General features: G+C 70.6%; 193 protein-coding genes, 1 tRNA gene and 3 pseudogenes (2 of these 197 running past the window's edge). 80 read left to right on the plus strand and 117 right to left on the minus strand.

From position 1 onward, the window contains the following. The 10 genes from J4573_RS00760 to J4573_RS00805 all read right to left on the minus strand — a co-directional run. On the minus strand, positions 1-477 hold the start of the coding sequence (locus tag J4573_RS00760) for a nitrate- and nitrite sensing domain-containing protein (RefSeq protein ID WP_208253222.1). Its footprint begins 2,475 nt before the window's first position; the window shows 477 of its 2,952 coding nt (coding positions 1-477); its start codon is at positions 475-477; its stop codon lies off the left edge, out of view. 173 nt (positions 478-650) lie between these two features. Then, a complete protein-coding gene (locus J4573_RS00765) occupies positions 651-998 on the minus strand; it encodes a hypothetical protein (protein WP_208253223.1) in 348 nt (115 codons plus the stop codon). Positions 999-1,535: 537 nt separating this feature from the next. Next, positions 1,536-1,991, minus strand: a complete 456-nt coding sequence (locus J4573_RS00770) for an ATP-binding protein (RefSeq protein ID WP_208253224.1) — start codon at positions 1,989-1,991, stop codon at positions 1,536-1,538. A 211-nt stretch (positions 1,992-2,202) separates the two neighbouring features. Beyond that, complete coding sequence (locus J4573_RS00775; RefSeq protein WP_208253225.1) at positions 2,203-2,841, minus strand: PadR family transcriptional regulator; 639 nt, start codon at positions 2,839-2,841, stop codon at positions 2,203-2,205. A gap of 304 nt (positions 2,842-3,145) precedes the next feature. Beyond that, a complete protein-coding gene (locus J4573_RS00780) occupies positions 3,146-5,140 on the minus strand; it encodes a fatty acyl-AMP ligase (protein WP_208253226.1) in 1,995 nt (664 codons plus the stop codon). 6 nt (positions 5,141-5,146) lie between these two features. Beyond that, entirely contained in the window at positions 5,147-6,919 is a 1,773-nt protein-coding gene (locus J4573_RS00785; RefSeq protein ID WP_208253227.1) for an acyl-CoA dehydrogenase family protein, read from the minus strand. A 672-nt stretch (positions 6,920-7,591) separates the two neighbouring features. Next, positions 7,592-8,017, minus strand: coding sequence for a nuclear transport factor 2 family protein (locus J4573_RS00790; protein ID WP_208253228.1), 426 nt, complete (start codon positions 8,015-8,017; stop codon positions 7,592-7,594). A gap of 11 nt (positions 8,018-8,028) precedes the next feature. Next, positions 8,029-8,778 carry an SGNH/GDSL hydrolase family protein gene (locus J4573_RS00795; RefSeq protein ID WP_208253229.1) on the minus strand — a complete coding sequence of 250 codons (750 nt, stop codon included), beginning with the start codon at positions 8,776-8,778 and terminating at the stop codon, positions 8,029-8,031. A 40-nt stretch (positions 8,779-8,818) separates the two neighbouring features. Beyond that, positions 8,819-9,418, minus strand: coding sequence for an SGNH/GDSL hydrolase family protein (locus J4573_RS00800; protein ID WP_208253230.1), 600 nt, complete (start codon positions 9,416-9,418; stop codon positions 8,819-8,821). Further along, complete coding sequence (locus J4573_RS00805; RefSeq protein ID WP_208253231.1) at positions 9,418-9,675, minus strand: acyl carrier protein; 258 nt, start codon at positions 9,673-9,675, stop codon at positions 9,418-9,420. The genes J4573_RS00800 and J4573_RS00805 overlap by 1 nt, the downstream gene beginning before the upstream one ends. 520 nt (positions 9,676-10,195) lie before the next feature. Between J4573_RS00805 and J4573_RS00810 the strand changes: the two genes are divergently transcribed. Further along, positions 10,196-10,266 (plus strand) — tRNA-Gly (locus J4573_RS00810). Between the two features lie 106 nt (positions 10,267-10,372). On the opposite strand, the gene J4573_RS00815 is transcribed toward J4573_RS00810, so the two are convergent. The 6 genes from J4573_RS00815 to J4573_RS00840 form a co-directional block, all read right to left on the minus strand. Then, a complete protein-coding gene (locus J4573_RS00815) occupies positions 10,373-11,479 on the minus strand; it encodes a tyrosine-type recombinase/integrase (RefSeq protein ID WP_307796433.1) in 1,107 nt (368 codons plus the stop codon). Further along, entirely contained in the window at positions 11,476-11,703 is a 228-nt protein-coding gene (locus J4573_RS00820) for an excisionase family DNA-binding protein (RefSeq protein ID WP_208253232.1), read from the minus strand. The genes J4573_RS00815 and J4573_RS00820 overlap by 4 nt, the downstream gene beginning before the upstream one ends. Before the next feature lie 152 nt (positions 11,704-11,855). After that, positions 11,856-13,394 carry a replication initiator gene (locus tag J4573_RS00825; protein WP_208253233.1) on the minus strand — a complete coding sequence of 513 codons (1,539 nt, stop codon included), beginning with the start codon at positions 13,392-13,394 and terminating at the stop codon, positions 11,856-11,858. Next, entirely contained in the window at positions 13,391-13,765 is a 375-nt protein-coding gene (locus J4573_RS00830; RefSeq protein WP_208253234.1) for a helix-turn-helix domain-containing protein, read from the minus strand. Before J4573_RS00830 ends, J4573_RS00825 begins: the two co-directional genes overlap by 4 nt. Continuing rightward, positions 13,762-14,055, minus strand: coding sequence for a hypothetical protein (locus tag J4573_RS00835; protein WP_208253235.1), 294 nt, complete (start codon positions 14,053-14,055; stop codon positions 13,762-13,764). Before J4573_RS00835 ends, J4573_RS00830 begins: the two co-directional genes overlap by 4 nt. Positions 14,056-14,186: 131 nt before the next feature. Next, on the minus strand, positions 14,187-15,062 hold the full coding sequence (locus J4573_RS00840; protein ID WP_208253236.1) for a helix-turn-helix domain-containing protein: 876 nt from the start codon (positions 15,060-15,062) through the stop codon (positions 14,187-14,189). Positions 15,063-15,389: 327 nt separating this feature from the next. On the opposite strand from J4573_RS00840, the gene J4573_RS00845 reads away from it, so the two are divergent. Next, positions 15,390-16,745: an NsdA family TPR-like regulatory protein gene (locus J4573_RS00845; RefSeq protein WP_504740193.1), complete on the plus strand. Its 1,356-nt coding sequence runs from the start codon at positions 15,390-15,392 to the stop codon at positions 16,743-16,745. A 675-nt stretch (positions 16,746-17,420) separates the two neighbouring features. On the opposite strand, the gene J4573_RS00850 is transcribed toward J4573_RS00845, so the two are convergent. Continuing rightward, positions 17,421-18,410, minus strand: a complete 990-nt coding sequence (locus tag J4573_RS00850) for a hypothetical protein (RefSeq protein ID WP_208253238.1) — start codon at positions 18,408-18,410, stop codon at positions 17,421-17,423. A gap of 1,109 nt (positions 18,411-19,519) precedes the next feature. Between J4573_RS00850 and J4573_RS00855 the strand changes: the two genes are divergently transcribed. After that, positions 19,520-19,999, plus strand: a complete 480-nt coding sequence (locus J4573_RS00855) for a hypothetical protein (RefSeq protein ID WP_208253239.1) — start codon at positions 19,520-19,522, stop codon at positions 19,997-19,999. Here the strand turns inward: J4573_RS00855 and J4573_RS55080 are convergent. The 11 genes from J4573_RS55080 to J4573_RS00905 all read right to left on the minus strand — a co-directional run bounded on the left by J4573_RS55080 (position 19,996) and on the right by J4573_RS00905 (position 33,403). Next, positions 19,996-20,130, minus strand: a complete 135-nt coding sequence (locus tag J4573_RS55080) for a hypothetical protein (RefSeq protein ID WP_279575319.1) — start codon at positions 20,128-20,130, stop codon at positions 19,996-19,998. The two genes, J4573_RS00855 and J4573_RS55080, sit on opposite strands and share 4 nt — an antisense overlap. Positions 20,131-20,858: 728 nt before the next feature. Further along, entirely contained in the window at positions 20,859-21,908 is a 1,050-nt protein-coding gene (locus J4573_RS00860) for a sensor histidine kinase (protein ID WP_307796434.1), read from the minus strand. A gap of 26 nt (positions 21,909-21,934) precedes the next feature. After that, the gene (locus J4573_RS00865; protein ID WP_208253241.1) at positions 21,935-22,627 is read right to left on the minus strand and encodes a response regulator transcription factor; all 693 of its coding nucleotides are present in this window, start codon (positions 22,625-22,627) and stop codon (positions 21,935-21,937) included. A 277-nt stretch (positions 22,628-22,904) separates the two neighbouring features. Continuing rightward, positions 22,905-23,921 (minus strand): D-alanine--D-alanine ligase family protein, encoded by a 1,017-nt coding sequence (locus tag J4573_RS00870; RefSeq protein ID WP_208253242.1) that lies wholly within the window; start codon positions 23,919-23,921, stop codon positions 22,905-22,907. Positions 23,922-23,935: 14 nt separating this feature from the next. Continuing rightward, positions 23,936-24,988 (minus strand): alanine racemase, encoded by a 1,053-nt coding sequence (gene alr, locus J4573_RS00875; RefSeq protein WP_208253243.1) that lies wholly within the window; start codon positions 24,986-24,988, stop codon positions 23,936-23,938. A gap of 74 nt (positions 24,989-25,062) precedes the next feature. Next, positions 25,063-25,770 (minus strand): M15 family metallopeptidase, encoded by a 708-nt coding sequence (locus J4573_RS00880; protein WP_208253244.1) that lies wholly within the window; start codon positions 25,768-25,770, stop codon positions 25,063-25,065. A 90-nt stretch (positions 25,771-25,860) separates the two neighbouring features. Further along, positions 25,861-26,976, minus strand: a complete 1,116-nt coding sequence (locus J4573_RS00885; protein WP_208253245.1) for a serine hydrolase domain-containing protein — start codon at positions 26,974-26,976, stop codon at positions 25,861-25,863. Positions 26,977-27,447: 471 nt separating this feature from the next. Next, positions 27,448-29,721 (minus strand): molybdopterin guanine dinucleotide-containing S/N-oxide reductase, encoded by a 2,274-nt coding sequence (locus J4573_RS00890; protein ID WP_208253246.1) that lies wholly within the window; start codon positions 29,719-29,721, stop codon positions 27,448-27,450. 90 nt (positions 29,722-29,811) lie between these two features. Continuing rightward, positions 29,812-30,726, minus strand: a complete 915-nt coding sequence (locus J4573_RS00895; protein WP_208253247.1) for a sugar phosphate isomerase family — start codon at positions 30,724-30,726, stop codon at positions 29,812-29,814. An 11-nt stretch (positions 30,727-30,737) separates the two neighbouring features. Next, entirely contained in the window at positions 30,738-31,967 is a 1,230-nt protein-coding gene (locus J4573_RS00900) for an ROK family transcriptional regulator (RefSeq protein WP_208253248.1), read from the minus strand. 5 nt (positions 31,968-31,972) lie between these two features. Further along, positions 31,973-33,403, minus strand: coding sequence for an APC family permease (locus J4573_RS00905; protein ID WP_208253249.1), 1,431 nt, complete (start codon positions 33,401-33,403; stop codon positions 31,973-31,975). Between the two features lie 172 nt (positions 33,404-33,575). On the opposite strand from J4573_RS00905, the gene J4573_RS00910 reads away from it, so the two are divergent. Beyond that, complete coding sequence (locus J4573_RS00910) at positions 33,576-36,416, plus strand: glycoside hydrolase family 2 protein (RefSeq protein ID WP_208253250.1); 2,841 nt, start codon at positions 33,576-33,578, stop codon at positions 36,414-36,416. Positions 36,417-36,505: 89 nt separating this feature from the next. On the opposite strand, the gene J4573_RS00915 is transcribed toward J4573_RS00910, so the two are convergent. Both J4573_RS00915 and J4573_RS00920 read right to left on the minus strand, forming a co-directional pair. After that, entirely contained in the window at positions 36,506-37,648 is a 1,143-nt protein-coding gene (locus J4573_RS00915) for a questin oxidase family protein (RefSeq protein ID WP_208253251.1), read from the minus strand. 10 nt (positions 37,649-37,658) lie between these two features. After that, the gene (locus J4573_RS00920; protein WP_208253252.1) at positions 37,659-38,240 is read right to left on the minus strand and encodes a dihydrofolate reductase family protein; all 582 of its coding nucleotides are present in this window, start codon (positions 38,238-38,240) and stop codon (positions 37,659-37,661) included. Positions 38,241-38,362: 122 nt separating this feature from the next. On the opposite strand from J4573_RS00920, the gene J4573_RS00925 reads away from it, so the two are divergent. Next, positions 38,363-39,388, plus strand: a complete 1,026-nt coding sequence (locus J4573_RS00925; protein WP_208253253.1) for an ArsR/SmtB family transcription factor — start codon at positions 38,363-38,365, stop codon at positions 39,386-39,388. A 116-nt stretch (positions 39,389-39,504) separates the two neighbouring features. Beyond that, positions 39,505-41,106, plus strand: a complete 1,602-nt coding sequence (locus tag J4573_RS00930) for an amidase (protein ID WP_208253254.1) — start codon at positions 39,505-39,507, stop codon at positions 41,104-41,106. A gap of 17 nt (positions 41,107-41,123) precedes the next feature. Here the strand turns inward: J4573_RS00930 and J4573_RS00935 are convergent, their stop codons facing one another. The 11 genes from J4573_RS00935 to J4573_RS00985 all read right to left on the minus strand — a co-directional run bounded on the left by J4573_RS00935 (position 41,124) and on the right by J4573_RS00985 (position 50,718). Further along, positions 41,124-42,155 (minus strand): M20/M25/M40 family metallo-hydrolase, encoded by a 1,032-nt coding sequence (locus tag J4573_RS00935; RefSeq protein ID WP_208253255.1) that lies wholly within the window; start codon positions 42,153-42,155, stop codon positions 41,124-41,126. Beyond that, a complete protein-coding gene (locus tag J4573_RS00940; RefSeq protein ID WP_208253256.1) occupies positions 42,152-42,955 on the minus strand; it encodes a [LysW]-aminoadipate kinase in 804 nt (267 codons plus the stop codon). The genes J4573_RS00935 and J4573_RS00940 overlap by 4 nt, the downstream gene beginning before the upstream one ends. Then, a complete protein-coding gene (gene argC / locus J4573_RS00945) occupies positions 42,955-44,007 on the minus strand; it encodes an N-acetyl-gamma-glutamyl-phosphate reductase (protein ID WP_208253257.1) in 1,053 nt (350 codons plus the stop codon). Before argC ends, J4573_RS00940 begins: the two co-directional genes overlap by 1 nt. Continuing rightward, positions 44,004-44,888, minus strand: a complete 885-nt coding sequence (gene lysX, locus J4573_RS00950; protein ID WP_307796435.1) for a lysine biosynthesis protein LysX — start codon at positions 44,886-44,888, stop codon at positions 44,004-44,006. Before lysX ends, argC begins: the two co-directional genes overlap by 4 nt. Continuing rightward, positions 44,885-45,052 carry a lysine biosynthesis protein LysW gene (gene lysW / locus J4573_RS00955; RefSeq protein WP_307796436.1) on the minus strand — a complete coding sequence of 56 codons (168 nt, stop codon included), beginning with the start codon at positions 45,050-45,052 and terminating at the stop codon, positions 44,885-44,887. The genes lysX and lysW overlap by 4 nt, the downstream gene beginning before the upstream one ends. Next, on the minus strand, positions 45,027-46,076 hold the full coding sequence (locus J4573_RS00960) for a transketolase family protein (protein WP_243772279.1): 1,050 nt from the start codon (positions 46,074-46,076) through the stop codon (positions 45,027-45,029). The genes lysW and J4573_RS00960 overlap by 26 nt, the downstream gene beginning before the upstream one ends. Beyond that, the gene (locus tag J4573_RS00965; protein ID WP_208253259.1) at positions 46,073-46,948 is read right to left on the minus strand and encodes a transketolase; all 876 of its coding nucleotides are present in this window, start codon (positions 46,946-46,948) and stop codon (positions 46,073-46,075) included. The genes J4573_RS00960 and J4573_RS00965 overlap by 4 nt, the downstream gene beginning before the upstream one ends. Next, positions 46,948-47,784: a family 3 encapsulin nanocompartment shell protein gene (locus J4573_RS00970; protein ID WP_208253260.1), complete on the minus strand. Its 837-nt coding sequence runs from the start codon at positions 47,782-47,784 to the stop codon at positions 46,948-46,950. The genes J4573_RS00965 and J4573_RS00970 overlap by 1 nt, the downstream gene beginning before the upstream one ends. A 32-nt stretch (positions 47,785-47,816) precedes the next feature. Further along, a complete protein-coding gene (locus tag J4573_RS00975) occupies positions 47,817-48,599 on the minus strand; it encodes an SDR family NAD(P)-dependent oxidoreductase (RefSeq protein WP_208253261.1) in 783 nt (260 codons plus the stop codon). 1 nt (position 48,600) lies between these two features. Next, positions 48,601-49,506 (minus strand): sulfotransferase, encoded by a 906-nt coding sequence (locus J4573_RS00980; RefSeq protein WP_208253262.1) that lies wholly within the window; start codon positions 49,504-49,506, stop codon positions 48,601-48,603. A gap of 174 nt (positions 49,507-49,680) precedes the next feature. Then, positions 49,681-50,718, minus strand: a complete 1,038-nt coding sequence (locus J4573_RS00985) for a ketoacyl-ACP synthase III family protein (protein ID WP_208253263.1) — start codon at positions 50,716-50,718, stop codon at positions 49,681-49,683. A 130-nt stretch (positions 50,719-50,848) separates the two neighbouring features. Between J4573_RS00985 and J4573_RS00990 the strand changes: the two genes are divergently transcribed. After that, on the plus strand, positions 50,849-53,137 hold the full coding sequence (locus J4573_RS00990; protein ID WP_307796437.1) for a lantibiotic dehydratase: 2,289 nt from the start codon (positions 50,849-50,851) through the stop codon (positions 53,135-53,137). On the opposite strand, the gene J4573_RS00995 is transcribed toward J4573_RS00990, so the two are convergent. After that, entirely contained in the window at positions 53,110-54,555 is a 1,446-nt protein-coding gene (locus J4573_RS00995; RefSeq protein WP_208253265.1) for an MFS transporter, read from the minus strand. The genes J4573_RS00990 and J4573_RS00995 overlap by 28 nt on opposite strands. 81 nt (positions 54,556-54,636) lie before the next feature. On the opposite strand from J4573_RS00995, the gene J4573_RS01000 reads away from it, so the two are divergent. Further along, complete coding sequence (locus J4573_RS01000; RefSeq protein WP_208253266.1) at positions 54,637-56,277, plus strand: AMP-binding protein; 1,641 nt, start codon at positions 54,637-54,639, stop codon at positions 56,275-56,277. A 126-nt stretch (positions 56,278-56,403) separates the two neighbouring features. Here the strand turns inward: J4573_RS01000 and asnB are convergent, their stop codons facing one another. From asnB to J4573_RS01020, 4 genes are all read right to left on the minus strand, one after another. Then, positions 56,404-58,227: an asparagine synthase (glutamine-hydrolyzing) gene (gene asnB, locus J4573_RS01005; protein WP_208253267.1), complete on the minus strand. Its 1,824-nt coding sequence runs from the start codon at positions 58,225-58,227 to the stop codon at positions 56,404-56,406. 70 nt (positions 58,228-58,297) lie between these two features. After that, on the minus strand, positions 58,298-59,095 hold the full coding sequence (locus J4573_RS01010; protein WP_208253268.1) for an alpha/beta hydrolase: 798 nt from the start codon (positions 59,093-59,095) through the stop codon (positions 58,298-58,300). Between the two features lie 12 nt (positions 59,096-59,107). Further along, on the minus strand, positions 59,108-60,706 hold the full coding sequence (locus J4573_RS01015; RefSeq protein ID WP_208253269.1) for an amino acid adenylation domain-containing protein: 1,599 nt from the start codon (positions 60,704-60,706) through the stop codon (positions 59,108-59,110). Continuing rightward, entirely contained in the window at positions 60,703-61,881 is a 1,179-nt protein-coding gene (locus tag J4573_RS01020; protein ID WP_208253270.1) for an acyl-CoA dehydrogenase family protein, read from the minus strand. Before J4573_RS01020 ends, J4573_RS01015 begins: the two co-directional genes overlap by 4 nt. Positions 61,882-62,165: 284 nt before the next feature. Here J4573_RS01020 and J4573_RS01025 point away from each other — a divergent pair, with 284 nt between their 5' ends. From J4573_RS01025 to snpA, 4 genes are all read left to right on the plus strand, one after another. After that, positions 62,166-62,522: an acyl carrier protein gene (locus J4573_RS01025; RefSeq protein ID WP_208253271.1), complete on the plus strand. Its 357-nt coding sequence runs from the start codon at positions 62,166-62,168 to the stop codon at positions 62,520-62,522. A gap of 10 nt (positions 62,523-62,532) precedes the next feature. Continuing rightward, the gene (locus J4573_RS01030; RefSeq protein ID WP_307796438.1) at positions 62,533-63,930 is read left to right on the plus strand and encodes a TrpB-like pyridoxal phosphate-dependent enzyme; all 1,398 of its coding nucleotides are present in this window, start codon (positions 62,533-62,535) and stop codon (positions 63,928-63,930) included. A 133-nt stretch (positions 63,931-64,063) separates the two neighbouring features. Then, positions 64,064-64,927, plus strand: coding sequence for a hypothetical protein (locus J4573_RS01035; protein ID WP_208253273.1), 864 nt, complete (start codon positions 64,064-64,066; stop codon positions 64,925-64,927). Between the two features lie 173 nt (positions 64,928-65,100). Further along, complete coding sequence (gene snpA / locus J4573_RS01040) at positions 65,101-65,760, plus strand: snapalysin (protein ID WP_208253274.1); 660 nt, start codon at positions 65,101-65,103, stop codon at positions 65,758-65,760. 87 nt (positions 65,761-65,847) lie between these two features. On the opposite strand, the gene J4573_RS01045 is transcribed toward snpA, so the two are convergent. Further along, on the minus strand, positions 65,848-66,195 hold the full coding sequence (locus J4573_RS01045) for a hypothetical protein (RefSeq protein WP_208253275.1): 348 nt from the start codon (positions 66,193-66,195) through the stop codon (positions 65,848-65,850). A gap of 150 nt (positions 66,196-66,345) precedes the next feature. Here J4573_RS01045 and J4573_RS01050 point away from each other — a divergent pair, with 150 nt between their 5' ends. Then, a complete protein-coding gene (locus J4573_RS01050) occupies positions 66,346-67,956 on the plus strand; it encodes an SEL1-like repeat protein (protein ID WP_208253276.1) in 1,611 nt (536 codons plus the stop codon). 63 nt (positions 67,957-68,019) lie between these two features. On the opposite strand, the gene J4573_RS01055 is transcribed toward J4573_RS01050, so the two are convergent. After that, complete coding sequence (locus J4573_RS01055) at positions 68,020-68,820, minus strand: SAM-dependent methyltransferase (RefSeq protein ID WP_208253277.1); 801 nt, start codon at positions 68,818-68,820, stop codon at positions 68,020-68,022. A 219-nt stretch (positions 68,821-69,039) separates the two neighbouring features. Between J4573_RS01055 and J4573_RS56895 the strand changes: the two are divergent. The 3 genes and pseudogenes from J4573_RS56895 to J4573_RS01070 form a co-directional block, all read left to right on the plus strand. Then, positions 69,040-69,312 (plus strand): annotated as a pseudogene (locus tag J4573_RS56895) (DivIVA domain-containing protein); the annotation flags it as partial. A gap of 934 nt (positions 69,313-70,246) precedes the next feature. After that, entirely contained in the window at positions 70,247-70,675 is a 429-nt protein-coding gene (locus J4573_RS01065) for a hypothetical protein (RefSeq protein WP_208253278.1), read from the plus strand. Then, the gene (locus J4573_RS01070) at positions 70,672-71,133 is read left to right on the plus strand and encodes a hypothetical protein (RefSeq protein ID WP_208253279.1); all 462 of its coding nucleotides are present in this window, start codon (positions 70,672-70,674) and stop codon (positions 71,131-71,133) included. The genes J4573_RS01065 and J4573_RS01070 overlap by 4 nt, the downstream gene beginning before the upstream one ends. Before the next feature lie 70 nt (positions 71,134-71,203). Here J4573_RS01070 and lexA read toward each other — a convergent pair whose 3' ends face one another. Continuing rightward, positions 71,204-71,863 (minus strand): transcriptional repressor LexA, encoded by a 660-nt coding sequence (gene lexA / locus J4573_RS01075; protein WP_208253280.1) that lies wholly within the window; start codon positions 71,861-71,863, stop codon positions 71,204-71,206. Between the two features lie 82 nt (positions 71,864-71,945). Between lexA and J4573_RS01080 the strand changes: the two genes are divergently transcribed. Beyond that, a complete protein-coding gene (locus J4573_RS01080; RefSeq protein ID WP_208253281.1) occupies positions 71,946-73,061 on the plus strand; it encodes a pectin acetylesterase-family hydrolase in 1,116 nt (371 codons plus the stop codon). Positions 73,062-73,221: 160 nt separating this feature from the next. Here J4573_RS01080 and J4573_RS01085 read toward each other — a convergent pair whose 3' ends face one another. Both J4573_RS01085 and J4573_RS01090 read right to left on the minus strand, forming a co-directional pair. Continuing rightward, on the minus strand, positions 73,222-73,821 hold the full coding sequence (locus tag J4573_RS01085) for a dihydrofolate reductase family protein (RefSeq protein WP_208253282.1): 600 nt from the start codon (positions 73,819-73,821) through the stop codon (positions 73,222-73,224). Continuing rightward, positions 73,818-74,648, minus strand: a complete 831-nt coding sequence (locus J4573_RS01090) for a metalloregulator ArsR/SmtB family transcription factor (protein WP_208253283.1) — start codon at positions 74,646-74,648, stop codon at positions 73,818-73,820. The genes J4573_RS01085 and J4573_RS01090 overlap by 4 nt, the downstream gene beginning before the upstream one ends. Before the next feature lie 135 nt (positions 74,649-74,783). Between J4573_RS01090 and J4573_RS01095 the strand changes: the two genes are divergently transcribed. Both J4573_RS01095 and J4573_RS01100 read left to right on the plus strand, forming a co-directional pair. Beyond that, positions 74,784-75,542 carry a DUF3109 family protein gene (locus J4573_RS01095; protein WP_307796439.1) on the plus strand — a complete coding sequence of 253 codons (759 nt, stop codon included), beginning with the start codon at positions 74,784-74,786 and terminating at the stop codon, positions 75,540-75,542. A 54-nt stretch (positions 75,543-75,596) separates the two neighbouring features. Further along, complete coding sequence (locus tag J4573_RS01100) at positions 75,597-77,156, plus strand: bis-aminopropyl spermidine synthase family protein (protein ID WP_208253284.1); 1,560 nt, start codon at positions 75,597-75,599, stop codon at positions 77,154-77,156. A 12-nt stretch (positions 77,157-77,168) separates the two neighbouring features. Here J4573_RS01100 and J4573_RS01105 read toward each other — a convergent pair whose 3' ends face one another. After that, positions 77,169-77,555, minus strand: a complete 387-nt coding sequence (locus tag J4573_RS01105) for a nuclear transport factor 2 family protein (protein ID WP_208253285.1) — start codon at positions 77,553-77,555, stop codon at positions 77,169-77,171. Next, positions 77,552-78,223: a TetR/AcrR family transcriptional regulator gene (locus J4573_RS01110; protein ID WP_208253286.1), complete on the minus strand. Its 672-nt coding sequence runs from the start codon at positions 78,221-78,223 to the stop codon at positions 77,552-77,554. The genes J4573_RS01105 and J4573_RS01110 overlap by 4 nt, the downstream gene beginning before the upstream one ends. Positions 78,224-78,357: 134 nt before the next feature. Between J4573_RS01110 and J4573_RS01115 the strand changes: the two genes are divergently transcribed. Next, positions 78,358-79,968: an MFS transporter gene (locus J4573_RS01115; protein ID WP_208253287.1), complete on the plus strand. Its 1,611-nt coding sequence runs from the start codon at positions 78,358-78,360 to the stop codon at positions 79,966-79,968. A gap of 75 nt (positions 79,969-80,043) precedes the next feature. On the opposite strand, the gene J4573_RS01120 is transcribed toward J4573_RS01115, so the two are convergent. Further along, positions 80,044-81,870, minus strand: coding sequence for an NAD(P)/FAD-dependent oxidoreductase (locus J4573_RS01120; protein WP_208253288.1), 1,827 nt, complete (start codon positions 81,868-81,870; stop codon positions 80,044-80,046). Positions 81,871-82,054: 184 nt separating this feature from the next. Here J4573_RS01120 and J4573_RS01125 point away from each other — a divergent pair, with 184 nt between their 5' ends. The 10 genes from J4573_RS01125 (at position 82,055) to J4573_RS01170 (ending at position 93,235) form a co-directional block, all read left to right on the plus strand. Then, the gene (locus tag J4573_RS01125) at positions 82,055-83,323 is read left to right on the plus strand and encodes a glycosyltransferase family 4 protein (protein WP_307796441.1); all 1,269 of its coding nucleotides are present in this window, start codon (positions 82,055-82,057) and stop codon (positions 83,321-83,323) included. A gap of 46 nt (positions 83,324-83,369) precedes the next feature. Then, a complete protein-coding gene (locus J4573_RS01130; RefSeq protein WP_208253289.1) occupies positions 83,370-84,407 on the plus strand; it encodes a lysylphosphatidylglycerol synthase transmembrane domain-containing protein in 1,038 nt (345 codons plus the stop codon). A gap of 172 nt (positions 84,408-84,579) precedes the next feature. After that, on the plus strand, positions 84,580-85,410 hold the full coding sequence (locus tag J4573_RS01135) for an undecaprenyl-diphosphate phosphatase (protein WP_208253290.1): 831 nt from the start codon (positions 84,580-84,582) through the stop codon (positions 85,408-85,410). A gap of 59 nt (positions 85,411-85,469) precedes the next feature. After that, positions 85,470-85,991, plus strand: coding sequence for an RNA polymerase sigma factor (locus tag J4573_RS01140; protein ID WP_208253291.1), 522 nt, complete (start codon positions 85,470-85,472; stop codon positions 85,989-85,991). Next, on the plus strand, positions 85,988-86,677 hold the full coding sequence (locus J4573_RS01145; RefSeq protein ID WP_208253292.1) for a hypothetical protein: 690 nt from the start codon (positions 85,988-85,990) through the stop codon (positions 86,675-86,677). Before J4573_RS01140 ends, J4573_RS01145 begins: the two co-directional genes overlap by 4 nt. Further along, the gene (locus J4573_RS01150) at positions 86,674-87,420 is read left to right on the plus strand and encodes an ABC transporter ATP-binding protein (RefSeq protein ID WP_208253293.1); all 747 of its coding nucleotides are present in this window, start codon (positions 86,674-86,676) and stop codon (positions 87,418-87,420) included. The genes J4573_RS01145 and J4573_RS01150 overlap by 4 nt, the downstream gene beginning before the upstream one ends. Next, positions 87,417-88,754, plus strand: coding sequence for a hypothetical protein (locus tag J4573_RS01155; RefSeq protein WP_208253294.1), 1,338 nt, complete (start codon positions 87,417-87,419; stop codon positions 88,752-88,754). The genes J4573_RS01150 and J4573_RS01155 overlap by 4 nt, the downstream gene beginning before the upstream one ends. Further along, on the plus strand, positions 88,751-89,332 hold the full coding sequence (locus tag J4573_RS01160; RefSeq protein ID WP_208253295.1) for a hypothetical protein: 582 nt from the start codon (positions 88,751-88,753) through the stop codon (positions 89,330-89,332). Before J4573_RS01155 ends, J4573_RS01160 begins: the two co-directional genes overlap by 4 nt. Before the next feature lie 52 nt (positions 89,333-89,384). Continuing rightward, the gene (locus J4573_RS01165) at positions 89,385-91,247 is read left to right on the plus strand and encodes a hypothetical protein (protein ID WP_208253296.1); all 1,863 of its coding nucleotides are present in this window, start codon (positions 89,385-89,387) and stop codon (positions 91,245-91,247) included. A gap of 110 nt (positions 91,248-91,357) precedes the next feature. Further along, positions 91,358-93,235 (plus strand): CASTOR/POLLUX-related putative ion channel, encoded by a 1,878-nt coding sequence (locus tag J4573_RS01170; RefSeq protein ID WP_208253297.1) that lies wholly within the window; start codon positions 91,358-91,360, stop codon positions 93,233-93,235. 19 nt (positions 93,236-93,254) lie between these two features. Here J4573_RS01170 and J4573_RS01175 read toward each other — a convergent pair whose 3' ends face one another. Further along, positions 93,255-94,316 carry a cobalamin-independent methionine synthase II family protein gene (locus tag J4573_RS01175; RefSeq protein ID WP_208253298.1) on the minus strand — a complete coding sequence of 354 codons (1,062 nt, stop codon included), beginning with the start codon at positions 94,314-94,316 and terminating at the stop codon, positions 93,255-93,257. A gap of 21 nt (positions 94,317-94,337) precedes the next feature. Further along, entirely contained in the window at positions 94,338-94,508 is a 171-nt protein-coding gene (locus J4573_RS01180; RefSeq protein WP_208253299.1) for a hypothetical protein, read from the minus strand. Positions 94,509-94,755: 247 nt separating this feature from the next. Between J4573_RS01180 and J4573_RS01185 the strand changes: the two genes are divergently transcribed. Both J4573_RS01185 and J4573_RS01190 read left to right on the plus strand, forming a co-directional pair. Next, positions 94,756-96,429, plus strand: coding sequence for a sigma-70 family RNA polymerase sigma factor (locus J4573_RS01185; protein ID WP_208253300.1), 1,674 nt, complete (start codon positions 94,756-94,758; stop codon positions 96,427-96,429). Next, positions 96,374-96,709, plus strand: coding sequence for a PPOX class F420-dependent oxidoreductase (locus J4573_RS01190; protein ID WP_208253849.1), 336 nt, complete (start codon positions 96,374-96,376; stop codon positions 96,707-96,709). The genes J4573_RS01185 and J4573_RS01190 overlap by 56 nt, the downstream gene beginning before the upstream one ends. A gap of 68 nt (positions 96,710-96,777) precedes the next feature. Here J4573_RS01190 and J4573_RS01195 read toward each other — a convergent pair whose 3' ends face one another. Beyond that, positions 96,778-99,591, minus strand: a complete 2,814-nt coding sequence (locus tag J4573_RS01195) for a hypothetical protein (RefSeq protein WP_208253301.1) — start codon at positions 99,589-99,591, stop codon at positions 96,778-96,780. Between the two features lie 86 nt (positions 99,592-99,677). Here J4573_RS01195 and J4573_RS01200 point away from each other — a divergent pair, with 86 nt between their 5' ends. The 9 genes from J4573_RS01200 (at position 99,678) to J4573_RS01240 (ending at position 114,097) form a co-directional block, all read left to right on the plus strand. Next, positions 99,678-100,442 carry a ferritin-like domain-containing protein gene (locus tag J4573_RS01200; RefSeq protein ID WP_208253302.1) on the plus strand — a complete coding sequence of 255 codons (765 nt, stop codon included), beginning with the start codon at positions 99,678-99,680 and terminating at the stop codon, positions 100,440-100,442. Further along, the gene (locus J4573_RS01205) at positions 100,336-101,241 is read left to right on the plus strand and encodes an NAD(P)-dependent oxidoreductase (protein WP_208253303.1); all 906 of its coding nucleotides are present in this window, start codon (positions 100,336-100,338) and stop codon (positions 101,239-101,241) included. Before J4573_RS01200 ends, J4573_RS01205 begins: the two co-directional genes overlap by 107 nt. Before the next feature lie 179 nt (positions 101,242-101,420). Continuing rightward, positions 101,421-104,456, plus strand: coding sequence for an AAA family ATPase (locus J4573_RS55085; RefSeq protein WP_208253304.1), 3,036 nt, complete (start codon positions 101,421-101,423; stop codon positions 104,454-104,456). Continuing rightward, the gene (locus J4573_RS01215; protein ID WP_208253305.1) at positions 104,453-105,730 is read left to right on the plus strand and encodes a serine/threonine-protein kinase; all 1,278 of its coding nucleotides are present in this window, start codon (positions 104,453-104,455) and stop codon (positions 105,728-105,730) included. The genes J4573_RS55085 and J4573_RS01215 overlap by 4 nt, the downstream gene beginning before the upstream one ends. Before the next feature lie 58 nt (positions 105,731-105,788). Next, positions 105,789-108,872 carry an amino acid adenylation domain-containing protein gene (locus J4573_RS01220; protein ID WP_208253306.1) on the plus strand — a complete coding sequence of 1,028 codons (3,084 nt, stop codon included), beginning with the start codon at positions 105,789-105,791 and terminating at the stop codon, positions 108,870-108,872. Beyond that, the gene (locus tag J4573_RS01225) at positions 108,869-110,443 is read left to right on the plus strand and encodes a hypothetical protein (RefSeq protein WP_208253307.1); all 1,575 of its coding nucleotides are present in this window, start codon (positions 108,869-108,871) and stop codon (positions 110,441-110,443) included. Before J4573_RS01220 ends, J4573_RS01225 begins: the two co-directional genes overlap by 4 nt. Positions 110,444-110,506: 63 nt before the next feature. Continuing rightward, complete coding sequence (locus J4573_RS01230; protein WP_208253308.1) at positions 110,507-110,962, plus strand: hypothetical protein; 456 nt, start codon at positions 110,507-110,509, stop codon at positions 110,960-110,962. A 10-nt stretch (positions 110,963-110,972) separates the two neighbouring features. Next, positions 110,973-111,521 (plus strand): hypothetical protein, encoded by a 549-nt coding sequence (locus tag J4573_RS01235; RefSeq protein WP_208253309.1) that lies wholly within the window; start codon positions 110,973-110,975, stop codon positions 111,519-111,521. Next, a complete protein-coding gene (locus tag J4573_RS01240) occupies positions 111,518-114,097 on the plus strand; it encodes an Hsp70 family protein (RefSeq protein WP_208253310.1) in 2,580 nt (859 codons plus the stop codon). Before J4573_RS01235 ends, J4573_RS01240 begins: the two co-directional genes overlap by 4 nt. A gap of 327 nt (positions 114,098-114,424) precedes the next feature. On the opposite strand, the gene J4573_RS55875 is transcribed toward J4573_RS01240, so the two are convergent. From J4573_RS55875 to J4573_RS01255, 3 genes are all read right to left on the minus strand, one after another. Beyond that, a complete protein-coding gene (locus J4573_RS55875; RefSeq protein WP_208253311.1) occupies positions 114,425-116,590 on the minus strand; it encodes a CHAT domain-containing protein in 2,166 nt (721 codons plus the stop codon). Continuing rightward, a complete protein-coding gene (locus tag J4573_RS01250) occupies positions 116,587-116,976 on the minus strand; it encodes a hypothetical protein (RefSeq protein ID WP_208253312.1) in 390 nt (129 codons plus the stop codon). The genes J4573_RS55875 and J4573_RS01250 overlap by 4 nt, the downstream gene beginning before the upstream one ends. A 138-nt stretch (positions 116,977-117,114) precedes the next feature. Continuing rightward, the gene (locus J4573_RS01255) at positions 117,115-118,017 is read right to left on the minus strand and encodes a MarR family winged helix-turn-helix transcriptional regulator (RefSeq protein ID WP_208253313.1); all 903 of its coding nucleotides are present in this window, start codon (positions 118,015-118,017) and stop codon (positions 117,115-117,117) included. Between the two features lie 274 nt (positions 118,018-118,291). On the opposite strand from J4573_RS01255, the gene J4573_RS01260 reads away from it, so the two are divergent. Further along, complete coding sequence (locus J4573_RS01260; protein WP_208253314.1) at positions 118,292-119,788, plus strand: hypothetical protein; 1,497 nt, start codon at positions 118,292-118,294, stop codon at positions 119,786-119,788. An 81-nt stretch (positions 119,789-119,869) separates the two neighbouring features. Here J4573_RS01260 and J4573_RS55880 read toward each other — a convergent pair whose 3' ends face one another. Next, positions 119,870-120,673, minus strand: coding sequence for an IPT/TIG domain-containing protein (locus J4573_RS55880; RefSeq protein ID WP_208253315.1), 804 nt, complete (start codon positions 120,671-120,673; stop codon positions 119,870-119,872). Positions 120,674-120,872: 199 nt separating this feature from the next. Between J4573_RS55880 and J4573_RS01270 the strand changes: the two genes are divergently transcribed. From J4573_RS01270 to J4573_RS01285, 4 genes are all read left to right on the plus strand, one after another. Continuing rightward, the gene (locus J4573_RS01270) at positions 120,873-122,576 is read left to right on the plus strand and encodes an ExeM/NucH family extracellular endonuclease (RefSeq protein ID WP_208253316.1); all 1,704 of its coding nucleotides are present in this window, start codon (positions 120,873-120,875) and stop codon (positions 122,574-122,576) included. Between the two features lie 211 nt (positions 122,577-122,787). Next, positions 122,788-124,572 (plus strand): serine/threonine-protein kinase, encoded by a 1,785-nt coding sequence (locus J4573_RS01275; protein ID WP_208253317.1) that lies wholly within the window; start codon positions 122,788-122,790, stop codon positions 124,570-124,572. A gap of 86 nt (positions 124,573-124,658) precedes the next feature. After that, positions 124,659-124,976, plus strand: coding sequence for a hypothetical protein (locus J4573_RS01280; protein ID WP_208253318.1), 318 nt, complete (start codon positions 124,659-124,661; stop codon positions 124,974-124,976). A gap of 64 nt (positions 124,977-125,040) precedes the next feature. Beyond that, on the plus strand, positions 125,041-126,039 hold the full coding sequence (locus J4573_RS01285) for an LLM class flavin-dependent oxidoreductase (RefSeq protein ID WP_208253319.1): 999 nt from the start codon (positions 125,041-125,043) through the stop codon (positions 126,037-126,039). Positions 126,040-126,082: 43 nt separating this feature from the next. Here J4573_RS01285 and J4573_RS01290 read toward each other — a convergent pair whose 3' ends face one another. Continuing rightward, positions 126,083-126,886: an SDR family NAD(P)-dependent oxidoreductase gene (locus J4573_RS01290; RefSeq protein WP_208253320.1), complete on the minus strand. Its 804-nt coding sequence runs from the start codon at positions 126,884-126,886 to the stop codon at positions 126,083-126,085. A 34-nt stretch (positions 126,887-126,920) separates the two neighbouring features. Then, positions 126,921-128,270 (minus strand): 4-aminobutyrate--2-oxoglutarate transaminase, encoded by a 1,350-nt coding sequence (gene gabT / locus J4573_RS01295; protein WP_208253799.1) that lies wholly within the window; start codon positions 128,268-128,270, stop codon positions 126,921-126,923. Between the two features lie 165 nt (positions 128,271-128,435). On the opposite strand from gabT, the gene J4573_RS01300 reads away from it, so the two are divergent. Together J4573_RS01300 and J4573_RS01305 are read left to right on the plus strand one after the other, a co-directional pair. Then, complete coding sequence (locus J4573_RS01300) at positions 128,436-129,884, plus strand: PucR family transcriptional regulator (RefSeq protein ID WP_307796442.1); 1,449 nt, start codon at positions 128,436-128,438, stop codon at positions 129,882-129,884. Between the two features lie 31 nt (positions 129,885-129,915). Then, on the plus strand, positions 129,916-131,343 hold the full coding sequence (locus J4573_RS01305) for an aldehyde dehydrogenase family protein (protein WP_208253322.1): 1,428 nt from the start codon (positions 129,916-129,918) through the stop codon (positions 131,341-131,343). Between the two features lie 67 nt (positions 131,344-131,410). On the opposite strand, the gene J4573_RS01310 is transcribed toward J4573_RS01305, so the two are convergent. Beyond that, on the minus strand, positions 131,411-132,577 hold the full coding sequence (locus J4573_RS01310; RefSeq protein WP_208253323.1) for a serine hydrolase domain-containing protein: 1,167 nt from the start codon (positions 132,575-132,577) through the stop codon (positions 131,411-131,413). Between the two features lie 293 nt (positions 132,578-132,870). On the opposite strand from J4573_RS01310, the gene J4573_RS01315 reads away from it, so the two are divergent. Beyond that, the gene (locus J4573_RS01315; protein WP_208253324.1) at positions 132,871-133,377 is read left to right on the plus strand and encodes a sigma-70 family RNA polymerase sigma factor; all 507 of its coding nucleotides are present in this window, start codon (positions 132,871-132,873) and stop codon (positions 133,375-133,377) included. Next, complete coding sequence (locus J4573_RS01320; protein ID WP_208253325.1) at positions 133,374-134,447, plus strand: hypothetical protein; 1,074 nt, start codon at positions 133,374-133,376, stop codon at positions 134,445-134,447. Before J4573_RS01315 ends, J4573_RS01320 begins: the two co-directional genes overlap by 4 nt. A gap of 17 nt (positions 134,448-134,464) precedes the next feature. On the opposite strand, the gene J4573_RS01325 is transcribed toward J4573_RS01320, so the two are convergent. The 4 genes from J4573_RS01325 to J4573_RS01340 all read right to left on the minus strand — a co-directional run bounded on the left by J4573_RS01325 (position 134,465) and on the right by J4573_RS01340 (position 140,803). Next, entirely contained in the window at positions 134,465-135,493 is a 1,029-nt protein-coding gene (locus J4573_RS01325) for an alpha/beta hydrolase (RefSeq protein WP_208253326.1), read from the minus strand. Between the two features lie 1,182 nt (positions 135,494-136,675). Further along, positions 136,676-137,938, minus strand: coding sequence for an HNH endonuclease signature motif containing protein (locus J4573_RS01330; RefSeq protein WP_208253327.1), 1,263 nt, complete (start codon positions 137,936-137,938; stop codon positions 136,676-136,678). A gap of 283 nt (positions 137,939-138,221) precedes the next feature. Then, a complete protein-coding gene (locus J4573_RS01335; RefSeq protein ID WP_208253328.1) occupies positions 138,222-139,448 on the minus strand; it encodes a cytochrome P450 in 1,227 nt (408 codons plus the stop codon). A gap of 17 nt (positions 139,449-139,465) precedes the next feature. After that, positions 139,466-140,803 (minus strand): glutamine synthetase family protein, encoded by a 1,338-nt coding sequence (locus J4573_RS01340; protein WP_208253329.1) that lies wholly within the window; start codon positions 140,801-140,803, stop codon positions 139,466-139,468. Positions 140,804-140,864: 61 nt separating this feature from the next. Between J4573_RS01340 and J4573_RS01345 the strand changes: the two genes are divergently transcribed. Both J4573_RS01345 and J4573_RS01350 read left to right on the plus strand, forming a co-directional pair. Next, positions 140,865-141,650 carry an acetoacetate decarboxylase family protein gene (locus J4573_RS01345; RefSeq protein WP_243772285.1) on the plus strand — a complete coding sequence of 262 codons (786 nt, stop codon included), beginning with the start codon at positions 140,865-140,867 and terminating at the stop codon, positions 141,648-141,650. Between the two features lie 22 nt (positions 141,651-141,672). Continuing rightward, the gene (locus J4573_RS01350) at positions 141,673-142,245 is read left to right on the plus strand and encodes a MarR family winged helix-turn-helix transcriptional regulator (protein WP_208253331.1); all 573 of its coding nucleotides are present in this window, start codon (positions 141,673-141,675) and stop codon (positions 142,243-142,245) included. Positions 142,246-143,427: 1,182 nt separating this feature from the next. On the opposite strand, the gene J4573_RS01355 is transcribed toward J4573_RS01350, so the two are convergent. Then, positions 143,428-144,903, minus strand: a complete 1,476-nt coding sequence (locus J4573_RS01355; RefSeq protein ID WP_208253332.1) for an APC family permease — start codon at positions 144,901-144,903, stop codon at positions 143,428-143,430. Between the two features lie 184 nt (positions 144,904-145,087). Here J4573_RS01355 and J4573_RS56565 point away from each other — a divergent pair, with 184 nt between their 5' ends. Beyond that, positions 145,088-146,512, plus strand: a complete 1,425-nt coding sequence (locus tag J4573_RS56565) for a TIGR03619 family F420-dependent LLM class oxidoreductase (protein ID WP_372442767.1) — start codon at positions 145,088-145,090, stop codon at positions 146,510-146,512. Here J4573_RS56565 and J4573_RS01365 read toward each other — a convergent pair. From J4573_RS01365 to J4573_RS01380, 4 genes are read right to left on the minus strand one after another with little or no spacing between them, the layout of a single operon-like run. After that, positions 146,481-147,365 (minus strand): fumarylacetoacetate hydrolase family protein, encoded by an 885-nt coding sequence (locus J4573_RS01365; protein WP_208253334.1) that lies wholly within the window; start codon positions 147,363-147,365, stop codon positions 146,481-146,483. The genes J4573_RS56565 and J4573_RS01365 overlap by 32 nt on opposite strands. Next, positions 147,362-148,270 (minus strand): 3,4-dihydroxyphenylacetate 2,3-dioxygenase, encoded by a 909-nt coding sequence (locus J4573_RS01370; protein WP_208253335.1) that lies wholly within the window; start codon positions 148,268-148,270, stop codon positions 147,362-147,364. Before J4573_RS01370 ends, J4573_RS01365 begins: the two co-directional genes overlap by 4 nt. Continuing rightward, complete coding sequence (locus tag J4573_RS01375) at positions 148,258-149,700, minus strand: aldehyde dehydrogenase (protein ID WP_208253336.1); 1,443 nt, start codon at positions 149,698-149,700, stop codon at positions 148,258-148,260. Before J4573_RS01375 ends, J4573_RS01370 begins: the two co-directional genes overlap by 13 nt. Continuing rightward, positions 149,697-150,398 (minus strand): type 1 glutamine amidotransferase, encoded by a 702-nt coding sequence (locus tag J4573_RS01380; RefSeq protein ID WP_208253337.1) that lies wholly within the window; start codon positions 150,396-150,398, stop codon positions 149,697-149,699. Before J4573_RS01380 ends, J4573_RS01375 begins: the two co-directional genes overlap by 4 nt. 158 nt (positions 150,399-150,556) lie before the next feature. Between J4573_RS01380 and J4573_RS01385 the strand changes: the two genes are divergently transcribed. Next, complete coding sequence (locus tag J4573_RS01385; RefSeq protein WP_208253338.1) at positions 150,557-151,417, plus strand: NAD(P)H-binding protein; 861 nt, start codon at positions 150,557-150,559, stop codon at positions 151,415-151,417. Here J4573_RS01385 and J4573_RS01390 read toward each other — a convergent pair. Further along, positions 151,407-152,057 (minus strand): hypothetical protein, encoded by a 651-nt coding sequence (locus J4573_RS01390; protein ID WP_208253339.1) that lies wholly within the window; start codon positions 152,055-152,057, stop codon positions 151,407-151,409. The two genes, J4573_RS01385 and J4573_RS01390, sit on opposite strands and share 11 nt — an antisense overlap. 67 nt (positions 152,058-152,124) lie before the next feature. On the opposite strand from J4573_RS01390, the gene J4573_RS01395 reads away from it, so the two are divergent. Then, on the plus strand, positions 152,125-152,787 hold the full coding sequence (locus tag J4573_RS01395) for a TetR/AcrR family transcriptional regulator (RefSeq protein ID WP_208253340.1): 663 nt from the start codon (positions 152,125-152,127) through the stop codon (positions 152,785-152,787). On the opposite strand, the gene J4573_RS01400 is transcribed toward J4573_RS01395, so the two are convergent. After that, a complete protein-coding gene (locus tag J4573_RS01400; RefSeq protein WP_208253341.1) occupies positions 152,771-154,180 on the minus strand; it encodes a carboxyl transferase domain-containing protein in 1,410 nt (469 codons plus the stop codon). The genes J4573_RS01395 and J4573_RS01400 overlap by 17 nt on opposite strands. Before the next feature lie 108 nt (positions 154,181-154,288). Between J4573_RS01400 and J4573_RS01405 the strand changes: the two genes are divergently transcribed. After that, entirely contained in the window at positions 154,289-155,716 is a 1,428-nt protein-coding gene (locus J4573_RS01405) for an amidase (protein WP_307796443.1), read from the plus strand. A gap of 43 nt (positions 155,717-155,759) precedes the next feature. Here J4573_RS01405 and J4573_RS01410 read toward each other — a convergent pair whose 3' ends face one another. The 3 genes from J4573_RS01410 to J4573_RS01420 all read right to left on the minus strand — a co-directional run bounded on the left by J4573_RS01410 (position 155,760) and on the right by J4573_RS01420 (position 159,466). Continuing rightward, positions 155,760-157,436 carry an amidohydrolase family protein gene (locus J4573_RS01410; protein WP_243772286.1) on the minus strand — a complete coding sequence of 559 codons (1,677 nt, stop codon included), beginning with the start codon at positions 157,434-157,436 and terminating at the stop codon, positions 155,760-155,762. Positions 157,437-157,636: 200 nt separating this feature from the next. Beyond that, positions 157,637-159,004 carry a sensor histidine kinase gene (locus tag J4573_RS01415; protein WP_208253342.1) on the minus strand — a complete coding sequence of 456 codons (1,368 nt, stop codon included), beginning with the start codon at positions 159,002-159,004 and terminating at the stop codon, positions 157,637-157,639. Between the two features lie 285 nt (positions 159,005-159,289). Continuing rightward, positions 159,290-159,466 carry a hypothetical protein gene (locus J4573_RS01420; protein ID WP_208253343.1) on the minus strand — a complete coding sequence of 59 codons (177 nt, stop codon included), beginning with the start codon at positions 159,464-159,466 and terminating at the stop codon, positions 159,290-159,292. A 129-nt stretch (positions 159,467-159,595) separates the two neighbouring features. Here J4573_RS01420 and J4573_RS01425 point away from each other — a divergent pair, with 129 nt between their 5' ends. Continuing rightward, a complete protein-coding gene (locus J4573_RS01425; protein WP_208253344.1) occupies positions 159,596-160,825 on the plus strand; it encodes a serine/threonine-protein kinase in 1,230 nt (409 codons plus the stop codon). Here the strand turns inward: J4573_RS01425 and J4573_RS01430 are convergent. Together J4573_RS01430 and J4573_RS01435 are read right to left on the minus strand one after the other, a co-directional pair. Beyond that, entirely contained in the window at positions 160,822-161,421 is a 600-nt protein-coding gene (locus tag J4573_RS01430) for a VOC family protein (protein ID WP_208253345.1), read from the minus strand. The two genes, J4573_RS01425 and J4573_RS01430, sit on opposite strands and share 4 nt — an antisense overlap. An 80-nt stretch (positions 161,422-161,501) precedes the next feature. After that, positions 161,502-162,617: a PP2C family protein-serine/threonine phosphatase gene (locus J4573_RS01435; protein WP_208253346.1), complete on the minus strand. Its 1,116-nt coding sequence runs from the start codon at positions 162,615-162,617 to the stop codon at positions 161,502-161,504. Between the two features lie 113 nt (positions 162,618-162,730). On the opposite strand from J4573_RS01435, the gene J4573_RS01440 reads away from it, so the two are divergent. Together J4573_RS01440 and J4573_RS01445 are read left to right on the plus strand one after the other, a co-directional pair. Next, entirely contained in the window at positions 162,731-163,972 is a 1,242-nt protein-coding gene (locus J4573_RS01440; protein WP_208253347.1) for a GNAT family N-acetyltransferase, read from the plus strand. Positions 163,973-164,015: 43 nt separating this feature from the next. Continuing rightward, the gene (locus J4573_RS01445) at positions 164,016-164,192 is read left to right on the plus strand and encodes a hypothetical protein (protein ID WP_208253348.1); all 177 of its coding nucleotides are present in this window, start codon (positions 164,016-164,018) and stop codon (positions 164,190-164,192) included. A gap of 8 nt (positions 164,193-164,200) precedes the next feature. Here the strand turns inward: J4573_RS01445 and J4573_RS01450 are convergent, their stop codons facing one another. From J4573_RS01450 to J4573_RS53515, 4 genes are all read right to left on the minus strand, one after another. After that, positions 164,201-166,168 (minus strand): serine/threonine-protein kinase, encoded by a 1,968-nt coding sequence (locus J4573_RS01450; protein WP_208253349.1) that lies wholly within the window; start codon positions 166,166-166,168, stop codon positions 164,201-164,203. A 40-nt stretch (positions 166,169-166,208) separates the two neighbouring features. Continuing rightward, complete coding sequence (locus J4573_RS01455; RefSeq protein ID WP_208253350.1) at positions 166,209-166,685, minus strand: ribose-5-phosphate isomerase; 477 nt, start codon at positions 166,683-166,685, stop codon at positions 166,209-166,211. A 24-nt stretch (positions 166,686-166,709) separates the two neighbouring features. Beyond that, the gene (locus tag J4573_RS01460; protein ID WP_208253351.1) at positions 166,710-167,504 is read right to left on the minus strand and encodes a hypothetical protein; all 795 of its coding nucleotides are present in this window, start codon (positions 167,502-167,504) and stop codon (positions 166,710-166,712) included. Between the two features lie 68 nt (positions 167,505-167,572). After that, positions 167,573-168,628, minus strand: a complete 1,056-nt coding sequence (locus tag J4573_RS53515) for an ATP-binding protein (RefSeq protein ID WP_307796444.1) — start codon at positions 168,626-168,628, stop codon at positions 167,573-167,575. Positions 168,629-168,836: 208 nt separating this feature from the next. Between J4573_RS53515 and nicT the strand changes: the two genes are divergently transcribed. Beyond that, entirely contained in the window at positions 168,837-169,955 is a 1,119-nt protein-coding gene (gene nicT, locus J4573_RS01475) for a Nickel transporter NicT (RefSeq protein ID WP_208253352.1), read from the plus strand. Between the two features lie 16 nt (positions 169,956-169,971). Here nicT and J4573_RS01480 read toward each other — a convergent pair whose 3' ends face one another. After that, positions 169,972-170,595 (minus strand): mycothiol-dependent nitroreductase Rv2466c family protein, encoded by a 624-nt coding sequence (locus J4573_RS01480; protein WP_208253802.1) that lies wholly within the window; start codon positions 170,593-170,595, stop codon positions 169,972-169,974. 148 nt (positions 170,596-170,743) lie between these two features. Between J4573_RS01480 and pepN the strand changes: the two genes are divergently transcribed. Together pepN and J4573_RS01490 are read left to right on the plus strand one after the other, a co-directional pair. Continuing rightward, the gene (pepN, locus tag J4573_RS01485) at positions 170,744-173,326 is read left to right on the plus strand and encodes an aminopeptidase N (RefSeq protein ID WP_208253353.1); all 2,583 of its coding nucleotides are present in this window, start codon (positions 170,744-170,746) and stop codon (positions 173,324-173,326) included. Between the two features lie 152 nt (positions 173,327-173,478). Further along, positions 173,479-174,420: a hypothetical protein gene (locus J4573_RS01490; protein ID WP_243772288.1), complete on the plus strand. Its 942-nt coding sequence runs from the start codon at positions 173,479-173,481 to the stop codon at positions 174,418-174,420. Between the two features lie 55 nt (positions 174,421-174,475). Here J4573_RS01490 and malQ read toward each other — a convergent pair whose 3' ends face one another. Further along, on the minus strand, positions 174,476-176,242 hold the full coding sequence (gene malQ / locus J4573_RS01495; protein WP_208253355.1) for a 4-alpha-glucanotransferase: 1,767 nt from the start codon (positions 176,240-176,242) through the stop codon (positions 174,476-174,478). 99 nt (positions 176,243-176,341) lie between these two features. Next, positions 176,342-177,781, minus strand: coding sequence for an amidase (locus J4573_RS01500; protein ID WP_208253356.1), 1,440 nt, complete (start codon positions 177,779-177,781; stop codon positions 176,342-176,344). Positions 177,782-178,006: 225 nt separating this feature from the next. Here J4573_RS01500 and J4573_RS01505 point away from each other — a divergent pair, with 225 nt between their 5' ends. Together J4573_RS01505 and ilvD are read left to right on the plus strand one after the other, a co-directional pair. Then, positions 178,007-178,810, plus strand: a complete 804-nt coding sequence (locus tag J4573_RS01505; protein WP_208253357.1) for a nuclease-related domain-containing protein — start codon at positions 178,007-178,009, stop codon at positions 178,808-178,810. Between the two features lie 457 nt (positions 178,811-179,267). Further along, on the plus strand, positions 179,268-181,118 hold the full coding sequence (ilvD, locus tag J4573_RS01510; RefSeq protein ID WP_208253358.1) for a dihydroxy-acid dehydratase: 1,851 nt from the start codon (positions 179,268-179,270) through the stop codon (positions 181,116-181,118). A 134-nt stretch (positions 181,119-181,252) separates the two neighbouring features. On the opposite strand, the gene J4573_RS01515 is transcribed toward ilvD, so the two are convergent. The 3 genes from J4573_RS01515 to J4573_RS01525 form a co-directional block, all read right to left on the minus strand. Continuing rightward, positions 181,253-181,468 carry an FmdB family zinc ribbon protein gene (locus tag J4573_RS01515; protein WP_208253359.1) on the minus strand — a complete coding sequence of 72 codons (216 nt, stop codon included), beginning with the start codon at positions 181,466-181,468 and terminating at the stop codon, positions 181,253-181,255. Positions 181,469-181,490: 22 nt separating this feature from the next. Beyond that, positions 181,491-182,000: an HNH endonuclease gene (locus J4573_RS01520; protein WP_208253360.1), complete on the minus strand. Its 510-nt coding sequence runs from the start codon at positions 181,998-182,000 to the stop codon at positions 181,491-181,493. A 422-nt stretch (positions 182,001-182,422) separates the two neighbouring features. Beyond that, positions 182,423-183,019, minus strand: coding sequence for a DUF11 domain-containing protein (locus J4573_RS01525; protein ID WP_208253361.1), 597 nt, complete (start codon positions 183,017-183,019; stop codon positions 182,423-182,425). 154 nt (positions 183,020-183,173) lie between these two features. Between J4573_RS01525 and J4573_RS01530 the strand changes: the two genes are divergently transcribed. Together J4573_RS01530 and J4573_RS01535 are read left to right on the plus strand one after the other, a co-directional pair. Continuing rightward, complete coding sequence (locus J4573_RS01530) at positions 183,174-185,348, plus strand: prolyl oligopeptidase family serine peptidase (RefSeq protein WP_208253362.1); 2,175 nt, start codon at positions 183,174-183,176, stop codon at positions 185,346-185,348. Between the two features lie 111 nt (positions 185,349-185,459). After that, on the plus strand, positions 185,460-186,239 hold the full coding sequence (locus J4573_RS01535; RefSeq protein WP_307796445.1) for a class I SAM-dependent methyltransferase: 780 nt from the start codon (positions 185,460-185,462) through the stop codon (positions 186,237-186,239). Positions 186,240-186,413: 174 nt separating this feature from the next. Here J4573_RS01535 and J4573_RS01540 read toward each other — a convergent pair whose 3' ends face one another. Together J4573_RS01540 and J4573_RS01545 are read right to left on the minus strand one after the other, a co-directional pair. Next, the gene (locus J4573_RS01540; protein WP_307796446.1) at positions 186,414-186,992 is read right to left on the minus strand and encodes a GNAT family N-acetyltransferase; all 579 of its coding nucleotides are present in this window, start codon (positions 186,990-186,992) and stop codon (positions 186,414-186,416) included. Positions 186,993-187,054: 62 nt separating this feature from the next. Then, a complete protein-coding gene (locus J4573_RS01545; protein ID WP_243772289.1) occupies positions 187,055-188,137 on the minus strand; it encodes an NsdA family TPR-like regulatory protein in 1,083 nt (360 codons plus the stop codon). 78 nt (positions 188,138-188,215) lie between these two features. Here J4573_RS01545 and J4573_RS53520 point away from each other — a divergent pair, with 78 nt between their 5' ends. From J4573_RS53520 to J4573_RS01565, 5 genes and pseudogenes are all read left to right on the plus strand, one after another. Further along, complete coding sequence (locus J4573_RS53520) at positions 188,216-188,764, plus strand: hypothetical protein (RefSeq protein ID WP_243772290.1); 549 nt, start codon at positions 188,216-188,218, stop codon at positions 188,762-188,764. Positions 188,765-189,134: 370 nt separating this feature from the next. Next, positions 189,135-189,536, plus strand: a complete 402-nt coding sequence (locus J4573_RS53525) for a hypothetical protein (protein ID WP_307796447.1) — start codon at positions 189,135-189,137, stop codon at positions 189,534-189,536. Between the two features lie 626 nt (positions 189,537-190,162). Then, positions 190,163-191,173: a mechanosensitive ion channel family protein gene (locus J4573_RS01555; RefSeq protein WP_208253365.1), complete on the plus strand. Its 1,011-nt coding sequence runs from the start codon at positions 190,163-190,165 to the stop codon at positions 191,171-191,173. 69 nt (positions 191,174-191,242) lie between these two features. After that, positions 191,243-191,608, plus strand: a pseudogene (locus tag J4573_RS01560) (globin); the annotation flags it as partial. 459 nt (positions 191,609-192,067) lie between these two features. Then, complete coding sequence (locus J4573_RS01565; protein ID WP_208253367.1) at positions 192,068-193,795, plus strand: glycoside hydrolase family 13 protein; 1,728 nt, start codon at positions 192,068-192,070, stop codon at positions 193,793-193,795. On the opposite strand, the gene J4573_RS01570 is transcribed toward J4573_RS01565, so the two are convergent. Together J4573_RS01570 and J4573_RS01575 are read right to left on the minus strand one after the other, a co-directional pair. After that, a complete protein-coding gene (locus J4573_RS01570; RefSeq protein ID WP_307796448.1) occupies positions 193,706-194,968 on the minus strand; it encodes an ATP-binding protein in 1,263 nt (420 codons plus the stop codon). The genes J4573_RS01565 and J4573_RS01570 overlap by 90 nt on opposite strands. Positions 194,969-195,051: 83 nt before the next feature. Continuing rightward, positions 195,052-195,702, minus strand: a pseudogene (locus tag J4573_RS01575) (response regulator transcription factor); the annotation flags it as partial. Between the two features lie 175 nt (positions 195,703-195,877). On the opposite strand from J4573_RS01575, the gene J4573_RS01580 reads away from it, so the two are divergent. The 4 genes from J4573_RS01580 to J4573_RS01595 all read left to right on the plus strand — a co-directional run bounded on the left by J4573_RS01580 (position 195,878) and on the right by J4573_RS01595 (position 199,507). Next, the gene (locus tag J4573_RS01580) at positions 195,878-196,411 is read left to right on the plus strand and encodes a hypothetical protein (protein WP_208253369.1); all 534 of its coding nucleotides are present in this window, start codon (positions 195,878-195,880) and stop codon (positions 196,409-196,411) included. 17 nt (positions 196,412-196,428) lie between these two features. Beyond that, on the plus strand, positions 196,429-197,511 hold the full coding sequence (locus J4573_RS01585; protein ID WP_208253370.1) for a peptidoglycan-binding protein: 1,083 nt from the start codon (positions 196,429-196,431) through the stop codon (positions 197,509-197,511). Beyond that, on the plus strand, positions 197,508-198,209 hold the full coding sequence (locus tag J4573_RS01590; protein WP_208253371.1) for an ABC transporter ATP-binding protein: 702 nt from the start codon (positions 197,508-197,510) through the stop codon (positions 198,207-198,209). The genes J4573_RS01585 and J4573_RS01590 overlap by 4 nt, the downstream gene beginning before the upstream one ends. Before the next feature lie 134 nt (positions 198,210-198,343). Continuing rightward, complete coding sequence (locus J4573_RS01595) at positions 198,344-199,507, plus strand: ABC transporter permease (protein WP_243772385.1); 1,164 nt, start codon at positions 198,344-198,346, stop codon at positions 199,505-199,507. Between the two features lie 196 nt (positions 199,508-199,703). On the opposite strand, the gene J4573_RS01600 is transcribed toward J4573_RS01595, so the two are convergent. Beyond that, a complete protein-coding gene (locus tag J4573_RS01600) occupies positions 199,704-201,143 on the minus strand; it encodes a S28 family serine protease (protein WP_208253373.1) in 1,440 nt (479 codons plus the stop codon). A 254-nt stretch (positions 201,144-201,397) separates the two neighbouring features. On the opposite strand from J4573_RS01600, the gene J4573_RS01605 reads away from it, so the two are divergent. Beyond that, entirely contained in the window at positions 201,398-202,009 is a 612-nt protein-coding gene (locus J4573_RS01605; protein ID WP_208253374.1) for a hypothetical protein, read from the plus strand. Positions 202,010-202,350: 341 nt separating this feature from the next. Here J4573_RS01605 and J4573_RS01610 read toward each other — a convergent pair whose 3' ends face one another. Together J4573_RS01610 and J4573_RS01615 are read right to left on the minus strand one after the other, a co-directional pair. After that, positions 202,351-202,572 carry a hypothetical protein gene (locus J4573_RS01610; RefSeq protein ID WP_208253375.1) on the minus strand — a complete coding sequence of 74 codons (222 nt, stop codon included), beginning with the start codon at positions 202,570-202,572 and terminating at the stop codon, positions 202,351-202,353. A gap of 52 nt (positions 202,573-202,624) precedes the next feature. Beyond that, positions 202,625-203,503 carry a GNAT family N-acetyltransferase gene (locus tag J4573_RS01615; RefSeq protein WP_208253376.1) on the minus strand — a complete coding sequence of 293 codons (879 nt, stop codon included), beginning with the start codon at positions 203,501-203,503 and terminating at the stop codon, positions 202,625-202,627. Between the two features lie 58 nt (positions 203,504-203,561). Here J4573_RS01615 and J4573_RS01620 point away from each other — a divergent pair, with 58 nt between their 5' ends. Continuing rightward, complete coding sequence (locus tag J4573_RS01620) at positions 203,562-203,996, plus strand: hypothetical protein (protein WP_208253377.1); 435 nt, start codon at positions 203,562-203,564, stop codon at positions 203,994-203,996. On the opposite strand, the gene J4573_RS01625 is transcribed toward J4573_RS01620, so the two are convergent. The 3 genes from J4573_RS01625 to J4573_RS55885 all read right to left on the minus strand — a co-directional run bounded on the left by J4573_RS01625 (position 203,965) and on the right by J4573_RS55885 (position 206,544). After that, positions 203,965-204,402, minus strand: a complete 438-nt coding sequence (locus J4573_RS01625) for an acyl-CoA thioesterase (protein ID WP_208253378.1) — start codon at positions 204,400-204,402, stop codon at positions 203,965-203,967. The genes J4573_RS01620 and J4573_RS01625 overlap by 32 nt on opposite strands. Before the next feature lie 173 nt (positions 204,403-204,575). Further along, positions 204,576-205,295 (minus strand): hypothetical protein, encoded by a 720-nt coding sequence (locus tag J4573_RS01630; RefSeq protein WP_208253379.1) that lies wholly within the window; start codon positions 205,293-205,295, stop codon positions 204,576-204,578. 1 nt (position 205,296) lies between these two features. Then, positions 205,297-206,544, minus strand: coding sequence for an RNA polymerase sigma factor (locus tag J4573_RS55885; RefSeq protein WP_208253380.1), 1,248 nt, complete (start codon positions 206,542-206,544; stop codon positions 205,297-205,299). 231 nt (positions 206,545-206,775) lie between these two features. On the opposite strand from J4573_RS55885, the gene J4573_RS01640 reads away from it, so the two are divergent. Then, positions 206,776-207,027 (plus strand): hypothetical protein, encoded by a 252-nt coding sequence (locus tag J4573_RS01640; RefSeq protein ID WP_208253381.1) that lies wholly within the window; start codon positions 206,776-206,778, stop codon positions 207,025-207,027. Here J4573_RS01640 and ettA read toward each other — a convergent pair. Next, on the minus strand, positions 207,014-208,678 hold the full coding sequence (ettA, locus tag J4573_RS01645) for an energy-dependent translational throttle protein EttA (RefSeq protein WP_208253382.1): 1,665 nt from the start codon (positions 208,676-208,678) through the stop codon (positions 207,014-207,016). The two genes, J4573_RS01640 and ettA, sit on opposite strands and share 14 nt — an antisense overlap. Before the next feature lie 974 nt (positions 208,679-209,652). On the opposite strand from ettA, the gene J4573_RS01650 reads away from it, so the two are divergent. Together J4573_RS01650 and J4573_RS01655 are read left to right on the plus strand one after the other, a co-directional pair. Beyond that, positions 209,653-210,939, plus strand: a complete 1,287-nt coding sequence (locus J4573_RS01650) for a sensor domain-containing diguanylate cyclase (RefSeq protein ID WP_208253383.1) — start codon at positions 209,653-209,655, stop codon at positions 210,937-210,939. Between the two features lie 154 nt (positions 210,940-211,093). Continuing rightward, positions 211,094-211,432, plus strand: coding sequence for a YrdB family protein (locus J4573_RS01655; protein ID WP_208253384.1), 339 nt, complete (start codon positions 211,094-211,096; stop codon positions 211,430-211,432). A 295-nt stretch (positions 211,433-211,727) separates the two neighbouring features. Here J4573_RS01655 and J4573_RS01660 read toward each other — a convergent pair whose 3' ends face one another. From J4573_RS01660 to cobI, 16 genes are all read right to left on the minus strand, one after another. Then, positions 211,728-212,228 (minus strand): single-stranded DNA-binding protein, encoded by a 501-nt coding sequence (locus J4573_RS01660; protein ID WP_208253385.1) that lies wholly within the window; start codon positions 212,226-212,228, stop codon positions 211,728-211,730. After that, positions 212,225-213,670 carry a DHA2 family efflux MFS transporter permease subunit gene (locus J4573_RS01665; protein ID WP_208253386.1) on the minus strand — a complete coding sequence of 482 codons (1,446 nt, stop codon included), beginning with the start codon at positions 213,668-213,670 and terminating at the stop codon, positions 212,225-212,227. Before J4573_RS01665 ends, J4573_RS01660 begins: the two co-directional genes overlap by 4 nt. Before the next feature lie 14 nt (positions 213,671-213,684). After that, positions 213,685-214,023 carry a VOC family protein gene (locus tag J4573_RS01670; protein WP_208253387.1) on the minus strand — a complete coding sequence of 113 codons (339 nt, stop codon included), beginning with the start codon at positions 214,021-214,023 and terminating at the stop codon, positions 213,685-213,687. 1 nt (position 214,024) lies between these two features. After that, positions 214,025-214,195 (minus strand): ribbon-helix-helix domain-containing protein, encoded by a 171-nt coding sequence (locus tag J4573_RS01675; protein WP_208253388.1) that lies wholly within the window; start codon positions 214,193-214,195, stop codon positions 214,025-214,027. 680 nt (positions 214,196-214,875) lie between these two features. Next, positions 214,876-216,597: a GTPase family protein gene (locus tag J4573_RS01680; protein ID WP_243772291.1), complete on the minus strand. Its 1,722-nt coding sequence runs from the start codon at positions 216,595-216,597 to the stop codon at positions 214,876-214,878. After that, positions 216,594-219,077 carry an AAA family ATPase gene (locus J4573_RS01685; protein ID WP_243772292.1) on the minus strand — a complete coding sequence of 828 codons (2,484 nt, stop codon included), beginning with the start codon at positions 219,075-219,077 and terminating at the stop codon, positions 216,594-216,596. Before J4573_RS01685 ends, J4573_RS01680 begins: the two co-directional genes overlap by 4 nt. Further along, positions 219,074-220,312 (minus strand): uroporphyrinogen-III C-methyltransferase, encoded by a 1,239-nt coding sequence (gene cobA, locus J4573_RS01690; protein WP_208253389.1) that lies wholly within the window; start codon positions 220,310-220,312, stop codon positions 219,074-219,076. The genes J4573_RS01685 and cobA overlap by 4 nt, the downstream gene beginning before the upstream one ends. Before the next feature lie 132 nt (positions 220,313-220,444). Continuing rightward, a complete protein-coding gene (gene cobT / locus J4573_RS01695) occupies positions 220,445-222,535 on the minus strand; it encodes a nicotinate-nucleotide--dimethylbenzimidazole phosphoribosyltransferase (RefSeq protein ID WP_372442775.1) in 2,091 nt (696 codons plus the stop codon). After that, the gene (gene cobC / locus J4573_RS01700) at positions 222,519-223,553 is read right to left on the minus strand and encodes an Rv2231c family histidinol phosphate aminotransferase CobC (RefSeq protein WP_208253390.1); all 1,035 of its coding nucleotides are present in this window, start codon (positions 223,551-223,553) and stop codon (positions 222,519-222,521) included. Before cobC ends, cobT begins: the two co-directional genes overlap by 17 nt. An 81-nt stretch (positions 223,554-223,634) precedes the next feature. Then, positions 223,635-224,570, minus strand: a complete 936-nt coding sequence (locus tag J4573_RS01705; RefSeq protein ID WP_208253391.1) for a sirohydrochlorin chelatase — start codon at positions 224,568-224,570, stop codon at positions 223,635-223,637. After that, positions 224,567-225,166 (minus strand): precorrin-8X methylmutase, encoded by a 600-nt coding sequence (locus tag J4573_RS01710; RefSeq protein WP_208253392.1) that lies wholly within the window; start codon positions 225,164-225,166, stop codon positions 224,567-224,569. Before J4573_RS01710 ends, J4573_RS01705 begins: the two co-directional genes overlap by 4 nt. 94 nt (positions 225,167-225,260) lie before the next feature. Further along, positions 225,261-226,979, minus strand: coding sequence for a precorrin-3B C(17)-methyltransferase (gene cobJ / locus J4573_RS01715; RefSeq protein WP_208253393.1), 1,719 nt, complete (start codon positions 226,977-226,979; stop codon positions 225,261-225,263). Continuing rightward, the gene (gene cbiE, locus J4573_RS01720) at positions 226,976-228,277 is read right to left on the minus strand and encodes a precorrin-6y C5,15-methyltransferase (decarboxylating) subunit CbiE (RefSeq protein ID WP_208253394.1); all 1,302 of its coding nucleotides are present in this window, start codon (positions 228,275-228,277) and stop codon (positions 226,976-226,978) included. Before cbiE ends, cobJ begins: the two co-directional genes overlap by 4 nt. Before the next feature lies 1 nt (position 228,278). Beyond that, the gene (locus J4573_RS01725; RefSeq protein WP_243772293.1) at positions 228,279-228,842 is read right to left on the minus strand and encodes a cobalt-precorrin-5B (C(1))-methyltransferase; all 564 of its coding nucleotides are present in this window, start codon (positions 228,840-228,842) and stop codon (positions 228,279-228,281) included. A 37-nt stretch (positions 228,843-228,879) separates the two neighbouring features. Then, the gene (cobM, locus tag J4573_RS01730; protein WP_307796449.1) at positions 228,880-229,734 is read right to left on the minus strand and encodes a precorrin-4 C(11)-methyltransferase; all 855 of its coding nucleotides are present in this window, start codon (positions 229,732-229,734) and stop codon (positions 228,880-228,882) included. A gap of 41 nt (positions 229,735-229,775) precedes the next feature. Then, positions 229,776-230,686 carry the 3' portion of a precorrin-2 C(20)-methyltransferase gene (gene cobI, locus J4573_RS53535; RefSeq protein ID WP_243772294.1) on the minus strand. It continues 406 nt past the right edge of the window, so 911 of the gene's 1,317 nt are visible here — the last part of the coding sequence; its start codon lies off the right edge, out of view; the stop codon is at positions 229,776-229,778.

Below are 230,686 nucleotides of genomic sequence, written 5' to 3' on the forward strand. Positions count from 1 at the left end.
CGCGCGTCCCTGCTTGAAGATGTCCAGGTCGTTGACGATCACCAGGTCGTTGAAGACCTGGATGACGCTGTCGAGCACCGTGCTGTAGGAATCGATGACGTCGAGCGTCTCGACCCGGCCGGAGTCGACCTGGTTCCTGAGCGCCGGCAGCCGGTCGAGGGCCTTGGTGGCCTCGGCCAGGCGCTGCTTGGTCTCTGGCGTGGCCGCGTCGGTCGCGTCCGAGGAGAGGGCCGCCTTGCGGAACGCGCCCTGGATCGCCGACACCCTGGCCCGCTCCACACCCAGTTTCTGTTTGTCCTGGGCATTGCGCGTGCTCATGGCGACCACGCTCATCGCCCGTTCCTGCTGGATCTCATTCACCATCTGGAGCCCGGGGAGCACCATTTTCTCGTACGTCGTGGTGAAGTCGTACTTGTCCAGCGCCGCCCCTAGAGTGATGTTCGCCGCGAACCCCCAGAGGCCGACCAGAGAGACCATGGGAACGAGCAGAAGGGTCGCGATCCGCAGTCGGATCGACCGCCTCCTGGGGCTCTTTCCCGTGCTCGTCGCATATCTGGTCGGTATGGACGACGGGCGTCGGTCGCTGCTCATTCAGATCCCGCCCTCGTGCCTGATCGTGTAGTCCAGTGGTGTGCGCCGCGGACCCGGCTTTACGCCCTGACCTGGTCCGCGACCGTTCTCGCAACCAAACGGTGGAGGCGATCTGTGATCATCGACACCGCTTCCGCGTGGCCGCGCACGGCCCTTTCCCTGCTCGTATACCGGCCGATGTCGGCGTGCAGCGCGAGATCGGACACTATCGTTTGCCATAGCAATGGCCTCCCATTCGCCGCGAATCCCTGATCGATTACGGTGAACCATGTCGAGACGACCACCACGACGGTTCCGACGCGAATGACGTCCTGCGCCAGAAGGCGCGCTCGCACATCGAGCAAAAGACGCTGCGCCTCATCCGAGGTGGCGGGCCTCCCATCTTCTCGATACCAGTCCACGGACATGGAAATCCCCCTCTCCGCCGGTCGACACGTTCACAGGGATGTGCTGACGACGCGTACTTGGGCATGTGAACCCGCTTGCTGCTTCCATTCAGGAATCGCGGAGGGAATCTGGGAGCGCTCGGCGCCGAGCCCTGTAGGGCGGGCACGCCTGTCTCCCAGGACGTCGGGGTACGGTCCGGCGGCAGGCAGCCTCAGGACGGCCGGCCGCGCGTCAGCGCGGTGCCCGCCTGCGGATTTCTGCTCGCCCTTGTGTGCCGCTCGTTCTCAAGCCGCCGCTTGCCTCGGCGTTCTTCGCCCGTGACGTCGTCGCCCGCTCGCGGTGGGCCGCTCGCTCGCGCCGTGGCGCTCTCGCGCCGTGGCGCTCGCCGGCGGCCCACCGCTCACCTGTGGTGGGCGCGCTCGCGGATGCTCGCCGTGTGCTCCCGGCGACCGCTCACCGACCGCCGTACCGCTCCGACCGCGATACGGCGTTCGCTCGAGGGTCAGCGTGCTGGAGGCACCGGTGCCGCGCCCGCGAGGGCCCTGCGACGTCCGGGGTCAGAACGCCGCTTGGGAGGCCAGCAAGCCGGTTTCGTCGAGCGGTGACCAGGCGCGTACCTCACACCACACCGATTTGCCGGTGGTGGTGAGATCCGTGCCGTGCCTGTCGGCGATGGCCGCCACCAGGAACCAGCCGCGGCCCGTCTCGTCCAGGAGGTCGATCTGCCTGGTGATCGGGATGACCGGGCAGGGATCGTGGACCTCGATGCGCAGCATGGAGCCCGCGCGGACGGCGATGAGACGCAGCGTGCGTTCCTCGGTCATGGCATGCCGTACGGCATTGGTGACCAGCTCCGACGCGAGGACCTCGGCGTCGTTCTCGACGTGCGAGATCTCGTGAGCGGCGGTGATGGAGCGGATGAACCGCCGTGCGCGCGGCACGGACGCCGGCGCGGCCGGCAGGTCCAGCTGGCCGAGGGGCAGCCCGGTGAGAACGGCCGCCGCCCCCGCCACGGCCGCACCGGATGGCTCTATGGGTTCGTGAGGTCTTTCCATTGTGCTTGGTTCGCCCGACATGGTGGGCGCCTCCTTTGATGGGGCGCAGTGACCACGGTCGGCAGAGCCGGGACGCCTTGCCGTTCGGGCCACAGGGGGGTGAATTCCGGCGCCGCTGGGACGTGCGGCACCACGGGGTGGAGCGGAGGCATCGCCGTACGGGACGCGGTCATGGCGTCTCCGGTCCGTCGGTGTCGGCGGCCGCGTCGGAGTCGGTCGCCGACTCCGCATCGGCTCCCTTCTCGTCCTCGACCGCGGCGGCGCGCTCGCGCAGCAGTTGTGCGGTGCTCCGGTAGCACTCGTAGTTCTCTTGCTCGAACCGGCGACCGCGTAGGCAGGTGAGGTAGGGACCGATCGGCGAGCCCTCGCGCAGGAACGTCTCTTCGTCCGTTTCTCCGCGCAGGCGCTCGAGGGTTCTCTCGAAGAGCGCGACCTTGGCCAGAGCGGTCTCGGCCCGCTCCTCGAGTTGTTTGATCACCGCTGCCGAGGACGTGTGGTCCACGGCCTGAACCATGACGAGCAGATCCTCACGGATGATCCCGGGCCTGGCCGGGGTCTGGGCGAAGCGCTCCAGTTCCTCGATCCCGGCACCGGTGACGGTGAACACCCGCTTGTTCGGCCGGCCTTGCTGAATGATCTGCCGTCCGGTGATCAGGCCTTCGGATTCCAGTCTGGTCAGCTCCGTGTAGAGCTGTTGCGGGACCGCGTGCCAGAAGTTGGAGACCGCGATGTCAAAGATCTTGGCGAGCTGGTAGCCGCTGTACTCGCCGTCGAGTAGAGCCGCGAGGACCGCGTGACGCAGGGCCATTGATCCATCTCCCCATGTTCTTGCGTAGTCCTAGATGTTACTAGGTCAGATTCTGACTGCTAGTGATTTCACCCAGGTTGTCTGGAATTCACTTTTGCTGTCGACCCCCTCTGGACTGCGAAAAGACCTCACGAACCGACCGGTAACCGGCCTTGACCTGCACCGTGTCAACCGGGTGAAGATCGCCGCAACAAGATCCACTCATTTGTCCAAAGTCTTTTCGGGCTGGCCGCCATGCTCGTTCGAGACATGCCACAGACCCCACGACCGTACGAATCCCCGGTCGTGGGGTGTCTCAAGGCCGCTATTCGTGAGTCGCGCCCGCTGCGTCGAGGGCCGGATCGAGGTCGCCCGCGAGCTCGATGATCTCCCCCGTGAGGTAGGCGTTCCTGGTCGCCTGTCGCTGGATCTTCCCGCTGGTCGTCCGCCGCACCGCCCCGCGCCGGCACAGCACGACGCTCAGCGACGGCAGGCCGAACGTGTGCGCGACGGTGGTCCGGGTGAGCGCCGCCAGCTCGGGCAGCGGCATTCCGCCCGCCGCCGCGGCCCGCACCTCCTGCACGACCATCACCCGTTCGGTCCCGGCATCGACACCGCCGCCGATCCCGGGCACGGTGTCGAGCGAGAAGGCCGCCGCCGTCAGCGCCGCCGGGTGCACCGACTGCGAGACCTCCTCGATGTCGTGCGCGTAGATGTTGCGCCCGTTGACGATGATGAGGTCCTTGATCCGCCCGGTGACGTACAGCTCTCCGTCCGCCAGGAAGCCCAGATCGCCCGTGCGCAGGAACGGCCCCGCGCCGTCGGCGGTGACCGCGTGGAAGGTCTCCCGCGTCAGCTCCGGCCTCCCCCAGTACCCCTGGGCGACGCTCGGTCCCGCCACCCAGATCTCGCCCACCTTGCCGTCCGGCAGCACGACGCGGGACTGGGGGTCGACCACCCGTACGTCCAGGCTGACCGGCCGCCCGCTGCTGACCAGCCGCCGCGCCCCGGGCTCCTCGACGCCGGCTGCCTTGCCGGCGTCGACTGCCCTCGGCGTGATCGGGCTGATCGGGGTGACGGAGCCGACGACGGTGTCGGCGGTGCCGGCGGTGCCGGCAGTGTCGGCGGTGCCGGCAGTGTCGGCGGCGGTGTCGGCCGGGGTCGCCGCACCGAGCAGTGACAGGTCGCGGGCGAGAGCGGTGTGATGGCTCAGGCCCTTCTCGTCGAACTCACGGATCACCGCGCCGCTCTCGACGGGCGACGCCGAGATCAGCAGGGTTGCCTCGGCCATCCCGTAACAGGGCATCCACGCGTCGGGACGGAAGCCGACCGGGCCGAACCGCTCGACCATCTTCTCCAGCGTGCCCGCGCGCACGGGTTCAGCTCCGTTCTTGGCCGTACGCAGGGAGGACAGATCCAGGCCCGTCAGCTGCTGATCGGTGACCCGGCGCAGGCACAGGTCGTACCCGAAGTTGGGCGCCACGGCGATCGTCGCGCGATGCCGCGTGATCAGTTCGAGCCACAGCACGGGCCGTTTGATGAACGTGATGGGCGAGGTCAGCACATAACTGAAGCCGCAGTAGAGCGGCTGCAGGATCTGACCGACCAGGCCCATATCGTGGTAGTGCGGTACCCAGCCCACGCCGAGCGTGTCGACGGACCCGTCGATGCGCCGCCTGATCTCCTCCTCGTTCGCGAGCAGGTTGCCGTGCGACACCATCACGCCCTTGGGATCGCTCGTCGAACCCGAGGTGTATTGGAGGAACGCCAGCGTGTCCCCGTCGATGTCGGGCATCGACCAGTCGCCGGGATCGGCGCCCGCCTCGATGCCGTCCGCCTCGATGCCGTCCGCCTCACTGCCGCCCGCCTCGATGTCGGTCGTCAGGCAGCGGACCCGGCCGCCGAGGCCGGTCTCCTCCAGCCAGGCCATGATCGGCGCGTGGTGCTGGGCGTCGGTGAGGATGCACGCCACGTCGGCGTCCTCGATGATCCGCAGCGTTCGCCCCGAGCGGCCGGCGTCCAGCTCGGGCAGCGGGGCCGGAACGGCGATGACCCGGGCGTACAGGGAGCCCAGGAACGCCGTGAGGAACTCCAGCCCCTCGGGGTAGAGCAGGAGCACGGCCCTGTCCTGCAGGCCCAGAGCCTGCAGGCGAGAGGCCACCGCGCGAGCCGCGGCGTCCAGGTCGGCGAGGCCGTGCACGTCCTCGCGGTAGGTCCGGCCGGGCCCGCGTTCCTCGGTCACGAAGGTGAACGAGGGCGTGTTGCCGTAGGACTGGACGTTGTCCCGGATCACCGAGACGAAGTCTTTCTGCGGAAACATCGGACGTCACCTGTTCCTGTGCAGGTCCGGGAGGTCGTCGCCCTCGGACAGGGACCGCAGGGAGAACCATCGGCGTTCGGTGGAGCAGCGGAACATCACTGCCTCCAGCGCCGGGAGATAGTCCTCGGACAGCTCGGTGTCGGGATGGATGCGCTGCAACAGCCGTTGCAGGCACAGCACGAGCCATTCGCCCTCGGCGAAGACGCCGCCGAACTCGCGGCGGTTGTGCAGCCAGGTGAGGATGCACGACATCATCGCGTGGATCTCGATGTAGCGCCGCGCCCGGTTGAGCGCGGCCACCGAGGTCGTGTCGCTCGGGTTGGCCCGTACGCCCGCGTGAAGCTCGGAACGCAGATCACCGATCCGCGTCACCAGATCGCTGAGCTCGGCCGCGACCTCGCTGGACGCCTCGGCCTTGGCGGTCGTGAGGAGACTGTCCACGGTCTCGTCGAACCGCTGGCCGATCTCGTCGTGCCCCTCGTTGGTGAGCTGCAGCAGGCGGCCGTCGGGCTTCCAGGTCGGCGGCGTCATGGTCCAGGTGAACAGGTCGGCGAGCAGCTCCTCGTCGGCTCCCGTTCCGGCCGGGCCCTTGACGAGGTAGGGCAGCTGGGCCGCCACGTTCGCCAGGTTGACGTGCGTGGTGCCCTCGAAGATGCTCGCGATCGCGTGGTCGCGCTGCAGCTTCTGGAACACGCCGTGGGCCACGCCCTCACGCAGGTAGCCGCGTGCGGCCAGCACCGTGCCGATGCTCGCCACGACCTCGTCGCCCACCACGGGCACGAAGTACTTGGCCATCGACGACCACAGGCTGAGCCGTGCCGGCGAGACGGTGAGGCAGCGGGCCACCGGAACCGCGAAGCACTCGGCGATGAGCAGGTCGAGATGCGTCTTCACCAGGTGATCGCGGATCACGGGGATCTGGTAGATGTCGGCGCCGTAGAGCGTGCGCTCCAGCGCGTATTCCATGCCGATCCGTACGACCGCGTCCATGGTGCCGACCGACAGCGCCGCGATGGCCGTACGGGTGATCTGCAAGGTCTTGAGCGTCTGAACGAGCCCGGAGCCGCGCCGGCCTACGACGCAGTCCATCGGCAGGCGGGCGTCCTGGAACGAGATGCCGCTGAGGTCGTGTCCGCGCAGTCCCACCGTTCTGACGGGCGGCAGGACGGACCAGGTGTCCGGATCGAGCTTGTGCTTGTCGACGAGGAGAAGCGAGAAGTCCCGCGAGCCCGTCTTGGCGTACGCGGTGACGAAGCGGCCGCGGGTCGCGTTGCCCACGGGCCACTTGGTGCCGGTCAGCACCAGGCCGTCACCCTCGGGGTCGGCCTTGGCCTCGGAGGCCATGACATCGCTGCCATGGTCGGCCTCGGACACCCCGAAACAGGCGAGGTCGCCGTTGAGGATCCCGTCGGCGACGGTCTCCTGCTGCTTGGCGCTCCCCCACAGCCAGACCGGGTTGACGGCCAGCAGCCCCGAGCCGTACATCACCGCGAGGGTGACGCTGCGCCGGGAGACCCCTCGGGTCACGAAGAAGAGTTCTTCCAGTGTGGTGAGGCGCCCACCGAGATGGCACGGCACCAGGAACGCGGGGAATCCCCATCGGCGAAGCGCGGTTACCGCGCCCGAGGGCAGTTCGCCGGCTTCCTCTGCGTCGACGATCGCCTTGTATGAAAAGGGTCCGGCGTCGTCGTCCATCGGGTCGCCCAGGTAGGCGTCCAGATCGGCGGCGATCTCTTGCGCCGGAGTCCACTCCGTGCGGACTGCGACCTTGCTGTTCATTCTTCGACTCCCTCTTGCTGAGGCAGAGCTTGACCGGTGGCGGGTGCGAACCACCGGCACCCGGCGTGTTCGGCTCACACGCCGTCATCAGGTCATGCGCGCGCCGCGAGAGCGTGCGAACGACACCGGTCCGGCGGAGTCAGCCGCCCAAGCGGGCGCAGGCGACGGGGCACGCGTCGAGCGGGGCGCGAGCCTCCGGTCGTCGTGCGCACGCCTAAGAGATCTGGCGTACGCCACCGTCCCGGGGACGCCATCCGGCGGGGATGGATGACGCCTATCCGTTCGAGCGCCCTCCCCGGCACGTGCGACGTCGCCCTGGGGGCCACACGCGCATGCGCACGAGGTGAACGCCTCTACTGGTCACATGCCATTCGTCCGCCACAGACTTCGGTCCATGCGGAGGCAGCCCGCCCAGGTGGGGGTTCGCCGCGAAACGCGGGGCTTCGCCGCGAAACCGTCCAGGCAGGCGCCCGCCGGGGCGGGGCGCTGCCGGAACGAGCGGAGAACACTCGTTCCGGCGAGCACCGCCCGTCTGTGCACCACTGCCGTCAGCGGAGACCGCGGAAACCGTTGCCGGAACCCGGGACACCACCGGTCGGGGTGGGCGTCGTCGGTCGGAGGGACGACGCCGCGTCTGGCCGGATGCATGGCATGACGTGCTGGGCGTCGCGGCTAAGGGGGTGACGCCCGTTCCTCCATTCGTCTGCCGACCAGCCGGGCCAGGGTCATGGCCGCCGGTAGCGGGCGGATCATGACGGTGAGGCCGCTGATCAGACCTGCTTCGTTGAACCGGATGAGATCCAGTCCCTGAACGGACTTGTCCATGACCCGGGCCTTGAAGATGAGGGCCTGAGTCGGCGGATTGCAGAGCTGGTCGGACAGGTCGTCGTGGGCGGAGCTCACCAGTTCGTCGGTGTAATGGAAGTCCTCGAAGACCTCCAGGAGCACCCGGATGAGCGCGGCGACCGCGTCCCGGCCCTGATAAGGCCGCACCACCACCGGACTGTGAAACTCGATGGCGGGATCCAGCGTGCTGGTAATGGCGGAGAGGTCCTTCGACTCCACCGCCGAACGGAATGTCGCGGGAATGGTCCGCACCTCGCCCCCCATCAGTGCGCGGGTTGCACTGTGAGAGGAGAAATGAGACCGGCCAGATCGTTGGCCCATACCCGGTAGCCGTCCGACGACGGATGGATGCCGTCGGAGGCGAAGAGTTCGCGGTCACTGGCCATGGCCTCGTCCATCGGCGCGTGCACCGCTCCGTTGGCGTGCGCGACCTCGCGCATGATCCGGTCCATGGCCCTGGCCTGCGCGCCGATCACCAGGCGCATGGGCTGCGGGATGGCCGGGAACCGGTGCACCGGGGGCATCCCCGCGACGATCACTTCGGCGTTGCCGTATCTGGCGCGCAACGTCGAGATCAGGTCGGTCAGGTCCGCGCCCCACTGCTCGAGCGATCTGCGTCGGATGAGGTCGTTGATCCCGACGGTGATCACCACGAGATCCGGGTCCGTTCCGTTCAGTGCCGGAACGAGGTCGGTGACCACCCTGCGGGCCGTGGCGCCGCGTTTACCGGTGACCGACCATGCCACGCTCCTCTGGAGCTGGCCTTGCAATGCTTCGGCGAGGAAGCCGGGCAACGCTTCCGCGTGCACCGGCGCGCCCACTCCCGCGGCGGTGGAATCGCCGATCAGGACGAAGCGGAACGTCGGCTCGGTGCCGGCCGTGACGCCGTGCTCGGCGCCGGACGCGGGATCGAGCCGCGGCGACCTGCGGGCGGTCCGGCGTGCTTGGACGAGCACGACCGGCGCGAGCAGGAGTCGCAACAGCTGGTGCGGGAACGAGATTGGTCTCTTCATCTCAACCCCAATGTTGTGTTGTCTTCCCCCGATGATCAGCTCACTGAGCAGGCTGTCCGAGGATGTTCGCGATCACCTCCGCGACGTAGGCGTGGCCCGTCGAGTTGAGATGGATGCCGTCGTCGTCCCAGAACGCGGGATCGCCGACGGCGTCCACCGAGTCCTGCGGGAGATCGGGCATCCCGCTGGCCAGTGAACTCCGGCTGAGTTCCTCGTTGAAATCGTGAATCCTCTGCAGGGTCCGTCCCCGGCGGAACTTGGACATGGGGGACCGATCCAAAAAGGGTGGATGAGGCACGGGCGCCGCGACGGCGACGCCTCCGATGGACCGCGCCCACTCGAATATCTCGTCCAGGCGTTCTCCCACCTCTGCCCGGTCGAATCCATTGAGCGCGTCGTTCATCCCGCAGTTGATCACCACCGTCTCCGGCCGTAGATCCATGACCGCGGGCAGCTGATCCTGCGTCACATCCGCCGTCGTCGCGCCAGGTTTCGCGACGTTGACGATGTACTGCCGTGGCATTCTCAGACGGTCGGCCAGACGTACCGGCCATCCGATCCAGCCGCCGGCCGGATCCGGGTCACCCCATCCCTCGGCCACGCTGTCCCCCAGTACCACCAGACAGCGCTGACCGTTCATCACGGGACGAGATCGAGCAGGTAGTCCGTGAGCGACACGACCGTCTCCCGTCGGCGCGCCTCGTCCACGTCCACCTCGATCTGAAGGTGGTCCTCGATGTCGCTGATGATGCTGATCGCGTAGACCGAATCGACTCCGTACCTCGCCAACTCGACTGCCGGGTCGATGCTTTCGACCGGCTTGTCGAGGTAGAAGGCGATCCTGTCAAGAAGCCACGTCTGCAGATCACCGTTGGAAATTGTTTCCGATCCTTCCACCTTGTTCCTCCTTGCCTTGAGAGGATCTTCGAACCAATCTCCACTGCTCCCCAGCAGACAAGCACAAGAAAGATACAGGCCAAATCAACCAGGCGTAACGCCCCTGTAAGTGAATGATAGGAAACAAAAATATCTCCCCGGCGCTTACCCTACTTAATTGGGTCGGCGAATACCCCCCGGTAACAATTCCCGATCCCCCACAAGATCAAAGAGCCCCGCACACCCCACGACCTGCGCCAACCCCACGCGCCCCACCGGTTCGATCATGAATCCGCGGACACTTCAGGGGGTTTTAGGACACAACCCGTCACACCCGCCCAACGACCCCTGTGGACAACCCAGAACCCCTAGATCACGAGCCGCCCCCGCGACCCCCGCTACCCACCAGAATCAGCCGACCACCATCAGTAGTCACAGCCGACGACATCCGCCCCCACGCCACCAGGGCAGGCAACAAACCAACCGCCCGCGAAAGTCCTGTACGCTACGTCTCGGTGATCGGGGCCCCGCCCCGACCCGCGCGGGCGTAGCTCAATGGTAGAGCCCCAGTCTTCCAAACTGGCTACGCGGGTTCGATTCCCGTCGCCCGCTCCCACGATGAAGGCCCAGGTAGATCCCATGTCGGGAGTCCTGGGCCTTTCGAACATCCGGTGATCGTTTCTGATTCGTGCCACACACGTGCCACAGAGCCCACGATCTAGGGCCTGCGGACTGCCTTGAACGCATCCCCGATCGCCTGCGCGATGACCTTGTCTCGGTCTTTGCTTGCGTGCTGGTAGATCAACGCGGCCCGGGTTGAGCTGTGTCCCATACGAGTCATCAGTTCTTTGAGGCTGGCACCGTTGCTCGCAGCGAGCGTGTTGCCGACATGGCGAAGATCGTGGAAGTGGAATTCCGGTAGACCCACCTGGGCACGCACCTTGTTCCACGTGCGACGGAAGCCCGATCGCCGAAGAGGTCCACCACGCGGGCCGATGAACACACGTCCCTCTGGACCATGTTCCGCGAAGGTTGCCAGGTGCTCCCGAAGATCAGGAATGATCTCTTCAGGGATGGCAACGGTGCGACGACCGGCCCGGGATTTGGGCGTTTCGTCTCGCAGCTGACCACCGTCAAGTTCCGCGACGGTGTCGATGACGTGAACCAACCCTTCGTCTAGATCTAGGTGGCTGCGGCGGAGCCCGGCCAGCTCACCCCAGCGAAGCGTTGTAAACGTGCCCAGCAAGATGAGGGCGCGGTAGCGCTCTGGAGATGCTGCAAGGATCTCAGAGACCTTGGTCAAGGGGATGACCTGACGTTCGGGGGTGTAAGGCGTTCCGGCGCCCTTGATCCGGCATGGGTTCCGGCGGATGAGCTCGTCTTCCACGGCGGTGTTGAGAACCGACTTCAGGAGCTGGTAGGCCTTGGCCACTGTGGACTGACCGACCGCCTTGAGTCGCTGCTTGCGCCAGCGACGTACATCAGCCTCGCGGATATCAGCGATCTGCCGCTTCCCAAAGGTGGGCACCAGATGGTTGCGCAGCAGGCCCCGATAGAGACCTTCGGTACGAACCTTGAGTACACGATCATCAATCCATTGACTCGCGTACTCCTCGAACGTGATCTTGCCGAGATCAGGGTTGATCCACTCGCCTCGCCGGATCTCGGCTTCCTTCAATACCAGCCAGACCTCAGCGTCGGTGCTGGTGTCGAAGGTGTTCGGTGCCGCATGCAAGAGGCCGTCAGGTCCTCGGTATCTGGCTTGGAAGCGTCCCGATGGAAGCTCGCGGATGTTGCCGAACCGGCGTCGTGACTTGGCGATCACGCTGCCCTCTTCTGTCGATGGCCGCGTAGGGTGACCGGCTCCACGGTCCCGCGTGCGATGAAGTCCCGTACGGCCGATTCAGGGATGCGGACCTTGCGGCCGATGCGAACGAAGGTGATCCGGCGTTCTTCGATCAAACGTCGGGGGAAACGCTCGGTGGTGTTGAACAACTCGGCGGCTTCGGCCACGGTGAGCAGCCGATCCTGCCGGGGGTCGAACGTCATGGGCAGGTGTCTCCTTGCGGGTGTGGATCATGGGTGTCCTTCCGGTTGGGGTCGTGATCCCGAGTGGTTGATCACTCCCGGCCTGCCGTGATCTTCCGCGTGAGTGCGGCGGCGTGGCCTGTTAGTGGTTCACCGCTGGGGGCGAACAGGGGTCATGCGGCTTGGAGTTGGGCGGGGTGGGCGAATTCGTCGGCGAGTTCTTCGCGTCCAGCTTGGCGTCGTCGGCGGGCTTGGTCGGCCGCTGTGTTGGCCAGGAGAGCGTCGGCGGTGGTGTGCCAGCCGGTTCCGGCATAGGTGAGTCGGCCGACGACGAGCGTCGTTTCACTGTCAACGTGATCTTGACAGTCGATCTCCTCCGGCTCGGGGCCGGTTGCCGGGGCGCGGCGGTGGAGTGCGTGCAGTGTTCGGGCTTGGCGGAGGTAGGTGAAGGTGATCGAGTAGCGGCGGCCTTTGGTGAGGAAGTGGCCGCCGAAGCCGAGCATGTGGGCCCAGCGGCGGAGTCCGGTCCAGTCGGGGTGTTCGCCGAGGTTCCAGGCGGCGGCGATGAGGCGTTCGGTGTGGGTGCCGTCGGGGTGGGCGTAGAGGGTGGCCGAGTGGTCGTCGAGGCGGCGGGAGGTGTGACCGGTGATCTCGGTGCCTTTGGTGGCGTACTTGGCGAGGTAGCCCGCGACCATGCCGTCGGTGAGGGGGTCGGCGCCGGTCATGGTGATGATGGTGACCTTGGTCTGATCGCCCCAGCCGATAGGCCACCCCTCAGGCTTACCGGGATGGCCAAGGGCCGAGTGGGCGATAGTGACGGCGGCGTGCTGAACGGCGGCCTGAAGGTCGAGGGCGGTGAGCCCGGTCGGAGGCGCCACCGGGGTGGTGGGGTCGTCGGGGTCGTGACCGTCGAGTCGGAGGACCGCGTGGAAGTGGACGGCACCGCGGGCTTGGTATTCGGCGACCTTGCCGTGCGCTACCCGCACCGGGGGCAGGCCACGGCGGCGGGCGGTGTGGTTGAGGTGCCGTTCGATGGCTTGCTTTGTACGGCGCCACAGTTCCCCGGCCTGGTGGTTCCAGACCACGTGCGCATCGTGGTCGTAGCAGTCCAGGCACAGCGGTTGCCCCAGGCGCGGGTCATCGATCTCGTGGCGCGCGAAGCAGGTCAACGTGACGCCGTGCGGACAGGTCTCGGCGGTGCCGTGACTGCGGGCGTGGCAGGGATCCGGACGGCACGTGCAGCGGGACCGGTCGCGGCAGGAGTGCCGGCGGATGTGCCGGGTGTGGACTTGGCCGAAGCTGGGGGCGGTGAAGGTAGCGAACACCGCCGGGTGCGCGGCCACCGAGTCGGGAACGGTCTTGCCACCGATCAGGCCCGCGCGGATGAGCTGGAAGGCGTCGCCTTGGTAGGTGTAGGCGCACGAGGGGCAGACCTTGTGGCGCCGGTTCCCGCACGCCTTGTAGAGCACCCCATCGGGCATGTCGGCCGTGGAGGCGGTCGCTTGGATCTCGCCGGTGTGTTCGGTGACGGTGTCCAGTGTCCCCGCGAGGCGGATCGGGCGGGTACATCCGGCGGCCGGGCGGACGTGTTCCAGCCAGGCGTCATAGCCGTCTGCGGCGCGCTTGAGGATGGCGGCGATGAGCGAGGTGAGCGGGGCGGCCCCAGCCGCCGTGAAAGCAGATGGGGCCGCCGTCGCGGTGGTGTGGGTCAAGCCGTACCCGCCGGAGAGGGTTCGGCGATCAGGAGCGGACCGTCAAGGCCCGGAAGGACCTCCATGAAGACGACGATGAACAGGTCGTCGTAGGCCATGTCGAAGACGCGGCAGTACAGCCGCTCGTAGACCTCACCGGGTGTGGTATCTCCGGCCTCCCAGGCTCGGATCATGCGTTGGATGACGGGGAGCGCGGGCAGGTGCCTGCGCTCTTGGGGGTTGGCGGATCGCCGCAGCTGGGCGGCGAGGTGGTGTTGGCTCCACTGCCGGTTGATGCGCTCCTGGCGGAGCGTGGAGGCGAGCCGGGGACGGCCGCAGGACTCACACGGCCGCCGTATGACGTCGGAGATGGATGGGATCCGGGCGGTCATGCCCGTGCTCCCCTCGCGAGTCCGGTGGCCGCGCAGGCGCCACACGGGACGTCGAAGTCAAGGCAGCCGAGTCCGTGGCAGGCCAGACAGTAGTTCTGTCCAGCGGTGTTGGATGCCGGATGAAGGGCGTCGATGGTCGTGGTGGTGGCGTGGCCGGTAGTGAGGTCTCGGGTGGTCACGGTCACGGTGCCGGTGCCGACGCGTCGGGCGCATGTCGAGCAGACGCCCGTGGTGTTGGTGCGGTTGAGCCATGTGCTGCACATGAAGCACAGGCGGGTCAGGGCGGTCATGACGTCACCGCCGGTACCCGGTGGGGAGTGGGGGCCAGACCCAGGTCAGTGGGTGAGCACTGGTAGACCTCGGCGAACAGCTGGCGGTACATCTCGCCGGGTGGTGTGCGTCCGTTCTCGAACGCGGAGATCTACGCCTTCAGGCTTGCCCTGGTGGGCAGGGCCATTGCGTGCGCTTTCGCGCAATTCTCCAGTCGGACGATGAGCTGGAGCTGAGTCCAGCGGCGCTTGATCCGTGCCTGCTGAAGCAGGGTGGCTCCGCCTGACCGTGTCTGCTGCGAGACAGCTGCTCCAGCGACCGGCCGCAAGGGGACCGGTGCCATGTCGGGCTGAGGGTGGAGTGAGACCAGCGCGGTGAACTGTCCGTGCGCGCCAAGTGCCTCGTCCAAGGCCGTCGCGACCTTGAGCGACAGGGGCTTGAGCCCGTTTCTGATCTTCGACAGGTAGCCCTTGTCGAAGTGGGTGAGCCGGGCGAGGTTGGCCAGGCTCACATTCTGTTCGTCCATCAGCCGATCGAGAAGCTGAGTGACTTCGGCGCGCCGGTCAGGGGCGTCGTGCCGGGCGCGGCGCTGGTTGGCGTCCCGCTGAGGGCGGGCCGGTGTGGTGGAGGGTTGCGGTGTGGGCTGGGGCAGTCTGCCTAGCAGCAGAGCGAACCGGATCTGTGCATCGTGGGGTGCGTGGGCGAGTGCGATGTCGAGAGCTTGTTGCAGCTCCATGTCCGGGACGAGATCGGGCTGAGCCTTCCACTTGGCCACGGTCCGTACGGCGATCCCCAAGTGCTCCGCCAGGCCCTCATTGGTGAGCCTGAGTGCGGTGCAGAGCGCAGCGGCATGCCGACCGGTCCACAGATCCACGATCGCGAGCTGGGCTCGCATGGTGGCCTGCGCCAGGTCGGAAACGATCCGCGCGTGCAGGTCAGGATGCGCGACGGCATCCCTGGGGATTTGCCGAGCCGCAGCGAGCGCACTGGGCTCACCCTGTACTCGTGACGTAGCCTGGACTGGCATCTTCCGTGTCCTTTCAAGAGGTGGACGATGCGCCCGGCCTCGGTGAGTTGCCGCTCACCGGGGCCTTCTTCCTGTGAAGAGTACAAACTGAGTTTGTACTTCTCAAGGTGCCTCACGAGTGGGTCTTACTCGCGGGACCTTCGGTTGCCTTCACTTCGAGCATCGCCACCAGACACCCCAGGCAACAGGCGTCACACCGGGGCCATGACGGGCACCCAAGCCCCCCGCCAGGGCCGCAAGAGGACCATGGGGGGTCACCAGGGGTCACCTCAATGCGATCGACATCGCACCCAGATGGAGCGTGTCTATTCTGAGAACGTGAGCGCTATGCCCCTGGCGTCATTGCCCTCCGCCGCTGACCCGCCTCGTCACCCCTTGGTCGAGGCGCGGCGAAGCCAGGGTTGGTCCCAGGAGGTGCTTGCACACCTGCTCAGAGAGCAGGGGCTCGGGACAACCCGCAAGACCGTTACCCGCTGGGAACACGGTGTAGTTCCTGACGACGCCGCTCAGGCCGCTCTGTGCAACCTGTTCAGTCTTCCCCCGGACACCTACCTTCGCGTCACCTGGCCGGGATGGCTCCCTACAAGCGGCCTGGTTGGAATCCAGGAACCGTGGGACGCCGAAGGAACGATCAACGCACTCACCACCGTCGCGGAGCATGCAATAGTGGATCGCCGTGAATTTGTCCTGCTCATGGGCGCCGAACTTCTTCTTCCCATCTACAACTGGCGTCTGAATCCTGGCCCTTGGCTTGCGTATCGCGATCGAGGTCATCAGGTCAGCAACGCACTCGTAGATGAGATCGAACGTCTGATCTCCGTGCGCCGCCGCATGGACGACGAGCACGGCGGCGGCGGCATCCTGGAGATGCTCCACTCCGATCTCCGCTTCGTAACCGACATGCTGAAGAACGGGCGCTACACCGAGGCCACCGGGCAACGGTTGTACGGGGCCACAGCCGAACTTGCACGTCTCGCCGGGTGGGCTGCGTTCGACAGCGGTCGGCAAGCAGCTGCTCAGCAGTATTACTTCGCTGCCCTTCGTGCAGCTGCGGCAGTCGGCGACCATCCTCTGGCCGTGAACATCGTTGGCTTCCTTGGTATCCAGGCTTATTCAACTGGACGGCTCGAAGACGCCACTCAGCTCCTCGAGGTTGCGACGACCGAGTCTCAGAAGAAGACACCAAGCGTCATCCAGGCGATGACATGGGCTCGCGCCGGTCGCGCCTACGCGAAGGTCGGGCAGGCGGCCAAGGCCCGCCAGGCCTTGACCAAGTCGACCAGCCTCTTGAACCGTGCGGTGAACGGAGACTCCCCGAACTGGGCCTACTGGGTTGACGAAACCCGAATGGCCGCACAGCTGGGACGCGCCCTGTTCGATCTCGAAGACTATCCAGGGGCATCACGTGAGCTAACCGCCGCCGTAGAGTCTTGCGGCTCCAAGTACCCCCGAGACCGCGCCACGTGGCTAGGTCGTGTCGCCATTGCCCACCTCCGGACTGGCGACGTTGACGCAGGTTGTGAGTCCGGCCGAGAGACAGTCGACTTGATCGCTAATCAGATCGACTCTGAGCGGGGCATGAGCTTCCTCCGGACCTTCCAGACCGAGCTGGCCTCGGCAGGAAATTCAGCCAGCGCTCGCGAGTTCACCGAGTACGCCGATTCCCGCCTGGGCGCCGCCTAGTCCGACGTCCTACCCCCGACTCCGGGGCGAGGGCGGCCCTCATGCCACTCAATGATCGTGGCCGGGCGCCAGACATGAGTACGGCCGACAGTGAGATCAGGCTCCGGCATCTGCTCGCGGATCCGGTACGAGCTGACAGTCGCGACCTTGACGCCGAGATAGACCGCAACATCAGACGTGGTCCACCACTCGGCGGAAGGATCGGGCTTGGTCTCCTCGGTCTCTGGCACGTTCGCCACTCTCTCCGATCACGATCCCCGCTGGCAGCAGTCTCGCCGTCGCATCACAAGGCCCCTGCGCCTCAGCAGTCCCTGTGCAGACTTTCTTCACTATCTCAAGGCGGCCCGACAAGCGGGCCGCATGGGCGGCCGACACGGCGCCACGGCGGCCGGCCCCGCTTCGCTAACCGGCCGCCGGGCCAACGCCAGTCGGCTCGCCCGGACAAGACACGTAACGGGGGCCGCCTGCGACGGCACGACTTCTCAAGGCGGCCAAGGCCCTCACGTGGCCGAGCTGGTCGACCGGGTGCCGCTGGCCGCCTCCGTACTTGCGCGGGGACCCCCCGCGGGGCCTCACGACGGGCCATCGCGGGCAGGCAGGTGCCGCCCGTCCGCCGCACCAGGCTACGAGGCCCCGCCCCCACGCAAGCCCGGACCCGTCCAGCTCTAGCAACGGCTACTGCGGCGGAATCCATTCATCTTCAAAACTCCCAAATACTTGATCTTCTATCTTTCTTCTTATTTCTTCTTCAGAAGGCAGGCTTTCAGATAGGCAAACCATTTCCAGAACTTCCTTCATCACCTCCACCAAATCAGCCGAATTATCATCCCGCGCCAACCCCATTTCCACTGCTACCAGCGTAGCCAGGAACAGGAGACGTGAGCGAGCAATTGGACTTCCAGGGTTCGACACCCACCCTTGATTACCCGAGTCATACCCAAACAGTGAGAGCAATTGCTCCGCATCCTCTTCCGTACATCCCATCCTTTGAGCAAAAACTTCCACGTTCCATTTCTCGGACTCAATTGCGGAGGAAAAAACGTCCCCCAGATCTCCGCCACGCTCCTGCCATTTCCCCTTAAGGCGGAGAATAGATTTTCTCCCATTCTCCCAGGCGGATTTAATCACCCCCAACCCCTGGGCGACGCCACCAACGTCAGTAAGGATTTGTTTTGTCGTAAGCAATGCCAGGAGCGCCGTTTGCCAATCAATTGATCCAAAGGCTCCGCCACCCGGCGATTGAGGTATGAGATAAGTTCGCCGAATGTCACCAACGACAAGTCCATGCTTTGATGCATCAAGCAATTGCCCTACAGAAGCCTCGACAATTCTCCTATTCCACAAGAACTCGCCGTCTCTTCCAAGAAGAGTGCACTCCCTTCGCCCTTTAATTCGACCTTCGGTTTCATCGTCAACAAAGAACGCGACCCCGGCGAGTCCAGGTGCGACTTCAACAGGCTCCCCTGTTACTTGATTGCGCGCGGTAATACCAAACAACTCGGCAGCCTGATTCAGAGCATCACCGAACCGATTTTCCAGAGTTGTTTCTACAAAAACCCGAGAACGCTCCGACCACGTAAGGTCCCAACTCGAACGTGAAACCACGTGTTCCGGAGCCTGGTAAGCACCAAAGGGGACGCCCATGACTGCAAACTCAATACGCATCCAAAGAGGATAACACCCCGGAGGTTGATACCAGGGCAAACCACAGACGTCCAGCAACTTTTGGAGCTGGAAGATCTAAGCCCACAATCAAGATCCGCCTGGGGTCAGGCAGGACTACACAAAAGATGCGCAGATCCAAACAGGCCCCAGGCGGTCAAACTACGAACTTGCATTCGAAAGAACGTTGAGGGTGGGAAGACGCCTGCCCGCAGTCCTGGGGATGCAAGTACGCTCCCCTTTGACACTTAAGCGTCAAAGCCCGTGCCACAGCCGTGCCAGTAGGGGCAGCGAACCAGAGGGCATCACGGGCACTCAAGGACTCCGCGAGTGGACCCTTGACCTGCGGCACAGCAGGTAACGGGGTCTTGATCCGTACCCTTCCAAACTGGCTACGCGGGTTCGATTCCCGTCGCCCGCTCCACAACCTCCGAGCTCAGAGCCCTGATCGTGCGCGAGTGGATCTCCTTGAAGATCGTTTGTCACCCGGATTTGAGGCGACCGAGTGGACATCAGGCGTACGAGATGTCACCTGATGGCAACCCCCGGCGCGAGGCTTAAACCCCGCACCCGGCCTGTCGACCGCGAGCCGAGATGAGCCGGGCCAGTTCTGTCGCTGCGTCTGCTGAGCTACTCAGCCCGACGTCCAATGACGGAGACCTCAGCGATCCCCTCCGTTGCGAGCCGCCTGGAGTGAACTTCTTAACCAGCCCTGGCTTCGCAGTACGGCGCCGAGTTGGGCTCTCAGGTCGCGCTAGCCGGGGGTAGCTGATTTCTGGGCTCGCTTGGGAGAGGACGCGGTGTTGCCAGCAGCACTTAGACAAGCGTGTTCGCCAGAAGCTAGCGTGTAGGCGCGACGATCTTCGCTCAGCGCATTGTGAGGACGGCCGAGGCTCATGAGTCATCCCCAGCCACCCGGAAACGGCCCGTCCTGGGGCCCGCCCGGCCAGCCGCAGGGCATGTCCCCGCCGTCGGGATGGGCTCAGCAGCCCGGGCCAGGGTGGGGAACTGCGCCGCAGGGTGGGCCTTACGGTCCGCCGCCTGTGGGCGGGCGACAGACCGGGGGCGCTCCGCCGTGGTTGGGACTGGTCGTTGCAGGTGCGGCGGTCCTGTTGGCGGTCGCCGTACTGCTGCCTTGGGTGCAGGTGACAGTGCAGGCCTCCGATGTGCTGCCGTCCGCCCCCTCAGGGAAGACCTTGGCCAAGGGGACCGGGAACGGCCTCGACAGCGATGTCACCGTGGGGTGGCTGACTCTGTTGTGCGCGATCGCGGCGGCAGCACTCGGCGTTCTCGGGACCGTTCGCCGCGACGGCAGGCTGACCGGGGCCGCTGCGATCCCCGGCGTCGCCTCCATGGGAACTCTGCTTGTCGTGCTCGCCCGGCTGGACACCGCCAAATCAAAGGTGCTCGACAAGCTGCCGCGCCTGCCCTCGGCCATCGCCGCGGCGATCCGACGCCATATTCACGTCACCCTCGATATCGGCTGGTACCTCGCCCTCCTGATGTCGCTGGTCGTGATGGGCGTGGCAGTGGCTGCGTTCCTCGCCTCTGCCAAGCAGCGCCCGCAGAACGGACCTCACAACATGCCTTAGCGGGTGGCGAGACCGGGCTCAGGTTCGGGGCTTCCAGCGGAGGCGAGCCGGGTGAAGAAAGCCGGCAACGTGATCGCGGTAGTGGCGACGACGAGGGCGCCGATGCCGAGTGCGGCCTGGTCGGTGCCCATGGCCTCGATGGTCGGGCCGGCGAGCAGCAACGCGATCGGCGTCAGGCCAAAGTTATCGACGATGCCCCCAGCTGTTGACGCGCGAGCGCATGCGCGGGGAAGGTTCTCTGGAGCTGAGTGGTCCAGAGAACGTAGTACATGGACTGGCACACGCCCAGGATGAGCATCCCGGCGGCGACAACGATCCAATGTGCTCCGCAACCCATCAGGACCAAACGATGACCGCTGTGGACTGCAGGGTCATCATCCAGACCCATCGGTGGCCGGTGAAGTTGGCCCAGCCGAGGCGGAGATCGCTCCACGGCTTGGCAGGGCGACTGCGTGCAGTGCCTGGGCCCGCTGGAGGTGTCGGCCTGGCGGGAGACGTGACGACGCCCGTCAGCATGAGACCGGCCAGGAGGACGGCCCTGCGACGAACGTGAGATCGAGTGCTCATCGAAGTCGTCCTTTCGTTAGTGACGGCAGATCTTCTTCCACTCCCCGCGGGTGCCGTGGGGATAGTCGAGGTAGACGTTCCGCACGCGTTCCTTCGACGTTCCTTCCGGGTAACGGCCCGGGAGCCAAGCCACTCCCGTAAGGAGCCGCACAAGCGGCGCCGCAAGCGCTCATCGGATGCGTCGGCAGGATGATGCGCTTCAAGGTCCACCGCCGGGCGTCCGATGAGGACGGCGTCGACCTCGGCCGCCGGAGTGGATCGATTTTAAGGACATGAGGCGGCTGCGGGGCGCTTATTGGGAGGCGGTCTGGGGTGGCGGGGTGCCTGGGAAGCGGATGGTGACCAGGAGGCCGCCGGTGGGGCGGGGGGTTAGGGCGAGGATGCCGTTGTGGGCTCGGACGATGCTGTGGACTATGGCCAGGCCTAGGCCTACGCCGGCGTGGTCGGTCCGGATGCGTTCTGTTCCGCGCTGGAACGGTTCGGTGAGGGTCGGCAGGAGTTCTGGGGGGAGGTGGTGGCCGGTGTTCTCGACCAGAAGGACGCTTGCGCCGGGCTCGACTTCGGTGTGGACGGCTACGGCGCCGGCGGGGTGGTTGTGGACGATGGCGTTCTGGACGAGGTTGGTCACCATCTGCAACAGGAGCTCGGCTGAGCCGAGGGTGTGCGCCGTCTCGCCGGTGACGTCGAGGGTGATCTGACGCTCTTCGGCGAACGGGAGCAGGGATTCGGTGGCCTCTTCAGCGATCAGGGAGAGGTCGACGGGGCTGCGGGTGAAGGTCTTGCGGTCGGCGCGGCTGAGCAGGAGGAGCGCTTCGGTGAGGTCGATCGCCCGGGTGTTGACGACGCGGAGGCGTTCGATCAGTTCGTTCTGGTTCTGTGTGTCGGCGACTTCGAGGAGCGCCTGCGAGATCGCTAGAGGTGTGCGCAGTTCGTGGGAGGCGTTCGCAGCGAAGCGTTGCTGCTCGGCGATGTGGGATTCGAGTTGCTCGAGCATGGTGTCGAACACGTCGGCTAGTTCGCGGAACTCGTCGCTGGGGCCCTTCAAGCGGATCCGGTGGGAGAGGGATCCTTCGGCGGCCAGCCGGGCCGCGTCGGCGATGCGGGTCAGTGGCGCGAGCATCCGGCCGGCGAGAATCCATCCTCCCGTCAGGCCGAACACCATGAGGAAGGCCAGTGTCGTGGCCACGGCGGGGACGAAGCGCAGGCGGACCGAGCGAGCGAGAGTCCCGTCGGGAGAGGTGACGATCCCGGGTGCGTACCGCAGCATGTACACCCAGACAACGGCCAGCAGGAGGGCGCCGGCGACCATGAGGAACGCGGCATAGCTGAGAGTCAGTTTCACCCGGGCGCTGAGCCCTGGGCGTCTCTTCATGACCTGTCGCAGGGGTGAGCGGGGTCCGGGCCTGTGTCGATCCGGTAGCCGACGCCGGGCGCCGTGGCGATGAGCCATGGTTCGCCGAGTCGTTTGCGCAGAGCGGACACGGTGATGCGGACGGCGTTGGTGAACGGGTTGGCGTTCTCATCCCACGCCCGCTCCAGGAGTTCTTCGGCGCTGACGAAACCGCCCTCGGCGGCGACCAGTACCTCGAGGACGGCGAACTGCTTGCGGGTGAGCGCGACGTAGCGTCCGTCCCGGAAGACCTCGCGGCGGAAGGGGTCGACGCGGAGGCCTGCGAGTTCGCGGACCGGGGGCCGGGCGTACGCGCGTCTGCGGTCCAGTGCGCGCAGGCGCATGACGAGTTCGCGGAGCTCGAACGGTTTGGTGAGGTAGTCATCGGCGCCGAGCTCGAACCCCGACGCCTTGTCATCGATCCGGTCCGCGGCGGTGAGCATCAGGATCGGCATGCCGCTGCCGGACGCGACGATCCGGCGGGCGATCTCGTCACCGGAAGGGCCGGGGATGTCACGGTCCAATACCGCCAGGTCGTAGGAGTTGACGCTGAGCAGTTCCAGGGCGGTGTCGCCGTCGCGGGCGACGTCGGCGGCGATCGCCTCCAGCCGCAGGCAGTCACGGACGGCGTCGGCCAGGTAGGGCTCGTCCTCCACAAGCAACACGCGCATCCCTGAAGCCTAAGCAGCACGGGATATCGCCGACGTATGCAAACGCTCCTGTGTGGTGACCATGGCTCTGCAGCGCCTTGACTCTGCTGCGCCATGGCCCTGCTGCGCCTTGACCCTGCAGCGCCTTCTGTGATCTTTGCCGGGGCGTCTCGGATCGCTGGGGTCAGGGGCAGAGGCAGGTCATGGCTTCACATGATCAAGTCCCCTCGGTCGGCAGAGGTCCGGTCCGGGAGCGGTCCGGGGCCGGGAGCGGTCCGGGGCCGGGAGGAGTCCGGGGCTAGGAGGAGTCCGGGGCTAGGAGGGGTGCGTGGGCGGCAGGCTTGCGGATGGCGGCGGCGTCGACCAGGCGGGCGACCAGCTGTTCGTAGGACAGTCCGGCTGCGGCGAACATCTTCGGTACCTGGGATTCGGGCGTCATTCCCGGCATGGTGTTGACCTCGTTGAGGACGGGTCCGTGATCGGTGAGGAAGAAGTCGATCCGGGCGACGCCGGCGCAGCCGAGCGCGTCGAACATCCGCAGCGCCGCATCGGTCAGGGCCGTTCGGCTCGTGTCGTCCAGGTCTGCGGGCACGCTGAACAGGGCCGAACCGTCGTACTTGGACTCGGTATCGAAGACGCCGTCGGCGTGGATCTCCAGTGGCGGCGCCGCCCATGGGCGGCCGTCGGCCTCTCGCAGGACGGCCACATCGATCTCCCGGCCCCGTACGACGTCCTCGATCAGGATCCGGTCGTCGAGCCGTGCCGCACGGCATAGCGCGTCGCGGAGCTGGAGGGCATCGCGCGCCAAGGCGACGCCGAAACTCGACCCGGCCGAGGCCGGCTTCACCACCACGTCCGCCTCGAACTCGACGTCGGCGATCTCCGCCGCCGTCACCAGACGGGCGGGAGCGGTACGGATCCCGAGGGCCTCGGCCACGAGCTTGGTCGCCCACTTGTCCATGCCGATCGCTCCGGCGCGCAGACCCGAGCCGGCCATCGGCGTGTGCGCCAGGGCGCACAACGCCGCGAGGGTTCCGTCCTCGCCGCACGGGCCGTGAATCGCGGGGAAGACGACGTCGGCCCGTTCGATGACGCCCAATGCGGCCGCCAGGGAGTCGATGGCGCGCGACCCCAGTGCGTCGGCTCCTCGCCGCCACGTTCCGTCACGGTCGATGGTCAGCTCATCGACGTCGAATCCGGTGGCACGCAGCGCCTCTGCGACCGCTGCGGCAGTGGCCAGAGAGACGTCGTGCTCGGCGTTCTCTCCCCCGCCGAGCACGACGATCCGCCGCGTCATGCGATGCTGCCTCTTCATACGGGGTTCCCCCCTCATGCGATGATCCTTTTCACGCGCGGGCCGATGCCGGTGACGATGGTGTGCGGGATGGTTCCGGCCCAGCGCGCCCAGTCCCAGATCGCCGGGGTCGCTCCGCCGTCCGGGCCGAACACGGTCGCGGACGTACCGGCCGGGAAGGGCTCGGCCCCGGTGTCGATCACGATCTGATCCATCGAGACCCGTCCCGCGAGCTGGTAACGGCGCCCGTGGATCTCGACGCAGGCCTGAGGCGAGAGCTCGCGCGGGATGCCGTCTGCGTACCCGAGGGGCAGAACGCTCAGGTGGGTGGCGCGTTCGGTGACATAGGCGCCGTCGTAGCCGACCGGCGCGCCGGCCGGAACAGCCGCCGTATGCACGATCGGTGCGGTCAGCCGGGAGGCGCCGTGCATCGCCATGATCCCGGACGGGTCGATGCCGACCAGTCCGGCACCTATGCGAACCATGTCGAAATGCGTCGCCGTATCGTTCAGCGTCCCTGAGGTGGCCGCGAGATGGGTGAACGGCGAGCCGAGGCCCGCCGCCCGTACCGCCCGCCGCGCCTCGCGCATGCGAGCGACCGCCGGTGCGTTCGCCTCGGGGTCGGCCCGGTCGGCCGACGGCAGATGCCCCATGACACCCACGACGCGGCCCCTCTGAGCCTGCTGACCTCGGCGAGCGAGGTCGATCAGTTCGTCCCATCGTGCTCGTGGGCAGCCGCCGCGGGACATTCCGGTGTCCACGTGCAGATGGATCCGCAAGATCGAGGGGGCTCGCGCGAGGAGCGCGCCGAGTTCGTCCACCGAGCCGACCGCGACATCGATCCTCGCGGCCGCCGCCTCTTCGGCGTCGATCCCGGAGGGGTGCAGCCAGGTGAGGATCGGCACCGCCAACCCCGCGTCGCGCAATGCCGAGGCCTCCGCGACGCTGGTCGTTCCGAGCCACCCGGCCCCGGCGGCGACGGCGGCCTTGGCGACCGTGGCGGCGCCGTGGCCGTAGCCGTCGGCTTTGACCACGGCCATGATCGTGCTGCCCGTTCGCGTACGGATCTTGGCGACGTTCGCGGTCACCGCGACCGGCAGCGTCTGGAGGGTCGGCGGCGGAAACGTACCTGATCGGCGCTGAAGCGCAACGGATATCTGATTCACCACCGCCTCCTCGGGCCCTTAGCCGGATCACCTGGATCCCCGTACATCGGCGGGCAATCGGCAGCGGCGGCAAGGGGACTCAGCCGGTAATGCCAAGGCCCATTGCCATGCAACGGGCACAGCCCGAACGCGATGCCGTGGGCGCACGCCTCGGCCGCGGCATCTGGATGTGGCAGCCGAACGGGCTCGACCGTGCGGAATTCGAAATGCCACCATTCGTTTTCGTAAACGCGGTAGAGCCCGTACCGCCCGCCGTTCTGTTCCAGCCAGCGCGCGCCCTCGGTCGGTCGCACATCGATCGCGAGCCCCCGTACGTGCATGGATTCCTCCGGTGGCAGCACCCGCCGCCGCGCCGCCGAGATCGAGCCGGTACGCCGCACCTCCTCAGCGAAGATCCGGCGCTGTTCCGCCGCGTCGCGATGACCCGAGGTCAGCCCGATCAGCTGCCCGTCGCGCCAGAACGCCTCAGCCCGCGCGCACATGAACGCCGTCAGCGCCTCCGGTGCCAGCCCGCGGAGATCCTCGGCGGGGAACCGCAGACCCAGCGCCCATTGGCAGGCCAGAAAGCGGGCCCGGCCCGGCGCACGACAAGCGTTGCCCGGCGCATGACAGGCGTTGCCCGGGGCACGGCAGGCGGCGAGCGGCACCAGCAGCACCGCGGCGAGCCGGGTGACGGTTGCCAGAACGCGTTCTTTGAACCTCAAAGCTGAATTCGCCACAACTCACCGCCGAGGGAAGCCCGAAGGCATGCGGACAGGCGGGCATGCGGGCATGTCGGCCCTGGGGTCAACCGGTCAACCCGCCGGGCAGAGGACGGACTCGCCGGCCTTGAAGATCGCGGAGAAGATGGGGTCGAGCTGATCGTCGACGACGCTCCGGGTGACGGACACGGCGAGCTGCTTGCGGCCGTCGGTGGAGAAGAACGTCATCGCGACGTAGCCGGGCGCGTCGCCGCCTTGCACCTTCAGGTCGTCTTCGCAGCTGCTGCCCGTGCTCCGCAGCGCGCCGGGCTTGGGCCCGCTGGTGAGGATCTTCTGCAGGTCCGGGGGCAGCAGCTTGCCCTGGTTGAAGGCTCGCTGGAACGCACTGACATCACGAGTGGTCGAGACGACGCCGCCAGCACCGTTGCCCCAGCTGGCGTTGAAGCGATCCACGTCGCGCAGGGCGCCGCCGTCGTCGGGGTAGTAGCCGTGCCCGTGCGGGCCGTCGATGCCTTCGGGCGGCTTGGTGGCGTGATAGGTCCGGGTCATGCCGAGCGGGTGGAACAGGCGCCGGTCGAGCTCGTCGGACAGGGAGTGGCCGGTCGACCTCTCGATGATCATGCCGAGGAGGGTGTAGTTGGTGTCGGAGTAGAAGTACTTCTCGCCGGGCGCGCCGGTGCGCGGCAGGCCCCGCGTCATCTTCACGATGTCCATGGGCCGGTAGTGGGTGGTGAAGTCGAAGACGTTGAACGCCGGTACGGTCGTGCCGGGCTTGTAGAACCAGCCCGGGACGCCGGAGGTGTGCTGGATCAGCTCCTTGATGGTGATCTGGTCGGCGAGTTCCACCAGCCCGCCGGTGGCCACCTCGGGCAACACGTCACTGAGCTTGTCCTCCAGGCCGAGCCTGCCCTCCTTGACGAGCTGGAGGATCACGGTGGCCACCATCCACTTGGACTGCGAACCGACGCGGAACCGGGCGTCCGCCGGGATCCTGCCGCCTTGGCCGTTGAGCAACCGAGACCCGGCGGTGCCACGGCCGGCAAGCCTGCCGTCCACATAGGCGCCACCGATCACACCCACGACGCCCGGTGTCTTGGCCACGTCCTCCATGGCCTTCTGAACGTCGCCGACCTTGGTGGCACGAGCCGCCATCGCAGGCGAGACGACGGCCGGCAGAAGGGCCACCGTGAACGCGGCGGCAACGGACATGCGTGTGAACGCAAGGGATTTCATGCCTCCACCGAAGACGGAGGGGCGTTGCTGTGGCGTATGCGTTTATCGATACGCCAGCGATACGCGAGGTGTGCTCACCCTCGTTGGCGCAGCATGAAGGCCGCGACCAGAGGGGCAGTTGAGCCGCGGGAGAACAAAGACGCCCGTTCGGTCCGGGCCGCCGGTCAGGCCAGGCAGGGCAACCGGCTGCGGACGGCAACAAGGTCCCCACTCCCCCGCTGCGGAACGACAGCATGCTCACGACCGCTCAGGCGATGAGCTTCCCCATGGCCGCACGAACCTTCCCGATCCCCAGCGCGCACCGTCCCCATGACTGCGCGCACCTTCCCGATCCCCTGCGCGCACCGTCCCGATGGCTGCGCTCAACGACCAGCGGGCCGCACTGGGATGGGGCCCCTGGCGCCGCTCGGGCACTGCGCGCGGGACGTTAGTGCCGTGCGCGGGACGTCAGGCGGTGGCGGGCGGCCGGGATACCGACAGCTGCGGCGGAGTCCCGGCGTACGGCTCTATCTCGACGAGGGTCAGCTGGCCCGTACACCCTTGGCTGAGGGTTGAGGACGGCGCGTCGGCGGTGAGGACGTTGGGGTTTCCGTGGCGGCAGAACGATGGGTCGGTCGGGTCTGGGTCGTACCAGGCGCCGGTGGAGAGCTGGGCGACGCCGGGGCGGACGGCTTCGTCGACGGCCAGGCCCGCCAGGCAGGCTCCGCGGTCGTTGAAGATTCGCACCAGGTCGCCGTCACGGAGGCCGCGTGCCGCCGCGTCGGACGGGTTCATGCGCACCGGTTCGCGGCCGGCGATCTTGATCGACTGGCTGTGGGCGCCGACGTCGAGCTGGCTGTGCAGGCGTGACTTCGGCTGGTTGGCGACCAGTTGCAGGGCGAAGCGCGGCTCGGGCGAGCCGAGCCATTCGTCCGGTTCCAGCCAGACCGGGTGGCCGGGGCAGTCCGCGTAGGCGTAGCCATCGATGGTCGAGGAGAAGATCTCGATCTTCCCGGTCGGGGTGGTGAGCGGGTGCTGATCCGGGTCGGCGCGGAAGTCGGCGAACGCCACCTGTGGCTTGTCGGCCAGCGGCAGTTCGAGGCCGTCGCCCGCCCAGAACTCGTCGAAATCGGGGACCGGCCAGTCCCCGGTGGTGTCCTTCCACTCGTCGTAGAGGTGCCGCAGCCACTCCATCGTGGTGCGGCCCTCGGTGAAGTCCTTGCCGATGCCGAGGCGATCCGAGAGCTCGGCGAAGATGGCGTAGTCGTCGCGGGCCTGGCCGTGCGGTTCGGTGAGCGCGGGCATCGGGAAGAACATCCGGTCGTTCTGCCCGGAACCGAAGTCGTCGCGTTCGATGGTCATGGTGACCGGCAGCACGATGTCGGCGTGCCGGGCGGTCGCCGTCCAGAACGGGTCGTTCACCACGACCGTCTCCGGGCGGGTGAACGCCTCGCGCAGCCGGGCGAGGTCCTGGTGGTGATGGAACGGGTTGCCGCCGGCCCAGTAGACGAGCCTGATGTCCGGGTAGGTCAGCCGTTCACCGTTGTAGTCGTAGGGCGCGCCGGGGTTCAGCAGCATGTCGGCGATGCGCGCCACGGGGATGTACGTGGAGACCGCGTTCCGCCCCTGCTTCAGCCGCGGCACCGAGATCCGGGGCGCGGGCTCGCCGACCAGGGCCGTGGAGCCGTATCCGTGGCCGAAGCCGCCGCCCGGGAGGCCGATCTGGCCGAGCATGGCGGCGAGGACCACGCCGAGCCACAACGGCTGCTCCCCGTGGCGGGCTCGCTGCAGCGACCAGCTGACGGTCACCAGCGTGCGCGCCGTCGCCATCTCGTGCGCGAGCCCTCTGATCCGCGTCGCCGGAACTCCGGTGATCTCCGACGCCCACTCCGGATCCTTGACGATGCCGTCGGTCTCGCCGCGCAGGTAACTCGCGAACCGCGCGTAGCCGACGGTGTAGCGATCCAGGAAACCACTATCGGCCAGGCCGTCGGCGTCCAGTACCTGGGCAAGAGCGAGCATGAACGCGGCGTCGCTACCGGGCCGCGGCGCGATCCATTCGGCCTGCGCCTCGGCGGGTGTGTCGTCGCGTAGCGGGCTGACCGAGACGAACCGGCAGCCGCGGGCCTGCGCGGCGCTCATCCAGCCGCGGTTGTGGTGCCGGGACACCCCGCCGGGCGACACGGCGGCGTTCTTGGGCGACAGCCCGCCGAACGCGACCACCAGCTCGGTCTGCTCAGCGAGCACCGACTTGGCCGTCGCCTTGTTCAGCAGCACGTTCACGTCGGCGATCACGTAGGGCAGCAGCACGGTCGAGGTGCCGAGGCTGTAGCTGTTGACGTGCCGCACATAGCCGCCGAGGCAGTTCAGGAACCGGTGCACCTGGCTCTGCGCGTGGTGGAAACGGCCCGCGCTGGCCCAGCCGTACGAGCCGCCGTACACCGCCTCGGCTCCGTGGTCGCGATAGACCCGGCGCAGCTCCCCGGCCAGGAGATCGAGCGCGGTCTCCCACGACACGGGCACGAACGGCTCGTCGCCGCGCGCAGGCGCCCCGGGCCCGTGGTCCAGCCAGCCCTTGCGCACGTGCGGCTGCGTGATCCGGGCCGGATGATGCTGCGCGGAGGCGACGTTGTCGATCAACGGCATCGGCTCCGGATCCCCGCGCCACGCACGCACGCCGGTCAACCGCTCACCATCGCTGACGGCCTCGAACGTCCCCCAGTGCGTCAAATGCACGCTCATGCGATAGATCGTAACTCTTCAAGCCACACCGGGCTCAAGACCCGTTCAGTCGATGCGGCCGTCCGGGCGGGGACTCTGGCCGGGGGCGGGTTAGGCCATGGTGATCAGCACGTTGTCGGCCACGTTGCCTAGGAGGGTGTAGTCGGCTCGGGTGGGTTGCAGTAGGGAGCCGGGTACGTAGGGGGTTACGGGGCCGTGGGCTACCAGGCGGGCTATGAAGCGTTGCCAGGAGATGCCGCCTCCCAGGTCGCCGTCCAGCCAGAAGCTGCGGTGTTTTGCGCCCAGGATGTCGCGGGGGCCGATGGTGGCGGCCTTGGGTGGGACCCAGGACCAGTCGCCGCCGAAGGAGTGCAGGGCGTTTTGCATGATGGTCATGGGGTGCAGTTCGACCAGGCGGCTGGGTAGTCGTCGGTAGGCGTCCAGGTCGCCGTTTGCTTCGGCGCCCAGTTGGGGTTCCCAGAACGCTATGTGGCCGCTCCAGCCGATGCCGCCGTAGCAGACGTCGGCGCCGCCCAGGTCGGCTATTTGGTCGCTGTAGTGGGCGATGTTCTCGGTGGTCGGGAAATGGACGTTGGCGGGGTCGGGGCGCAGGTCGGAATCGATGAGGCCGAAGAAGCGGTCGTTCATTGCCTTGTGGAAGGAGCCGGGCCAGCCGGCGGGTGCGGTGTTGCCGTCCTGGTCGGCGTATTCGTCCATGTTGAACGTGATGACGTGGTCCATGCGGAGGCGTTCGGCGTTGATGAGGCGGGCGGCGATTTCGTATTGGGGCATCGGGCCGCAGGGCAGGATCGCGACGAATTGGTCGCCGTTTTCCCGGGCGTCGCGGATGCGTCCGACCAGGTCCTCGGCGAAGGCCTCGTAGAACGAGGTGCGTTCTTGGATGACCCTGATGTGGAAATCGGGGTTGGGGTGTGTGGTGATGTCGGCGCGGGTGATCGCGCGGGCCTGGGCACAGGCGGCGGTGTCGCGGAACGGGAGGAATGAGGACAGGTCATAGGTGAACAATGCGGTTCCTCTCAGTCGGCGAGGAGGCTGTCCATGGTGATGTCGGCCGCCCGCTGGACCGCGCCCAGGGCGACCGCTTCGTCGCCGAGCGCCGAGACCAGGACTTCCGGCATGGCGGGGACCATCGTTCGCAGGTGGCGGGTGATCGGCGTGACCAGAGTGTCGCCGGCTCGGGAGAGGCCGCCGCCGATGATGACGGCGCGGGGGTTCAGCACGCAGACCGTGGCGGCGATGCCGGCGGCGATCCGTTCCGCCAGGCGTTCGACCAGGGCCAGGGAGGCGGGGTCGCCCTCGGCGGCGGCGGCGCAGACGAGGCGGGCGTTGACCGCGTTGGGGTCGTTGCCTGCGAGTTTGAGGAGGCGTGTTCCGTTGGCGCTTAGGGCTGTCTCGCGGCCTAGGCGGGCGAACGCCTGGCCGCCGGCGGCCCACTCGAAGGGGCCGAGCCCGCTGCCGGGGGGCGGTGATTCACCGCCGTACGGCAAGGGGAGGTAGCCGATCTCTCCGGAGGCGCCGTCGTGACCTCGGTAGATCTGCCCGTTGATCAGGACGCTGCTGCCTATGCCGATGCCGAGGTGGACGAAGACACCGTCGTCCAGGCCGACGGCGACGCCGTGCGCGCGTTCGGCCAGGAAGGACAGGTCGGCCTCGCGTTCCACCGCGACCTGCCCGCCGACCTCGCCGGTCAGCGTGCCCGAGAGGACCGTTCCGTCCCAGCCCGCGATCTGCGGTGCGAGGGAGATCCGGCCGGTCGCCGGGTCGACGGCGCCGGGGGTGCCGATCACCGTTCCGGCGATGGCCGTACGTTCCATTCCCGCCACGGCCAGCGCGTGCCCGACGCAGCTGCGCAGCTGCCTGAGCACCCCATCGCGGGTACGGGCGCCCTCGAGGACCGGCCGCTTGACCGTGGCCAGCGCGTTCCCGGTCAGGTCGGCGACCATGGCCAGGACCTTGTCGGCGCCCACGTCGAGCCCGAGCACCACGCCCAGGCTCGCGGCCAGGCGCAGCTGCGCGGCGGGGCGGCCGGGCGCGCGGTGCCCGGCGGTGTCGCGCACCTCCTCAAGGTGACCGAGCTCGATGAGCGAGTCGCAGACTTCCTTGATGGTGGACTTCGCCAGGCCGGTGGCGGCCATCAGCCCGCTGCGCCGGATCGCGCCGCGCGCCCGTACGAGCTCCAGGACCAGCCGCTGGTTGCGCCGCCTCAGCAGGGACGCGCTGGTCACGCCGGATGCATCCAGAGCCATGGCGTTCACTCTGGCAGACCCGGGGTGGCTTGCCGCACCGGCTGCGCGCTGCGGTCCATGGGTTCGGGGCGTCGCCGGAACGCCGTCGCGGCGACAGCGGCGGCGGCGATCCAGCCGATGCAGAACCAGTTGCCCCAGGCCAGCGGGTACGCGGGCCAGGGGTGCACCTGGTAGTACAGCGGCACCAGGAGGATCAGGATGGCCGCGACCGGGCACACGGCGTGCGGGAACCAGCGGAACTCGGCGGGGCGACGCCGCCGGAAGTAGGCGACGCAGGCGGCGCAGGTGACCATGTAGAGGACGATCGCGAAGACGGTCACGACCGTCGCGAGGACGGAGAACCCCTTGGTCACGCCGAACGAGGCGCCGAGGGCGAGTCCCAGCACGATGGTGAGCGCGGTCTGGGCGTAGACGGCGTTCGCCGGTGTGGCGTGGACCGGGTGGACCCTGCCGAACGCCTTGGGCAGCGTGCCCTGCCGTCCCAGCGCGTACAGGATCCGGGAGGCGGCGGCCACCCCGGCGTTGCCGTTCCCGACGAAGCTGTTGACCAGGGCGAACAGGATCACGACCCAGCCGATCCCCCAGAACCGCCGGGCCAGCACGCCCCACGGGTCGGGGTTCGCCGCGAACGCCGCCATGTCGTCGAAGCCCCAGCCGATCACCGACGCGTACCCGCACAGCAGGTAGAACGCGCCGACGACCAGCGTGGACAGCACGATGACGCGCGGGATGACGCGGCGCGAGTCCTGCGTCTCCTCGGCCAGCGGGGCGGCGGTCTCGAAGCCCTGGAACGCCAGGATGGAGAAGACCATCCCCTTGAAGACGCCGGACAGGCCGGGTTCGAGGGCGTGGGACGGCACGAACACCCGCGCGGTGTTGTCGCCGGCGTTGTGCACGATCAGGTACACGGCGAAGGCGGTGAACACGGCGATCTCGAACGCGCCGAGCACGATGCCGGCGTTGGTCGACGACCGGACCCCGCGCACGTTCAGGTAGGCCGACAGCGCGGCGGCGACGATCATCCACAGCCACCACGGCGCGGTGACCCCGAGGTCGCGGTCGAACACCCCGGCCAGGATCTGCCCGAGCACCATGAACACGATCGGCGCGATCAGCAGTTCCAGCACCGGGTAGAGCCAGCTGACGAACCGGCCGGCGCGCGGGCCGAGCCCGGCGGTCGCGTAGTCGGCCAGGCCGCCGGCGGTGGTCACGTGGCGGGCGAGTTGGGCGACGGCGGTGGCGATGAGCAGGCAGACGACCATCGCCAGGCCGATCGCCAGCGGCATGGTGGGGCCGGCGAACGAGATGGCGACCAGCAGCGACGAGGCGATGCCCGCCGCCGGGCCCATGTGCGTGACGGACTGGAAGAGCGCCTGCGGCAGCCCGATGGATCCGGCGCTGAGGCGTGCGTCCGCAGGGTCGGCCGGTCGACTCACGATCCCCACCCCGATTCTCATTAGATCGGATTCCGAACTAATGAACGGATGCTAGGCAGCTCCGATCGCCGGTGTCAATGGGTCTTAGCTCCCCTCACCAGGTAGGTGTAGGCGCCTTGTTGGCCGTACGCCTCCTAGTTAGATTGAGCACCGATCTAACTAGGGAGCGATGATGTCCAGGAGCACATCCAAGAGCAGGGCGGGTCTGGCCACCGCGATCGCCGCCGCGGTGAGCCTGTCCGGGATGGCGGCGATCACGGCCGGCTCGGCGGCGGAGGCACAGGCGGACGCGGCACAGGCCACCGCAGGGACGCCCGACGGACCGGACCCCGGAACGTCCGCCCTGAACTCGGGGTGGCGGATCCAGTCCTCCGCCGTCGCCGGGCACGACGGAGCGAAGATCAGCAGCCCCGGTTACCGCGCGAACGGATGGCTGCCGATCTCCAAGCCGCAGACGCTCATGGCGGGGCTGGTGGAGAACGGCCGCTACCCGGGCGTCTTCACCGGCGACAACCTGGCCAAGGTGCCGGCCGAGCAGTTCAAGGACAACTGGTGGTACCGGGAGCAGCTGACCGTGCGCCCACGGCCCGGCCGGCACACGTTCCTGACGATGAACGGGATCAACGGCGACGCCGACCTCTGGGTCAACGGCCGCAAGATCGCCGACCGGGCGCGGCTGCGGGGCTCCTACTCCCGGTTCGAGTTCGACATCACCGCCTACGTCCGGAACGGCGCGAACGCGATCGCACTGGACGTGGCCAAGAACCAGGACGAGTTCAACCCCGACCCGTCCAAACCGGTCGGCAAGCACCTGACGCTCAACATGGTGGACTGGAACCCGCCCTCACCGGACCGCTACACCGGCCTCCAGTCCGCCCCGCAACTCGCCCAGAACGGCCCGGTCTCCGTACGGGACGCGCATGTCGTCCAGCACAACGCCAAGGACCTGAGCACCTCGGACCTGACCGTCAAGGCGAGCCTGCGCAACAACACCGGCGAGCCGCGGCGGGCCGCCTTCTCCGGCAGCATCACGCGGGGCAAGACCCGGATCTCGTTCAGCAAGACGGTCGCGCTGGCACCGCACGAGACCAAGCCGGTCACCGTGACTCCGGCGGACAACCGTGGCCTGCACCTGGCGCACCCCGACATCTGGTGGCCGTACCAGATGGGCGGCCAGCCGATGTACCACCTCGCGGTGGCGGCCGGCGTGGACGGCGCGCGTTCCGACCAGGACGCCGACGACTTCGGCATCCGCACCGTCACCTCACGGCTGACCAAGGTCGTGCCGGGCAAGACCCACGGTTCCAGCGGCTACCGGCAGTTCCTGGTGAACGGCGTCCCGTTCATCGTGCGCGGCGGCGGCTGGTCGCAGGACATGTTCCTGCGCTACTCGCCCGGCAACATCGCCGACCAGCTGTCGTACGTCAAGAACATGGGCCTGAACGCCCTGCGGTTCGAGGGCAACTTCCCGCCCGACGACATGTTCGCCCAGCTGGACCGGGCCGGCATCCTCGCCATGACCGGCTGGCAGTGCTGCGACCGCTGGGAGGACAACAGCAGCACCTGGGACGACGCCACCAAGGCCAGCGCCGCCAACCAGGCCGCGCACATGGCGGCGCGGCTGCGCGACCACCCGAGCGTCTTCACCTTCTTCCTGGGCAGCGACTACGCACCGGACGCCACCAAGGAGGACATCTACCTCAACGCGTTCCGCGCCGCCGACTGGAAGACCCCGCTCGTTCCGTCGGCCTGGTACGAATCCTCACCGAAGCTGGGGGCGTCCGGCTCCAAGGAGGGCTCCTACAACTACGCGCCGCCGAGCTACTGGTGGGCGAACGGCCCTGAAACGGTGAACTCCTCCATCCCCGGCAGGATGTTCATGTTCAACGGCAGTGCCTGGGGATTCGAGGCGGAAGCGAGCGCGGGGAACACGATTCCCACGCAGGACTCGCTGGACCGCTTCCTCACCAAGGAGGATCAGCAGAAGATCTGGGATCCGGCCACCACGAAGGGGCCGACCGCCGGTGCGGACCTTTTCCACACCTCCGCCTACACCGAGTACTACAAGCTGGCGCGGATGGGCGTCTACAACACCGCCTTGGCGAAGCGGTACGGCCCCTGGTCCGACGCCGCCGGCTACCAGAAGACCGTTCAGCTCGGTGAGTACGAAGTGGCCCGCGCCCAGTTCGAGGCGTACATCGGCAACTCCACCGACAAGGCCAACCCGAGCACCGGCGTCATCTACTGGATGCTGAACAAGGCGTGGCCGTCGCTGCAGTGGAGCCTGTACGGCTACGACTTCGACCAGCCGGGCGTGTACTTCGGCGCCAAGAAGGCCAACGAGCCGGTGCACATCATGTACTCGTACCGGGACGGCTCGGTCCAGGTGGCCAACCAGACCAACACCCCGCAGAAGGGCCTGCACGCCACGGTCGAGTTCATCGACATCAACGGCAAGGTGCGGGGCAAGCAGACCGTGCCGCTGTCAGCGCTGTCCCGCCAGGAGGTCCGTACGGCGATGCGGCCGAAGGTGCCCGCGGGCATCTCGCGGACCTACTTCGCCAAGCTGACCTTGAGCCGCGGGTCCACCCAGGTCAGCCGTAACGTCTACTGGCTGTCCACCAAGGCCGACAAGGTCGACTGGAAGTCCACGCACGCCGCTTTCCAGGGGTACGCGAACTTCGAGAAGGACGGCTATGCCGACCTCAGCGGCCTGCGTAGCCTGGGCGACGCCTCGGTCAAGGTCACCGCGCACACCCGGCGCGAGGGCGCGGACTCGGTCACCACGATCACGGTCCGGAACGTCGGCGGGGGCGGTACGCCCGCGCTGTTCACCCGCGCCGACGTGTTCGCCGGCGGCCGCCAGGTGCTGCCGATCCGCTGGAGCGACAACAACATCACGCTCTGGCCCGGCGAGCAGCAGACCATCACCGCGCGCTACCGCGCCGCCGCCGGACCGGTCGTACGGCTGTCCGGCTACAACCTGAAGACCCAGCAGATCAACGCAGGCTGACCTGACACGACACACCTCGCGCGGCGGCGCCGTCCCGATGGCCGGGGCGGCGCCGCCGTTCCCGTGTCGCTGATGCCTGCTCTCCCGGGTCACCGGCTGATCAGTTCGCCGGCGTGCAGGGTCGCGGCGAGCAGGTCGGGGTCGCCGGTTCGGTCGTAGGACTCGACGACCGTGTCGGTGAACTTCAGAACGTGCTCGTCGCCGTGCTCGGCCGCCCGCTGCAACGCGTCCTCGGCGGTCAGCTCAGGATGACGCTGAACGATCTCCGAGCACGGGGCGGGCCGGGCCGGGGCGTACGTCGCGACGAGCGCCACCATCGCCGCCCAGGCCGCCGCGAGGCTCGGCGCCCACTGCTCGGCCGGCAGGACCGGGAGTACGTGCCGCACGGCGTTGGGCGCGGTGGCGGCGTGGACCAGCAGGACCGGCGAGCCGTGACCGTACTCGAGGTAGGCCTTGGCGCCGGTGTCGACGAGCGACTCCAGGCGCGCTGGAACCTCCTCGGCGGACGCGGCGGGCTTCAGCGCGCGCAGGTTCGCGGTCCAGTCAGGGCTGCGTTCGAGCCGGTCGAGCCGGTGGGCGATGACGCCGCTCTGGTCCTCAAGTCGGGCGACGCCCGCCAGTCCCTGTTGCGGCGTGAGCGTGCCCTCCGGCGGAACGACCCCGGCGAGGCTGCGGTAGCGGGCCGCCCAGAACGCCAGCCCGTGCGCCAGCTCGTCGAGGGTCTCGCGTGCCGGGACGGCTGGAGCACCCGGTGCGCCAGTGGCACCCGGGGCGCCCGGGGCACCCGGGGCACCCGGGGCACCCGCGTTCCCGCGCAGCGTACGCACCGCATGGCTGACCCGGATCACGCCGTGGGTCGAGCCCGCGACGATCCCCGGCAGCAGCCGCGGCCACCACTCGGTGAGCACGTCCGTCCAGGGACGTTCGGCCAGCTCGTGCTGGAAGTAGGCGGTCCAGTCGGGCAGCCGCCGCGCCCGGCCCAGCGCCGCGCTCCACTCGCCGGGCTTGATGGTCGCGTTCGCGCCCGGCAGCTCCGCGAGGCGGCCTACGTACTGGTCGAGCCAGCTTTCGACGTCGATGTCGAGGCCCCGCCGGACCATGACCTCCACCGCCATCGGGCCGTGGTTGGTCAGTCCGTGGTTGCCCTCCTCGTCGCCGCCGAACTCCGGCCCATAGGCGTGCAGCCGCTCGTACGCCTCGGGCAGGGTCTCGTTCACCGCTTCGTTCGTCATGGCGGCCACCTCAGCGAACGACGTCGTAGACGAACTTGGTGATGCCGTTGGCGTAGGTCTCGGACTCGACCAGCTTCAGCATCTGCTTGTCCTTGTCGGTGTCGCTGAACATCCGCTTGCCCGCTCCGAGCAGCAACGGGAACACCAGCAGGTGGTAGCGGTCGATCAGGCCGGCGTCGGAAAGCGTGCGGGCGAGCGTGGCGCTGCCGTGAATGACGATCGGGCCGCCGTCGGTCTCCCTGAGCTTCGCGACGTCCTCGGCCGAGCGCAGGATCGTGATGTCGCCCCAGTTGTCGACGAGGGCGTCCTCTTCGAGGGTGGTCGACACGACGTACTTCGGCAGGTCCTTCAGGGTGGCGAAGTCCTCCATGTCCGGCCACAGCGGCGAGAACGCCTCGTAGCTGGTCCGGCCGAACATCAGCGCGGCGGCCTCCTCGGACTCGCGGCCCTTGATCTCGTACGCCTCGGGCAGGAATTCCAAGTCCTTGAACGTCCAACCGCCACTGCGGTGGTTCTCCGATGCCGTGCCGCCGCCGGGTGAGTCGACGACGCCGTCCAAGGAGACGAAGGCGGTGTAGATCAGCGTGCGCATTTCAGGGTCCTTTCCCAGGTCCGGTTGGGTGTCCCCAGTTTCCTGTGGCGAGCTGCCCGGCGCCACGATTAGGCTCAGACCTAATCCAAGGGGTCGCCGCGTGATCCGGAAGGGGTCGCCGCGTGATCCATCTGCACTTCACGGCGGCCGACCTGACCCGCGTGCGCTTCGCCGCCTCGCCCCTCAAGGAGACCGTCACCAGCCTTCGCACGCTGGCGGCCGGCAGCCGCCGGCGGCACCTGCACCGCCCGTGGATCGCCAGGTTCGCCGAACGCTCAGCACGACTGCGCGAGAGCGACCTGGACCTGCTCCGTGCGCTGGTACGGCCCGAGGGCTACATCCCCGATTTCCTGGTGCCGCCACCCGGCCGCCGGTCCTCGACGTTCGCCGACGCGCTCGCGCAGATCGCCGAGGCCGACCCTGAGATCGTGGCGCAGGAGATCGCGCACCTGGCAGGCCACGCGGTCGCCCAGCAGGCGCCGGGCCGGCAAGGGCGGCTGGCCCTCCTCCAAGCGCTGGTCGACCGGCCCGACGCGGGCCTCGGCCCCATCACCCAGGCCCTCGACGCGTACCACCAGACCGCGATCGCCCCGGACTGGCCGCGGATCGACGCGCTGCTCCACGACGACATCGCCTACCGGCTCGACGCCCTGGCCGACGGCGGCGTCGACCGGATGATGAGCAACCTGCACCCGTCGGTGTCCTTCGTCGACCAGACGCTGAGGATCGTCAAGTACTACGAGGGCCACGCCGACTGCGACGGGCGCGGCCTGCTCCTCATCCCCTGCGCCTTCGCCTGGCCGGACGTCCTGGTGCGCACCGCGAGGCCGGAGCCGCCCAGCATCTCCTACTCCCCGCGCGGCCTCGGCCGGCTCTGGGAGAAGCACCCCGAGCCGACGGGCTCGGCGCTCGCGGGCGTCCTCGGGCCGACCCGGGCCGCCCTCCTGAGCCAGCTCGACCTGCCGATGTCGACCACCCAGGCCGCCACCCAGATGGCCCTGTCCGCGCCAACGCTCAGCGTCCACCTCCAAGCCCTGCGCGCCGCCGGCCTCCTCACCTCCCGCCGGGCGGGCCGCCAGGTCCTCTACTCCCGGACCGAACTCGGCGACCGCCTCCTCACCGAAGCAGGCAACCAACCCGAACCCTGAGCTGGCGGCGGATGGCACTCCGGGTGGCCCCCGTTTCGGTGGGGGTGCTCTTGCCACTGCGGCGGGCGGGGCTGCCGGAGGGTCAAGCGGCGACCGCGTCAATAGCGTTCTGGGACATGACTGAGGGACAGCGAACGGGGCGGATGACCGCCACCCGGCGCAGCGTGCTCGGGTTCGGCACTGCGGTGGCGGCCGCGCCCTGGCTCGGCAAGGCCGGTGCCAATGCGGCGGGCGGCTGGGAGGAGCTGGGCGCCGCCGAGCTTCGCCGGCTGATGGACGAGGGGCGGCTGAACGCCGAGCGGCTCACCCGGTTCTTCCTGGAACGGATCGAACGCATCGACCCGCTGGTGAAGGCGGTGATCGAGGTGAATCCCGACGCGCTGAAGGAGGCGCGCCGGGTGGACGCCGGTGGGCGCTCCCGTGGGCCTCTGCACGGCATGCCGGTACTGGTGAAGGATCTGGTGGAGACCGCGGATCGGATGCACACGACGGCCGGGTCGTTCGCGCTCGAAGGGCTGAGGCCGGCCAGGGACGCGACCGTCGCGGCGCGGCTGCGCGCGGCCGGTGCCGTTCTGCTGGGCAAGGCCAACCTGAGCGAGTGGGCCGGTGGCATGTCGATCACCCACCATGCCGGGTGGAGCGCGCGCGGCGGGCAGACCCGCAACCCCTACAAGCTGGACCGGTCGCCGAACGAGTCCAGCTCCGGCAGCGCGGCCGCCGTCGCGGCCGGACTGTGCGTCGCCGCGATCGGCACCGAGACCAACGGCTCGATCATCGATCCGTCGTCGGCCAACTGCGTGGTGGGGATCAAGCCGACCGTCGGGCTGGTCGGGCGCGGGGGCGTCATTCCGGGTGTGCCCAGCCAGGACAGCGTTGGGCCGATCGCCCGGACGGTCCGAGACGCGGCCACCGTGCTCGGCACGCTCGTGGGTGTCGACGACCGCGACCCGGCGACGCAGGCGAGCCGCGGCCATTTCCATGCCGACTACACCCGCTTCCTGGATCCGGACGGGCTGCGCGGTGCGCGCATCGGCGTGCCGCGAACGGTCTACTTCGGCTACGACCACCATGCCGACGAGATCGCCGAGCAGGCGATCGCCACGCTGCGCAAGGCGGGCGCGACCGTGGTCGACCCTGCGGACATCCCGACCGCGGAAAAGCTCGAGGACCTGCCGACCTCGGTCGTCGTCCAGGCGTACGAGATCAAGCGGGGGCTGAACGCCTACCTGGCAGCCGCTCCCGGCGACCATCCGCGCAGCCTGGCCGAGCTGATCGCGTTCAACAGCGCGCACGCCGACCGGGAGCTCCGCTACGTGCAGCAGGACGGGCTCGAGGCCGTGCAGAAGCTGAACTACAGCGAGCGCGAATACCGCGACGCCCTGGCGACCAACCACAGGCTGTCGCAGGCCGAGGGCATCGACGCCGTGCTCCGCGAACACCGGCTGGACGCGCTGGTCATGCCGACCACGGGCCCGCCGGCCAAGATCGACCTGATTCGCGGCGACAGCTACGGCGGCGGTGCCTCCACGCCCGCCGCGCTCGCCGGGTATCCCGCGATCAGCGTCCCGGCGGGCTTCGCGTTCGGTCTGCCGGTCGGCCTGACGTTCATGGGAACGGCGTGGAGCGAGCCGACCCTGCTGCGGCTGGCCTACGCCTACGAACGCGCCGGCCGCGTTCGCCGCCCGCCCACGTACCGCCGCGCCGACATCGGCTTCTGAGCCGATGTCAGCAGGGCCTAAAGGGCGGTGGCCAGTTCGTCGAGGGTCGTGGTGAGGACGTCGATGCCCTTGAGGTATTCGGCGATCTCGATGTTCTCGTTGTCGGAGTGGTCAAGGGAGCCGTCGCCGGGCCCGTAGGCCGCCATCGGGACGGGCCAGTGGGGCGCGACGGTGTTCATGTCGGACGTGCCGGTCTTCAGGGTGGGGCGGGGCGTGCCGCCGTGCCGGCGGATGGCCGCGGTGACGGCCCGTACGACGGGGTCGGAACGCGGGCTGCGAGCCGCGGGGATGTGGCGGACGACCGTGACGTCGCCGCCGTTGGCGATGAGGTGCAGGCGCTCGGTCAGGGCCTCGGCGTCGAAGCCGGGCGGGACGCGGCAGTCGATGTCCAGGCGGGCCTCGATCGCGTCGCCGTGCATGCCGCGCAGGGTGGCCGCGGGGAGGTTGAACGAGCCGTGGTCGCGTTCGGGGCCCAGGGCGTCGAGGAGGTCGTGCCAGAAGCCGACCGCCACCTCGGTGGCCTTGGCCTCGGGGTTGGTGGAGTGGGTCGCGTCGCGGACGACCCGGTAGCTGATGTCGATCTTGCCCTTGTAGCCGAGCACCACCCGGGACCAGCCGCTCGGCTCACCGATGAGGAGCGCGTCGGGGGGTGAGAGGGTGCGGGCCAGGTGCTCGCCTCCCCGGGAGAGGCGTTCCTCCTCGACGGCGCCCGCGACCCGGATCGTTCCGGGGAACGAGGGGCGCGACGCGGCGGCGCTGATCATCGCGGCCAGAGGGCCCTTGGCGTCGGCGGCGCCGCGGCCGTGGAGATGGGTGGCGTCGCGGTGGACGGGCAGGGGGCGGTCGACGGTGTCCAGGTGCCCGAGGAACATCACCACCGGACCGTTGCCCGCACCGATGTCGCCGATCACGTTGCCCGCCTCGTCGCGGCGGGCGGCCATGCCCAGGTCGTTCATGGCCTTCTCCAGGAAGCGCGCCAGCTCGTCCTCCCGCCCGGACGGCGAGGGGATGGACAGCATGGCCTGCAGCAAGTCGACGGGCGTGTTCATGCGACCTCCAGGGTCGTGCCGGTGCCGTCCAGGGCGGCGGTCACGGGACGGGGTACCCGCCCATCGCCGACCGTCACCTGGGGAACGCCCGCGAGCAGTGCCTCGCGGGCTGCGATGAGCTTGCGGTGCATGCCGCCGGTCGCCGCGTACGGCATCGAGCCCTCACGCGGCAGCGCGCAGCGCGCCAGGAGAGTGCTCTCGTCGGACGCGTCCCGCAGCAGGCCCGGGGCGGTGGTGAGCAGGATCAGCCGGTCGGCGCCCAGCGCGGCCGCGATCGCCGCTGCGGCACGGTCGGCGTCCACGTTCACCGGGGCGCCGTCCTCGCCGGTGGCGGGCGGCGACACGACCGGGACGAAGCCCGCCTTGAGGAGGGTGTGGAGTACGTCGGGGCGAACGGAGGTCAGGCGGCCGCTGTGATCATCCCGGACGATGACCGTGCGGCCGTCTTGAACGGTGCGCTGCGCGGCCTTGCGGCGGGCGCGCAGGAGTCCCCCGCCGTCCAGGCCGGTCAGGCCCACCGCCGGAACGTCGGCGGCGGCCAGGGCGCGCAGCAGCCGGGGCTTGACGCGGCCGGTGAGGGCGAGGGTGACCGCGTCGAGAGTGGCCGGATCGGTGTGCCGGCTGGTGATGCCGCTGGGCGACACGAGGGTGCGGGTGGGCACGCCGAGCTCACGGGTCAGCCGGTCGATCTCGGGCCCGCCGCCGTGAACGAGGACCACCCGCCCGGCCAGGCCGGACAGGTCCGCGCACACCGCCTCGACGGGGACGGCGCCGCCGCATTTGACCACGAGGACGCCCATCAGATCGGGTGCAGGCCGGGGAACTCCAGGCCCAGGGTCTCGGGCTGGCCCGTCCGGATGTTGAGGCACTGCACGGCGGCGCCCGCCCCGCCCTTGACGAGATTGTCCAGCGCCGCGATCGCGGTGATCCGGCCGCCGCCGTGGTCGCCGCCCGCACTTTCGCCACCGTCCGCGGCGAAGCCGACGTCGCAGTAGTTGGAGCCGGACAGCAGCTTGGGGTCGGGCAGCCGGTGCGCGCCCGCGCGGTGCGCGACGATCCGGACGAACGGCTCGTCGCGGTAATGCTCGCGGTAGGCACGGCGGAGGGTCTTCTCGTCCACCACGCCGGAGTCGGCCGTCGCCTTGGCGTGGCAGACGACCTGGACTCCGCGCACGGCCTCGACGCCGGTGGCGGCCATCCGTGCGTTCAGCCCGGTCAGCCTCGACACCTCGGCCTCGTGGCGGTGGCGGACAGGCGCGAACACCCGCATCGCTCCGCTGCGCTCGGCGTGCAGGTTGGAGTCCCCCGCGAGCGCGCCCGAGCCACTCGATCCGGTACGGGCGTCGATCTGCACGTCGGGCTCGATCAGGCCGGTCAGCGGACGCAGCGCGAGGATCGCGGCGGTGGCCATGCATCCCGGCACGCTGATGAGATCGGCGTCGGCCAGCTCGGCACGGAAGATCTCCGGAATGCCGGGGACGAAGTCGTTCAGCAGTTCGGGTGCGGTGTGCGGGACGCCGTAGTACCGCTCGTAGACCGAGGTGTCGGGCAGCCGGAAGTCGCCGGACAGGTCGATGACCGTCTTGGCGTGCCGCCTCACTTCGGGCAGCAGGTTCATCGTGGCCCGGTGCGGCGTGGCGGTCAGCAGCACGTCGCAATCGTCCAGGTCGTCGGGAGCGCTGAACGCCAGGTTGGTCTGGGCCCGCAGGTTCGGGTGAACGGAGTCGACGCGGCGGCCCGGGAAGCGGGTGGAGATCGCCTGGGTGACCTCCGTTCCGGGATGCCCGATCAGGAGCCGCAGGAGCTCGCCGCCCAGGTATCCGGCGGCGCCCATGACGCTGACCCGGATCACCCGATCGCTCCGGCCTGCTCTGCGGCGGAGAGCACGTGGGTGACGATCGCGTCCGCGACGTCCACGGCCTCGCCGTGCGCCTCCTGCAAGCCGCGGAACTCCACGGTGTGGTTGACCTCCAGCACCAGCGGCCCATCGGGGCCCTCGATCAGATCGACGCCCAGCACGCCGCCGCCGACCGCGCGCGCGGCCGCCAGCGCCGGCTCGGTCAGCTCGGGGGTGAGCGGGCACGGTTCGGAACGCGCACCGAGCGCGGCGTTGGTACGCCAGCCGCCGTCGCCGTAGCGGTACGTCGCGCCGATCACCTCATCACCGGCGACGATCACCCGGATGTCACGGCCCGGCTTGTCGACCAGCTCTTGCAGGTAGACGATGTGCTGCTGCGGCGAGGGCAGCGCCGCCCGGTGCTCCAGAACGGTCTCGGCGCCCGCCCGGTCGTGGACCGCCGCCACCAGCCGTCCCCAGGAGCCCGCCAGCGGTTTGATCACGACCGGAAAGCCCAGCTTCTCGGCCGCCTCGGCGCCCGCCTCCGGCGTCAGAGCCACCGCCGTGCGCGGGACGGGGATTCCGGCACGTTCCAGTGCCAGCGACGTGCGCAGCTTGTCGCCGCAGACCTCGATCACCTCGGACCGGTTGACCGTGGGGACGCCGCGGGCCTCCAGCAGCAGCGACGCGTACATGCCGCGGCTGAGGGAGATCTCCCGGTTCAGCGCCGCCGCGTACGCCGGAACGCCGCCGCCCGCACGCGGACCGCCGTCCAGCTCGGCGCTGAACCGGCGAGTGTCGATGTGGACGTACGGCACCTCGCGGCGCTCCAGGGCGGCGAAGAGGCGTTTCTCCTCGTACCGCACCCTGGAGGCCAGCACGGCCACCGGCCTCACTCGCCCCAGTCCTCCTCGATCTCGGGGGCCAGGGACAGGGACACCGGGTCCAGCTCGACCACTTCCAGCTCGCTGGAGCAGTCGCCGCACTGGGCGATCTCGCTGAGCCGCACCGGCTCGGCGAGCTCGACCGGGCCTTCACACTCGGGACAGGTCAGGGTCACTCGTACCGCCTCCATCGATTGCTCCGATCAGGTTCAGGGCCGCGCCGAGGGCGGCGTCGGACGTGATTCCGTACCGGCTGAGCAGCTCGTCCTGGCCGCCCACGCGTTCGGAGAACGTGGCGGGCATGCCGATCCGGGAGACCCGGGCGGGCGCGTGCTCGGCCAGCGTCTCGGCGACCGCGCCGCCGAGGCCGCCCGCGCGCCAGTGCTCCTCGATCGTGACGACGCCGGCCGTCCCCGCGGCCGCGGTAACGATGGCGTCCACGTCGAGCGGGAGAAGCGTGTGCAGGTTGAGGACGGCGGCCCGCACGCCGTGCTCCGCCAGCCGGTCCGCGGCGCGCAGCGCGGCCAGCACCGGATGCGGCCCGCAGGCGATGAACGCGACGTCCCCGCCGTGCCGGAGCCACTGGGCCTTGCCGATCTCGAACGGCCTGACCCCGGCGACCCCGGCCGCCGCCCCTGGCTGAACGAACCCGTCCAGGTCCGGGGTCGCGGAACGGCCGAGCCGGATGTAGGCGGGACCGGGCAGCGCGACGCTCTGCCGTACCGCCTCCTCCGCCTGCCGCGCGTCGCCCGGAACGACCACCGTGAAGCCGGGCAGCACCCGCATGATCGCCAGGTCTTCCAGCGAGTGGTGGGTCGGGCCGAGGTGACCTGCGGCCAGCCCGCCGTGAGTGGCGACGATGCGCACGGGCAGCTCGTTGTACGCGACGTCGATCTTGACGGCCTCCAGCGCCCGGGTGGTGGCGAAGGTGGCCATCGTGCTGACGTACGGCATCTTCCCGCTCGCGGCGAGGCCCGCCGCAGTGCCCATCAGGTTGTGCTCGGCGATGCCGAGGTTCAGGTAGCGGTCCGGGACGGCGGCGAACGCGTCGCGCTCGAACAGCCCGGTGTCGCTGTCCAGGCAGTACAGCCGGTCGTCGGCGAGCATCAGCCCGGGCAGCAGGTCGCGGTACGCCTCGCGCGCGGACTTCGGCCGGGGAACCGCGTCACCGGCCGGGGCCATCACGCCTTCGCTTGTCATGAGGTCGCCCGCTTGTGCCGGGCGCGCAGGACGGCGAGGGAACGTTCGGTCTGGCGGCCGTTCAGCTTGGCGTAGTGGCTGCGGGCCTTGGCCTCCAGCGACGGCAGCCCGCGTCCCTTGACGGTGCGCGCGATGATCACGTGCGGACGGCCCGTACCGTCCACATCGGCGGCGTCCGGGGCGAGCGCCTGGCGCAGCGCGCCGTAGTCGTGGCCGTCCACCTCGCGGACCACCCAGCCGAAGCTGCGCCAGCGGTCGGCCAGCGGCTCCAGGCCGATGGTGTCCTCGGTGGCGCCGGTGATCTGCAGGCTGTTGCGGTCGACGATGGCGGTCAGGTTGCCCAGCCCGAGCGAGGCCGAGGCCATGGCCGCCTCCCAGACCGACCCTTCCTGCAGTTCGCCGTCGCCCATGACCGTGAAGCACCGGCGGTCCCGGCGCGCGAGGGCGAACCCGTTCGTCAACGCGAGCCCGTGCCCGAGCGAACCGGTGGGCATCTCCACACCCGGCACGGCGCGGACCGGGTGGCCCATCAGCCTGCTGCCCGGCCGGGCGTACCCCGCGAGTTCGGCGGTCGGGAAGAAGCCCCGTTCGGCCAGCACGGCGTACAGGCAGATGGCGCCGTGGCCCTTGCTGAGCAGGAAGATGTCGCGGTCCATCGCGGCGGGGCGGCGCGGGTCGATCCGCATGACCTCGAAGTAGAGAAGCGTGAGGATCTCGACCAGCGACATCGATCCGCCCAGATGGCCGCCCTCGGGTCCCGCGCACATGCCCACGATGTGCTCGCGCACCCGGTGGGCGACGGCCGACAGCTCTGTCGGCGGCGGATCCGGCGGCAGATCGGGCGGCAGATCGGGCGCGGCCTGCCCGCTCATCAGCGCCGGCCCGGAAGTGAGGTGAGCACGAAGTGTCCCGGCAGGTGCACGGCGAGGCCCTCGCGGATCTCGGCCACCAGCGAGTCCCCTTCCAGCCGGATCGTCGAGGAGCGGCGGTCCAGCAGGGTCGCGGCGGCGGTGAAGTCGCCGACCATCGCCGTTCCCGGGGGGATCATGCGGGTGCGGCTGACCTTCACGCCCTGGACGGCGAGCCGTTCCAGGAACGCGCCGTCGGCGACCAGCGGCCACCAGTCGTCGGGGTGCATGACGATCCCGTCGGCCGACCCGCCGTACCACTCGCACAGCGCCGCCGTCGCCAGCAGCGCATCGGCCGCCGACTCCTCTTCGGCCGCTTCCGGGCGGTGGCGCAGGCCCGGCGAACGCAGCAGGCCGCGGATCGGGCCGGTCCCGTTCAGCAGGACGTCGTTCTCCGCCGTGCCGAGCCGCACCAGCAGCCGGTAGTCGACGAACGCGGCCAGCGCGGCGGGGTCGGTGAGGATCTCGGCGGGCACCGGTACGGCGGCGCGGATCGTCTGCGTCTTCACCGCCTGCGCGCCGACCTCGAACTTCCACTCGGGGGCGGCGTCGTCGGGCGCGGTGTTCTCGGACCGCTCGGTGAAGACGGTGACCTCGTCGGAGTCGACGACCGCCTTGCGGAGCAGGTGCCTGACGGTGAGGCGGGGACGGCGCTTGGCCGGCGGGAACAGGTCGCTGATGGAGGCGCGCAGCTCGACCGAGGCGTCCGGCCCCCGCCGGGCGTGGGCGAGCGCGAACTCCTCCCCCGGGCTGCGCCGGGTCAGCTCCGGGTCGTCCAGCATCATGCGAACGTCGGACACGCGTCACACTCCCAGTGATCGAACAGGACGGGTCACACTCCCAGCGAACGGCCGCCGTCGACGACCTGGACGGTGCCGGTGACGAAGCTCGCGCGGTCGCTCAGCAGGAACGTTCCGGCCGCCGCGACCTCCTCGGGGCGGGCCACCCGGCCGAGCGGGATGCCCGCCTCCTCGGCGACCCGGGCGACCTGGGCGGCACGCGCCTCGGCGTCGCCGCTGAGGCCGCTGAGCAGCGCGTCGGTCGCGGTGTAGCCGGGCGCGAGCACGTTGACGGTGATGTTCCCCTGCCCGAGCTCGTGCACCAGCGTCTTGGCGTAGCCGATCAGCCCGGACCGCGCGATGCCCGACAGCGCGTACTTGGGGATGAGGTCGCGGATCGTCTCACTGGTGATCATGAGGATCCGGCCCCAGCCCGCCTCGCGCAGGTGCGGCAGCGCCGCCTGGGCGAGCGCGATGTGGGCGATCATGCCGAGCTCGAACGCGGCGCGATAGTCGTCCGGGCCGAACGCGCTGGTCGGACCGGCGGGCGGCCCGCCGGCGTTGGTGACCGCGATGTGCACCGCGCCGTGCTCGGCGGCGGTGTCCTCGACCCAGGCGCGGGCCGCCTCGGTGTCGCGGATGTCCAGCGTGCGGATGCCGACGTCCGCGCCCAGCTCGGCGCGGAGGCCGTCGCGGGCCTTGGCGAGCCGCGCGGGGTCGCGGCCGGCGATCGACACCGTGGCGCCCTCGCGGACCAGGTCGCGCGCGATCGCCAGGCCGATGCCCGCGGAGCCGCCCGAGACCAGGGCGACCTTTCCGTTCAGTCCGAGGTCCACCTCACACCCTTCTCCCATAGCCGTAGCCGTAGCGGTGCAGCAGCGGAAGCGCGAGCAGGGTGGCCGCCGAACGCTGCCTGCGTGGCAGCGCGGCGTGCCATCTGCGGTCCTCCTCGATCGGGGTCCGGCCACGGCCGAAGCGGTTCGGGTTGCCGGTGACCGTGTGGTTGCCGCCGAGCTCGACCGTTCCGTCGGCGGCGACGGGGTTCGGCCCCTCGTGCCCGACCAGGCTGAGGACGTCGTCGAGGGCGGCGCGCGGGTCGCGGACGAGAGACTCGTACCGCAGGCGCAGGGAGTCCGTGCGGTGCGCGCGGCCGACGGCCTCGGCGGCCAGGTTGAAGACCGTCCAGTTGGCGGTGCTGTTCACGGTCGAGCGCTGCCCGGTGTAGTCCTTGGGGCGCAGCCACGACCAGGCGACCGCGCGCGGATCCCGGACCAGGTGAACGTAGCGGCCCTCGATCCCCGGCAAAGCGGACAGCAGCGCGGCGTCGGAGGCGAACTTGGAGCTGTCGACGATGACCCGTGCGCCGGTGACGCGGGCGATGGCGTGGTATGCGGCGGCGAGCGTCTCGGGCCAGCCGTTGCCGGGCGGCTCGCGCAGCACCTTCCAGGTGTGCCGGGTCCGGCACGCCTCCTGCCAGGCCACGACCTCGGCCGCGTGTTCCTCCAGTGAACGCCCGGCCGGACGGGCCTTCTCCAGGACCTCTTCCAGCACCTCGGACCAGAACGGGCATTGGCGGTGGTTCTCGCCGCAGCCACAACGGCTGTTACTGCCGCTGCCCAGCACACCGTTCAGCCACAGGAATCGCAACTCGCCCACATGGACGATATCCGGAGCCTCCGCCAGGACGTTGCCCAGCATCGTGCTTCCGCTTCGGCACCAACCGGTGATGTAAAGCACCTTCATCGGCGACCACGACCCCCAGGGAGCAGTGCGAGTCGATCAGCCCACATCAAAACATGATCTTGGGCAAAGCGGAACCTTCCGGGCGAGAACCCGGCTGATTTGTAGGAAGCTGCCGGAAGCGCCGCACTAGACCGTCACAGAAGGGGTTAATAACCCGGGAAAACGGCAGATAATTCAGCTGTTCCAGTCCGGGCTTTCGGTGATCTCGACGGTGGCGCAGGTCCAGGCGAATCCGGCGCCGATGCCGACCAGCAGCACCCGGTCGCCGGGCGTCACCGCCCCGCTCTCGACCAGGTGGGTCAGCCCGGTGAGCTGGTCGGCCGCGCCCACGTGGCCGGTGCGGCGGCCCCAGTCCCAGGTGGTGCGTTCGAGGTCCACGCCGAGCGGCTCGGCGTACCGGGTCCGCAACACGAAGAGCCCGACGTTGGGGAAGACGAACCGGGCGATGTCGTCGACCTTCAGCCCGGCCTCGTCGAGGGTCCGCCCGACGGCGTCGGTCAGGCCCGAGGTGGTCCGGTCCGCCACGCTGCCCAGCCGCGCCCGCGCGGTGGCGGCGAACGCCTCGCGGCGCGCGCGCACGTCCACCTTGCGGCCTGGCGCCACGGCGAACGGCTCGTCGCCGCGGTACATGCCTTCAAGCTCGGTGTCCACGACCGTCGAGACCGACAGCAGCCGCGCGAACCCCTCCCTGCCGATGACCGCCGAGGCCGCGCCGTCCCCGTAGACGATGCCGCGCACGTCGCTGCGCCACCGGTCGAAGCCGGGGTCGGCGTACCGGTCGGCGGTGGTGACCAGGGCGGCCTGGCGGGAGGCGTCGGCGGCCAGGTAGGAGGCGGCCAGCTCCACCGCACCCATGGCCCCGGCGCACATCTGCTGAACGTCCATCGCGGGCGCGTACCGGCCCGCCTCGCCCAGGACCTCGCGGTGCACGTACGCGGCGGGCGGCCAGTAGTCGACGCCCTGGAACCACGCCGAGGCGTGCAGGACGAGCGCGACGTCGGACGGCCGCGTCCCCGCACGGCCGAGCGCCAGGCGCGCGGCGGCGACGGCCATCTCGGGCGGCGCCTCGTCCGTGGCGACGGTGACCGAGGCATACGCGTCGGCCTCCTGCTCGGCCCGGTCGTACCGGCCGTCGGCGACCGCGCCGTCCACGTCCATGGTGGCGGGGAGCCGGTGAGCGAGCCCGGCGAGGAACAGACCGTCGCAGCGCATGCTGGCCTCCGAAAGGGATGACGGCGGATTGATCACACGTTATGTTGATCTTCGTCGGGGTGGGAACCTTTTCCGGCATCGGCGGGAGGCCGCGATGGGCGACGACGCACCTTCGACACCCTCACATGCGGTGCCGCTTCCAGGTACACGCTGGTCGGTCTGGCGGGACGCGCTCCTGCGATCCGCCGGATTCCCCGCGGACGGGCTCACCCTCTTCGAGGCGCCCGAGTGCGCGGCCGTCGCCGACGCGTTCCTGGCTGACCAGGCGAGCGAGGCCGAGTTCGAGAAGGCCCTGGACGCGGCCCTGGCGTCCGCCGCACACGCCGCGGCACAGGTCGCCGCCGACCCGCTCTTCCGTGAGGCCGTGACCTGGCAGAACCCCGCCGCCGCGAGCCATCTGGCGCGGCTGACCGAGCCCGCTCCGCCGGACGGAGTCTCGGCGAGCGGGAAGAGTCCCAGGCTCGTACGCAAGAAGCGGCGAGAGCGCGAGAACACGCTCGTCCGCTACTGGCAGCGCTACTGCGGCAAGAACGACACCGTGGGCTTCTTCGGTCCCGTCGCCTGGGGCACGATCGACCCCGATTCGGCCCCGGCCGTCATCGCGCAGCCGGGCGAGGGGCTCGTACGGGCCCGCAACGTCTCTTATGAGTTCTGGGCGATGGAGGCCTACGTCGCCGCGCTGCTCGCCGACCCGGACGTCGGTCCGTGGCTGCCCGCGGGCATCCACCCGCAGCTGGCCGTCGAGGGCGGGCACGTGCTGCGGCCCGGCGAGGAGCCCCTGCCGCTGAACGACGTGGAGGCGCAGGTCCTGTCCCGGTGCGACGGTGTCCGCGCCGCCGCCGAGATCGCTCCCGATGAACGCAGCGTCGAGGCACTGGACCGGCTGGTGGAAGCCGGAATCGTCTGGCGCGGCGTGAACATGCCCTACAACTCTCTCGCCGAGCGCGTCCTGCGCGACGTCCTCACCGCGATCCCCGAGCAGCAGGCCAGGGAACGCGCGCTCGCCGGGCTCGACCGGCTCGACAAGGCGCGCGACGCCGTGGCCGAGGCCGCCGGGGACGCCGACGCCCTGGCCGCCGCGCTGGAACGGCTCGACGCCGAGTTCACGGCCGTCACCGGAGCCGAGTCGCATCGCCGCGACGGGCAGATGTACGCGGGCCGGAGCCTCTGCTACGAGGACACCGTTCGCGACGTGGACTTCACGTTCGGCCGCCCGATCCTGGAGGCGCTGTCGGGCCCGTTCGGGTCGGTGCTGCTTCCGACCGCGCGGTGGCTGTCGGCGACGCTGGCGGAGGCGTACGACGACGGCTTCCGAGACCTCTACCGGGAACTGCTCGAACCGGGCGCGGACGGCGTGCCGATGCCGGTGTTCTGGGAGGCCGCCCAGCGGCTGCTGACCGGGCGGGGCCGTCCGGCGGACACGGTCACCGCCGAGTTCGCCCGCCGCTGGGCCGAACTGTTCGAGCTCGGTGATGTCGCGCCCGGCGAGCATCGCGTCTCGTTCACCAGCGCGGACCTGCACGAGCGCGCCGCCGAGCTGTTCGCGGCCGAACGCCCCGGCTGGGCGGCCGGCCGGGTGCACAGCCCCGACCTGTTCGTCTGCGCGCCCGGCGTGGAGGCGCTCGCGGCGGGCGACTTCATGCTCGTGCTCGGCGAGATGCACGCGGCCTGGCCGACCCTGGACTGTGCGGTCTTCAGCGACCGGCACCCCGACCCCGACCGGCTGCGGGCCGCCGCGGCGGAGGACATCGGCCGCCAGTTCCGGCCGCTGTATCCGACGTGGTGGCCGCAGTACACCGCGCGCATCGCGCCGATGCTCGGCGTCACCGACCATCAGCTGGCCTTCACGGCCGCGCCGGGCGCCGATCCCGACCGCGTCCTGCCGATCGTCTCGCTGACCGTGACCGAACGCGACGGGACGCTGGAGGTCACCGGCCCGGGCGGGCTGCGGCGCCCGCTGCGCGAGGTGTTCGCGCTGCTGTTCGGCTGGCTGGGCGCCGAGGCGTTCAAGCTCGTCGGCGCGGGCCCGCACCAGCCGCGCATCACGCTGGACCGCGTCGTCGTCGCCCGCGAGACCTGGCGTACGACGGTCGGCGCGACCGGGCTCGTGCCGGGACGCGGCCCCGCCCGCGAATACCTGGACGCGCGCCGCCTGCGGCAGTCGCTCGGCCTGCCCGACCGCGTGTTCGCCAAGGTGGGCACCGAGATCAAGCCCGTGTACGTGGACTTCACCGGCCCCCGGTACGTGTCGGCGTTCGCCACGATGCTCCGCTCGGCGCACGCGACCTCCGGCGACGACGTGCCCGTGGTGTTCAGCGAGCTGCTGCCGGGGCCGCAGGACGCGTGGCTCGCCGACGCGAAGGGGCGACGCTACTTCTCCGAGCTCCGCATTCAGATCTGCGACCCGGAGCGTCCCTGATCGTTGCGGCGCCGGCGGAAGACGAGCAGCGCGGTCACGAGCATCAGGACGGTGAAGACGGCGCCCGCGACGAACGCGCCCCGCATGCCCTCCACCTGCGAGCCGCCCCGCGCGGCGGCATCGTTCACGGTGACCAGGACGGCGACGCCGAGCGACCCGCCGATCTGCTGCATGCTCTGGAGAAGGGCCGAGGTCGCGCCGGACTCCCCCGCCTCGACCGACGACATCGCGACGAACGTCGCCGCCACCGCCACCAGCCCCGTTCCGGCGCCGAACAGCAGCACCGGCCCGAGGATCATCGCGGCGTACGAGCTGGTCGCGGAGATCTGCGTCAGCCAGACCATCCCGGCCACGCACAGCACGGCGCCCGCCGCCATGATCGGCTGCGGTCCGTACCGGGGCAGGAGCCGCGGCACCGCGCGGCTGGCGGCGATGAGGGCGATCGTCGTCGGCAGGAACCCGAACCCGGTCGCCAGCGGTCCGTACCCCAGGACCTTCTGGACGTACAGCGTGAGGAAGAACAGCATGCCGCTCATGGCCGAGGTGAGCAGCAGCCGCATGAGGAACGCGCCCACCCGGTCACGGTCGGCGAACAGCCGCAGCGGCATGATCGGCTGCTCGGCGCGCGCCTCGATGGCCGGGAACAGCGTGAGCAGGACCGCCGCGCCGCCGAACGCGCCGGCCGTCAGGCCGCCGGACCAGCCGTGCTCGGCCGCGCGGACGAAGCCGTACACCAGCAGCGTCGAGCCGAGCGTGCAGGTGAGCGCCCCGGCGATGTCGAAGCGCCCGTCCTTGCCCGCGGTCTCGCGCAGGACGCGCGGCGCCAGCAGCACGATCGCCACCCCGATCGGCACGTTCACGAACATGACGGAGCGCCATGACGTCCACGCGATCAGCAGGCCGCCGAGGACCAGCCCGGCCACCATGCCCGCGCTGGCGACGACCGAGAAGACGGCCAGTGCGCGGGCCCTGCGGGGCCCGTCCTCGAAGGTGGTGGCGATGAGCGCGAGCGTGCCCGGCCCGGCGAGCGCGGCGCCGACGCCCTGCGCGGCCCGCGCCGCCAGCAGCCACCCCGGCGTGAGCGCGAAGCCCCCGGCCAGCGAGGCGACCGTGAACACCGCGACGCCCGCGACGAACACCCGCCGGTGGCCGAGCAGGTCGCCAGCCCGTCCCCCGATGAGCAGCAGGCCGCCGAAGGCGAGGGTGTAGGCGTTGACCACCCAGGACAGGCCGGCGTCGCTGAAGTGCAGGCCGCTCTGGATGCTGGGCAGCGCGATGTTCACGATCGAGGCGTCCACGACCAGCACGAGCTGGCAGGTGGCCAGGAGCGCGAGCGCCAGGGAGGCGACGGGGGCGCCGTCCTCCTGCGCCCGTTCACCAGGGGCGATGGCGGGCCCGGACGTGCTGTCAGGGGGCATGCGGGTCCTCTCTGGACAAACCCAACAAGATCATGGATCTTCGCTGCAGGGCAGACCCATTCGCAGGACTGGAGAGCGGACATGACCGAGATCTCTGCGAGCCGCCCCGAGACGGGCTACCGCGAGCGCGGCTGGTGGCGGGACGAGACCTTTCTCGACGACCTGCGGCGGCACGCTCGCGACACACCGCACAAGACGGCGGTGGTCACCCGGCGCCAGTCCGACGGGAGAACGCACCGGCTCGACTACACCGAGCTCGCCGCCGCCGCCGACCGCTTCGCCTGCGCCCTGATCGAGCTCGGCATCGAGCCCGGGGACGTCGTCGCGGTCCAGCTCACCGACCGGTGGGAGCTCGCCGCGATCACGCTCGGCTGCGTGCGCGCCGGCGTCGTCTACTGCCCGCTCATGAAGAGCTACCGGCGCCGCGAGCTCGACGTCATGCTGCGCGTCACCGGGGCCCGCATCCTCGTCACCATGGCCGAGGACAACGGCGACCGGCTCGGCGAGATGGGCGCGGAGTTCGCCGCCGAGCTGTCCTCGCTGGAACGCGTCTTCGTCGCCGACGGGCCGGGCCCGGAGGGCACCGAGGAGTTCGAGTCGTTCTTCTTCGGCACCGACTGGGCGGAACGGCACGGCCACCTGCTCGACGAACGCGAGCTCGGCCCCGACGACCCCTACCTCGTCCTGTTCACCTCGGGCACGACGAGCGAGCCCAAGGGCGTTCTGCACAGCCAGAACACCCTGTACGCGGCCGTCCGCGGCGAGGCGGAGGCGTTCGGCCTCGACGACACGATCGTCATGTACACGACCGCCCTCTACACCCACTACACCGGCGTCGTGCAGGGCATGCTGCTGCCGCTGTCGCTGGGCGGCACCATGGCGTTCCAGGACTCCAAGGACCCCGGCGACGCGCTCGATCACATCGCCGAGCACGGCGTCACGTTCTTCTACTGCGCGCCGTTCTACCTGCTGAGCCTGATCGAGGCGCAGCGGGCCGCGCCACGCTCCATCCCCGCGCTCGCCTGCCTGGTCAGCGGGTCGGCTCCGATCCCGCCGTACTTCATCACCGAGACCAGGAACGTGTTCGGGCTCCGGCTGTACTCGCTCTGGGGCATGACCGAGAACGGCCCGGTGACGATCACCCGCGCGGAGGACCCGGAGGACTGGGCCGCGCACAGCGACGGCAGTCCTGTCGCGGACATGGAACTGCGCATCACCCCCGTCTCGGACCTGGTCGAGGGCGAGGGCGTGCTGTGGGTGCGCGGGCCGACGCAGTGCCTGGGCTACTACCAGCGGGACGAGCTGTACGAGGCCGACCTCGACGAGGACGGCTGGTTCGACACCGGCGACCTGGCCCGCCCGGACGGCCGCGGCGGCATCCGCATCACCGGCCGGGCCAAGGACATGATCCTGCGCAACGCCAACATCGCGCCGGTCACCGACCTGGAGTCGATCATCGGCCGCCATCCCAAGGTGGGCGACGTCGCGGTCATCGGCCTGCGCGACGAACGCGAGGACGAGACGATCTGCGCGGTGATCACCCCTGGCGCGGGCTCGCCGGTGAGCCTTGAGGAGCTGCAGCGGTCGCTGGACGAGGCCGGAATGACCAAGTCGTACTGGCCGCAGCGGCTCGAACTGCTCGACGAGCTGCCCAAGACCGCGACCGGGAAGATCCGCAAGGCCGAGCTGCGGGAACGGTACGCGCAGGTGGACCGGCCGTAGCGCCGTCGCCCGCCGACCCGGCCCGGCCCGGCCCGGCCTGGCCCGGCCCGGCCTGGCCCGGCTCGTCCCGGCCTGGCCCGACTGGTCCCGGCCTGGCCCGACTCGTCCCGGCCCCGACCCGTCACGTCACGTCACGACCCGGACCCGGCTGAGCCAGCGGTTCAGTTCGAGGAGGTAGGAGAGACCGATCGCCGAGGTCCGGGCGGTGATCGGGCCGGGCAGCGTGTCCAGCTCGGAGGTGACCGCCGTACGGACCCTCTCCCGGTCCATGAGGTCGAAGAGCGGCGCGTCCGGGTCGTCGATCATCTCGACGACCATGGTCCGCACCGTCTCGCGGTACTCGGGGTCCTGGCTGGCCGGGTAGGCGCTCTTCGGCCTGTTGACGATCTCGTCCGGCAGCAGGTCCGCGCAGGCCTGGCGCAGCAGCGCCTTCTCCACTCCCCCGTGCGCCTTCAGGCCCGCGGGGATGTTGAACAGGTACTCGGCGAGCCTGTGGTCGGCGAACGGGACCCGTACCTCCAGACCGACGGCCATGCTCATCCGGTCCTTGCGGTCGAGCAGCGCGCCCAGCCACCGGGTCAGGCCGAGGTAGAAGACCTCGCGTTCCCTGCGCCTGCCGGGGTCCTCGCCGTCCAGGTGCGGGACCTCGCTCAGCGCCTCCCGGTAACGCTCGGCCTCGTACTCCTCCGGCCGGACCTGGCGCCTGATCTCCTCGCGCAGGAGCACCTGCGGCTGCCGCCTCGAATACATCCAGGGGAACGAGGTGTGCCCGATGAACCCCTCATCGATCTGCCAGGTGTAGCCGCCGAACATCTCGTCGGCGGACTCCCCGGAGAGCGCGACCGTGCAGTTGCTCCGGACCGTCTGGAACAGGTGGTACATCGAGGTGTCGAGGTCTCCCCAGCCGGGGAGGTCGCGCGCCTGCAGGCCGATCTCGATCCCGTCGACGAGGCTGCCGGTGCTGACCTTGGTCACGATGTGCTTCAGGCCGAGCCGCTCGGCGACCAGCTTCGCGTACGGCTCGTCCGGGCTCGGCCGCCACAGGTCGCTGCCCGGCTCGGAGGGCGCCGGGACGCTCACCGAGAAGCTGGTCAGTTCCCCGGTGAACTCGCGGGCGGCCAGGGCCGTGATGGCGCTCGAGTCGATTCCGCCCGACAGCAGCGTGCCGACCGGCACGTCCGCGACGATCTGGCGATGGACGATGTCGGTGAGCAGGTCGCGTACGTCGGCAGTCGACGCGTCGAAGTCCTTGGTGTGAGGCTTGGCCTCCACCCGCCAGTAGCGGCTTTCCCGGCAGCCGGACGCGTCCGCGACGACCAGGTGCCCCGGCTTCAGTTCCCGCATCCCGCGATAGACGGCGTGGCCGGGCGTTCTGGCGCGCGGGACGGCCATCAGCTCGGCGATCCCCTCAAGGTCGACCTCGGCCTTCATCTCGGGGTGCGCCAGCAGCGCCTTGGGCTCCGACCCGAAGATGATCCCTTCGCCGAGCTCGGCGTAGTAGAGCGGCTTGATGCCCAGCCGGTCCCGCACCAGGAGGAGCTGCTGCCGCTGCTCGTCCCAGATGGCGAACGCGTACATCCCGTTGAGGTGGGTGACCAGATCCGTTCCCCAGTGCAGGTAGGCGGTCAGCAGTACCTCGGTGTCCGACCGCGTGGTGAACGACCAGCCCGCCGAACGCAGCTCCGCGCGGAGTTCGTGGAAGTTGTAGATCTCGCCGCTGAACGTGATGACGACCGGCTCACCGTTCCGCCCGGTCCGCACCATCGGCTGCAGGCCGCCCTCGATGTCGATCACGGCGAGCCGCCGGTGGCCGAACGCGGCGTGCCTGGACAGCCACGCGCCCTCGTCGTCCGGGCCTCGCGGGATCTGCGTACGCGTCATGTCCGAGATGACGGGGCGCTGCGTCTGCAGGTCCCGTGTCCAGTCGACCCAGCCGGTGATGCCGCACATGAGCAGCCCTTCGTTCGTAGGCGGAGGTCATGCGAAAGAGGTCATGCGAGGGAGCTTGGAGAGAAAGCGGTCATGCGGAGAGGAGACGGCTTCGCGCGAACGCGAAGAGGTCGGGAAGGCCGGCGTTGACGAACTCCAGATCGTGTCCGCCGGGGCGTTCTCGGTATTCGTGGGGAACGGACGCGGCCGAGAGCGCGTCCCTCACGTTCTGGTTCATGGAGACCATCCGGGGATAGTCGTCCAGGCCGACGTCGAAATAGACCTCGACCGGGTGGTCGGCGTTGCGGTCCCGGATCAGGCGGTACGGGTCGTACCTGCGCCGGACCTCGCTGCCGACCGGGCCCCACACGCGTTCGTGGTCCCTGGTGGTCGGGATCGCCATCCGCCGGTCGTCTCGCAGATGGTGGTACGGATCGCCCTCCCGGAGTGGGGCTTCGAAGGCGCCGCTGTTGCTGCACACGACCGAGAACAGCTCACCGTGCAGCAGCGCCTGGAAGAGGGCGGCGGCCCCGCCCATCGAGAATCCGCCGATGCCCCGGCCGTTCCGGCTCGCCACCGTGTTGAAGCGGTCGTCGACCTGGCTGACGACCTCGTCGACGAGGTAATCCTCGTAGCGCCTGCCGCGTGCGTCGTTGATGAACCAGGACCGCCCGGACTCGGGGAACACCAGGATCAGCTGGCCGGAGTCCACTGCGGGCGCGAGGTCCGCGCACTGGAGCCAGGTGGTCCGGTTACCGCCGAATCCGTGCAGCATGTACAGGACCGGGAACGGCCTGCCGACCGGAGAGTAGGAGGGCGGCAGGACGACCGTGATCGTCTTCTCCCGGCCGATGGAGGCGCTCGACCAGGTTTCCGTCAGGACCTTCATCGCAGCATCCGCCTACGACTCGACCAGCCTGCGCCGGTCGACCTTCCCGTTTCTGTTCAGTGGCAGCGCATCGAGGACATGGAAACGATCCGGAACCATGTAGCGCGGGATCTCGGCCAGGCAATGCCTGCGCACCTGCGCGACGTCGAACGGATCCGAGCCGGGCACCACATAGGCCTCTAGGGTGCGTTCATCCGGCCCGTCGCCGACCGCGACGCAGACCGCTTCCCGGACGTTGTCGGCGGCCGCCAGCACGGCCTCGATCTCGCCGATCTCGACCCGGTGACCACGGATCTTCACCATGTCGTCTTCGCGCCCGCCGAACACGTAGTTCAGATCGTCGTCGACGCGGACCAGGTCACCCGTCCGGTAGGCCCTCACGGGCTCGGCGCCCGCACGCTCGACCAGGATCGTCTTGGTCGCCGTGAGCTCGTCGTCCCACCAGTAGCCGAGCATCACCGAGTCACCCGCGACGCAGAGCTCGCCGGACGCTCCGGGCTCGTTGCCGAGCGCGCGGCCGGACTTGTCGACGACGAACGTCTCGGCGTACGGGCACGGGCGTCCGATCGGCACGGGCTGCCGGAGGTGCGGCGCGAGATCCGACGCGCGAACGCGGTGGAAGACGCACACGTTGGTCTCGGTCGGGCCGTAGAGGTTGTAGAAGGCCTCTGCTGGAACGAGCGAGCAGAGCTCCCGCAGCCGGGTGATCGGGAACGTCTCCCCCGCGAAGAGGACGACGCGCAGCGACGATTCAGCCAGCAGCGCGCTGTTCTTGGCGGCCAGCATCCGGGTCAGGGCGCCCGGGACCGAGTACCACACGGTGATGCGCCGCTCGGAGACGAACTTGTTGAGCGCCCCGCCTAGCCCGACCTGGCTTTCGGGGATCAGCACCACGCAGCCGCCGGCGCTGCACGTCCCGAACAGGTCGAGGACGGACAGGTCGAAATGGAACGGCGCGTGGCTGGAGACCCGGTCAGCCGAGGTCAGGCCGAACTCCTCGACCGTCCACTCCACGAACGCGCGGGCGTTGCCGTGGGAGAGCATGACGCCCTTGGGCACGCCCTTCGACCCCGAGGTGTGCAGGATGAACGCCGGGCTGGCGACGTCGACGAGCGGTTCGCGTACATCCGCCGCCGCGGCGGAGGCCGCGGCGGGGGCCGCGGCGGGGGCCAGCGCTTGCGCCCAGTCGATGACGGAGCCGTCCGTTGCCGTCTCCATCGGCTCGTCCGCGTCGGAGCCGACGGACACGATCCGGCAGGAGGCGTGCTCCCGCAGCCACTCGACCCGGTCGTCCTGCGCGATCACGTACGCGACCTCGCAGTGCGAGACGATGTGCGCCGCCCTTTTGAAGGGCGCGCTCGGGTCGATGGGAACGTAGGCCGCGCCCGTCTTCAGAATGCCGTAGACTGCGACGACCGCCTCGACCGACTTGTGCAGCCAGAGGCCGACCCGGTCGCCGGGAACGACCCCGCCCTGGATCAGCGTCCGGGCCAAGGCCGAGCTCTGCCTGTCCAGCTCGCCGTAGCTCAGCGAGGTGCCCTGGAATTCGACCGCAGGCGCCTCTGGCTGCTTCTCGGCCCAGTGACTCAGATAGTCGCTGAGACTGTTCAACGTCCATCCCCGCTTCCGCCCGTGTCCGGCCAGGTGATGCCGAGCTTCCCCGCGATGATCACGCGTTGCATGTCCGACGTGCCCGAGGAGAGGGTCATGCCGAGGGCGTCCCGGAGGTCGCGCTCGGTGTGCCCGTCGGAGGTGTAGCCGATCGCCCCGTAGACCTGCATGACGCTGGTGAAGATCTCCGCCGCGGCCTCGCTCACGTACAGCTTTCCGGTCTCGGGGAAGATGCTCGTCTCCGGCTCTCCGAGGTCGGTCGCGGCGCGGTAGAGGAGCATCCGCGAGATCTCCCAGCGGATCCGCATGTCGACGATCCGGTTGGAGACCGACTGGAAGTGCCCGACGTGCTTGCCGAACTGGCGCCGGCGGCGGCTGTGGAGCGTGCACGCGTCGATCTCGCGTTCCATCACGCCGAGCCACGGTGCCAGGAGCAGGGACCGTTCCCATTCCATCGTCCGCGCGAAGATCGCGGCGCCCTGCCGCTCGGCGCCGAGGCGCCGGGGGGCGGGGATCCGGCACTCGTCCAGCTCGACCTCTCCCCAGCGGGCGGTGCGCAGGCCCATCTTCTCGGCCTGCTCGTGCACCGTCACGCCGGCGTCGCCGCGCTCGACCAGGAACGCGGTGACCCCGTTGAAGCCGAGCTCGGGATCGACGGTCGCGTACACGACGAACACGTCGGCGATCGGGGCGTTCGTGACGTAGCGCTTGCGCCCGGTGAGCCGGTAGAAGTCCCCGTCGCGCTCGGCCCTGGTCACCAGCGACAGCGCGTCCGACCCGCTCCCCGGCTCGGTCATCGCGTTGGCCCCGATGAGCCGTCCGGCGGCGAGCCCGGGCAGGTACGCGCGGCGCTGGTCTTCGTCGCCGTACTTCCAGATCGGCAGTTCGGCCGCCAGTACGTGTGCGCCCATTGCCATCATCAGGCCGTTGTCGAGGCAGCCGTAGCCGAGCCCCTCCATTGCGCGCACATAGGTGAGGGGATCGCATCCGGACCCGCCGTATTCGGTCGGCAGTATCAGCCCGAGTACGCCGCGCTCGGCGCAGAGCGTCCAATCGTCGTGATTGAACTCTCCGGTCCGGTCGCGTTCGGTTACATCTTTACCTAGTGACTCTTCGCCAAGCGCGCGGTAATCGCGGTACAGCTCATCTTGGCGATCGTTCCATTCGACCCGCATCACCGGGGCGTGAATGGCGCGGGTCGGACGGGGGTCGGGAGCGGAGTGATCGTACCGTCACTGTGCGAAATCACAATGCACAACTCCTTGGTTCACCGGGTCGGCTGGAAACCAGGCCCGGCCCACCGGTCGCGGTCCATTGTCCATGAGTCCGCCGATCTTGAAAAGGGTCAACTTTGACCAGGTCGAGCGCTCAGGATGACGGGATGTGATGTCTTGCACGCCTCTGACTCCTGTCGTACGGTACGCACCGTCAGCCGAGCGGAGTGGTGAACGTTGCGGCCGTGGACGCCTCCCGACAGGTTCACGCGCCCGGACAACATCCCGAGACGACGCGTGCAGATGAGGTGCGTGCCATGGATCGTGCCAAAGACCTGGATCTGTCAGCCGAGATCAAGGACATCATGATCAGCGTGCTCGAATTGGGCATAGACCGCGAGCAGCTCGACGATAAGGTCTCCCTTTATTCGCCGACCGTCGGACTGGACTCGCTGAGCCTGCTGCACATCCTTGTCGAAATCGAGAAACGGCTCGATCTCGAGATCGACGACGAGGACGTGATGAACGCGGAACTGAGAAACGTGGGAAGCCTGGTGGACATGATCAGGCAGATCATCGACGCGAAGGGCGCTGACGAATAACATGCGCGACGTGTTCAACCTGGAGGCCGACCGGGTTCCCACGCATTGGTACAATATTCTCGCCGATCTCCCGTTCGAGGTCCCCGTGCCGCGACCTGCGTCATCGAGAAACGGCGCCGGAAGCAACGGCGCGAACGGCGGCGCGGCGAACGGCAGTGACGCAGACGGCGGCCAGGCGATGCTGCAACCGCAGCTGCCGCTGTCCATGTACAAGCAGAGCATCGGCCGCACCCGCTACGTCGAGATCCCCGAGCCGGTGCGGGCGGAGTACCAGCGCTGGCGGCCGACGCCCCTGTACCGGGCGTCCAGGCTGGAGAAGGCACTCGACACCCCCGCGCACATCTACTACAAGTACGAGGGCACGAGCCCGTCGGGCAGCCACAAGATAAACACCGCCCTGGCGCAGGCCTATTACTACAGCCGTTCCGGGGTCAAGGAAATGGTGACCGGGACCGGCGCCGGCCAGTGGGGCAGCGCGCTCTCGATGGCGTGCCACCCGTACGACATGGCGTGCACCGTTTTCATGGTGCGGTCCAGTTATGAGCAGAAGCCTTACCGCGGCACGCTGATGCGTTTGAACGGCGCCCGGGTCATCACCAGTCCCAGCGAGGAGACGGAGGTGGGCAGGGCCGCCCTGCGCGCCGACCCCGACCATCCGGGCAGCCTCGGAATAGCGAACGCCGAGGCCATCGAATACGCCAACGCCCGCAAGGGAGCGCGGTTCTCGATCGGCAGCGGAGAGAACCACGTCCTGCTGCACCAGACGGTCATCGGCGAGGAGGCGCTGCTCCAGATGAAGCTGGCCGGCGAGTTCCCCGACGTCGTGATCGGGGCGATGGGCGCGGGCAGCAACTTCGCCGGAATCACGTTCCCGTTTTACCGCGAGGCGTTGACGGAGAATCCCGCCACGCGGTTCCTGGCGGTCGAACCCGACGCGTGCCCCAAAATGACGCGCGGCAGCTACCTCATGGATCACACGGACTACTCAGGCGTGACTCCCGTGGTCAAGATGTACACGCTGGGGCACAGATTCACGGCGTATCACATTCACGCGGGCGGTCTGCGCTACCACGGCGCGGCGCCGATCGTCAGCGCGATGTACGACAACGACCTGGTCGAGGCCATCTCGTACGGGCAGAACCGCGTCCTCGAAAGCGGCGCCGCGTTCGCGAAGGCCGAAGGGCTCGTTCCCGCCCCCGAATCGGCCCACGCCGTGACGGCCGCGATCGAGGAGGCGGTGAAGGCGCGCGAGGAGAAGACCGAGCGGGTCATCCTCTTCGGGCTCAGCGGCCACGGGCTGCTCGATCTCAGCGCGTACGAGAGCTACATGGCCGGGAACCTCGTCGACGTCGTTCCGACTGATGAGGAGATCCAGGCGTCCCTGCGCCCGCTCATCGAATCGAGCTGAACACCCCGACACTCCCACCGGCCGGCTCGACGCGCAGAACCCATGTGGCCAACCCTGGCTAAAACAGGGCGTAATCGGCCGGTCGCTGCTTGACTCTCACCTGTCAGGGTCCTTCGGGTGGGAGGAGAGCGCGATGTCGCTGTATCTGATCAAGGGCCAGTACCGGATCAGGGGAAGCCAGCCCGACGGGGACTCGGTGCACTTCTTCCCCGACGACGCCGCCGCGTTCACCAAGCTGCACCTGAACGCGCGCGTGGGCGCGAGCGGCGCCGCGCAGCTCCGGCTGGACGCGATCGACGCGCTCGAGACCCACTACACCCCGCCCGGGCACGGCGGCCGCACGCTGCACCAGCCGCTGGAGCTCGCGCACGCCGCGGGCGCCCGGCTCCTCGAACTGCTCGGCTTCACCAACGTCGTCCGCACCGGCGAGGTCGTCAGCAGCGCGACCCCGGACGCGACGCCCGGCTACATCCTGACCAGGTTCGGCGACAAGTACGGCCGCCCGGTCGCGCTCGCGTTCCCCGGCACCATCGACCAGCCCGACCTCGGCCTCGTCTTCACCGACGCCGCGCTGCTCAAGAAGAGCGTCAACTACCAGCTGCTCAGCGAGGGGCTGGTCTACCCGACGTTCTACAGCAAGCTCTACCTGGACCTGCGCGTCGCGCTGACCCAGGCCGCGGACGCCGCCCGCGAGGCCAAGACCGGGATCTGGGGCGCCGACGCCACCACCGACGGCGCCACGATCCACGCCCAGTCCGACCTGTCCGAACGGCTGGTCCTGCTGCCCAAGCTGTTCAGGCGCCTGGCCGAGTACTTCGCCACCGCGCCCGGCGATCCCTCGCTCGGGCATTTCAAGGCGTTTCTGTCCACGCTGAACGACCGGCTGTACGTCATCTCCGAGGGCCGTGCGACCGGGTTCGACACCGTCATCGACGTGAACGGCGACACCGTCAAGCTCACCAAGGCCGTCACAGACCTGATCTTCGTGGAGGGTTGATCCGGGATGCCCTGGTCAGCCGGGGCATAACCGGATGTTATCGGCAATTGGCATCTCCCCTTCCGGGACGATCTCCTTCATCGTGTGGGGCACCAGCAGAGTTCAGCAGCGCGTTCCAGACCGCTCCCCTGGCATCACTGGTCTGGTCCGCGCACGAACAAGGAGCTCCCCGCATGGGAATCCCCTCCCGTAAGTTCGCCGGCCGGATCGCCGCGGTCGCCGTGGCGGCCGCGGCCGTCGCCGCCCCCTTCGCCCCGACCGCACAGGCCTCCCAGGGCACCGCGCCGCATCCGGCCTGGAAGACCTGGCAGACGTCGGCGCAGGACGCCAAGGCCGACCGCGCCTTCTTCCAGGCCGTTCTCGCCGTCGCGAAGAAGAAGCAGCTCGCGCACCCCGAGCTGGACCAGGTCACCGTGACCTACGACAACCAGGCACCCACGTTCAGCACCTCGATCGCGAACAGCACCCGCATCTGGAACGGCGCCGTGCACAACGTTCAGCTGCAGGAGAGCGGCGGTGGCGGCGACTTCTCGTACTACGAGGGAAACGACCCGCGCGGCTCGTACGCCGACACCGACGGGCATGGGCACGGCTACATCTTCCTGGACTACGCGCAGAACCAGGAGTACGACTCGACGCGCGTCGCCGCGCACGAGACCGGTCACGCCCTCGGCCTGCCCGACCACTACGAAGGCCCGTGCAGCGAACTGATGTCGGGCGGCGGCCCCGGCCCGTCCTGCACCAACTCCCAGCCGGACGCCAACGAGCGCGCACAGGTCGACCAGCTGTGGGCGAACGGCCTGGCCAAGGTCAGCGCTTCCCTGATGAGGTGACCGCACTCCCTCTGAACAGCCGCTGACCTGTCGCAGGCCCCGCACGCCGCCGTGCGGGGCCTGCGTTCTGCGGTCAGAGTCCTGCGGTCAGACCTTGGTCACGCAGCCGGAGACGATCCAGCCCCGCTTCGAGCCGTAGGTGATGTTGTAGTACGTGGTGCCGGTGATCCCGCAGGCCGTGTAGGAGGGGCCGGTGCTGCGGGAGTTCAGGCAGGCCGTGTCGCCCTTGTAGAACAGGCCGAGCGACGTGCCGCCGATCGAGGCGCGGATGTTGATGTTCTCCTTGGCCTTCACGCTGCTGCTGCAGGCGAGAGGCGCCGCGGCCTGAGCCGAGGCCTGAGCCGACGCCGGGGTCGCCGCCTGGGCCGAGGCGACGCCGGGGAGGGCGACCACGGCCATGCTGATCGCGGGCACGAGCAGAGCCAGTCTCTTCATCTGGAGCTCCCTTCGGGGCGATGATCACCGGCACTGTAGGCAGAAAAGGATCTTGAAGGGAAGATCGACTTTTCGCCGGAGCGAACCTGGGAGCGTCCGGCGTCGTCGGTTGAGGGTGAACGTCGATCACCGACCGAGGAGTGCCCAGAGATGAACGACGCGACCGCCATGCGCGAACGAGGGCTTGAGGCCCGGCGAAAGGGGGATCTGGCGGAGGCGGAACGCTGCTTCCAGGAGGCCTTCGAGGCAGGCGCGCCGCAGGCGGGCCATGACCTCGGCGACCTGATGATCGACCGGGGCGACAAGACCAGGGCCGAGGAGTGGTACCGGCGCGCGGCCGACCAGGGCGTGGCCGACAGCGAGTTCGAGGTCGGGTACACCGAGGCGTCGCGGGGCAACCTGGACCTGGCCGAGAGCTGGTACCGGCGGGCGGCCGAGCAGGGCCACGAGGGCGGCAGCCTCAACCTCGGCTCGCTCCTGCACAAGCGAGGCGACCTGGAGGAGGCCAAGCGGCACTTCATCCGGGCGTGGGAGGTCGGCTCCAACGCCATGGCCGCGTCGAACATCGGGCTGATCTTCGACGACGAGGGCAAGGGCGACCTGGTCTCCGCGGCCGAGTGGTACGGCCGTGCCGCCGATCTCGGGAACGCCGGCGCCGCGTTCAACCTCGGGTTCGTCTGGGCGGACCGCGGCGAGCCGGACAAGCGCATGGAGGCGTGGAAGCAGGCCGCCGACCTGAAGCACCCGGAAGCCGCCTACGCGGTGGCCGACGTGCTCATGTCACAGGGAGAGGTCACGGAGGCCGTTCCGTGGCTGCGCAGGTCGGCCACGGAGGTGGGCAACCAGAAGGCCGCGCGCAAGCTCTCCCAGCTCTACACCTCCGAACGCATGGCCAGGTACTGGCGGGAGTTCCCGCAGGGCCCCACGTTCTACAGCCCCGAACTCCAGTCGTTCGCCAGCGAGGTCTCGGCCGCTTCGATCCACCAGCAGGACGTCTTCAACGACGCCCACGGCAGCGCATACGTCGAATGGAACCTGGACGAGGCGACCGTGAACCTGGGCGGCCGCGAGTTCAGCGGGCTCACCGTCCTCGGCAGCTTCTCCAACCTCTCCGAGACCTGGCTGTGGGCCTGGGACAACCCCAGCTACGAGCAGGACCTGCCCTGCCTCACCGAGCTGCGGACGATCCGCGAGTTCGGTGAACGCCACCAGATCCCCGAGTTCATCATGGGCCAGTCCGACTACTCCCGGTTCAACTTCCCCTCGGGCGGCGCGTTCACGATGGCCATCGCCGCCGCCACCCTGATCGGCGCGAAGGGCGTCATCTCCGTGACGGTCAACGACGGCAAGGGCCGCCTCGTCCTCGCCGTCAGCGACCCTGACCTGCCCACCTCCGAGTACGACGGCCCGGGCGCCGCCGAGCTGATCAGGCGGGCCGTCCTCGTCTGGCCGTACGAGCAGCGCCGCGTCGTCCACGGCTTCATGCGGCACCACGGTTTCGAGATCGAGATGACCCCCGCCACCTTCGTGGCCGTCTCCGCCGACGGCCACAGCGTCTCGGTCAGCTGCCCCCTCGAACGCGCCAAGGAGCACCCCGAGGTCGCCGCGATCCTCGGCCGCGACAACGCCGAGGTCAACGTCTCCCCCGCCCAGATCCGAGGCCGTCGCCCCGCCGGCCCCGAATCCGCCGACCCCCGGTCCGCCGAGCTCGTAGCCCTCTTCGACCTCGACGACCGCCTCCTCAACATCACCGGCGGCTGACCCCCGTTCACCACACAAAGTCCCCGCCTCCTTCCACGAAGAGGCGGGGACTCGCGGCTCGGGTCAGGGCTTGCGGCCTACGCCGCCGGTCATGAAGCGGACGTCGATGGTGCCGGCGTCCAGGACGGGGGTGTCGGGGCGCCACAGCGGGAGGGGCACGAGGCCCGGCTGCAGGATCTCCAGGCCGTCGAAGAAGGCGGCCAGCTCCGCGGGGGTGCGGACGCGGCCGGTGCCGAGCTGCTCCAGGAGCTGCTTCTCCAGCGCCACCGACTCGGGGGCGTCGCCCAGGCGGGTGAAGTTGGTGATGAAAAAGAACGATCCACGGGGGGCCGCGTCGCGCAGGACCTTGACGATCTCGCCGGGGTTCTCGTCGTCGCCGAGGTGGTGCAGGATGCCGACGAGCATGATGCAGACCGGCTGGTCGAAGTCGATGAGCGCGCGGACCTCGGGGCGGGCCAGGAGTTCGCCGGGCTTGCGGATGTCGGCGGTGACCACGGTGGTGTTGGCGTTGTCGGCCAGGATCGCGCGGCCGTGCGCCAGCACGATCGGGTCGATGTCCACATAGACCACGTGGGCCTGCGGGTTGACCTCCTGGGCGACCTCGTGGGTGTTGCGCACGGTCGGCAGGCCCGACCCGAGGTCGAGGAACTGGGTGATCCCCTCCTCCTCCGCGAGGTAGCGGATGACCCGGTGCAGCATCGCGCGGTTGTGCAGGGCGATCTCCCGCAGCTCCGGCATGATCGCGAGGCTGCCCTCGGCAACGGCACGGTCCACCGCGTAGTTGTCCTTGCCACCGAGCATCACGTCATAGACGCGCGCCGCCGTCGGAACATCGGTGGGAATCTGCGGGGAGGACTCAGCCATGTGCACCTCAAGGGTCAGGGAGGTTTTCACCCTCATCGTAGCTACGCATGGTCATCACAAACATGAAAACCCTTATGTCACAAGGACATCGCGGGCCTTCTGCGGCCACAGCCGGACAGGGCGCGGACGTGGTCCGGGCGGCAACGCTCTGTGCTTTCACTGCGTCGAACCACGAGGATGCGCCATAAAGGGGGAACACCCGAAGCTCGTGGAGCCGCCATGCCGCTCACGCCAGCGGACGTTCGGAACAAGCAGTTCAGCACGACCCGGATCCGGCCGGGATACGACGAGGACGAGGTCGACGCCTTCCTCGACGAGGTCGAGGCCGAGATCGCTCGGTTGATGCGGGAGAACGAGGAGCTGCGCTCCAGGCTCGGGGAGAGCGTGCGGGGCCCGACGCCCGCGATGGCGGCTCCGTCCGTCGAGCTGCCGCCGCCTCCCGCCACGGACGAGCCGGCGGGGCACCGTAAGCCCGAGGCCGCCCAGCCGCCTGGCGCGTTCGATGACGACATCTGGGCGGGGTCGGCCTTCGATCCGCCACAGCCCGCGGATCCGCCCGGCGGCTGGTTCGGGCGCGACCCGGCATCCGGCACCTCGATCGCACCGCAGGCGGGCGGCGGGCCGACCGGCATCGGCGGCTCTCCCACGCGGGCCTACAGTCCACCGCCTTCGACCTACTCGCGGCCGACCGCGCCGACGGTGTTCCCGCGTTCGACCCCAGCGCCGGGCTTTCCCTGGATCGGCGATCAGCGCACGCCGGTGCGCTATCCGCAGACGCTCCCGTCGCCGCGCGGCGCGTACTCGCCCGTTGAACCGATTCCGGCCCACCCCACCGCCGAGCCGTACGCTCCGGCGGCGATGTCCCGCCTCTCCGGCACGAGGCGCGTACGGCGGACACCGGAGGAGTCGACCGAGACGTACGCCGACGGGGCCGTGCGGGTGATCAGGTTCAACGAGACCGAACGGCTGCTGTTCGACGACGGCGAGGGCGGCCAGGTCCTCAACTGGACCACGGCGCTGCCGCCGAGCACCGCCGGTCTGCTCGCGCTCGAGCTCACCGGGATCGACGACACCGGCGAGGCGAGCATCTGCGTGTCGGGCGAGACCGGCGACATCAGCCCCGCGCTGATCTCCTCGCTGATCGGCTCCCAGGGCGGCGCGTTCGACGAGACGTGCGAGTTCTTCCGCATCGACTTCGACGGCCAGAGCATCGCCTACCAGCGTTTCGCCCAGGAGAACGGGCCGCCGACCGGCTACCTGGGCATCGCGGCCGACCGGCTGAGCCTCCCGCTCGCCGCGGCGCTGATCGTCCAGTCGGGCACGCCGCAGGTGCTCGAAGCCATCCTCGACCTCGGCGGCTACCGGCTGCTCGACCGGCTGGACCGGCTCCTGGCGGTCGAGGCTCCGGCGAACGAAGGGACCACAGATGGGCAGTCGTGACCGCAAGTGCTATGACCGCGCGACCGCCCTGCCCGGCGGGCTGACGGTCGAGTCGGTCATCGAGTCCGACGCCGGAGCCTGCACGGTGGACGCGACGCGGGAGGCCCGCCACCGGCTCGTCGTGCGCAACCGCACGCTCTTCCGGTTCACGATCGAGATGGAGGCGACCTGCGAGACGGCCGGCCTCAAGTACGCCTCCGGCGACACCCGCTGGGCGGAGACGATGGAGGTGGCGGTGCGGCGGTCGAGCGGCCGGGCCGGTGAACGCGTCCGCGAGACGGGCCTGTCCAGCGTGACGGCGGCGCCGGACGAGTCGATCAAGGTCGAGGTGGTCTGCTCGCCGCTGGGCCACTCCGGCGTGTGCAACGCCTCCCTGCACCTCCAGGTCGACACCACCGCCGGGACCGGTCTGTGAAGACGTTCGGCCTGATCATGCCGTTCGCCGCCGCGATCCTGCTCTACCTCGCCTCGCCCTACATCGCTCAGCAGGCCAAGCGCGTCCTCGTCGGCCAGATCGCAGAGAGCCGGGTGCGCAGCCGGCCGCCTCGGCATCCCGAGGACACGCCCTACTACCTCGCGGTGCCGGCGATCGAGGACTACGTCGAGTACGCCGCCGACTTCGTCCAGGTGGCCTCGGCGGCGCTGCTGCCCATCGTCGGGGCGGTGTTCTCGCTCACGCAGGGCGCCGACCCGATGTTCCCGCTGGGCTTCCTGACCATCGTCGCGGTGCTGTCCATCGGCCTGATCGCCTGGGTCGCGAGCCAGGACGCCGCCGTGTACGTCTCGCGGAAGTGGTTCGGCTACTCGGTGGTGTCGCTCGTCGGCATGGCGATGAACGTCGTCGGCCTCGTCATGGTCGCCGTGCCGATGTGACCGGGGTCAGTGCCGATGGGACCGAGGTCAGCGCCGATGGGACCGAGGTCAGTGCCGATGTGACCCGGGGTCAGAGGCTGCGCAGAACCGAGACGACCACGCCGAGGATGACGGCCTCGTCGCCGTCGATGACGTCGTAGGCGGGGTTGCGGGGTTCGAGGTGAACGTGGCCGTTGCGGCGCTGGTAGACCTTGACGGTCGCCTCCTCGTCGATCATCGCGGCGACGATCTGGCCCGAGTGCGCCTCGGGCTGCTGGCGGATCACGACGATGTCGCCGTCGCAGATCGCGGCGTTCACCATCGAGTCGCCGCGCACGCGGAGGCCGAAGACGGTGCCTCGGCCGGTAAGGCCGCGGGGCAGCGACAGAACGTCGTCCACGTGCTCTTCGGCCGCGATGGGCACGCCCGCGGCGATGTGACCGACCACGGGCAGGGCCACCGACTCGTCGGTGTTCTGCGCCGGCGTCTCCTGCAGGAACATCCGCACGTCGATCGGCCGGGACACCGCGGGCGAGCGGCGCAGGAAGCCCTTGTCCTCCAGGCTCGCCAGGTGCCGTGAGACCGAGGACGAGGAGCGCAGGCCCACGGCGTCGCCGATCTGGCGGGTGCTCGGCGGGTAGCCGTACCTGTTCACCCAGTCCCGGATCGTGACCAGGATCCGCTGCTGGCGCGGCGGCAGGGTTGAGGTGTCCAGGCCTTCGAACGCTTCAAGATCATCGTACGTGGTCACCCGCGTAAGTCTAGGGCGCCCGTGCGATGACCGCGGCTGCCAGGAAACGCGGGCGTTATCCCGCGTTCTGCAACTTCTCCCTATGGACGAGACACGGGTTGGAAAGCGGGTGTTGTGGGGCTGGGGACTCGCCGCCCTGGTCATCGCGGTGTTGCTGGTGATCGGAGGAACTCTTGCGTTCAGAGGCGGCGGAGCCGGTGCGGTGGCGTCGCCCTCGGTGAACGTCACCGTCGCCACGCACAAGTGGAAGCAGGTCGTGCCCGGGGGCGACTGCAAATGCGCCAACGGCAGCGCGTTCTCCTTCTGGGAACGGCAGGCCGATCCCACGAAAGTGGTGCTGTTCCTGGACGGCGGCGGAGTGTGCTGGGACGCGGCCATGTGCAAGTTCGTCAGCACCGACAGCGAGGGTGAGAACGACCTCTACAACTGGGACGGCAGGGCGGGCGAGGATCCGGGATCGCAGACCGGCTTCTTCGATCTGGGACGGCCCGACAACCCGTTCAGCGGCTACTCGATCCTCTATGCGAGCGGTTGTACCGGCGACGCGTTCCTGGGGAACGCAGCGCAGAAGCTGTCGCCGACGTTGACCGTCCAGCATCGCGGCTATGTGAACGGGACGGCGGCGCTGGATCATCTCGTTCGGCAGTATCCGCATGCCGTCCAGGTCGTCGTCATCGGCAAGACCGCCGGGTCCATCTCAGCGCCGATCTACGGAGGGCTGGTCGCCGAGAGGCTTCCGCATGCCAAGGTCACGGTTTTCGGCGCCCAGTCCGGTGCCTGGCCCGACAACCCGGATTTCAACGCCAAGGTGCTCGGCAAGGCGTGGGGCGCTTACGCCGCGATGCCTCGGTGGGCGGTCGGCGGGATGGCGGTTCGCGACTGGGGAATTCCGCGGTTGTCGATCCAGGCCGGACGGCATGCGCCCAATATCGTGCTGGCCCGCTTCGACTATGCCTTCGACCCGGCCGCGTCTCGGGAAGTGACCCGATGGATGCGGAAGGACTCTCTCGCGGTCATCAAGGAGAACGAGGCGGCGATCGAGGCGGCCGGGGTGAACGTGCACGGCTACACGGCGCCCGGCAAGCGGCACGGCCTGTTCGAGTTCCAGACGTTCTATGACCTCGACGTCGGGGGCGTGAAGCTCGTCGACTGGCTCAGGCAGCTGATCTCCGGAACGGCGCCCGGCGACGTTCGGTGAGGTGGAGCGCTTCCACGGCGAGGAGGGTGAGGGCGATCGTCGCGGTGACCGTTCTGGTGGCGACGTGCGCCCTCCTGTGGCGCCTGGACCGCACACCGGTAGGAGCGCTCACGACGCTCACCCCCGCCATCGCCTGAACGAGCGGCGAGCGGGCGGACGGCTAGCGGGCGCGGTCGTAGACCACGGCCATCTCGCCCAGCACGCCGGTCTCCTGGTAGGCGAGCGTCCACTTCGTCGCGGGCAGGCCGTCGTCGAACAGGCGCTGCCCGCCGCCGGTGATCTCGGGAACGATCATGAGGTAGAGGCGGTCGAGCAGGTCGGCGGCCAGCAGCGGCTTGATGATGCTGGCGCTGCTGTTGACGAGGATGTCACCCTCACCGCCGGCCTTGAGGTCGGCGACGACGTTGGCGACCGGGCCGTTCACCAGCCGGGCGCGTTCCCACGGCGCCTCGGTCAGGGTGGTCGAGAAGATCACCTTCTCGCTGTCGACGAGCCACGTGGCGTAGCCGCGGTCGCGCGGGTCGGCGCTCTCGTCGGCGGCGACGGACGGCCAGAAGCCGAGGAAGCCCTCGGCGTTGACGCGGCCGAGCACGGCCGTCGTCGCGTGCTCCCACATGCGGCTCATCTGGTCGCGCGCGACGTCGCCGGTCACGTACGGGATGAACGCGCCGAAGTCACCGGGCCCGCCGGGGCCGTTGTAGTGCCCGTCGAGGCTGAGGGTCAGGTTGGCGGTGACCGCACGGCCGGTCGTGGTGGTCATGTCGAGCTCCTCATGCCGGCGGCGATCACGGCCGCGAGCTTGTCCAGGGTCTGGCCGAAGCCGATCTCGATGCCCGCGATGAGGTCGGCGGAGCCGACCGTGCTGTCGGTGATCCGCAGCTGGACGTCGAGGTCGGTGCCGGTGCGGGTGGGGTGCAGGGTCATGTCGACGTGGGAGGTGAACGCGACGCCGCCGCCGGGCAGCAGCGGGGAGGAACGGTAGGCGAGCCGTTCGCCGGGGCGGACGTCGACGACGACCCCCTCGGCGCGCCCGGCGACCTGGTCGGAGCCGTCGAAGTCCTCGACGTCGCGGTACTCCAGGACGACCCGCCCGCCCGGCCGCGCGTCGAAGACGAGCTCGGAGACGCGCAGCTCGTCGGGCGTCCACCAGCGGGCGAGCAGCGCGGGCTCGGTCAGGTGGCGCCAGATCAGCTCGACGCCCCCGGCCAGCGGCCTGCGGAAGTTGAACGTGCGGCCGTCGGCCCAGCCCGTCCGGTCCGCCGCGAGCCGCTCCGCCTGGACACTGAGACCGTGGCGTTCGTAGGTCTCGCGTGAGCCGCCGAGGCGTTCGGCGGCGTCGGCGAGGCGGGCGAGTTCGGCCGCCAGGTCGCGCAGCGGCTCGGGCCGGAGCGCGTAGACGCGGCGCTGGCCGATCCGCTCGGAGGTGACGACGCCGGCGCGCTCCAAAGTCTGCAGGTGCTTGGTCGTCTGCGGCTGGCGCGCTCCCGCGAGCCGGGCGAGGACGCCGACCGGCCGTGGCCGTTCGGCCAGCAGGTTCACCAGCCGCCAGCGGGCCGGGTCGCTCAGCGCGACCAGAAGTGCGTCCATGCCAGCAATTATTCGTTACAAAGAATATTCGTGTCAAGGAATAGTTTGAGATCCCACGCTCGACCGGCACTACTTGATCAAATGCGGGTAGGTAGACCGGACGCACGTGTGCCGGGAGACGATCGGGGGATCAACGTGACCGTGACAGACGACGAGGTGGAACTGGACTTCGCGCGGGCCTGGGTGGAGTTCCCCGATCCGGCCGACGACGAGCAGATCTTCCGGTGCGACCTGACCTGGCTGACCTCCCGCTGGAACTGCGTGTTCGGGCGCGGCTGCCACGGCATCGTGCCGGGCAAGGAGAGCGAGGGCTGCTGCTCACTGGGCGCGCACTTCTGCGACGAGGAGGACGAGGAACGGGTCGCCGCGCAGGTCGCGCGGCTGACGCCCGACATCTGGCAGCACCACAGGACCGGAACGCGCGACGGCCACGTCGCGACCACCGGCGACGGCTCGCGGCGCACGCGGATCGTCGGCGGCGCGTGCATCTTCCACAACCGGCCCGGCTTCAGCGGCGGCGAGGGCTGCGCGCTGCACGTGCTGGCGCTGCGGGACGGCCGCGAGCCGCTGGAGTACAAGCCGGACGTGTGCTGGCAGGTGCCGATCCGGCGCACCTACGAGACCGTCGACCGCCCCGACGACACCCAGGTGCTGGTCGTGACGATCAGCGAGTACGACCGGCGCGCCTGGGGCTCGGGCGGCGCCGACCTGAACTGGTGGTGCACGGGCGCGAAGTCGGCGCACGGCGCGGGCGAGCCCGTCTACGTCTCCTACAAGCCGGAGCTCACCGAGCTGATGGGCCAGGAGGCGTACGAGGCACTGGCCGAGCTGTGCGAGCAGCGGCTGGCCGCCTCTCTGCCGCTGCTCGCCCCGCATCCGGCCGATCCCGCCTGAGCGCCTGAGCGCCTGAGCGCCTGAGCGCCTGAGCGGGCACGATACGTTCGGGGGATGGATCTCGACGTGCTGACGGCGCTGGCCGAGGCGAGCGGCGCCGACCCGATGCAGGTCCACACGGTGCTGGCGCTGCTGGCCGAGGGCGCCTGGTGGACGCAGCCCGACCTGATCCGCGAGACGGCGACGCCGCGCCGGACGGTCGAGGCGCTGCTGCGGGAGATCGCGCCGGAACGGGCCGGGGACCGGTTCCGGCTCAGCGGTGATCAGGCCGCCTCGTACCGCAAGGCGTTGGACCAGGCGCGGCCGCTCGCGCCGCCCGCCGATCCCGTCGCGCACCTGCTCGCCGAGCACGCCGAGATCCTGGATCGGCTGGAGGATCTGGTCGCGGGCGGGCCTCGTGCCCGGCAGGCGCTCGACCATGTCGCCGCGACACCGGAGACGGTGCTGCGGCGGGCGCTGCTGCTCGGCGCGCGCTTCCACCTGGCCGGCGCACGGGTGCTGTGCGTCGGCGACCACGACCTGACGTCGCTGGCGATCGCGATGATCCACCCGGAGACGCCGGTCACCGTCGTGGACATCGACGAGCGCATCCTGGCCTACATCGACGAGCAGGCCGAACGCCTCGGGCTCGACGTGCGGACCCGCTGGGCCGACCTGCGCCTCGGCCTGCCGGGCTCGGTGCACGGCGAGGCGGACCTGGTCATCACCGATCCGCCGTACACCCCGGAGGGCGTCGGGCTCTTCGTCGGGCGCGGGGTGGAGGGCCTGCGCGACCCCGATCGCGGGCGCGTGCTGCTGGCGTACGGGGCGAGCGACCGGACTCCGATGCTCGCCCTCAAGGTTCAGCGGCAGCTTCAGGACCTCAACCTGGTCTACGAGGCGATCTACCCGGATTTCAACCGCTACTTCGGCGCGGAGGCGATCGGTTCGGCCGCCGACCTGTACGTCCTGCGCCCGACCTCCAAGACGCGCCCCGCCGTCGCCGCGCAGGTGGAACGCATCGGCACGACGATCTACACGCACGGGGCCCAGTCCGTCGAGGCGCGCGCGGACACCGAGGTCGCCGAGACCGCGCTCGCCGGTTTCGAGCCCGGCCTGCTCGTGGGCGACTGGCCCAAGGCTCTGCTGCCGAAGCTTCCCCGCGTCCGGCCGTCGACCTGGCTGGCCAAGCCGTACGCCGCCGCGCAGTCGCGAGTGGCCGTGCTGGTGCCCGCGGGCATGGAGGCCGCGCTGCCTCGACTGCTGCTGGCCGCCCGCGCGGAGCACGTCCGCGTCATCACCGCCGCGCCGCTGACCGGCAGCAGCCTGCGGCCGCTCTCCCCCGTCTACGACATCAGTTCGTCCGGCACGACCATCGACGCCGTCCGTAAGCCGTTCCCCCAAGAGCAGGCGGCGGGCATCGTGCGCCAGATCCTCGACAAGGCGCACGGCAAGGTCGTCAACACCTGGCGCGAGGCGCTGATCCGCGCGAACGGCGACCTCACCAAGCGGCAGGCCCGCGACATCATCCTGAATCACGCCCCCTGGGCCGAGGGGTGCACGCCGCTTGAGCTCCCGGCGCACCGCCTCACCCAGCTGCCGGCCGCGGTGAACGCGTCCCTCGGCGACAGCTGAAGCAGAGCTGCGCTAACCGCGCCAGGAGGTGCCCGTCTCCTCTTCGAACGCGGGGCGGGCGGTGACGGTGTCGTAGAAGATCCGCAGCGTGCGGATGCGGTCGTCGTCGCCGAGTTCGAGGACGTCCACGCACTCGAAGTCGGCGGGCGCGCCCGAGGGCAGCGTCCAGTCGAAGCGGAACCAGATCGCGACCAGGTTCGGGCCCTCGGTCACGCCGCGCAAATGCAGGCTGGACCGGCCGGTGTCGGCGAGCAGCCGCGGATAGAAGTCACCGGCTGGTGTCGGCCCGTAGAGCGGCGAATGCACGACCGCATCCGGGTGGAAGAGGGTCAGCAGCGCGTCCAGGTCGGCGGCTTCCAGCGCGGTCAGGTAGCTGGTCGCGAGGGTCTGGGCGTTCATGAGCGCTCGGCGATGAGGGCGGCCAGCCCGTCGTAGATGCGCTCCAGGCCGAACCGCCTGGCGTTGTCCTCCAGGGCCGGGGCGTCGTCGGTCAGGGCGGCGCTCAGCTCGGGGAACGTGTCGGCGTTCGCGCGGATGAGCCCGGCCAGCTCGCCGTCGCCCGACCACGGCTGGGTGCCGGTCGTGGCGAGCGACTGGGTGTTGCGCACGTGGCCGAACACCAGGAACGCGGCGGCGAGCCGTTCGTCACCGGTCAGGCCGGTGCCCGCGAGCGTGGCGACGGTGCTCTCGGTCCAGCCCACCTCGCGCGGTCCCATGCTCCGGGCGGCGCCGAGGGTCGCGGTCGGCAGCCACGGGTGCTCCTGCCAGATCGTGGTGAGGCGGCGGACGACCTCTTCGAGGCGGGCGCGCCAGTCGCCGGGGATCGCGCTCACGTCGGGCGGATCGCCGACCGCGTTGTCGACCATGAGGCCGATCAGCTCGTCCTTGTTGGCGACGTGCCGGTAGAGCGACATCTTGGTGAAGCCGAGCTCGCCGGCGATCCGCTGCATGGAGATCGCCTCCAGGCCCTCGGCGTCGGCCACCTCGATGGCCGCGCGGACGATCGCCGAACGAGAGAGCGCCACGCGGGGCTTCTTCTCGTCGCGCAGGTCCCAGAGCTCCTTCATTCGCCCTCTCTCCTGGTCTCGCCAACTTGGGTCTTGTCAACCCCGGTCCAGTGTGTCTAGCTTACACCAAGTGTCCATCGGACACTCAGTGTCCATTGGACACTTGATCTTCTCGTACGGATGGAGGCGGACCCATGAAGGCCGGACGCCGCGAATGGACCGGGCTCGCGGTCCTGTCGCTCACGACGCTGCTGATGTCCCTGGACGTCAGCGTGCTCTATCTCGCGCTCCCGCAGCTCAGCCGCGACCTGGGCGCGGATTCCACCCAGCAGCTCTGGATCATGGACATCTACTCGTTCATGCTCGCCGGGTTCCTGGTCACCATGGGCAACCTCGGCGACCGGATCGGGCGGCGCCGGCTGCTGCTGATCGGCGCCGGCGCGTTCGGCGTCGCCTCGGTGGCCGCCGCCTACTCGACGAGCCCGGAGATGCTCATCGCGATGCGCGCGGTGCTGGGCGTGGCCGGGGCGACCCTCATGCCGTCGTCGATGGCGCTCATCCGCACGATGTTCAAGGACCCGCGCCAGATGGGCTCGGCGATCGGCATGTGGTTCAGCTGCTTCCTCGGCGGCATGGCGGTCGGGCCGCTGGTCGGCGGCGTGCTGCTGGAGCACTTCTGGTGGGGCTCGGCGTTCCTGCTCGGCGTCCCGTTCATGGTCCTGCTGATCGCCCTCGGCCCGGCGCTGCTGCCCGAGTACCGCGCCCCGCAGGCCGGCCCGCTCGACCTGGTCAGCGTCGCGATGTCGCTCGCCGCCATCCTGCCGGTCATCTACGGGATCAAGACGCTGGCCCGGGACGGCTTCCACGTGCTGCCCGTGGTGCTCATCGCGGCCGGGATCGTGGTCGGGTTCGCCTTCGTCCAACGGCAGCGCGAGCTCAGCGCGCCGCTGCTGGACCTGCGGCTGTTCGCGAGCAGGACGTTCTCCGGCATGCTGGCGATGATGCTGATGACCGGCATCGTCATGGCGGGCCTGTCGCTGCTGACCAGCATCTACCTGCAGACGGTGAAGGGGCTGTCGCCGCTGCACGCCGGGCTGTGGCTGGTGCCCCAGAACATCGCGATGATCGCCGGTCTGATGTCCGGCCCGGCGTTCGCCCGCCGCTTCCGCACCTCGCACCTCATGGCGGCCGGGCTGGTCGTGGCGGCCGGCGGCTGCCTGATCCTGACCCAGCTGAACGCCTCGTCGAGCGTCGGGCTCCTGGCGGGCGGGCTCTCGGTCTGCGCGATCGGCATCGCCCTCCCGATGTCGCTCGGCAACAGCCTGATCATGACCTCGGTGCCGGAGGAGAAGGCGGGCTCGGCGGCGGCGCTGAACGAGACCGGCGGCGAGTTCGGCATCGCGCTCGGCGTGGCCGTCCTCGGCGCGCTCGGCGCCGCCGTCTACCGCGCCACCCTGCCCGACCTGCGCTCGCACGGCGTCACGGGCGGCGCCGCCGACCAGGCCAAGGAGAGCCTCACCGGCGCGATGGCGGTGTCCGCCCGCATCCCCGGCGGCGCCGACCTGGTGAACGCGGCCAAGGAGTCGTTCACCACCGGCCTGAACACGGTCGCCTGGACCGGCGTCGCGGTCTTCATCGGCATCGCGGTCCTGGCCCTGATCACCTACCGGAACGTGACCACCCCCGAGCCCGAGCCCGAGACCGCTCCGGAGGCTGTGTCGGCTCCGGAGACGGTGGCGGCTCCGGAGACGGTGGCGGCTCCGGAGACGGTGGCGGCTCCGGACACCGAGTCGGCGCCCGCCTGAGTCGGCGCCCGCCTGAGTACGTGACTGGAAGAGGTGGCGTACCCGACCCCGGGGTACGCCACCTCGCCGCGGTCCCTAGGAAGTGTGATGCACCTCCTGCAGCGCGTAGACAGGCGTCGGGATCCCCTCGTACCGGGCCTTGAGCTGCAAGCCCAGGTAGAGGGAGTAGTGGCGGGACTGGTGCAGGTTGCCGCCGTGGAACCACAGCCCCTCCTGCCGGGTGGGCTTCCACATGTTGCGCTCCTCGCCCTCCCACGGGCCGGGGTCCTTGGTCGTGTCGGAGCCGAGGCCCCACACCTTGCCGACCCTGTCGGCCATCTCCTGGCCCGCGAGGTCGGCGACCCAGCCGTTCATCGAGCCGTAGCCGGTCGCGTAGACGACCAGGTCGGCCTCCAGCTCGGTGCCGTCCTCGAGGACGACCGAGTTCCGGGTGAGGTGGTCGACCTGGCCGTGCGCCAGCTTGATGTCACCGCTGGCGACCAGGTCGGCCGCGCCGACGTCGATGTAGTAGCCGGAGCCGCGCCGCAGGTACTTCATGAACAGGCCCGACTCGTCGTCGCCCCAGTCATGCTCGAACCCGGCCTTCTCCAGGCGGGCGTAGAAGTCGGCGTCGCGCTCCTTAATGGCCTGGTACACCGGGATCTGGAACTCGTGCAGGATGCGGTACGGCAGCGAGGCGAACGTCATGTCGGCCTTGTCGGTGGTCATGCCCGCCCGTACGGCCTCCTCGGAGTAGAGCGGGCCGAGCCCGAGCTCCATCAGCGAGTCGGAGCGCACGATGTGCGTGGACGAGCGCTGCACCATCGTGACGTCGATGTCGTGCTCCCACATCGCCGCGCAGATGTCGTGCGAGGAGTTGTTGGAGCCGATCACGACGACCTTCTTGCCCGCGTAGGCCTCCGGCCCGGGGTGCTCGGACGAGTGGTGCTGCTCGCCCTCGAACACGTCCATGCCCGGGAACTCCGGGAGGTTGGGCTTGCTCGACATGCCGGTGGCGAAGACGACGTGCCGCGGCGTGAGGATGACCTGCTCGCCGGAGCGGTCGACCGTGACGTTCCACCGTTCCGCGCCCGCGTCCCACTCGATGGCGGTGACCTCCGACCGCGTCCAGCACGGGATCTCCATCGCCGCGACGTACGACTCCAGCCAGTCGGCGATCTTGTCCTTGGGCGAGAACACCGGCCAGTTGTCGGGGAACGGCAGGTAGGGCAGATGGTCGTACCAGACCGGGTCGTGCAGGCACAGGCTCTTGTAGCGCTTGCGCCACGAGTCGCCGGGCCGTTCGCCGCGTTCGACGAGCAGCGCCGGAACGCCGAGCCGCCGGAGCCGCGCGCCGAGCCCGATGCCGCCCTGGCCCGCGCCGATGACCACCACGTACGGCTGCTCGTCGACGCCCATCCGCGACGCCTCAAGCTCGCGCTGCTCCTTCCACGTCAGGCGGTCCTTGTGCGCGCCGTGCTGAACGCCCCTGGGCCGCCGGTCGCGGGCGGGCTCCTCGAAGCCCTTGAGCTCGTCCAGGGTGGTGAGGAACGTCCACGCGCCCTCGCTGGTCAGCCGCAGCAGCCCGCGCCCCCGCCCTGTCGCCGTCTCGAACGAGAACCACGCCTCGACGATGCCCTCCCCCTCCACGGGCTCCTCGGTGACGCGGAACGCCGTGGGGGCGGTCGTCTCAAGGCAGGAGGCGAGCAGGTCGGCGACCCCTTCGCGGCCCTCGACCGTCTTGATGTTCCAGGTGAAGGCCACCAGGTCCCGCCAGTAGCTGACCGGCGCGAACATCCCGGCGGCGCGTTCGACGTCCCGGGCGGCCAGCGCGGCCTCGAAGTCCGCCAGCCAGCTCTCCGCCCGCCCCCGCGCTTCTGGGACTGATGAGACCTGAGCTGCCGATGGTGCGGTGTCGGTCATGTCCGTCTTCCCTTCTGCGAGTCTCCGAGACGAGGGGTGTCCTTCCGATGACATGCCAGACCTTGGCCAACGGCAAGAGCGGGCTTTACGCCCCTACTACAAAAGGTGTCGTAAGCACGGGGATGTGACTGTCCAGCGACGCCTGCAGCGGTACGCACGGCGGCTCCGAAGGCGCGGTTTCCGGGTGCTGCAAGAGCTCGTCCGGATGCTGCTGACGGCCTGCCTGCGTCTCGCCGACCGCCGAAGGAAACCGGTGCGGCCGCCGTCCCAGCGGACCGTGATCCTGCTGCATCACGCCTACGGCACCGGCGGCACGGTACGGACCGTCCTCACCTACGCCCGCCACCTCGCCGCGCAGCGCGACGTCGAGCTGGTCAGCGTGGTGCGCGAGCGCCAGAGCAGCTTCTTCACGATCCCGGACGGCGTCGGCGTCACCTTCCTCGACGACCGCATGGAACCGCCGCGCGGCCTGCGCGGAGCCGCCCGCCGCCACCTGTCGCGGGTCCCGAGCCTGCTCGTTCCGCAGAACGAGCCGTCCTACAAGCGCTGCTCGCTGTGGACCGATGTGCTACTGGTCCGCTACCTGCGTTCGCTTCAGGGCGGCGTGCTGATCACGACCCGGCCGAGCCTGAACCTGGCCGCCGCGATGTGCGCGCCTGCGGGCGTCGTCACGATCGGCCAGGAGCACATGAACCTCGGCACTCACCGCGGCGCCCTGCGCGCGCAGATCCTGCGCTGGTACGGGAGGCTGGACGCGGTCGTGACGCTCACCCCCTCCGACATGGAGGGCTACCGCTGCGCCCTCCCCAAGCAGATTCACGCCCCGCACGCGCCGCACCTCGACTTCATCCCGAACGCGCTCCCCGCCTTGAAGGGCGGACCGGCCGACCAGCGGGCCAAGACGGTCATGGCTGCGGGGCGGCTGGTGAAGCAGAAGGGGTTCGACCTGCTGCTGGCCGCCTGGCAGGAGGTCGCGGCCGCCCACCCCGACTGGACGCTGCGCATCTACGGCACCGGCCGCCTCCAGACGCGGCTGGAGACGCAGATCCGGGAGCTCGGCCTGGCGACCACCGTGTCGCTCATGGGCGCGGCGGGCGACATCGGCACGGAGATGTCCAAGGCCTCGATCCTCGCGCTCAGCTCCCGCTATGAGGGCCTGCCGATGATCCTCATCGAGGGCATGAGCAAGGGCCTGGCCGTGGCGGCGTTCGACTGCCCGACGGGCCCGCGCGAGATCATCACCGACGGCGCCGACGGGCTCCTGGTCGAGCCGGAGAACGCCGCCGCGCTCGCGGGCGCCATCGGCCGGCTCATCGAGGACGACGACCTGCGGCGGCGCCTCGGCGCCCAGGCCGTGCTCACCGCCGCCGCCCGCTACGACCTCACCGGGATCGGCGCCCGATGGGACGCCCTCTTCGACGAACTGGCGACGGCCGGGCGCCGTACTCCCTGACAGCGCCGACTCCCTGACAGTGCCGAGCCGCGGAGGAGAGCCCTTGATGCCCGAGCGTGTGCCCGAGCAGGAGAACAGAGCCAGACCGCTGTCCGCCGGCGGTTCGCTCTCGCAGGCCATGCTGGCCTTCGGGATCGTCGCGGCGGTGGTCGTGCTCGGCGTCGTCCATCGCGGCACGGTGGATGAGGGCGGGGACAGCCTCGCCACCGCCGACTGGGAGTGGCTCGCCCTCGCGTGCGCGGCCACCGTGACGATGTGGGCCGCCGGAACGGTCAAGCAGCTCGGCGCGATGCCGGTGACCCCGCCGCTGCGCAAGCTGTTCGCGGTCCAGGTCGCCGCCAACTTCGCCAACCACCTGCTTCCCGCCGGCGCGGGCGGCATGGCGGTCAACATGCGGTTCATGCGGCGCGAGGGGCTGAGCCGCGCGGCGTCCGTACGGGCCATCGGGATCAACTCGATGGCGGGCGTGGTGACGCACCTGCTGCTGCTCGTCTGCGCGGCGATGCTGGCGCCGTCCGCGCTGACCGACCTCGGCGCCAGGGCGTCGCGGCTCGGCCACGCGTTCACCGGCGGCGTCGGCCGCGGCGTCGCGCTCGGGCTCGCGATCGGGGCGGGCGCGGTCGTGCTGCCCGCGTTCGCCGTGGTGCTGGGGCGGCGCGACCTGCGGCGCCGCGCCGCCGCCCGGCTGGGTCGCACGCGCGCCCGGCTGCGCAGCGAGCTGCGGGAGCTGAACGCGGTGCTCAGCGACCCCGGCCGCGCCGCCATGCTGTGGCTCGGGTCGATGGTCACGCCGCTGCTGCACGCGGTCGCGCTGTACGCGGTGCTGCAGAGCGTCGACACGCCCGTTCCGATGGGCACGGTCCTGCTCATCTACGTGTCGGTGTCGGCGATCGCCGCGATCGCGCCGTCCCCCGGCGCGGTCGGCGGCCTGGACGTCGCGCTGATCGCGGGCCTCACCGGCGTCGGGGTCTCCTCGGCCGCCGCCGTCGGCGCGGTGATCGGCTACCGCATGATCACGGTCTGGCTGCCGCTCGTGCCCGGTGCGTGCGTGCTCGCCGTGCTCGTACGCCGCCGCGTCCTCTGACCTTCTCTCACCCTCATCGCCCGTTCCGCACCCGTTCGGCCACGCCGCGCGTACCGGTCTGGCACGCTGTGTCCCGGCGCGGTTCCGGCCCGCCCTTTCCAGCACGCCCTTCCACGCACGCTTCCGCGCACACCTTCCACGCGCGCACCGAGCCCTCGGGGGATGACAGCAGTTGAGCACGATCAGCATCGGCCAGGCCGTGATCCTGGGGGTCGTCGAGGGACTCACCGAGTTCCTGCCGGTCTCCTCGACCGGGCACCTCAAGATCGCCGAAGGCCTGATGGACATCCCCGTCGACGACAAGTCGGTCGTCGGGTTCACCGCGGTCATCCAGGTCGGTGCGATCGCCGCCGTGCTCCTGTACTTCTTCCGCGACATCGTCCGGTTCGTCGCCGCCTGGGGCCGCGGCCTCACCAGCGCCGAGGCCCGCCAGTCGCACGACTCCAAGTTCGCCTGGTGGGTGATCGCCGCGACGGTCCCGATCGTGGTCGTCGGCCTGGCCGCCAAGCCGCTGATCGACGGTCCGCTGGCCTCGCTCTGGGTGGTCGCCGCCTCGCTGATCGGCGGCAGCATCGTGATGTGGCTGGCCGAGCGGTATGCGACGTTCAGGCGCGGCGAGGCCGACATCACCTTCAAGGACTCCATGCTCGTCGGCAGCTCGCAGATCCTCGCGCTGCTGTTCCCTGGCTTCTCGCGTTCCGGCGCGACGCTGTCGACCGGCCTGTTCCTCGGCCTGGACCGGGTGGCCGCCACCCGCCTGTCGTTCTTCCTGTCCATCCCCGCCCTCACCGGCGCCGGGCTGTACGAGCTGAAGGACGCCACCGACGCCGACGTCGCGCCGCTCATCGTGGGCACGGTCGTCTCGTTCGTCGTCGCCTACGCCTCCATCGCCTGGCTGCTGCGCTACGTCGCCAAGCACACGTTCAACCTGTTCATCGGCTACCGCATCGTGGTCGCGGTCGTCCTGTTCGGCCTCCTCGTCAGCGGCAAGATCAGCGCCTGAGCCCGCCCCGGTTCCGCCTCTGGTGAACCGAACCGCCCTGTGCCGCAATAGACAGGGTGATGAACGACGATGAGCTGATCGCGGCCGTGGCGGCCGGCGACGACGTGGCGCTGCGGGAGCTGTTCTCGCGGCACGCGCCGTGGCTGGCCGCGCGCCTCGGCCGCATGCTCGCCGTCGACGCCGTCGAGGACGTCCTCCAGGAGACCTTCCTGGGCGTGTGGCGCGGCGCCGCCTCCTACCGGCCCCAAGGCCGTTCCGAGGGCGCGGCGGGCGGTTGGCTCTGGGGCATCGCCCGCCGGCAGGCCGCCCTGTGGGCGCGCCGCAACCGCGCGCTCGACCTGCCACCGGCGCCACCGCCGCCGCAGGCCAACGAGCAGGACGGCGCGCTCACCCGGATCGAGCTCGACGCGGCGGTCGAAGCGCTCAACGAGCCCGACCGGCTGCTATGGCGGCTGATGTACGAGGAGGACCGCAGCGTCGCCGAGGTCGCCGCAGCGATGGGCATCCCCGAGGGCACCGTGAAGAGCCGCGCGTCGCGTACCCGGAGACTGCTGCGCGCGGCGCTGGGAGGCCAGCAGTGAAACCCGACCTCGACCGTGTCTGGATCGGCGTCGCCGCGGAGGTCTGGCACCGCCCGCCGGGACGGACCGAACGTGCGCTGGCCGCGCTGCTGCGTTCCCCCGGGCTCGCGCGCGCCCTGCTCACCACGCCGTCGCTGCTGCTGCCGTGGCTGATCGCCTCGATCGGCGTGCTGGCCAGCGCCGCGCTCGCCGAACTGGCGACCGGCACGCCGCTGGTGCCCCTCCTGGCACCCGCCCTCGCCGCGGCGGGCATCGCCTACGCCTACGGGCCGGGCGTCGATCCCGCCTACGAGCTGACGCAGAGCATGCCGGTGAGCGACCGCATGGTGCTGATGGTGCGCTTCCCGGCGGTCTTCGGCACGAACGCGCTGCTCGGTCTCATCGCCTCGGCCGCCTCCGCGCACGCCGCCTCGATCACGTTCGGCTGGCTGATCCCGATGGCGACCGTGTCGGCGCTCGCGCTGGCCGTCGCGACCGTCGCCCGTTCGCCCGCCGCCGGAGTCGCGGCGGGTCTCGGCGGCTGGTGCATCACCGTCCTGTCGGCGCGCGCCGCGACCGGCCGCTTCGACGCCGCCGTCGCGCGCCCCGTGCTGATCCTGCCCTACCTGCTCGTCGCCCTGGCCTGCGGCGCCGTCGTGATGATCAGCACCGCCACGCCCCCATCACCGAAACGAGGTTGGCAGTGAACGTCGAGATCAGTGGCCTCGGCCGGTCGTTCGGGCGCAAGCACGCGGTCGACGGGGTCGACCTGGAGCTCGGGCCGGGGGTGTTCGGGCTGCTCGGGCCGAACGGCGCGGGCAAGACCTCGCTGCTGCGGGTGCTAGCGACCGTGCTGCCGCCGTCCTCGGGGAGCCTGCGGCTGCTCGACCTGGACCCGGGCGAGCACGGGCAGCGGCGCGAGATCCGGCGCCGCCTGGGCTACCTGCCGCAGAACCTCGGCTACTACCCAGGCTTCACGGTGTACGAGTTCATCGAGTACATCGCGTTGCTCAAGGACATGCCGCCGCGGACCGTGCCGCGCGCAGTCGCCGCCGCGGTCGAGGAGGTCGGGCTCGGCGACCGCGCCCGATCGAAGCTGCGCAGCCTCTCGGGCGGCATGCTGCGCCGCGTCGGCATCGCGCAGGCCGTTGTGAACGAGCCGGACCTGCTGCTGCTCGACGAGCCGACCGCCGGGCTGGATCCCGAGCAGCGCGTCCAGTTCCGTACGCTCATGCGCCGCCTCGGCGAGCGCGCCACCGTCATCGTCAGCACGCACCTGGTGGAGGATGTCGGGGCGGCGTGCGGCGAGGTCGGGCTGATGCTGGACGGCCGTGTGGTCTTCACCGGAACGCCCGAGGAGCTGAGCGCGCGCGGCGAGGCGGGCGGCGGCGTCGGGGACGCGCCCCTGGAACGCGGTTACAGCGCCGTCCTGGCGGAGAGCCGGTCATGAGCGGCGCGGGCTCGGTGCTGCGGCTGGAGGCGCGCCGCAACATCACGCCGCTGCTGCTCCCGGTCCTGGCTCTGCTGCTGTGGTTCTCGCCGTACGGGCGCTCGCTGGGAGACCCGGCACTCTGGGTGCGTCGCAGCAGCGCGCTGCTGGAGTCGATGGCGGGCATCGCGCCGTTCATGGCGGGCGTCGCGGCCTGGACGGGCTCGCGTGACGGCCGCAGGCAGACGCTCGACCTGATGGCGACCACCCCGGTCAGCGGGTGGCGGCGGGCACTGTACGGCTGGGCCGCCACGACGGCCTGGGGGCTGCTGTTCTACGCCGTGGCCGCCGCCGTGCTCCTCGTCCTGACCGCGCGGGACGCCACGTGGGGCGGCCCGTCCTGGTGGAACGTGGGCGTGGGCGCGGCGACGATCGTCGCGTTCTCGGCTGCGGGTCATGCGCTGGGCACGCTCTTCCCTGGCCGGTTCGTCGCGCCGCTGACCGCGATCTGCTCGTTCCTGGTGCTGGTGATCGGGGCGATCCTGAAGTCGGTCAGCACCCCGTTCGGGCTCGTCACACCGGTCGGGACGCCCATCGACCCCGATCACGCCATGTTCTTCCGCACGGGACCGGCCGAGGCGATCGTCCAGCTGACGTTCCTCCTGGGCGTCACCGCGGTCTCCTTGGGCGCGCTGGGCCTCCGGCACCGCGCGGGCATCGCGCTCGCCGCCGCCGGCACGGTCGCCGCCGCGACGGGACTCTGGCTCGCGGGTTCCAGCACGCTCAACTCGAACGAGAGCCGGATCTTCATCCCGCACCTCCAGCGCTCGGCCACACCGCGCGAGGTCTCCTACACCCCGGTCTGCGATCACTCCGCCATCCCCGTCTGCGTGCATCCCGCGTACCGCAAGGCGCTCGGCGACGTCGCGACCGCGCTGCGGCCCGTGACCGGCCAGCTCGCGGGCCTGCCCGGCGTCCCGTCCCGCATCGACCTGCGCCCGGACAAGAGCACCACCGGCAGCACGGTCCTTTACCTGGCACCGCCGCTGGACCAGGTCGACCACGGCAACCAGATCGTGGGCGACGACGCGCGTGAGTTGCGGGCGTTCATGGTCTTCAACGTCGTCGGGAACGGCGACGGCGCCGCGCAGCAGGCGGTCATGCTCGGGATCCTGGCCGCCGCCGGAGACCCGATGGACTCGGCCGTACTGCCGTTCCGCGGCGAGGCGGCCCCGGAGGTGACCAGCGCCGCCCGCCGCTTCGCCGCGCTGCCCGCCGCCCAGCGCAGGCAATGGCTCGCCGCCCACCTCGACGCGCTCCAGTCCGGACGGCTCTCCCTCAAGGACCTCCCGTGACGGCGCTTCCCCCGTTCCGCCTGTGCCGGCTCCACCTGGCCTCGCGGCGCGCGCCCGCCGCGCTGGTCGCGGTCGTCGCCTTCGCGCTCGTTCTCTGGACGACGACCCGCTGGCTGCACAAGGTCGGGCCGTGGACGCACGCCGTCCCGCTGACCGTCGCGCTGGGCGCCGCCGCCGTCATCGGCGTCACGACCTGGAACCCGTTCGGCGAGGTCGAACGCACCGGCGGCCGTCACCTGCCCGGCCTCCGCCTCGTCACCGTGCTCCTGCTGGTCGCCGCGACCGCGATCGCGTTCGCCGCCGCGACACCCGCCGACTACGCGTCCCTGCTCCGCCAGTTCGTCGGCCTGACCGGGATCGCCCTGCTCACCGCCGCGCTGCTCGGCGCCCGGCACAGCTGGACGATCCCGCTCGCCTACGCGGTCATCTGCGCGCGCGGCTTCGACCTCGGCTGGACGTCCCTGTGGGTCTGGCCGACCCGTACCGGCCACGACACCGCCGCCACGGCCATCGCCGCGTTCCTCCTCGCCGCGGGCCTGGCCGTCGCCGCCCTCCACGGCCCCCGCCAGACGGACTGAAACCCTTGCCCCGCCTCAGCCGTCCCACTTTCAGGACGAGCGAACGGGAGCCATGGACGAGCGCGACCTGAACGAGGCGGAACAGGCAGTTTGGCAGGCTTACCCATGCGGTGACCTCGTCGATCTGAGCATGGAGCAGGACCAGACGATCCGGGCCACCGTCCTCGCCGCGCTCCTGCTCGGAGCCGTTCCGCCGCAACCAGGGCACTCCCCTGGCATCCGGCTGCGCGGCGCGCGCATCACCGGCCGCCTCGACCTGGGCGGCGCGACCCTCGGCACGGGTCTGGACTGCGGCGACTGCGAGTTCGAGGAGGACATCGACCTCGCCGACGCGACCCTGCGCACGCTGCGGATCGAGCAGTGCACGGTCCCCGTGCTGCGCGCCGCCCGCATGCGCGTCGACGGCCTGCTCAGCCTCGACGGAACCCGCGCCCACGAGATCCGGCTGGAAGGCGCGCAGGTCAGCGGACCGCTCAACATGATCGGTACACGGGCCGGGCCGATCCAGGCGGACAATCTGTCGGTCGGCGGGCGCCTGTCCGCCGAACGCCTGACGGTGGACGGCACGTTCAGCCTCCACAACGCGTCGTTCGGCAGCAGCCTGGACCTGAGGAGCGCCCGGCTGCGCGTTCCCGACGGCATCGCGCTGAGCGGCGGCGGGCTCACCGTGCGGGGCGGCGTCTTCTGCTGGGACATGACCTGTGAGGGCGAGCTCCGCCTGGTCGGTGCGCGACTGGGAGCCAACCTGACCATGGACCGCGCGTGGCTGACCAATCCGGGCGGAACCGTGCTCGACCTCGACGGGGCGGCGGCCGGTCACATCCGGGCGCGGGACATGGTCGTCGAGGCGGGGCGCATCAGCATGCGCGGGACGCAGGTCGCGGGCAGCATCAACCTCGCCCGTTCGACGCTGCCCGCAGGCCCGCAATTGCCCGACGGCCCGGCCGCCGAAGCCGTCCTGGCGATCGACAACGCGACCATGGCGCATCTCGCGCTCCGCAACGTGCGCGCACGCGGCGAGATCATGGTGCGCAGCTGCCGCGTCACCAACCGGATCGTGCTGAGCGGCGCCCAGGTCCACAATCCCGGCGGCACCGCAGTGCGGCTCTCGCGTACGGAGGTCGGCGCCGATCTTCACTGCGACGGGCTCAACGCGACCGGCACGGTCAAGCTCAACCGCACGCGGGTCGGCGGCCATGTGGAGCTGGTGGACGTACGCCTGAAGGCGCCGGGCCGGTACGCGATCGAGGCGCACGGTCTCCAGGCGGGCGAGGTCTCGCTCCTGCCGGCCGAGCTCGTCCAGGGGACCGTGCTGCTGTCGCACGCGCAGATCGGCGTACTGCGCGACCTGCCCGAACGGTGGCCGACGCAGCTGGTTCTCAGCGGCACGCGGTACGAGGCGCTGGAGCCGAGGCTGCCCGCGAGCGCGCGCCTGCGCTGGCTGACGCGCAGCCCCGAGGGCTACGAGTCGCAGCCGTACGAGCAGCTCGCGCAGCACTACACCGAGACCGGGCAGGACGCCGACGCGCGCAAGGTGCTGTACGCGAAGGAACGGCATAGGCAGGCCGCGGAGACGCGGTTCATCCGCGTGTGGAGTCGTCGCCTGCAGGACATCACGACCGGCTACGGCTACCGCCCCTGGCGGGCCGTGCTGTGGCTGGCGGTACTGCTCGCCGTCGGCGGAGCGGTGTTCGGCATCTGGCCGCCCGACGCGCTGAAGAAGGACGAGGCGCCGCACTTCAACGCGCTGGTCTACACGCTCGATCTGCTGATCCCGATCGTGGACCTCGGGCAGGAGCACGCGTTCAATCCCGACGGCGTTCTGCAGTGGGTCTCGTACGTCTATGTCGCCGCGGGGTGGATCCTGGCGACGACGGTCGCGGCCGGGGTGGCGCGGGTCATTACCCGGCGCTGACGCGAGTCGTTACTTGTCGTCATTCTTTCTGCCGTCTTGGTGCTGGCCCGACCGGATACTTGATCTTACCCCGTGATGATCGTAACTAACGATCTACCTGGGAGGACGCTATGGCCGGACAAGGTCGCCAGCGGTTCCGTTATTGGTTCGACAACACGATGTCGCGCGGTACGCCGGCGTTGATCGGCTGGCTGGCGGCGGTGTCGGTGGTGCTCGTGGTCGCACTGAGCACCCTGATCTCGGTGTTCGACACGCAGCGGACCACCGTCGGGCACGCCATGGGCGAGGTCTGGAAGAGCACGGTCAGCACGTTCAAGCTCGGCGACGCGACCGAGGGCTCGTTCATCTACCGCGGCCTGGTGATCGCGCTCGCGCTGTCGGGGCTGTTCTTCGCCAGCGCGCTGATCAGCCTGCTCACCTCGGGCGTGAACAAGAAGATCGACGAGCTGCGCAAGGGGCGCTCGCTCGTCATCGAGAAGAACCACACGGTGCTGCTCGGCTGGTCCGAGCAGATCTTCCCGATCATCTCCGAGCTGGTCCAGGCGAACGCGAGCACCCGGCGAGGCTGCGTGGCCATCCTGGCCGACCGGGACCGGGTCGAGATGGAGGAGGAGATCCGCAAGGTCGTCGGGCACACCGGCCGGACCCGGGTGGTGTGCCGTACCGGCAACCCGATCGACCCGGCCGACATCGACCTGGTCTCGCCGCAGACCGCCCGTTCGATCATCGTGCTGTCGCCGGGCGGCGACAACCCGGACGCGCAGGTCACCAAGACGCTGATGGCGATCACCAACAGCCCGACCCGGCGGCAGGGCAGGTACCACATCGTCACGACGGTCGCCGACTGGCGCAACCACGCCGCCGCGCAACTGGCGGGCGGCGACGAGACGCTGATCGTGGACGCCGACGACATCGCGGCGCGGATCATCGTGCAGACCTGCCGGCAGTCGGGCCTGTCGGTCGTCCTCCAGGACCTGCTGGACTTCGAGGGCGACGAGATCTACATGTCGGCCGAGCCGTCGGTGACGGGCAAGACCTTCGCCGAGGCGCTGCACGCGTACGCGACCTCGTCGGTGATCGGTCTGCACCGCGCGGGCGGCGCCGTCCAGGTCGCGCCGCCGATGGACACCGTGATCGGCGCCGACGACCGGATCATCGCGATCTCGCAGGACGACGACACGGTCCGGACCGCGCCGTGGGGCGGCGTCCTGGTACGGGACGCGATCGCGCCGGTGACCAAGCGCGAGCCCCTGCCCGAGCGGACCCTGATGCTCGGCTGGAACCGCCGCGCGGGCAACATCGTCCGGCAGCTGGACTCCTACGTGAACCCCGACTCGACGCTGGACATCGTCGCCGACGTGCCCGACGCCAAGATCGAGATCGACCGGCTCGCGTACGGCCTGGACCACCTGTCGGTCTCGTTCGAGCTCGGCGACACCGACACCCGCGCCGCACTGGACACCTACGACCTGGCGGGCTACGACCACGTGATCGTGCTCTGCTACGACGAGGAGGACGCCCAGTACGCCGACAGCCGGGCGCTGATCACGCTGCTGCACCTGCGGCACATGCAGCAGGAGACCGGCAAGCGGTTCCAGATCGCCAGCGAGATGAGCGACGACCGCAACCGCCGCCTCGCCCAGGTCACCCAGGCCGACGACTTCATCGTCAGCGACAAGCTGATCAGCCTGCTGATGGTGCAGCTGTCGGAGAACCGGCACCTGTACGAGGTGTTCTCCGACCTGTTCAGCCCGGAGGGCGCGGAGATCTACCTGAAGCCCGCCGGCCAGTACGTGCGCCTCGGGGTCCCGATGGACTTCCACACCGTGGTCGAGGCGGCGCGCGAGCACGGCCACATCGCGATCGGCCATCGCGTCGCGCGCCACTCGACGGCGCCGCCGAACTACGGCGTCGTGCTGAACCCCGACAAGACCCGGCAGGTCGAGTTCGGGGAGGGTGACCGGATCATCGTCCTCGCCGAGGACTGAGCCGGGAGCGGGGGCGCATTCACGCTCCCAGCTCCGCCGCGGCCAGAGCCGTGCCCTCGATCCGGGCGGCGATCTTGGCGAAGGCGGTCTCCTGGGAGGTGGAGGTGTCGTCGGCGAACGGGGAGAACCCGCAGTCGTCGCAGGTTCCGAGGCGTTCCACGGGCAGGTGCCGGGTCGCGTTCAGCACGCGGTCCCGCACCTGCTCCGGCGTTTCTATGACCGGGTCGATCGGGTCGATCACGCCGACGAAGACCCGCGCGTCCGGCGGCAGGTGCTCGGCGATCACCGCGAGCACCTTGTCGGGGTCGGCCTCGCTGGCGAGCTGGATGTAGAAGTTGCCCGCCTTGAGCTGGAGCAGCTTGGGCAGCAGGCCGGTGTAGTCGATGTCGAGGCTGTGCGTGGAGTCGTGGTCGCCGCCGGGGCAGGTGTGCACGCCGATCCGGGCCCGTTCGGCCTCGGTGAACCTCTCCAGCACCCGGTTGTTGAGCGCGATGAAGTCGTCCAGGACCCCGCCGCTCGGGTCGAGCTTCAGCGACAGGCGCCCCTCGGTGAAGTCGAGCTGGACGACGTGCGCGCCCGCGTCGAGGCAGCGGCGGATGTCGGCGTCGGCCTCGTCGATCAGGTCGTCCAGGAACGCCTCGCGCGAGTAGCCGTCGATGCCGCCCGGCGGATAGAGGAGGCTGAGCGCGGACGGCGCGATGACGGCCTGCTTCACCGGCACGCTGGCGTGGCCCTGCGCGATGCGCAGGTAGTCCTCCGCGCTCACCTGGTAGCGGAACGGTCCACCGGTGAGGACGGGCAGCTGGCGCTGGTGCCCGTCGGCGAACGGGATCACCACGCCCTCCGGGGCCAGGCTCAGCCCGGCGATCGGGTAGGTCGCGAAGCTCGGCTTGGACTGCTCGCCGTCGGTGACGACCGGCGAGCCGAGCGCCTCCAGGCGCACGATGGTGTCGTGCACCGCCCGGTCCTGGGCGGCGACCAGCTCGGCGATGGCGATCTCGCCGGCCTCGTAGGCCACCATGGCGGCCAGCAGCTCGGGGGGACGTGGGATGCTACCGATCGGTTCAGTAGGAATGCTCACGCCCGCGAGCCTAAGTAACCATCAGTACACAATCAATCGCGGTTCGCGACCGGACTCGGACACCTCGTTCAGGTGGTTGACCTGGTCGTCATCGTCGTCGCGGGAGCGCGGCCAGCTCAGGAGCATGTAGAACGCGGCGGACAGGCTCAGCAGTATCACCAGAGCCAGGTCGACGAGAATCACGTGTGTCATGGAAGGACCCCCTAGACCCCTTCTTCGTCTTGTTCGACCCGTTCGGTTGCCTTTGGCGACTTTTGGGCCGATTCACCTGCAGAGAGCGGTCACGACGCCCCTCATCACGCGAAACGCGCAGAATGTGACGCAGGTCACTTATTTCGCATTCTTTGCGAAGGAATGGCCTGCGATATGTCCCTCTTTGCGTTCCTTCTGGTGACATGGCGTGGTGATGAGGTGACCGAGGTGAGCCGGGGGCGGATACATGACGCAGGTGACACCTGAGCTCGACGACGTGCTCGCCGGCCGCGTACGGGCCGGGGAACCCGAAGCGTTCCGCGATCTTTACGAACGCCACCGGGAGGCCGTCTGGCGCTGCGCCCGCGAGTACGCGCCGCAGGACGCCGACGACCTGGCCGCCGAGGCGTTCGCCCGCATCTTCCAGCAGCTCCGCGACGGCGGCGGGCCCGAGACGTCTTTCCGGGCGTACGCGCGGACGGTCGTGCGGCGGCTGGCCGCCGAGCGCGGCCGCCGGGCCGGGCGCGAGGAGGCCGTCGCCGAGCTCCCCGAGCAGCGCGACCCCCGCGACGAGGCGTCCGGCGCCATCGACCGCGAGCAGATCCGCCTCGCGTTCGGCAAGCTGCCCGACCGCTGGCAGCGCGCGCTGTGGCTGACCGAGGTCGAGGGCTGCGGCCCCGAGGACCTGGGCGCCGCGCTGAACGTGGCGCCGGGGGCCGCCTCATCGCTGGCCCACCGCGCACGCGAGGGACTGCGCGAGGCCTACCTGCTCGTGCACGTCGGGACACGGACGCCGCGGCGCTGCCGCAGCACGATCGACCGGCTGCCCGCGTACGTGCGCGGCTCGCTCACCCCAGGCCACACGGTCCGGGTCCGCGAGCACCTCGACGACTGCGCGTTCTGCCGTACGAGGCTGTTCGAGCTGAAGGAGCTCGACCGCGACCTGCGCGGCTTCCTGCTGCCCGTGCTGCTCGGCGGTACGGCGATCGCGGCGCCCACATTCTTCAGCGGCACCGTCTTCGGCGGCGCCATCGTCGGCCGGATCCGGGACCTGTTCGCCAGTAGTCCCGCCGCCTCGACGGGCGTGGCGGCCGCGGGCGTGGCCGTGGTCGCCGCGGCCGGGATCGCGGTCGGCCAAGTCCAGGGCGGCGAGGCGTCCTCCAGGGCCGCGCTCGCCCGCCCGGCCGCGCCCGCCGCCCAGAACGAACGGCATCCGGCCGCCCCGCCCGCTTCCCCGTCACCCTCTCCGCGCGCGAACCGTCCCGCCAAGCCGCCGCTGCCGCCGCTGGTCGCGCCGCCGCCGATCTCCCCCATGACGACCCCGTCGGACCCGTCGGCTCCGTCGCACGAGGAGACGCAGCCGCGGCGGCCCAAGTCGAAGGCGACGCCGAAGCCCACGTCGTCCACGCCCAAGAAGAAGAAGCCCACGTCCGGCACGTCGATGCGGGTCGAGCAGAAGCCTCGCCACAAGGTCAAGCACCGCAAGCACAAGCTGAAGGATCCACACTCGCTGACCGGCGACACCCGGCCCGGCAAGCCGCCCAAGCACGAGAAGCCGCCCAAGCACGAGTCCATCCCGGACCCGCCCGATCAGGGCGGCGACCCGAGCGAGGTGCCGCCGCAGGAGCCGGACCCCACGCCCACCCACCACAAGCCCACGCACAAGCCGACCCACGAGCCGACGCACGAGCCGACGCACGAGCCGACGCACAAGCCCGGCCACAAGCCGGGGCACTGCGAGGCACTGATCTGCGTGCGGATCCACATCGGCCATCACGAGCGCTATGTTGGCGATCATGACGGTGCAGCTGAACGCGACGGCACGGTGGCTGATCGACGGAGCCAACATCGGAGTTCTCGGCACGGTGAACCCCGACGGAAGCCCGCAGACGTCGGTCGTGTGGGTGGCGCGCGACGGTGACGACGTGCTGATCTCCAGCCAGGCGGGGCGCCGCAAGGTGCGCAACCTGGAACGCGATCCGCGCGCGAGCCTGAGCGTCTTCGACAGCTACGACCCCGAGCGGTACGTGGAGGTGCGCGGCACCGCCACGGTGACCGAGGACGCCGGCCGCGAGATCGCGATCAGGCTGGCCGAGATCTACGCGGGCCCGGGCGGCGGCGAGGAGTTCGCCGCCCTGCCGCCCGAGGCCGTGCGCGTCGTCATCCGCCTCACCCCCGAGCACATCGCCGGCCACATGTGATCAGCCTGCGCCAGTGATCAGCCTGCGCCAGTGATCAGCGGGTGCCAGTGATCAGCGGGTGCCAGTGATCAGCGGGTGCGGTGGGCCTGTCCCCACAGGGCGGGCCAGCCGCCGGCACCCACCCAGGCGGCCGGCACCCTGACGCCGTGCGCCGAGACCTGTCCCCAGAACGCCTCGGTGTCGGCGCCCAGCTCGCGCGCGGCCGGAAGGGCGCGCTGCCACGGCCCCTCCTCGTCGTTCAGCTCGCTCGCGGGGTACCCGGGCATGGTCACGATGCGCGGCGGCGCCACCTGGGCGAGCTCGGTCTCGGGCGCCCGGCAGGTGATGGTCACCGCGAGCGCGCACAGCGCCTCGGGCGTCGCGCGGCGGACGACCGCGCGGGCGAGCGCCGGGTCGTTCTCGCGGGCCAGCACGCCGAGCGCCGCGCGCACCCGCCGAGCGACCACGTCCATCGAACGCGAGGGCGCCACGGCCTTGAGCCGCACCAGCTTGCGCAGTGACCCGGGCAGCGGCGCCTCTTCCTCCAGCAACGCCAGCTGCCCGTAGCGCTGCAGAGCGTCGGGCTCCAGCCCTTCCACCGCCGCGGCCAGCGGACGCGTCGCGGTCAGGGTCCACAGCCGCCGCAGGTCCCGTGCGTCCAGCGCGTTCCGACACGCGTCCAGCAGTTGCTCGGGCGCCATCCGGCGGAGCCGCGTCAGCGCGCCGTCCGACTCCTCGACGCCCGCGAGCGCCTTCAGGGTGAGGAGGACGTCGCGGGTCACCAGCCGGTCCCACGCCCGCTCGGCGAGCGGCCCGAGCTTGGGCCCGATCTCCTGAACGAGCCGCCGCGGCGCCCCCTTGCGCGCGGCCGGGGCGTCCCAGTCGAGCGCGGCCTCGTCGGCGGCCTCCTCGTCCTTGCGTACGGCCGGGATCTCGGCGACCCACGCGCGCACGCGCTTGTCCAGCGCCGCGTCGGGATCGGCGTTGAACCGCGCCGCGATCTCGTCGACGCGCCACGCGGCCTCCGAACGGTGCGCGGCGACGATCTCCACGTTGACGACGATCCGCCCGGCCTCGTCGTACAGCGCCGCCAGCGCGTTCCGGCCCTTGGTGGCGAGGTCGCCGTAGTACGGCCCCGAGATGCAGTTGCCCATGTAGGCCGACCAGCCCGCCAGCGTGCGGGCGTTCCGTGCCACCTCGAAGCGGAGCCCGGTCCCCGGCACGGTCGTCCCGTCGAGCGCGGCGATCGGCTCCGGCACGATGAACTCCCCGCGCAGCGCCTCGGCGATCGCGGTCCCGCCGCGCAGCCCCTCGACGAGCGCGAGCCAGGTCCGCACGCCGCGCGGTGCCGTTCCGCCGAACGCGACGAGCTGGGCGGCGACCGCGACGGCCTGGTTGACCGAGTCGAACCGCGGCATGAGCGGCTCGTCGCCGATCCGCGGCGGGTCGCGATCCAGCCAGTGGTTCTCGCCCTCCACATGAACGGCGGCGTCGTGGCCGTGCAGCTGCGCGACCGCGTCGACCAGGTCGGCGTACCAGAGCAGGTCGCCGTAGGTCTCCGACTCGGCCGGGCGGTCGCTGAGCGGCTCGGGCACCCAGTCGCCGCGCCGCATCCACATGAAGCCGCCGTCCCAGGTCTCGGGCGGCCGGACGGTCGTGTGGCCGGTCGCGTGCCGCCACCTCTTCACGATGCTGCGCGCCCAGTCCGACACGGCCTCGCCGGGCACCTGGAAACCGCCGCTCAGCATCTCCTCGACCTGGTCCATGACCACCAGCGCGTAGTCGTGCCCGCGCTTCAGCCGCTGCTCGACGTAGGTCGCGTCGCCCGGCTCGACGATCCCGCGCTCCAGCCTCCTGCAGATCTCCGAGACGTGGAGGGTGGGACGGGCGGGCAGACCGGTCACTCCCTGCACGCGCCGCGGCGGCCGAGCGGCCCAGTGCGCGGTCACCTCGTTGTCTGCGGCGGTCAGGACGGCCTTGCTCCGCGCGAGTCCCTCCACCAGCCCGTGGTCGGTGACCGCCACGGCCGCGCGCAGCAGCGCGGTCGCCGCGAACGCGTCCTCGACGAGCCGGTCCAGGACTCCGACCCAGTGCTGGTTCGGAGGCGTCCAGCGCGCGAGGTCCGCCAGCGCGGGCTGCTCGTCCTGCCCGAGGTCCAGGTGGTAGCGGGCGACGCGCACGATCAGGTCGTCCTCGAGCTCCTTGCGGCGGCGGCTCAGGTCGTCCTCGCGGCTCTGCTTGGCCTGGGACGCGAGCAGCCGCGCGCGGCGCGCCAGCCACGTGTGGTGCGCCGACACCCGGGTCCACATGTCGACAAGGAGATCCAGGCGGCGCGGGCCGGGCAGCGGCTCCAGAACACGGGAGAGCTGCTCGCCGAGCACCGACGCCAGGCCGCCGGAGGTGAGCTCAGCGCCGTCGGGCGCGCGCAGCTCCAGCACCTTCTCCAGCTGCTCGGGCCCGAGAACGTCGCTTGCCGCGGCGGCCAGGTGCAGCGCGTCCCACCGGCCCTCGACGACCGCGCGTCCGGCGGCGGAGCCGACCCGCTTGGTGGCGGACGGCCCGAACAGCGCGACCAGGAATCCGGCGCGCGAGCCCAGGCGTCCGGCGCCGTCCGGGCCGAGCGCCTTCAGCGCCGCGAGCACGGCGTCACGCTGGTCGCCGCGCGCTCCCTCCAGGCGTGCCGAACGGAAGCCCGCGCCAAGGTCCACGCCCGCACCGGCGGCGACGACACCGCCGTCCCGTACGAGCCCGGCCAGCTGCGCGAGCGCCTGCCGTACGTCGGCCTCCGGGGCGCCCGCGGGCCCGAGCGCCACGGCGGCGCCCGGCTCGGGCTGCGTCTGTCGCGGTAGCCAGGCGTCGAGACCGGCCCCCATCACGACACCGCCCGCAAGGCGAAGATTCATTGGAAATATCATGCAGCAGGCGACCTGCACGAAGCCTCCCAATTTCGCACCTGGAGCCTCCACATCGGCCCGCTTGGCTTGCCTGCATGACAGAACCGGACTGGTCTCGCGGCGCGCGTCTCAGCCCCGCCCTCATCCAGAGCCTGCAGCGGTTCCAGATCGGCGAGGCCGGTGACGGCGCGAACCTGGTCCGCAAGTCCGACAAGGCCGGGGACGCCGACTACTCGGCCGCGGTGCGCGTCTTCATCGCCGAGGAGCAGAACCACGCGCGCATGCTCGCGCTGCTCCTTGAGGCCGGAGGCGCCGAGCCCATCCCGGGCCACTGGAGCGACGCCATCTTCGTAAGGCTCCGGCGGATGCTGGGGCTGCGCACCGAACTGCTGGTACTACTGGCCGCCGAGTTCGTCGCGCTCACCTACTACCGCGCGCTGCGCGACGGCACCGACGATCCGCTGATCTCGGAGGTGGCGGCCCTGATCCTGGCCGATGAGGAACGCCACGTCCCGTTCCACTGCGGACGGCTCAGCGGCCTTCCGCAGGTCGGCATTCGCCTGTGGCAGGCGTTCCTGGCCGGAACGGCCGCCGTCGCCGCCGCCGACCACGCCCCGGCCCTGGCCACCCTCGGCATGTCCCGGCGCCGCTTCGTCTCGACCGTCATGACCGAGTCCAAGCAGGTCACGGCGGCACTCTCGGCCCGTAGGAGACCCGAAGCCGACCCGAAGGCCCGCCCCACAGGCTGTCGGTATGACGGACAACAAGAACCCGGACAACAAGAACACCGGCAATACGAACCCGGTAACGGTCATGGGACTCGGCCTCATGGGGAGCACGCTCGCACGCGCCTTCCTTGACGCGGGCCACCCCACCACGGTGTGGAATCGTTCGGCGGCCAAGGCGGAGTCCCTCGTCGCGTCCGGCGCGACCCGCGCCGAGTCGGCGGCCGGAGCGTTCGCCGCGAGCCCGCTCGTCGTGATCTGCCTGTCGGTGAACCAGAACGTCCACGACGTCCTGGAGGGCGCCGGGAACGCGGTCGCCGGGCGGACCGTCGTCAACCTCACCAACGGCACCCCGGCGCAGGCGCGCGAGCTGGCCACCGCGGTGACGGCCCTCGGCGGCGAGTACGTCGACGGCGGCATCATGGCCGTCCCGCCGATGATCGCCCAGCCGGGCGCGCTGATCCTCTACAGCGGGCGGGAGACGGCGTTCGAGACCCACCAGGCGACCCTGGAGGTGCTCGCCGAGGCGCGCTACCTCGGCACCGACCCCGGTCTGGCGCCGCTGTACGACCTGGCCCTGCTCACCGCGATGTACGGGATGCTCACCGGCTACTACCAGGCGACCGCGCTGATCCGCACGGAAGGGGTGAAGGCCGCCGAGTTCACCCCGATGGTGCACGCGTGGGTGACGGCGATGATGGCTGGCCTGCCGCGCGCGGCCGAGGCGATCGACTCGGGCGAGCACGCGACCGAGGTGTCCAGCCTGGCCAACAACCAGGCCGCGTTCCCCAACCTGATCGAGGCGGCTCGCGAGCAGGGCGTGGACACCAGTCTCATGGAGCCGGTCCGCGCGCTGCTGGACCGTTCGGTGGCGGAGGGCTACGGCGACGACGGGCTCCCGCGCCTCACCGATCTGCTCAGCGCCCGCCCCTGAACGCCCCTCGGCGCCCGCGAACGAACGCCTCGCCGCCCCTGAACGAACGCCCGGCCGCCCCTGAACGAACGACTGTGTACTTTTACCGGATCACCGTCTGGATTAGATCGATTCATTAACGCGTGCGCAGGGTATTTGCGACCATTGAACGGTCTCTCGCCGACGCACGGGGTGATTTCTTGCTGTTCGAGAACGGGTTCCTCAATCCCGAGAACCTGACCGACCAGCGGGCGATCGCCGTGCTGTACGCGGCGACCGACCGGGCGTCCAGCCAGGTGCGGCCCAGCGACCTGCTCCATGCGGCGATCGCCCACGGCGACCCGGGCATCAGGTCCGTCCTCGGCCGCGCGCTGGCCGAGGGCGCCTACCTGCAGGATCTTCAGGACAGCATCGAGGCGTACAACCCGGGCGGCGGCTCGGGCGATGTGTTCACCGGTGACCGGCACAGCTTCACCACCGACGCCCTGCGCGCGTTCGACGCCCTCTGCTCCGAGCCGGAGATCGCCGAGGGCGAGGAGACCGCCCGCGTCGTCGGCCTGGAGCTGCTCGTCGCCTGCGTTCTGGAGCACCTGGACGCGCAGGACCGCAGGTTCCTCACGATCCTGGACGCCGGGCGGGCCGCGGAGGCGCTGCGCGAGCAGGTCCGCATCACCGTCGAGCCGCTCCCCCCGCTCGTCGACGAGGCGTCGGGGCGGATGCGGTCGGAGGAGTTCACCGAGGCGGCCTGGGCGGCCCTCGAACAGGCCGGTGAGCAGGCCGCCGAGCTCGGCTACGATCGCATCCTGCCGCCGCACCTGCTGCTGGCGCTGCTCGCCGAGACCGAGGGCGCCACCGAGCACCTGATCCGCTTGCAGATCCCACCGCACGTCGGCCCGGCCAAGGTCGCCGACCTGCTGGCCGACGCGTTCCGGATCGGCCAGCGGCGCGACTCGGCCGCGCTCCCGCCGCACCGCGACGTGATCGGCGAGCCGCTCGCCGACCTGCTGCGCCGCGCCCAGCGCAGCGCGGCCATCTGGGGCAGCGAACGGATCGACGCGCCCCACCTGCTGGACGCGCTGCTCGACGAGCCGCCGGCGCGGCTCGCCTCGGTGCTGAGCGGCCCGCCGCTCGGGCTCGACCTGGACCGGATGCGCGGCCATCTGGAGGAGGTGCTGCGCGAGTCGGGCGGTTCGACGCCGCGCGAGGCCGCCTTCCGGCTGCCGGCCGGGATGCCGCCGAACGAGGACCTCACCTGGATCGCCCGCACCGAGGGGATCCCGGCCGCGCTGCACGTGGACCATTACTTCGAGCCGCTCAGCATGGCCCTGCACCGAACCACCGCCCGCAACGTGATGATCACCGGGCTGCCCGGGGTCGGCACCACCGCGCTGCTGCGCGAGCTCGCGCGCCGGGCGGCGGCGGGCGAGATCCCGTTCCTGCGGCGCAAGCGCTTCCTGCGGATCGACTGCGGCGACATCGCGCCCGGCGACAGCGGCGCCGTCCTGGACGAGCTCATCACGCACGTCGCCGGGCGCACCGACCTGGTGGTCTGCGCCGACGGGCTGGCCTCGCTGCTGCGCGGCGAGTCGGGCGGCGACCACCGGCTGGCGCTGCGCAGCGCGTTGAAGCAGCGGCGCATCCACCTGATCGGGGTGCTGTCCGGGCACGAGTTCGACGACCTCATCGGCTCCGACCGCGAGCTGCTGGAGCTCACCTCGCGCGTCGACATGACCGAGCCCGGTCTGGAGTCCGCGCGCGACATGGCCGCGCAGGCCGCCGCCGCGCTGTCGGACGAGTACGGGGTGACGGTCGAGGACGGCGCGGTGGACGGCGCGGTCGCCCTGTCCGCCGACTTCGTGCTGAACGAGCGGCTGCCGTCCAAGGCCATCCGGGTGCTGCGGCGCGCCTGCGAGGACCTGCACTACCGCCGCACCCAGACCGGCAGCGCGCAGGAGACCGTCTCCCCCGCCGACATCGTCGCGGTCGTCGCGGAGATCTCCGGGGTGCCCGCCGAGCAGATCTCGGGCGCGGGCGGCGCGCGGATCGACTTCGAGGAAGCGCTCGGCGAGTCGGTAGTCGGCCAGGAGGACGCGATCCGGGTGGTCGCGTCCGAGCTGCGCAAGATCAAGGCGGGCCTGACCGGCGTCGGCGGGCGCCCGGCGTCGGTGATGTTCTTCGCCGGGCTGACCGGCGTCGGCAAGACCGAGCTGGCCAAGACGGTCGCGCGCTTCTACTCGGCGTCCAAGCGCCTGCAGACCTACCCGATGGAGAACTTCGCCGAGCCGCACAGCGTCTCGGGCATCATCGGCTCGCCGCCCGGCTACCACGGCCACGACACCGGCGGCCGCCTCATCAACGACCTGAACGCCGACCCGTACTGCGTCTTCCTGCTGGACGAGGGCGAGAAGGCGCACCCCGAGGTCTGGCGGCCGTTCCTCAACCTGTTCGACGAGGGCTGGATCGCCGACCAGCGCGGGGTGAAGGCGTTCGGCGACCGCGCGATCTTCATCATCACCTCCAACGCCGGGCACCAGACCATCGCGAGCATGACCAGGGACGGGCGCCCGGCCAAGGAGATCTCCAAGGCCGTACGCGAGGACCTGCTGAAGGCCCGCCATCCGCGTTCGGGTCAGGCGGTCTTCCCGCCCGAGTTCCTCGGCCGCCTCAACCAGATCGTCGTCTTCCGCCCACTGGACGGCGACGCCATGGCGGGCATCTGCCGCAAGCTCCTCGACGACCAGGTGCGGTTCTGGCGCGAACGGCGCGGCAAGGAACTGGTGATCTCCGACGCGCTCGCCGACCACATCGCCCACCAGAGCCATCACCGCAACGAGGTGTCCGGCTGGACGATGGGCGGCCGTGCCGCGCGCGAGGTCATGTCGGAGATGGTCGAGGCGCCGCTCACGCTGTCCAACGACGTGCGGCAGGAGGACTTCCAGCGCTGCACCCGCATCGAGATGTCCTTCATGCCGCAGGGCGATCCACCCGTCAGGATCACCTACGTCGACGACAACGAGCCGCCGCCCGATACAGCGCCCGATGCCGCGGGCGAAGGCACGGGCGAAGGCGTGCGCGAAACTGCGGGCGAGGACGCGGGCCGAGTCGCGGGCGAAGGCGTGGGCCCGCTCGCGAACGCGGGCACGGGCGCGCTCGATACGGCGGACGAGACTGCGGGTGCGCTTGACCGCGCGGGCGAAGGCGCGGGTGACGGCTCCGGCGAAGGAGACGGACCGTGAGCCGCGGGGCGGACGGGCCGGACTCCGTCGACCTGCGCAGGTTCGAGGGCCGGGTGCTCGACGGCCGGTTCGAGCTGCGCGACCTGATCGACCAGGGCGCGTTCGGCGCCGTCTTCCGCGCCGAGCAGCGGCTGCTCGGCGTCCCGGTCCGGCGGGTCGCGGTGAAGCTGTCGCGGCGCGGCGGCATGACGACCGAGACGGCCCGCGACCAGTTCGCCGACGCGCTGCTGCTGGCCGGGGCCATGCACGAGATGATCGACTCCGAGGCGCGCGCCCATCTGGTCCCGGTGTACGACGCGGGCCTGGCCATGGAGGCGGGCGGCCGCGCCTACCTGGCGATGGAGTTCGTCGAGGGCCGCACGCTGGGGTCGGAGTTCGCGTCCTTCAAGTCCGGTGTGCCCGCCGAGCTGCTGCTGCGCTGGGCGCGGGAGATCTGCGTCGCGCTGCGCGGGCTGCACGCGCTCGTTCCGCCGCTGCTGCACCGCGACCTCAAGCCCGACAACGTGCTGGTCGGCAAGTACGACCGCAGCGTGCGCGTGGTCGACTTCGGCCTGGCGGCCCGGCTGGTCGAGCGCGGCTACCTGCCCGGCGTCGCCGGAACGCTCGCCTACATGGCGCCCGAGACCTCCCAGGGCGACAGCAACCCGGCGTCCGACCTGTACTCGGTGGGCCTGCTGCTGTACGAGGGCCTCACCGGGCGGCATCCGTTCGACCATCTCGTGCCGCCCGCCGACCTGCCCGACGCCCTGCACGGCGACTGGCTCTACAAGGCCAAGCTCGCCTGCATGATCCCGCCGCCGTCCACGGTGAACAACACCGTCACCCCCGAGCTCGACGACCTGGTCCTGAAGTGCCTGAAGCCCCGGCCGTTCGACCGCTTCCGTTCGGCGGCCGAGCTGATCCAGGCGATGGACGGCGCGGGCGTCCGGCAGGATCGGCCGACGACGACGGCGACACCGGCGCGAACGCCATCGCCGACGTCATCGCCGGGTCCCTCCGCTCCCAGGACTCCCGGCAGTCCGGCCGAAGAAGTCCAGCAGCTTCAGGAACGCGCGAGCGTGCACGCCGCGTCCAATGAACATGACCTCGCCGCCAAGCGCCTCCATGAGGCGTGGAACCTGGTCGAGAAGCACCCCACCGCCCTCCGCAGCCGCCAGGAACGCGCCGACCTCGCCGCCGGCGCCGCCGAGGCCTACCAGCGCGCCGGCAATCATTTCCAGGCTGCGCGCTTCCGCCGCGTCCGCGACCAGACGCTGAACGGGGGCCACTCGTGAGTGAGCGGAGCGAGCGCTCCGGGGAGCGTGGGGGGTCGTCCCCCCTCGGGGAGCACAGATGAGCGCGTTCGGGGACGCCAGGCGTTCCCGCCGCCTCCGCAAGGCACTGAAGTCGGCCGCCGAACGCACCGATCCGGCCGAGGCCCTCGAACTGCTCCGCAAGGCGCGCGCCGACCTGATCGGCAGCCCGCCCGACCCGGACGCCGAGCCGCCGAACGTCTCGGGCGAGCTCCTGACCGGCCTCGTCGAGGGCAGCCTGGAGCAGCGCTTCTACGGCCTGCTCGCCGAGGCGGACTTCACCGAGCTCGAGCTCGTCGCCGGCCACTCCACGCGCGCGGAGGAAGGCAGGGCCGTCCCGGCCGACGCCTGGCGCCCGCTCATCGCGGCGCGCGACGCCCGTGGCGAACGCGCCGCCGCGTGCGCGCTGCTCACCCGGCTCTACCCGATTCTGGACCCCGCCGACCCGGGCGGCGCCGACGTGGCCGTGGCCCTGGCGCGCCGCCGTACGGTGCCCGACGGCCCGAACGCCCCGGCCGACGAGCTGTGGGTCTACGCCGAGGCGCTCGGACGCAGCCGGGTCGCGCTGCCCGAGATCGCCGCGCTCGTCGAGAGCGTGCTGCGGGTCGGCTTCGGCACCGACAAGGAGCGCATCGCGCAGGCGGGCTGGCTCGCGCAGGAGCTGGCGCGCCGCAACGTCGTGTTCCCCCGGCGCGACACCGTCCTCGGGCTGGCCCATCTGGTCGTCCAGAACGCCATCGACGCCGCGGTCACCGCGCTCACCCGCGCGCACCAGGCCGACCCGCGCGACGAGACCGCGTTCGCCGCGCTGATGGCCGCGCTCCTGCGCCGCGGCGAGCAGCTGCGGGTCGTCACGCTGATGAACGAGCCCGGACGGCCCGCGTCCCGGCGCATCGACGAGCTGAGCGAGCTCAGCCGCACGCTCGGCTGGCTCGACGACCCCTCGGCCGCCGGTCCCGTGCCCGCCGACAGCACCCGCCTGAGCCGGCTGACCATCGGCGAGGAGGCGGGCGGCTGGCTCCCGTACGCGATCGGGCGGCTGCGGCTGCTGGAGGGCGACACCCGCCAGGCCGCCGCGGCGCTCGGGCCGCTCGCCGAGACCACCGGGACCGACCCGGTCACCTGGCAGTGGGGCTACCACGCGGCGTGGGCGTGGCTGCTGCTCGGCGACCGCGAGGCCGTCGCGCACTGCTTCTCGCGGGTGTACGGCGGGCCGGGCGGCTGGACGGTCGCCTGCCTGCTCCGCGACGCCGACCCCGACCGCGACCTCGGCGGCCAGGTCGTCCGCACGATCGAGACGGCGCCGCCCGCCTTCGCCGCGATCGCGGCCACCCGGATCGGCCTGGCCGACGGCCGTCGCGAGCCCGGCGAGCCCCCGTGGCAGCCCGGCTCGGGCAGCCTGCCCGAAGACCTCGAAGCGCTGCGGACGCTGATGGGCCTGCGCGCCGCGCGCCGCGACGGGCGGCTGGCCGAGACCGTGCGGACGCCGCTGTTCCGGCGCCTGCCCGCGCAGGAACGGCTGATGTGGACGGGCCTGTCGCTCATGCAGACCGAGCCCGAACGCGGCCGGGAACTGCTGGAGGCAGCGGCGCGCGACCACGGCTACGGCCGGGCCGCCCTCGTTCTGGCCGCTCTGGACGCAGAGCAGGGACGCTACGGAACGACGATGCACCTGCTCGACAGCCAGGCCATTCCGTTCGGCGCCCCCGGACCGGCCAGCCCGACGGGACTCGCCGGGCCGAAGCCGCAACTGCTCATCGCGTGGGCGCGGGCGCGCGGCGGCCGTGAACGCGAGGCCGTCGAGATCCTGGAGGGGCTCGCGGCCGAGGGCAAGCGCGCGGCCGGGTTTCTGCTCGGCCCGCTGCGCATGCGCGAGGCGCTCGCGCTGCGGGCGGCCGGTCAGCCCGCCGAGGCGACCAGGCTGGCCGAACGGGCGGCGCAGCAGCTCGACGACGCGGTCGACGCCGTTCCCCAGCGGTTCCGGCGGGACGCCCTGTTCATGATGGAGGGCGCCGCCGCGTTCGCGGGCAAGCGGGTGGAGCCGCGCTCGGCGTTCCTGCCCTCGCTGGGCGACCATCCGTGGGTGGTCTGGGTGCTGGCCATGTCGGCGGTCACCAGCGATCCCGTGCACGCCGACGTCGGCCTCTACGAGCTGCCGCTGAACGTCCTCGACAAGGTCGGGCGTCCTCCCGCCGAGGTGGTGACCGCGTTCGCCGAGGTCCTCGCGACCGCGTGCGTCAGCGCGCAGGAGGCCGACCGCGCCGCGACCCTCACCGACCTGCTCGGCCGACTGGCCGGGCCGCAGGGCCATGGTCACGACATGCCCGAGGTCCGCGCCGCGTACGAGCTGGCGATCGCCGCGCGCCTGCGGCGCGCGCCCGACGACGGGATCGCGATCGCGCTGCCCGAGGTGCCGAGCAGCACGCACCTGGCCCTGGCGACCTCCCTGCACGCACTGCGCAGGGGCGACCCGGCCGAGGCGTCCCGGCTGCTGCGCCAGGCCCCGGTCGCCGACGACGCCGAACGCCGCATGTGCGCCGCCGTCGCCGACGCGCTCGAAGGCAACGCGGTGGAGGAGGTTCCGGACGGCCTGCCGCCCGAACTGACGCACGCCCTGGAGATCGCGCAGGCCGCGAGCCTGGTGGAGACCGACCCGGAGCGCTGCGTGCAGCTGGTCTCGGCCGCGCTGGTGTCCCCGGACGCCGCCGTGCCGGTCGCCGCACTGGTCGACCTGGACCGCGTGCTCCCCATGCTCTGCGCCGTTCCGGCCCGGGACCGCGACCGGTCCGCGGCGCCCTCGCCGCTCGTCGACATCGTCACGCGGCTGGCCGACTCCCCCGACGCCTCGTTCTCGCCGCTCACACTGGCCCGCTGCGCGACCGCCGTCGGCGCGTTCGCGACCGCCGAACGGCTGTGGTGGCGCGCGCTCGGCGACGGCGACGGCGTCCCCGAGCAGGCGCGCGGGGAGTTCGCGCGGCTGCTGTGCCACCGCGCCCAGCTGGCCCGCACCGAGGGCGACCGGCGTTCCGCCGCCGTGCTGCTCCGGCGGGCCGCGCACGTCGCCGGGGGCGGCCTGCTGGAGAACGCGCCGCCGCTCGAACCGGGGATGGAGGAGAGCGCGTGAGATCCGGACCGTCCCACTCCGACCTGACCGAGCTGGCCGACGCCCTCGAACTGGAGATGTGCGTCGAACGGCTCCTCGCGCTGCTGTTCCCCGGCGAGCCCGACCGGCTCGAACGCCCCGGCCGCTACGCCGCGCTGGAGAAGGCCGTCTCCGCCGGCGACGACCTGCGCACGGCGCTGCTGAACGGCGATGACGCCGCGGCGACCAGGGAATGGCAGCGGGTCCTCGCGCAGGGCGCCAAGGACGTTCAGCTGCACCACACGCTCGCCGTCCTCTACCGGGAACGGGCCCTCACCCAGCGCGCCGACGCCGAGTACCTGGACGTCGCCACGGTCCTGTGGATCCTGCTGCTGGCCGACCCCCAGTTCCGGGGGGCCGCGCCCGAGATGGACGGCACCCGGACCGCCCTGGTCAGGGAGCTGATCGACCTGCACGTCACCCAGGGCTCGCAGGCGCTGGCCTCCGGCCGTCCCGAGGCGGCCCGCCTCCGGATGCGGTGCCTGGAGGCCTGCCGGTCGGGCCGCGAGGCCATGGTCGACCTGCTGGCCGGCTACAAGATCCCCTATGGCCACCCGGCGGAGAAGGGCAGGCTAGAGGAGATCGCGACCCTGGTCACGGCCGCCGTGGACGGCTGGTGCACCGAGGTGATCGAGGCCGCCGAACGGCTGACCCGCGACCCCGAGCGCATCGCCAAGCTCCCCAAGAACGTGGCGATGGACTACGGCGCGGGCATCGAACGCCTGGCGCCGTTCATCGCGCTCGGCGTGCAGTTCCCCAAGGCGCTGTCGCTCGGGCTGCGCTGGCACAACGACTGGTGCTCGAAGCTGGAGACGGGCACCGACCGCGACCAGCTCAAGAAGGTGGTGGCCTCGGCCCGCGCGTTCGCCGACGAGCTGACGCCGCTGTGCACCAAGGACGACCCGAAGAGCATCGAGAACCAGGCGATCTCCAAGTACTTCGCGCACCTCGCGCGAAGCTCCGACGAGACCGGCGACCGGATCCGGAACTGCGAGATCGCCCTGGAATGGAACCCGGGCAACTCCAGCGCGACGATCATCCTCGTCGAGAACTACATCGAGCTCGCGCAGGCGAGCGACGACAAGGGCAACTTCTCCGAGGCCCTGAAGTACGCGCGCAAGGCCCAGGAGCTGAAGCCCGACATCGTCGGCGTGGACGACTTCGTTCGGGCGATGGAACGGATGGCCCTGGACGAGGGGACCACCAGGGGCATCCGCAAGGCCGTCGAACTGCTGAAGGCCGACTCCTTCGACGACTCGATCGCCGTGCTGCAGGGCCTGGTCCCCAAGGCTCCCGAGCTCGTGGAGGAAGTCCGCTTCCTGCAGATGCAGGCCTTCCTCGGACGCGGCATCACCAAGGCGAACGAGATCATCGCCTCCGCCAACAACTACGCGACCGCCGCCTTCATGCGGGCGACCGCCTCGGAGCTGGACGCCCCGATCCACGACCTGGAGACGGCCCAGGCGATGGCGACCGAGGCCAAGGACCGCAACCACATCTCCGAGCAGCTCACCGCGATCAGAGACGCACGGCACCGGCTCCGCAACATGTGACCCGGCACGACCAGCAAGCATCAGAAGCAGCGCCAGAAGAACCAAGAAGAAGACGGGTGGACGGTGAAGAAGGACGTACGGCCGAATCCCTTCCACGTGCTCGGGCTCCCCGCCGACGCGGACCGGGAGAGCATCGTCGAGCGCGGCCAGGAGCTGTCGGACCTCGCCGAGACCGACGCGGACCGGGACCTGTACCAGTGGGCCGTGGGCGAGCTCGTCCACGACGCGTCCGCGCGGCGGATGCACGAGCTGCTGGAGGCCCCGGGCGCCGACTACCGCGACGAGCGGTGGGCCAGGTTCGGGCGGCGCTACCGGCGCAACCCCGCCGACCTGCGGGCGCTGCGCGAGGACGGCACGCTGCGCGCCGCCGACTTCGACCTGAGCGCGGTCATCGGCGTACTGCTGGACTGGTCGCTGGACCCGCCGACGGTGAACTCCGTGGCGGCCGTCCAGGGCGTCCCCGTCTCACCCGAGCTCGGCGATCCCCCGCTGGAGGTGGCCGATGTCCTCTTCGGCTGAAAGTGATGGAGTGCCCGAGACGCCGTACGGGTGGGACGCGTTCAGCGAACGTGACGCGCCCGACGAGATCGAGCTGCGGTCCCCGGCCATGGAGCTGGCGCAGGTGCTCCAGCTCCAGCAGTCGGCGCTGAACGCCGAGCGCGGCCGTTCGCGTACGGCGGTGGACGAGGCGCTGGCCGTCGCGTTCGACCAGGCCGAGCTCGTCGCCAAGCTGGGCTTCTCACTGGCCGACCGGAAGGTCGCGCTGGAGGAGGCCGGGCTCGCCAAGGTCCACGACGAGCTGCGCATCTGGAAGGACGCGATGCTGGACGCGCTGCGCCGCGGCGGCGTCACCGTCGAGGACCCGACCGGCCGGCCGCACGCCGAGGTCGCCGACCGGATCGAGGTGAGCGACTGGGACCACGACGCGCGCTTCACCGCCGAGGTCGTGGCGCGCACCGAGGGACCGATCGTGCTGCACAACGGGGCGGTGGTCCGCCCCGGACGAGTGATCATGGGCGCGCCGGCGCCCGCCGACCAGGACGCCGACCAGAATCGGGAAGAGCGGGAGAAGGCATGACACAGGTCGTCAGCAAGGCGGTCGGCATCGACCTCGGCACCACCAACAGCGCGGTCGCGGTGATGGACCCGGCCGACACCGACATCGTGATCCACCGGGACAAGGACACCAAGGCGCGAACCACGCCGAGCTGCGTCTGGCGCGCGACCGCGGACGGCGAGCTGGTGGTCGGGCGCAAGGCCCGCAACCGGCTGGGCCACAAGCCGGAGCCGATCACCTCGGTCAAGCGCCTCATGGGACAGCGCGAGACCGTGGACCTGGCGGGCGCGCCGATGTCGCCCGAGGAGGTCTCGGCCGCGATCCTCGCCGAGATGAAGCGGCAGATCGAGGAGGACGTGGCGGCCTTCGACTCGCCCGACACCACCTACAAGGTCGACCGCGCCATCGTCACGGTGCCCGCCTACTTCGACCAGCCGCAGATCGACGCGACCCGGCGGGCCGCCGAGATGGCCGGGCTGGAGTGCCTGGAGCTGCTGCACGAGCCCACCGCCGCCGCCTCGTACCACTGCTGGCGGACCGGCACCCGCGACGGCGTCTTCCTGGTCTACGACCTGGGCGGCGGAACGTTCGACGTCAGCGTGGTGCGCTGCACGGCCGGGGTGTACGACGTGCTCGGCATCAGCGGCAACAACCAGCTCGGCGGCGACGACATCGACGCCGACTTCGCCCGCCACCTCATGAAGATGCTGCGGGCGCAGGGCGCGGCGCTGGACCTGAACCCGGCCGAGAACCCGGCGGACCGGATGCTGTTCAACGAGATCAAGGGACTCGCCGAGACCGTCAAGATCGGGCTGTCGAGCTCGCCCGAGTACATGTGGCGCGACGGCGGCCGGGTCCAGGACCAGGCGGGCGAGCCGATCCGCATCGAGGCCGAGATCGAGCGGTCCGAGCTGGACGCCGTCGTGCGGCCGCTGGTCGAGCGGACCCTGTCGTACTGCCACGAGGCTCTGGAGGCGGCCGGGAAGAAGGGCATCACGCTCGCCGACGTCGACGAGGTGATCCTGGCGGGCGGCTCCACGCACATCCCGCTCGTCCAGGAGATGGTGAAGGCCGAGCTGTGCGCGGGCGCCAAGTGCGACGAGCCGGTCTACCAGCAGGTGGACACGGTGGTCGCGATGGGCGCCGCGATCCGCGCGGCCGTGTCGGGCGGCCTCGCCGTGCAGGACGAGCGCGAGAGCGTGCGCGTCTCGTTCCGCGGTACGAGCGCGAGCGGGCGCTCCACCGCGCACGTCGGCGGAACGGTCGAGGCGATCGACGGCGGCGTCGACCTCGCGGGCGCCTACGTGCGGCTCACCACCCCGGACGGGTCCGACGAGGAGATCGACCTCGGCTCCGGCGGCACTTTCTCCTTCACCGGCATCCCGCTGGAGCCGGGCGTGGAGACGATGCTCGACTTCGAGGTGTTCGACGCGAGCGGTCAGCTGCTGGCGACCGCCGGTCGCTCGGTCACCCACAGCAGCGAGGCGGCGAGCCGGCTGCCCGGCCCGAGCAACACCGCGGTCTGCCCGAAGCCGATCCTGCTGGAGGTCTCCCAGGGCGGCGAGACCCGCCGCCGGACGCTGATCGCCGAGCTGCAGGAGCTGCCGACCAGCGCCGAGTTCGTCTTCAGCCACCCCGGCGACACCGAGCTGCTGCTCCTGCCGATCTACCAGAAGAGCCGCAACATCCAGGTGATCCGCGTGAACGTGGACTCCTCGACGCCGCGCGGCACGCCCATCCACCTGGACGTCCAGATGGACAAGTTCTCGCTGCTGACGGCCCGGGGCACGATCGGCGAGCAGACCTTCGAGTTCGAGGTGGAGGCGCCGCCGGACCGGGAGCTGCCGACGGGTCAGGAGGTGACCGAGCTGACCGGGCGGTTCACCGAGGCCGCCGCCTATCTGCCGGCGGGCCGCCGCTCCCCGATCCAGATCAAGTTCGAGGTGGCGCGCGAGGCGTTCGAGCGCAAGCAGGCCGACGGCGACGTCAAGGGCGCGGTGCACGAGTTCGAGCAGATGGAGGAGCTGGCCGCCTCGATCGAACGGAACGCGACGCCGCTCCAGCCGCCCAAGCCCGACTTCGACCAGATCGTCGAGGACTGCAACCAGATCAACGAGGCGCTGCGCGGCGCCGAGGGCGGGCACGACCCGCAGGAGCTGGCCCGGTCGATCGAGGCGCAGCGAGTGCAGGGCGAGAAGGCGTTCCGCGAGGGCGACCAGTCGGCCTATTCCGAGGCCATCCAGCACCTCATGAGCTACCGCGACCACCTGATCGACAAGCTGCGCAGCGGTCCCGCCCCCGACATCACCCCCGAGCAGGCCGCGTACGCCACGGTCCAGGTCGCGCAGGAGGAGGCCGACACCGTACGGCAGCTCGCCGTCGCCGAGGGCCGCGACGACCTGCGCGTCCAGGTGGACACGATCAGGCGGGAGCTCGACGAGCTCGGGCAGCAGGCGTTCGATGATCCCCGCCGCGTGCTGCAGCGCGGCCAGGCCGCGCGCCAGGAGCTGGAGCGGATCAAGCACCTGGTGCGGGCGCCCGTCGGCGGCGGCGGCAAGCTGGTCGACGACCACTCGCAGCGCCGGGACCGCCGATGATCAGGTGCCCGATGCCGCGCTGCCGCGAGGACAACCCGTTCGACGCCGACGACTGCGCCCGGTGCGGGGTGCCGCTGCGCGGCTTCGCGCGGCTGTCGGCCTACCCGGCGTACCTGTTCAACCGGGGGCTCGCGGCCGCCAGGGAGGACCGGCTCGCCGAGGCACGCGGCTACTTCGCCGCGGTGGTGCACTGGTGCCCGACCGACAACGAGGCGCGCAACGCGCTGGCGCTCGCCGAGCACCGTCTCGGGAACGCCGACGAGGCGCGTCGCAACTGGGAGGCGGTGCGGGCGCGCAGGGCCGGCGACCGCCTCTCCGGTCTCGGGCTCAGTCTGGCGAGCCCGGATCCCGGTCCTGGTCCGGGTGCTGGTCCGGGCGCTGATCCCGATCCTGATCCCGGCCCCGGCCCCGGCCCCGGTCCTGATCCGGGTCCGCCGGCCGATCGTCCTGCTCCAGATCCCGGATGAGCTGATCGGGGTCCACCCCGAGCTGCTCCAGCAGCCCGCGAGCCGCGGCTTCCTTGTCGGTGAGGAGGCCGCGGAGGATGGCGGCCTCGCCGACCGGCTCGCCGGGCCGTTCGGCCTGCGCCTGCTCGATCGAGCCGAGGGAACGGCGGGAGAAGTCGCGGCGGCGCGGGCTCGGCGAGAACAGGACGTGCGCCGCGCGCCGCCCGGCCTCGCCCTGCGCCTCCAGCGCCTGCCGCAGCACCCGGCTGTCGGCGAGCGCGAAACCCTGCAGCAGCGTGTGGGAGCCGATGACGCTCCGCTTGGCGGCGGCCAGCAGCAGCGCGGCGCCGACGGCCTTGGCGGCACGCTCGTCCAGCAGGCCCGAGCGCAGCCTGCCGTCGCCGTTGAACGAGTCGCCCCCGCCGCCCGGCGGCGTGGGCTTCTTCGCGGCCAGGGATGACGAGGCCGACGACTGCGACGTGGCCGACGACTGCGACGAGGACGGCGCCGGTGGCGGGTCGGCCGCCAGGTCGGGCGTGAAGAGCCGGCGCGGCGTGATCCCGAAGGCGTCCAGCAGCTGCGACGCGCTGCCACCGCCGGTCTCGGCGAACGCCGTCGCGATGTCGTGCGGGGTGACCGCGGAACGGCCGTCCGTCGAGGCGTTGTCCTCGGCCTGGTGGAGCACGCTGCGGACGGTGTCCGACAGCTGCACGTCGCCGCTCATCGCCGGGTGGGGCGTGCCGTTCAGGCCGTTCTCCGCCGCGCCCGGCGTCTCGGCCACGAACGTGTGCATCAGCTCGGTGAGGATCGACAGCCGCTCGGAACCGATCGCCCGGCGCAGGGTGTCCTGCAGCTCGGGCGCCGTGACCAGGCCGAAGAGCAGGTCCATGGAGATCGCCACGCCGCGCGGCTCGGCGACCGTCGCGACCCGGCGCATCATCTCGGTCGCGGCCGGCGAGTAGGGGCCCTCCGGGGCGTCCGTCCCGGGCGCGGGCGTGACCGGCCCGCCGGTGATGTGCACGCCGGGGTCGCCGAAGAGCAGGAACGACGCCCACGCGCCGTCCGGCTCGTTCAGCAGCGACAGGCGCGCGTTGCGCACCGCCGAACCGGCCGTCTGGTCGTCCAGCAACCGCAGGTAGAACTCCTCGGCGAACTGCCGGGCGCTGGCCTCGGCCACCTCGGCGCGCGTGCCGACGACCACCTTGGCGCCCATCCGCATGAACGACACGCACAGGTTGGCGATCGGTCCCGCCGAACGACAGCCGTTGATGAACACGACCGGCGGGGCGCCGACCTTGGCGGCGGTCCGCAGCGCCGTCTCGTTCAGCAGCCGGCGCTGGTGGAGCATCAGGCCGCTGTCGGCCGGCCTGTTGAGGATCGAGACGTGCCCGCAGTAGTGCAGCAGGTCGTACGGGGTGGAGCTCAGCCTGGCGACGACGTCGACCAGCGTGGCGTCCTCCCCGATCAGCAGCGTGCACTCGGTGCCGCGCGCGGTCAGCCACTCGGCGACGTGCTCGGCCTCGCTGCGCGCGGCGGCCAGGTCGCCGAGCGGGTCACCGACGATCAGCGCGCGCTCCATCCGCCCGACCTCGCGGCCGGACAGGAACGCGCCGCGCACGACCGAGCCCTGGCCGAGGTCGTGGGAGAGCCCGAGGAATTCGGTCCCGTCGTGCAGTAGCTCCCAGGGGACCTGCATCTCGTTGGTCCGCACCAGCAGGGGGCTGCTTGTCTGCCGCATCTGCGCGACGAGCTCGGGCTCGTCGTTGCCGTGCGTCGGCTGGAACAGATGGTCGTAGAGCGTCTGCCCGTAACCGGCGAGCTCGCCCCACAGATCGCCGGGGCCGCCCTGCAGCGCACCCTTCAGCGACTTGTTGATCTTCCCGCACAGGTCGCGGACGAGGGACTGGTTGACCTCGACCAGGTACTCCTGCTCCATCGCGGGACGCACGACTCCGACGGAGGTGCGCAGCTCGTAGGAGTAGCGGGTGGTGCCGTCGTTCTCGTTGACGGTCACGCTCAGCATCGTGACCGGCTCGGTCCCGGTCACGCCCGGTCCCCTCCGTCGTAGCGCTCGATCAGCGCGCCGATCATGTCCAGTTCCTGAGAGGTGGGCGGGTCGGCGATCACCACGGTGACGTCGCCGATCCGCAGCGAGATGGTCGGGGCCTCGTCCGCCGCCGCCCTGCGGTGCAGGAAGTCCTGCACGACCTGGATGACGGCGGCGATCGTGCCCACGGTCGAGACCAGCAGGCCGATGATCTCCATGTCGGCCGCCCGATGGTCGCTCGGCGGCTGGGCGACGTCGACGTCGTCGACCTCGCTCACCACCCGGGCGTCGCGGAGCGCGGCGCTCAGCTCGCTGCGAAGCCGCACGCCCCGCCGATGGTCGCCGGCCTCGTCCAGCCTGAGTTCGAATTCCAGGACCGACGTCATGAAAGGGCTTCCTCCAGGGGGCGCAGGGGGCGCGCTGCGAACCGACCGCGGCACCCACTGTGCCACCTGGCGCCGGAGGGATCGATGGGATTGCGCGATGCGATCCACTCGATCCCTCCGGGCCGGGTCAACGCGCTGTCAACGACGCCGGCCGCGCGAGGGCCGATCGGGCTCCGCCGACCGCGACGCCTTCGCCGCGCCGCCCGTGCCGGCGCTCTTGGCGGCGCTCGTACTACCGCTCGTACTACCGCTCGTGCCCGTGCTCTTGCCCGGACTCGTGCGGCCGCTCGTGCCCGTGCTCGTGCCGGCGCTCGTGCCGGGGTTGCCTTCCGTCTCGTTCCGGGCTCGCCCGCCGCGCTTGGCCGGGGTGGCGCCGGAACGGCTCGACGGCCGCGCGGGGGCGTCCGGGTCCGCGCCGGGCTCCGTGGCCGTCGCACCGGCGGTCACGCTGGGCGTCGCCGCGGCGACGGCGTCGCCCAGGCCCGACTCCTCCAGGTAGGCCTGGCCGCGCGGTGTGATGTCCCAGGAGTTCTGCCTCCACTGCTTGCGCTTCCATACGAGCCCGGCCGCCAGCAGCCGCCTGCCCACCCTGCTGACCTCTGTCTCGTCGGCGCCGAGCTTGCCCGCCAGATCCTTGTTGCACAGGTCGCGCTCGCGGGCGACCTCGACGAGGAAGCGCGCGGCGTAGCTGCTCGGCTGGAGCGTCAGTTGCATGCCCGACGGCAGGCGCCGCAGCGCCCAGTGGACGACGTCGATGAGCCCGAGTATCCGGCCGCGCCGTTCGCGCGCCTCGCCCTCGGACGCCGGAACGTCCAGGTAGTGGGTGCGGTGCAGCCACTGGAGGCCGTCCTTGACCTCGACCAGGGCATCCTCGTCGGCACTCAGCGAGGCGTCGGTGATGAGCATCCCGAGGGCGCTGAACTGGCCGTCGGAGATGTGCTTGTCATCCCCCATGGCCTCGATGAGCTTGCGTGCCTGCTCGCGCAGGCTGCCACCCGCCCGCCGCCCGCGGTAGTGGGTCGCCTTGAGTACGTCCTCCACGCCACTCACCCTCTGAACTCTCGGCTTAGGGACCGGATGTACTCAGCGTGCGCCGATGCCAAGTGAATGTCAAGTGAGCGAATCCGGCGGATTCGTGAAAGTGTTCTCCCTGATCATGACCGGACCCGCCAACAGTTCACGTATCGGCAACACCGCACGGTCGCTGTGCGTCACATGACACTGAACGCCCGGTCGGACGAGAGTTACCATCGGTCCACGGGCCGTGACCCCGCAGGCCACCACCAACCCCCCTGTCGCCCCCCGGATGAGCCACATGACGGAATCGCTGACGGCGCCCGCCGTCACGCCCTATCCGGCCGACCCGGCCGACCTGTTCGTAACGCTCTATGACGAGTTGCCCGAGTCGGTGTTCCGCAGCTGGGACATCATGGACTGGTTCGACGACCAGGACGTGAAGCAGCTCTCCCACCTGATCTCCGAAGCGGTCCTGGACTACGGCGAGCTCGCCCCCGAGGACGTCGGGCGGATCGTCGAGGACCAGGGCGACCGCGGCCGCTTCACCATCCTGCTCGGGCTCGACGAGGCGCTCTGGTACGTCAACCCGTACGCCGGCGGCTCGATGACCGAGGCGTTCAGCCCCCTCTACGAGCTGGCCGTCCGCTACCAGAAGACCTTCCGCTACAACACGACGGAGACGCCGGGCGCGCTGCTGCCGGGCTGCGCCTTCCCGTGCCGTCCGATCGCCAAGCGCGAGAAGGACGAGTTCTTCAGCCTGCGTCGCATGACGCCCGAGCACATGAAGATCGTCAAGCACCGGGTCCTGCCGCCGGTCGAGGACGCCTACTTCAGCCCGGAACGACCCGTCAAGGTCGGCTGCGCGCCGCTGCTGGAGACCTACGACGACGTCGCGTTCACGTTCGGGCGGCGCGGCGGCGTGGCGACCTACAAGCTGGGCCCCGCCGCCTCCCCCGCCCTCTACAACCGCATCAAGCGCGTCCTGTGGAACCTCGACGAGTCGGGCGCGCAGATCGCCGTGATGCCCGAGGCCACGCTGAACGACGAGATCCTCGACTACTGGCGGCACGCCGCGTTCGACACCGCCGAGCGCAGGCGCGACACCAGCCCGCTGCGCTACCTGCTGTTCGGCACCGGCCCGCTGGGCGACGGCGACCCGCCGCCCAACCGCGCCGTCCTCATCGACCGCTGGACCGGCAAGGACGTGCTCGTCCAGGACAAGATCCTCGGCTTCGCCCTCTCCGATCACCATCTGAAGAACTGGCGGATCCCCCGGCCGCCCAAGAAGGGTCCCGTCGAGGAGTACACCGAGCGCGGCGCCGTCATCGGGAGCGTCGACACCGGGCTCGGCCGCCTGTCCATCCTGATCTGCGAGGACTTCAGCAGGCCTGGCAAGTGGGAGGAGAACCTGCGCGCCGCCGGGGTGTCGCACCTGCTCGTGCCGATCTTCTCCAAGCCGATCTACCGGTACCGCTGGGAACGCGACGCCGCCGAACACCGGCTGACCGCGCTCGGCAGCTGGGTGGTCGTCTCCAACAGCCTGGTCGTCGGCCATCACCGCACGCCCGACAAGAGCGAGGGCGAGCCGTACACCTGCCTGGTCGCCGGGCCGCACGAGGACGACGTGCTCCGCGAGACCTACGACATCAAGCTCCAGTTCGGGTCGGCGGCGACCGGCGACGAGCTGGGCATGGTCACGGTGGAGAAGGACGACGGCACGACCACGCGCGAGCTGCCGTACGTCATGCCCGCCGTCGTCCGCCAGGAGTGGTACCGCCGCAGCCACCCCGAGTGAGCCGCGCTTCTAAGCCTCGGGCTACTCGGGCGGCTAGACCTCGGGCTACTCGGGCGGCTAAGCCTCGGGCTACTCGGGCGGCTAAGCCTCGGGCTGCCCGGGCGGCTCGTTCGCCGGGCCGTCCTCGACGGTGAACTCGACCGGGCTGGCGACCGTGGCGACCGGCGTGATGACGGCCGGACGTCCGGTCGTCGCCCCGGGCGGAACGGTGACGGTGAGCTCGGTGTCGGTGACGTCGGTCGCGGGCGCGTCGACCGTGCCGAAGCGCACCACGGTCGCCGACCCGAGGCCGAGGCCGCGCACGGTGAGCAGGGCGCCGACCGGGCCCGACACCGGCTCCAGCGCGCGCACCTGCGGCGGCAGCGCCTGGTCGCGGCCCGCCTTGGCCGGGGTCAGCAGCGTCTCGAAGACCGCGCGCAGCTTCTCGGCGGTCTCCTGGGAGAACAGGCCGACCAGCGCCGCGATCGCCGTCACGCCGTACGGGTTGATGTCGGAACCGCCCGTCGGCGAGGTCAGCCCGCCGCGCAGCACCATGTAGACGACCAGGCCGAGCGCGGCGCCGATGAAGGGCAGGATCAGGTACATCATCAGCCAGCTGCGCCGCAGCGTCCGGTTGCCGACGTACCAGTAGAGCGAGCGCAGGGCGTGCACCGTCCCGCCGAGCCCGCCCGCCGCCAGCACGATGATGAACAGGCCCGTCTCGCGCGAGACGCGCGGCGTCCAGCCGAACAGGTGCAGGTCCTTGCCGGTCGGCGGCGACTCGCCGGACTTCACCGGGCTGGGCGGCCACGCCTGGACCAGCATGAAGACCAGCACCACCGCGAGCAGGACCAGCGGCACCGCCACCGCGATCATGTGCCGGGCACGCGCATAGTCCGATCCCACGGGCTCCACGCCATTGGCCGCCATGTCATCCCTTCCAGCGGGTTTGTCCGACAAGGGTTATCGATCCCGAGGTGGTCCGCGTTTCACTGATCACACAAACCCGTCAGACGCCAAACTTTCCGTCAAGACGTTGCAAATTGGCGAACACTTCATGAAGGGGTCTCCTCAGCGATCGCCGTCGCCCCTAACGTCCCGACTCATGCGCCGAACAGCAGCAGCACTAGCGACCGTCCTGGCCGCCGGCCTCGTCACCACGGCCGGCGTCCACGCGGCCCTGGCGGAACCCGCGGCCAACCCGTGCGACACTCCCGCCGACCACCAGATCGCCGAGGTCCAGGGGGCCGGCGACGCCACTCCCCTCAGCGGGCAGACCGTGCGGGTCGAGGGCGTCGTGACCGGGGACTTCCAGGCGTCCGACCAGCTCAAGGGCTTCTTCCTGCAGGACCCGACGCCGGACGGTGACCCGAAGACCTCCGACGGGCTGTTCGTCTACTCGACCAAGGACGTGAAGGTCGGCGACCGCGTTCTGGCGACCGGCAAGGCCACCGAGTACAACGGCCTCACCGAGCTCTCCCCGGTCAGCGCCGCGGACGTGTGCGGGACCGGCAAGGTGGCGCCCGCGAAGCTGTCGGTGCCGCCGCGCAAGGGCGCGAACCTGGAGTCGTACGAGGGCGTGCTCACCCGCTTCTCGCAGAAGCTGACCGCGACCGAGACCTACAACCTCGGCCGCTACGGCGAGGTGTCGCTGTCGTCGAAGGGGCGGCTGTTCCAGCCGACCGACGACCACGGCTCGACGCAGGCCGGCAACGACGCCCGCAGGCTGCTGCTGGACGACGGCTCGACCGTCCAGGACCCGAAGAACGTCCCGTACACCAGCCCGAACGTGCTGCGCATCGGCGACACCACCACCAACCTCACCGGCGTGCTGAGCTACGGCTTCGGCACCTACCGGCTGGAGCCGACCCAGGCCGTGCACTTCGCGCGGACCAACCCGCCGCCCGCGCACCCCGACAACGTGCGCGGCGACGTCAAGGTCGCGAGCTTCAACACCCTCAACTGGTTCACCACGCTGAACAAGCGCGGCGCCGACTCCGAGGAGGAGAAGGGGCGCCAGCTCGCCAAGCTGGTCGCCAGCCTCAAGGGCCTGAACGCCGACGCGTTCGGCCTCATGGAGGTCGAGAACAACGGTGACACCGGCGCGCTCAAGACGCTGGTCGACAAGCTGAACGAGGCCGTCGGCGCGGGCACCTACACCTACGTCACCAACCCCAACCCGGGCACCGACGAGATCCACGTCGGGATCATCTACAAGCCGGCCAGGCTCACCCCGGTCGGCCAGCCGCACTCCTCCTCCGCCCAGGTCTTCGAGCGCCCGCCGCTCGTGCAGGCCTTCAAGCGCGCGAACGGTGGCGGCGACACGTTCACGATGATCGTCAACCACTTCAAGTCGAAGGGCTGCACCGGCGCCACGGGCCCCGACAAGGACCAGGGCGACGGGCAGAGCTGCTTCAACGCGCGCCGCGTCAGCCAGGCCAAGGCGATCGCCGAGCTGGCCGCCGGCGAGAAGAACCCGCTGGTGCTCGGCGACCTCAACGCCTACACCGCCGAGGACCCGATCAAGACGCTCACCGGCAGCGGCCTGGTCGGCCAGACCGAGCGCTTCGTGAAGCCCGCGCAGCGCTACAGCTACGTCTTCGACGGCCAGTCCGGCGAGCTCGACCACGTGCTCGCGGGCAAGGCCCTGTCCAACAAGATCACCGGCGCGACGATCTGGCACATCAACAGCGACGAGCCGACGCTCCTGGACTACAACACCGAGTACAACCAGCCGCAGTTCTACAAGCCCGACCAGTTCCGTTCCTCGGACCACGACCCGGTCCTGATCGGCCTCAGCCTGCGCTGATGCTCGCGCTCCAGCCGCGCTGAGCCGATCCTCCCGAGTCCCGCACCGTTCCCCTCGCGGTGCGGGACTCGTGCTTTCCAAGGTCGTGCGGCGCTTTCCAAGGTCGTGCGGCGCTTTTCAAGGTCGACTCGAACTCTGTCCGGAATCGCCACATCTCAGTGATGTGTAGCCGGGAACGGGAGGCGTTCTCCCGGCAGGACGGGGTTCAGAGATGTCAGTGGCGGTTCTCCGCGCGAACGATCCGGACCGGGTGGGCGAGTACGAGCTCACCGGGCGGCTCGGTGAGGGCGGCCAGGGCACGGTCTTCCTGGGCAGGCACCTGCGCACGGGGCAGCAGGTGGCCATCAAGCTGCTGCACGCCGAACTGACCGGCGACGACCGGGCGCAGTCCCGTTTCGTCCGTGAGGTCGGCGTCGCGCAGCGGGTCGCGCCGTTCTGCACGGCGCAGATCCTCGAGGTCGGGGTGCACGAGGACCGCCCGTTCATCGTGAGCGAGTACGTGCCCGGCCCGTCGCTGCACCGGCAGGTGGTCGAGAACGGGCCGCTGACCGGCGGAGCGCTGCAGCGGGTCGCGGTCGGGATCGCGACCGCGCTGGTGGCGATCCACGAGGCGGGCGTCGTGCACCGCGACCTGAAGCCCGCGAACGTGCTGCTCGGCCCGGCCGGCGCGCGCGTCATCGACTTCGGGATCTCGCGGGCGCTGGACGCGACCACGCACACCGGCGGGCTCGCCGGGACCCCCGTCTACATGGCACCCGAGCAGGCGCGCGGCGAGCAGCCCGAGCCGCCGATGGACATCTTCGCCTGGGGCGCGACGATCGTGTTCGCGGCGACCGGGGCGCCGCCGTTCGGGTCGGACACGCTGCCGGCGGTGATCAACCGGATCATGAACGGCGAGCCGGACCTCGGCGCGCTGGAGGGCCCGCTCCGCGACGTCGCCGCCGTCTGCCTCAGCAAGGACGCGGCGCGGCGGCCGCACGCGAGCGAGGTGCTGATGTCGCTGCTCGGCGGACGGCCGGTGGCCGCGCCCGCGAGCCCGTCCGCCACGGCGTCCGGCGCGTACCCGAGCTCGGCGTCGGGCGCCTACCCGGCCGCGACGCACGCCGCGGCCCCGGCGCCGCAGCCGATCCCGGAGCCGTTCGAACGCGAGGAGGTCATGTCCGGCATCCTCGAGGCGGGCCGTGACCTTGCCGCGGCGCGCACTCCGGACGGAACGATCCCGCCGGCCCCGCGCACACTGCCGCCCGCCGCGCCCGAGCCCCGGCCTTCGGTGTACGAGCGCGCACAGCATCACTACGCGGCTCCTCCGGCGCCCGCAGGCCCGGCACCCGCGCCTGCGCCTGCGCCCGCGCCCGCCTATTTTGAGCAGCCGCAGCAGCAGCCGTACCCCCAGCAACCGCAGCCTCAGGCTCAGCCGTACGAGCCGCAGGCTCAGCCGTACGAGCCGCAGGCTCAGCCGCATGCGATGCACGAGTACGCGCCGCCGCCCGTCGACGCGGGACGGATCACGATCGACCCGGCCCGTACCCAGCCGCCGCATCAGCACCGGCGCGGGCGCGGACGGGCGGTCGCGTGGGCGGTGAGTGCGGCGGCGCTGGCGGCCCTGCTGACCGGGCTCGTGGTCCTCGTTCCGAACATGCACTGGCGTTCGGGCAACGGCACGACGACGGGCAACGACACCACGCCGACCGCGACGACCGGCACGCAGTCGACCGCCGGGGACGGCTCGACCGGTGGGGACGACACCTCCGGCGACACCGCGACGCCCACGCCGACGCAGACCCACGGCAACTCGGGCGGATACGTGGAGCCGACGCACACGCCGACCTACCGGCCGACGCCTACTCATTCCTGGACGCCGACCCCCACGCCGACGCCCACCGACACCTGGACGCCCACGCCGACCCCGACGCCGACCGACACCGGCAGCGGAAGCGGGAGTGGGAGTGGGAGTGGCAGCGGGAGCGACGGCAGCGGTGGCGGCTACGGCGGCTGATATGAGAAATAGGAAGCCGCGACACTGTCATTCGGTCCTGTACGGGGCGTATGATCCACATCACTTTTCAGTGATTGAGGTCACACATGAGCGACGTCGCCGCCCCCGTCCCCGCTCCCTTTCCGCCGCCCCCCGCCGCCAAGCGCGCGTTCGGGATCGGTCCGGACGGCACCTACACCACGTTCGGACAGGTCCTGGCCTTCGTCTTCGGCCTGTACTCCATGATCGTCTTCGTGCCGATGGTCTTCCTGGGCGCGATCCTCTACGACCGTTCCGAGGCGCACTTCCCGCAGAACCCCAAGCGCGCCCGCGCGATGGTCAGATGGTCCTGGCTGAGCCTCACGGTGTTCTCGACGCTCTGCGGCGCGCTCATCTGGGGCGCCGTCATCGCCTCACAGAAGTGAAGCCCAGCTCCTAGACACGAGGCCCCCGGGAAGAGACGACGGTAAAGCCGGGTTGGGAACGTTCATGAGCGTTCCCTTCTCGGTTCTCGATCTCGCCCCCGTCGTGAGCGGTTCCACGTCCGGCCAGGCCCTGCGCAACACCCTGGACCTGGCCCGGCATGCCGAACGGCTCGGTTTCCACCGCTATTGGCTGGCCGAGCATCACGCGATGCCGGGCATCGCCAGCTCGGCGACGGCCGTGCTGATCGGCCAGGTCGCGGCGGCCACGGAACGGCTGCGGGTCGGGTCCGGCGGGATCATGCTCCCCAACCACGCGCCGATGGTCGTGGCGGAGCAGTTCGGGACCCTGGAGGCGCTCTACCCCGGGCGGATCGACCTCGGGCTGGGCCGCGCGCCCGGCACCGACCAGGCGACCGCCCTCGCGCTGCGCCGTTCCCCCGAGGCCCTGTCGGTGGACGACTTCCCCGAGCAGGTCCACGAGCTGCGCGCCTACTTCGACAAGCAGAGCAAGGTCACCCCGGCCGCCGGCAACGAGCCGCCGGTGTGGCTGCTCGGCTCCAGCGGCTACAGCGCCCGCCTGGCGGGGCTGCTGGGTCTGCCGTTCGCGTTCGCCCACCACTTCAGCGCCGAGAACACGCTGCCCGCGCTGGCCCTCTACCGCGAGTCGTTCCGCCCCTCGCCCGCGCTGGAACGCCCGTACGCGCTGATCGCCGTCTCGGTCACCGCCGCCGAATCCGACGAGCGGGCGCAGGAGCTGGCCCGCCCGCAGGCGCTGTCGTTCCTCCGCCTCCGGCAGGGGCGTCCCGGCCTGCTGCCCACCCCGGAGGAGGCCGCGTCGCACCCGTACAGCCCGATCGAGCAGGAGATCATCCAGTCGCGGATCGGCTCGCAGGTCGTCGGCGGCCCGGACACCGTGCGGCGGCAGATGGACGCGCTGCTCGCCGACACCAAGGCCGACGAGGTGATGGTCACGACGATGGTCTACGACCACGCCGACCGGCTGCGCTCCTACGACCTGCTCGCCGAGCTCTACGACCTGAGCCCCGAGCCCGCCCTCTCCTGATGGCCTGACGGCACGCCCTGACGGCCTAGCGCGGTCTGACGGCCTAGCGCGGTCTGATCTTGTAGTCGTACGGGAGGGTGCCGGGGTCGAGCAGGGTGGTGCCGCCGTCGACCGTGAGGACGGCGCCGTTGACGTACGACGCCTGCGGGCCGAGCAGCCACAGGATCGCCGCGGCGGCCTCCTCCGGCACGCCCGGACGGCCCTGCGGGACCAGCCGGGTGACCTCGTCGTACGCCTCGTCCCTGGTCAGGCCGAGCGGCTCGCCGAACTCGCGCATCTCCTCATCGGCCATCTCGGTCCGCACCCAACCCGGGCAGACCACGTTGGCGCGCACGCCGCGCGAGCCGTAGTCGGCGGCGATCGTCTGCGTGAGCATGGTCAGCCCGGCCTTGGAGGTCGCGTACGCGGCGGCTCCGGTGGAGGCGCGCAGCGCGGCGATCGAGCTGACGGCGACCAGTGCGCCACGCGCCTTGATCAGGTGCGGCAGCGCGGCCTTGGCCAGCAGGAACACCGACGTCAGGTTGGTCCGCAGGCTGGCGTCCCAGTCCTCCGCCGACAGGTCGAGAACGCCGCCGGGCAGCATCACGCCCGCATTGGCCACCACGCCGTCCAGCCGCCCGTACGACTCGACGATCCCGTCCACCAGCGCTGTTACCGCGTCGGCGGAGGTCACGTCGGCGACCCGGGCGTCGGCCCTGGACACGCCGTCCAGCGACTCCTTGCGGCGGCCGCAGATCACCACCCGGGCGCCCTCGTCGAGCGCGGCACGGGCGACGGCGGCGCCGATGCCGCTGCCGCCGCCCGTCACGAGCAGCACACGCTCGCCGTTCAGGCGCTCATCCGTCACGCGCTCATCCGTCACGCGCTCATTCGTCACGCGCTCAGCCTGCGAGAGCCTCCCCGAGGATGTCCAGCCCCTCGTTCAGCAGATCCATCGGGATGACCAGCGGCGGCAGGAACCGCAGCACGTTGCCGTAGGTCCCGGCGGTCAGCACCAGCAGCCCGGCCTGGTGGCAGCGGCGCGCGAGCTCGGCGGTGCGCGCGGCGTCGGGCTCCTTGGTGCCGGGGTGAACGATCTCGATCGCGGTCATCGCGCCGCGCCCGCGCACGTCGCCGATCTCCGCGTGCTTTCCGGCCAGCTCGCGCAGCCGCGGCAGCATGACCTCGCCGATCTCACGCGCCCGCGCGACCAGCCCGGACGCCTCGATCTCCTCCAGGACGGCCAGCGCCGCCTCGCACGCCACCGGATTGCCGCCGTACGTGCCGCCGAGGCCGCCGCCGTGCACGCGGTCCATCAGGTCGGCGCGGCCGGTGACCGCCGCCAGCGGCAGGCCGCCCGCGATGCCCTTGGCGGTGGTGACGATGTCGGGCACGATCCCCTCGTGCTCGCAGGCGAACAGGTCGCCGGTGCGGGCGAACCCGGTCTGGACCTCGTCGGCGATGAAGACGATCCCGTTCTCCCGGCAGAAGTCGGCGATCGCGGGCAGGAAGCCCGGCGCGGGCTCGATGAAGCCGCCCTCGCCCTGGATCGGTTCGATCACGACGGCCGCCACCGCGTCCGCGCCGATCTGCTTGCTGATCTGGTCGATCGCCTGCGCCGCCGCCTCAGGCCCGCAGTCGTCGGGCCCGGTCGGCCAGCGGAACGGGTAGGCCATCGGCATCCGGTACACGTCGGAGGCGTACGGGCCGAAGCCGTGCTTGTACGGCATGCTCTTGGCGGTCAGCGTCATCGTGAGCAGGGTCCGGCCGTGGTAGCCGTGGTCGAACGCCACGACCGCCTGCCGCCCGGTGGCGTACCGCGCGATCTTGACGGCGTTCTCCACGGCCTCGGCGCCACTGTTGACCAGGAACGTGCGCTTGTCGTGGTCGCCCGGCGTGATCCGGTTGAGCGCCTCGCAGACCGCGACGTACGACTCGTACGGCGCGACCATGAAGCAGGTGTGCGTGAACCGCTCCACCTGCGCCTTCACCCGCTCGGCCACCCGCGCGTTGGCGTTGCCGACGTTGACCACGGCGATGCCGGAGCCGAAGTCGATCAGCGAGTTGCCGTCCGCGTCGACGACCACGCCGCCGCCCGCGTCGGTCACGTACACGGGCAGAACGCTGCCGACGCCCGGCGGGACGGCGGCCTTGCGGCGCTCCTGCAGCTCCCTGGACCGCGGGCCCGGGATCTCGGTGACGATACGGCGTACCTGCGGTGGTTCATAGCTGGGCACGGCTTGGCTGGTCATGGCGTTGCTGGGCACGGCGTTGCTGGTCATGGGGTTGCTGGTCATGGCGCGAACATAAGCCGCCGACCGCCTACGCTAGAACAGTACGAGACGGCGAATCACCGTCGCCGGACTGGACACCGTGCACAACCCCGAGGACCAGCGATGCCGCCTAGCCTGTCCCGCGTGATCGCCCTGAGCCGGCTCGGCCTGCGGTCGCTGACGGAGGCGCCGAAGGACGTGCCGGTCCGGTGGGTGTCGGTCAGCGAGCTGGAGGACCCCACGCCGTTCCTGGAGGGCGGCGAGCTGGTCCTGACCACCGGCATGCGCCTGACCCCGGAGAACGCCGCCGGCTACGTCGCCCGCCTGGTCGAACGGGGCGTGGCCGGGCTGGGCTTCGCGGTCGGTGTGATCCACGACAAGGTGCCGCCGGAGCTGGTGGAGGCCGCCCGCGAGCAGGGGCTGGCGCTGCTGGAGGTCCCCAAGCCCGTCCCGTTCATCGCGATCGGCAAGGCCGTCTCCCGGATGCTGGCCGCCGAGTGGTACGAGGACACCACCCGCGCCTACCAGGCCCAGCGGGAGCTCACCCGGGCCGCGCTCAAGGGTCCCGGCCCGCTGATCACCCGCCTGGCCCGCGAGCTGGGCGGGTGGGCGCTGTTGCTGGACCCGTCGGGCGCCGTACGGAACGCCGAACCCGCCCGCGCCCGCCGCCGCGCCGCCGCCCTGGCCGCCGAACTGCCACGCCTGCGCGGCACCGCCAGCGTGTCCCTCTCGGAGGGCGGCGGTGGCAGCGAGGGCGACCATGTCGTCCTCCAGGCGATCGGCCTCAACAAGCGGCCGCGCGGCTACCTGGCCGTCGGAACGCCCGAGCCGCTCCCCCACGTCGGCCACACGATCGTCGGCGCCGCCGTGTCCCTGCTCACCCTCAAGTCCGAAACCCCGCGCACCGGCCGCGCTCTCCGCGCCGAACTGGCCGCCCACCTCCTCGGCCTCCCCGAGGAGACCCCGACCCCGCACCGCGTCCTGGCCGCCTCCGCCGCGACCTCCGCCTCCGGCGCGACCTCCGCCTCCGGCGCTGAGGTCCTCGACGCCCTGGAGGCGGACCCGGCGGGCGAACGCTGCCTCGCCGTTCCGCTGGACGACGCTCTCGCCGTGATCGTCCCCGACGCCCTCACCGACCAGGTGGTCGCGCTCGTCGCCGCGTACGGGAGCGTGGGGGTCAGCGCCCCGGCCTCCGGCGCGGACCTGGAACGGGCGCTGCGCGAGGCCGAGCAGGCGCTGGCGGCGGCGCGGCGGACCGGGCGGGACGTGCTCCACTACGGCGATCTGCCCGGCCAGAGCGTGCTGGGCCTGATGGACCCGGGCCCGGCCCAGGGCTTCGCTGAGGCGCTGCTCGCCCCGCTGGAAGCCGAGGGGCTGGTCCCGTCACTGCGCGCTTACATCGAGGCGAACGGCCAGGGCGAGACGGCCGCCCGCACGCTGGGCGTGCACCGGCACACCCTGCGCACCCGCATGCAGAAGGCCGCCCGTCTCCTCGGCCGGGACCTGGACGACCCCGCCGTACGGGCCGAGCTGTGGATCGCACTCGCCCTGTCGGCCAATCACGACGGCCCGATTGGCCACCCTGGAGACTAGAAGCCGGGGCACGCGGAGATAGCGTGAAGGCATGAACGTGACCCCATTCTGGCTCGCCGGTCGCCCCGCGACCGGTGGCGGTGAGCTGACCGTTACCCACCCTTACGACGGCCGCGTCGTCGGCACGGTCGCCGTACCGACCCCCGAGCAGGTGGAGGAGGCGCTGGCCGCCGCCGACGCGGTCGCCGCCGAGGCCGCGGCGCTGCCGGTGCACGTGCGGGCCGAGGCCCTCGCGCACGTGTCGCGGCGCCTCGAAGAGCGTTCCGAGGAACTCGCCAAGCTGATCACGGCCGAGAACGGCAAGCCGCTGATGTGGGCGCGGATCGAGGTGAAGCGCGCGATCTCCACGTTCCGCTTCGCGGCCGAGGAGACCCGCCGCTGGAGCGCCACGACCCAGCGCCTGGACACCGAGGAGGGCGGCGTCGGGCGGCTCGCCTACGTCACCCGCGAGCCCAAGGGCCCGGTGCTCGGCATCTCGCCGTTCAACTTCCCGCTGAACCTGACCGCGCACAAGATCGCGCCGGCCATCGCGGTCGGCGCCCCGATCGTGGTGAAGCCCGCCCCCGCGACGCCGCTGTCGGCGCTGCTGCTCGGCGAGCTGCTCGCCGAGACGAACCTGCCCGCCGGGATGTTCTCGGTGCTGCCGGTGCTGAACGAGGACGCCTCGACGCTCGTCCAGGACACGCGGCTGCCGATCGTCTCGTTCACCGGCTCCGTGCCCGTCGGCTGGATGATCAACGACGAGGTGCCGCGCAAGCACGTCACGCTGGAGCTCGGCGGCAACGGCGCGGCGGTCGTGCTCGGCGACTCCGACCTGGACTGGGCCGCCTCCCGCATCGGCCTGTTCTCCAACTACCAGGCCGGGCAGAGCTGCATCGCGGTCCAGCGCGTCTACATCGACCGTTCGGTGTACGAGGAGTTCGTGCCCAAGCTGGTCGAGGTCGTGAACGGTCTGGTCACCGGCGACCCGTGGGACGACAAGACCCAGGTCGGCCCGCTGGTGTCCACCGACGCCGCCGAGCGCGTCGAGTCCTGGGTGAACGAGGCCGTCGCCTCGGGCGCCAAGGTCCTCGCCGGCGGCACCCGCGAGGGCGCCGCGTACGCCCCGACGATCCTCGCCGACGTGCACGAGGGCGCCAAGGTGCTCCGCGAGGAGGTCTTCGGCCCGGTCCTGGTCGTCCAGCCGGTCGACACCGTGGACGAGGCGTTCGCGAAGGTCAACGACTCCAAGTTCGGCCTGCAGGCGGGCGTCTTCACCCGCAACATGGATATCGCCTTCCGCGCCCACCGCGAGCTCAAGGTCGGCGGCGTCATCATCGGCGACGTCCCCTCCTACCGCGCCGACCAGATGCCCTACGGCGGCGTGAAGGACTCCGGCGTAGGCCGCGAGGGCCTCCGCTCCGCGATGACCGACTACACCGAAGAGAAGGTCATGGTCCTCACAGGCCTCCCCCTCTGATCGGTTGGCGTACGAGAAGTCCCCGCGGATCACCCGCGGGGACTTCTACGTTTTCATGTGCAGGGAATCATGAGCAGAAGGCGTTCTCCATGGCCTTCATGGCGGCGTAGTCCTGCTTGCGGCTGTCGTCGGCCAGCTGCGTCGAGATGCTGACGCTGACCGCGCGGCGTCCGTCGGGGGTGACGGCGTCGCGGGTCATGAAGCCCGGGGTGTCGCCGCCGTGCCCCCAGACGCCCGCCTTGCTGCACTTCAACGGGAACCAGAACAACCCGAGCCCATAGCGCGATCCGCTGAACGGATCATCCGTGATCCCCGTCGGCACCGTCCGCTGCATCTCCTTCAGCTGCGCAGGCTTGAGCAGCCGTCCGCCGATCAGCGCCTTGAAGAACCGGTTGAGATCGGTGGTGGTCGTGATGATCTCGCCCGCCGAGGCCGCCCAGCCATAGTCCATCGCCGTGACGTCGTACAGCTTCCCGCCGGGCGCGAACTGCTGGTAGCCGCGGGCGCTCGGCTGCGGCAGCCCGTACCGGCGACCGGCGACCGAGGTGTCGCGCAATCCGAGCGGGCTCAGCACCCGATCCTGCACCTCGCGGTCCCAGCTACGCCCGGTCGCCTTCTTGATGACCATCCCCAGCAGCAGATATCCCGTGTTGGTGTAATCCCACTTGGCGCCGGGCTCGAAGTTGGGCTTGTGCCGCATGGCGCCCGCGACCAGGTCCTCGGGCGTGTGGTGCTCGAACCGATGCGCGTAGAACGCCTCCGGCGAGTCGAGCGGCAGATCCTCGGTGTAGTTGTGCAGCCCGCTGGTGTGCTGGAGCAGCCAGCGGAGAGTGATCTTCGTTCCGTCGTTCCCGTTGCCCTTGACCACGCCCGGCAGCCACTTCTCCACGGTGTCGTCCAGGCTGAGCTTGCCCTCGCCCGCCAGCTGGAGCACCACGGTCGCCACGTAGGTCTTGGTGTTGCTGCCCGCCCGGAAGTACGACCCGTTCCGCATGGGCCGCCCCGTCCGGAGATCGACCACCCCCGCCTTGGCCTTCACGGTCCCCCGTTTGGTGTCCGCCTCCCCGATCACACCGGAGACCCCCGTAGCGCGCACCGCGTCAATGTCACGCTGAAACGACGAGCGCTCCGAGCGCGGCGCGGAGGCCTGCGCAGGCGCCACCCCCGCCGCCAGCACCACCAAGGCACCCGAGGCCGCGACCGTTCCACGACGGATCGTTGACTGCATCTGCATGTCCTCTCCACTGTCGACCGCCGCCCGCCCGGAACGTTACGGAGCGCGAGCGGCCCGTACGACCGTGTCACCCGGTGTGCCAAGAGTGGAGCCAGCCCCATTCCGCTCCTCCATCAACCACTCCTCCTTCAACCACTCCTCCATCAGCCGCTCCTCCATCAGCCGCTCCCGCTTCAACCGCTCCTCCTTTAACCGCTCCTCCTTCAACCGCTTTTCTTTTCAGCCGACGTTCAGCAATGTGATCGCTCCGACGTCTTTCTCTATGAAGCAGCTTGAGGAAGGGCGGCCCCCGGGTGTCGATAGAAGCGCTATCCGCAGAAGCGCTGTCCGCGCTGTTCCAGGAGCATGCGCGGACACTCGTGCGCACCGCGGTGCTCCTCACCAGCGATGAAGGACTGGCCGAGGAGGTCGTACAGGAGGCGTTCCTCGGCCTGCATCGCCGCTGGCAGCACAAAGGGCCGCCCGACAGCCCCGAGGCCTACCTGCGCACCTCCGTCGTCAACGGCTGCCGTTCGGCACTGCGCCGCCGCAAGGTCGCCGCCGAGGCCAGGGTCCCCCAGCCCGTACCGAACGAGTCGGCCGAGAGCGCCGTCCTGCTGCACGAGGAGCACGGCGAGGTGCTGGCCGCCGTGAACCGCCTCTCTGGGCGCCAGCGCGAGGTCCTGGTGCTGCGCTTCTTCCTCGACCTGGACGACCAGGCCATCGCCGCCGCGCTCAGCGTCAGCCGCAGCACGGTCTCGTCGACGATCTCCCGCGCGCTGCGCAGCCTCGAAGACCTGCTGGAAGGAGAGGCCCGATGAACGACCTGGAGACCAGGCTCCGCCGCGCCTTCGAGGCCGGCACCGCACACGTGCAGACCCCGCCCGAACCCGACTGGACCCACCGCACCCGCCGCGCGTACCCGATCCTCGCCACCATGGCCGCGATCGCCGCCACCGTCGCCATCCTGCTCACCGTCAACCACATCTGGGGCGGCAGCTCGGACACCGACCCGACCTTCGCACCCGGAACCGTCGCGGTCTCCCCCGTACGCCCGGCCACAACGCCCACCTTCGCGATCCGTCAGGAGATCAAAAGCCCGCCTACGATCGTCGACGTCGCCACCGGGCGCGTTCTAGGGAACGTCGAGACACCCAAGGGCTACAACGCGCTGTACTCCGAGTCGCTGACCGCCGCCGCCGACAACCGGACCTTCTTCTTCTCGGTGCGCAAGAAGCTGAACAGCCCCCGCTACATGGTGGCCCGCGTTCACGTCGACGAACGAGGCAGGCCCGACGGCCGCGCGGTCCTGGTCGCCACGGCACCAATGAGACTGAACGGTCTGTCGGCCTCCCCCGACGCCACCAAGCTCGCCATGAGCGTCACCAACGACCAGAGCGAGACGCTCACCATCTGGGACCTGAGCACGGGCGGCCACAAGACCTGGGACGTCCCGCCCTCGGCCGCCCCGAACGGAGTGGAATCCGTCGTCTGGACCCCCGGCGGTTCGCTCCTGTGGGCCTCGGGCCGTTCCGCGGGCAAGCTCGACCCCGAATCCGCACCGGGCCCCCTTCACGCCGACCGCACGTTCCCGAACGTAGGCGACCTCACCGACTCCGAGCTGCTCCCGAACGGCGACCGAATCGCGGTCCTGCACGAGGAGGGCAACGTCCGCTTCATCCGGATCTCGTCCCGCCCGGGCGCATCCATGCGCGTCCTGGACCACTGGGTCCCAGAAGGCGACGACGAGGGCGGCCTGATCGTCTCCGGCGGAAGGTACGTCCTCTACCTGCGGCACGGCCAGATGGTCCGCATGGACCTCACCACCCACACCCGAACCCCATCCCCCCTAGGCGGACCGGACAACAAAATGGCCGGCTACGCCTGGTGACGTTTCTCCCCAGGGGGTCAGCGCAGAGTCAGGGCCATCCGAAGAGCGCCCGCCGCCTCAGCGAGGGCTTCGGCGAACCGGCCGCCCAGGCCGAACATGTTGGCAAAGCCGTGAATCAGGTCGTCCTGCCGCCGCAGGGCGACCTTCACGCCCGCCTCCTCCAGCCGCCGCGCGAACTCCTCGCCCTCGTCCCGAAGCGGATCGAACCCCGCCGTGACGAGGTAAGTGGCCGGAAAGTCGCTCAGGTCATCCGCGAGCAGAGGCGACACCTTGGGGTCCTTGCGCAGTTCCTCGGGGCAGTAGTGGTCGGAGAACCACGTCATCGCCTTGTCGGTGAGGTAGAAGCCCTCACCGAACAGTTCCCTAGACCGACGCCGACTCGTCAGATCGGTCGTCGGGTAAAAGAGCAGCGCGAACGCCGGCTTGCGCCGCTCCGTGAAAAGGCTCACGACCGCGGCGAGGTTACCGCCCGCGCTGTCCCCACCGACCGCGATCGCATCCGGGTCAGCGCCAAGCGCCTCCGCGTTCTCCACCGCGTACTCGTAGGCCGCCAGCGCATCCTCCACACCAGCCGGGAACGGGTGCTCAGGCGCGAGCCGATAATCCACCGACAGCACCCGCACCTTGGCGCTCACGGCGAGCTGCTTGCAGACGTTGTCGTGGGAGTTGAGACTCCCGACCGCGAACCCGCCGCCGTGGTAGAAGACCAGCAGCGGCGACCCCTCCGCCAGACCCTTAGGCGTGTAGAGCCGTGAACGGACTCCCCCAGCGGAGAGCTCCCGCGCCTGCACTCCCGGCACCTTCGGGTCGATCAGCTTCTGCGCACGTTCGAGTCGTACCCGGGCCTCGTCCACCCCGCCGCCGCCCAGCTCGGTGTTCTCCACCTGCGACAACGTGAGGAGCAGCTGCGCTTCGAGGGCCAGCGTCTGGCCGTCGCGGCGAACGGGCCGTCCGGCGATCAGTCGCTTCACCGGCTTGGGCAGGCCATAGGCCGCGCCGACGACCGCCTTGACGGCGCGCACGGGGATCAGATCCGTCGGAGACATGGGCGCATCGTAATCGGGTCCGGTTTCCGAAGGGCCATCGACCCTAGCGGCAACGGTCCCCCCTTCCGCTGCGGACCGGCGCCCGCCTGCGAGTCGCGTGCTGGCCGAAGGCCAAGAGCTCGCCGACGAGGAGGGAGGGCTGCCGGCTGGGGCCTGTGCTGGTCGAGTGCGGCTGAGCAGGAGGTTGGGGTTCAAGCCTGCAGCGCGCTTCGCGCGGAATGAGCGGCAGCGGTCGCCCCTTCCGCTCTGGCTGGTGCCCGTCTGCGGGTTTGTGCTGGTTGAAGGCCACAAGGCTCGGCGACGAGGAAGGTAGGGTGGGGCCGGGGGTTGTTGTTCGGCTGGGAGCCGCCACGGGGCTGAGGTTCAGACCGGTAGCGCGCTGCGCGCGGGTTAGCGGCAGCGGTCACCCCTTCCGTCGCGGTCAGCGCCCGGCTGCCGGGTGAGTGATGGCTGAAGGCCGAAGAGCGCAGCGGCGAAGAAGGTGGGAGCGTGGCTGGGGGTGCGCTGTTCGGCTGCGGGTCACCACGAGGTTGGGGTTCAAGCCCGCAAGCGCGCTTCGCGCGGAATGAGCGGCAACGGTCGCCCCTTCCGTCTCGGTCGCCGCCCGCCTGCGGGTGAGTGATGGCTAAAGGCCGAAAAGCTCGCCGACGAGGAAGGAGGGGCGGGGGCTCTGGTTGTCGGTCGAGTGCGGGTAGGCGCAGGGCTGGGGTTCGTGCCTGGGGAGCGCGCTCCGCGCGGAATGAGCGGCAACGGTCACCCCTTCCGTCGCGGTCACTGCCCGACTGCCGGATGAACGATGGTTAAAGGCCGAAGAGCTCAGCGACGAGGAAGGTGGGGCGGGGGCTCTGGTTGTCGGTCGAGTGCGGGTAGGCGCGGGGCTGGGGTTCGTGCCTGGTAGCGCGCTTCGCGCGGATTGAGCGGCAACGGTCACCCCTTCCGTCACGGTCACTGCCCGGCTGCCGGATGAACGATGGCTAGAGGCCGAAGAGCTCAGCGACGAAGAAGGAAGGGGCCGGGGCCGGGGCTGGGGCTGGGGGTGGGGCTGGGGGTGGGTTGTTCGGGTGCGGGTCTCACGGGGCTGGGGTTCGGACTTTGGGCCGCGCTTCGCGCGGGAAGGCGTCCAGGTCAGGGGCGAGGGTGGGCGTGCCTGTAGCCCGGAGCGGGTGAGGCTCCGGGCCTTGGTCAGGCAGCTAGAGGTTGATCGTCGCGCCAGGGGTTGGCGTCGTGTTCGGGGATCGATCTTCGCGATCTGGCGATCCCGTCCGGCGCCAGCGTCCGGTAGATGTACCGGCCGTCGGTTTTGCTGATCTGTATCTGCTGGGGGTTGGTGTGTTTCCACCGGTTGTGCCACCCGCAGCACAGCGTCAGCTTGTCGATGTCGGTGGGGCTTCCCAGTGCCCAGCCGTCGACGTGGTCGACCTCGCACAGGAAGCCGGGCACCTCACACCCGTGAACGGCGCAGGTGTCGTACAGGGTCTCTAGTGCCCGGCGTTGGCCGGAGCTGGCGATCCGGACGGTGTGGCCGAGGTAGAGGGGGATGTGTCCGCGTCCGAAGATCAGGGGTGAGACACCGGCGGTCAACGCCAACCGGCGGACCTGCTCGGCGGGGATCGGGGTGCCGTCCCGGAGTCGCCCGGGGGTGTCGGCGCCGGTCAGCGTCTCCAGGTCAGCGATGACGGTGACGCGGGTGGCTCCGTGGCCTCCGGCGAGCACGGTGGTGAGGGCGGCGGCGGTCCGCTCACCCAGGTCACGCCGGTCATCGACCCCGGCGGGCTTGGCCAACGGCGCCAGCGTGCCGTCCAGGATCGCGGTGTCTTCGGGGTTGAGCCACCCCTTCAGGTAGCAGCCCCCGTCAAGAGACCGGCTGACGGTCACCCAGGAACGCTCATACCCGCGCTGGACGTCTTCGGGCGGCTTCTCCTCGCCGTTGTGCTCACGCACCAGGTCGTGAATCTTCCCACCCAGCTTGGCGACCTTCCCCGCCGACAAACCCTCACCAGCCGCAGTGAGAAGAATGTCCTCAGCGGCAGCGGTGTCATCGTCATTGAGACGCTGCACAGCGTCAGCAATGGTGGCCGCGTAACCGAACGACAGCTCACCAGCGGCCAGGCCCGTGTCGACGCGGCCGAGGCGGTGAAGTTGCCGGGCCAGGGTGATGCGTTCTTTGGCGCGGCCCTCGCGCATGCCCATCCGGCACCGCAGCCACGCCTGCGTGGACGGCAGGCCCCAGTGCTTCATCTCACCGGTCCGGTCGACCACCGCGATCAGCCCGGCCAGCACGTGCTCGGCCTGATCGGTCACCGTGGAGAGTGCTTCAGCCAATTCCATGCAGGCGGCCCCGGACTCAGGCGCAGCCCTATTGGCGAGTTCGGAGAATATGACGGATGCCGCTTCCACCAGCTGCCGGGTGGAAGCGGATTCGGTGCCCGCCACGATCGAACTCATACCGTTATTTTACCATCACTCTCCGCCATTTTCATGATCGAATAGAAATATTCGAAGATTCTTTCGATGGTGCTTTCCCGCGCGAAGCGCGGCTATCAAAGCTTGTAGCTCAGCCACGTGAGACCCGCACCCGAACAGCCCACCCCCGGCCCCGTTCCTTCCTTCCTCGTCGCTGAGCTTTTCGGCCTTCAGCCAGCACAAACCCGCAGACGGGCACCAGCCAGAGCGGAAGGGGTGACCGATGCCACAAAGAGCCGCACACGGAGAAAACCCCAACCGAAGGTCAGCTAAGAGCCACCTGAACGGGCATCTCTTTGATCCCGTTCACAAAATTAGAACGAACCCGACGAACTTCGCCAGTCAGACATACATCAGCTAGTCGCGGCAGCAGCTCTTCGAACATGATGCGCAGTTCCAGACGAGCCAAAGCGGCCCCCAGACAGAAGTGCGGGCTGCCCTTGCCGAACGTGATGTGATCATTAGGAGACCGCGTGACATCGAAGCGATCCGGGTCCGCAAAAACATCCTCATCGCGGTTGCCGGACGCGAACCACAGCACGACCTTGTCGCCCTCCCGCACGGACTTGCCATGCAGCTCGACGTCACGCGTAGCCGTGCGGCGGAAGTGGTAAACCGGCGAAGCCCAGCGCAGGAACTCCTCAACAGCGGTGGGCATGCGGGACAGGTCATCGCGCAGGAAAGCAGCCTGCTCCGGATGCGAAATGAGAGCCTGCATGGAGTGCGAGATGGCGTGCCGCGTCGTCTCGTTGCCCGCGACGACCAGCAACAAGAAGTAGTTATCGAAGTCGCGCGGGGAGAGAGGCTCGCCATCAACGGGCGTCTCGTTGACGAGCTTGCTGACCAGGTCGGTCCCAGCACCCCCACGACGTTCGGCGGCTAGGGCGCGGCCGTACTCGAAGACCTCTAGCGACGCCGGACTCCGGAACGGCAGGTCGCGGTAGGCCTCGCTCTCCTCGCTGTGCAGGAGAACGTCGGCGTACTCGGGGTCAGTGTTGGCGATGATGCGGTTTCCCCAGTCGATGAGGCGCTGGGTGTCGTCGTCAGGGACGTCCAGCATCCGGGCAAGCACATTGATGGGAAAGTCGGCGGCCACCTCGCTCACGAAGTCGAAAGACCCCTTGGCCAAGGCCTTGTCCAACGTCGTGGCGGTAAGGCCGCGCAGGAACGTCGCATAGCCGGCGATGGCGCGCGGGGTGAAATCGCGGGACAGCACACGCCGCAGGGCGATGTGGCGTGGCCCATCGGTCTCCAGCATGGAACGGCGGATGGCGGCCTGGCGTTCGTCGACCTCCTCAAGATTGACGAACTTCTCGGAGGTGAACGTGGCGGAGTCGCGGTCGACGGCGAGGATGTCGGCGTGCCGGGTGACGGACCAGAAGCCGCTGCCTTCCGGCTCGGGGTTCCAGTGGACCGGGTCGGTGCGGCGTAGCTCTTCGAAGATGCGCCAGGGCGTTCCGTGCTGGAAGTTGTCGAGATCGGCCAGGTCCATGGCTCTCCTCACAGGCCTTACAGGTGGTAGCCGTACTCCCGGAACTCCCAGTCGGTGACGTGGCGCTGGAAGCGGGCGACCTCGTCGCGCTTGTAGGCGAGGAACGACGACACGAACCGGTCGCCGAGGACGGCGGTGAGGGCCTGGTCGGCCTCCAGGGCGTCCAGCGCGGTGGGCAGGTCGGCGGGCAGGACGGCCGACCTGCTCGCGTCGTAGCCGTAGCCCTCGAGGGGTGCGGGCGGGGTGAGCTTCTCGCGGACGCCGAGGGAGACGGCGGCGAGCAGGCCTGCCATGCCGAGGTACGGGTTGGCGGACGCGTCGCCGAGGCGGACTTCGAAGCGGGTGCCGGCGCCGCGTTCGGGCGGTACGCGGATCATGGCGCTGCGGTTGTCCAGGCCCCAGTCGATCAGCCAGGGCGCGAGCGTGTCGGGGCCGAAGCGCTTGTAGGAGTTGATCGTCGGGTTGAAGAGTGCGGCCAGGGCCGGGGCGTGCGCCAGGACGCCGGCGATCGCCTGGTGGGCGATCTCGGACAGGCCGGCGGCCTTCTCGGGGCCTTCGAAGATGTTGCCGCCGGTCTCGTCCAGGCACGACAGGTGCACGTGGAAGCCCGAGCCGCCCTCATCGTTGAACGGCTTGGCCATGAAGGTGGCCATGCGGCCCGCGCGGCGTTCCAGCTCCTTGACCGCGCCCTTGAAGCGGAACGTGCGGTCGGCGGCATCGAGCGCCTCGGAGTGGTCGAGGTTGATCTCGAACTGGCCGCCGCAGAACTCGTGGTTGCCCATCGTGACGCCGAGGCCGAAGTCGCGGAGGGCGCGCAGTGTGGTCAGCAGGTGGCCTTCGGGGTCTCCCCTGCGTCCGGCGGTGTAGACGTTGCCGGGCGCGTCGCCGTACCGCCGCCAACCGCTCGGCGCGGCGGGGTCGGGCTCACAGACGAAGTACTCCAGCTCCGGCCCGGCGACGGCGGTCAGGCCGAGGTCGGTCAGCGCGGCGACCGAACGGCGGAGGACTTCGCGCGGCGCCTCCTCGCACGGCGTGGAGGCGTCAGGCTCGTACGCCTCGCCCAGGCATTGGGCCACGCCCGGTTCCCAGGGCAGGGCGGCCAGGGTCGCCAGGTCGGGCCGTACGCAGATGTCGGGCAGGCCGGCGTCCAGTCCGCCCGCGACCTCGACCACGTCGCCCTGCGGGCTGGTGTGGTAGACCGCGCGGCAGAACGCCAGGCCGTGCTCCATGACCGCGGGCAGCCGTTCCACCAGCACGTCCCGGCCGCGGTCGATTCCGACCAGATCGGGATAGGTGACCCGGACGACGTCGATGCCGTCCGCCCGCAACCGTTCGACCGTCTGGTGCACGTCCACGAACTCTCCCTGGGGCCGGGTAGTTCATTTGGGCTCAAAACATATGCATAATGAGGGCACCATGCAAGGGTTCCTTTTCCCCCGCACCGCCACGGGCCGCGCGTCGCTGATCCCGAGCCCGCCCTGGCACTACTCCGGCGACCTGCTGACCGTCGAGTACCGCACCGATCCCGAACGCGTCGCCGAGCTGCTCCCCGAGCCGCTGACGCCCGTTCCGGAGAACGAGGATCCCGGCGCGGTCGCGATCATCTGGGCCGACTGGCAGTCGTGCTCGGACTCGGCCGAGGAGCTCCTCGATCCCGTACGCGCCCAGTACAAGGAGTGCTTCGTCGTCGTACGGTGCGCCTTCGAGGGCCGTACGTACTCCCGATGCGTCTACATCTGGGTCGACAAGGACTTCGCCATCGCGCGCGGGCTTCACCAGGGCTATCCCAAGAAACTCGGCTCAATCCATCAGACGCGCCCCCACCCGTACGGCAAAGCCGCGCCGCGCATAGCCCCCGGCGCCCGCTTCGGCGCAACCCTCGCCGCCGCAGACAGACGCCTTGCCGAAGTAGTCATCACCCTCCAAACCCCCTCCGACACTGCCGGTTTCGTGAACGGCCACCCCATGGCCCACCACCGCTTCCTGCCGTCGATAGAGCTGGGGCAACCCCCCACCCTGGACGAGCTGATCGAATCCGGCGGCGCCTCGTTCGAAGGCGGCCAGGCATGGCGCGGGACCGCCGACCTCACGCTCCACGACTCCCCCGCCGAGGAGCTGGCGCGGCTGGAGGTACGCGAGCCCATCGCGGCCTACTTCCGCCAAGTGGGGGTCGTGTGGAACGGCGGGAAGCATCTCGCGTGAACACGCGGAGTACATTGACCCCGTGACAGGCCACCACACGCTGCAGGAGACCGAGCAGGCGATCGCGCGCAGGCTCGGCGAAGTCCCCTTGCGGCACGACGCGATGATGGCCGTCTCCAACATCTACCGCGCCGCCACCGCCATCCGGCAGCACTTCGAGAGCTCGGTCCTGCGCGGCTCCGACCTCACCTGGACCGCGTTCGTCGTCCTCTGGGTCGTGTGGATCTGGGACGAGATGGAAACCCGCCACGTAGCCGAAGAGGCCGGCATCTCCAAGGGCACGCTCACCGGCGTCGTCAAAACCCTCGAAGGCCGCGGCCTAGTCGAACGCGGCGCCCACGCCACCGACGGCCGCCTGGTCCTCCTGCGCCTGACCGACAAGGGCAAGGACCTGATGCAAACCCTCTTCCCCGCGTTCAACGCCGAGGAAGCCTTCGTAGTCGAACGCCTCAGCAAAGACGACAACGAATCCCTAGCCCGCACCCTCCGCTCAGTAGTCGAACACCTAGAGGAAGAAGGCGACGACCGCCGAGCCGCCCTCCGCGCCCAGTCCCCACCCCCTCCCCGCAGATCAGGCCGCCGCCCCCGCACCTAACCCCCAGCTCAACCACCGCAGCGCGCCCAATCCCCCGCCTCATCGGCCAGCCCGCCGCGCAGACGAGACCACGCGGCTAACGCTGCCTCCCGTAGTTCGGTCAGGCCGCCACCCACGCAAGTGACACCGCTCCCGCCGCACAAATCAAGCTCCTCCCCCGTTCCTGGGGCGCCCTCACCTCGCCGGTCAGGCCGCCGCCGCTCGCCCCCACCACCCCTGCCAGGCCGTCACCCACAGGCCTGAGGTCACCTCGCCCCTGAAGGTCAAGCCGCCGCCGCGCGTGCCCAAGGCCGCCTCCGCCCTGAAGGTCAAGCCGCCGCCGCGCGTGCCCAAGGCCGCCTCCGCCCTGGAGTTCAATCCGCAAGCCGTCGCGCGCGCCTGCAATCACGCTCACCCTGCATCAGTCCGCCGCCCACGCCTCAGAGCCTCTCCGTCTCGAAGGCCAGGCCGCCGCCGCGCGGGTGAGGCTGCCTCCGCCCGCCGGTCAGGCTGCCGCCCGCGCGTCTGACACCGCTTCCCGCCACGCAGATCACGCCGCCGCGCACGCATGGGACCGCCTCCGCCACATCGCCCATGCTGCCGCCAGCGGAGCCCGGCGCCAGCCCACCTCGTTGGTCAGGGTTGGTCAGGCCGTCACGCGCGCTTGAGGCCGCCTCCGCCTCGCCGGTCAAGCCTCAGCCCGCGCGGCTGAGGCCGCCGCCTTGTGGTCAGGCCGCCGCATGGGCGCCTCGCATCACCGCGGCCACGCAGATCAAGCCGCCGCTGCGCGCGATCGAGACCGCCTGCCGTTCGCGAGTCGGGCCTCCGCCCGCGCGCCCACCACCTCCATCACGCCAGTCGGGCCATCGCCGCGCGGATGGGGCCGCCGCCCTTGCCGGTCAGGCTGTCACCCAAGCGCCTGACGCAACCGCCGCCACACAGATCAGGTCACCGACGCGCGGGTGAGACCGCATGCGACTTGTAGGTCAGGCCGCCACCAGTCCGCCGCCTCCGCCTCGCCCGTCAGGTCGTTGCAGCGCGCCTGGGGCAACCCGAGCCTTGCAGGTCAGGCCATCCGCCTCGCAGGGCAAGCCGCTGCCGTGCGCCCGGCACCGCCTCGCAGATCGGGCCGCGGCGCGCGCCTGAGCACCCTCGAACCGGCGGGCCAAGGTGTCGGGGCGTGTGGGTGGGGGGGCTTGGTGGTCAGGATGCTGTTTGGGGGGTTGGGGTGGGGACTCGGCGGGAGTTGCCGCCTAGGAGGACGGCTAGGAGTAGGGCTACGGCGAACCAGGCTAGGGCGGCGTAGGCGGCGTAGACGGTTGGGTGGGGGACCTTGTAGAGGGCGCCGAACACGGCGCCTGCGGTGGTTACCAGGCCGATCGCGGAGGCGGTGTAGACAGCTGCGCGGCGGGGGTGGTCGCGGAGGCCGCGGGGGCCGCCGACGGCTAGGAGGAGGTAGGTGACTGCCAGCGAGAAGCTGCCGAACGTTGAGGCCCACGAGAACATCGAGAAGTAGCCGGGGACACCGGGCAGCGCTACCAGTTTCGGGAACCAGTTGGAGATCCCGATGACGGCTAGGTAGACGACGCCGACTAGGGCGGTGGCGCCGACGGGGGTTCCGGTACGGGGGCTGAGCGTTGCGAGGGGACGGGGTAGCCAGCGGTCTCGGGCTAGGGCGAAGACGCCGCGGGTCGCGGCGACGGAGACGCCGATGTAGACGGCGATCATGTCGAGCAGGACCACTAGTTCCAGGAGGCGGGCCACCGCTTGTGAGCCGTAGCCGCCTGCGGAGTCGGGGCCGCCGAGGGTGATGAGCGGGGCGCCGGACGCCTTGGCCATCGCGCCCAGGTCGAAGTGGAAGCCCGCTACTTGTGCGTAGGTGCCGAGCGTGAAGAAGACGGCGGCGATGAGGACGGAAGAGAGTACGGCGCGCGGGATGTGGCGGCCGGGGTTGTCGGTCTCCTCGGCCAGGTTGGCGGCCGTTTCGAAGCCGGTGAAGAGCAATACGCCGTACAGGACCGCGAAGAGGATGCCGCCCCAGCCGTCGCGCGCCGAGCTCGGGCGGAACGCGGTCAGGGAATTGTCGGACCCGAGCTGGATGATGACGTTCACGAAGAAGACCAGGAGGACCAGGAGCGATACGAGGGCCAGCACGAGCTGGGTTCGCGTGGACAGCTGGACGCCGAAGTAGACCACCGCGAGGAGGGCGGCGAGGAAGAGCAGTTGCCAGCCCCAGATCGGCAGCGGCGTCACGTCGAACTCGGCCTGCAGGTTGTCGTGCACGTACCCGCCGATGAGCACCGCGATCGCGGCGCCGAGCGCGATGATGCCCGCGTAGTAGAGCAGGCCGGTCGCCGCGCCGGTGCGGGTACCGAGGCCGAGGGTGACGTAGTTGTAGAGCGATCCGGCGTGGTGGACGCGGCGGGCGTACGTGGCGACGATCCAGGCCAGCGCGAGCATGCCGACCGTGGCGATGAGGACGGCCAGGGGCGCCGCGACCCCGGCGCCCTTGCCCGCGTTGTTCTGCCCGACCAGCTGGGGCAGCAGGATCGACACGGCGAAGACGGGGCCCATGAATCCGATGGACTGGGCCACGACATCGATCAGGGAAAGGCGGGCGGTGGGGGACGTGGAAGGGGGCGCGGGCTGGGATGCGGCGGGGGACGCTGCGTGGGGCATGGTCGGCTCCGTTCCCGACGTGCGTACGCCCCGAGGCAGATCATTTGATCCCGTACGATCGCTGGACGTACGTTAAGGCGGCGGCAAGAGCGGACACAAGCCCCCTTCACGAAAATCATTTGGCTCCTTACGATGCGGGCATGAGCCCCCGGTGCTTGACCCCCGTCTCGTGACCCCGCAGTCCATGAGTCCAGGTTCCGTGAGCCCGGGTTCCGCGAACCCGTTTGCTACGGCTGCGCGATATGTCAGCCCGCGTTCTGTGGGCCCGAGCCCTGCGGCTCCGGGTTCTGCGGGCCCAGGTTCTGCGGGCCCGAGCCCTGCGAGCCCGAGCTCTGCGGGCCCGAGCCCTGCGAGCCCGAGCTCTGCGAGCCCGAGCCCTGCGAGCCCGAGCCCTGCGAGCCCGAGCCCTGCGAGCCCGAGCTCTGCGGGCCCGGGCTCTGCGGCTCCGGGGTCCGGGAGCCAGGGGTCCGTGAGCCTGAGCTCTGTGGGCCCGCGGTCCGTGGGTCCGCGGTCCGGGAGCCCGCGGTCCGTGGACCCGAGCTCTGTGAGCCCGCGGTCTGCGGCTCCGGGCTCTGTGAGCCCGGGGTCCGGGAGCCAGGGGTCCGGGAGCCCGAGCTCTGGGAGCCCGGGGGCTGTGGCTCCGCGTGCTGTGAGCTCGGGGGCCGCTGGTTTGCGGGGTGGGGTTCCGCGGTTTGTGTTGGTGCTTAGTGAGAACTGGACGTTGACGACTGGTCGCGACCTGCCGACGCTTGTGCGCTGGGCTCGTGAGGCGGAGGACACGGGGTTCGACGCGGTGATGGTCAGCGAGCACATCGTTCTTGGGCCGGACGCGGGGGCGGGCGGGGTGATGGGGAATCCGCGGGACTATGCCTTGCCCGGCAATCAGGATCCGTTCACGCCGTGGCCGGGTTCGCTGATGCTGTTGAGCGCGATCGCTTCGGTCACGTCCCGCATCAGGCTTGCGGCCGCCGCCGTGCTCGCGCCGTTGCGGCATCCGCTGGCGCTCGCTCGCGATCTCGGGACGCTCGATCTGCTGTCCGAGGGGCGTCTGGTCGTTCAGCCGACGGTGAGCTGGAGCCGGGACGAGTACGCGGCGCTCGGCGTTCCGTTCGGGGAACGCGGCGAGATCCTCGACGAGCAGCTGGAGATCTGGGAGCTGCTCTGGCGCGGTTCACCCGTGTCGTACGAGGGCAAGCATTTCGCGTTCGAGGACGTCTACTTCGAGCCGGGGGCGTACCGGCCAGACGGGCCGCGCATGTGGATCGGCGGGCAGCACCTTCACGACAGGCTGCTGCGGCGGCTCGTTCGGTATGGGCATGGCTTCCATCCGCTCGGGCGACCGGCGCCGGAGGAGCTGGAACGGCTGCGGAACGCGCTCATGGCGGCGGGGCGCGACCCGGGCATCGAGATGGTCGGCGGCGTCCGGCCGACGTTCCCCGACGATCATTCTGTTGCGCCGCTCGCGTTGGCGCTGGAGAGCATTCCCGAGCAGCTCGCGCAGGGGTTCACGACGATCTGCATCAAGCCGTCGCAGTACATCGATGACCCGGACGGGGTCGGCGCGTTCTGCCGCGAGGTCATCGCGAGGACGGACGCCGTACTCCCCTGAACTCCCAGTCGCCGCCGAGGGCGGTGGAGATGACCTCCTCGGACTCGCTCGGCTGCGCGCCTATGTCATCGCGGATCGGTACGGGGCCGGCGACGATGTGGTTGCGGAGCCGCCCGAGCCCCTCGGCCTCGACCTCGACAATGTCACCGGGCTGAACGGGACGCGAGTTGGCCGGGGTGCCCGACAGCAGGACGTCGCCGGGGTGGAGCGTGATCGTGCGGGCGATGTCGGCGACGAGGTAGTGCATGTCCCACTGCATCTCGTCGGTGTTGCCGTCCTGGACGAGCTCGCCGTTGACGTACGTGCGCAGGTACTTGCCGTGGAAGTCCCAGCCGGTGACCAGCCCGGGGCCGAGCGGGCACAGCGTGTCCGAGCCCTTCACGCGCAGCATGGAGCCCGCGTCGGTGTCGCGGAAGTCGTGCAGGCCGTAGTCGTTGGCGACGGTGTAGCCCGCGATGTGGTCGCCGGCCTCCTTGGGCGTGATGTTGCGCGTGGTCCGGCCGATGACGATCGCGATCTCGCCCTCATAGTTGAGGTACTTGCACCGTTCAGGCCGTACGACCGCGCCGCCGTGCGCGTTGAGGGCGGAGATCGGCTTGTGGAAGTACGTGGGGGCGGGCGGCAGTTTGGTCTGGAACTCCTCGACCCTGCTGCGGTGGTTGAGGTGCACCGCGACGACCTTGGTCGGCTTGCACGGCGGCAGGTGCACGGCGTCCTCGGCCCGCACGCGCCGCCCGTCGGCGCTCACCAGGTCGTCGCCGTCCCGGACGACCTGGACCTCGGACCCGTCCAGCAGCACGCGGCGATATTCGCGGGTACGGGGGTCGCCCCCCGGGTTGGCACTGTCCGTCATGAGGTGGTCGTCCATCCGTTCTCGGGGCGGTCGAACCAGATGTGCACCTGGCCGGTGCCTACGGAGTTCTCGTACGCGCTGTACAGGCGGCCCGGGGCGGTGCACGCCCGCTCCCCCAGCGCCCCGATCATCATCAGGTAGTGGCCGAAGCGGGCCTCGGGCTTGAAGCGCAGGAACTCCGGCATCGTGTGCAGGACCTTGGCATGGTCGCCGTTGAGGAACCATTCGATGCGTTCCTCATCGGCGCCACGCGCCTCGGGCGTGAAGATGTGCTCCGGCCCGCTCGCCTCGTGGTCGCGGATCTGCCGCAACGGCCAGAATGTGTGCGACAGCGCTCCGGAAGCGATCAGGAGCACGCGCCGGTCGGTGGCGGCGATCGCGTCGCCGAGCGCCCGGCCGAGCCGCAGGAAGTCCTCGGTGTCGGCCGTCTGGCAGACGCCGATCGACATCCATCGCTTTCCGGCCGCCCCTAGATAGGGGTCGTCCCGGACACCGAGGTGCGTCCACAGGTTGACGGTCGCGTAGTAGATCGGCAGGTACGGGTCGTCGATCGCGGTGATCCACGTGCCGTGCCGGTCGGCGCGGTCCGCGACGGCGTGCGCCAGCTCGGGGTCGCCAGGGAAGTCGTACGGCATCCGGCACATGCCGCGCGGCAGTTCCTCCGAGGTGTAGAGCCCGGCCCGCCGCTCCTGCGCGGTCGTCACGAACTCGACCGTCGTCGCCCAGTGCGAGTCGAGGACGACCACGGTGTCGTAGTCGTCGCGTTCGAAGACCTCCGCGCGCAGCCGCCGCAGCCCGGCGACGAGCGTGGTGTCCTCCCCGCCGTTCAGCTCCCGGCGGGTCACCTCGGGAAGCACGATCGTCGGTACGTGCGCGAGCAGCCCCGCGCCGACTACTTCTCCCATTGCTCGGCCCATGGCGCGGTCACCGTGTTCTTGAGGTCGCAGTAGAAGTCGAAGCTCCAGTCGCCGCCCTCGCGGCCCATCCCGGACTGGCGTGAGCCGCCGAACGGTGCCCGCAGGTCGCGGACGAAGAAGCAGTTGACCCAGGTCGTGCCCGACACCAGGCGGGCGCTCACGCGTTCGGCCCGTTCGGGATCGCCGGTGGCGAGGGTCGCGGCGAGCCCGTAGCGGGTTCCGTTGGCCATCGCGACGGCCTGCTCCTCGCTGTCGAACGTCTGGAGCGTCAGCACCGGCCCGAAGACCTCCTCGGTGAGGATCTCCGACCCCTCGGCCGCGCCTGCGAAGAGCGTCGGCCGGTAGTAGAGCCCGCCGAGATCCTCGTTCGGCCCGCCGCCGATGAGCGCCCGCGCGCCCGCCTCCTTGGCGCGCCGAACGAAGCCGTCCACGCGCTCGACATGGCGCCGGTGGATCTGCGGCCCGATGTCCGTGCTCTCCTCGCGCGGATCGCCCTGCCGGATCTCCGCGACCCGCGCCAGCAGGCGTTCGGTGAACGCGTCGGCGATCGGCGACTCGACCAGCAGCCGCGTGGCGGCCAGGCAGACCTGACCGGCGTTGTCGTACTGCTCCACCGCCAGATCGACGGCCAGGTCCAGATCAGCGTCCGCGAAGATCAGTAGCGGCGACTTGCCGCCCAGCTCCAGCGACAGCGGCGTCAGGTTGGGCGCTGCCGCCGCCGCGATCGTCTTCGCCGTCGGCACCGACCCGGTGAAGCTGATCCGCCGGACGTCCGGATGCGCGGTCAGCGGCCCGCCGACCTCCGCCCCGTACCCCTGAACGACGTTGAAGACGCCGTCCGGCACCCCGGCCTCCACCATGATGTCGGCCAGCAGCGACGCGGTCAGCGGCGTCCACTCGGCCGGCTTGAGCACCACCGTGTCGCCCGCCGCCAGCGCGGGCGCGATCTTCCAGGTGGCCAGCATCAGCGGCGCGTTCCAGGGTGTGATCAGCGCGCACACGCCGGCCGGATCCCAGCTCACGTGGTTGCGGTGCCCGCGCGTCTCGAAGTCCTCGTGCCCGAGCCGCAGCAGCCGGTCCGCGAAGAACCGGAAGTTGTGGGCCACCCGCGGCATCACCCCGCGCCGGTGCGACCGGATCAGCGCCCCGTTGTCGGAGGTCTCGAGCTGCGCGAGCTCCTCGATGCGCTTCTCGACCCCGTCCGCGACGGCGTGCAGCAGCCGAGCCCGTTCCTCACGCGAGGTCCGCGCCCACGCCGGGAACGCCCGCGCAGCCGCCGCGACCGCCAGATCGACCTCGGCGGCGCCACCCCGGGCGACCTCGGCGATGGGCTGCTCGTCGATCGGCGAGACATCGGTGAACGTCTCCGCGGAGCCGACCCGTTCGCCGCCGATCCAGTGCCTGACCTCGAAAGTCATCGCGTCATCCTCGCCAGGAAGCCGTCCACCAGAACACGGGTGCGCGCGAACGCGGCCGCCTCCTCACGCCGGATCTCCTCCATGAGAACCTCCGGCTCCAGGCCCTGCGACCGCACCTCGGCGTCGCCTCCGTTCCCCAGCCACAGCTCCAGTTCGTGGGCGGTGATCTCGGGGTGGAACTGCACCCCCATGGAACGCCCGATCGTGAACGCCTGCGAGCACACCTCGTTCCGCGCGATCTCGACCGCGCCCGGCGGCAGCAGGAACCGGTCGTAGTGGAACTGGAACCAGGGTCCGGGCCCGACCGCCGAGGCGTCATCGGTCTCGACCGGCACCCACCCGATCTCCGCTCGCGGAGCCCGTTCGACCGACCCGCCCAGCGCCGCGGCCAGCGCCTGCCCGCCGAAACAGATCCCGAGCAGCGGAACGTCGGCCTCGTGCGCCTTGCGCAGCATGGTCAGTTCCGGCGCGACCCACGCGCCGATCCGCTCGACGTCGTTCACCGACCAGGGCGACCCGAGCGGCACGACGAGATCCCAGTCGAGCGGGTCGGGGAACTCGCACTCGACGTTCGGCTCGAGATATCGCTCGGCGGGGACGACGACCAGCTCGGTGACGTCCCAGCCGTGGTCGACGAGCCGCTCCCCGACCGCTCCGGGCAGCGACAGATGGTCATGTCCGATCAGCAGTGCACGCACACGGTCGATCGTACGAACCCAAACGAGATACGGTCAACGCCCCCATCCGTCAGCCCCGTGCGTCAGCCCTGTCAGCGGGCGGTGCGCCGGTGGTCAGCGGGGCCGCCGATGCTCGGGAGCACAAGAACGAACCACTGAAGACCAAGGGAGCGATCATCATGAGCATTGTCGTCACCGGAGCCACCGGACAGCTGGGCCGCCTGGTCATCGACGAGCTGCTGGAGCGCGTTCCCGCCGACCAGGTCGTGGCCGTCGTGCGGAACGCGGCGAAGGCCACCGACCTCGCGGAGCGCGGCGTCGAGCTGAGGATCGCCGACTACACCGCGCCGGAGACGCTCGACGGCGTGTTCCAGGCGGGCGACCGGGTGCTGCTGATCTCCAGCAACGCGATGGAGGAGAACACCGCGCAGCACGCCGCCGTCGTGGACGCCGCCGTGAAGGCGAACGTCGCGCTGCTCGCCTACACCAGCGTGCTCGGCGGCGCCGCGGCGACGTTCCGGATCGCCGCGCACCACGCCGCGACCGAGGAGCTGATCCTGGCCTCCGGGCTGCCGCACGTCTTCCTGCGCAACGGCTGGTACAACGAGAACTACTCGGGCAACATCGGCTTCGTCCTGAAGTCGGGCATCGTGATGGGCAGCGCCGGCGAGGGCCGCATCGCCTCCGCCTCCCGCGCCGACTACGCCGCCGCCGCTGCCGCCGTGCTGACCGGCGAGGGCGAGGACGGCAGGAGCGTGTACGAGCTGAGCGGCGACGAGGCCTGGACCCTCGCCGACCTGGCGGCGGAGGTGTCGCGGCAGACCGGGCGGGAGATCGCCTACCGGGACCTGACGGCCGCGCGGTACAGCCAGATCATGGCGGACGCGGGCGTGCCGGTGCGGGACGCCGAGAGCGTCGCGGACGCCGACCTCGGCATCGCCCGCGGCGAGCTGGCCGCCGTCACCGGTGACCTGCGGCGCCTCATCGGGCGCCCGACCACGACGATCGCCGACTCCATCGCCGCCGCCCTCAAGAACTGACCTCCACGTCACGGCGACGGGCGCGCAGGATGAACGCGACCGCCACGGCACCGGCCAGCAGCGTCCCCGCTGCGACCGGGGCCAGAAAGCCGAAGCGCAGCCCGATGGACGCACGCACATCCACCCCAGGCGTCCCGTCCAGCCGCATGACGACCACCGACCAGGCACCGGAGGTCTTGTCCCAGGTCAGGTGGCGCGGGCCGGTCCCGGCGGAGCTCGCCACCCAGAAGCCCTGGCCGGTCGGCGACGCGAGGCGCGGCGTGCCGTTCACGCGCCGGAACGTGGCGTGGAACGGACTCAGCCTCGCGGACACGAACTCGTCGTACGAGCCGCCGCGCAGATACTCCTCGACCTTCGCCTTCGGCCCGATGCCCACGAACATCGGAACGGCCGGATCGGCGGGACGGACGTCGATCGCGACCTTGGCGGCCTCGCCGATGTCGGGACTGGGGTCGTCGGCGTGCGCCTCGTCCATGCCGACCTCGATCTCGTCGGTTTTCAGCGCGGCGGCCGGGGTGGCGAAGCGGTACTCGGGGGTGGCGAACCAGCCGCCCGACCAGGCCTGGAGGGCCGCCGCGGCGGCGAGGCCGGACCCGGCGAGCAGGAGGGCGACGGCGGCGATGACACGAGCGACGCGCATGAGGGATCTCCTTATTTAGCACAGTCGTATCAAAACGAAAGTAACACAGTCGTGCTAGAAAAGACCCATGCCGAAGGTGGTGGATCACGGAGCTCGGCGCCGGGACGTGGCGGCGGCGGTCTGGCGAGTCGTACGGCGCGACGGCCTGGACCAGGCGTCGGTGCGCAACGTCGCCCGCGAGGCGGACCTGTCGATGGGGTCGCTGCGGCACTACTTCACGACTCAGGCCGAGCTGCTGGCGTTCACGCTGCGCACGGTCATCGACCGCATCGAGGAACGGCTGGCCGCACTGCCCGAGGAGCCCGATCCGCGCCGCCGCGCCGAGGCGGTGCTCGCCGAACTGCTCCCGATGGACGCCGAACGCTCCGCCGAGAACGAGGTGTGGATCGCGTTCACCGCCCGCTCGCTGGTCGATCCCGAGCTGGGCGCCGTGCGTGACGAGGGCTATCGCGCGCTACGGAACGGCTGCCGCGCGCTGGTCATCGCGCTGGTGCCGGGCACGAGCGGCGACGGCGCCAGCGCCAGCGCCAGCGACGGCGGCAGCGCCAGCGACGGCGGCAGCGCCAGCGACAGCGACAGCCGCCGCGATGTCGAGCTCGAGGCAGCTCGCCTGCACGCGCTGGTGGACGGGCTGGCCGTGCACGCCGCCACCCGGCCGGACGAGACGACCCCGGAACGCATGCGTCAGATCGTTCGGGCCCATGTGGAGCAGCTCAGCGAAAAGAGCTGAAGCGGGCGCGGCGGGCCTCGGGGTCGACCCCGGTCACCTCGTGCAGGGCGTGCTCGATGGCCGCGGCGGTGCGGAGGCAGAACGCCTCGGGCTCGTCGGCGGCGTCGGGGCGTTCGGCGATGAGGGCGTCGACGATGCCGTCGGCGAGCAGGTCCGCGGACCGGACGCCCTGGGATTCGGCCAGCTCGGCGGCACGGTCGGGCGTTCGGTGAACGATGATCGAGGCACCCTCGGGCGGCAGAGGCGACAGCCAGGCGTGGCGCGCGGCCAGGACGCGGTCGGCCGGCAGGAGGGCGAGTGCGGCGCCGCCCGTTCCCTCGCCGAGCAGGAGGCAGAGCGTGCGGGCCGGAAGCGTGATCATGTCGGCCAGGCAGCGGGCGATCTCACCCGCCAGGCCGCCTTCCTCAGCCTCCTGTGAGAGGACGGCGCCCGGGGTGTCCACGACGGTGACCAGCGGCAGGTCCAGTTCGGCGGCCAGGCGCATGCCGCGACGCGCCACGCGCAGACCGGCCGGGCCGAGCGGGTGGCCGGTGCGCTGGCTGCGGCGGTCCTGGCCGACGACGACGCACGGGACCGAGCCGAAGCGGGCCAGCGCGAGGAGCAGCCCGGGATCGGCCTCGCCCTGGCCGGTGCCGGACAGCGGCGTGATGGCCGTCGCGCCGTGGCGGAGCAGCTCGCGGACGCCGGGACGATCGGGGCGGCGGGAGCGCACGATCGAGTCCCAGGCGGGCTCGTCGATCGGGTCGGCGGGCGGCTCGGGAACGGTCGCGGGCTCGGTCTGGGTGTGGAGGAGGACGTCGAGGGCGGTGGCGGCGATCCCGGAAAGGTCGTCGATGCCCACGACCGCGTCCAGGAGGCCCTTGGCGGCGAGGTTCTCGGCGACCTGCACGCCTTCGGGAAACGGCTCGCCGTAGAGACCCTCGTAGACGCGCGGACCCAGGAAGCCGATCAGTGCGCCGGGCTCGGCCGCCGTCACGTGGCCGAGCGAACCCCACGACGCGAAAACGCCGCCGGTGGTGGGATGGCGCAGGTAGACCAGGTAGGGCAGCCCGGCGGCGCGATGGCGGGTGACGGCGGCGGTGATCCGCGCCATCTGCACGAACGCGATCGTTCCCTCCTGCATGCGGGTGCCGCCCGAGCAGGGCGCGGCGAGCAGCGGCAGGCCCTCGGCGGTGGCGCGTTCGATCGCAGCAACGATCCGTTCGGCGGTGGCGACGCCGATCGACCCGGCGCGGAAGCCGAACTCCGAGGCCACGATCGCCACGCGGTGGCCGTGCAACAGTCCCTCGCCGGTGATGACCGCCTCGTCCGGCGGCATGCCCGCGGGCGGGGCGTCCCATGCCGCCCAGGTCCCGGTGTCCAGGACACGTTCCACCAGCTTCTGGGCGTCCATCCCGCAAGCCTAGGCGGCACCCGACGCCTGGCTGCGCGGCGGCCCGCCCCTGGGGCGTGGCGGGTCTGCCCCTGGTCAGGGGGCGGCTTCGCCTGCGATGCTCGATTCGTGGCCGTTGAGATCTTTTACACCCCCGCGACCGAACTGGCCCGGTCGATACGCGACCGCGAGATCTCCGCGCGCGAGGTCGTCCAGGCGCATCTCGACCGGATAGAGCGGGTCAATCCGCAGGTCAACGCCGTCGTGACGCTCACCGCCGAGCGCGCGCTGCGGGAGGCGCACGCCGCCGACGAACGGTTGATGACCGGCGCGTACGCGGGGCCGCTGCACGGGCTGCCGGTGGCGCACAAGGACACCCACGAGACCGCCGGGATCCGCACCACGCTGGGTTCGCCGATCTTCGCCGACCACGTGCCGGTACGCGACGAGCTGCTCATCGAACGGATGCGCGCCGCCGGGGTCATCACGCTGGGCAAGACCAACGTGCCCGAGTTCGCCGCCGGATCCCACACGTTCAACCCGGTGTTCGGGCCGACCCGCAACCCCTACGACCTCGGCAGGTCGGCGGGCGGCAGCAGCGGCGGCGCGGCGGCCGCGCTGGCCTGCGGGATGCACCCGATCGCCGACGGCAGCGACATGGGCGGCTCGCTGCGCAATCCCGCGTCGTTCTGCAACGTCGTCGGCTTCCGTCCGTCGCCGGGGCGCGTCCCGTCATGGCCCAGCGTCGCGCCGTGGTCGACGATGGGCGTCCAGGGCCCGATGGCACGAACGGTGGCCGACGCCGCGCTGCTGCTGTCGGTGATGGCCGGGCCCGACTCGCGCGACCCGATCTCGCTGGAGACGCCGGGCGAGACGTTCGGCCGCCCGCTGGACCGCGACCTGACCGGGCTGCGCGTCGCCTGGGCGCCCGACCTGGGCGGGCGGGTGCCCGTCGAGCCGGTGGTGAACGAGGTGCTCGGCGAGGCCGCGAAGGTCTTCGCCGACCTGGGCTGCGAGGTCGAGGAGGCGTGCCCGGATCTCACCGGCGCCGACGAGGTCTTCCGCACGCTCCGGGCCTGGGAGTTCGAGCTCAAGATGGGCGAGCTGGCGGACGAGCACGCGGGCCGGCTGAAGCAGTCGCTCGTCCACAACATCGAGTTCGGGCGGGCGCTCACCGGACCCGACGTCGGCAAGGCCGAGATCCTGCACGCCGCCCTCTACCAGCGCGTACGGGAGTTCTTCGAACGTTACGACGCGCTGCTGGCGCCGGTCAGCCAGGTGGTGCCGTTCGCCGCCGACCTCGAGTACCCGGACGAGGTCGCCGGACGGCCGATGATCGACTACCTGGAGTGGATGGGCTCGGCCTACTTCATCTCCGCGACCGGCTGCCCCGCCATCTCGGTGCCCGGCGGCTTCACACCGGAGGGCGCCGAGACGCCGGGGCTGCCCGTCGGCCTGCAGATCATCGGCCCGCACCGGTCCGACCTCGCCGTCCTGCAGATCGCGCACGCCTTCGAGCAGGCCACCATGCACCACACCCGGCGCCCCGCTCTCTAGCGAACGGGACGCCGCAGCTGGCTGCCGCAGCCGGCTAGGGCTTCTAGGGCTTGTAGGTGCGGGCTCGTTTCCACATCTCCAGGTAGGCCTCCGCGCCGCGCGACATGTCGGCGATGATCTCCGGGCCCGCCACGTTGCGGACGTCGGCGAGCCAGTCGGGCACCAGGCCGTAGTTGGCGACGCCCTCGGTGTTGACGTCCCAGGTACGCTCGCCGGTCCGTTCGCGGTCCAGCTTCACGTTCGGGTCGAACGGCGAGGTGTAGGGGTAGCGCAGCGGGTTCGCCTGGTTGTTCGCGCGGGCGGCGGGCAGCGGGCCGAGGCCGTTGGCGTCCAGGCCGTACCCGAAACCGAACAGGTAGCGCGGGTCGCTCGCCTTCTTGGCCGTACGCCACTCGCCGGCAAAGCTGGGCGCCGGCGACCCGTACGAGGTGACCATCCCGCCCAGCTTGTAGACCCGCGACGCGTAGCCCATGTCCATCCAGCTGTGCCCGGAGATCACGCCGGAGTACTTGGCCTTCTCCAGGATCGACAGCGTCTGGCCGGCGGCCTTGGCGCTCATGTGGTCGACCTCGACGATCATCCCGCGCTTGATCATGCCCTGGACCATGTGCGCGCCGAGGTCGGTGAGGCCGTTGATGTTGCAGTGCGGCGCCTTCGGATAGATCGGCAGCGTGACGCCGAGCGGGCGCAGGTAGGCCAGCGGCCCTGCGAGCAGGTCGGTGAGGTCGTTGGCGGGCGTGATCGGGTTGTCGTGCTCGGGCTCGCGGCAGGTGTCGGCCTGCCAGAACCGGCCGCTGCCGTAGAAGTTGCCGAGGTTCATGATGACGCCGGTCGTGTCGGGGTCGAACCGCACCCCGCACAGCGCGTTGTCGAACTTGTGGCAGACGAACATCGAGCTCACGCCGAGCTTCTTCATCTCGTCCAGGCCGCTGTCGATCTGCTGGGCGGTGCACTGCGGCCTCCCGCCGATCTGCCGGCAGCCGAACGGCTCGGAGGTCTCGATGCCGAGCACGACGGCGAGCTTGCCCTGCTCGATCACCTGGCGCGCCTCGTCCGGGTTGCGCACGACGCGGAACCAGCCCTTGCCCGGCCCGCCGCTCTGCTTGTCGACGTAGTCCTGCAGCGCGTACGTGCTCTGCGCCTGGAGCCGGATGGAGCTCATCTCGTCGCAGGGGTACTTCTTCAGCGGGTAGAGCTCGCACAGCGTCCGGTTGGACACCAGCTGGTTGACCAGGATGCGCTGCCCCGCGCGCCAGGACCGTTCCACCCACGTGTAGTACGCCTGCTGGTGCGTGAGGGAGTGCGCCGCGGGCCAGTCCTTGAACGTGGGCCAGCCGGTGGTGTCGTGCGTGCCGAACGGGCTGCCCTTGCTGACGAAGTTCTCGAACCAGGCGAGCGAGCCGTCCTTGCCGTGGTCGGGGCAGTCGCGCAGCGCCTCCTGGATGCCGCGCGGGTCGAACGCCTCGCCGCACAGCAGGTCGCCGCCGAAGCCCTCGTACGACATCAGGTGCGTGTGCGCGTCGATGTAGCCGCGCACCTGCCCGTCGGGGGTGGTGCCGCGGAACGGCGCGCCGGTGACGTTGACGCCGTCCTCGCCGGTCTGGGGCCCGGGATCGGCGTACGCCGCGTTCGCCGGGGCGGTGAGCAGGGCCGCGCAGCTCAGCAGCGCAGCGGCCAGGAGCGCAAGCGGTCGTCCGACCGGAGGGATCTTGCGGGGCATCGGGGGGAGCACCCCTTCCTGATGACAGAAGCAAACACAGGCTGATGACAGAAGCGAACACAGGCTGATGACAGAAGCGAACACAGGCTGATGGCAGAGGCGGACGCCGAAGGCGAGCACCAAAGAAGCGTTCGCTTACACCGTCAGATGATCAGTATCACGAGAGGGAGCTATACGTGAATACTCTTCACGTTAGAACCTCATGGCAGAAGTGGCAGCCGGAGCACTAGACATGCGCCGCGTTCGCTGGGCTCGGCGACCAGGCTGCCGCCGTGGGCCGCCGCGATGTCGCGGGAGATGGGCAGTCCGAGGCCGCTGCCGCCGGTGTCGCGCTTGCGGCTCTCGGCCAGCCGGTGGAAGCGCTTGAACACCAGCTCGCGGTCCTCCGCCGGGATGCCCGAGCCGTCGTCGGCGACCTCCAGCACCGCCTCGCCGCCCGACCGCCCGACCGTGATCCAGACGCCGGTCTCGGCGTGCCGTTCGGCGTTGTCGAGCAGGTTGGTGAGCAGCCGGATCAGGTGTGCGCGGGCGCCGACCACCATCACGCCCTCCTCGGCGTCCACGTGGACCGGGACCCGCCGCGTCCGGCGCCTGCCCTCGTCGCGCGCCAGTTCGCCGAGGTCGACCGGTTCACGTTCGACCTGCACGCCCGCGTCCAGCTTGGCCAGCATCAGCAGGTCGGTGACGATGCGCTGCAGCCGGTCGGCGTCGGCGAGCGCGGCCCGCGCCACCGTCGGCCAGTCCTCGTCGCGCGGGTGCTCCAGCGCCACCTCCAGCTGGGCGCGCAGGCCCGTCAGCGGGCTGCGCAGCTCGTGCGAGGCGTCGGCGACGAACGCGCGGTGCCGTTCGACCACGCCCTCCAGCCGGCGCAGCGTCACGTTCACCGACTCGGCCAGCTCGGCGACCTCGTCGCCGGAGTCGGGCACGGTCACCCGCCGTTCACCCTCGCCCCCGGTGATCGCGGTGAGCTCGGCGCTCATCACCCGCACCGGCCGCAGCGCCCGCCGGACCGCGCGCCAGACGGCCCAGCCGAGCAGGGCCAGGATCAGCGCGATCCCGAGCACCAGCGTGCCCAGGAAGAACCCCTTGGCCTGCTTGAACTCGGTCATCGGCGACCCGGCGTAGACGGTCCGCCAGCCGTCCTTGTCGTGCACCCGGCGGCCGACCACGTAGATGTCGTTCGCCACGCCCGGGACCGAGACCGTCACGGCGAGCCCGCCGTCGCCGTCGGGCCGTTCGGTGGTGATCGCCGCGCTATGGGCCAGTGACCTGCTGGAGGCCAGGACGCGGCCGGTGTCGTCGACGATCTGGAGCATGGAGAAGCCCTGCACCTCGTCGTGCAGCGCCCCGGCGCCGCGCGGGTTCGAGGACTCCTCGAGGTCGACCAGCTCGGCGACGGCCTGCTGACCCCGGTCGTTCAGCTGCTCGTAAACCGTCCGCCGGATCGCCTGGTAGAACGCGATGACTCCGACGATCAGCAGGCAGCCGACCACCGCGATCGCCACCCCGGTGACGCGCGCCCGCAGGGACCACCTCGACGGCGGCCAACGCACCCTGTGGGCGGTCATCCCCGGCGCCCTCCCGTCCCCGGTCGCGCACGGCGGCTACCGTGCGGCTTCGCACGCCTGGGGGGTGAGCGTATGGAGATGTACAACGATCAGCAGAACTGGTTGTAACCAAACCATTGCCTTGCGAAACCTACCGGGCGATTCGCCGGTGACCGGGACGGGCCGTGCCGTCGCCGTCCCGGTCACCGCGCGGACCCGCCGTAAGAGCGCCCCGAACGGCGGGGACGGTCGGCTCCGCCATCGCGGGGCCGGCAGTCACCATCCTGGGTTCCGATCCCTACTAAGTCAATAGGTTTTATCGGAAAAACCCGAATCGATGTCCGCGCGTGCGGCGCCTCCCACCCCTGGGGTGCCGTCCGCGCGGACATCGCCTTCGATGCCGCCAACCACCGCGACCCCGCCCGCCGAGGAGGATCCGGCGAGGTCATCGGGCCGGTTGCCGATCCACTGACCACTCTGCACGGCCTCTGTGCACACGGTGAAACATCGAAGTGACGATCACGTTTCCGGACCGATCGGGTCTTCGGGCACAATCGACGGGCACAATCGACAGGGCCGGTCACTCCCGCCCGAAAGGACACCCACCCCCTCATGGACGCTCACGCGACCGGCCCGCTGCTGCCCTCCGACCCGCGCACGCTGGGCGGGCACAGGCTGCTCGGCCGCATCGGCGCGGGCGGCATGGGCACCGTCTACCTCGGCGAGGACCGTACGGGCCGCCAGGTCGCGGTCAAGGTCATCCACCCCGAACTGGCGATGGACCCCGGGTTCCGGGCCCGCTTCTCCGGCGAGGCCGACCTCGCCGGGCGGGTCGCCTCGTTCTGCACGGCCACGGTGCTGGACCACGGCGAGGACGACGGCCGCCCCTACCTGGTGAGCGAGTACGTCGGCGGCATGACGCTGGAGCGCCGGATCACCGGCGACGGCCCGCTCCCGCCCGCCGACCTGCACGGCGTCGCCGTCGGCGTCGCGACCGCCCTGGCCGCCATCCACTCGGCCGGCCTGGTGCACCGCGACCTGAAGCCCGCCAACGTCGTCCTCACGCTCTCCGGCTGCCGGGTGATCGACTTCGGCATCGCCCGGGGCCAGGACTCCACCTCCACGCTCACCGGAACCGGCACGGCCCTCGGCACCCCCGGCTGGATGCCGCCCGAGGTCCTGGCCGGTCACGCCGCGACGACGGCCGCCGACATCTTCGCCTGGGGCTGCCTGGTCGTCCGCGCCGGAACGGGCCGCCTCCCGTTCGACACCGAGGGCCGGCCACCCGCCGAGGCCGCCCTCCGCGTCATGAACGACGAGCCCGACCTCACCGGCCTCCCCGAATCCCTGGCGGCGAGCGTCCGTTCCGCCCTCGCCAAGGACCCGGAGGACCGCCCGGCCGCCTCCGAGCTGATGCTCACCCTGGTCGAACGCCAGGAAACCCCCAGGCGCGCCCCTACCGCAGCGCAGCTCCCCGCCCCGCTCGCGGTCCCGGCCCCCGGCCCTGTTCCGCTACCGCCGGGCTCAGGCGACACCCAGATCCTCCGCACCATGGACGCCCCACAGCCCGCCCCGCGTTCCGCCCTCAAGACCCGTCTGCTGGCCGGAGCAGGCGCTGCCGTGGCCACGGTCCTCATCGGAGCCCTGATCATGGGCATGACCGGCGGCGACAACGACAAGGCGGCCGACCCCGCCCCCACCACCTCAGCGCCCGCTCCCCCGCCGCCGGCGCCCTCCATCAAGCCGAAGCCCAAGCCTCCCCCGCACGCGCACCCCAGGAAGCCCCCGAAACAGCCCAAGAAGAAGCCCCGCCGCAACAAGCACCGCAAACACCCCGGCTAAAGCGAGACGACACCCTCACGCCCTTGAAGACGAGCGGTGAGCAGCTCGCGGCCGCCTTGCCGTACGGGCAGCTCGGCCCCCAAAGCGGCGAGGTCGGCGCGGACCGCGTCGGGCTCGGGGTGGACGGCCTCGAACGAGATGAGCGGGACGACGGGCAGCTCTGCGGCGGGGTGCGGGGTGTCGCCCCAGTCGATCAAGAACGGAACGAGCCCGGTGATCAGTGGCGTCAGCCGCCACTGGAGGACCCGGCCGTCAGGTCTGCGGCGGGACATGTCGTGGGCGGGGCCGGGTTCGTAACCGGCGGCGCGGGCTCGCGCGACGGCGGCGTCGATGTCGCTCGTCGCTACGGCCCAGGCGACCAGGGCGGGAGCAGTCAGGTCGTCCACGCCGAACGGGCGGGGCGCGTCAGGGGCGGGCTGGTCGGGATCGGGACCGACGATCTCCAGGTAGGTCGGGCCGCCCAGGCCCAGGAGGTGGTTGCGGGTGCCCAGGCCCACGTGCGGGCCGCCGGGGATCGGGTCCACGCCCGTGCGGCGGGCGATGTCGGCTACCGCGGCGGACAGGTCGGGAGCGGCGTAGACGAGATGGTCGATCATGGACACCAGTTGATCACGGGCACCCGTTGATCATGTGGACCGGCTGATCGGTGGACCGGCTGATCAGGTGGACCGGTTGATCAGGTGCGCCAGATGAGGACCAGGGCGCAGTCGTCGTCTCGGGCGGCGGCCATGGCCTCGACGAGTTCCTTGGCGCCCTTGCGGAAGCCTTCGGGGACCAGGCGTTCGGCCTCGCCCAGGAGACGGTCGATGCCCGCGTCGAGGTCGCGGCCGGGCATCTCGACCAGGCCGTCGGTGTAGAGGAGGAGGGCGTCGCCGGGGCGGAGGAGGCCGCGCTCGGGCTCGGAGCGCAGGTCGGGGACGACGCCGAGGACGACGCCCTTGGCAGAGCTGACCTGCCAGGTGCCGCTGCCGGCGTCGAACTGGACCGCGGGCGGGTGGCCGGCGGACTCCACGGAGTACTCGCCGGTGGCCAGATCGATCACCACGTGGACGGCGGTGACGAAACCCTCATCCCAGCGCTGTCGTTGCAGGTAAGCATTGCAAGCCGGGAGAAAGCGGTCACTCTGGATCGATCCAAGCAATCCACCGAAAGCGCCCGACAGCATGAGCGCGCGGGTGCCGGCGTCGGTCCCCTTGCCGGAGACGTCGACCAGCGCGACCTCCAGCCGGTCGCCGTCGCAGGTGGACACGACGAAGTCGCCGCCGAACGAGGAGCCTCCCGCCTGCAGCAGCACGACCTGGGTGTCCCAGCCGTCCGGCAGCGGCGGCATCTCGCCCTGGCGGCGCAGCCGTTCGCGCAGCTCCAGCAGCATCGAGTCGCCGCGCAGGCCCTGCACGCCGAGCAGCTGCCGGGTGCGGGCGAGCGTGAGGGCCAGCACGCCGCTGATCGTCAGCGTCGCGATCATCCCCGGGCCGATCGCCGAACGGTCGTGCCAGGCGTCGTAGGTGATCGTCACCAGGACCACCACGAGCAGGGCGGACAGCGTGCGCACCCGGAGCAGCAGGCCGCCGCCGACGACGGTGAGGACCAGCGCGCCCGACGGAGCCCAGGCACGCGACTCGGCGGCCGCGAGGCCCAGGGCGACCGTAAGTATCGCCAGGGCGACGAACACATAGCGTTCCCGGGTCAGCTTGCCCCGCCGCAGCCACCTGTAGATCCGCACGAGTATGGGAATCCTGCGCAGGAAGGCGCGGACCCGTGGCGGAAGCAGGTGGACCAGACGTTGCAGCATGACTCCGGCACTGTACCGACCATCGGGCCCAGTGGAACGGCATCCGCGCCACCCGTGACCGTTTGAAACGGTCCAGCGACGCGAAGTAGCCCGCCGCCGACCCGGGGAGGACCATGGGTGACGCTCCGTACACCGTCAGACCGATCGGCGAGGCCGAGTACCCGGCGTTCTGGGACGTGCTCATGGAGTCCTTCGGGGTCACCAGGCCGATCGAGAACCGCGAGGCCAACCGGCCGCTCATCGACTTCGACCGGACGCTCGCGGCGTTCGACGACCGGCTGCTGATCGGGACCGCCATCGCGCACGCCTTCGAGATGAGCGTGCCGGGCGGCGTGCTGCCCGTGGCGGGGATCACCAAGGTCGGCGTGCTGCCCTCGCACCGCCGGCGCGGCGTGTTGCGCGCGATGATGCGCAGGCAGCTGACCGACCTGCACGAGCGGGGCGAGGCCGTCGCCGCGCTGTTCAGCAGCAGCGGCGGGTTCTACCAGCGCTTCGGGTTCGGCTGCGCGTCCCGCGACATGGCCGTACGGGTCCGGCGCGGCGAGTCGGCGTTCATCACCGGCGCGCCCGGCGAGGCGGGCCGGGGCGGCGGGCACGGGCTGCGGCTGACGGTCGCCGACCCCGACGAGGCCTGGCCGCGGCTGTCGGCGGTGTACGACGCGCAGCTGGCCGGGCGGCCCGGCCAGTTCGCCCGCAACGGCGCCTGGTGGCACAAGCGCCTCTACCACCGCGAGCCGAACGCGCTGCGCTGCGTGATCGCCGAGGACGACGCGCGGGCGCGCGGCTACGCGCTGTTCTTCGTGGAGCAGCGCGTCACCGCCGAACGCATCCCCGACGACCAGATCTCGATCATGGAGCTCGTCGCCGTCGACCCGTCCGCGTACGCGGCGCTCTGGCGGCACCTGCTGGACCGCGATCTGGCCTCTGCGGTCGTCGCGGCGCGCCGCCCGGTGGACGACCCCCTCCTGCACCTGCTCGCCGATCCGCGGCGGCTGCGCGCCCAGGTGAACGACGGCCTGTGGGTACGGGTCGTCGACGTCGACCGGGCGCTCCAGGGGCGGGTGTACGGCTGCGACATCGACGTCGTCATCGAGGTGCACGATCCGGTGTGCGCCTGGAACTCCGGCCGCTGGCATCTCTCCGGCGGGGCTGCGGGCGCCCGTTGTGAACGAACGATGCGTTCCGCGCACATCGCCATGCCCATCCACATCCTGGGGGCCGCCTACCTGGGCGGAGTGGGACTTCAGGGCCCGGCGCAGGCCGGATTGGTCCGCGAGTTGAACGCCGGTGCGGTCGATGCGCTGTCCCGCGCACTTGCCTGGGACCCCGCCCCGTGGTGTCCAATGGTCTTTTAGGAGCAGGTCTTCTGGGAGGTGGTCGCAGGTGGTTCAGCCGGGCATGCGCATCACGGTGGACGCGGCGATGCGGGCGCGCGACGTCTCACGTCCGCGTCCCGAGGGCGAAGAGCCTCCCCCGCCGCCCAAGCCCGCCGACTCCGCGAAGCCGCAGACCCGTTCCGCCAAGGGAGAACGCCGCCGCCTGGGCAAGCGCGGCGCCCCGCCCCGCAAGAACTGACCCGGCCCTCAGGAGGAGGACGAAGGCAAGGGCGTCGGTAGCGGCGCGCGGGTCTTCTGCTGCGAATCCGGAGGGCAGAGCACGGCTCCGGTCTTGGGGCCGTCGTACGGGTCGCACTTCATCGCGCGAAGGCTGCCGAGAATCTTGCCGACGGTCGCCTCGTCCGCGCCCGGAACGTTCGGTCCATCGAACACGACCAGGGTGAGCGGCCCCGACGTCGACGCCTCCCGGGCCGCCGCCGCGAGCACATGGATCTTGGCGGCGGCGGAGGTGCACGGGCTCGCGCCGCCCACCCGCTTGATCGTGACACTGTGGTCGACGGCCCGGATGCCGCCCGGCAACGACATGGTCCGGTCGTCGCCGTGCTCGAGGACGGGCGCCTTGCCCTTGACCGTCCAGCCCGCGACCGCCCACTGCTGGGCCGCCGCATAGGCGGTGGACTTGAGGCCGTTGAGCTGGTCGGCGGCCACACCGGTGATGCCCGACCCGCCCCGCAGAGCCGCCTGGGCGAGCACACAGTGGGCCTTCCCCGAGCCCCTGACCTGTGCCACGTGCGTGCCGCCGACGGTCGGATTTCCCTTGGCGTCGGCGAAATAGGCCACATATGACGGGTCGGGCACCTGCCAGCCCGGCGGAACGTCGTAGGCGACCTGGCGTTTCTCGTCGATGACCACCTGCCAGCCGGGAACGACCGGCACCGCCTTCGCGGGCGTGACCGGCCCCGTCGGTGTCGGCTTGCCGGTACCGGTCGGGTGGGGGTCGGGCTTCCCGCCGCTGTCGGCCAGCACCGCCGCGCTGACGCCGACCGCGATGGCGACGGCGGCCGCGGCGGCCCCCAGGGCCGCGAAGAGGCGCCGCCGGCTCTTGCGCGGCGCGGGCTGGTCGATCTGTGTCGGATGAGTCGGTGGGGTCGGATGAGTCGGTGGGGTCGGATGAGTCGGTGGGGTCGGATGAGTCGGTGGGGTCGGGTGGGTTGGCTGGGTCGGATGCGTCGGGTGGGTTGGCTGGGTCGGCTGCGTCGGCTGCGGAACGTTCGGTGGCGGCGTTCCGGCCGAGACCGGCTCCGGCGTGGTGAGCTGAGCGCCCGCGACCTGGCCCGCGGTGCGGTAGATCGCACGCAGGCGACCGGCGACGTCGGCGGCGGAGGCCGGGCGGGCCTCAAGGTCCTTGGCGAGCAGTTCCCGTACGAGAGCGGCGAGGTCCTCGGGCACTCCGGGGCGCTCGATCGGCGGCGGCTCGTCGTTGAGGTGCTGGTACATGAGGGCGGGCATGCCGCCTTCCCCGCTGAACGGGGGCTGCCCGGCGAGCATCTCGTACAGCACGCAGCCGAGCGCGTAGAGGTCGCTGCGCGCCTCGGCCGAGCCGCCGCGGAACTGCTCGGGCGCCATGTAGCGCGGCGTGCCGAGCGAGCCGCCGCCGACCGTGAGCTGGGTGGACGCGTCGGCGAGCCGGGCGATGCCGAAGTCGCAGATCTTGAGCCGCCCGCCCGCGAGCACGATGAGGTTGGGCGGCTTGATGTCGCGGTGCACGACGCCGCGCGAGTGGGCGGCGGCGAGCGCGTCGGCGACCTGGACCGCCAGCCACATCGCGTTCGGCGCGGGCATGCCGTTCGGGTGCGCGTCGATCAGGGCGCGCAGGTCCTGGCCGTCCAGGAGCTCCATCACCAGGAAGACGACGCGTTCGCCCGAGTCGGTGTCCCGTGACTCGTCGGTGTCCCGTGACTCGTCGGTGTCCCGTGACTCGTCGATGTCGAAGACGACGGTGATGCCGGGGTGCTGGAGCGCCCCGGCCGTCTCGGCCTCCCGGCGGAACCGCGCGATCGCGGCGGGGTTGGAGGCCAGTTCGGCCGCCAGGACCTTGATCGCGACGCTGCGCTTCAGCCGCGTGTCGGTGGCCCGCCAGACCTCGCCCATGCCGCCGCGGCCGATGAGCGTCTCCAGGACGTACCGGCCGCCGAGCTCCGTGCCACCTCTCATGGGTGGACATTCCACCAGGAAAGGCGGCTTCCGATCTACATCAGCCCTCGCGCGGGAGCGGCGGGAGTTCGCCGGTGTGCTCGTACGCGCTCAGCATCCGGATCCGGCGGGTGTGCCGCGGCTCCTTGGAGTAGCGCGTCTCCAGGAAGATCTGGACGAACCGGGTGGCGGTGTCCACGTCGTGCTGGCGGGCGCCGATGCTGATGACGTTGGCGTCGTTGTGCTCGCGGGCCAGCTGGGCGGTGTCCTCGTTCCAGACCAGCGCGGCCCGGGCGCCCTTCACCTTGTTCGCGGCGATCTGCTCGCCGTTGCCGGAGCCGCCGATCACGATGCCCAGGCTGCCGGGGTCGGCGACGGTCTTCTCCGCGGCCCGCAGGCAGAACGGCGGGTAGTCGTCGATCTCGTCGTAGACGTAGGCCCCGCAGTCGACGGGCTCGTGGCCGTTGGCCTTGAGCCAGCCGATCAGGTGCTCTTTCAGCTCGAAGCCCGCATGGTCGCTCCCAAGAAACACGCGCATGGCCAGCATTGTCGCAGGCTCCGATCAGCGTGGGGGCGGCGGCCCGCCGTCGTACGGCCGAGGCGGAGAACCGGGTGGAGAGCCGGGCGGGCCACCCGGGGGCGGGGCCTGCGGAGGCGTCTGCGGAGGGCCCGGCTGCCAGCCCGGCGCTCCGGGCGCGTGGCCCGGCGGCTGGGCGGGCGGCGGGCCATAGGGCGAGCCGTACGGGTTCGACGACGGCGGCGCGTAGGGCATCGCCGAGGGGTGCATGGGCGCGCCCCCGGCCGGGGCATGTTGCGTTCCAATGCCCTTGGACCTGGTCATCGAGAAGGCGACCAGCGCGCCGACGCCGGCGAGCCAGCCGTAGGTGAAGCCGAAGCCGAGCCCCTGGCCGACCGTCTGCCACATCACCGAGGTGGACATGGACTTCGGGTAGAGGTCGGTCATCAGCGTCTTGACCAGGAAGCCGCGGATGAGGCCCGCGGCACCGCCCGCGACCAGCGCCGCCCACCAGCCGACGATGAACGCGCCGAACGCGCCCCGCGCCGGGTCCAGCACGCGGACCCCGACGGCCGCCAGCGCGCCGACGAACACCAAGAACAGCAGCAGGCTGATGTCCATGATCGCGACGTACTTGAAGCCCAGGAAGTGGCCCTCGGTGGTGAGCCGCCAGTACGGGAACTCCAGCCACTGCACGAGCGGCCCGAGCGCCTTGTCGGGCCGGGTCGTCCCGTTCTCGAGGAACTTGCGGTTGACCCACTGGTTGGCGAGCAGAAGCGCGATGAGGGCGACCGGCCCCACCGCGCCGATGGCGACGGCCATCCCCCGGCGCGAGTTCATGCGCGCACAGTAAACGGGATCACCCCTGGCCGGATAGACCCCGGCGGTGACGCTCGTGCCTCAGTGGTTCACGCCCGCACCCCTGGGAAGCGGAAACCCGGGTCCACCTGCTCTTCCAGGTCCTCGCCGACCGCGCGGTTCGCCCAGCTCTTGGCGTTCTTGACGTGGAACTCGACGGCCTGGCGCTGGAACTTGTCCCAGTCCTTGGCACGGGCGTCGACGGCTTGCCGCATCCGGCCAAGCGCCCGGCGGTTGACCGCCTCCAGCTCGACGCCCTCGCGGCCCTGCTCCAGCGCCCGTACGGCCGGGGACTGCACCAGCCAGGTCAGCAGGTCGTCGCCGACGTGCTCGCGCAGGTAGTCCACGTCCTCCTCGCCCTGGACCTTGTTGCCGACCACCGAGATCGCGACGTCGTAGTCGCGGGCGTAGTCGGTGTACTGCCGGTAGACCCCGACGCCCTTACGGGTGGGCTCAGCGACCAGGAACATCAGGTCGAACCGCGTGAACAGGCCCGAGGCGAAGGTGTCGGCGCCCGCGGTCATGTCGACCACGACGTACTCCCCCGGCCCGTCGATCAGGTGGTTGAGGTACAGCTCCACCGCGCCGGTCTTGGAGTGGTAGCAGGCCACGCCGAGGTCGTCGTCGTTGAACGGGCCGGTCGCCAGCAGCCGGATCCCGGCCCCGCCGTCCGCACTCCCGCCGTCCACCCGGCCGTCTCCACTCCCGCCGCCCACCCCGACGTCTCCACTCCCCCCGCCCACCCCGCCGTCTCCACTCCCACCGCCCACCCCGACGTACTGCGCGAGCGCGTGGATCGGGTCGTCGTCGCCGGGCCGCAGCAGCCGCGAGCCGGCGCCGGGCGGAGTGGTCTTCACCATGCTCGCGGCGGAGGCGATGCGCGGGTTGTCGCCGCGCAGCCAGTCCTTGATCTCGGTCAGCCGCTCGCCCATCGGCGGGATCTTGGCGGCCCGTTCCTCGTCGAGACCGAGCGCGACCCCGAGGTGCTGGTTGATGTCGGCGTCGATCGCCACCACCGGCATCCCCGCCGCGGCCAGATGCCGCACGAACAGCGACGACAGCGTCGTCTTCCCGCTGCCGCCCTTGCCGACGAACGCGACCTTCACGACGTGACCTCCGGAACCGGATATGAAAACCGTTGCCATCTACGAGCGCAGCAGTCTATGGCGCATCCCCCGCCATCGCAGGCAATCCACGCCGGGCGCGGCGACGAACGACCCGTAGTGACAACACCCCCGTAGTTGCAAAAGATTTGCAACTGCGACACTGTGGAGGGTCGGGATGAGAGAGCACGGTGGGCACGGTGGAGGGCACATGGCGGGCGTTGCGACGGGGAACGGCCTGCGCGGACGGCTCTCCTCGGCGGAGTGGCGCCGGGTCGCCGGGATGGCGGCGTTCATCGCGTTCCTGCACCTGGCCGGCTGGGGCATGCTGCTCCTGCTCGTCGTCCCCGGCGACTACCACCTGGGGAACGGCAAGATCTTCGGCGTCGGGATCGGCCTCACCGCCTACACGCTCGGCATGCGGCACGCCTTCGACGCCGACCACCTGGCCGCGATCGACAACACCACCCGCAAGCTGATGACCGAGGGCCAGCGGCCCGTCTCGGTCGGCTTCTGGTTCTCGCTCGGGCACTCCTCGGTGGTGTTCGTCTCCTGCCTGCTGCTCGGCGTCGGCGTGAAGACGCTGGCGAACGGCATCAGCGACGACGAGTCCGGGCTGCACACCGTGACCGGGACCATCGGCCCGACCGTCTCCGGCACGTTCCTGGCGATCATCGCGACGATCAACCTGGTGATCCTGGTCGGCATCGTCAAGATCTTCCGCGAGATGAAGCGCGGCAGCTACGACGAGGCCGCGCTGGAGGACCAGCTCAACAACCGCGGCTTCATGAACCGCATCCTCGGCCGGTTCACCAAGGCGATCACCAAGCCCGGGCAGATGTACCCGCTCGGCTTCCTGTTCGGCCTGGGCTTCGACACCGCCTCGGAGATCGGCCTGCTCGCGCTCGCGGGCAGCGCGGCGGCGGCCAGCGGCCTGCCCTGGTACGCGGTGCTCTGCCTGCCGATCATCTTCGCCGCCGGCATGTCGCTCTGGGACACCATCGACGGCACGTTCATGAACTTCGCCTACGGCTGGGCGTTCTCCAACCCGGTCCGCAAGATCTTTTACAACATCACGCTGACCGGGATCTCGGTCGTCTTCGCGTTCGTCATCGGCGGCACCGAGCTGCTGCAGGTCGCGCAGGAGCGCTTCGACCTGACCGGCGGCTTCTGGGACTGGATCGCCGCCCTCGACCTCAACATCGCCGGGTTCATCATCACCGGCGTCCTCATCGTGATGTGGCTGGGCGCCATGGCGTTCTGGCGCTTCGGGCGGGTCGAGCAGCGCTGGTCGGCCGCGCTGCGCGACCCGGACCCCGAAGCGTCCTGACAGCTGGTGTCCCCGATCAGTCGAAGATCGGGTCGCGGGTGCGGGTCCGCTTGAGCTCGAAGAAGCCGTCGGTGGAGGCCACCGCCAGCACGCCGTCGAACAGCTTCACGGCCGCCTCGCCGCGCGGGATCGGCGTGACCACCGGGCCGAAGAAGGCGTGCCCGGCGACCTCGATCACCGGCGTGCCGACCTCCTCGCCCACCCGGTCGATGCCGTCCTTGTGGGAGGCGCGCAGCGCCACGTCGTACTCGGCCGAGTCGGCGGCGTCGGCGAGCGCCGGGTCGAGACCGGCCGCGGTCAGGGCCTCCTCGATCATCTCGCGGTCGAACCTGCGCTTCTGGTTGTGCCGGCGCGTGCCGAGCTCGGTGTAGAGCTTGCCGAGCACCTCGGGGCCGTACTTCTGCTCGGCGGCGATGCAGACGCGCACCGGCCCCCAGCCGCGGCCGAGGAGCTCCTTGTACTTCTCCGGTAGATCTTCCTTCCCCTCGTTCAGGACCGAGAGGCTCATCACATGCCAGCGCACGTCGATCGGGCGCTGCTGCTCGACCTCCAGGATCCACCGCGACGTGATCCACGCCCAGGGGCACAGCGGATCGAACCAGAAGTCGACGGGTTCACGGGTTTGCGGGGTCAACGTCAGCCTCCTCAGGCCAGATCAGGACTTACAAACTGGAAACCTGGGACCTGACCTTCCCATTCCCCGGCCTGCCGGTCTTGGTAGACATGGGGGAACAGCTTCTCCGAGCGCAATTGAAGAACAGAGCGCAATTGAAGAGCAGGGAGTACATGTGGCAGGCAACCTGACGCGCGATGAGGCGCGGGAACGGGCCCGGCTGCTCACCGTGGAGTCCTACGCGGTCGAGCTGGACCTCACCACCGGTGAGGAGCGGTTCGGTTCCACCACCGAGATCCGGTTCGCGTGCGCCGAGCCGGGCGCGTCGACGTTCGTCGACCTTCACGGCGGTGTCGTGCGTGAGGTGACGCTCAACGGCAAGGCGCTGGACCCGGCCTCCTACGACGGCGAGAAGGGGCGCGTCCCGCTGCCTGACCTGGCCGCCGAGAACGAGCTGCGGGTGGTCGCGGACGCGACGTACTCGCGGTCCGGCGAGGGGCTGCACCGGTTCGTCGACCCGGTCGACCAGAGCGTCTACCTCTACACGCAGTTCGAGACGGCCGACGCGCACCGGATGTACACCTGCTTCGACCAGCCCGACCTGAAGGCGACGTTCGAGCTGACCGTCACCGCCCCGGCGGACTGGCAGGTGATCACCAACGAGGCCCCCGACCGTGAGGGCGACGGGACGTGGCACTTCCCGGCCACGCCGGTGATGTCGACCTACATCACCGCGCTGATCGCCGGGCCGTACCACGTGGTGCGCGACGAGTACCGGCGCGCGGACGGCAGCGTGATCCCGCTGGGCGTCTACTGCCGGGCCTCGCTGGCCGAGCACCTGGACGCCGACGCGATCGTGGACGTCACCCGCGACGGCTTCGCCTTCTTCGAGAAGGTCTTCGACCGCGCCTACCCGTTCAACAAGTACGACCAGCTCTTCGTGCCCGAGTTCAACGCGGGCGCGATGGAGAACGCGGGCGCGGTGACCTTCCTGGAGGACTACGTCTTCCGGTCGCGGGTCACCGACGCGGCCTACGAGCGGCGCGCCGAGACGATCCTGCACGAGATGGCGCACATGTGGTTCGGCGACCTGGTCACCATGCGCTGGTGGGACGACCTGTGGCTGAACGAGTCGTTCGCGACCTACATGAGCGTGCTGTGCCAGGCCGAGGCGACCAAGTGGACCGGGTCGTGGACCACGTTCGCCAACCTCATGAAGGCGTGGGCCTACCGCCAGGACCAGCTGCCCTCGACGCACCCGATCTCGGCGGACATCGTCGACATCCAGGCGGTCGAGGTCAACTTCGACGGCATCACCTACGCCAAGGGCGCCAGCGTCCTGAAGCAGCTGGTGGCCTATGTCGGCCGGGACAACTTCCTGGAGGGCGTGCGGCGCTACTTCCAGGCTCACGCCTGGGGCAACACCGTGCTGTCGGACCTGCTGAACCCGCTTGAGGAGACCTCGGGCCGCGACCTGACCTCCTGGTCCAAGGAGTGGCTGGAGACGGCCGGGGTCAACACGCTGCGCCCGGTGTACGAGGTGGACGGCGACGGCAACTTCACCTCGTTCGAGGTGTCGCAGGAGGCCAAGCCGGACTACCCGACGCTGCGTTCGCACCGCGTCGCGATCGGCCTGTACGACCGCACCGGCGAGGGTGAAGAGGCGGTTGCCGGGGGGCATGGGGGGTCGTCCTCCCACACAAAGCTGGTGCGGCGCGAGCGGGTCGAGCTGGACGTGGTCGGCGCCCGTACGCAGGTGGCGGAGCTGGTCGGCAAGAAGCGGCCCGACCTGGTGCTGGTGAACGACGACGACCTCACCTACGCCAAGATCCGGCTGGACGAGAATTCGCTGCAGACGCTGGTCACCGGCATCGGCGACATCAAGGACGGCCTGCCGCGCGCGCTGTGCTGGTCGGCGGCGTGGGACATGACCCGCGACGGCGAGATGGCCACCCGCGACTACATCCAGCTCGTGCTGCAGGGCATCCGCGGCGTCACCGACATCTCGGTGTCGCAGACGCTGCTGCGGCAGGCGCGCACGGCCGTTCAGCAGTACGCGGCGCCCGACTGGCGTGACCAGGGCCTGCGCCTCATGGCCGACAAGCTCTACGACCTGGCGCGCGAGGCCGAGGCGGGCTCGGACTTCCAGCTCGCCTACCTCCAGGCGTTCGCGGGCGTCGCGGCGACCGAGGACCACCTGGCCTACCTCCAGGGGCTGCTGGACGGCTCGCAGAGCCTGGACGGGCTCACGGTCGACACCGAGCTGCGCTGGGCCCTCCTGCGCCGCCTGGTCGTCACCGGCAAGGCGGGCAAGACCGAGATCGCCGCCGAGCTGGAGAAGGACGCGACCGCCTCGGGCGAACGGCACGCCGCCGCCTGCGCCGCCGCGATGCCGACCGCCGAGGCCAAGGCCGAGGCCTGGGAGCAGATCCTGTCCGGCAAGCTGCCGAACGCCACCTTCCGCGCCACGCTCGGCGGTTTCGTCGAACCCGACCAGGCGCAGCTGCTCGTCCCGTACGTGGACAAGTACTTCGCCGAGGTCGGCCGGGTCTGGAAGGAGTGGAGCGGCAACATGTCCCAGACGTTCGCCGAGGTCGCCTACCCGTTCCTGATCATCGACCAGTCGACGATCGACCGGACCGAGGCCTACATCGCCGAGAACGACCCGCCGGGGGCGCTCGCGCGCCTGCTGTCGGAGGGCCGTGACGGCGTGGCGCGCGCCCTGCGCGCCCGCGCCAAGGACGCCGCCTCCGCCTGAACGGGTTTCGATCGAACTGGTCCGTCCGGCTGTGTCAGCTGACCTGGCCTTCACTCCGTGACCATGCAATCGTTGCCGTTGCGATTGCATGGTCACGGGGCGTCGGGTGGAAGGTCTAGAGCGTGGAGAGCGCGCGGGATGTATTGAGGGCTTTGGCCAAGCGGCATGCGTTCGGGGATCTGGAGGCCCTCACCGCCGACACCGGGATTCGCGGGCTCTGTGCCTTCGGCCAGCGGGTCCTCGATCTGGACGCCGAGGACTTCGGCATGCCCGAGGAGGTCGGCGAGGTCCCCAAGGACCTGCTGGACAGGGCGCGGGCGAGCCGGATGCCGCAGGCGCCCAAGGAGCAGCCGCGCGGGGCGCTGAAGACGCTCCATCCGGCCTACGGACTACTGCTGGAGGTCATCGACATCCGGTGGAAGCGCCGGGAGATGGCCCCGCTCGTCGCCACCATCCACATCGCGAGCGAGTACCTGGCCATGCTCGCCTGGGAGCCGGTGCTCGGCCACGCGGGCGACCCGGCGCTGCTGGGCCGTTCGGTGAACGGGGAGGGCACCCGCTTCGGCGTCCCCGTCGAGCCGGGGTCCGAGCGGATGTGCGACCACACCCGGCCCGAGCGTTCGGCGTGTGAGCGGGCGCTGCGGGTCTCGGCCGAGCCGCCGCCCGGCTGGCGCGCCTACCTGGACCGCCAGCACAGCCAGGTCGCCCAGGCGCTCGGCGACTGCGCGGCCCGCTGCCGTACGCCCTGCTCGGTGATGTCGCGCATGGACGACGCCGTACGTGCCGACCTCACCGAACGCTGCAAGCTGGCGTCGGAGTTCACCGACAGCGCCCTGGTCCGGCTGCGGCACGCGGCGCCGGTCGGGCACGGCTTCGGAGTCCCGTCACCGGAAGAGGTCCAGACGGCCTGGGCGCGCGCGAGGGCGTCGCTGCGCCACCAGCGGCTCGGCAAGGCCGCGCTGGACGGCTCGGAGGACCGCGGCTACCCGCTGCCGGGCCTGCCCGCGCTCTTCTCGGCGATCGCCGGCGCCGAACTCGTCGCCGACGACCTCCTCCACGAGGTCTCGCACCGCATCACGGCCGCCCTCGCCTGACGGCGACGGCCGACGGCAGACGGGCAGACGGGCAGACGGCAGGCGGCAGGCGGCATCAGGGCTCTACGCGCCTGACGGCGGCGATGGCGTCCAGGACGCGCTGATCGCTGACGAGGGCCTCCAGGAGGACCGGGCGGCCCTCGGCGTCGGCCAGCGGCACGCGCCAGTTGGGGTACTGGTCGACCGTTCCGGGCTGGTTCTGGGTGCGGCGCTCCCCCACCGCGTCGGCCAGTGAGATGCCGATGAGGCGGGCCGGTGTGCGGGACAGTAAGGCGTTCAGGGCCGCCACGACCTCCTGGTCGGTGGCGTCCGGGCCGTTCAGCAGGCCCTCGGAACGCAGCAGTTCCAGCCATTCGGCGAGCTGGCGCCGGTGGTCGGCCCACTCTTCCTCGGCGGGCCGGGTGAGCAGGCCCAGCCGGTCGCGCAGTTCGATGTGGTCACCGTGCAGGATGCCGGTGATCGGCGGCATGTCGTGCGTGCCGACCGTGGCCAGCGACGCCTCCCGCCAGTGCTCGGGACGCTTGGGCCGCCCCTCGTGGTCGCGTTCGAACCACAGCAGGGATGTGCCGAGGATGCCGCGCGTGGCGAGGTCGTCGCGGACCTCCGGCTCGACGGTGCCGAGGTCCTCGCCGATGACGACGGCCCCGGCCCGTTCGGCCTCCTCGACCAGGCAGGTCAGCAGGGCGTCGCGGTCGTAGGCGACGTAGGTGCCCTCGGCCGCCGTACGGCCCTCGGGCACCCACCAGAGCCGGGAGACCTGCATGGCGTGGTCCAGGCGCAGCCCGCCGCCGTGCCGCAGGGTCGCCGCCAGCATCTCGCGGAACGGGCGGTAGGCGGCCTGGGCGAGGCGGTGCGGATGCCAGGGCGGCTGGCCCCAGTCCTGGCCGAGCTGGTTGAACTCGTCCGGTGGCGCGCCGACGCTCATGCCCTGCGCGTACAGCGGCCGGTACATCCAGGCGTCCGCGCTGCCCGGGTGCACGCCTACGGCGAGGTCGTGCACGATCCCGATCGGCATCCCGGACGCCCGTGCGGCGGCCTGTGCGGCGCCGAGCTGGTCGTCCAGCTGCCACTGGAGCCAGGCGTGGAAGTCGACCCGCGTCGCCAGCTGTTTGGCCGCGAGCGCGACGCTGGGGCTGTCGGCCTCCTGGAGCTCGGCGGGCCAGCGATGCCAGTCCGCGCCGTGCTCCTCGGCGATCGCGCACCAGGTGGCGAACGCGGCGAGCGCGGGTCCCTCGCGTTCACGGAACAGGTCGTAGGCGGCCTGGCGCGCGGCGCTCCGGGGCCGGGCGAAGATCGTCTCCAGGGCGGCGCGCTTGGCCGTCCAGACCGCGTCGCGGTCGATGAGCGAGCCCAGGCCGCGTAGTGGCCGGGCGAGGACGGTGAGGCGCTCGCGCTCGGCGGCGGGCAGGTCCGCGTACTCCGGAACGTCCTCGACCCGCAGGTAGAGGGGGCTGGTGAAGCGGCGGCTCATCGGCGAGTAGGGGGACGGCCCGATCGGGACGGCGGGCTCGGTGGCGTGCAGCGGGTTGATCAGGATGAAGCCCGCGCCGAGCGAGCCGCTCCACGCCGCCAGGTCGGCCAGGTCGCGCAGGTCGCCCATCCCCCACGAGCCCCGCGACCGTACGGCGTAGAGCTGGACCGTGAAGCCCCAGGACCGCGGGACCGGCGCCAGCCGCCGGGGCGGCGACAGGTCCACCCCGAGCGCGGCCAGCACCGCGTGGAGGGTCTCGTCGGAGACCTCTGCGTGCCTCCCCTGCCAGTCGACATAGTGCGTCGAGACGTTGTTCGCGCGGGCCAGCCTGCTCAGATGTTCGTCCGCCACGGAGGGACAACTACCCCTAAATCGTGACCTTACTGAGGGGAAGTCACGAAGCGCCGCAGGGAATCACGGCGCTGACGGGAATCACGGCGCTGACGGGAATCACGCAGCCCAGATCGCGGGCTTGCGGTCGATCCAGGGCCGCGCCTCCTCCAGCTGCGCCGCGAGCGAGATCAGCGTGCCCTCGCCGCCCAGGCGTCCGGCCAGCATCACGCCGATCGGCAGGCCCTGGCCGTTCTCATCCGGGGCGGTCCAGTGCAGCGGGACGTTGACCGCGGGCTGCCCGGAGATGTTGTAGGCCGCGCAGAACGGGGTGAAGACCTTCTGGCGCTCGAAGTTCTCGGCGGGCTCCTGGTCGTGGAAGTGGCCGACGGGGGCGGGCGGCTGGGCGAGGGTCGGGCTGAGGATCGCGTCGAACCCGTTCATCACCGGGAGCGCCTGCCGGAGGGCGGCCTGGAGGCTCGCGTGGGCGCGGAAGAGCTGCTCGGCGGAGGTCTTGCGGCCGCGCTCGCGCAGCCACTGCGTCAGCGGCTGGAGGCGGTGCTCCTGGTCGGGGTCGACCGGCGTCATGGTCGCCATGACGCCCCACAGCATCTCGAAGACCGGGACCAGCTCGGGCCCGAAGACCGGCGGAAGCTCGACGACCTCGTGGCCGAGCTCTTCCAGCAGGGCGCCGGCCTCCTCGTAGGCGGCGACGCAGTCCGGGTGGACCTCGGCGCCCGGCACGGCCGGCGCCGCCGTCCGCGCGATCCTCAGCCGCCCGGGGGCGCGGTCGGCGTAGGAGAGGAACGTGCCCTGGGCGGGCGGCGCCGCGTAGAGATCGCCGGGGAACGGGCGGGCCATCACGTCCAGCAGCGCGGCCGCGTCGCGGACCGAGCGCGCGATCGGGCCGTTGGTGGACAGCCCGAACAGGTCGGGGACGACCGGGCCCTGCGAAACCCGGCCCCGGGTCGGCTTGATCCCGAAGAGCCCGCATACGCTACTGGGGATGCGAATCGAGCCGCCGCCGTCGCTGCCCTGCGCGATCGGCGCCAGGCCCGCGGCGACCGCCGCGGCGGCGCCGCCGCTCGATCCGCCGGCCGACCGGGACAGATCCCAGGGGGTGCGCGCGGGTGGCGAAACAGCACTTTCGGTGTAACAGGGCAGTCCGAATTCGGGGGTCGCGGTCTTGCCCAAGAGGACAGAACCCGCTTCCCTCAGGAGCACCACGACATTGTCGTCGGCGAAACCAGTCAGATCGGAAAAAACCGACGATCCGAGCGTCACCCGGACCCCGTTGACCATGTTCAGGTCCTTGACCGGAATCGGCACCCCGTGGAAAGCGGGCAGCTCAGCGGGGGTGGCGGCCTCCAGAACGGCCTTTTCGGCCCGCCGCGCCTCGTCGCGCGCCCGTTCCGCGGTCACGGTCACATATGCTCCGACCTGCGGATTTACCCGCTCAATGCGTTCCAGGTAGTGATCAGTGATCTCCACCGGGGAAAGATCCTTGGCACGAACCGCCTCGGCGAGCGAGAGTGCGGTGAGGTCATGGGTATGGGTCACAGGGACGAACGGTAGACGCCGGATGCGGCACCATCAAAGATGTCAGCAGAGGCACACCGAGGAAGAGGGGATGAAAATAAACCTACCCGGCCGGGACACCCGCGAATCACCCAGACGCGGCGACAAAAGTATTAACCCGACATGACTAGTCGCCCAGCGTCGGAATGATTACTGTGCGCACGGAGGATCATGCATCCCGCGCGAAAGGAATACGGAGCGTCACTCATGGCGATCATGGAGCGGGGCAACGGACAGCAGGCGCGTGGCCAGCCCCACGAAACACCCCTCAAGCGGCCCGCTGAAGAACAGCAGACCTACGGTGACATGCTCAACGACCCCCAGATCCGGCGCTGGCTCGAACGCGCCGGTGTGGCGCTCGTCGTCGGCGTGCTGTTCGCCCTGGTCTTCGACATCAGGATCGGCATCTCGGTGGCGGTGCTGGCGGTGATCGCCGACGTCGTCCGCAGGGCTCGCAAGAGCTCCAGCGTGACGGCCTGGCAGAAGTCGTCGGCCGCCGAACGGCGCACCGAGCGGCAGCTGAAGTCCCTGGAGAAGAACGGGTACCTCGTGCTGCACGCGCGGGCCGTCCCCTACGACGACGAGGGCGTCAGCGACGGCCGGATCGACCACCTGGTGATCGGCCCGACCGGCGTGTACGCGATCGACTCGGAGAAGTGGGACAAGCGCCTTCCGGTGCGGACCCTCTCGCACCGCAAGCTCTTCCACGGCCCCTTCAACAAGAAGGAGCGGCTGGACGAGGCGCGGTGGGAGGCCGACCAGGCCAGCCGGATGATCGAGGAGCGGGTCGGCTTCGAGGTGCCGGTGCAGCCGTCGGTCGCGATCTACGGCCCTTCCATCCCGTGGAAGGTCATGCGGGTCCGCGACGTGGACGTCTACGCGGGCAACAGGGCGAGGGCGTACTTCCGCCGCCGTCCGAAGATCCTGACCGAGACCGACGTCCAGCGGATCTTCAAGGCGGCCGAGAAGGCTCTGCCGCCCAAGTATCCGCAAGAGTACGAAGAGGGCTGAAACCGGGCGGCTTCCGGGCCGTTCAGTACGGCGCTCAACGATGAGCCCCGAGTTATCGGAATCCCCAGCGGGGACCGGTGCCGGAGGGGCACCTCGCTCGACCTGGGACGAGGTGCCGCTTCGACCTCCATCGGTGCCCGCTTCCCTCTGACCTTCGGCCTGAAAGTTGCTCCGCAGGTCTCTCTGCACCTCTCAGACCCAGGCATAGGCACCACTTACGTCTCACCGGCACCACTTTCGACGCCGGACGGGCCCTTCCCCGCCCCCGGCGTTTTCCTTTGCCCCCGGTTGATAGCATCGGGAGTGGTCGAAGCCGACCCCCCAGGACCTCTGCCGGGCCGGCCCGCAGCGCCGCGATCCGCCGCTGCCGCCCACCGAAACCCCAGATCAGGCGCCGTCGCGCGTACGATCATGGCCGCGTACGATCAGAAACTGCCAGCTGTTGAGAGAGGTCCCTATGCCCCCGCTCAGGTCACGTACGGTCACCCACGGCAGGAACATGGCGGGCGCGCGCGCCCTCCTCCGGGCCACCGGGGTAGCCCGCGAGGACTTCGGCAAGCCGATCGTGGCGGTGGCCAACAGCTTCACCCAGTTCGTGCCGGGCCACGTCCACCTGCGCGAGGTCGGCGACGTCGTCGCGGGCGCGGTCCGCGAGGCGGGCGGCATCCCCCGCGAGTTCAACACGATCGCCGTGGACGACGGCATCGCGATGGGCCACGGCGGCATGCTCTACTCGCTGCCCTCCCGCGAGCTGATCGCCGACGCCGTCGAGTACATGGTGAACGCGCACTGTGCCGACGCCATGGTGTGCGTCTCCAACTGCGACAAGATCACCCCGGGCATGCTGCTGGCCGCGATGCGACTCAACATCCCCACGGTCTTCGTCTCCGGCGGCCCGATGGAGGCCGGCAAGCCCGTCTCCGGCGTGCAGAACGGCCACAAGCTCGACCTCATCGACCCGATGATCGCCTCCGCGGACGCCTCGGTCTCCGACGAGACCCTGGCCGAGATGGAGGAGAGCGCCTGCCCGACCTGCGGCTCCTGCTCGGGCATGTTCACCGCCAACTCGATGAACTGCCTGACCGAGGCGATCGGCCTGGCCCTGCCCGGCAACGGCACGGTCCTGGCGACCCACGCCGCCCGCAAGGCCCTCTACCAGGACGCCGGCCGCACGGTCGTGGACGTCGCCCGCCGCTACTACGAGCAGGACGACGAGACCGTACTGCCGCTCAACATCGCCACCAAGGACGCGTTCGAGAACGCCATGGTCCTGGACATCGCGATGGGCGGCTCGACCAACACGATCCTGCACCTGCTCGCCGCCGCCGTCGAAGGCCACGTGGACTTCGGCCTCAAGGAGATCGACGAGCTGTCCCGCCGGGTGCCCTGCGTCTGCAAGCTGGCCCCCGCGACCGCCAAGTACCACGTCGAGGACTGCCACCGCGCGGGCGGCATCCCCGCGCTGCTGGCCGAGCTGGATCGCGGCGGGCTGCTGCACCGCGACGTGCACACCATCCACGGCCCGCTCACCGACTTCCTGGCCGCCTGGGACGTCCGTTCCCCCACGGTCAAGCCCGAGGCCGTGGAGCTCTTCCACGCCGCGCCCGGCGGCGTCCGCACCACCCAGGCGTTCTCTCAGAACGCCCGCTGGGAGGAGCTGGACCTCGACCGCGAAGAGGGCTGCATCCGCGACGTCGAGCACGCCTACACCAAGGACGGCGGCCTGGCCGTCCTCTACGGCAACATCGCCCCCGACGGCGCCATCGTGAAGACCGCCGGCGTCGAAGAGGAGCTGTGGACCTTCGAGGGCCCGGCCGTCGTCTTCGAGAGCCAGGACGACGCGGTCGAGGGCATCCTCGGCGGCAAGGTCAAGGAGGGCGACGTCGTCGTCATCCGCTACGAGGGCCCCAAGGGCGGTCCGGGCATGCAGGAGATGCTCTACCCGACGAGCTTCCTGAAGGGCCGCGGGCTCGGCAAGGCGTGCGCCCTGGTCACCGACGGCCGCTTCTCGGGCGGCACCTCGGGCCTGTCGATCGGCCACGCCTCCCCCGAGGCCGCCGCCGGCGGCGTGATCGCCCTCGCCGAGAACGGCGACCGCGTCGTGATCGACATCCCGCGCCGCATCCTGGAGCTGGACGTCCCTCAGGACGTTCTCACGGCCCGCCGGGAGAAGCTGCTGGCGGGCGGTGGCTACCGCCCCCGCGACCGGCAGCGTCCCGTCTCAGCGGCCCTCCAGGCCTACGCGGCCATGGCGACGTCGGCGTCCACCGGCGCCGCGCGCGATGTCACTCAGCTGAACCGCGACTGACACACGAACGGCCGGCGGCGCATCCGGCCGGCGGCGCATTCGACTAGCGGCGCATTCGGCTGGCAGCGCATTGGGCTGGCAGCGCACGAAAACAAGGCCCGCGCCACCCGGCGCGGGCCTTGTCGCGTTCACGGTCAGCTGCAGCAGCCCCCGCCGCAGCAGCCTCCGCCTCCCGCGGACGGGCGCGGGGCGGGGGCGGTGCCTCGGCCGGTCACGGCGACCGTCGAGAGGAGCTTGACCGTGTCGTCGTGGCCGTCGGGGCACGTGGCGGGGTCGGACGCCTGGATCATCGGGCGGGACACCTCGAACGTCGCCCCGCAGGCGCGGCAGCGGTAGTCATAGCGTGGCACCCACTCAGGATACGCACAGGAGCTAGGCGGCAGGCTCCGTGACGTACGGGGCCCACTGAGGGTCGCCGTCGTGGACGATGCCGATGAGGCGCCAGTGCGCGCCCCTGGGGACGCCTGGCGTGATGGCGAGGCTCCAGCCGATCTCCTCCAGGAGACGGTCGGCCTTGCGATGATTGCAGGTCATGCAGGACGCGACGCAGTTCTCCCACACGTGCTTGCCGCCGCGGCTGCGGGGCTGGACGTGGTCGATGGTCTCGGCGCGGCGGCCGCAGTAGGCGCAGCGGAAGTTGTCGCGGCGCATGAGGGCGGCGCGGGTCAGCGGGACCCGGGTGCGGTACGGGATGCGGACGTAGCGGCGGAGCCTGATCACCGACGGAACGTCGATCGACATCGTGGCCGAGTGGAGAACGGCGCCGGTGGCGTCTTGATGGACGACCTCTGCCTTCTCCCGAAGCACGAGGCAGACCGCCCGCCGGAGCGGAAGCGTGGTGAGTGGTTCGTACGTCGCGTTCAGGAGGAGGACTTGTCGCATCAGACGCCCTCCACCGGGACGTGCTGACGCGGCCGGATCGCCTCGGCGGACGCGCTCTCGCGCGCCTCGGACCGAGGCCCGACTATTGTCTCCGGCACCTGCGCACCCGGCATGAGGACCTCCCCAGGGGCGAACCGACCCGGAATCAGTGTGGCCCGTGAGGGAGGCCGTCCGCTACCCCATTAATCCCCACTTGCGCACCGGATCGAACGCAGAAGGCTCCCACCATCACGGAACGTGACGGCAGGAGCCTCCCGCGTACCCGTGTCGACCGACGTAGCGGTCGGTCGGTCCTTACGGTCAGCTGCCCGTCCATGATCGGCCGGACGTCCCGGCTGGCCCGGGGCGCTACGACCGGCCGGACGTGCGTGCGGCCGGCCGGGTGTTACGGCTGGCCGGACGTGCGTGCGGCTGGCCGGGTGTTACGGCTGGCCGGGTGTGGCGGCGGCCTGGGCGGCGTTGTCGGCCGCCTGGTTGGCGGCGTTGGCGGCCTCGCTGGCCTGGTTCGCGGCCTGGTTGGCGTCGCTGGCGGCCTGGTCGGCGGCGTCGGCGGCCGGGGCCTTCGGCGTGGCGGGCGCGGGCGAGTCGGTCGCGACCGGCGCCGTGCCCTGCTGCCAGGTGACCCGGCCGTTGATCTGCACGGTGCCCGAGGTCTCGGGCGGCAGCACCGCGACGACGGTGCCCTGGCGCTTCTCGCCGGCCTTCAGCGTGCCGTACTCGCAGCGGATCGAGGTCTGGCCGGCCTCGCACGGCTCGTCCACCGTCTTCACCTTGAGCGCCGGCGTCAGCTTGTGCGTGAGAACGACCTTGTCCACGCTCTCGCCGCCGACGTTCTTGACCGTCCAGCGCCAGGTGACCGAGTCACCGGCCTCGGCGACCTCGGGTGCGGAGTAGACGAACTCCACCTTCCCGATGGCGGCGTGCCGCGCCTCGGCGTGCCCCGGCAGGGCCGTTCCCAGCAGCGCCGCCCCCAGCGCCGCCGTGCCGATCGCCGTACGGCCCGCGATGATGCCCTTCATGTCAACCCCCCGATTGATGAGCCCGATGATCAGAGGCCACTTCTACCGAAGATGACCTGCGCATTCACCTCGCCGCACCGCGCTGGCCCCGGCGGGGCACCCGGTGCGGGCCTTGGGTGGGGGTGATAACGGACGGGCCGTTACAGTGCAGGCCATGAGCCGACCGCCGTACCCGCCCGCCGAACGCCAGGACATCGCCGACGACCTTCACGGGCATCGGGTCGCCGATCCGTACCGCTGGCTCGAGGACCCGGCGAGCGAGCGGACCCGGGACTGGCTCACGGGCGAGGAGCGGCTGTTCCGCGCGTACGCCGACGGCCTGCCGGACCGTGACAGGCTGCGGCGGCGGCTGGGCGAACTGCTCGGCGCGGGCAGCGTCGGCTCGCCGGTGTGGCGCGGCGAGCGGCGTTTCTTCACCCGGCGTACGGCCGAGCAGGAGCACCCGGTGCTCTACACGGTCGACCCGGACGGCATCGAGCGGGCGCTGCTGGACCCGATGAAGATCGACCCGTCCGGCACGACGACGCTGGACGGCTGGCAGCCCGACAAGGAGGGCCGGCGGCTGGCCTACAAGGTCTCGCACGGCGGCGACGAGGAGTCGCTGCTGTACGTGATCGACGTGGCGACCGGCGAGCGGGTGGAGGGGCCGATCGACCGCAGCCGCTACTCCTCGATCGCGTGGCTGCCGGGCGGCGAGGCGTACTACTACGTGCGGCGGCTGGCGGCCGACCAGGTCCCGGCGGGCGAGGACCAGTACCACCGGCGCGTCTACCTGCACCGCGTCGGCACCGACCCCGACTCCGACGACGTGCTCATCTTCGGCGACGGGCGCGACAAGACCAACTACTACGGCGCGGCGGTCAGCCGGGACGGCCGCTGGCTCACGGTCTCGTCCTCGCAGGGCACCGCGCCGCGCAACGACCTGTGGATCGCCGACCTCGCCGCCTCCTCGCCGGAACGTCCCGAGCTGGCGCCGGTACAGACGGGCGTGGACGCCGAGGCGGGTCTGCACGTGGGCCGCGACGGCCGCGCGTACGTCTTCACCGACCGCGACGCGCCCCGGTCGCGGCTGTGCGTCGCCGACCCGGCCGACCCCGCGTACGAGAACTGGCGCGACCTCATCCCGCAGGACGCCGAGGCCGTTCTCACCGACTACGCGATCCTCGACGACCTCGACCGGCCCCTGCTGCTGGCGGGCTGGACGCGGCACGCGATCAGCGAGATCACCGTGCACGACCTGGCGACCGGCGAGCGGATCGGCGAGGTCCCGGTGCCGGGGCTCGGCTCGATCGGCGGGCTCGTCGAACGCCCCGAGGGCGGGCACGAGGCATGGTTCGGCTATACCGACAACGTCACGCCCGCGTCGGTGCTGCGCTTCGACGCCCGTACGGGCGAGACCACGCTGTGGGCGTCGGCGCCCGGCACGGTCGAGGTGCCCGAGATCGAGACGCGGCAGATCACCTACGAGTCGTACGACGGAACTCTCGTGCGGATGCTCGTCCTCGCCCGCCCCGACGCGACCGGGCCGGGCTCATCCGGTCCCGGCTCGCCCGGCCCCGACGCGTCCGGTCCCGACGCGTCCGGTCCCGGCTCGCCCGGTCCCGGCTCGCCCGGTCCCGGCTCGCCTGGCCCGCGCCCGACGATCCTGTACGGGTACGGCGGCTTCAACGTGCCGCTCACGCCCGCCTACTCGGCGAGCATCCTCACCTGGGTCGAGATGGGCGGCGTCTACGCGATCGCCAACCTGCGCGGCGGCTCCGAGGAGGGCGAGGAGTGGCACCGCGCGGGCATGCGCGACAAGAAGCAGAACGTCTTCGACGACTTCCACGCCGCCGCCGAGAAGCTGATCGCCGACGGCTGGACCACGACGTCCCGTCTCGCCATCTCCGGCGGCTCCAACGGCGGCCTGCTCGTCGGCGCCGCGCTCACCCAGCGCCCCGACCTCTACGCCGCCGTCGTCTGCTCCGCGCCGCTGTTGGACATGGTGCGGTACGAGCAGTTCGGCCTCGGGCAGACCTGGAACGACGAATACGGCACCGCGGAGGACCCGGTCGAGCTCGGCTGGCTGCTCGGCTACTCCCCGTACCACCACGTCAGCGAGGGAACGGCCTACCCCGCGACGCTGTTCACCATCTTCGACAGCGACACCCGCGTGGACCCGCTGCACGCCCGCAAGATGTGCGCCGCGCTCCAGCACGCCACCAGCTCCGACGCCCCCATCCTCCTCCGCAACGAGTCGGAGGTCGGCCACGCGGCCCGCTCGGTCACCCGTTCCATCGACCTCATGGTCGACACCCTCTCCTTCATGGCCGCCAACACAAGCGGCTGATCACATCACCCACGACTGATGCCCACCGCGTATGCCCACCGCGTATGCCCACCGCGTACGAGTGGGCGAACTCACGTCGCGGGCGCTATTGACGCGTGCTCGAATGGGACGGTGACGATCGTGCAGAGCCCCGCCGTCCAGGAACGCGTCCGCGACCTGCTGAACGCGCCCGCCGACGACCGCGACGGCTACCTCGACCTGCTCGGCCACACCGCCGAGCCCACCCCGACCATCGCGCAGCGCGCGATGCAGTCGACGCTGCTCCCGCAGATCTATGAGCGCGTGTGGCGTCCGATCGGCTTCAACCTCGCCAAGGGCTGGCCGATCGGGCCCGACACCGCCGCCGAGCACACCCTCGCCCGCCAGTGGCTCGGCCTCGGGCAGCCGGGCAAGCTCGGCAACCCGCCCGCGACCGTGCTGGACGTCGCCTGCGGCCCCGGCAACGTGACCCGCGGCCTGGCGGCGGGCGTCGGTGAGGACGGCCTGGTCATCGGCCTCGACGCGGCCCGCCCCATGCTCGCCCGTGCCGCCGCCGACACCCCCGATGCGAACGTCGGCTACGTGCGCGGGAACGCCGTGGACCTGCCGTTCGACGACGGGACGTTCGACGCGGTCTGCTGCTTCGGGGCGCTGTACCTGTTCGACGACCCGTGGGCCGCGGTCGACAGCATGACGCGCGTGCTGAAGCCGGGCGGGCGGCTGGTCATCCTGACCTCGCGGCGCCCGTCGCTGCCGCTGTCGCGGATGGGCGTCGAGCTCGTCGGATCGGCCTCCGGTGTGCGGATGTTCGGCGACGGTGAGGTCACTCGGGCTCTCAGGGACCGCGGATACGACGACATCAAGCGCCGCCGCTACCCGCTGATGCAATTCATCGGGGCCCGCCATCCCTGAGAGCCCCCGACCGGTCTGGTCTTGCGGGGCTGACTCCCAGCAGCCCGTGCCCCGCAAGACCATGAGCAGTCAACCGTTCCGCCGTCTCCGTCCCGTCGCCAAGCCGTCTCCGGGCAGGGGTGCGGGCCGCGGGGCCTTAATGGCCGGGCCCCGCGGCCCTGGTTCGCTGTTCCCTCAGCGGAGGCGTTTCTCCAGGTAGATGTTGACGATGCCGCCGATCACCTCGCGTTTGGTCTCCGACCAGCCGAAGCCTCGGTAGAGAGCGAGGGCGGGGCCCTGGAGTTCGGTGGTGTCGGCGCGCAGGACGCGGTAGCCGAACTCGGCCGCCCGTTCCTCCAGAGCCTGCACCACCGCGGTGCCATAGCCGCGGCGCTGGACCGAGGGGCTCACCCTCAGCCGGACCATCTCCACGGCGTCGAGCTTGGGCGCCCCGGGTACGTAGCCGCCGAACGCGCGGGCACTGCCTCCCGGGACCAGGTCCGCACGGCGCAGGCCGCCCATGGCGACGATCCGGCCGTCCAGTTCACCGACGATGAACTCCCCGTCGTTGCGCAGGTAGATGTCCTCCATCCGGAAAAAGTCGTGGTCGTAGTAGACGCCGTCGCCGGGGCGCAGGCCCACCTGGGCCAGCCCCTCCCTGTGAAGGTCGAGCACGACGGCATGGTCGGCGGCGCGGTAGCGCCGCATGTGAAGGTCGCCGAAGGTCCATGTCGGAGGCTCGGCGTCGAGCCGGACCAGGCGTGCGTGATCCACTCCCCCAGTGGTGATCTGTGGACGGCCTTCGGGGGCGCCGTCCTTCGGGACCATCGGTCCGCTCAGACCTGTTCTGACTGGGGAACGGCGGGCGACTCCTTGGTGGGGCTCTGCACCGAGGGGGCGGACAGAGCCTCGTAGAAGTCCTTGAGCGCGGGTATCTCGCCGACCTTGGCGTTGACGGCGGCGCCGACCTGCCGGGCGCGGTGCACCAGGATGTCGGAGCGATGCTCGTCCGGCAGTTCCTGGATCGCGTCCTGGGCGGCCCGCAGTGCCCCTTCGGGCTGCCCGGCGTGCAGCTGGCAGGACGCACGGTCCAGCCGTACGAGCGTCATGTCCACCCAGTCGGTCGGCGAGTAGAGCGTCAGCGCGTGGCTGAGCACCTCGTCGCCGTGCTTGTGATCCCCGAGGTTGGTGAACGTGTCGCCCTCATAGAACGCCATCTGCCGGTCGGTGAAGCCGAAGGCCAGGTCGCCGGTCTCGGTCTTGGACAGCTGATCGAAGACCGACCGTCCACGCACCAGGGCGCGCCGGGCGCTCGGCGCCGCGTCGCTGCGGCCGCGCAACGCCAGCAGACCGAGGGCGCGCGCCTCCACCGCGGGCGCCATCGCAGCCGCCACGCCGGGACTTCGGCCGGCCAGGTCTTGGGCCTTGCGCGCCAGGTGCAACGCCTCGCGCGGGTCCCCGTAGTACATCGGGACCAGGGACTCGCGCACGGTCACCCAGGCTCGCAACGCCCTGTCGCCGGTCTCGTCCGCCGCCGTACGTGCCGTACGGAAGAACGATCTCGCCAGCCGGTGGTCGCCCAGATTGATCATGATCAGGCCCGACAGTCCGGACAGCTGCGCGGCGATCCGGCACAGCCGCTCCTGCAACTCGACGGGCTGCCGCTTGTCGCACATGCGCCGGACCTCGCTGAAGTCCAGCAGCACGTCGCAGAGCATGCGCAGCGACGGGGTCGCCTGATACTGCTGGCCGTAGCCGAGGGTCGTCTCCTCCCACTGGTCCAGCATGGTGGGCGAGACGGTGGCACTGACCAGGGTGTCGTCCATTTTGCGACGAAGGTTGTCCACGGCCCCGAGGAATTGCCCGTCGAGCGCCACGCCCGCCCCGGCCAGCAACTGCAGAAGGGTTCTGCGAAGCACGATGTCCTCCTCTCCTACATCGATGGAGACGGGACCCTCGGCGCGGTCGGGCCCACGTCGTTCGTTGACTGAGATCCAATGGCGGTCGTCGGGCTGTGGCACGACGACCGATCCCACGAGAGTGGCGGGCTCCTCCATGCCACGCCGGTACACCGGACGGCGGTCCGGCACCGGCGGGACGTGCTCGCTCACCCTGCCGTTCCGGCCGGCGACGGCGCCCGGACGGACGGCATGGCCGCGGCCGCAGATGCACGGACTCTGAAAGCCGAGCTCGTCGGGTTCGACCCGATAGACGGCACAGAGGTAGTGCAAATACTCGGGGCCGGGACGCTTGTAGCCGCTCTCATAGGCAGACAGCAGCGTCTCCCCCAACCGGGGCGTCGGCTTGCCGTCCACTTCGTAGAGCGCGCGTACCTGCGCGACGATGTCGGACAGCGCGACACCGTGGGACAGGCGGTGCGCCTTGACCCGACTCGTGCCGAACAGCGGCCCGCACTGATCGTGGATCTCAGCAGCGATCTCAGCGGGGTAACGCCCTCGTGCCAGGCCATGCGCGCGTATGCGACGCGCGATGTCCGTCTCTTTCCGAGGGGGGTCCGTCATCGGTTCCGGCCTCCTCACCGCTGAGTCCGGGATCCACCTTCCCTAAAGGGGAAGAAGGGGCCCGATCACGGCGACCGGTATCTAGATGGCCACGACAGATAATCTCTCGCGCACGCAGCGTAACTCTCGCAACGGGGCAGGCCAAGCCATTCTCGGGGAAACCGAGACGCTCCGCCGGGCATCTTGGCCCACGGGTAGAGATTTATCCTCCGGGGTGGTGCGAACCTCCCCCTGAGGTGGGGTAATCCGGTACTCCGACGGTCGACCGCCCCCTTGACCCACCCCCGTGAGAGTTGCAATTCTCGCGGCGTGTAACGGAGCAGATCCAGAGAGTTCGATCACACGGGATAGACCGAGCAGTCCTCGTAGCACGATCGATGGAGGGGGTGCGCAGGTGGTCAGCGACAGACGCGTCGGCTACCTCGAGGAGCTGGAGCACGAGCTCGACACGCGCGGGCTGGTGGCGCGCGTGGTCCGCACACGTTCGGGGCCGGCCTTCCTCCGGGTGGTCAACCCGGAGGCGGCGAGCCTGGCCGAGGACGTGACCTGCGCTCCGGCTCCCGATACGCCCGAGCACTACTACTGGTGGTCGTGGGGCGAGCGCATGCACCGGGTGGACGACCCGGTCGGCGCGGCCTCCAAGCTCGCCCACGTCCTGCAGGTCTATCACCGCGAGAGCCGCGAGGCGCTCGAACACCACGTCGACCACGTCGCGGACGTCCGCGGCCTGGAGCCGCAAGGGTTCACGGCCCTGCGCCCGGCCGGGGCGAGAGAGTGGCCACCCGGCCACCATTGAGCCGGGCGTGTCCCGTGAGGTCACGGCCGGAACGGCGCGGCAGCCGGGCCTCACGGGACACGTTCGTCATCCCTCGTACCGCACACCTTCCCCTCGCACCGAATCCACTCACACCGAGTCCGCTCACACCGAGTCCGCTCACACGGGGTCCGCTCGCATCGGGTCCGCTCGCACCGGGTCCGCTCACACCGGACCCCTCGCGCCGAATCCACTCACACCGGATCCCTCATACCGGATCCCTCACACCGATTCCCCTCGAACGATCCCCGCGGCGCACCACCGGGGCGCGCGCTGCCGGGACTCCGCCGAGGCGCCACCGGGCCGCTACGGGGCGCCGCCTCGCAGAGGCGCCTCTTCTGACCACCGTTCTTCTGACCATCGCCGCGGTATAAGGATCCTCCACCACGATCACCGAGAGTGATCACCTCGAAGCTGTCGCGGGTCCGAGCCCCACGCCCGTTCTCGGATCCGCGGCATGTCACCAGCCCCTCCCCGGCCGGGGTCTCCGTCAACGCCCGGCGCTGTACGAACCGCTCGTCACCGTCCCCTACGATCGGCTCGTACCGCCGCAGGTCCACGGCGACGTGGCGGAGACATCCACAACCGGCCGGGGAGGGTCTGCCAGCATGTTGATCTCACTCAGCGTGTTGATCACACCGCTCTTCGGAAGGGTCGACCCCGAGCAGGTACAGAAGGTCTGCGGACCCGAACCCAAGCTCCCCTGCAGGCTCGGCTATCAGTTCGGCGGCAAGGACACCGCCGACTTCATCCACAGTTATTCCATCGACTCGTGGACCAACAAGATCGTCGCGATCATCATGACGCTGGTCATCGCGCTGATCCTGCGCAACATCGCCAACCGCATGATCACCAAGATCACGCTGCGGATGGCCGAGGGCACGATGTCGGAGAAGGTCCGGGAGCGCACCCGGACGGTGTTCGACGGCAGCCCGGCCCTGCTCAACCAGCGGCGAGCGCAGCGGGCCAAGACACTCGGCTCGGTGCTGCGCTCGGTCTCCTCGGTGCTGATCCTCGGCACGGCGGCGTTCAGCGTCCTCGGCTCGATCGGGCTGAACCTCGCGCCGATCCTCGCCAGCGCCAGCGTCATCGGCGTCGCGGTCGGCTTCGGTGCCCAGAACGTCGTCAAGGACGTGCTGGCCGGGCTGTTCATGCTGCTGGAGGACCAGTTCGGCGTCGGCGACGTGATCGACGTCGGGACCGCCAAGGGCACCGTCGAGGCGGTGACGCTGCGGGTCACCCGGATGCGCGATGTCAACGGCGTGGTCTGGTACGTCCCGAACGGCGAGATCAAGAAGGTCGGCAACGAGTCCCAGAACTGGGGCCGCGCCGTCCTGGACATCCCGGTCGACATCGCCGAGGACGTCGAGCGGGTCAAGGAGATCCTCCAGACCACCGCCGACGCGATGGCCGCCGAGGCCGACTGGACCGAGCTGATCCTGGAACGGCCGTCGGTGTGGGGCGTCCAGGCGCTGGCCGGCGACGCGGTGATCGTGCGGATCGTCCTGAAGACCGCGCCGGGCAAGCAGGCCGATGTGGCCCGCGAGCTGCGCGAACGCGTCAAAAAGGCATTCGACGAGGCCGGCATCGCGGTAGCCACCCCCGCCCCCGCAACCTGATCAAGTGACCCGTCGCACATCGGTGGCACCTCCCCCTCGCATAGGGTGGGGAGTGCCATGACTCAACAGGTGACCTTCTTCGAAGCGGTCGGCGGTGAAGAAACCTTCAACCGGCTCGTACATCGCTTCTACCAGGGCGTCGCGGAGGACCCCCTGCTGCGCCCCCTCTACCCGGAGGAAGACCTCGGTCCTGCCGAGGAGCGGCTGCGGCTCTTCCTCATCCAGTACTGGGGCGGCCCCAACACCTACAGCGCGCAACGCGGGCATCCGAGACTCAGGATGCGGCACGCGCCGTTCGTGATCGGCGAGGCCGAACGCGACGCCTGGCTGCACCACATGCGCGAGGCGGTCGACGAACTGGAACTCCCCGAACAGCTCGAGACGATGCTGTGGAACTACCTCACGATGGCCGCGCAGAGCATGGTGAACGCACCCTCCTGAGCGGGCAGCACGGGATGCCGCGGGGCAGCACGGGATGGCGCGCGCTTCCGGGCGGGTAGCCCGGGATGGCGCGGACAGCGCGCCCTTCCAAGCCGACAGCACGGCACGCGCGGAGTAGCGGGGCTGACGCGGAGTAGCGCGCGCTTCCGGGCGGGTAGCACGGGATGGCGCGGACAGCGCGCCCTTCCGAGCCGGTAGCACGGCATACCGCGGAGTGGCGGGGTAGCGCGGGTAGCGCGCCCTTACGAGCGCGTAGCGCGGGATGGCGCGGACAGTGCGCCCTTCCGAGCGCGTAGTGCGGGATGGCGCGGGATGGCGCGCGCAGCGCGGGATGGCGCGGGTAGCACGGGAGGCCGCGGGTAGTGCGCCCTTCCGAGCCGGTAGCACCGCATGCCGTGGGGTGGCGGGATGGCGCGGGGTAGTGCGTGCTTCCGGGCGGGTAGATCGTCGGTTATGAGCCGCTTCCCTCGTGAGGGGACGACCCCCCACAGCCCCCGGCAGCCGCAGGATGCTCCGTGGTGGCGCGACGCCGTCGTCTATGAGGTGTACGTCCGCAGCTTCACCGACTCCGATGGGGACGGCGAAGGCGATCTCCAAGGCATCCGGTCCCGGCTGGGGCGGCTGCGCGACCTCGGCGTCGACGCGCTGTGGTTGACGCCGTTCTACCGTTCACCGCTGGCCGACGGCGGCTACGACGTGGCCGACTATCGCGATGTGGACCCGCGCTTCGGTTCGTTGAACGATTTCGACGCGCTGGTCGCCGCCGTTCACGAGCACGGGCTGCGGCTCATCGTCGACATCGTCCCGAACCACACCTCCGATCAGCACCGCTGGTTCCAGGAGGCGCTCGCCGCGGAGCCAGGTTCTCCCGCCCGGGAGCGGTATATCTTCCGCTCGGGTAGAGAATCCTCCTCCTCGGAGCGCTCTGCGGAGGAGGAACCTCCTACCGACTGGCCGTCGGCTTTCGGCGGGTCAGCGTGGAAGCAACTGCCTGACGGAGAGTGGTTTCTTCACCTTTATGCGCCCGAGCAGCCCGACCTCAACTGGCGCAACCCAGAAGTGCGGAGCGAGTTCGAGGACATCCTGCGTTTCTGGCTGGATCGTGGCGTGGACGGTTTCCGCATCGACGTCGCGGCGGGTCTTTTCAAGGACCCCGAGTTCCGCGACCTGGGCGACCGGAGCCGTCACGTCGTCGACGGGCCCATCTACAGCCGTCCCGAGGTGCACGAGGTCTACCGCGACTGGCGGCGGATCATCGACTCCTACGAGGGTGAACGGATGGCCATCGGCGAAGTCTGGACCGACAGCCCCGAGGACCTCGCGCTGTATCTACGGCCTGATGAGCTGCACCAGGCGTTCCAGTTCGACCTGCAACTGGCGAAGTGGTCGGCATCGGCGTTCCGGAAAGTCATCACGGACACTTTGGCGGCCATCGAGCCGACCGGCTCGGCCCCCACGTGGGTGCTGTCCAGCCACGACTCGGTTCGGCACGTCACGCGCTACGAGCAACCGGCCGGGCCTCCAGGCATTGGCACGCCTCCGGGCATTGGCGGGCCTTCAGGCATTGGCGGGTCTCCAGGCATCGGCCTTACGCGGGCACGGGCGGCCCTGCTGCTCCTGCTGGCGCTCCCCGGGTCCGCGTATCTCTATCAGGGCGAGGAGCTAGGCCTGCCCGAGGTAACCGATATCCCGGAAGCCGCACTCCAGGACCCCATCTGGGAACGCAGCGGCCACACCAAGCGGGGCCGGGACGGCTGCCGCGTGCCGCTCCCCTGGTCGGGTAAGAACGAGCCCTTCGGCTTCTCCCCGGGTGACGCGCGTCCGTGGCTGCCCATGCCCGAGGCGTGGCGTTCCCTCACCGCCGAAGCGCAGGACGAGGATCCCGCCTCAACGCTCTCCTTCTATAAGGAGGCGTTGGCCGCTCGCAGGAAACTGCTTCCCGACCTGCCCGACACCCTCGAATGGCTGGAGTTGGGCGACGACGTGGTGGCGTTCCGGCGCGGGCCGCTCACCTGCGTGCTCAACTGCGGGAACGCGCCAGTGCGGCTACCGGATGTGCGCCTATCGGACGTGCCGCCACCGGACGTGCGGCTACCGGGCGAGCGCCGGCTCCTGCTCGGCAGCGCGCCCGTCGAGGGTGACCTTCTCCCAGCCAACGCCTCCGCGTGGCTCCTTGGTTAGCGAACGCGGGCGCGGGGCGACGCTGACCGTGAGGCCGCCGCCCGGGTTGGCCGCAGCCGTCGCCTCCCACCCGTGAGCGTGCGCGATCGAGGTGACGATGGACAGGCCGAGCCCGGTCCCCTCGCCGCGCTTGTGGCGGCGTGCGTTGAGGCGGCGGAACGGTTCGAACAGGTGCGGTACGACCTCGTCCGGCACCTCGGTGCCGGTGTTGGAGACGGTCAATCCGGCACGGTCGAGGCGGACGTCGATCCGGCCGCCGGGGACGTTGTAGCGCAGGGCGTTCTCGAGAAGATTGCGGACCAAGTGGCCGAGCAGGACGGGATCGCCGTCCACGCGTACCGGCTCGGTGCGGGTGTCGATCGTGATGTCGCGGGCGTCCGCCTCCGGCTCGTGCTCGGAGGCGACGCGTTCGACCACCTCGTCGAGCTCTACCAGTTCGGTGCGGTCGAGGCCCTGGTCGCTGGTCGACAGCAGGAGCAGTCCCTCGATGAGGCGTTCGCTGCGGTCGGCGACGTTCAGCAGCTTGGACCGGACCCGCGCGACGCGTTCGGGCGAGGGGTCGGCCAGCCCGATCTCCAGCGCGGCCCGCTGCACGGCAAGCGGGGTGCGCAGTTCGTGCGCGGCGTTGGCGACGAACCGCTGCTGTGCCGACACCAGGCTTTCGAGGCGGTCCAGCATGCCGTCGAAGGTGTCGGCGAGGTCCTTCAGCTCGCCGGGCGGGGCCTTGAGGTCGATCCGTTCGCTGAGGTTCTCGCCGGAGAGCTTCCGCGCGGTGGCGGTGATCGTGTGAACGGGCCGCAGCACGCGGCCCGCCATCCACCAGGCCAGGACGACCGAGAGCACGGCGAAGACGGCGAGCGCGATCAGGGAGACGATCATCAGCTGCTGGAGCGCGGTGTCCTGAGTGACGTTCGCCAGCCGCGCGATCGTGATCGTCTTCCCCTTCTGGAGCTGCGCGACGCCGTTGGCGTCCATCTGCTGCGCCGGTACGGCACGGCGAAAGTCCACCGTGCTGTTGAGCGGCATCGCGGCGGTGGTGCTGATCGCCGAGGGCAGCCGGGTGCCCAGCTCGCGCCGCATCAGAAAGTAGACCAACCCGATCAGCCCGCCACCCGCGATCAGCAGCAGCCCGCCATAAAGCGCGGTAAGCCGAGCCCGCGCCGTAATCCGCACCGAACCAACCCCACTCACGCCCCCACCCCCCTAACACCAGCGCTCGTGGGGCCGGTGATCGTGGAGCCGGCGCCGGTGGCCTTCATGCGGTAGCCGGAGCCGGACACGGTCTCGACGACGGCCGGGGAGCCGAGCTTGGCGCGCAGCTTGCTCACCGTCACTCGGACCGCGTTGGAGTTGTAGCTGATGTGTTCCTCCCAGACCTGCTCGATCAGCTCCTCGGTGCAGATCACCGCGCCGTCCGCGCGCATCAGGGCCTCCAGCACGGCGAACTCCTTGCGGGACAGGTCGAGGCGGCGGCCGTCCCGGTAGGCCTGGCGGCGCGGGATGTCCAGCCGTACGCCCGCGCATTCGATCACCGGCGGGAGCGCGGGGCGGGCGCGGCGGCCGAGCGCGAGCACCCGGGCCACCAGTTCGTCGTAGGAGAACGGCTTGGGCAGGTAGTCGTCCGCGCCCAGCCCGAGGCCCTCGACCCGGTCCCGTACGGTCCCCGAGGCGGTCAGCATCAAGATCCGGGTGAGCAGGCCACGGCCGACCACGTCGCGGCAGACGTCGTCGCCGTGCACCTCCGGAAGATCACGATCGAGCACGAGGACGTCGTAGTCCATCGCGTCGAGCCTGCGCAGGGCCTCGGCGCCGTCGTGGGCGACGTCGGTGGCGATCGCCTCCGCCCGCAGCCCGTCGGCGATCAGCTCCGCCAGGTAGTCCTCGTCCTCAACCAACAGCACGCGCATGCCATCAGGTCTACCTGACCAGCCATTTCGAAAAGATAAAGCTCGGAGAGGGCCCTGAGGCGGGATGGATTAGAGAAACGAAACATCGGGGTCGGTCAGCCTCGTCGAGGTCGCCGGGACGTCCAGGGCCCGGCCATGATCGAGAGGACTCCAGCGCATGATCGGCCAACACCGCATGATCAGCAGCCGACACCGCCTGCGCATGACCGCCGCGGCCTGCGGGATGGCGGCCGTGGCGCTTCTGGGCGCCGCCTGCAACGGCTCCGGCTCCGGCTCCGGCGATGGCGACAAGAAGGGCTCCGGCTCGTCCAACGCCGCGTCCGGCAACGGCTCCTCGATGGACCAGGGGCTGAAGCTCGCCAAGTGCATGCGCGAGCACGGCGTGAACATGCCCGACCCGAAGGCCGGCGAGGACTCCCATTCGATCTCCATCGGCGGCGACGGTTCCAGCCCGGAGAAGATCCAGAAGGCCATGGACGCCTGCCGGAAGGTCCCCGGCACCGGGCTCTCGTCCCAGAAGGAGCTCACCCAGGCCCAGAAGGACAAGATGATCAAGTTCGCGCAGTGCATGCGCCAGAACGGCGTCAACATGCCCGACCCCAAGTTCAGCAGTGGCGGCGGCGCGGCCCCGGCCATGCGGCTGCCGGACGCCGGGCCGGAGAAGGACAAGTTCGACAAGGCCAACAAGGCCTGCGCCGCGTACGCCTGACGATGGGGCATCGGACGATGAAGCGAAAAACGATCATCGGCGCCGCGGCGGGGGTGATCGTCGCGGCCACGGGGGCCGGGGTCGCCGTCAACGCGGCGACCGGCGACGGCGGCAACGGGGCAGGAGCCGCGAGCGGCGACGCGCCGCCCGCCGCCACCGCCCCCGTCGAACGCGGCGACCTCAGCGACAGCACGTCGGTGTCGGGCACCCTCGGCTACGGCGGCGCCCGTAAGATCAAGGCGGGCGCGGGCGGGACGCTGACCTGGCTGCGCGGCACCGGATCGACGGTCCGGCAGAACGGCAGGCTCTACGAGCTGGACGGCAAGCCCGTACGGCTGATGTACGGGTCGCGGCCGATGTACCGGAACCTCAAGACCGGCGACAAGGGCCCCGACGTCCGCCAGCTCGAGGAGAACCTGCGCGACCTCGGCTACGGCTCCGGCCTGACCGTCGACGAGACGTTCTCCGGCGCCACCGCCGACGCCGTCCGCCGCTGGCAGCGCGGGCACGACGCCAAGGCCACCGGGACGGTCGGCCCCGGCGAGATCGCCTTCGCGCCCGGCCCGGTCCGGGTGAGCGGCCGGGACGCCTCCACCGGCGACCGGGTCCAGCCCGGCGCGCCGGTGCTGTCGTCGTCGGATGCCGAACGCGTCGTCACGATGAAGCTCAAGGTCGACGAGGCGAGCCTGCTCAAGAGGGGCACCAAGGTCTCGGTGGAACTGCCCGGCGGCGGCACAGCCAAGGGGACGGTCCGTTCGATCGGTACCACCGCCAGCAAGGACAAGGGCGACGGCGGCGGGGGCGACGGCGAGGCCAAGATCGACGTCACCGTACGGCTCGACGACCCGGACAAGGCGGGCGGCGTCGACCAGGCGCCGGTCACCGTCGACCTCACCACCCAGACCCACAAGGACGTGCTGTCGGTGCCTGTGCAGGCGCTGCTCGCGCTGCCCGGCGGCGGCTACGGCGTGCAGGTCGTCGAGAGCGGCAAGCCTCCCCGTACGGTCAAGGTCGAGCTCGGCATGTTCGGCAGCGGCCGGGTCGAGGTGTCCGGCGGCGGCCTGCGCGAGGGCATGCAGGTCGGGGTGCCGCAATCATGATCGGTTCGAACCCTGTCGTCGAGCTGGAGGCCGTGCGCAAGGACTACCCAGGCGGCGTCGCTGCGCTCGCCGGAGTGGACCTCACGATCAGGTCCGGCGAGCTCGTGGCGATCGTCGGGCCGTCGGGGTCGGGCAAGTCCACGCTGCTGCACATCGTCGGCAGCCTCGACCGGCCGAGCGCCGGGGACGTCCGGATCGCCGGGCACGACGTGAGCCGCCTGTCCGACCGCGAGCTGTCGGCCCTGCGCGCCCGGCACCTCGGCTTCGTCTTCCAGTCGTTCCACCTGGCCGGCGGGGTGACCGCGCTGGACAACGTGGCGGACGGCCTGCTGTACGGCGGCCTTCCCCTGCGAACGCGACGCCGGCGTGCGGCCGAGGCGCTGGAACGCGTCGGCCTCGCCGACCGCATGTCCCACCGCCCGCACGAACTCTCAGGCGGCCAAAAGCAGCGCGTCGCAATCGCCCGCGCCGTAGTCGGCGAACCCGCGCTCCTCCTGGCCGACGAACCAACCGGCGCCCTCGACTCCGCCTCCGGCGAAGCGGTCATGGCCCTCCTTCACGATCTGAACGCAGAGGGAGCAACGATCGCCGTGATCACCCACGACCACGAGATCGCCTCTGCCCTCCCCCGCCAAGTCCGCCTACGCGACGGCCGAATAGTCACCGACACCCCGGCAACGGCGGTGGTCACCCAATGAGCCCCCGCCGCAAGTCGAACCCCGGTCACCCAATGAGCCCCCGTCGCAAGCCGAAGCCCGGTCACCCCCCGGACCCCGATCGCGCAGCGGAGTCCGGTCGTGCGGCGGGGCGGTTGTCGCCGGCGCGGCTCAGCATGGTGGACGTGCTGCGCACCGGGTCGGTCGGGTTGCGGACTCGGCCCGTGCGGGTGGTGCTGTCGGCGCTCGGCATCGCGATCGGCATCGCCACGATGATCGCCGTCGTGGGCATCTCGGCGTCCAGCAAGGCCGACGTGCTGCGGCAGCTCGACAAGCTCGGCACGAACCTGCTGGTCGCCACGCCCGGCGAGTCGATGTTCACCGGCAAGAAGACCGAGCTGCCCGAGGGCGCGGAGAAGATGGTGCTGCGCGTCGGCGGGGTGGAGCGTTCGGGTGCGATCGGGTCGATCGACGGCAGCGTGCGGCGGTCCGACAAGATCTCGGAGGACGAGACCGGGGGGATCGCGCCGCAGGCCGCGACCGAGGGGCTGCTCGGCACGCTGCGCGGGAAGATGAAGACCGGCGCGTGGCTCAACAAGGCCAACGGCCGCTACCCGTCGGTCGTGCTCGGCTCGGTGTCGGCGCAGCGGCTCGGGATCACCGCGCCCGGTCAGCAGGTCTTCCTCGGCGGCCGGTACTTCACGGTGATCGGCATCCTGGACGACCTGCCGCTCGCGCCCGAGATCGAACGGTCGGCGCTGGTCGGCTGGGACGCGGCGAAGAAGTACCTGGGCTTCGACGGCCACCCGACCTCGGTGTACGAGCGTTCCGCCGACTCCGCGGTCGGCTCGGTGCGCGACCTGCTGCCGCGCACACTGAACGCCGAGAACCCGCAGGACGTCAAGGTCACCGACCCGTCGCAAGCGCTGCAGGCCAAGGCCGCCGCCGCGGGCGCGTTCACCGACCTGCTCCTCGGCCTCGGCGCGGTCGCGCTCCTGGTCGGCGGCGTGGGCGTCGCCAACACGATGATCATCTCCGTGCTGGAGCGGCGGCACGAGATCGGGCTGCGCCGCTCGCTCGGCGCGACCCGCGGGCACGTGCGGATCCAGTTCGTGACCGAGTCACTGCTGCTGTCGGGGCTGGGCGGCGTGGCGGGCGCGGTGCTCGGCTCGCTGGCCACGGTCGCGTACGCAACGGGAACAGGCCTGCCGCCAGTGGTGCCGCCCTGGGCGATAGCGGGCGGCTTCGGCGCGACGCTGGTCATCGGCACGATCGCCGGCCTCTACCCCGCCGTACGGGCCGCCCGCCTCTCCCCCACCATCGCCTTGCAGACCGCCTGACGGTCTGGCCGCCGAGCGGCCGGGCTAGGTGGCGGGTTGGCTGTTTGGCTTTCTGACCCTGCGCGCCGCACGTCGCTGGGGCTGGTCGTTGAGGGGCGGTCGGTCGCGACTTGAACGGTGTGCAGGATGCCGACGGCCCCGGGCTCTGGGGTGCCCGGGGCCGTCGTTCGCGAGTTGCACTTAGTTCAAGTGCGGGTCACAGCGGCGGACGTCCCTGCAGCTGCAGAACGTCGACCGAGTCGTTCCCCGTCACCGACAGGGCGTTGGCCGGGGCCGTCACGTTCGCCCAGCGCAGCAGGTCGGCGGTCGCCTTGGCGCGCTGCGCGGCCGGGAGGGCGGCGATGAGCCTGCCGCTGTGGTTCATGCCCGGCGCGGTGTAGACGTAGGAGTCGCGGCTGCCCTTGCCGAGGCGGAAGCGCTCGGAGCCCCACGGGTCGTTCGAGCCGTACAAGAACATCAGGCGGCTGCCGTGGCCGCGCACCCAGCTGTCCACGTCGCGCATGGCCTTACCGCCGTCGAAGCGCATCGGGATCGAGCGCGGGACGTAGGTGCGGGGCTGGTAGCTCTTCTCGTAGCGCAGCAGCGGGCGCAGGCTCTTGAACTGCGGAGTCGGCCAGCCCAGCTGCGTGCCGGCCTGGTAGTAGTACGGAATGTAGGGCGAGAGGCCCTGGTCGGTGTAGAACGAGACGCCGGAGATGTCGTCGAGGCTCTTGAAGAGGTCGTCGTCGGAGGCGTTCACCGCGGGCAGCGTCTTGCAGTCCGCCTGCAGGTGGTACTGCCAGAAGCCCCACTCGTAGTCCATGACCGAGTTCTCGAACGCGCGGTCCGGCGTGCGCAGGATCTTGAACGTCTGCTTGTTGGCGGCGGCCGCGGCCTTGAAGCGCTTGAGCATCGCCGGGCGGCGCTTCAGGAACTCGCGCGCGAGCTGCTTCACGTGCGTGCGGCACTGCGGGTCCGTGCCGACCGTCTTGAAGAAGTTGTCGTACGCGTGGTCGTCGTTGTTGTTCACGTCGTTCGGCGCAACGTAGACGATGCTGCCGTCGACGTCCTTGGGGTAGAAGCGCTTGTGGTACGTGGCGGTCATGCCGCCCTTGCTCGCCCCGGTGGAGATCCACTTGGCCTTGTAGATCTTCTTCAGCGCCGTGACGATGCGGTGCTCGTCCGTCGCGGCCTGCCAGATCGTGTCCTTCTTCCAGACCGCCGGCTCGGGGCGCGAAGGGGTGAAGAAGCGGTACTCGACCGAGATCTGGTTGCCGTCCACCAGCGAGGTGGGCTCGGACTTGAACATCGTTTCGGGCGTGTCGTACCCGCTGGTGTAGAGCACCATCGGACGCGCCGCGTCCTTGTGCTCCAGCATGATGCGCTGCTCGAACCAGCGGCCCTTCGGGTTGCGGTGGTCGACCGGCTGCCGGTACTTCAGCCAGAACCAGCGGTAACCGGGCAGGGTCGAGGGCTTCTCCTCGACCGTCATGCCCTTGATCGCCTTGAGCTGCGCGGCGATGTCGCCCGCCGGGCTCGCGGCCGTGGTCCGCGCGTTCCCCTGCGCACTCCCCGCCTGCGCGTACGCCGCGGCTCCGGTCCCGGCCAGGCCGGTCGCGAGCAGCAGGGCCAGCGCGCCTCGTGAGACGTTCCGCATGGCACCCCCTTCACGTGTTCACGTGGGATCTCCACAATTCGCGTCGCGACCCTAGAGGGAGATGTGGGGCGAAAACGGATTCATGTTGCGCTTGTTATCCATCCGTGACGGCCCGGTTGTCAGCACCGCCGCGCCGACACCCTCCCGTCATCGTCGGCGGCATTGTCGGGGTCCTCCGCCAGGCATAGCGTCGGAGCAGTCGGCCCACAGTGACCGTGCGGTTCCACACGGTGATCTCAGTGAGGAGAGGCGCGATGTTCATCCAGATCATGCAGGGCAAGGTCGGCGATCCCGGCGAGCTGAAGGCGGCCGCCGACCGCTGGGCGCACGAGCTGGCGCCCGGATCGATCGGCTGGCTCGGCACCACCGCGGGCGTCACCGGCGACGGAACGTTCATCGCCCTCGTCCACTTCGAGTCGCCCGAGGCGGCTCGGCAGAACAGTGACCGGCCCGAGCAGGCCCAGTGGTGGGCCGAGACCTCCAAGCTCTTCAGCGGCGAGGTCACGTTCCACGACTGCACCGAGACCGAGGTCTGGGGCGGCGGCGGATCCGACGCGGCCGGCTTCGTCCAGGTCATCCAGGGCCGCGTCCGCGACTTCGCCGGCCTCGTCGACCACATGCGCCAGCAGGACGAGAAGGCCATGCAGGCCGCCCGCCCCGACATCATCGGCGGCGTCAGCGCCGCGCACCCCGACGGCGGCATCAGCGACGTCCTCTACTTCACCACCGAGGCCGAGGCGCGCGAGAACGAGCGCAAGGAGCCGCCGGAGCAGATGAAGGCGATGATGGAGGAGATGATGAGGTTCTACGAGGGCGACGAATTCACCTACCTCGACCTCAAGACCCCCTGGCTCTACACGCGCTAGCCCGTGCCGGCTCAAACCCTCGCTCACGCGCTGACCGCGTGCCTGCCAGCGCAGCGCCACCCGTCGACTCACGCGCTGACCTGCGCTGGCTCACATGCCAGCTAGCCCAGGGCCAAGCGCTAGGTCAGCGGCTGACCACGCCCCGGTGTTCACGCGCGGTGTTCACGCGCGGGGGGCGCGCTGTGTCACGCGCTGTGTCACGCGCTGTGTCACGCGCGGGGGGCACGCGGGGTCACGCGCGGGGTCACGCGCTCACCGCGTGCCGGCCAGCATCGGGCCGTACGCAGGCTCACGCTCAAGACGCGCGCTGACCCGCACCGGCCCACGCGCCCGACGGCGTGCTAGACGGCGCCGCCAGTCAGCAGATGGGCGAGCAGCCAGCCGAGCCCGATCAGCAGGGCCAGCCGGCGCAGCTGCCAGCCGAACGGCTTGCCGCGCACGGCGAACACGCCCCAGATGAGCTCGGACAGGGTGTCACCGGGCTGCCGGTTGAAGACCGCCGGCAGCTCGATGGCGAAGAACATCAGAATCCAGAAGATCCAGGCAGCAAGAAAGGGGGACATCACAAACCTCGGGGAGACGCTTTACTGATTACTCCCCGTGGTGAGAGATCGACTACCCCGAGTGGGACGGCGGATACAATGCATGACCGTCGTCCCAGGGGGCGAGCCGCTCGAAGAGCCGTTCGTCATGCCAGCGCCCGGCCACGTGAATGTGCCGCCGCGCGACCCCGATCGGCTCGAACCCGTTCCGCCTCAGCACCGCCTGCGACGCCTCGTTGTCCACCCTGGTGAACGCCTCGACCCGGTGCAGCCCCAGCTCGCCGAACGCCAGGTCCAACGCCAGCCGCAGCGCCTCCGAGCCCACACCCTTCCCGGCCTGCTCCTGCGCCACCCAGTAGCCCACGAAACAGCTCTGGAGCGGTCCACGCAGGATGTTGTTGAGCGTGATCCGGCCCGCGATCTCCCCGTCCACGAGGATCGCCCCGGCCCACATCTCTCCGCCGCCATGCGCCGCGACCAGCCCCAGCAGGTTGTCGCGCTGCCCCTCCACGGTGAAGTACGTCTCGTCCCGTTCCGGCTCCCAGGGCCGCAGGTACTCCCGGTTGGCCACGTAAAGCTCCGCCAGCGCCCCCGCGTCCTCAACCCGCACCGCCCGCAAAGCCACCACACGAGCGCCAAGCGGCGCCACCGCGACCGCCTCGCCGGACACCGCGCTGCCCATGCCGGGCGCCGCACTGTCGATGCCGGACGCCGCACTGCCGGTCCCGGACGCCGCACTGCCGGTCCCGGACGCCGCACTGCCGGTGCCGGTGCCGGGCATCATGCTGCCGACGCCGAGTGCCGTGCCGGAAGCACCGAACGCTGCGCTGGAAATGCCGGGCGCCGTGCCAGCGACGCTGGCTGCAGCGCCGGAAATGCCGGACACCGCGCTGCCGGCGCCGTACACGACACTGCCGACGCCGGACGCCGCACTGTCGGTGCCGGGCGTCATGCCGCCAACTCCCGACGCTGCGCCGGAAGTGCCAGACGTACCGGACACCACGCCAGCGGTGCTGAATGCCGTGCCGGAACGGCCGGACGCAGAACTGCCGGTGCCGGGCGCCGTGGTGGGGGTGCCGGACGCCGCAGTGGGAGTGGCGGGCGCCATACCAGCGATGCTCGATGCCGTGCCGGGCGTGCCGGGCGCCGTGCCGGATGTGCCGGGCGCCATACCAGCAGGGCCGGTGCCGGGCGCGGTGCTGGCAGGGCCGGGCGGCGTGCCGGATGTGCCGGGGATGCCGGGCGCCATACCAGCAGGGCCGGTGCCGGGCGCGGTGCTGGCAGGGCCGGGCGGCGTGCTGGGGGTGCCGGGGGCGGGGCGCTCGAGGACGGGGGCGTCCGTCGGGGCGGCGCGCAGGGCGGCGGGGGCGGGGTCCGGCAGGGTGGCGTCGGGGGCCAGGTCGGGGAAGGCGGTCATGGCGAGGGTGGGAGGTAACGGCCGATGAACTCCCGTTCTTCGGGGGTCCAGCGGCGGAGGCGGTTGTTCTCCACGTCGAAGGCGACCAGCGTGGAGGTGGCGGTGGCGAAGATCTGGTCGTCGTCGCGTACCTCGTAGGCGAGGCGGAACGAGGCGGCGCGGGCCTCGGTGACCCAGGTCTCGACGCGGATCGGGTAGACGGTCGGCAGGATCGGGGCCTTGTAGTCGATCTCGTGGCGGGAGATCACCATGCCGCGGACGGGCTTCTCCCCCTTGCGCACCGGGTCGCCGTGGAACATCTCCAGGCGCGCGTCCTCGAGGTAGCCGAGGAACTTGACGTTGTTGACATGCCCCTGGGAGTCGATGTCCCCGAACCGGAGGTTGAACTCGTACACATGCCGAAAGTCGGCCGGGGGCGGATTCTTGTGCGGCATGTCCTCGCCTGGGGGGTCGGTGACGGTGCTCGGCCGATGCTACCCGGCCTCCGAGACCTCCTCGCCAGGAGGCACCTGCGATGTAACACCCCTTTAACGTGGGGTCATTCCGCTCGGGCGCGACCGGGGGCACCGGGGTCACGGGCCCCCGGGCACTCCGTTCTGGCGGCCCTCTAGGGGCGGTCGATCATGCTCGCGGCCGGGTCGGCGGTCGCGGCCTTCACCAGACCGATGAACTCCTCCAGGCACGACATGCACTGGGCCGCGTGGCGGCTGAGGAGCTGGATCTCCTCCTCCCGCAGCACGTCGTTCTGCGGTTGGAAGTCGCGAACGTAGGTGCAGCCGTCGCTGAGCTCGGCGCCGGGGGCGGGCAGGGCCGTACGGCCGCCGGGGCCGAGGGGGCGCTGACGTCGCCGCGCCACCGCGGCCAGCATCTCGTCGATCTTGTCCGCCGCCTCCGGGTAGCCGGCTCCATAGGCCTCCGCGTACGCCGTGGCCGCCTCGGTGACCAGGCGGTACTCCTCGCGTTCGGCGGCCGGGGCGTCCTGTGCAGTTCGCCTGGCGCTCCGTTCGGCCAGCAGGTCCAGCACCTCGCCGAGCCGCAGCGCCGCATCCGCGTGATCATGCTTGGCCGCCACGCCGTACCAGCGGGCCGCCTCGCCGAGGTTGCCGTCACGGTCGTTGCGGCGGCCGAGCTCGTACGCGGCCTGTTCCAGCTCCAGCGAGTCGAAGAAGGCCGCCTGCCTGGCCCTGGCGAGATCATCCCGCTGCCGGCGCCGGTGTTCGGCCTCGATGTCGCTGAGCCGCACCGCGTAGTCGGCCTCCGGCATCGACGCGATCGCCTCCGCCGCGACGGCCAGCAGGCCGTCCAGGCTCACGGTGTCCAGGTCCACGTCAGACCCTTCCGATCTTGATGACGGGCGGGGGTCCGGGGGCACGCAACAGCTCCTCCAGTCGTTTGCGGGCGCGGTGAACGTGGGTCTTGGCGCTGCCCTCGCTGAACCCGAGGATCTCGCCGACCTCGGCGTGCGGGAAACCCAGGAGATCGTGGAGCGCCAGGGCCTCGCGCTGCCGCCTGGGCAGGGAACGGATCGCGTTCATCAGGTCGAGGCGGTCGTCGGTTCCGCCGTGGCCACTCACGTTCGGGTCTTCCGCGGAGGCGAGGGACGCGGGCCCGCCGTCCCCGCGGGTGAGCATGTCATCGAGCGACGTGCACTGTTCACGCGCCTTGGCCAGCCAGCGCCGCAGCATCTTCGTGGCGACCATGAACAGCCAGGCGCCCGGCTTGTCATAGGTCAGCAGGTCGTCCCAGTGCCGGCGGGCCGCCAGCATCGCCTCCTGCGCGACGTCCTCGACCCACCTACCGTCGGAGGTCTGCGAACGCAGGTAGCCGGTAAGGCGCGGCATCCAGTACCCATAGAACGCGGGGAACGACGACAGAGTCTCCTGACGAAGACCGCCATCCAGATCGTCCCGGCGCACACGACCCGAATCGTCCCGGCGCGCACCCCCCTGGTCGTCTCGGCGCGCGGCGCCTAGATCGTCCCGACCTACGCCCGGGCCGCCTTGGCGAGCGACACCCAGATCGGCCGAGCTCGCACCATCCAGACCGCCCTGGCTCGCGCCACCCAGGCCGCCCTGGCTCGCGCCAGTTAGCTCGTCCCGGGGTGCGGTGCCCTGATCGGCCGGACTCTCGGTACCCAGATCATCTCGGGGCGCGCCACCCAGATCAGCCGGGCGCGCGGCGCCCGGCTCGTCCCAGCGCGCCGGGCCCAGATCGTCCCGGCCTACGCCGCCCAGGCTGCCTCGGCGAGCGGCACCCAGACCGTCCGGACGCACGCCACCCAGATCGTCCTGGCTCGCACCGCTCAGATCGCCCTGGCTCGCGGTGCCCAGATCGTCCCGGAGCGCGGCGCCCTGATCGTCCTGGGGCGCGGCGCCCAAGTCGTCCGGGCCAGCGCCACTCAGGTCGTCCGAGCTCGCGGTGCCCAGATCATCTCGGGGCGCACCCCCCAGAACGCCCTGGCTCGCGGCACCCAGGTCGTCTGAGCTCGCGGCGTCCGGGTCGTCTTGGGGCACGGCGCTCAGGGCGTCGTGGTCGGGGGCGTCCGGGGGCTCCTGGGGAGCCGGCCGGTCGTTCACCGCGGTCTCCCATCCACGCGGACGGCCAGGGTCACCCGTACCGAGAGCCAGCGGGGCAGCGTCAGCAGAAAGGCCAGGCCGAGCCAGGCCAGCGATTCGATCACGGAGTCTCCTCTGTCACGGGAAGGCCGCGCGGTCTCTGCGACGGCCTCATGCCATTAACTGCCATCAGAGACCCCAAACGTTGACATCTCTCTCAAATTGGTTTTCTACCTGGGTCAATATCGCTCCGTGATCGCCGTATCGAGCGCGAACGGCCTGGTAGATGATCAGACTGAACGGACACCGGGCTCACAATCGCCCGGACGCACCGTGATGCGCCTTGATCTCCCGCTACGGTTTATTCGCGCCGAAGAACGGCTGCGCGGCCAGAATGGCGGCAACCCCCATGAAACAAATTCGAATTTCGCGCAGAAAAGCCTGAAGCGCCGGTCCCCGACCGGGGTCCGGCGCTTCAGGCTGTGCTCGGTCAGTCGCGCTTGAGCCTGCGGTGGGTGACCCGGTGCGGGCGAGCCGCGTCGGCGCCCAGGCGCTCGATCTTGTTCTTCTCGTAGTCGGCGAAGTTGCCCTCGAACCAGAACCAGTTCGAGCCCTCTTCCCACGCCAGGATGTGCGTAGCGATGCGGTCCAGGAACCACCGGTCGTGCGAGGTGATCACGGCACAGCCGGGGAACTCCAGCAGGGCGTTCTCCAGGCTGGACAGCGTCTCGGTGTCCAGGTCGTTCGTCGGCTCGTCCAGCAGCAGCACGTTGCCGCCCTGCTTCAGCGTCATCGCCAGGTTGAGGCGGTTGCGCTCGCCGCCCGACAGCACGCCCGAAGGCTTCTGCTGGTCGGGACCCTTGAAGCCGAACGCGGCGATGTAGGCCCGGGACGGCATCTCGACCTGGCCGACCTTGATGTGGTCGAGCCCGTCGGAGACGACCTCCCACACGTTCTTCTTCGGGTCGATGCCGCCGCGGCTCTGGTCCACGTACGAGATCTGCACCGTGTCGCCGACCCGCAGCGTCCCCGAGTCCGGCTGCTCCTCGCCGACGATCATCCGGAACAGGGTCGTCTTACCGACGCCGTTCGGGCCGATGACACCGACGATGCCGTTCGGCGGGAGGTTGAACGAGAGGTTCTCCATGAGCAGGCGGTCGCCGAAGCCCTTGCTCAGCTTGTCCGCCACGATCACGGTGTTGCCCAGGCGCGGGCCCGGCGGGATCTGGATCTCCTCGAAGTCCAGCTTCCGCGTCTTGGCGGCCTCGGCGGCCATCTCCTCGTACCGCTCAAGACGGGCCTTGCTCTTGGTCTGGCGCGCCTTCGGGTTGGACCGGACCCAGTCCAGTTCGTCCTGAAGACGCTTCTTTCGTTTTGCGTCCTTGTTGCCCTCTACCTTGAGCCGGTCGGCCTTCTTCTCCAGGTAGGTGGAGTAGTTGCCCTCGTACGGGAAGCAACGGCCCCGGTCGAGCTCCAGGATCCAGGTGGCCACGTTGTCGAGGAAGTACCGGTCGTGGGTGACGGCCAGGACGGTGCCCTCGTACTTGGCGAGGAACTGCTCCAGCCACTGCACGCTCTCGGCGTCCAGGTGGTTGGTGGGCTCGTCCAGCAGCAGCAGGTCGGGCGCCTCGAGCAGAAGCTTGCACAGCGCGACGCGGCGCCGCTCACCACCCGACAGCTTGGTGACGTCCGCGTCCGGCGGCGGGCACCGCAGGGCGTCCATCGCCTGCTCGAGCTGGGAGTCCAGGTCCCACGCGTTGCGGTGGTCAAGCTGCTCCTGCAGCTTGCCCATCTCCTCCATCAGCTCGTCGGAGTAGTCCGTCGCCATCTTCTCGGCGATCTCGTTGAACCGGTCGAGCATCGCCTTGGTCTCGGCGACGCCCTCCTCGACGTTCCCAAGAACGGTCTTCTCCTCGTTCAGCGGGGGCTCCTGCTGGAGCATCCCCACCGTGAAGCCCGGCATGAGCCGCGCATCGCCGTTCGACGGCTGCTCCAGACCGGCCATCATCCGCAGCAGCGTCGACTTGCCGGTCCCGTTCGGCCCCAGGACACCGATCTTGGCTCCGGGCAGAAAGTGCAGGGTGACGTCGTCAAGGACGACCTTGTCGCCATGTGCCTTGCGCACACGCTGCATCGTGTAGATGTACTCGGCCATATGAACCAGCCTAGGGCCTCCGGGACACCATTCGTTGCAGCGTTCTCGCCCTCGTCACCGCAGGAGGACCTCGTTCCGCCGCAGTCCCGCCGAAGCGCCCGCCAGTTACGCCGCCACAGTGCCACCGGTCACGCCGCCGCAGTGCCACGGGTGGCGCCGCCGAAGCGCCCACCGGTCACGCCGCCACCGGTGCGCCGCCGAAGTGCCTGCCGGTCACGCCGCCACAGTGCCACGGGTGGCGCCGCCGAAGCGCCCGCCAGTCACGCCGCCGCAGTGCCACCGGTCGCGCCGCCGAAGTGCCCGCCGGTCACACCGCCACAGGTGCGCCGCCGAAGTGCCTCCCGGTCACGCCGCCGCAGCGGCGCCCTCGCAGTGCCGCCAGTCATGCCTCCGCCGAGCCGCTCCGCCACCGCGCTCGCGCTCGTTGCCTCGGTCGCCTCGGTCGCCTCGGTCGCCTCGCCGCAGCGGCTGCCTTCCGCCGCGGTGGGCCTGCCGCCCGTGGCCGCTTTCCGCCGCGGTGGCCGTGCCGCCCGCAGCCGCCTTACCGCCGCAGTGGGCGCGCCGACCGTCGCCGCCTTACCGCCGCGGCCGCCTTACCGCCGCGGCCGTCTCGCCGCAGCGAAGGTCATCCGCGGGGAACGTCACCCGGCGGGGAAACTCACCTGGCGGGGAACGAGGATTCGGCGAACGGGGATTCAGACCCCGGAGCTTGGGTTGCGGGGGCGTCGTCCGCAGCCGGCCGTGCTGCCGGCGGCGCCCCCGCCGCAGGGGTTGCGGGCCGCCTTATATCCAGGAAACGCCACGCATGGTTTCTTCCCCCTCCGGATGTGCTGAGGACAGCGAGTCCGCTGGTCCTGCGGCAGGTGGCCAGAGCGGCCACCCACATGTGCGTTATCGAACGTACCGGTTTCCGGCCCGCTCCGCACACGTTGCAACTATCGTGTTACACAACGTGATGCATACAGGGGGGAAGGATGACGGCAGTGCAGTCGTCCGCCGAGGACCGTGGTGGAGACCTGGCCCGCAAGCCCCGGCGCCGGGCGGTTTCCGGGCGTCCGTCCCTGCTGGCCGTGTACGTGCCCGCGGTCGCCCTGCTCCATCTCATCCTGACCCTCACAGGGCTCGCCCGCACCCCGCTGCGGCTGAATGATCTACTGACATTTGCCGCCCTGCTGGCCTGTGGCGCGGTCTGCATTGAAGCGTCCCGCCGCCTTGGCATGCCCGCCGGCGTGGCCCGCGACCTGCTGTCCTCCTGGTGGCTCCCGGTTGCTTTGCTCCTTCCGCCGGTATATGCCCTATTGATCCCGATTCCCCTGCAGATCCTCCTGCAGTTCCGGGTACGCCAGACGCTGCTCTACCGGCGCATCCTGGTGACGTCCGCCCTGGGCCTGTCCGGCGCCTGCGCCTCGGTCGTCTTCCACCTGGCGGTCCCCGATCCCCTGGGCAGTCCCCAATGGGTCATCGACAGCTACCCGGGCATCCCCGTTGCCATCGGCTGCGCCGCCCTCTTCACCGTGGTCAACACGGCCCTGGTCGCCATCGCCGCCCACGCCGCCAACCCCGAGAGCCGCTGGCGCGACGTCCTCTGGAACCGCGAAAGCCTCCTCCTGGACGTGGTCGAGCTCTGCGTCGGCATCCTGGTCACCATCACCAGCGCCCTCTCCCCCGCGCTCCTGCTCCTCGCCCTCCCCCCGGTAGTCCTCCTCCAGCGCAGCCTGATGCACCAGCAACTCCAGGCCGCCGCCCGTACCGACGCCAAGACCGGCCTGCTGAACGCCGCCGCCTGGCAACGCGAGGCCGACACCGAGTTGGCCCGCGCGCAGCGTTCCCACGACCCCCTGGCGCTCCTGCTCATCGACATCGACTACTTCAAGCGGGTGAACGACACCCACGGCCACCTGGTAGGCGACCAGGTCCTCATCGGCGTCGCCAGCACCCTCTGCAGCCAGCTCCGCGACTACGACGTCGTGGGCCGCTTCGGCGGCGAGGAGTTCGTCGTCCTCCTCCCCGGCGCCGACACCGTAGAGGCCTGCCGAGTGGCCGAACGCCTCCGAGGCCGCGTCCGCCGCCTGGCCGTCCCCGCCGACGAAGGCACCGTAGGCGTCACCATCTCCGTAGGCGTCTCCCTCTTCCGCATGCACGGCGAGGACCTCATCGAACTCCTGGCCGCCGCCGACCTGGCCCTCTACAGAGCCAAAGAGTCCGGCCGCGACCGAGTCTGCCTCCCCGCCATAGACGGCCCCAAGCCCACCGACAACTAACACCCCGCCGCGCCCGAGCGGGCTGCATCCACCGGACGCTCGACCACGCAACGACGCCGACCACCACGGCCTGATCAGCACCCCTTGACACCACTCGCAAGGAGAATGCTACGTTTCCATAATCATTCACACGATGAATCATTCAGGAGTGGCCATGTCCGTCGTCGATCCGTTGAACGCGACCGTCGCCTTCCTCCTGGAGCTGGCCGTCTACGCCGCCGTTGGCTATTGGGGCTTCACCAAGGTGGCCCGGTTGCCGTTTCGCCTGGCAGCGGCAGCAGGCGCGGTGGCGCTGATGGCCGTGATCTGGGGACTGTTCGGCGCGCCCTCAGCCACGTACCCGCTGCATGGCCCCGCCCGCGCAGTGCTCGAACTCGCCTGGTTCGGCGTCGGCGCGGCGGCCTGGCTGAACGCACGAGGCCGCCGTGCGGCGTTCCTCTTCGCCGGAGGTTGGGTCGTCTCCACCTCCCTGGCGCTCATCGCGATGCACTGAACTCGGAGACGAGCTCGGCCGGATTGCTCAGCGAGTTGGGGAGATGCCCAGGACCGAACGGCGGAAAGTGGAGGTACGCCCGGATGGACCGCGGCACCGCCGACCAGTCATAGGTCAGCGTGACCTCAGTCTCGGACGGCCCGATCGGCACAAGGTCGTACCGCCGGATCATGCCCGAGTTCACTTGTCGGGGAGATGGGCACGACCGGGCGGTAGGGCGCCGTCAGGTGGGGTCGGGGGTGATGCGGGCCGATGGGGGTGGGGGTGTCCGCTGGGCGGACACCCCCGGGGAGGGTCAGGCGGCCTTGGGTTCTTGGGTGAAGGGGTCTTCCTCCTTTTCGTCTTCGGAGCCGGCGGCTAGGGGGCCGGCTATGGCCCATTGGTCGGTGGCGTCTTCGGCTTCGCGGCGGTCGTCGTCGCTGAGGGCGCCGGAGCGTTGGACGGGGCGGAAGTCGGCGGTGCCTCGGGAGAGGTCGTGGCCCAGGGTGCTGGCCTCGATCTCGGCGGAGAAGCGCCAGCCGCCGTCCTTTTCGTACTGGCGGATGCGGAGGCGGCCGGTGACCACTACGGGGTAGCCGCGCTTGAACTCGGACGCGTTGACGTTGTCGGCGAGGTTCCGCCAGCAGTTGACGGTCAGGAACATCGTCTGGATGTCCTGCCACTGGCCTGTCCCGCGGTCGAAACGGCGTGGGGTGCAGCCGACTCGTAACGAGAGGAAGGGGGTTCCGTTGGCGGTTACCGCGTAGTGGGGGTCTGCCGCGATCCAGCCGACGACGGTGATCTGAGCCTCGTTCACTCGTCCTCCATGTGTCTGCGGGGTCGTGGTGACCCCGGGACATCCACGGTGGCGGACGGGAGCCGGGTGGGGAAGGGGGCGCGGGGACTGTGGATAACCAGGGTGGTGGCTGCTGCCCCCAGGAAGATCGCGGCTATGGGGAGGGCCAGGGTCGGGCGCAGTGCGGTGGCGAGGTTGTGGGTCGTTTCCAGGCGGTTTTGGAGGAGCGCGCCTACGGCTGCGCTGCCGACGATCGTGCCTATCTGGCGGATGGTGTTGAGGACTCCTGAGGCGGCGCCGGCCATTCGGGGGTCCACGTTGTGCATCGCGATGCTGACCATGGGGCCGAAGACGCAGCCTATGCCTAGGCCGACCGCTATGAGTGGGGGCTGGAGGGTGTACGGGGTGCTGGACGCTTTGGCAGTTAGGGCCAGCCAGGTCATGCCCAGTGCGAAGAGGGTCAGGCCGATGATGAGGATGCGTTTGCCGCTGAGGCGGTCTGCCAAGCGGCCGGATAGGGGTGAGAGGGCGGCCGAGATGAGCATGGAGGGAGCCATGGTCAGGCCTGCGCTGAGGGCGCTCAGGTGGAGAACGGATTGGAGGTAGAGCATGACTGGGAGGAACAGGCCGATCATGCCTATCTGGACCGTTGCCGAGACCAGGCTCATGACCGTGTAGTTGCGGTCTCGGAAGAGCGCGAAGGGGAGCAGGGGTTGGGGGGCTTTTCGTTGGTGGAGGAGGAAGGTTGCCAGGAGGGCTATGGAGAGGGCCAGGAGGGTCCAGATCCAGGCGTTCCAGTGGTAGCGCTCCCCCTCGGTCAGCGCGAAGGCTAGGGAGAAGAGGGTCGCTCCGGCCAGGGCCACGCCGGGGAGGTCGAGGTGGTGGCGGGTTCCTTGGTGGGTGTTGGGGATGAGTTTCAGGGCCATCGCGATGACGGCAATGCCTATGGGAACGTTCACGAAGAAGATCCAGCGCCAGCCGGCCGTGCTGACCAGGAGGCCGCCCAGTGTCGGGCCCGCGATGGTGGCGACGCCGGCCACCGCTCCCCAGATGCCCAGCGCCGTGCCTCGGCGCTGGGGTGGGAACGTGGAGATGATCAGCGTCATGGTCTGCGGGATCAGCGCTGCGGCGCCCAGGCCTTGGGCCATCCTGGCGGCGATGAGTTGGGCCGGGTCCTGCGCTAGGCCGCACGTGATGGAGGCCGCGGTGAAGAGCGCGACGCCCCAGATGAACATGGTGCGCGGCCCGCGCAGGTCGCCCAGGCGTCCGGAGGCGATCAGCAGCGAGGCCAGGACGAGGATGTAGACGTTGATCACCCAGAGCATCTCGTCCAGCGAGGCGCCCAGGTGGTCGATCATGCTGGGGATGGCCACGTTGACCACGGTGAGATCCAGCAGGGTCATGAAGAAGCCCAGGCTGAGCGTCAGGAGCACCGCCCAGGGGTTGCCGCGCCAGCGGGTCATGCCGCCTCCATGGGTTACTTCGGCGCCTGGAGGCTCCACACGCGGCCGTCGGGGTCGCGTACGGTCATCTCCCGCGTTCCGTAGTGGGTCTCCTCGAACGGGGTGACCACCTCGACCGCCGAGGAGTCGGGGGTGAAGGCGTCCGCGTCGGGCACCTTGAGCGCCACCTGCATGCCGGGCTCGCGGCTCTCGGGGACTTCGATGAGGACGATGTAGGCGCCCGCGCCGTTGCGGAAGACGCCGGACCCGTCGCCGCTGGTGACCTCCAGGTCCCAGCCGAGCGCCTGGAAGAACTTGGCGGCCTTGCCCCAGTTGTGGGTCTCCAGGAAGACCGCGTCGATGCCTTCGGTCATGTCAGCTCTCCTTGTCGTTGGATGAACGTTGGGGCTCGTCGAGGTAGGCGCGCAGGGCCTCGGTGACCAGCGCGGACAGGGACGATCCCGATTCGATGGCGCGATGCTTGACCTGCTTGATCAGCCCGATCGGCAGGTACACGTTGAACTGCTTGACCTCTTCATCGCCCATGATCCGTATGCTAGCACGCTAGCTTGCTAGCATACTAGGTCACGATGCCCGTCGATGAGACTTGGGTGTCGGTTGACGGCGGGTCGGGCCCTCTGGGACGGGCTCAGACCGATGGACGAGCTCAGGCCCGAACGGGCCGGGGGCGCCCGGCGTTGCGGGCCGCCCGGCGTTGCGGGCCGCCCGGCGTTGCGGGCCGCCCAACGTTCCGGGACGCCTGGGCTACGGGAGACCTGACGGGCGCGGGACGTCTGAAGGTGCGGGCCGCCTGACGGCGCGGAACGGCTGACGGCATGGGACGGCTGACGGCGCGGAACGCCTGACGGTGCAGGAGGCCCTGGGCTACGGGAGACCTGACGGCGCGGGACGTCTGAGGGCGCGGAACGCCTGACGGTGCAGGAGGCCCAGGGCTACGGGAGACCTGACAGCACGGGACGTCTGAGGGCGCGGAACGCCCGACTGTGCGGGAGGCCTCGGGCTACGGGAGACCTGACAGCACGGGACGTCTGAGGGCGCGGAACGCCCGACTGTGCGGGAGGCCTCGGGCTACGGGAGACCTGACAGCACGGGACGTCTGAGGGCGCGGGACGCCCGACTGTGCGGGAGGCCTCGGGCTACGGGAGACCTGACGGCGCGGGACGGCTGGCGTTACGGGAGGCCTGGGGTTACGACAAGCTTGGCGGCTACGGGAGGACGGACTCTACGTCGGTGCGGAAGCGGGCGTAGACGTTGAGCTCGGCGGCCACGGGGGTGAGGACCTTCTCGTCGGCGACCTGCGAGATCCGCTCGCGCATGTGCTGCTCCATGCGTTCGCCATGGCGGGAGGACGACAGGGCGACCATGTTGCGGCAGGCCGAGGAGGTCAGGGCGCCCATGCCGAACGTACAGATGACCAGGATCGCCACGTACGGGATCAGGCCGGCCTCGCCGACCAGGTCGTTGGGCGAGTCGCCCACCTCGAAGACGCCGTACGCGACCAGCATGCCGATCCACGCGACGCCCAGGACCGAGACCAGGACGAGGAAGTACTGCCAGGTCTTGACCAGCCACCACCAGCGCGGCACCTGGTTGAAGGTCGGGAGGGCGTCCTTGAGCGAGATGCCGAGGGCCTCGGGCAGTTCGGGCGCGTGGGAGCGGGCGGCACCGCGGACGGAGCGGGCCCAGGACTCGGGGAGGTCGCCGGTCACTCCGTCGGTCACGCCCTGCAGGGCGGTGTCGACGTCTCCCTGCTGCGCGCCGATGGGGCCGGTGAACGCGCCGCGCAGCTCGTCGCGGAGTTCGGTGAGGCGCATGCGGCGGAGGGGGTCGGAACGCAGGCGGGTCACCAGGGCGGTGACCGGCCAGCCGACGAAGTCGGCTGCGCGCAGCTCGTACGCGCTCTCCATGGCCTCGGCGACGGCGGGCGCGCCGGCGGCGTCGGTCAGGGCGTCGATGAGCTCGGCGCGGCGGGCGTCGTCGACGGTGGTGGCGGGTTCGGTGGTGCCACGCTGGTCGGCGAAGCGTTCGGCCAGCTTGTCGACGTCGGCGGTGAGCCGCTCACTGCGGGCGCTGTGCGCGGCGACGGTGTCGACGAGGACGTCGCGGAAGCCGCGCACGCCCTCCTCGCTGATCGCGGACGTGGTCACGATGCGGGGGTCGACCAGGCCCTCGGCCTCCAGCAGGCGGCGGAGGTCGGCGACGCAGTCGGCGACCTCGTCGGGCTGCAGCTTGTCGATCTGGTTGAGAACGATCAGCGTGACGCCGGCGTGGCGGGCGAACGGGACGATGTAGTTGCGGTGCAACGCCGCGTCCGCGTACTTCTGCGGGTCGACCACCCACACCAGCAGGTCCGCGATGGTGACGAAACGATCGACTTCGGCACGGTGCAGCGCCTGGATCGAGTCGTGGTCGGGCAGGTCCAGCAGGACCAGGCCCTGCAGGGTGCTGTCGGCACGCTCCAGATCCAGCGCACTGGCACGCGCGTAGCGGTGCCGCTTGTCGACGTCCAGCCAGTCGAGCAGCGGGCCCGCGCCGTCCAGGCCCCACACGCACGCGTGCGCCTTGGAGGTCATCGGGCGCCGTACGCCGGTGGGCGACAGTTCGAGGCCGCAGATGGCGTTGAACAGCGACGACTTGCCGCTGCCGGTGCCGCCGGCGAGCGTGATCACGGTGTGCTCGCCGGACAGGCGCAGGCGCTGGCCGGCGCGGTCGAGCATCACCTCGGCCTCGTCGAGCAGGACGGGCTCGATCCGGCCGGTGCCGAGCTGGACCAGGCGGTCCATGGCGTTCAGCCGGTCGGTGAGGGCGGGCGGTTCGGTGGGCTCGGGGGCCGCGGGCACCTGGCCTGCGATTCCGGGGCCGGCGGACACGAGGGGGGTGCCGCCGGGGCCGGCAGGGGTGTTCGCGGGGATGGCCGAGGTTGTCATCGGGCGACCTCGAGGTTGTACGTGGCCTGGTAGAGCTGGACGGGTGTGGTCTCGTCGGGGATGCCCGCCGAGTCGAGGGCCTGCCCGAAGCGCAGCCCCTCCTCGTCGAAGAGCATGCCGATGCGGCTGCGCAGGTCGGCGCGCGCCTTGGCGCCCATGCCGCGCAGCGACTCGGCGCCGAACAGCGCCTTCAGCAGCCGCTGCGGAACGGCGCTGGTACCGCCCTCGACGTTGACGTCGGAGGTGCCGTAGCCGAGCAGCCCGATCATGAGGACGAGCGACAGCGCCTCCTCGTCGAACGAGACGAGCTTGGCGACCGAACGTTTCGTGACGCCCTCAGTGCGGATGAGCTCCTGCACGTGGTCCTGCCAGGAGCTGACCGCGCGCGTGACGCGGCGGGACAGCTCCGGGGAGACGTGGCCGAGGTTGGCGGCCGGGCCCGCGATGACCTTGGCCCCGGCCGGGTGCGCGCGCCATCGAACGATGACCTGCTCCGCGGCGTGCTCGGCGGAGGCCATGATCAGCGACTCCAGGCCGCTGCGCAGCGAGCTCTTCAGCGCCCGGACGCGGGCGGGGCTGCGCCGGCGGCGGCTCGACCGGCGCCCGACGAGGCCCGACCTGCCGCGCTGAACGTGCAGCGCCCGCAGCAGGTCACCCGTTCCGGCGAAGTCCTGCCAGCGCGCCAGCACCTCGCCGCGCAACAGCGAACCGTTGCGGGTGGCCTCGTCCAGCTCGGCGAGGGCGGTGCCGTACGCGCCCTCGACCTCGCGGGCCAGCTCGCCGCGCTGCTCGACCTGGACCTCGACCTTCTTGGCCAGCTCGGGAACGCGGATGCGCAGGCTGTCCAGCACGCCCGCGAGCGTCTCGCCGATCACGACGTCGCGGTCCTCGGCGTTCTCGGCGACCCCGACCAGCCAGGCGCGGACGTCCTCGGCGGCCTCCTCGGGCAGCCGGCTGTCCTCGATCCTGGTCTCGGGGATCGTGAAGCGGCGCGCGTCGCCGACGCCGTTCTCGGTGAGCATGTCGGCGAAGTGGTCGACGACCTCCGAGCCCGCGCCCTGCGGCACCCGCGACAGCACGACCCCGATCGTCGCGCCGTTCTCCTTGGCGCGCTGGAGCATCTGCCAGACCTGCGCGTCGGCGTAGCGGGCGGCCGTCGTGACGCACAGCCAGAGGTCGGCCGCGGCCATCAGCTTGGTGGCGAACTCGAAGTGGTCCTCGAAGACCGAGTCGAAGTCCGGGCTGTCCAGCAGCGCCAGGCCGGGCGGGATGTTCTCGCTCGGGATGATCACCAGCTGGTCGCCCGCGATGGCGTCCGGCGCCGGCCCGCGTACGCGGCCCATGCCGGGCAGCAGCGGCCCCTCGAGGAAGTAGTCGGCGTGGTCGGGGTGGCACACCAGGATCGGGCTACTGGTCGTCGGCCGCAGCACGCCGGTGGCGCTGACGCGCGCCCCGACGAGCGTGTTGACCAGCGTGGACTTGCCCGCGCCGGTGGAACCGCCGAGCACCACGAGCATCGGCGTCGCCGCCGCCTCGATGCGCGGCAGCACGTAGTCGTCGAGCTGCGCCTTGATGTCGTCCCGGTCCGTACGCGCCTCGTCCGCGCCCGGCACGTCCAGCACGAACTCGAACGCGCCCAGCTGGTCGCGCAGCCCGGTCAGCGCCCGGATCAGCTCGCCGCGGTGAACGGGGCCCGGCGCCTGGGCGGGCTTCCCTTGAGCAGGCTTGCCTTGAGCGGACTTGCCCTGAGCGGGCTGCTCCTGGGGAGGCTTCCCTTGGGCGGGTCTGCCTTGGGCGGGCTTGCCTTCGGCAGGCTTGCCTTGGGAGGGCTTGCCTTCGGCAGGCTTCCCTGAGGCGGGCTTGCCGGACAGGGCCTCGGTCTGGGTCAGGTCCACCGCTCCCCGAGCGGGAGTCTGGTCGCCTTCCCCGGCTCGATCGCTGGACACAGAACGCTCGTTCCCAGCGCGCGCCGCGCCATGCCTCCCCCGCGCACCCGACCTCTTCCCGGCCGGGGGCGTGGGAGTGGACGGGGATGTCGCGGCGGACGGGGACGTCGGGGTGGGCTCGGTAGATGCGGCGGCCGGACTCGCCTGGTCGGCGGGGGTGGGCCGGTCGGTCGAGGCGGAGGCGTCGGCTGGCGCGGACGCGCTGCGCTCATTGGTCCTGTTCGCGTCGGACACTGGACCTTCGCTGGATTCGGCGGGGGCGGGGGGCACGGCCTGGTGGGTGGTTCGGCCGGTGGTATCGGGAGCGGGGGTGCCGGCCTGGGCGGGCTCGGCCTGCGCGTTCTCGGGTTCGGTGCTCGATTCGGCGGCGCCGAACGCGCCGGGCGCACCGGCCACAGGCGGGGTGCCGGTCGCGGGCGAGGCACCGGCTGCGCTGCCGGTCGCGGGCGTGGTCTTGCGGGGGGCCGCACCGCCCTCAGGACCGGCGCCCGCCTCCTCGTCGTGGACCGCGCTCTGCTCAGCCGGGGGTGTCACGGATCCCGTCCCATGTCCGCTCGAATCATGTCGATCTCTCGTGCCACGTTCACCACGTCGCCCACGACCACGATCGCCGGGGGCCGGACTCCGGCGGCCGCCATCTTCTCGACCACCGTGCTCAGGGTGGCCGTCAGCGCCTGCTGGCCCGGGAGGGTGCCGTCCTGGACAACGGCCACCGGCGTGTCAGACGAACGACCATAGCGCATGAGGGTGTCGGCGATGAGTCCCATGCGTTCCACCGCCATGAGCAGCACGAGAGTGCCTTCGGAACGCCCGAGCGCCTGCCAGTCGACGGTCGACGCGGGGGTGTCGGGAGCGATGTGCGCCGAGACCACATGGAAGTCCTGCGCGACGCCCCGGTGGGTGACCGGGATGCCCGCCGCGGAAGGCACGGCGACGGCGCTGGTGATGCCCGGAACGACGGTCACCGGGATGCCGTGCCTGGCGCAGTGCAGCACCTCTTCGGCGCCGCGCCCGAACACGAACGGGTCGCCGCCCTTCAGCCGCACCACGAACTTGCCCTGGCTGGCGTGCTCGACCAGGTACTCGTTGATGCGCTCCTGGGTGACCGTACGGCCGTACGGGATCTTGGCGGCGTCGATCACCTCGACGTCGGCGGGCAGCTCGTCCAGCAGGAGCCGGGGCGCGAGCCGGTCGGTGACCACGACGTCGGCCTGCGCCAGCAACTGCCGCCCGCGAACGGTGATCAAGGCGGGGTCGCCGGGGCCGCCGCCGACCAGGGCCACGCCGGTGGGCTTGTGCCGGGAGTGCCGGGCCTCCAGCGTCGCGTCGCGCAGCCCGTCCACCACGGCGTCGCGGATCCCGGCGGCGCGGCGCGGGTCGCCGCCGGCGAGCACGCCGACGGTCGTCTCCCCCACCTGCCCGCTGGCCGGGGTCCAGGCGGCGGAGGCGTCGGCGTCGTCCGCCCGTACGCACCAGATCCGGTCCGCCTCGGCCTCGGCGGCCACGGCGGCGTTGACCTTCTGATCATCGCTGACCGCCTGAACGAGCCAGGCGCCCGCGCAGTCGCCCTTGGCGTACGGCCGCTGCAGCCAGCTCACCCTGCCGTCGTTGATCAGGTCCTCGAGCGAGGGCGTGACCTCGGGCGCGACGAGAACGACCTCGGCGCCGGCCGCCAGCAGGGCGGGCACGCGGCGCTGGGCCACTCGGCCGCCGCCGACGACCAGGACGCGGCGCCCGCTGAGTCGCAGGCCAAGCAGGTACGGAGGCAACTCGTTCTCTCGATCAGGACGCTGGTGACTGACATGTGCCTTTGCGGACTAAAGGTACCGGGGTTGCTGAGCTCTTGGAGAGGGCTCACGCCCAGTCGATAGCCGAGCGTGACTCAGACCGTGATCTCTGCGTTACTCGGGCCCCTCCTGTTTACCGCTCACGCCGGCCGAATCGAAGGTCGCCACCTCGTGCAGAACGCGTACCGCGCCCTGGACCAGCGGCAATGCCAGCAGGGCCCCGGTCCCCTCGCCCAGCCGCAGTTCAAGATCGACCAAGGGCCTCAACCCCAGATGCTCGACCGCCGCCGCGTGCCCGGGCTCGGCCGAACGGTGCCCCGCCACGCACGCGCCCAGCGCGTCCGGGCACAGCGCCGCCGCCACCAGGGCCGCCGCCCCGGCGATCACCCCGTCCAGCACCACCGGCACCCGCAACGCCGCCCCGCCGAGAATGAACCCCGCCAACGCCGCATGCTCAAGCCCCCCGACCCCCGCCAAAACCTCCATCGGCCCCCGCCCGCCCTCGGGGAGGAGGGCGTTGCGGTGGAGGGCCGTGCGGACGATGTCGATCTTGTGGGCGTGGGTGGCGTCGTCGATGCCGGTGCCGCGGCCGGTGACGCGTTCGGGCGGCAGGCCGGTGAACGCGGAGATCAACGCGGCGGAGGCGGTGGTGTTGGCGATGCCCATGTCGCCGGTGATCAGGCAGCGGGCGCCCGCCGACACCAGGTCGCGGGCGACCTCGATGCCGGTCTCGACGGCCTGCCGGGCCTGCTCGGCGGTCATCGCGGGGCCCTCGGTCATGTCGGCGGTGCCGGGGGCGACCTTGCGCGGCAGCAGGCCGGGGGCCTCGGGCAGCGGACTTGCGACGCCGATGTCCACGACCGTGACCTCGGCTCCGACCTGCCCGGCGAACGCGTTCACCACGGCGCCGCCGGCCAGGAAGTTGGCAACCATCTGAGCGGTGACCTCTTGTGGCCATGGCGTCACGCCCTGTGCGTGCACGCCGTGATCGGCCGCGAAGATCGCGACGGCGGCGGGCTCGGGCAGCGGCGGCGGGGAGATCGCGGCGAGCCCGGCGAGCTGGACCGACACCTCCTCCAGGACGCCGAGCGCGCCCGGCGGCTTGGTGAGCCGGGCCTGGTGGTCGCGGGCGTCCCGCATCGCGGCCTCGTCCAGCGGCTGGATCGCGGCGATGGTCTGCTCGATCAGGTTCACCGGTGCCTCCCCGGGTAGGTGACGTCGCCCGTACGTCTCATCGTGGACCGCCCAGGCCAGCGGGCGGCGGCGGGCCCAGCCGCTCAGCGCCAGCTCGGGCGCGGTCGCGAACTCGCGTACGTGCCCCAGGCACAGGTACGCGACGACCTCCAGATGGGCTGGCAGGCCCAGTTCGGCGGCCAGTTCGCGTTCGTCGAAGAAGCTCACCCAGCCGACGCCGAGGCCCTCGGCGCGGGCGGCGAGCCAGAGGTTCTCGACGGCGCAGGCCACCGAGTAGGGCGCGGTCTGCGGCTGGCTGCGCCGGCCGAGCGGGTTGCGGCCGCCGCGCGAGGGGTCGCAGGTGACCGCGATGTTGATCGGCGCCTCGACGATCGCCTCGATCTTGAGCCGGTCGAAGCGCGCCGCGCGCGGCCAGGTGAGGGAGGCGGCGTACGCGTCGCGCTGCCGTTCGGCCAGCCCGCGCACGCGCTTCCGCCGGGCCGGATCCCGGATGATCAGGAAGTCCCACGGCTGGGTCAGCCCGACCGACGGCGCCCGATGGGCCGCCTCCAGCACCCGTACGAGCGCCGCGTCGTCCACCGGATCGCCCACGAACCCGTTCCGCACGTCCCGCCGCTCAGCGATCGCCCGATAAACCGCCGCCCGCTCAGCGTCCGCGAACGGCGGTGCGGGCTTCGGGCGCTCGGCGGCTGCGAAGGGCTGGGCGTGCGCAGGTCGTTCGACGTCCGCGGAAGGCTGCGGGGGCGCCGGCCGTCCGGCGTCGGCGGATGGCGGCGCGGGCGTCGGGCGTTCGGCGGCCGAGGAAGGCGGTGCGAGCGTCGGGCGTTCGGCGGCCGTGGAAGGCGGTGCGGGCGTCGGATCGGCTGGCGGTGCGGACGCCGGTCGGCCGGCATCGGCGAGAAGCGGTGCGGGGGTCGGCTGCTCGCCTGGCTCGGGTGATGGTCCCGTGCCGGGCGCGGGGGGTTTGGGCGAGGGGTCGGGGGGCGGGGTCATCTCAGATGCCGAGCTCACCGAGGACCTCTAGGAGCGCGTCGTTCGCGGGGCGGTCGCGGACCGCGATGCGCAGCCAGTCGGGGCCCAGGCCGGGGAAGGTGTCGCCGCGGCGGACGGCGTAGCCGCGCTGCCGCAGGAGGGCGCGTATGCCCAGGCCGTCGGGCACGCGTACGCAGAGGAACGACGCGCGCGAGCCGGGCACCACGTACAGGCCGCGGTGGGTGAGCTCGGCCACCAGGCGGTCGCGTTCGGCGGCCAGTTCGACCGCCCAGGCCGAGGCCTCGGCGACCGCGGCGGGCGAGCAGCAGGCCTCGATCGCGACGAGCGCGGGCGTGGAGACGGCCCACAGCGGCTGCGCGGCGGCCAGTTTCGTGACCAGGCTGGCCTCGGCGAGAAGGTAGCCGGCCCGCAGGCCCGCCAGGCCCCAGGTCTTGGTCAGGCTCCTGATCACCACCAGGCCCGGCCCCGGCACCCCGGCGAGGCTCTCCGGCTCGCCCGGCACGCAGTCCATGAACGCCTCGTCCACCACGACCGTGCGGCCCGGGCGGGCCAGCGCCGCCACGGCGGCCTCGGGATGCAGGACCGAGGTCGGGTTGGTCGGGTTGCCGATCATGACCAGGTCGGCGTCGTCGGGGATGGCGGCCGGGTCGAGGGTGAAGTCCTTGCCGAGGACGACGCGTTCCACCTCATGACCCGCGGCGCGCAGGGCGGCCTCGGGCTCGGTGAACTGCGGGTGCACCACCACCGCGCGGCGCGGCTCCAGCACGCGGGCCAGCAGCACGAACGCCTCGGCGGCGCCGGAGGTGAGCAGGACCTCCTCGACGGCGCGGTGATGCCTGCGTGCCACGGCCCGGCGGGCCGCTCCCGGGTCCGGGTACGCGGCGAGGTCGGCGATCGAGGTGCGCAGCCGTTCGGCCAGCCACTCGGGCGGCGCCGATGAACGCACGTTCACCGCGAAGTCGACGAGGCCGTCGTCGACCTCCGCGTCCCCGTGGTGCAGCAGGTCCACCTCGTCGGTCTGCTGCGGGTCGCTCACTTCGGTCCCCCTTCATCGTCGGTGCTCTGACCTGTGCCGCCCGCGGCGCGAGGGGGGATGTGCGCCTCGTAGTACAACGGTTCAGTGGGCATGAACGTGCCCATGGCCATGCCCGTGACCTGCGGGGTCGTCGGGGTGATGGTGCGGCGTCTGGGGTGCTCCCACCCGGTCCTCGAAGCCTGGCATGGCGATCCGGTAGACGCAGGTGTCGCAGTTCATGCGGATGTCGCCGGCGAGGGCCTCTTCGTAGCGTTCGGCCACGAGATCGGCCAGGCCGTCGCAGTCCCCGATCACCTCGGCGCAGCGCACGTCGAGCCCGGGATGGGATCCCGCGTACGCCGCCGCCTCGGCCACGACCCGGTCCGGCAGCACGCCCGAGAACAGGAAGTACGGCAGGACGATGATCCGCTGGGCTCCCAGGAGCCGGCAGCGTTCAAGTCCCTCGGCGACGCTCGGCCGCGCCAGCGAGATGAACGCCGTCTCCACGGTCGCCAGCCCCGGCCCCTGCTCCGGCCCGGACGCTCCGCGCCCCTCCCAGAGCAGCCGAGCGACCTTGTGCACCTCGGCGTTCGCGTCCGGATCCGTGGATCCCCGGCCCACCAGCAACACCGCCGTTCCGCCAGACCCGGCGGGCCGCGGGTGGGGGATGTCGGCTTCCAGGGCGGTGGTGAGGCGTTCGGCTAGGAGGCGCAGCAGGGTGGGGTGCGGGCCTAGCGGGCGGCCGTAGTTGTACGAGAGGCCGGGGTGGCGGACCAGCTCGCGCGCCATGGCGCCGGGGATGTCGCCCTTGCCGTGGCCCGCGCCGACCAGGACCAGGGGTACGGCGGCCAGATGGCGGTGGCCGGAGGCGTACAGGGCGGCTACGGCCTCGGTCAGCGGCGGGGGCGAGAGTTCGATGAAGCCGCCCGCCACCTCGACGGGCATCCGTCGGCCCAGCCGTTCGATGAAGCGGGTGAAGTCGGCGACGCCGGCCTCGTCCCGCGTGCCGTGGCCGACCACCAGCAATGGCGGCTTCACCGGACACCACTCTCCTCGTAATACAGCAGCGCGTTGCAGGCGGCCGCGGCGACCGCCGAGCCGCCCTTCTCGGTGTAGTTGCTGAGCTGGGGCAGGCCGCTGGAACGCAGGGCCTCCTTGGACTCGGCCGCGCCGACGAAGCCGACCGGGAGCCCGATGACCAGCGACGGCCTGACCTTCTGCGCGATGAGCTCGAACAGCGCGGTCGGCGCGCAGCCGACCACCCACACCGCGCCCGGCCCCACCTCGGAGTACGACAGGCGGATGGCGGCGGCGGAACGGGTGATCCCGGCGGCCTTGGCCAGGCGGGCGGCGGCCGGGTCGTTGATGTGGCACATCGTCTCGCGGGCGGTGATCCCGGCGGCGACCATCTCGACGTCGGTGACGATCGGGGCGCCGTCGCGCAGCGCCGCCCAGCCCGACTTGAGGAACTCCTCCTTGGTCACCAGGTCGACCGCGTACTCCAGGTCGGCGCTGGAGTGGATCACCCGTTCGGCGACCGCGCGCCACAGCGGCGGCATCGGGGTCAGGTCGACGCGGGAGCGCAGGATCTCGTACGACCGCACCTCGATCGGGTGGGGTTGGCGAAAACTCATGCACTCTCCTCGATCGCGTCCACGGGGCACACCTCGATGCGCTCGCCACACCGCTCGGTGACAATCACCTTCAGGTTTTCATGCGCCATGGAGGTTATGCCCATCGATACCCCCGAGGGGTGACGAAGCGCCCGGCCACCGCGCGGCTGCGGCTCGAACCGACCAGGACGACGGTGAACATGTCCACGTCCTCGGCCCGCACGGCCTCCAGCGTGGTCAGGGTCGCCGTCTCGTCCGGGCGCGAGGCGTTCCGTACGAGGCCGACGGGCGTGGCCGGCGGCCGGTGCTCGGCGAGGATCTTGAACGCGGCGGGGAGCTGCCAGTCGCGGGCGCGGCTGCGCGGGTTGTAGAAGCTGATCGTGAAGTCGCCTTCGGCCGCCGCGCGCACGCGCCGTTCGATGATCTCCCAGGGGGTGTGCAGATCGGAGAGCGAGATGTAGGCGTGGTCGTGGCCGAGCGGCGCGCCCAGCAGGTTGGACGCCGCGACGGCCGCCGTGATGCCCGGCACGCCCTCCACCTCGATGTCGTACGAGGCGAACTCCAGCGCCGGGCTCGCCATCGCGTAGACGCCCGCGTCGCCCGATCCGATCAGCGCGACGGCGCGGCCCCGCGAGGCCTCTTCGACGGCGGTACGGGCGCGTTCCTCCTCCTGGCCGAGCCCGCTTTCCAGCACGCGCACGCCCGGCCGCAGCAGGTCACGGATCTGGTCCACGTACTGGTCGAGCCCGACGATCACCGACGCTCGCTGCAGCGCCGCCACCGCTCGCGGGGTGACGAGGTCGCGCGCGCCCGGTCCGAGGCCGACGATGCTGAGCTTGCCCTTGGGCACGAGCCGGGCCACCGCCGTTGTCGCGTTCGCCGACTTGCGCTTCTGAAGGATCAGCTGCGCGTCACGGCCGAACGAGCGAGCCGCGTGCAGCGCCGAAGCCTCCGCCACCGACGCCGTCCCCACCTCTGCTCGGACCACGTCGGACGGGTTCGGGACGTCCACCTCGGCCAGAGCCGAAGCCGGATGGGTGACGACCTCCCAGCCGCGCGCCCGCGCCGCCGCGAGGATTCCTTCCTCGTCCGCCTTCAGGTCCACGGTCGCCAGGCAGCGGACCGACTCGGCCGCTAGCCCTGCCTCGTCCAGCGCCGCATCGATCAACGCCCCGGCCTCCTCGGCCGAGACGCCGCGCGCCGATCCGACGCCGACGACCAGCGACGACGGACGGTAGACGAGGACCCCGTCCGGCACCTCCGCTCGATCGGTCACCACGATCCGCAGAGCGCCGTCCGTCCCCACGTTCGGCGGGAGCGCGGGCAGCGGCCAGCCGTCTGCGCCCTCCAGCGCGACCGGCTCGCCCGACAGGACGGCCGCCCCGACGCGTGCCAGCGACTCCCGGTTGTGGACACCGAAGCCGAGGTCGGCGCCGTACGAGTCCAGCGGCGTCACGTTGGCGCGATCGCTCGCGGTCGTCACCACCGGCTCGCAGCCGAGGACCGCGGCGAGCCGTTCGGCCAGCGGGTTCGCGCCGTGGTGGCCGCCGAGCACCGCGACCGCGAACCGCAGCCCCTCGTCCACGCACACCACGGCCGGGTCGGTCGCCTTGTCCTCCAGCAGCGGCGCCAGCACGCGCACGGCGGCGCCGACCGCGAGGAAGCTCACGATCGCGTCGCACTCCCGCCACGCCGCACGCAGCCCGTCCGCGACCGACTGGTGCGACTCGTGCGACGGGTGCGACTCGTACACCGTCACCTCGCCGGGCCAGGCGTCGGCGAGCCTGGCCGCGGCCGCGCGACCGCCTGCGGTCGCCGCGACTACTCCGATCACTCGCCGTTCCCCTCCTCGGGCAGCTGGGCGATGTCCTCGCTCCGCACGGCCCGCACCTCCTCGACCGCGACCTCCGAGGGCACCGCGCCCTCGCGTACGCCCCACACCAGATAGACCGGGTTGGTCGCGGCGAATCGATGCACGTCACCGGGCATCTCCGCCAACCGGCTCGCCTGTACGTGCACCGCGTCCACGACCATCCCCTCCTCGCGCAACGCGTCGATCGTCGGCCGGACTCGTTCGACCGCGATCAGCGCGACGGCCACGCACCGCAACGCGCGCGCCGCGCACTCCTGGACGACCTCGGGACCGCCGCCGCCGACGAAGACCGCGTCCGGCACGGGCAGGTGTTCCAGCACGCCCGGCGCCTCGCCCCGCGACACCGCGACCTTGACCCCGTACGCGCGCACGTTCGCGCGGATCCGGTCGCACGACGCCTCGTCCCGCTCGACCGCGACGACCGCCGCGCCGAACCGCGCGCACTCGATCGCGACCGATCCGCTGCCCGCGCCGATGTCCCACACCAGGTCGCCGACGCGCGGACCCAGCTTCGCCAGCGCGAGCGCCCGCACCTCGGGCTTGGTGATCAGCGAGTTGCGGTGCTCGAACGCCGTCTCCGGCAGCGCCCAGCCCGCCGGGCCGGGCCGGGCGCCCGCGATCCAGCCCCGTTCTCCCACCGAACGCCGCGAATCGAGCACGAGCACCACGTTCGGCTCGCGCCACGGCCGCGTGGACGCCTCCGCAGGCCGTACGTGCACGACCCGCTCGTTCGGCCCGCCCAGGTCCTCGCACACCACGAACGACCTGGGCGTCTGCGGGAACAGCTCCCGCGCCAGCTCCGCCGGTCCAGCCCCGGGCGCGGTCAGTACGGCGACCTTGGGGAACGCGCGGCACACGTTCACGGCCCGCCGCAGGTCACGCCCGTGCGCCGACACCACGACCGCGTCGTCCCACGGCAGCCCGGCCCGCGCGAACGCCTGCGCCACCGACGACAGCGCCGGAATCACCCGCGGCCGATGTCCCCGCTCCCGCAGCGCCCGAACGATCCCGAAGAACGAAGGATCTCCGCTCGCCACGACGGCAACACCGCCGCCCTGCCGTTCCGTAGAAGCGAAGGCGTCGATCTCGTCCAGCGCGGTGGAAACGTTTCCAAGGACGATGGTGCGGGCGTCGGCCTGCACGGACGCCTCGACGGCCTTCAGATGGCGCGCGCCGCCCACCACCAGAGCGGCCCCGGCCAGCGCGGCCACGGCCTCGTCCCCCAGCGGGGAGCCGTCGTACCCGACCACCGTGATCATGTCAGCGCGCCAGCCGTCCGGCCATGGCGACCATCCGCTCGCCGGTGGAGTCGACCAGCACGACCTGCGCAGCGACCGGCGCGCTCTCTCCCCCGGCCGGGCCGGCCCCCTCGGCCGCGGACTGCTCCAACTGGAGTCCCACCCGCCGGCAAAGCTCCCGCCCGCACGGACCCAGCACGCCCGCCGCCTCCCACAGCTCGTACGCCCGCTGAGCCGTGTCGGCGGCGACGACCTCGGCGGCCAGTTCCGCCGACCCGGTCATGTCGGTCGTGATCGCGCCGAGCAGCCCGGTGCCGTCCTTCGGAGAGCCGAGCTCGGCCAGCTCGCCCGCCCTCCCGACGAAGATGACCTGCTTGACCCCGTGCTCCGCCGCCTTGCCGAGCGCCGCGTCGGTGAAGCCGCCGACCTCGACGAAGCAGGCGTCGGGCAGCTTGGGCATCATCTTCCGGGCCCCCGTCTCCGTACCTCCGCCCGTGCACAGCACCAGCGTCGTCTCGTCCTGCGCGGCCATCGCCGAGACGGCCTGCTCCACGCCCGCGCGCGTGATCGCTTGATCTTCACTCATGTCGGAACTCATGTCGGACAGCTCGCTTCCTCGTCGCTCAAGACGAGCGACGAGCCTCCCGGAGACGGCGGCGCGCCGCGGGTTCGGCACGCCGGTGACCGTGGAAGTGACCTGGGTGATACAGATGCGAGCGCGTGCCGCCCGCAGCGAGCGCCGGGCCGACCAGCACCAGCGTGTGCTTCCACAGCTTGTGGGCCTTCACGGTCTCGGCGAGCTCGCTCAGCGCGCACCGGACGATCAGCTCGTCCGGCCAGCTGCACTGGTAGGCGACCACGCACGGGGTCTCCTCCGGGTAGCCGCCCTCCAAAAGCTCCTCCTGCAGCTGCCCGGAACGCGCCGCCGACAGGAACAGCGCCATCGTCGTCCCGTGCCGCGCGAACTCGCGTACCTCCTCACCCTCCGGCATCGGCGTCTTGCCGCCGCCGAGCCGCGTGAGGATCACCGACTGCGCGACCTCGGGGATGGTCAGCTCCCGTTCCACGGCCGCCGCGACCGCGCTGAAACTCGACACCCCGGGGATCACCTCGACGTCCAGGCCCATCTCGCGGCACCGTTCGAGCTGCTCCTGCAGCGCGCCCCACAGCGCCGGGTCGCCGCTGTGGATGCGCGCGATCGTCAGTCCCTCGGCGACGGCGCGCTCGTAGTACGGCAGCACGCCCTCCATCGGCAGCTGCGCGGAGTCGACGATCTCGGCGTCCTCCCGCGCGTGCCGCAGAACGTCCGGGTGAACGAGGCTGGCCGCCCAGATCACCACGTCCGCGTCAGCGATCGCCGCGGCGGCACGGAACGTCAGCAGATCCGCCGCGCCCGGGCCCGCGCCCACGAACAACACACGCCCGTCGCTCACACGTTCGTCGCTCGCACGCCCGTCGTTCGCACGTTCGTCGCTCACACGCCCAGCGTTCGCACGCCCACCGCCCACACGCCCAGCACTCACAGCTTGCCTCCACGGCTGGTCCTGCGCCCAGGAATGATCAACGTCGACAGATAGGGAACGGGCCCGGTCAGCTCGTGCGCCGGGCGGATCTCCTCGCCCTCGAGCCCGAGCCGCGCGCCGTAGACGGCGTCCTCCAGCCGCCCGGCGTCCTTGAGCGCCTCGACCACCGCGGGCGCGACGGAGCCGAACTTGTAGGCCACGACGGTGTTGCCCGTCTCCAGCGCCGCGTCCAGGCCGTCGGTCCCCTTCGCGAGCGGCACCAGTTCCAGCGACTCCGAGCCCTCGACCAGCACGGTCCCCGAACGCGCCGCCAGGTCCTGCATCGCGGTGATCCCCGGTACGGTCCGGACGGCGACGGCGGGCATCCGTTCCCGCACGGTCTGCGCCAGGTAGGTGAACGTCGAGTAGACGTTGGGGTCGCCGATCGTCGCGAAGACGACCCGCCGCGCGCCCTCCTCGAACGCCCGCACGACCCGTTCGGCGGCGCCGTCCCAGGCCGCGGCGCGCTTCTCGGTCACCCCGCCCCGGTCGTTCAGGGCGAAGACGACCCGCTCGGCCTTGCCCGTGTAGGCCTGTACGACCGACTCCGCACGGCCCTCCTCGTCCAGCGCCATGACCGGCACCAGCACGACGTCGGCCTCGCGCAGGATCCGCACGGCCTTGGCGGTCACCAGCTCCGGATCGCCCGGCCCGACCCCGATCCCGACCAGCTCGGGAGGTGCGACCTCCCGGCGATCGGCGTCCCGGCGATCCAGATCCGCTTCCAGCATGCTGAAGACGAACTGGTCGTGGTTGGTCCCGCCCGGCCCGCGTTCGGCGCCGCGCGCACGCCCCTCCCGCAGGAACCCGGCCTTCTCCGCCACCCGGATCGAGGCGATGTTGGACGTGGCGGCGCGCAGTTCGACCC

This window comes from Actinomadura barringtoniae (assembly GCF_017573505.1).
GTDB lineage: Bacteria > Actinomycetota > Actinomycetes > Streptosporangiales > Streptosporangiaceae > Spirillospora > Spirillospora barringtoniae.

Coding starts and splice junctions, on each gene's coding strand:
- J4573_RS01345 (WP_243772285.1), top strand. CDS start 140,865: ATGCAAGGGTTCCTTTTCCCCCGCACCGCCACGGGCCGCGCGTCGCTG.
- J4573_RS01010 (WP_208253268.1), bottom strand. CDS start 59,095: ATGAAGGTCCTGACGGAAACCTGGTCGAGCGCCTCCATCGGCCGGGAG.
- J4573_RS00795 (WP_208253229.1), bottom strand. CDS start 8,778: ATGAAGAGACCAATCTCGTTCCCGCACCAGCTGTTGCGACTCCTGCTC.
- J4573_RS00995 (WP_208253265.1), bottom strand. CDS start 54,555: ATGCCCCCTGACAGCACGTCCGGGCCCGCCATCGCCCCTGGTGAACGG.
- J4573_RS01600 (WP_208253373.1), bottom strand. CDS start 201,143: ATGCGGAACGTCTCACGAGGCGCGCTGGCCCTGCTGCTCGCGACCGGC.
- J4573_RS01085 (WP_208253282.1), bottom strand. CDS start 73,821: ATGACCACCACGACCGGCCGTGCGGTCACCGCCAACCTGACCCTCAGC.
- J4573_RS01165 (WP_208253296.1), top strand. CDS start 89,385: ATGGACGAGCGCGACCTGAACGAGGCGGAACAGGCAGTTTGGCAGGCT.
- J4573_RS01580 (WP_208253369.1), top strand. CDS start 195,878: ATGATCAGCAGCCGACACCGCCTGCGCATGACCGCCGCGGCCTGCGGG.
- J4573_RS01330 (WP_208253327.1), bottom strand. CDS start 137,938: ATGAGTTCGATCGTGGCGGGCACCGAATCCGCTTCCACCCGGCAGCTG.
- J4573_RS00820 (WP_208253232.1), bottom strand. CDS start 11,703: ATGACGTTCGACCCCCGGCAGGATCGGCTGCTCACCGTGGCCGAAGCC.
- J4573_RS01365 (WP_208253334.1), bottom strand. CDS start 147,365: ATGACGGACAGTGCCAACCCGGGGGGCGACCCCCGTACCCGCGAATAT.
- J4573_RS00910 (WP_208253250.1), top strand. CDS start 33,576: ATGTCCAGGAGCACATCCAAGAGCAGGGCGGGTCTGGCCACCGCGATC.
- J4573_RS01100 (WP_208253284.1), top strand. CDS start 75,597: ATGGATCTCGACGTGCTGACGGCGCTGGCCGAGGCGAGCGGCGCCGAC.
- J4573_RS56565 (WP_372442767.1), top strand. CDS start 145,088: ATGAGTCCAGGTTCCGTGAGCCCGGGTTCCGCGAACCCGTTTGCTACG.
- J4573_RS01335 (WP_208253328.1), bottom strand. CDS start 139,448: ATGGACCTGGCCGATCTCGACAACTTCCAGCACGGAACGCCCTGGCGC.
- J4573_RS00840 (WP_208253236.1), bottom strand. CDS start 15,062: ATGCCAGTCCAGGCTACGTCACGAGTACAGGGTGAGCCCAGTGCGCTC.
- J4573_RS00765 (WP_208253223.1), bottom strand. CDS start 998: ATGTCCGTGGACTGGTATCGAGAAGATGGGAGGCCCGCCACCTCGGAT.
- J4573_RS01050 (WP_208253276.1), top strand. CDS start 66,346: ATGAACGACGCGACCGCCATGCGCGAACGAGGGCTTGAGGCCCGGCGA.
- J4573_RS01455 (WP_208253350.1), bottom strand. CDS start 166,685: ATGCGCGTGTTTCTTGGGAGCGACCATGCGGGCTTCGAGCTGAAAGAG.
- J4573_RS01625 (WP_208253378.1), bottom strand. CDS start 204,402: ATGCCGCACAAGAATCCGCCCCCGGCCGACTTTCGGCATGTGTACGAG.
- J4573_RS01080 (WP_208253281.1), top strand. CDS start 71,946: ATGGACGAGACACGGGTTGGAAAGCGGGTGTTGTGGGGCTGGGGACTC.
- J4573_RS01205 (WP_208253303.1), top strand. CDS start 100,336: ATGACGGACAACAAGAACCCGGACAACAAGAACACCGGCAATACGAAC.
- J4573_RS01585 (WP_208253370.1), top strand. CDS start 196,429: ATGAAGCGAAAAACGATCATCGGCGCCGCGGCGGGGGTGATCGTCGCG.
- J4573_RS00785 (WP_208253227.1), bottom strand. CDS start 6,919: ATGAACAGCAAGGTCGCAGTCCGCACGGAGTGGACTCCGGCGCAAGAG.
- J4573_RS01670 (WP_208253387.1), bottom strand. CDS start 214,023: ATGACCGAAGGCATCGACGCGGTCTTCCTGGAGACCCACAACTGGGGC.
- J4573_RS01710 (WP_208253392.1), bottom strand. CDS start 225,166: ATGAGTTTTCGCCAACCCCACCCGATCGAGGTGCGGTCGTACGAGATC.
- J4573_RS00985 (WP_208253263.1), bottom strand. CDS start 50,718: ATGCGCTGCGACGGTCTGTTCCTCGCCGGGCTCGCTCACCGGCTCCCC.
- J4573_RS00800 (WP_208253230.1), bottom strand. CDS start 9,418: ATGAACGGTCAGCGCTGTCTGGTGGTACTGGGGGACAGCGTGGCCGAG.
- J4573_RS01395 (WP_208253340.1), top strand. CDS start 152,125: ATGCCGAAGGTGGTGGATCACGGAGCTCGGCGCCGGGACGTGGCGGCG.
- J4573_RS01250 (WP_208253312.1), bottom strand. CDS start 116,976: ATGACGTCGGTCCTGGAATTCGAACTCAGGCTGGACGAGGCCGGCGAC.
- J4573_RS01400 (WP_208253341.1), bottom strand. CDS start 154,180: ATGGACGCCCAGAAGCTGGTGGAACGTGTCCTGGACACCGGGACCTGG.
- J4573_RS01305 (WP_208253322.1), top strand. CDS start 129,916: ATGAACGTGACCCCATTCTGGCTCGCCGGTCGCCCCGCGACCGGTGGC.
- J4573_RS01130 (WP_208253289.1), top strand. CDS start 83,370: ATGCCCGAGCGTGTGCCCGAGCAGGAGAACAGAGCCAGACCGCTGTCC.
- J4573_RS01120 (WP_208253288.1), bottom strand. CDS start 81,870: ATGACCGACACCGCACCATCGGCAGCTCAGGTCTCATCAGTCCCAGAA.
- gabT (WP_208253799.1), bottom strand. CDS start 128,270: ATGACCAGCCAAGCCGTGCCCAGCTATGAACCACCGCAGGTACGCCGT.
- J4573_RS01220 (WP_208253306.1), top strand. CDS start 105,789: ATGAGCGCGTTCGGGGACGCCAGGCGTTCCCGCCGCCTCCGCAAGGCA.
- J4573_RS55080 (WP_279575319.1), bottom strand. CDS start 20,130: ATGGGCACCGACCAGGCCGCACTCGGCATCGGCGCCCTCGTCGTCGCC.
- J4573_RS01275 (WP_208253317.1), top strand. CDS start 122,788: ATGTCAGTGGCGGTTCTCCGCGCGAACGATCCGGACCGGGTGGGCGAG.
- J4573_RS01425 (WP_208253344.1), top strand. CDS start 159,596: ATGGACGCTCACGCGACCGGCCCGCTGCTGCCCTCCGACCCGCGCACG.
- J4573_RS00900 (WP_208253248.1), bottom strand. CDS start 31,967: ATGGCTCTGGATGCATCCGGCGTGACCAGCGCGTCCCTGCTGAGGCGG.
- J4573_RS00845 (WP_504740193.1), top strand. CDS start 15,390: ATGCCCCTGGCGTCATTGCCCTCCGCCGCTGACCCGCCTCGTCACCCC.
- J4573_RS01385 (WP_208253338.1), top strand. CDS start 150,557: ATGAGCATTGTCGTCACCGGAGCCACCGGACAGCTGGGCCGCCTGGTC.
- J4573_RS00780 (WP_208253226.1), bottom strand. CDS start 5,140: ATGTTTCCGCAGAAAGACTTCGTCTCGGTGATCCGGGACAACGTCCAG.
- J4573_RS01520 (WP_208253360.1), bottom strand. CDS start 182,000: ATGCGACAAGTCCTCCTCCTGAACGCGACGTACGAACCACTCACCACG.
- J4573_RS01595 (WP_243772385.1), top strand. CDS start 198,344: ATGGTGGACGTGCTGCGCACCGGGTCGGTCGGGTTGCGGACTCGGCCC.
- J4573_RS01045 (WP_208253275.1), bottom strand. CDS start 66,195: ATGAAGAGACTGGCTCTGCTCGTGCCCGCGATCAGCATGGCCGTGGTC.
- J4573_RS01270 (WP_208253316.1), top strand. CDS start 120,873: ATGCGCCGAACAGCAGCAGCACTAGCGACCGTCCTGGCCGCCGGCCTC.
- J4573_RS00885 (WP_208253245.1), bottom strand. CDS start 26,976: ATGTCCGTTGCCGCCGCGTTCACGGTGGCCCTTCTGCCGGCCGTCGTC.
- J4573_RS01610 (WP_208253375.1), bottom strand. CDS start 202,572: ATGTCCCCCTTTCTTGCTGCCTGGATCTTCTGGATTCTGATGTTCTTC.
- J4573_RS00890 (WP_208253246.1), bottom strand. CDS start 29,721: ATGAGCGTGCATTTGACGCACTGGGGGACGTTCGAGGCCGTCAGCGAT.
- J4573_RS01355 (WP_208253332.1), bottom strand. CDS start 144,903: ATGCCCCACGCAGCGTCCCCCGCCGCATCCCAGCCCGCGCCCCCTTCC.
- J4573_RS00835 (WP_208253235.1), bottom strand. CDS start 14,055: ATGACCGCCCTGACCCGCCTGTGCTTCATGTGCAGCACATGGCTCAAC.
- J4573_RS01415 (WP_208253342.1), bottom strand. CDS start 159,004: ATGACCGCCCACAGGGTGCGTTGGCCGCCGTCGAGGTGGTCCCTGCGG.
- J4573_RS01605 (WP_208253374.1), top strand. CDS start 201,398: ATGTTCATCCAGATCATGCAGGGCAAGGTCGGCGATCCCGGCGAGCTG.
- J4573_RS00775 (WP_208253225.1), bottom strand. CDS start 2,841: ATGGCCCTGCGTCACGCGGTCCTCGCGGCTCTACTCGACGGCGAGTAC.
- ettA (WP_208253382.1), bottom strand. CDS start 208,678: ATGGCCGAGTACATCTACACGATGCAGCGTGTGCGCAAGGCACATGGC.
- J4573_RS01200 (WP_208253302.1), top strand. CDS start 99,678: ATGACAGAACCGGACTGGTCTCGCGGCGCGCGTCTCAGCCCCGCCCTC.
- J4573_RS01450 (WP_208253349.1), bottom strand. CDS start 166,168: ATGAGAGGTGGCACGGAGCTCGGCGGCCGGTACGTCCTGGAGACGCTC.
- nicT (WP_208253352.1), top strand. CDS start 168,837: ATGGCGGGCGTTGCGACGGGGAACGGCCTGCGCGGACGGCTCTCCTCG.
- J4573_RS01320 (WP_208253325.1), top strand. CDS start 133,374: ATGAACGACCTGGAGACCAGGCTCCGCCGCGCCTTCGAGGCCGGCACC.
- J4573_RS01390 (WP_208253339.1), bottom strand. CDS start 152,057: ATGCGCGTCGCTCGTGTCATCGCCGCCGTCGCCCTCCTGCTCGCCGGG.
- J4573_RS00935 (WP_208253255.1), bottom strand. CDS start 42,155: ATGAACACGCCCGTCGACTTGCTGCAGGCCATGCTGTCCATCCCCTCG.
- J4573_RS01140 (WP_208253291.1), top strand. CDS start 85,470: ATGAACGACGATGAGCTGATCGCGGCCGTGGCGGCCGGCGACGACGTG.
- J4573_RS01240 (WP_208253310.1), top strand. CDS start 111,518: ATGACACAGGTCGTCAGCAAGGCGGTCGGCATCGACCTCGGCACCACC.
- J4573_RS01435 (WP_208253346.1), bottom strand. CDS start 162,617: ATGCTGCAACGTCTGGTCCACCTGCTTCCGCCACGGGTCCGCGCCTTC.
- J4573_RS01565 (WP_208253367.1), top strand. CDS start 192,068: ATGAGCCGCTTCCCTCGTGAGGGGACGACCCCCCACAGCCCCCGGCAG.
- J4573_RS00940 (WP_208253256.1), bottom strand. CDS start 42,955: ATGGGCGTCCTCGTGGTCAAATGCGGCGGCGCCGTCCCCGTCGAGGCG.
- J4573_RS00960 (WP_243772279.1), bottom strand. CDS start 46,076: ATGACAAGCGAAGGCGTGATGGCCCCGGCCGGTGACGCGGTTCCCCGG.
- J4573_RS00850 (WP_208253238.1), bottom strand. CDS start 18,410: ATGCGTATTGAGTTTGCAGTCATGGGCGTCCCCTTTGGTGCTTACCAG.
- J4573_RS01680 (WP_243772291.1), bottom strand. CDS start 216,597: ATGACAACCTCGGCCATCCCCGCGAACACCCCTGCCGGCCCCGGCGGC.
- J4573_RS00865 (WP_208253241.1), bottom strand. CDS start 22,627: ATGCGCGTGTTGCTTGTGGAGGACGAGCCCTACCTGGCCGACGCCGTC.
- J4573_RS01505 (WP_208253357.1), top strand. CDS start 178,007: ATGGCGATCATGGAGCGGGGCAACGGACAGCAGGCGCGTGGCCAGCCC.
- J4573_RS00920 (WP_208253252.1), bottom strand. CDS start 38,240: ATGCGCACGCTGATCTACACCGCCTTCGTCTCCTTGGACGGCGTCGTC.
- J4573_RS01280 (WP_208253318.1), top strand. CDS start 124,659: ATGAGCGACGTCGCCGCCCCCGTCCCCGCTCCCTTTCCGCCGCCCCCC.
- J4573_RS01615 (WP_208253376.1), bottom strand. CDS start 203,503: ATGACGCCCGGCACCGACAGTGCGGCGTCCGGCGTCGGCAGTGTCGTG.
- J4573_RS01325 (WP_208253326.1), bottom strand. CDS start 135,493: ATGTCTCCGACGGATCTGATCCCCGTGCGCGCCGTCAAGGCGGTCGTC.
- J4573_RS00930 (WP_208253254.1), top strand. CDS start 39,505: ATGACTGAGGGACAGCGAACGGGGCGGATGACCGCCACCCGGCGCAGC.
- J4573_RS01110 (WP_208253286.1), bottom strand. CDS start 78,223: ATGAAGGAGCTCTGGGACCTGCGCGACGAGAAGAAGCCCCGCGTGGCG.
- J4573_RS01055 (WP_208253277.1), bottom strand. CDS start 68,820: ATGGCTGAGTCCTCCCCGCAGATTCCCACCGATGTTCCGACGGCGGCG.
- J4573_RS01675 (WP_208253388.1), bottom strand. CDS start 214,195: ATGGGCGATGAAGAGGTCAAGCAGTTCAACGTGTACCTGCCGATCGGG.
- J4573_RS01035 (WP_208253273.1), top strand. CDS start 64,064: ATGTCGCTGTATCTGATCAAGGGCCAGTACCGGATCAGGGGAAGCCAG.
- J4573_RS53520 (WP_243772290.1), top strand. CDS start 188,216: ATGGCGGTCGTCGGGCTGTGGCACGACGACCGATCCCACGAGAGTGGC.
- J4573_RS01170 (WP_208253297.1), top strand. CDS start 91,358: ATGGCCGGACAAGGTCGCCAGCGGTTCCGTTATTGGTTCGACAACACG.
- J4573_RS01410 (WP_243772286.1), bottom strand. CDS start 157,436: ATGCCCCGCAAGATCCCTCCGGTCGGACGACCGCTTGCGCTCCTGGCC.
- J4573_RS01430 (WP_208253345.1), bottom strand. CDS start 161,421: ATGATCGACCATCTCGTCTACGCCGCTCCCGACCTGTCCGCCGCGGTA.
- J4573_RS00830 (WP_208253234.1), bottom strand. CDS start 13,765: ATGACCGCCCGGATCCCATCCATCTCCGACGTCATACGGCGGCCGTGT.
- J4573_RS01655 (WP_208253384.1), top strand. CDS start 211,094: ATGTCCGTCGTCGATCCGTTGAACGCGACCGTCGCCTTCCTCCTGGAG.
- J4573_RS01090 (WP_208253283.1), bottom strand. CDS start 74,648: ATGGACGCACTTCTGGTCGCGCTGAGCGACCCGGCCCGCTGGCGGCTG.
- J4573_RS01590 (WP_208253371.1), top strand. CDS start 197,508: ATGATCGGTTCGAACCCTGTCGTCGAGCTGGAGGCCGTGCGCAAGGAC.
- J4573_RS01115 (WP_208253287.1), top strand. CDS start 78,358: ATGAAGGCCGGACGCCGCGAATGGACCGGGCTCGCGGTCCTGTCGCTC.
- J4573_RS01460 (WP_208253351.1), bottom strand. CDS start 167,504: ATGAACTCGCGCCGGGGGATGGCCGTCGCCATCGGCGCGGTGGGGCCG.
- J4573_RS01310 (WP_208253323.1), bottom strand. CDS start 132,577: ATGCAGATGCAGTCAACGATCCGTCGTGGAACGGTCGCGGCCTCGGGT.
- J4573_RS01725 (WP_243772293.1), bottom strand. CDS start 228,842: ATGAGTGAAGATCAAGCGATCACGCGCGCGGGCGTGGAGCAGGCCGTC.
- J4573_RS00980 (WP_208253262.1), bottom strand. CDS start 49,506: ATGAAGGTGCTTTACATCACCGGTTGGTGCCGAAGCGGAAGCACGATG.
- J4573_RS01155 (WP_208253294.1), top strand. CDS start 87,417: ATGAGCGGCGCGGGCTCGGTGCTGCGGCTGGAGGCGCGCCGCAACATC.
- J4573_RS01020 (WP_208253270.1), bottom strand. CDS start 61,881: ATGCGGGTCGAATGGAACGATCGCCAAGATGAGCTGTACCGCGATTAC.
- J4573_RS01525 (WP_208253361.1), bottom strand. CDS start 183,019: ATGAAGGGCATCATCGCGGGCCGTACGGCGATCGGCACGGCGGCGCTG.
- J4573_RS01065 (WP_208253278.1), top strand. CDS start 70,247: ATGGGCAGTCGTGACCGCAAGTGCTATGACCGCGCGACCGCCCTGCCC.
- J4573_RS01195 (WP_208253301.1), bottom strand. CDS start 99,591: ATGAATCTTCGCCTTGCGGGCGGTGTCGTGATGGGGGCCGGTCTCGAC.
- J4573_RS00965 (WP_208253259.1), bottom strand. CDS start 46,948: ATGAGCGGGCAGGCCGCGCCCGATCTGCCGCCCGATCTGCCGCCGGAT.
- J4573_RS01185 (WP_208253300.1), top strand. CDS start 94,756: ATGACGCAGGTGACACCTGAGCTCGACGACGTGCTCGCCGGCCGCGTA.
- J4573_RS01375 (WP_208253336.1), bottom strand. CDS start 149,700: ATGACTTTCGAGGTCAGGCACTGGATCGGCGGCGAACGGGTCGGCTCC.
- J4573_RS01555 (WP_208253365.1), top strand. CDS start 190,163: ATGTTGATCTCACTCAGCGTGTTGATCACACCGCTCTTCGGAAGGGTC.
- snpA (WP_208253274.1), top strand. CDS start 65,101: ATGGGAATCCCCTCCCGTAAGTTCGCCGGCCGGATCGCCGCGGTCGCC.
- J4573_RS01370 (WP_208253335.1), bottom strand. CDS start 148,270: ATGGGAGAAGTAGTCGGCGCGGGGCTGCTCGCGCACGTACCGACGATC.
- J4573_RS01665 (WP_208253386.1), bottom strand. CDS start 213,670: ATGACCCGCTGGCGCGGCAACCCCTGGGCGGTGCTCCTGACGCTCAGC.
- J4573_RS01445 (WP_208253348.1), top strand. CDS start 164,016: ATGCGCATCACGGTGGACGCGGCGATGCGGGCGCGCGACGTCTCACGT.
- J4573_RS01260 (WP_208253314.1), top strand. CDS start 118,292: ATGACGGAATCGCTGACGGCGCCCGCCGTCACGCCCTATCCGGCCGAC.
- asnB (WP_208253267.1), bottom strand. CDS start 58,227: ATGTGCGGCATCACCGGCTGGGTCGACTGGACACGGGACCTGCAGACG.
- ilvD (WP_208253358.1), top strand. CDS start 179,268: ATGCCCCCGCTCAGGTCACGTACGGTCACCCACGGCAGGAACATGGCG.
- J4573_RS01285 (WP_208253319.1), top strand. CDS start 125,041: ATGAGCGTTCCCTTCTCGGTTCTCGATCTCGCCCCCGTCGTGAGCGGT.
- J4573_RS01000 (WP_208253266.1), top strand. CDS start 54,637: ATGACCGAGATCTCTGCGAGCCGCCCCGAGACGGGCTACCGCGAGCGC.
- J4573_RS01105 (WP_208253285.1), bottom strand. CDS start 77,555: ATGAACGCCCAGACCCTCGCGACCAGCTACCTGACCGCGCTGGAAGCC.
- J4573_RS01530 (WP_208253362.1), top strand. CDS start 183,174: ATGAGCCGACCGCCGTACCCGCCCGCCGAACGCCAGGACATCGCCGAC.
- J4573_RS01440 (WP_208253347.1), top strand. CDS start 162,731: ATGGGTGACGCTCCGTACACCGTCAGACCGATCGGCGAGGCCGAGTAC.
- J4573_RS01180 (WP_208253299.1), bottom strand. CDS start 94,508: ATGACACACGTGATTCTCGTCGACCTGGCTCTGGTGATACTGCTGAGC.
- J4573_RS00915 (WP_208253251.1), bottom strand. CDS start 37,648: ATGACGAACGAAGCGGTGAACGAGACCCTGCCCGAGGCGTACGAGCGG.
- J4573_RS00870 (WP_208253242.1), bottom strand. CDS start 23,921: ATGAAGAGGCAGCATCGCATGACGCGGCGGATCGTCGTGCTCGGCGGG.
- J4573_RS01650 (WP_208253383.1), top strand. CDS start 209,653: ATGACGGCAGTGCAGTCGTCCGCCGAGGACCGTGGTGGAGACCTGGCC.
- cbiE (WP_208253394.1), bottom strand. CDS start 228,277: ATGATCACGGTGGTCGGGTACGACGGCTCCCCGCTGGGGGACGAGGCC.